This is a genomic window from Legionella pneumophila subsp. pascullei (assembly GCF_900637585.1).
Classification (GTDB): Bacteria; Pseudomonadota; Gammaproteobacteria; order Legionellales; family Legionellaceae; genus Legionella; species Legionella pascullei.
On the sequence record NZ_LR134380.1, the window covers coordinates 3,165,001 to 3,395,686 of the forward strand.

A 230,686-nucleotide genomic window follows, 5' to 3' on the forward strand; every position below is an offset into this window, starting at 1 on the left:
TGTACAGTAATGAAATTGAAAAGTGTTTTCGTTTCACTCAATTGCTGCTTACTTCTATTGTAAATAGTATTTGATAAATCCTATTTACATTTAATAGGTATTGTTTATAACTAAAATTTCTATATGCCAGATATTATGTAGTTAAAAAGGAAATATTCGTTCATGTTGATTTGACATGCTGTTTATGACAATTTTTTAATTTCTATAATTTAAGAAACATTTGCTCTTAAATAATAAAATACTTATTAGCTCTAGCGCAGGAATATTTTTTTTGTTACTCTTCGCTATTCAAATATGGTGACTCTATTGGTCCCCTCGCGACGATAGATTGTGAACCCCGTCAGGCCCGGAAGGGAGCAGCGGTAGCAGTTGATGCGGGCGCCGGGGTGTGGCTCTTAGAGTCGCCGCCCAACTTGTGAAACATGTATGAGCTATCTGGCACTTGCCCGTAAATGGCGACCACGCACATTTTCCCAACTGGTTGGCCAAGAGCATATTAATAAGGCATTGATCAACGCCCTGAATCAACAACGTTTGCATCATGCTTATCTGTTTACTGGTACTCGCGGGGTCGGGAAAACCAGTGTCGCCCGTATTTTAGCTAAAGCCCTCAATTGTGAAAAAGGCATCACCTCAGAACCATGCCTTCATTGCGATACCTGTGTTGCAATCGAACAAGGCCGTTATATTGACCTCATTGAAATAGACGGAGCCTCCAAAACCAGAGTTGAAGACACGCGAGATTTACTTGATAACATACAATATGCACCGTCAAATGGCCGTTTTAAAATTTATTTAATTGATGAAGTGCATATGCTATCCCAACATAGCTTTAATGCCTTATTAAAAACATTAGAGGAGCCTCCCTCACATGTGAAATTTATTCTGGCAACGACTGACCCTCAAAAATTACCTGTTACTGTCTTATCGCGTTGTTTACAGTTCAATCTAAAACACTTGCCTGCTGAGTTGATAAAGCAACAATTGCAATTAATTCTCCAAGAAGAGCAGTTGGATTTTGAAGTACAAGCACTGGAGATATTAGCTCAAGCTGCCCGTGGAAGCATGCGTGATGCATTAAGTTTATTGGATCAAGCCATTACCAGTTGTGAAATGAAATTGCTGGCAAGTGATGTGAAAATGCTCTTGGGACATACCCGAGAAGATTACGCGTTGCTGCTCTTGCAAGCCCTGGCCAGGCAAGAAGCACCAACCATGCTTGTATTAAGTCAGCAAATCATTGTTGAAGGAGGGAACTTTCAATACGTCCTTGATGAAATACTTAACTATCTGCATCAAATTACCGTCTATCAATGCCTAGGTGACAGCAATCCGCTAATTAGCCCAAGAACAGAAATTAAAGAGTTGGCAAAACAGTTTTCGGCCGAAGACACCCAACTATTCTACCAAATAGGCATTAAAGGACGTGAGGAGATTCATCTCGCTCCAACACTAGCCATTGGCTTTAATATGACAATGCTGCGCATGTATACGTTTAAACCAGCTTCTCATGTAGCAACACCACCATTGGCATTCGAGCAAAATAATAAAGCAAACTTACTAAATGTTGATGATAAAACATCAGCGCAAAACCTCATTGGCATTGAACCAATGCCTGTTACTAAAGCGACAGCTAATGCCGTTGCCCATCACCAAACCCAATCCTTACCAACTGACGATAATAAAACCGCTAACTCGGGTGAATCCATTAACCGTAACTGGAACGAAATAATACCACTGCTAAAATTGTCGGGTTTAGCACTTAATGCCATAGAAAATGCTGAATTTCTTGGTAAAGAAGAGCGAGAAATTACATTAGGGGTCAATAAAGGGCATCAGTCCTTATTCACCCCCACAACAATTAACCGAATTGAAACCGCATTGACTGATTATTATAAAAGCCCGGTAAAAATTATCTTAAACTGTCAAGACACCGTGCATGCCTCTCCAGCTCAACAAAAAGAAAAAGCTACCCAAAAAAAGCAAGAACATGCAGAGGCAGCATTACACGCTGACCCAGTATTTGAACAGATAAAACAAGAATTTTCAGCTGAATTGGTCAAAAATTCTATTGTCCTGTTAAAAGATGACTTATAATACTTAATTAAACTAACCACAAATAAACGAGGCTGTAATGGATATTAATCAAAATTTAGGCAATTTAATGAAAGAAGCGCAAAAAATGCAACAGCGTATGCAAGAAGCGCAACAACAATTAAGCCAGTTGGTAGTAAGTGGCGAATCTGGTGGTGGTATGGTTACCATTAAGATGAATGGCCGTCATGATGTAACAGAAGTTAAAATCAAACCCACTTTAATGGATGAAGATATTGAAATGCTGGAAGATTTAATTGCTGCTGCAGTCAATGATGCGGTGCGTAAAATTGAAAAAGCATCCAAAGAAAAGATCAGCCAACTGACTGCTGGCCTTAATATTCCAACTGATTTAATGGGTGGTAAAGAAGGAGAGTAACCCTGGCTATGGATGCTCTAAGCCGCTTGGTAGAAGCGCTTCGCTGTCTTCCCGGAGTGGGACCAAAATCAGCACAAAGGATGGTGTTTCATTTATTGCAACACCAAAGACAACGAGGCTTACACCTTGCCTCCTGTTTAGAACAGGCAATGAAGCACATTAGTCATTGTCAGCAGTGTAATAATTACACCGAACAAACTATGTGTGCTCTTTGTCAAAACCCCAATCGAGATTCGACATTGCTTTGTGTGGTAGAGAGTCCAGCGGATGTTTCTGCCATAGAACAAAGCAATTCCTTTCAAGGTAAATATTTTGTCCTTATGGGAAAAATTTCTCCTCTTGATGGCTTGGGACCAGATGACATAGGACTACCCAAACTTAAGGAATTAATTATCAGGGAAAAAATTCAGGAAGTTATTCTTGCACTAAGCCCCAGTGTTGAAAGCCAAACCACAATTCATTTTATTCATCAGTTGCTAAAAAATGAAACCGTCAATATCAGTCAATTAGCACATGGAATACCATCAGGTGGTGAATTAGAATTTTTAGATGGGAATACTATAAGTAGTGCCCTTAAGAACAGAGCAGTAATTAATGTTTAAATCCAATTCCATATTTATTTTATTGAGAAAAAAAATACTGGTCTTATTCCTGTTATCCTTATGTTTCATAACAAGCACAGCTTCTGCTGCCTTCCACAGAAGCTTATGGCCCAAATGGCTGGTCAATGATCCGCTTTCCAAACAAGTAATTTCTCATCAGGCGTGGCAACACTTTCTTGATCACCATGTAATCACTAATGAAGAAGACATCAATCTGGTAGACTACGTGAATATAAATGAGAAAGAGCTGGCCTCACTAAAAGAATATATAAAAAATTTATCACAAATCGATATTGATAATTATAATCGTCAAGAGCAATTAGCCTATTGGATCAATTTATATAATGCTCTTACCGTTTTAACAGTAGCCAACTATTATCCCATTGCAAACATTCAGGAAATTAATATTTCTCCCGGATTATTTAGCGTTGGACCTTGGGGAGCAAGTATTATCACTATAAAAAATACCAATTTATCCTTGGATGATATCAATAATAGAATTATTCGCCCAATTTGGAATGACCCAAGAACTCATTATGCTTTAAACAATGCCACAATAGGAGCACCTAATCTGAGCAAACAAGCTTATCAGGGGGCATTACTAGAGCAACAACTTAACGATGCGGCATCCAAATACATTAACTCTCTCAGAGGAGTTCATGTGATTGAGGGTAAATTAATTGTTTCTAAATTATATGACTGGTATGAAGAGGATTTTGGTGGTACCAAAAAATATGTCATCAAACATTTACTACAATTCGCGAAAGAACCTCTGCGCAACCAATTAAAGCATATCAATACTATTGATAGTTATATTTATAACTGGCATATCAATTGTCCTGCAGACAATCAATCATGAAACAAAAAAATTCAACTTTTTCATATTTTTGCCAGTTTCTTTTATTTAATCTTTGTTTTTTTGGTTTACAATTGCTTCTGCTCTATTCACATGCTGAGAGCCTCATCAATTCGATTCAGCTTCCTTTGCCTATATATTTTGAAATTATCGGCACTCTCGTAATTCAACTCAGCCTGTATATCATCATTTCCATGATTCAAACTCTGATGCTCATAGGAATTTTAAATCGATCTTGGCATTATTTTTCTACTGAGCAATGGCAAACCATTATTTGGTCCTTATTTGCCTGCTGTATATTAAGTGCTAATGCCTATTATTTCCCCCTTAGTGTTTTTAGCAAATTATTTTCACCACCAATTCCTGAATTTATTTTTTTAATATTACTTTATTTTTCCTTGTCTTGCCTGGGGTTACTCTTATTAAATTGTTTGTTTTATCGAAGGGCTGTTCGCCTATTATCAATAGTGCTACCCATTGGCGTTTGTATTATCCTGTTAAATAATTATTGGAAACCTTCTTTAAATCCTAACATGGGTTCAGAACCCAATATCATTATCCTGGGCATAGACAGCTTAAGTCCAGAAAGTGTCACGGCTAAAAACATGCCTTTTCTTCATAAAGTGCTAATGCACAATTTTCAATTTACAAACACGATTAGCCCTTTAGCCAGAACTTATCCTGCATGGAGCTCCATTTTAACTGGGTTATACCCAAAACATCATCTTGCCGAAGAAAATTTAGTTGAGCGAAGCCGGGTTAAAAGTCAACTCAGCATTGTGTGGGATTTGAATAAACTAGGGTATAACACAATCTACGCGACTGATGATAGGCGATTCAATAGCATAGATAAGAATTTTGGATTTAAAAAAATCATCGGCCCCAAAACAGGTGTCAATGATGTCATGCTTGGTTCGTATAATGATTTCCCCCTTGGGAATTTACTGATTAATTTTCGCATTAGCGCCTGGTTATTCCCCTATAATTTTAGCAATAGAGCCAGCTTCATATCTTACTATCCGGAAACCTTTACAAATGAATTAAAAAGAGAACTGTCTTTACAACAAAATTTTCCTGTTTTCCTTGCCATACATTTTGCTCTTCCGCATTGGCCTTATGCCTGGGCTGCATCATTGCCTGATCAAGTAGATAATGAATTCAGCCTCAGCAAGCGTGATGCTCTTTACCTAAGAGCGCTAAAAGCAGTAGATAATCAATTTAAAATCATTTTCTGTTATTTAAAAAAACATGGCTATTTTGAAAATAGCCTACTCATTATATTAAGCGACCATGGCGAAGTACTTTATTATCCCAACTCACGTTTGACGAGTTACCAAAAATATCAAAGCTCTCTAACTAGCAAACTCGCAGAGTATTTTAAGGTCAAAACTGCAACTGAACTGGATAAAAGTGCTGGTCATGGTTCTGATATATTAAGTCCTATGCAATATCATAGCCTTCTGGCATTTAATATTTATAAAGATGGAAAGCCACTAACAAAAACAGGCAAAATAAAAACAAGAGTAGCATTATTTGACCTGGCTCCAACCATTCTTGACTTCCTCAATATTACAAAAAAACAGAAAATGAATGGTATTTCATTACTGCCTACTGTATTAAACCCTGATACTCCACTACCACAGCGCACATTTTTTATTGAAAGCGGGATGTATCCAAATCAAGATTTTACTAAAGAAAAAGCCATTGAATTAGGAAAAAGAATCTATAAGGTTAACCCTTATACTGGACAGCTTGAATTGAAGCCCGATGAATTAATTCAGGTTAATAATCAAAAACTATACGGAGTTATTAGTGGAGATTGGATTTTAGCCCTATATCCGGATGACAACGCCTACATACCCGTTATTCTCAATCTTTCAACAGGAGAATGGATTGATAACCTGCAGAGTGATTTTGCCAAATCAAGCCCAGCAGAAAAACTAAAGAAACAACTTCAACAATTCTATGGTAAAAAACTGGTTTATCCCATTCAATAAAAGCACATTATAAAATTTACTGCAAAATTGTGCAGACAAAACAGGAGAGCTCTTACATAACCTGATTATTTTGTTTTACGGCAAGACGCAAACGTTTTGAGGAGCCAAGTTTACATGCGGTAACTAATGAGCACGACCGAAAGGTTTGCAACGCAGCAATAAAATGAAAGAGACAGTTTATGCAAGAACAAGCCGTGCAAAAGCCTGGTATACTCCACAAGCCAGATTATTCTTATTCATTCATATTTATTACTAAAATTGCTTATTTGGTTCTTCTATGAGATTAAACAATCTTTCTAATGAATCACTCATCACTATTCTTTCACAACCATAAATTGCAATGGTTCTAAACACAGCCTCTCGATTACGTCGTCCGGGATGAATTTCCTTTTTCCCCAAATCATATAGATAAGGTTCAGTTATTACAAACCTGTTTTTTAATTCGACTCTTAGCGCCTCCATGACACACTTTAATGCTTGATATACTCTGGCTATGGCATTTTTTTCAGCTGAGTTTAATGATGGTAACCAATCTAAAGAGCAACCATTGATAATTGAATATAAAGTATAAAGTAAATATCGACTGTCATTATTGGCAAAATAGCCATATAAATCCAAGCATTCTGTTGTGGTGAGCTGACGATATAGAATTAACATTTCTTGATGAAATTTTTCTAAATCATCCTCTTGAGAGATACTTTCCGTAACCAGACGTTGCTGCAGGACCATCACAGCATCAATTAGCCTGTTAGGATTAAACCAAAATTTGTATGCTCGTCCCAAATCATGTAAACGTTCCATGGTAATTTTCTCATTATTTTCTGGAGTGAATAGTACTTTAAGGTTTTTAACAGCTGATTGGATTATATCTTTATAAATTTCATTCACTTCGATCATAATTCCTTGAGGCAGTTCCTCGCCATGAAATAGGAAATCAACACCTGGATTTAACCCATATTGAAGCGCGTTGCTCTGTAATTGTTTTTGTAGAAGCTCTATAAATTCATGCAAAAAACCCAGACGCATACGTACTGAAACCAATTTTTCAGGATGAATTAACTCATCAAATAACTTGTCAGGGTACAATTTATAAAAAAATATAGCATTTATTAAATTAACAACTTCAGATTCAGAAAAAAAATCCAAGGCTGTTGTTTGTTCTTCAAGATCCCAATTGCGAAATAACCTAGCCGACTCCCTTAATAAAGTAGAATCATGATTCCAAATGTCAACCAAAGTTGATAACCATAACTCAAGGCTCTCTTTCTTAAATAACTGCTTTAGTCTATCAAACTGATTCAGGGTTAAATGATTTATTGCGTCTGAAAAATCATTTGACTCAATTTCTTTAGCGAGATATTGATATAATGATGAAATCTCAGCAATAACTTTTGCTTCCTCCAGCAGATTTACTGCTGCAGATATTTTTTGTTTCAGATGCATAATCCTGTTGTAAGCCTCCGAATAACTAATCTCCTTAAGTGTCTCCAAACACCCGAATCGGTTAACTTTTGAATCAACATCTATTAATTTCAAATAATCTGAGTATTTATCTGCCAAATCCATGTAAAGTGAGTACTTGTCTTTTGAAAAGACAGTAGCATCCTGCTGTTTAAAACATTTGCTAAGCTGAGTCTCCAACTGTTTCAACTCATATTTGATTCGAGCCTTGGCTCTGTCATTATCCGTAACAAACCAATGTGATAAAGGAAGTGTCTTTTGAGTCATCCCTTTCTCCTCAAGCTTTATCCTGACACTTGAACTTTAACAATAGCATTGAAAAGAAATATTTGCCTAATTTTTATAACTGACAAAATACAAATTTCAAAATAAACCAGCTATTGCTCTCTAAAAAGCCCTAGCAATCATAAATATTTAAAAATAATTGCAAGCAACTGATAAACTTGCCAAAATTAAAGCAATATATTTTTTGACCTTTGAGGCAAATTGATGTCACAACGCCACTATTTGCTATTTATTGATAATGAACCCGTCAGTGAAGAACTGAAAGATTATTTTGAAAAATTTAATCTTGATATTGTTCAACAAAAGAAATTGTTTCCTATTCATGTTGAAAAAGGCTTACCCACTGCCATTTTAATTAATTGGTCAATTTTAAAAACCGAACCCGAAGCAATTGAGCAATTTTATAATATGTATCCGGTTCCATTAATTGTTATTAATAATAGGCCCGATGAAGAATCGAGCATTGCCATGCTTGAAGCCGGTGCTGACGATTTCATGACCAAACCCATTTATCCCCGTGAACTGCATGCGCGAATTGGTGCTATTTCTCGACGAGTAATCAGAGCGCAACAAAAAGTAGACCATGGCAAGGAAGTATTGATGTTTGCCAACTGGCGACTTTATCCCGCTTCCCGACAAGTATTCGGGGAGAATAATGAGGAGTTGCAATTAAGCGCTGGTGAATACGATTTGCTTCTCACTTTTGTCCAACAACCGCAACGAGTCCTGGATAGAGAATTTTTATTACAAATTACCAAGAATACAGACCTGGTTCCTTTTGACCGAAGGATTGATGTGCAAATTAGCCGTTTACGTCAAAAAATCGAAATAGATAAAAAAAAACCAGCTTTAATTAAAACCATTCGCAATGGCGGTTACATGTTCACAGCTCGAGTTGTAACTCTTAAAGAAAGTGACGCTACATTATAATTGATTATTATCCAGCAATTTAGACAGGTTCATTTATCTTATTCGTTATTGCTCGCGTTTGAAAGCCCTGTTCCCAGAACATGTATTTTGCTGGTGCAATGCCTGCCTCATCCTCGACGCTGACATTGCACCCTACAATGTATTGCTTCTGGATATCCCTGATTTACCAGGCACCGTCTCCTATTTCTTAAAAAAGCGAGCATACCGAAAACAGGATAGGTCGCCAATTTATTTGGGTTTATTATTAGAAGGCGCGATATCCTTCGTTTCATTTTTTAATATCGCAACTGAATTTTTCAGTTCAACAGGCGTATTCATACCCTGTTTTTCTATGTCTTTCTGCAAAGAAGACAAAAACATTTGCGATTGTTGTTTGGTTACTGTCGGCCGCTCTTGAGTATTTACTTTAACTTTTGTTGGGCTGCTGGTTTTCGGTTTTGCTTTACTTATTTTTGACTTTGACTGTGCAACAACAGGCTTTGTTTTACTTTTTGCTGTAATGGATTTTTTACTCGCTGATGATTTTGGAGCGTTGGTATCGACTTTGTGACTTGCTTTGCCTATTATTGGATTAACTTTCTTTTCAGTTGTATTTTCTGCCATCTGACCATAAATTTTAATCCAATGATGTTCCATTATTTGAAACACATTAAACATGTAATTCATTGCTTTTTGACTATTTTGAATGAATAGATTCATATTTTTTTCCAGAATTTCTTCTGGTTTCAAAACATTGAATAATTCAATAGGAGTAACATAAGACACACTTTTTAATGTTTTAAGATTGAGATCCAATAAATCCTGAATTGGTTTTTCAATAGATTGAACCAAAGTATTCAATTCTTTTGGCTGAAAAAATTGCTCTTTCATTACACTCTCCATATGTTGCGTTGCACAAAAACAAGATTAGCTTAAAAATATAATTTGTCAAACATTTAATTCCTTTTTGTCATAACTCCATGTATCAATCCCATCGCTAACTGGTTTACTTTTAAATTATTTTTTGCCTTTTATTATAAACCTCACAAGCGAGGCAATCATTATTACGCTTTACAGAAGGTCTTTTGATAAAAGGAATTGGCGCAAATCCCAGTGCATCCCAATAGATATCTAATTAAACTTGTTTAACAAAGAGTTCTCTTCACCATCATTTTGTGTTTCTTTGTCTACTCGCTTGGACAAAAGAACCGAAGCTCTGTTTTCTTTTACTTTTGCAAAAAATGACCTCTCTCTCTTGGCCAACAATTCAGCATAACCCAAACTTTGGAATGTTCTCTTAACAGGAACCCGTTGGTGTTGTTCTTCATCAAAATAAGTTAGAGTAACAGTCTGCTTGGCTACCAAATGTATAGGCGTTTTAGCATTGTTTGCAAAGCTCCATTGTTTCCCAGACTCGTCAACAATAGAAACTGAACCACTATAGTGATAAATAGGTTTTTCTGGCCTCAACAAAGAATGTCCCAATAATTCAGCCATCATTTTATTTTTTTTATCAGTCCCGCAGCAATAAAGATGAATATTCGATATCCAATACGATATAGGTAAAATATCTCTTTCAAAGCGCTCAGCCACTTTTTTTATATCGAGGCTTTCTGCAACTAATGGATTGGAATGATTATAAAGAACCTTTAAATTTTCATCATCTGAACCATGAGCACAAATATATATCTCAATTTTTTCGTCAAATTGATCATAATCAACGTCATCATCGAAATAAATTATTTCAATGCGTTCAGAGAAGAAGTGCTCATCGTTTTTTTTCCAAAGTTCAACCATTGATTTTAAATCGCCAGCCTGATTCCTTGGGAAAGGTACATATAAAATCTTCATACGTTTTATTTGACATGATAAAAGTATAATTTTAACACATATGCGCTAAAATAATATATTTTGTTGATTTTTATTTCACGCATTATCCTGACTCTCAAAAAGACACCTTAATATAGGCATCGAAGAAATCTATTGCGATAAACTTAATAAAATAGGGGAGAAGCTGGAAGCTTATTGAGAACAGTATGAGTCATACCATAATAGCATAGAAGGGAAAATCAAACTCTATTTTTGATAATGACAGAACCATTGAGCATCAATTTCTATAAGAGCTATTTTCTTTTTTTATTCACTTTAATCATCTTTACACCTCTTATCATATTGTCGCTGACCCTTAATATTTCAATATGATAAGGGTCAATAACCAAGCAAGAATCTGACGGGGGAATATATCCTAAATGCTCAATAATCAGGCCACTTAAAGTCCTTGGTCCGATTAATGGCAGGCTCCACCCCATCATACGGTTTAAATGGCGAATGGTTATACTGGCATCGACTATAACTGACCCATCTTGCTGGGGAGTAATATCACGACTTAGAGCAGCGATATCTGTTGTGAATTCACCAACTATTTCTTCAAGAATATCTTCCATCGTTACAAGCCCAAGAATATCGCCATACTCATCCACAACAAAGCAACTTCTTCTTTTCATTTTCCTGAAATTAAGAATTTGTATATTTAACGGGGTAGCCTCTGGAATAAAATAGGGAACTTCAGCACTGTTTAATAAATTATCCATATCCAATTTATTTTCTAATGCCAAATTTAAAATATTTCTTACGTGAATCATCCCTACCAAATGATCTATAGAGCCATGATAAATTGGTAATCTGGTGTGTTGTGCTGTTTCCAATTGATCCAAGAGCTCTATCCAGGGCAAATCCAAATCAATCCCAACAATATCAGCCTTAGGGACCATGATGTCTTCAACAGTTGCCTGTTCCAGATCCAATAAACTAATCAACATACTTTTATGCTCTACAGGCATTAATCCTCCTGCCTCATGAACCACCGAACGCAACTCTTCACCAGTTAGCATCTCCTTTTGCATCCGTTTTACCGATATATTAAATAATCTTAAGATACCATTTGAAATCAAACTGATTAAATGGACCAAAGGAGAAAAAATCCATTGTAAAATACTCAACGGCAATGAGGAGGCAAAAGCTACTTGTTGAGGGTAAATAGCAGCCAGAGTTTTAGGAGTCATTTCTGCAAAAACCAGGATCAGTATGGTCAGCAAAGCAGTAGCTATAGCCACCCCTGCATCTCCATAAAACCGTTGTCCGATTAAAGTAGCGAGGGTTGATGCCACGATATTTGCCAAGGTATTTCCAATTAAAACCACACTCAATAGCTTATCAGGCCGAGCCAGCATGGAATTAACCCGAATGGCTTGTTTATCATTGCTTTTTACCAAGTGTCGTAATTTATATCTATTGATAGACATCATGCCAATTTCGGAACCTGAAAAAAAGGCAGACAGGCAAATTAGGAAAAACAATAAAACCAATAAAGTAGAAAGAGGAAGTTGCACTGAATATCCTTATACTTTTAAGAATGCCAAATTATACAATAGAACTTGCTGTTTTGTAGTAGAAGGTGAGAAGAGACAGCGATAATAGCTAAAGATATAAGGTTGGTGCTGAGCAATGCCCAACACCTGATTCAGCTCAAGTCACTGCATTATTTTTTTGTGTGATTATAACGGTTGATACTGGATGTTATTTCTTCTCGAGCGGCTTCTGGACCTACCCAGCCCTCTACCTTGACCCATTTACCTTCTTCCAGGTCTTTATAGTGCTTAAAAAAATGTTCGATAGATAATAATAAATGTTGAGGAATATCTTGGTAAGTTTGCATTGCTTGATACATTTTACTTAATTTGGTTGTTGGAACAGCCAATATTTTTGCATCGATGCCAGATTCATCCGTCATTTTTAACATACCAACTGGTCGACATGAAATAACAGCCCCACTAATCAGAGGAACAGGAGTTATTACCAACACATCTACAGGGTCCCCATCTTCTGATAAAGTATTTGGGATATATCCGTAATTCGTTGGATAAAACATGGCTGTCGTCATAAATCGATCAACAAATAAAGCACCAGTTTTTTTATCAACCTCATACTTTACAGGTTCCCCGTGCATAGGAATTTCTATGATCACATTAACTTCATTTGGAACATCACGACCGCTCTGAATTTCCATTAAACTCATTTACGCACCCTTTAATAATAATAAAAGTAATATTATGCGAAAAATCACATCAAAAGGCAAAGACAAGCGTTCGCAATATAATAAATGAAATGTATAATAGTATTTTGAATCGAACCATCGGATGACCTATGAATTGTTTGTTTTGCAAAATTGCCCAGGGTGAAATCCCTGCGACAATAGTTTTTGAAGACAAAAATATAATGGCTTTTCGCGATATTAGACCTCAAGCACCAACACATTTATTGATTATACCCAAAAAGCATATTGCAACCATTAATGATGTGAACGATGATGATAGCGAACTTCTTGCTAATATTCTAATAAGAGCAAAAAAATTAGCACAAGCTGAAGGGCTAAGTGAAATGGGTTATCGATTGGTTTTTAATGTTAATTCTGGTGGGGGGCAGGAAGTTTACCACATTCATTTACATTTACTTGGCGGGCGTCAAATGACTTGGCCGCCAGGTTAGGAATTCTTGCTATGGAAAAATTATACTCAAATTTGCTTAAAGAATTAGGCGAAGACATAAGTCGTGAAGGACTCAAGGATACTCCTGGACGAGCAGCTAATGCCTTACGTTATTTAACCAAAGGTTACAATGAGAACCTTGATGAAATCATTAATGGCGCTCTGTTTGATTCTGACATGAGTGAAATGGTTATCGTCAAGGACATAGAACTATACTCATTATGCGAACATCACTTATTACCTTTTTTGGGCAAATGTCATGTTGGATATTTACCTGATGGCAAAGTAATAGGTTTATCTAAAATTGCTCGTATTGTTGATTTTTATGCAAGGAGACTACAAATTCAAGAACGATTGACGGGCGAAATTGCTCATTGTATTGAATCCATTACCGGAGCTCGCGGCGTTGCTGTAGTGATTGAAGCAAAACATCTTTGCATGATGATGCGCGGGGTTGAAAAACAAAATTCTGTCATGACCACTTCGGTTATGCTTGGTGAAATGCGCAATAATTCAAGTTGCCGTTTGGAATTCTTAAATTTAATTCGTTAATAACGATAATAAATAGGCAGGAGCTTTATCCCTGCCTGCCTATAATAAAATAATTGATCCATTTATTGCTGATAACTAACCCGATATATTACATTAGCATAATCATCAGAAATTAATAGTGCCCCATCCGGCATAACAAGCGTATCAACTGGTCTTCCCCATGCTTTTTCTCCCTGTAACCACCCACTGATAAACGGTTTAACCTCTGTTACATGATTGTTCTTAATTTTTGCTATAATAACTTGGTACCCTATCTTATGACTACGATTCCAGGAACCGTGTTCACTAATAAAAATTTGTCCCCAATAATTAGAAGGAAACAATTTACCTGTATAAAATGACATACCAAGAGGAGCGACATGCGCTGGGAATTCATAAACAGGGGGAGTAAACTCGGAACAAGAATGTAATTTGCCATAAACAGGATCTGCTGTGCTTTTACCATAGCAATAAGGAAATCCAAAATCCATGCCTTTTGTCGGAGCTACATTGAGTTCATCTGGAGGTAAATCATCCCCCAACCAGTCACGCCCATTGTCTGTAAACCAAAGATTATGATGAATGGGATCCCAATCAAATCCCACGGTATTGCGTATTCCTTTAGCATAGACCTCTAGATTTTGCCCATCGGCTTCCATTCTCATAATAGTAGCGTAATGTGGGTCGTCCATTAAGCAGACATTACAGGGAGCACCAACTCCTATATAAAGCCTGCCATCTGGTCCAAAACTAATAAAACGCCAACCATGAGCTTTTTCCTTCGGTAATTTTGTAGTAACCACTGTTGGTTTAGGAGGCTTATTCAGATTAGATTCAATATTATCAAAGCGTAAAATACGCCCAACCTCAGCCACATAAAGTGCACCCTGATGAAAGGCAACACCATTTGGCATATTCAATCCAGAAGCTACGGTTAAAACGCGAGTGCCATGAGAGTTTTTTTTGTCAGGGATAACAGCATATACTTTCCCAGCATTTCTTGAACCTACAAAAACAATATCTTTACTGCCTAAAGCCATTTCTCGAGCATCAACAACGGGCTGCGCGTAAATGCTCACAGTAAATCCAGCGGGATATTTTAAATGAGTCAAAGGCAAATCTTGCCCTAAGCCAGTGGAACTTATCAATAAAAGAGAAAAGAAAGAGAATAGTTTCATGTTTAAACTCTATTTAGAGTTCATAATTTGTGTAAATGGGAACACAAATGATAATTACTCTATTAAAACTCGCAAAAAGGTCTTGCTTCCTGCGAGTTTATAATGAATAAAATTTTACATACTACTATTTTATCATTCCTCTTCTTCAGAGATTTTATTATCTGAATTAATTTCTTCAGATTGCTCTTCGATAGTGAGAAATGTAGCAGATACCGGAGCACTTTCTTCTTCTTTGGCTTCGGCTTGTGGTTTATCCTTCCACTCCAGTTTCACTCGTCCTTGTTTATCGATCCCCGCAACAAAGACTTCAATTTCCTGACCTTCCTGCAACACCTCTTCAACTTTTTGTGTTCTGTCGGCACATATTTGTGAAATATGCAGTAACCCATCTTTACCGGGCAGTAAATTGATAAAAGCTCCAAAATCAACTATCTTGCTTACCTTTCCTTGATAAGTCTGACCCACTTCAATTTCAGCAATTAGAGCTTTAATTTGTTTTTGCGCCTCTTCCAAAGCCATCTTATCTGGAGAAAATAACTGGATAACCCCTGAATCATCAATATCTATAGACACGCCTGTGCTCTCAATAAGTCCTTTAATTGTTGCCCCACCTTTGCCAATAATTGTGCGGATTTTATCTTCAGCAACTTTCATGGTGGTGATTCTTGGAGCGTGCTGAGATAATTCAGTTCTATGCTCAGCAAGAGCATTGTTCATGACACCAAGAATATGGATACGACCTTCTAAAGCTTGCTCCAGAGCCTGTTCCATAATTTCATTGGTAATCCCGGAAATCTTGATATCCATCTGCAAAGCAGTAATCCCTTTTTCTGTACCTGCTACTTTAAAATCCATATCACCTAAATGATCTTCATCACCCAATATGTCTGTTAATACAGCATAACGATCACCTTCCTTGATTAAGCCCATGGCCACACCAGCAACTGGCGCTTTTAAAGGTACTCCAGCATCCATCAATGCCAGGCTTGTTCCACAAACAGTAGCCATGGAACTGGAACCATTGGATTCAGTAATCTCGGATACAATTCGTAACACATAGGGAAACTCATTGGTATCAGGCAGAACAGCCATTAAAGCACGCTTGGCTAAACGGCCATGCCCAATTTCACGACGTTTAGGACTACCTACTTGCCCTGTTTCCCCGACAGAATAAGGAGGGAAGTTATAATGAAGCATAAATCGGTCTCTGGTTTCACCACTAATTCCGTCCAATATCTGTGCATCGCGCTCATTACCCAAAGTAGCGACAACAATAGCCTGGGTTTCTCCTCTGGTGAATAAACAGGAACCGTGAGTTCTTTCCAGGAATTTGGTACGAATAGAAATAGGTCGAACTGTTCTGTGATCACGCCCATCGATGCGAGGCTCACCCTCAAGAATACGGTTACGTACTATAGAACGCTCTAACTCACCAAACATATTCGCAATAACATCTGTTTTTAATTCATCATTTTCTGCCAGCAAAGCAGAAATAGTTTGCTCTCTCAGTTCGTCTAATCGTTGATATCGTTGTTGTTTGTCTTTAATAAGGTAAGCTGCTTCAACTTCATTCCTTGCTACATCATTGATTCTAGCTTTTAACACTGTATCAATTTCAGGTGCCTTCCACTCAGGTTTATCCTTACCAACTTCCCTGGCAAGCTCTTCTATTGCTTTTATAACACTTTTCATCATTTCATGGCCATATAACATAGCGCCGCGCATGATGTCTTCACTTAACTCCTGTGCTTCTGATTCCACCATCAAAATAGCATCTTTTGTTCCGGCAATAACCAAATCAAGCGCAGACTCTTCTTGTTCTTTTCTACTTGGATTGAGCAGATAAATTCCATCTTTATAACCTACACGAGCAGCACCTATAGGACCATTAAACGGTACACCAGAAATTGAAAGTGCAGCAGAAGCCCCGATCATAGCAATAATATCAGGAGATACCTCGGGATTTAAGGATAGAACAGTCGCAATTATCTGTACTTCGTTAAAAAAATTATCCGGGAATAACGGCCGGATCGGTCTATCTATTAACCGTGAAATTAATGTTTCATTATCAGATGGTCGTCCTTCGCGCTTGTTAAAGCCGCCAGGAATTTTACCTATTGCATAGAACTTTTCTTGATAATTCACTGTTAATGGGAAAAAATCGTTACTTTCACCACCATCCTTTTTCCAAACCACTGTCACTAGCACTTGTGTACCATTCATGCTTGCCATTACGGCACCATCAGCCTGTCGCGCTACTTCACCTGTTTCCAAGGTTAATTTATGGTTACCTAATACTATTTCTTTTGTAATTTTTGCCACGTAATGTTCCCCATTAAGTAAATATAAGAAAAAAAGGCGCAGAACGCTGCGCCTTTTTTCCTAAAACTGATTTATTATTTGATGCGTCCCCATAGAGACAATAATCCCATCAATCAATAGGAATCTCTCAATCCCAGATTTTGGATTAATGTTTGATAGCGATCTTGATCATTACGCTTCAAATATTTTAGTAACTTGCGGCGCTTGTTAACCAACTCTTGCAAGCCACGTCTCGAATGAAAATCTTTTTTATTTTCTTTAAAATGGTCAGTTAAATATTTAATGCGACTTGTAATTAAAGAAACTTGTACTTCAGGTGAACCAGTATCTTTATCACCGCGTTTGTATTCATTAATAATTTCTGCTTTTTCCGCGCTATTTAGCGACATTATTTACTCCTGGAACTCAGCTAAGTATTCTTTTAAAGGCGAACATTCTACCAAGGCATGTCAAATGAAACAAGTAGTGGATATTAATTTGTGTAAAAAATTTCATGCTTATTTCAGAATAGACAGTAATTTTCACAAAAATTGTGATCATAATGCAAAAGAAATTAACCTTTTTGCTTTAATATCACCATGAATTAAAGTTTGACCAATGCCAATAAATTGAGATTGCTCACTATAGAGACGCAAATGCTCTCCTTCCCCAGTATCCATTTTATTTAAAATCACCTTGCCTTGGCGAATTGCTGTTACTTCAGAATCTGAAAGAATGACCGGTGTTAAATGCTGAATAGCCTGATCCATTGGGATTAAGCAATCCATCCTTTGTGGTAAAGACATATCCTGCAATTCATCAAGGGTGTACATTCTATTATTTTCAAACCCTGCAGTATAGAGCCTGTGCAATTTTGTCATATGAGCTCCTACCTTCAACGCATCGCCAATATCTTCCACTAAATTGCGTATATAGGTTCCTTTGCTGCATGATACAGTTAATGAAAAATGTTCACCATCAAATTGCTCCAACCGCAATTGGTTGATTGAAATATCCCTGGCCTTGCGCTCTATCTCTATCCCTTCTCTGGCAAATCGATACAAAGGAGTGCCTTTATGTTTTAAAGCCGAAAACATGGATGGGATTTGTTTGATTTTACCCTTATACCTTTCTAAAGTTTCAATTAACTCCTCATTACTAACAGTATAATTTTCAAGGCAAAAAATCACTTCACCAGTACAATCAGCCGTATTTGTTTTAATGCCTAACCTTCCAATTGTTTCATAGCATTTATCTGCATTGAGGAGATACTGGCAAATTTTAGTTGCTTCTCCAAAACAGAGAGGCAACATGCCAGTTGCTAGAGGATCTAAACTGCCTGTGTGGCCAGCTTTTTTAGCACCAAACAAGCGTTTGGCTTTTTGGAGAGCAGTATTTGACGTTATTCCCTTTGGTTTATTTAATAACAGGATTCCATCTATGGAACACTGGAATTCAATTGTTGTCATCGCTATTTGAATCAGGGGGATTTACTTCATCAATTAATCGACTTAGCCGTTGCCCATACTCAATCGATTCATCATAAATAAAATGGAGTTGAGGCACAGTGCGTAACGTAATGCTTCTTGCCAGAGCACTTCTCAAATAACTGGCTGCTCCATTTAATATATTGGTAACCACTGATTTATCTTCATTAAGAACGGTAAAATAAACTTTGGCGTGACCTAAATCGGCAGCCACTTTGACTGCTGAAATGGTAACAAAACCCTTTAAACGCGGATCTTTTATTTCCTGAGGAATGATCAAAGCTAATTTGCGCTGAATCATCTCGGCAATTCTGTCAGTTCGTTTAAAATTATTACTCATTTTCTATAAGTCACGCTTAATTTCGACTGTTTCAAAAACCTCGATTAAATCTCCAGGCTTCACATCATTATAATTTTTTACTCCGATACCGCATTCAAAACCTTGTCTTACTTCTAGTACGTCATCTTTAAATCGCCTTAATGACTCTAAGGTACCTTCATAAATCACTACATTTGAACGTAATACACGTATTGGATTATTACGCTTTACAACACCTTCAATAACCATACATCCAGCAATAGCACCGATTTTTGGTGATTTGAATACATCTCGAACTTCAGCAATACCAATGATTTCTTCTTTAAATTGTGGTGCAAGCATGCCCGTTAAAGCACCTTTTATCTGATCCACTATATCATAAATAACACTATAATAATGAATCGATACGGATTCTTGTTCTGCAAGGCGTTTAGCTGTGCCATCAGCTCTCACATTAAATCCAATTAAAATGGCATTAGAAGCGATAGCCAAATGAACATCGGATTCCGTTATTCCACCAACACCACTAGATATCACCTCGACCTTGACTTCATCTGTTGATAATTTGGTCAATGCATCAGAAATTGCCTCCAGAGATCCTTGAACGTCCGCTTTCAAGACAATGTTCAAGACCTTGGATTCAGTAGCCGTCATATTTTCCATAATACCCTCTATTGAGGTTTTTTGACGTCTGGCCAATTTCACATCACGGAACCTACCCTGTCTAAACAAAGCAACTTCTCTGGCCTTTTTCTCATCTGGTACAACTACCGCTTCATCTCCTGCATGAGGAATAGCGGATAATCCGAGAACTTCCACTGGAATGGATGGGCCAGCGCTATCAACCAAATCTCCGTTGTCGCTAACCAAAGCACGTACGCGCCCATACTGAAAGCCAGCTAATAAAATATCACCTTTATGTAGCGTTCCGCTTTGGACTAAAACAGTTGCGACAGGGCCTCGTCCTTTATCCAGACGGGATTCAATAACAACTCCTTTTGCAGCACCATCAGTTACTGCCTTTAACTCTAATACTTCTGATTGCAATAAAATAGCATCCAGCAAATCATCTATACCCATGCCCGATTTAGCTGAAATATTAACAAACATGGTATCTCCACCCCATGCCTCGGGAATAACCTCTTGAACCGATAATTCATTCATAACTCGTTCAGGATCAGCGTCTGGTTTATCCATTTTATTAATTGCAACAATAATTGGAACCTTGGCTGCTTTGGCATGCTGTATCGCTTCAATAGTCTGAGGTTTAACACCATCATCAGCTGCCACGATCAAAATGACTATATCAGTCGCCTGTGCACCGCGAGCTCTCATCGCTGTAAATGCAGCATGTCCTGGCGTATCTAAAAAGGTGATGTTGCCTTTTGGTGTGCTGACATGGTAAGCACCTATGTGTTGAGTAATTCCGCCTGCTTCACCAGCTGCAACCTTGGTTCGACGAATATAGTCTAGTAAGGAAGTTTTACCATGGTCAACGTGTCCCATAATTGTGACAACCGGGGCTCTCCCCTCTGTTTTTGTGCCTTTGGAAATGGCCTCACCTAAACCGGCTTCAACAGCGTCTTCTTTAATAATAACCGGTTTATGCCCCATTTCTTCTACAACGATTACAGACGTTTCTTGATCAATGACCTGATTAATTGTTGCCATCGCCCCCAAAGACATCATGACCTTAATCACTTCAGCTGCTTTTACTGACATTCGTTTTGCCAGTTCAGCTACTGTAATTGTCTCAGGAATCAAGACTTCTCTGATTATTGGAGCAGTAGGTAATGCGAAGCCATGTGTTAATGATTCTTCGGCCTCTCTGTATTTATCAGACTTTTCGGTTCCCTTTTTCTTTTTAAATTTACTTCGACCGCCACGGCGATGAAGTTCTTGTTCCTCATCATCGGATTCAAAAGTATGATATTTTGGTTTTTTCTTGCCTTTTTTAAATTCAGAAATATCAGAATCAGCTTGCTCAAGATGTTTCTTTTTACTTGCTTTCTCTGGTTTAACTTCTTCTTTCTTGGAAACAGGAACGACAACCTCGGAAACATCCACTAGATTCTCTAAAATATTCGAATTTGCATCGGTTAATGCTTCCTGATTTTCTGCTGTGTCTTCCTCTAAACTACTACTTTCCTCTTCACTAATTGTTTCTTCAATCTCTGCTACAGGTTCAATAACTTGCTGTTCATCTGTCTCTTTTAATTCGGGATTTTCTACAGACACTTCATTAACAACAGGGATTTCTTCATGGACAGGCTCTTCAACAACAGGTGGAGCTACAGGCTCCTCTATCTCTGGTTGTTCGGGAATTGCACTTCTTTTTATAAAAGTTTTTTTCTTCCTAACCTCAATATTAACTGTTTTTCCACTATGCACATCATGCCCAACAGTGACTTGAGACATGCTTTTACGTCTTAAAGTTATTCTTTCAGGCGCAGCATTAATATCACGACTGGAGCTACCTTTTAAATGATTAAGCAAGATCCTCTTTTGTTCTTCATTCACAGTCTGTTGATCATCAGTAAAAGATAATCCTGCTTCCTGTAACTGGTTCAATAAGCGCTCAACCGGGATACCAACGACTTGAGCTAATTGTTTAACCGTCACATCCGCCATATTTAATCCCCTCTCAGCAACTTTTTATAAAGCTGAATATATTTAAAATGCATCTAGCATTGTATTGGTCAATTTTCGATAACCATGGTTTATTGAAACCATGGTTCTCTTGCTTTCATAATTAAAGCACCCGCTTTTTCTTCAGTAATCCCTTCAATTTCCATTAATTCATCTACAGATTGTTCTGCAAGATCTTCCATTGTCGTAATTCCTTTACTTGCTAATTTATTTGCCAAATCCTCTGTCATACCTTCCATACTGAGAAGTGAATCGTCTGGAGTACCAGATAAGCCTTTACCGGATGACAACGCCATCTCCAACAACTTATCATTTGCTCTGTTTCTTAACTCTTCAACTATCTCTTCATCAAACTCTTCAATAGCGAGCAATTCTTCCTTAGGAACATACGCTACTTCTTCGAGAGAAGAAAATCCGTGAGCTACCAATAATGAAGCTATTTCCTCATCAATTTCTAACGCACCAGTAAACAGATTGACTATTTTACTTGATTCCTCTTGATTCTTGCTTTCAAACTCTTCTGTTGTCATGACATTCAATGTCCAACCGGTCAGTTGGCTAGCTAAACGAACATTTTGTCCGTTTCGACCAATTGCTTGTGATAACTGTTCTTTCGCTACTGCTAAATCCATAGTATGCGTGTCTTCATCCACAACGATAGATGTGATATCAGCTGGAGCCATAGCATTTATGACTAATTGAGCAGGATTATCATCCCATAAAATGATATCAACTCGCTCACCACCTAACTCACTTGAAACTGCTTGAACCCTTGCTCCACGCATACCAACACAAGCACCGATAGGGTCAATACGTCCATCATTGGTTTTAACAGCAATTTTTGCTCTATTTCCAGGATCACGCGCTGCAGCTTTGATATCAATTATGTTTTCACCAATTTCTGGAACTTCAATACGGAATAATTCAATCAGCATTTCATTTCGAGTTCTGCTTACGAACAATTGCGGCCCTCTTGCTTGGGGCGTGATTTCATATAGATAGGCTCGAACTCTGTCATTAGGACGAAACATTTCATGGGGTAACATTTCAGACCGAGGCAAGAAAGCTTCTGCTTTACCACCTAAATCAATGATCACATTATCACGAGTTACTTTTTTTACAGTTCCATAGATTAGCTGTCCAAGTTTGCTACGGAATTGGTCTATGATCAATTCACGTTCTGCTTCTCGCACTTTTTGCATAATAACTTGCCGCGCCGTTTGCGCTTCTATTCTTCCAAATTCTATGGAAGGAATAATTTCTTCAATGCGATCGCCAACAGCAAGTGAGGGATTTCGCTCTTTTGCTTGCTCCAAGGTCAATTGACGATCTGGAAACTCTAATTCTTCTTCATTGACCACGTCCCAGTACCTGAAGGTTTCATAGTCGCCTGTTTTAGAATCTATTTTGATGCGCACACCTATATCCAAACCAAGAATCTTTCGAGTTGCAGATTCCAGTGCAGCCTGAATGGCAAGTATAATAACGTCTTTACTAACGCCTCTTTCGTTTGATAATGCCTCAGCAACTAATAACAATTCTTTGCTCATTGTTCGCCTCTCTAGACTGTCAAATTTGCTTTCACAATATTTGATAAAAGTATTTCTTGATGTTCATTATTAATATTCAATACTATTGTATCTTCTGATGCTGAAACAATAATACCTGATAATTTTCGTTTCCCATTTACTGGCTTAAAAGTTTTTATATGAATTTCATAACCAATGTAACGCTGATATTGCCAGATACTAAACAGTGGCCGGGGTATCCCAGGAGATGATATTTCTAAACTATAGTGCCCTGGAATAGGGTCTTCAACATCAAGCAAAGCACTGACTTGTTTACTCACTTCCTGACAGTCATCGATTCCTATTCCATCTGGTTTATCTATATAAATTCTTAATAATGAGTGTTTCCCTTGGGAAAGATATTCACAACCCCAAAGTTCATAACCCATATTTTTAATTATAGGCTCTAAAAGCACTATCAAGTCATCATTTATCATAGTATGTATAAACAAAAAAAGGGCGCACTCGCCCAAGCCTGGTAACTGACTTAGATTTAGACAGTATCCGAGTCAACATAATAAAAAACCCCAAAAATGGGGTTTTATAAAATTGGTAGCGGGGGCAGGATTTGAACCTACGACCTTCGGGTTATGAGCCCGACGAGCTACCAGGCTGCTCCACCCCGCGTCAACTGAGGGCAAGTATACTGATACTTGGGGCCCTAAGCAAGTACTTTTGCTAAAGTTTGTAAATTAATTTGCAAATGCATTAATACATGCAGCGATTAGTGCGCCTGGGAAAATACCTAAATAAAGCAAAGAGAGGCAATTAAGCGAGTAAACTATGGTATTGCCTGTACCAATCCTTACAATATCTTCATTTTCTGGTTGATCAAAATACATAATTTTAACAATTCGCAAATAATAATAAGCTCCTATCACTGTAAATAGCAAACCTACTACCGCTAACCAAGTCATATGTGCGTCCACTAATGCCTTCAAAACCAACAATTTTGTAAAGAAGCCAACAGTCGGGGGCACACCAGCCATTGAAAACATGACTAATAGCATCATAAACGCTAGCCATGGATTTCTTTTATTTAAACCCTTTAAGTCATCAATGCTATCAATTTCCATTCCATGATTTGACATCAATACAATTAAGCCAAAACCTGCTGCAGACATAACAGCATAAATCAAAATATAATATAGAGCGGCTGCATAACCAGCAGAGCTAGCAGCTAAAACCCCAAACAAAGCATACCCTATATGAGAAATTGCAGAATAAGCTAACAAGCGCTTGATCCTGGTTTGAATAACTGCTAATAAATTACCTATACCGGTGGAAAGCAGTGACATTACTAAAATAATTTGCTGCCATTGAACGGTAATATCGACTAATCCAATAGTCAAAAACCGTAGTGCCATCCCTAGTGCTGCAATCTTAGGTGCTGTACTAATAAATAGTGTTACAGAGCTTGGCGCTCCTTGATAGACGTCTGGAGCCCACATATGAAAAGGAACTGCGGCCAGTTTAAATCCGACTCCTGCAAGTATAAATACCATAGCAAAAGTAAAAAGAGTGTTTTGTTGCTGCCAATTTACAGCAACCGCATTGGCAATATCTAACAAGTCAAGTTTGCCTGTAGCACCGTATACCAAAGATATACCATACAACAGCATCCCAGAGGCAATAGCTCCCATTACAAAATACTTCATTGCCGCTTCAGAGGCATCACTATCAGTCCGGCGGATGGCTGTCATTGCATACAAAGGCAACGACATTAATTCCAAGCCCAGATAAAGCGTCAACAAAGAGTGTGCTGAGACTAGGGTCATCATGCCTAGTATTGAAAATAATCCCAGAACATAATAATCACCAGATGGCATTTGGCGTTCATCTAGATAGTTTTGGGAATAGATAAAACTTAATAATACTGTGATATCAATAAACAGTTTCATTAAATGACTTATATCATCACTTATAAATAACTTGTTGAATATAAATATCTTGTAGCTTCCTATAAAAAGGAAGCTTACCAGCGCTGATACTAAAATTCCTATACAAGAAATATAAAATGCAATTGATTTGAATTTATGACGAAAGAACAAGTCAGCAAGCAATGCCAAGCACGCAGTAATTAAAATAATCATTTCTGGTATTGCTACATGGATATTTTCTAGTAATGTCATCATATTTAACCTTGCTAAGGAACTCGATTACAATTTAACGCTATCGTAGTTCTTTGTTAGAGTTTAGATTTATCAGCTAATGCCAAAGTATGACTTACAGTTTGATGCACAAACTCTAACATGGGTTTTGGATACACTCCTAGAGCAATGACCATTATTGCAAGTAATACATAAGCACTTAATTCAAAGCCTGATATATCTTTTAGAGCTGCTACTTTTTCATTGGCTATAGGTCCAAAGATCACTCTTTTATACATCCATAGCGTATATGCCGCCCCAATAATCAATGTGGTTGCTGCCCAAAAAGCAACCCAAAAACCCGCCTTTATGCTACCTAATATCACCATAAACTCACCAACAAATCCGGATGTTCCTGGCAAGCCGGCATTAGCCATAGCAAAAAGCATAAAAAAAGAAGCGAATATGGGCATGGTATTTACTATTCCACCAAAGTCTGCAAGCAACCTTGTATGCATACGATCATATATAAATCCAACACCAGCAAACATTGCACTTGAGACAAAGGCGTGCGATATCATGACGACAATTGCACCCTCAAGGATTAATCCAGCATTGCTTAAACCCGCATGACGTGCAATTGCAAATATAGCAAAACAACCCAAGGTTACAAACCCCATGTGTGAAATTGAAGAATAGGCAATTAGTTTTTTCATATCCTTCTGAACAATAGCGATTAATCCTATATAAACCACTGCAATCAAGGACAATGCAACCATCAAAGGGGCATATTTACTACAAGCATCCGGTACTATCGGCAGAGAAAAACGGATAAACCCATAAGCACCGAGTTTTAGCAAAATTGCCGCTAAAACGACAGAACCACCAGCAGGTGCTTCAGTATGGGCATCTGGCAACCAGGTATGAACTGGAAACATTGGTATTTTTATTGCGAAGCCCAAGAAAAAAGCAATAAAAATTAATGTTTGTGCGGTCATGCCTAATTTAATGGCATAAAAGGTTTCGATCTTAAATGAACCCGCAATGTAGCCCATATATAAGAAGCTGGCCAGCATAAGAACCGAGCCTAAAAAGGTATATAAGAAAAATTTTATTGCCGCATAAACTCGATTATCAGAACCCCAGATACCTATAATAAGATACATTGGTATCAAGGTTGCTTCCCAGAAAATATAAAATACAATAGCATCCATGGCAGAAAATACACCGACCAGAAGCCCTTGCATAATTAAAAACGCTGATAGGTATTGGGAAACTCTTTTACTAATGCTATCCCACGTAGCCAAAATCACTATTAAATTAGTAAAAATTGTTAAAACGATTAAAAGTAAAGATAGGCCATCAATACCAAGGGTATAATTAATACCCAATGCCGGCATCCAGGGAATTTCTTCAATAAACTGCATGCCAAAAGATTGCAGATCAAATCCTTTAACTAAAGGTATGCAGAGCACTAAACAAAGAAGTATGGTGAATAATGTTAAATAACGCGATACATTCGGATTTTTATCATCTCCGGTCAGCAAAACAAAAACGCCACCTAGTATCGGTAACCAAATTAATAAATTGAGCAAATAATGCATACCTTCACCTTATCTTCAGTCCAGGATTAACCAGCATAGAAAAGCCAGTAATCCAAACACCATTACTGTCGCATAATGATAGATGTATCCGCTTTGTATCTTTCGCCCTTTTCCAGAGAACCAGCGAACCAAACGTCCACTACCATTGACTACTGCACCATCAATTAATTTCTGATCACCAATCTTGTAAAAAGCAACGCCTAATCCCCTGGCTCCTTTTACAAAAAACAGCTCGTTAAAGCGATCAAACCCGTACTTATTCAGTAAAATAGAGTAAATGATTGAAAAATATCTAGCTAAATGGCCTGGGATAGCTGGAACGGCGATATAACAAACCCAAGCAATAACTGCCCCCAGTACAGTAATCCAAAATGGCAATGAATAAATCGAGTGAACAGCGCTTGCAAATGGTGAGCTCACTTCATGAGCAAGTTCTGCTAAAACATTATGTTCAGGCAAAACAAAAATTGATGAGCTTAACAGGGCTGGTGTATCGAATAAAATAGGCATATAAAGTACATAACCTAAAGCGATGGATGGGATCGCCAGCAATACTAATGGCAGCCATACTACCCACGGAGATTCATGAAGATGACTTAAAGTATGTTCATCCATGCGTGGCTTGCCATGAAATGTCATAAACAAGGACCTGAAAGTATATAGTGCTGTAACCATAGCGCCTGCAGTCACACAAAAATAAGCATAACTGCTACCGGGTATCTGGGAAAGTTGTGCTGCTTCAATAATGGTATCCTTCGAATAAAAACCAGCAAAAGGCGGGAAAGCACATAATGCCAGACTACCTATGACATAGGTGACATAGGTAATCGGCATTTTATTCCATAATCCACCCATTTTCCGCATATCTTGTTCGTGATGCATACCAATAATAACTGAGCCCGCACCAAGAAACAGTAACGCTTTAAAGCAAGCATGGGTTAATAAATGAAACATACCGGCACTATAGGCTGAAGCACCCATTGCAACCATCATATAACCTAGCTGTGATAATGTGGAATAAGCCACCACACGCTTAATATCGTTCATAACTAAAGCCAGTATTCCGGTAAACAATGCACCTGTTGCACCAATTACTAATACTGTGCTAAGTGCTGCAGTAGACAATTCAATTAAAGGAGAAATACGAGCGACCATGAAGACACCTGCCGTCACCATTGTTGCCGCATGGATAAGTGCTGAAATAGGTGTTGGACCTTCCATTGATTCAGGTAACCAAACGTGCAGAGGCACTTGTGCCGATTTGCCCATGGCACCAACAAAAAGCAGCAGACAAATGACGGTAATCAATGACCAGGAGTAACCACTAAATAATTCTATATTTTGACTTGCCAGATAATTTGCACTGCTAAATACTTTTTCATAATCAATACTTCCAGTATAAGCAAAAATTAACCCTATCCCTAATACAAATCCAAAGTCTCCTACACGGTTTACAAGAAATGCTTTCAGACTTCCCTCTATTGCAGATTCCTTTTGATACCAAAATCCGATTAATAAATAAGAAACGAGTCCAACCCCTTCCCAGCCAAAAAATAATTGTAGAAAGTTGTTTGCACTCACTAACATGAGCATCATAAATGTAAATAAAGAAATATAACTGAAAAATCGTTGATATCCATCATCATCAGCCATGTATCCAATACTATAAACGTGGACTAGTAAAGAAACAAAATTTACTATGACCAACATGACCACACTTAAGGGGTCTATTAAAAAACCAATATTAAATTCGTAGGGAATTAATGCCCCACCACTGGCCCAGTGATAAACAAGGCTATTTGTATTTGGAATTGAACCAGAAAACAAACCCCATGCAAGAAAAATTGAACATATTAAGGAAATGGCTACGCCTAAAATAGTTACTGTATGAGCTCCGACTCGACCAATCTGATTTCTAAAAAATCCTGCTATAGCAGAACCAATAAGGGGAGTCAAAACGATTACTAAGCAGACTTGTTGAATACTCACGATTTTAACCTTTTAAATGATTCATTTTATCAACATCAATATTGCCTCTGTTTCTATAAAGCAACATTACTATGGCCAAACCTATTGCTGCTTCTGCGGCAGCTACAGTTAAAATGAAAAAGACAAATACCTGTCCACCGACTTCATTGTAGTAATGAGAAAATGCAATAAAATTTGTATTCACAGCCAATAACATCAACTCAACACAAACAAGTAATAAAATGATATTTTTACGATTGAGCATGATGCCAACAAGACTCAAACCGAATAAAATCACCCCTAATATTAAATAATCATAAACAGGTATCATAAGGAATTCCCCAATAACTATTTCTCTGGTTTCATACTGATTAATTTCACTCGTTCTGCTCTTCGAGTCATAATTTGCTGGGTGATATCTTGCCGTTTCGACCTGATAGCACCTCTATGCACCAAGGTAATAGCAGACACTATGGCTACCAGTAAAATGACCGCAGCTATTTCAAAAGCAAGAAAATAATCGGTATAAAGAACCATTCCTAATTTTTCAGTGTTCGATGTAGTGTTTTCAGGTGGAACCAGCTCATCTTGAGTAGATAAATCCATTAATTGTGAGTTAACACTCATAGGCTTCTCTTGAATTTGCACACTGTTCCTAAATAAATCTTTAGGAATAGCTACCATTAATAACCCTGTCAATAAGGCGACTATAATTAATCCAAATGGTAAATATTTGACTAAATGGCCTTTCATGGTTTCGATGTCAATGTTTAACATCATGACGACAAACAGAAACAAAGTCATGACAGCGCCAACATATACCAGGATAAGGATTAATGCTAAAAACTCTGCCTCAGCTAAAATCCATAAAACCGCACTGGTAAAAAAAGTGAGTACTAAAAACAAAACACAACGAACTGGATTGTTTTGGCTGATTACCATTAATGCCGATAATACGGTCAATAATGCAAAGATGTAAAAAATTGCTTGGATTGCCCATTCATGCATAAATCACCCCATCAACGGTATTTTTCATCAGCAGCTCTGTCGGCTGCGAGTTGTGTTTCCATCAAATCGCCCACTGCTAAAAGTTTCTCTTTTGTCATAATATTTTGACCACGCTCGCTGATATGGTAATGATGAATTGGAGTAACAACGATCGAATCAACTGGGCAAGACTCTTCACATAACCCACAATTAATGCATTTAAACATATCAATATCATACCGAGTAGTACGGCGTGAGCCATCTTCTCTTTGCTCTGATTCAATTGTAATTGCCAGTGCTGGACAAACTGCTTCACATAACTTACAGGCAATGCAGCGTTCCTCACCATTGGGGTAACGGCGTAACGCCAAAAGACCCCTGAATCTTGGAGAGAGAGGTGTTTGTTCTTCAGGAAACTGAATTGTTATTTTTTTCCTGAAAAAATACTTTACCGTTAGCCATAAACCGGCTAGCAACTCTAACAGTAAGTAGGTACGAACATAGTGAATTACATAATGATATACTTTTTTCATCGGCTTCTCTTCTAACCGTCAAAACCATGGCTTGACATGAGCAACCACCATGAAGGCGGTTACTATTAACCAAACTATAGTAACAGGGATAAGTACCTTCCAGCCTAAACGCATAAGCTGGTCATAACGATATCGGGGGAAAGTAGCCCTTACCCACAAATACACAAAAAGAAAGAAACTAATTTTTAGAAGTAACCAAACAAATCCGGGTACTACAAAAAAGATTTGATCCAGAAACGTAATGCCTTCGAAAGGTGACAACCATCCACCCATAAACAGAATTGCCAAAACGGTTGAAATCAAGATCATACTGGCGTATTCAGAGAGGAAAAATAAAGCGAACCCTATGCCAGAATATTCAACGTGGAAACCAGCAACTATTTCTGATTCACCTTCTGCTAAGTCAAAAGGAGCTCTGTTTGTTTCCGCAATACCGGCAATCCAGAAAACCAGGAATAAGGGAAGCAAGGGAATAAACCACCAATGCAGCATTCCACCTTTTTGAGAATTAACAATATCAGTCAAGTTCATGCTCCCTGCTGCCAAGAGCACTCCAACCAGAGCAAATCCCATGGCGATTTCATAAGAGACTGTCTGAGCAGTGCTACGCAACGCACCAAACATAGCGTATTTGGAATTCGATGCCCATCCTGCAATAAGAACGCCATATACCCCCAACGAACTCATAGCAAACAAATATAGGACACCTGCGTTAATATTCGCCAAGACAACGCCTTCTTGAAAAGGGATTACCGCCCAACCGACCAATGATGGTACCAAAGCAAAAAGCGGTGCAATAACAAAAAGGTATTTATTTGATCGAGTAGGAACTATGATTTCTTTGGTTATCAATTTCAGTAGATCAGCAAACGGCTGTAGTAAGCCCTTTAAACCGACCCTGTTTGGACCGATACGGACTTGAATATAACCAATCACTTTACGCTCCGCATAGGTTAGGTAGGCCACGGAAATCAGTAAAGGGACAACTATCACAAGAATTTTAATGATAATCCAAATTAGTATGCCAATGTTATGAAGCATTTTTTTACCTTTTAGCGCTTTATTGTTATTGCAGCAAACGAGTGACCCAGGTCAACTGTTTCTGGCATTGCATTTGCCACCCATACAACATCAACCGCAATGCGCTCATCACGTTTTAGCGGCAATGTTATCTCAATATCTCCTTGAGATACAGTAGCAATTTCTTCTAATTTCAATCTATCTGCTGTTGATGGATGAATTCTTATACAGGCAGATTCGGATGCGGCACATAATTGTAACTCTTTTGCATTTCTAGTAATAGCATCTATTCGATAAAGAGGCCATTCTCCAACCCTTACCAATGATTGATTAATGACAGGCAATGATTCAGGATAATAGGGTTTGTATTCATGCTCTAAGGTCATCAACATTGCTTCTTTGACTTCAGCCAAGACCTCTTCAGTGGAAGTATAATCAAATTTCTTGCAGTGTAATAAATTACCCAAAACGCGAAGCACTTTCCAAGCTGGTCGAGATTCGCCAAATGGGAGCATAGCCCCTTTCACTGTTTGCCAGGTATTATCGATGTTTACGTATGTTCCTGATGTTTCGGTATAAGGAGCGACCGGTAAAATGACATCGGCATAATCATGCATGGATTCGTGATCATAGGCTGATAACAGGACAACAAATTCTGCAGCTAACATTGATTGTCTTGCTCCGGCCGGATTTGCAAAATCATACCCTGGTTCAACACCCATGAGAAAATAGCCTTTTAGTTTGGAATTTAAGGCATCTTGTACATTCAACCCAGGTTCTGAAACTGATTTTCCAGCCACTGTTCTATGTGGCAACATGCCTGCAATGCACGCACCCGCACTGTTTGCTCCTGTCGTTAGCCTTACTAATTTGGCGCTACTCAGCTTTTGAATAATTTCTGCTAAAGTACGTAATAAAGAAGCTTCAGGATGATTTTCAACTATTGCCCCTGTTATCAAGCAGGCCTTCTCTTCTTTCAATGATTTTGCAATTTGTTTGGTTTGTTTATCTACCTCCAAACCTATTAACAATTTTTGAACTTCTTCTGGAAGTGAGGCTAAATCGGGGGCAAGTGCCAACGCTAATTTAGCGAGTTGCATAGGCATTTCCAGAGGAGAAATAATGACACGTTCAGCCAAATCAAAATGATAATCAAAATCGACTGGATTGATGGCATAAATTTTTGCACCATTACGAAAAGCTTTTCGTATCCGGGTTCCTGCCAAAGGTACTTCCCTATGAACATTGCATCCTATTAAAACAATTGCATGCTGATGATCTATTTCTGCGTAAGGTAAGGTACTTATAGGTGTAGTAGGCAAAAATGCCTGATCTCTAAAATCAATTTGTTGTAGCCTGTGATCCAGGTTTTGAACACCTAGTTCTCTCATTAATTTTTGTAGTAAATACATTTCTTCCAAGGTAGAAGAACTGGACGCGAAAGCAGCCATTTGCTCTGGTCCATGTTGTTTGATAACTCGGCTTATTCCTTCCGCAGTAAATTTGAGCGCTGTTTCCCAATCGACCTCTTCCCATTGCCCATTTCTTTTAATTTGTGGCTTACTTGCCCTTGATGCCGCATTTAACCCTAAATAGCTAAATCTATCTCTGTCTGAAAGCCAGGTTTCGTTAATTGATTCATTTTCTCTGGGAACTACACGCATCAATTTATTATTTCTTGTATGAATATGGACATTTGAACCCAGACAATCATGAGGCGCAACGCTGTCATGTTGCGTCAATTCCCATGCTCGGGCTTTAAACCGATAAGGCTTGGAAGTCAAAGCACCAACGGGGCACAAGTCTATGATATTCCCTGAAACTTCCGATGTCATACTGTGTTCTACATAAGTGCCAATTTGCGTTTTTTCGCCACGGCCAGTAGCTCCCAGCTCTCTTACTCCGGCAATTTCATCACCGAAGCGAACACATCGAGTGCAATGGATACAACGGGTCATTTCAGTAGAAATTAAAGTGCCTAAATTATCATCATCCACTGCGCGTTTGGTTTCTGTATATTCTGATTTATCAGCGCCAAAACCCATTGAAATATCTTGAAGCTCACATTCTCCACCCTGGTCGCAAATAGGACAATCCAGAGGGTGATTTATCAGAAGGAACTCCATCACTACCTTTTGAGAATGTATAGCCTGCTCTGATTTTGTAAATACTTTCATTCCATTGGTTATAGGAGTAGCGCAAGCAGGAACTGGTTTCCTCCCATTTTCCACTTCGACCAAACACATACGGCAATTGGCTGCCACAGATAATTTTTTATGGTAGCAAAAACGTGGAATATAGATGCCGGCCTCATCTGCCACCTCTATAATCATTTTACCGTTTTCTGCTTCAAATGTTTTACCGTCGATTTCAATAGTAGCCATGGTCTAACCTTCTTAATTATGCTGCGACGATCGAGCGTTTATGCTTTATGAAATATTCAAATTCATCATAGAAATGTTTAACAAAACTCTGTACTGGCCACGCTGCCGCCTCGCCTAGAGCACAAATGGTTCTTCCTTCTATGTTATTCGCCACATTCACTAGCTTCTCCACATCTCCCGGCTCGCCATGACCGTTTATAATTCTGTGTAATAGCCTGACCAACCAACCTGTGCCTTCGCGACAAGGCGTGCATTGTCCACAGGATTCATCCATGTAGAACTCAGAAATACGATACAAGGCATCTACCATACAAGTCGTTTCATCCATAACAATGACAGCACCTGAACCCAAGCCTGATCCGGCTTTTTGTATGCTGTCATAATCCATATCCAACCCCAGCATAACGTCACCTGGAAGCACTGGCATAGAGGAGCCACCGGGAATTACGGCTTTGATTTTTCGCCCTTTAATGACACCACCAGCGAGATCAAGAAGCGTTTTAAATGGTGTACCCAAGGGGATTTCATAGTTACCGGGTTTGTTAACATGGCCACTGACACTAAAGCACTTCGCACCGCCATTATTTGGTTTACCCAATTTTAAAAACCATTCGCCACCTTTTTCCATAATGACCGGAACAGATGCAAATGTTTCCGTATTATTTATGGTTGTAGGTTTACCATATAATCCATAATTCGCTGGAAATGGTGGTTTAAAACGAGGCATTCCCTTTTTTCCTTCAATCGAGTTGAGCAATGCGGTTTCTTCACCGCAAATATAAGCGCCCGCACCCAAATGATTATATAAATCAAAATCAAAGCCGGAGCCTAATATATTTTTGCCTAGCAATCCAGCATCATATGCTTCTTTTAATGCAGCCTCAGTACGCTCAAAAGGCAGCCAGAACTCTCCTCTTATATAGTTGTAACCAACAGTGGCACCCATAACATATCCAGCTATGGCCATTCCTTCGATTAATTGGTGCGGATTTAAAGTAAGAATCTCTCTATCCTTGCAAGTACCCGGTTCACCTTCATCAGAGTTACATACTACGTATTTTTGTACAGGAGAGTTTCTATTCATAAAACTCCATTTCAAACCGGTTGGGAATCCAGCACCTCCTCGTCCGCGCAAAGCGGAGGTTTTCAACTCTTCAATTATTAATTGAGGTGATGTTTGCTCTTTTAAAATTTTTCGCCACGCGCTATAGCCGCCAATACTTTCATAAGTTGATAGCGACCAGGGCTCTGGTAAATGAAATGTTCGGTAACAAACTTGATTTAGTTCAACCATGGCAAACACCTTTATTTTCTATTGGTACTGTTCCAATACTTTATCTATAGATTCAGCAGTCAAATTTTCGTGATAATCTTTATCAACTTGCATCATTGGCGCATTCACACAGGCACCTAAGCATTCAACTGATCTTAAAGTAAATCGACCATCTTCTGTTGTCCCACCTAGCTTAACACCCAATTTCTTTTCTAAATGTTCAACTACGCCGGCAGAATCTCTCAGCATGCAAGAGATATTGGTACAAACATTAATTAAATGTCTTCCCACTGGCTTGTGTTCATACATTGTATAAAAGCTTGCTACTTCATAAACTGCAATAGGTGGCATATCAAGATATTCAGCTACTGCATTCATTAATTCCGTTGTTAAATGTCCATGTTCTTCTTGCACTATTCGAAGAGCACTCATGACTGCGGATTGCTTTTGATCTTTAGGATATTTTGATATCCAATGATCAATATCACTCATACGCTTTGCCGGCATCAATTGATTTAATATTTTTGCTGAATTAGCAGACATTTCGAAACCTTTATATCGTTTATTATCTCTTAACACACTTTAAGCAAAGATGTCGTTAAATTAACGGTCTATCTCTCCAAACACTATATCTTGACTTGCTAATATAGCAACTCCATCAGCTAACATGTGACCTCTAACCATATCATCAAAGCTCGATAAATGGGCAAAGCCTGGAGCTCTTATTTTCAGACGATAAGGCTTGTTAGCTCCATCTGACACCATATAGATACCAAACTCGCCTTTAGGTGCTTCAACAGCGGAATAAACCTCACCGCGTGGCAAACAAAAGCCTTCGGTAAATAATTTAAAGTGATGAATCAGTGCTTCCATGTCATGTTTCATTACCACCCGACGTGGGGGCGTTACTTTGTAATCATCTACTTTTACTGGACCAGGATGTTTTCGTAACCACTCAATACATTGCCTTATGATTCGATTGGATTGTCTCAATTCCTCGACTCTTACCAGGTATCGATCATAGCAATCCCCTGTCTTGCCAACAGGAATATCAAATTCAACCTTATCGTAAGCAGCATAGCTCTGTTTCTTACGTAAATCCCAGGCAATACCGGAACCTCTTAACATTGGTCCGGTAAATCCCCATTGAAGTGCGTTTTCTGGTGAAACTACACCAATATCTACAGTACGTTGTTTCCATATACGATTATCGGTTAACAATGTTTCATACTCATCCACACAGTGGGGAAATCGCTCAGTAAAGTCCCAAAGAAAATCCAAAAGACTACCCTGACGGTTGTGGTTCTTTTTTTCAATTTCTCTTTCGTTGTGCCATCTTGACGGTTTGTATTGAGGCATGGTATCCGGCAAATCCCTTGCTACTCCCCCTGGTCTGTAGTAGGTAGCATGCATACGTGCTCCTGAAACTGCCTCGTAGCAATCAAATAAATCTTCCCGCTCTCTAAAGCAATAAAGAAACACAGTCATTGCACCAATATCCAATGCAGTAGCGCCTAGCCACAATAGATGGTTCAAAATTCGAGTCACCTCATCAAACATAGTTCGTATGTACTTAGCTCGCAAAGGTGGTTCTATACCCAATAACTTTTCAATCGCCATAACATAAGCATGTTCGTTACACATCATTGAGACATAATCTAATCTGTCCATGTAACCAATGCTTTGAATGTAAGGCTTGGTCTCAGCCAGTTTTTCTGTTGCACGGTGAAGCAACCCAATATGTGGATCGGCACGAACAATGGTTTCACCCTCTAGCTCAAGAACCAATCTCAGAACACCATGTGCAGCAGGATGTTGTGGGCCAAAATTCAAGGTATAATTTTTAAGTTCAATCATTTTTGCTACCTTCATTACCTATGTAGCGGTTATCATTACGAATAACCTTTGGAACTACAATTCTCGGCACAATGTCTACAGGGGCATAGATTACCTTTTGCAGTTTAGCATCATATCTCATTTCCACCTCTCCACTGAGTGGAAAATCTTTACGGAAGGGGTGACCGATAAAACCATAATCAGTCAGTAACCGTCTTAAATCAGGATGACCATCAAATAAAATCCCATATAAATCATAAGCTTCCCGTTCAAACCAGTTAGCAGACTTCCATAGATGGTGTACGGATGGAACAATTAAATGAGATTCTTCTATAAATAATTTGACTCGCAGACGATGATTCTTTTTAGTTGATAATAAATGATAGACTACAGCAAATCGTGGTTTGTTTACAGCATAGGCCTTGGCTTCCTGGCGCTCAACACCTCGTGAAAACCCATGCTCTGTTGCAGACTCTGTTTCCCAGTCATAATCACCATAGTGCAAATAATCCACACCACATAGATCGATTAACTGATCGAAAGAGAATTCCTCTCTGTCTCTCAACTCAACCATGACAGGCAATAAATTTTGTACCTCACACTCGATAGTTACTTCACCACATGCGGAGGTCAACTCGGTGATATGATTTGCTAAATCAGCTTGTAGCTTTTCAATCAAATATTCATTTTTTGTCATCTAATCTGCACCCTTGATGAGCTTATGCCTCTAAAACAGGCTTCCGCCTGATTTTATTTTGTAATTGAATAATACCGTATAGTAATGCTTCTGCTGTTGGTGGGCAGCCAGGAACATATACATCCACTGGCACAATGCGGTCGCAGCCACGAACGACCGAATAGGAGTAATGATAATATCCCCCACCATTGGCGCAAGATCCCATGGAAATAACCCAGCGTGGTTCTGGCATCTGATCATAAACTTTCCTGAGAGCAGGGGCCATTTTGTTACACAAAGTACCTGCTACAATCATGACGTCTGACTGACGAGGACTGGGGCGGAAAATAATACCAAACCTATCCAAATCATAGCGTGCTGCTCCCACGTGCATCATTTCCACGGCACAACAAGCTAAACCAAATGTCATTGGCCACATGGAGCCACTGCGTGCCCATCCAACCAACTTTTCGACCGTAGTCAACTCAAAACCTTTTTTTTCTAGTTCTGCAACCGCCATAGTTCGCCTCTAAGCAGTTAAATAATTAATAATCCAGTTTTTACATGACCATTATTACAATGGCTTAAAATGTAATCTCAGTTATTGTTTTGGCAAAAGACTACCAGGATTTACAAACAAACCTAAAATCATAACTGGGTTCCTCAAAAAGCAAAAAGCTTTGTAATGATTTGCACAAAGCGTCCTTTGCTTCCCATAGTAATGGCTAAAACTAAAGATTACATCAAATATTTTAAAAGAATGAAAGAAACTTATTCCCACTCCAAGGCGCCTCTTTTCCATTCATAGATAAAACCTATAACCAGCAATCCAAGAAATAACATCATAGCATAAAAACCAAACCATCCTATTTTGCGTAATGCCAAGGCCCAGGGGAAAAAGAATGCTGTTTCCAGATCAAAAATAATAAATAAAATAGCTACTAGATAAAACCGTACATCAAAGGGAATATGGGAGCTTTCAAAGGCACCAAAACCACACTCATAGGGAGAGTTTTTAGCACTGTCTGGATTATGCTTGGAAAGCAAAGAACCAGCCCCTATCATTACTGCGCCTAAAATCAAGGCAACAATTATAAAAACGAGAACGGGTAGGTATTGAGATAGCATCAGTTCACCTTGCTCGATTTAAAATGGTGCCGAAGGCCGGACTCGAACCGGCACGGCTTGCGCCACCGCCCCCTCAAGACGGCGTGTCTACCAATTCCACCACTTCGGCTTATTTTTATTTTTGTTATCCTCGTTCATCACAAAAGACAACAGCCCTAAAGACACTACATCTTTTTAGTTACTTCTTATTATTTTTTTCAACTGGTACTGGGACTGAACTGACTGGAGCACCAGTTTGTTGCGGAATAGCCAACTGGTCTGCTTTTTGGTGCTGTGTAGAAACCATATAAGACAGCATCAAACTGGTAATAAAAAATGTCATTGCCAAACCACCAGTTAATTTAAACAAGAAGCCACCAGTACCTTGACTTCCGAATAAAGTGTTTGATGCGCCAGAACCAAAAGCAGCACCGATATCAGCGCCCTTACCATGTTGAATAAGAACCAAGCCAATTAAAATTACAGCAATTAAAACATGAATCATTAATATCAATTGATACATTTCACAATTTCCACAAATTGTTTTGCGTTCAAAGATGCTCCACCCACTAACCCTCCATCAATGTCTGGCATGGAAAATAATGCTTTTGCATTATTTTCATTAACACTGCCACCGTATATGAGCGTCAAGTGTTTCGCATCACTATCATTTATTTCTCTAACCAGATCTCTAATAAACTGGTGTACTTTTTGTGCCTGTTCAGGTGTTGCAGTTTTTCCTGTGCCTATTGCCCACACAGGCTCATAGGCTACTACGCAATTACGAAAGCAATCATCCCCTTTTGCACTCACCGCAAGCAACTGCTGAGCAATAACCTGCTCTGTTTTCCCATTTTCTCTTTCAGAGAGAGTTTCACCAACACAAAGAACAGGTATCATACCATGTTCTTTTACATGGTGGAATTTTTGCGCCACAAAATTTTCATCTTCGTGAAAATATTGTCTGCGCTCCGAGTGTCCGACCAGAACATATCGGCAATCAAAATCTTTAAGCATGGGAGCTGACAGCTCACCGGTGTATGCTCCATAATCCTTCGGATAGATATTTTGCGCACCTACCACAATTTTTCCTTTGCTTAAGCAATCTCTCACCTTGGGTATATAGATGCTGGGAGGCATGACCACAACCTGTGCCATGCAATCAAAGCTAAGTAATTCCTCAATTTGTGAAACCAGTTCAGTCACTTGGTGAATCTGGCCATTCATTTTCCAATTACCAGCAACTATCTTTTGTCTCACACTCCCTCCAACAATTTTCAGTATAGGCGGACAAAATCCCTTCCACTATATACAGACTATCAGTAAACAGCCAATAATGAGCAGCTGTGCAATATACCGAAACTTTACTCAGATGTGTAGCTTTATCTATGTTTTTTTTCAGAATTATTTATTCATTTTTTTTGCAAAATTTACATTTTTCCACTTGCTTAGTCGTTTGATTTCGATAGAATCCTACTATGATTTAACCAGGAGGGTTTTATAATGAACGAAATCATACTGCATTTAATGAATGAAATCTCTAGCTTGACTCAACCAATTAATCCCTTAAATTTAAAGCAAATATTTAGTTCAACCCTACTGCCAGAAGGAAAAGCCCCTGTAGAATTTGAATCCCAATATGGTCTTTTATTGTTAATTAAAAAATATGTTGATGAATATTCCAGTTTGGCTGAAGAACAAGAAGAATATAGAAAGAAAAAGCAAAACCTTGATGAAGTTATGAAAAAAGGAGAAGAACTGCAAAGGAAAATTTCTGATTTGGCTAAAAAAATTGAACTCGCAAAAAGTGAATTAAATCCTTTATACAAAGAAATTGAACCTAAAGCAAATGAAGTTCTGTCCAAACAAAATCCATTAGCGCCTCCTTATAAATTCCCTGAATACGGAGAGGTTCAGAAATCAATCGTAGTCGGGCATTACAGTTATCTCTTCAAAACCAGCAAGGAAATGGACACTGCTCGTGCCAAATTAAATCTGGTTTTGCTCAAAAACCAATGGAATGTCTTAATGACAGATTTGTCTCAGTTAGGCATCCAGCCCCATGTAGAAGAAGATGCTGTTGATAGTTTACAAAAATTTATAGCTACAGTAGAACTGGAAACCAAAAAATTAACTCGCGCTTCCGAAAAATGGGATGACTTGCAAAAGCGATTCGCCAAACAATTATCTACAACTGATATTAATAAAAAAGAGTCTGAGTTAGAAAAACAAATTGAACTATTGCTTAAAGAACTGAGTCGCATTGAAACTGCAGTTACTAACCACTCCCTGATACCCGATTTAAAAGCAGAGTTAATCAGGAGATTTCAAGCAAGTGAAGACCCTCAAGGATTGATACAAGAATACCAAAATCAGATTGATGGAATATTATCTAATTTTAACCCGTCTTCCTGGCTTTCATGGTATTCAGACTCTAATTATTCTGTAAACCAACAAAAACTTAAGGATTCCGTTAGCTTGCTGCAATTATTAGCTCAACAAAAAGAGTTAAAAATCAAACATCATGAGCTTGTGAAACAGCAAGAGTTATTGATTAAAGCAATACCAGAAACTCCTTCAAATGAAGAGGATATATCTATTTACAAGAAATTAGTTCCCGATGCCATTGATCTGATAAATGAAATACCAATAGAAAGTATACCCACTTTTGTTTTACCGAGTGGCCTTTCTTATGACTCTTCACCTGCTGATTTTTATTTGGTTCTCCTCATTCTCATGCCAAAAGTTTCGGAAAAGAAGGAACAATATTTACAAGCATTGGAAAAACTTCAAGAAATGCCTGCTCTTGGCAAACAAATATGCCAATTAAGAAGTGAATACGAATTACCTGCAACAATGGATGACCAACTTCCAAGTTTGCAAGAAGCTGAAGAAAATAAGGATTCCCTGAATGCAAGTGATCCTCATAAAGAAGAGTTAAAAAGCCAAATTAAACTATGCCAATCTTATCTTGAAACAGCCAAGCAAATTGATCTGCTTCTGAAAGAACATGGACAAACAACCAATGAAGCAAAAGCACTTATTGAGCGATTGCGTTTGCTTTCAAATCAGCCACTAAAGAACGAAGATATAAACTCTATTAAAGAGGATTTATCTACTCTCGCAAATCAAATCCAATCACTTGTGTCTGAATTAAATCAATTACCTTTACCTAATCTGATTGGTGAGAGAATTGATCCTCCATTAGAAAAACAGGAAATAGAAGCCAACGCCGGAATCCCTCTTGCTGTGGAATTGATACACCCTACCCAAGTAGTTCAGAAAAGCACTACTTCTCCCACCGAAAAACGGCAGTCAGACAATGGACAAGAAATACCAGTTGTTCTGGAGTCAACACGCCCCTCTCCTGTGGTTCAGAAAGACTCTGAATCTACCGTAGAAAAACGACAACCAGACCATGGACAAGAAATACACGTTGTTCTGGAGTCAACACGACCCTCACCTATGGTTCAGAAAGACTCTGAATCTACCATAGAAAAACGACAACCAGACCATGGACAAGAAATACACGTTGTTCTGGAGTCAACACGACCCTCACCTATGGTTCAGAAAGACTCTGAATCTTCAGATAAAAAACATCATATAGAGGTAGAACAAGAAATACCAGTCGTCCTGGAATCAACACAACCAACCCAAAGGGTTGTGAAGAGCATTGCGCCTATTGTGGAAAAACAACACGTAACTAAGATACAGGAAAGACCAATCGTCCTTGAATCTACACGCCCCTCTCCTATGATTCAGAAAGACAACGAATCTTCAGGGCAAAAGCAGCATATAAAGATAGAACAAGAAATACCAGTCATCCTGGAGTCAACGCACCCCACCCAAGTGGTTCAACAAGACTCTGAGTCTAGCCTAGAACAACAAGCACTCAATGGACAAGAAACACCGGTTGTCGTGAAATCAACACAATCTACTGATGTGGTTATACAGCAGGAAATAAAGAAAGGGCAAGAATTGCAGGTTGATCTGAAGTCAAGGCCATCTGAACCATTGAGGCCATCAACCCCTGAGGTTCCGGTTGCATCCAGAAAGCCAAATGGCCTGTCATTATTCTATGGTCACGACGAATCATCAGAAGATAATATTTTATCCTTTTTTGATGAGGCAGGTAATCAAATCAGTATTTCATCTGAAGAAGATTCTGAGACGCTTGCCATCGACAGCGGAAAGGTAAATTCCTCAGTATTAGTAATTGCTACAAAATCCAAAGAAAAGTCGGTTTCTTCAACCTATGAATCAGATAAGTTATCAAATCCTCAACACCAGGAATCTACTCCCAACATCAACCCATTGCCACAATCTTCCAGCCCGCTTAAACAAAAAATGGATTTATTTCATGTACAAAACATAAGACATATAAAACAATATCCAGAAGAAATACAGCTATGGTATAAAAGTTTATATGAAGCAGTTCAAATCTCTGATGCAGATGAGACTTTTAGTCTTAAGGCACTCCATCTTTTAAAAGACATCTTGTTTGAATTAAAAAATCAAAACGATTTATCCGTGTTACTAGCATACAAGCGCATGTGTGCAAATCCATTGCAAGATATACAAAATATTCTCAGCTTAAAACCTGCTCTCCCTATTCTTGATGAACCTATCGATGAGGAGCAACAGTTAAAGAATTGGCCCAAAGAATTACAAAAATTTCATCAGCAGTATATAAAATTGAAAGCGGAGCATCCCTTGGAAGCGAAATTATTTATTCAGGCAACCCATTCACTTATTTCAATTAAACATTTGATGGAACAACAAGATTCAAAAACTTCAAACCAAGAAGCCATTCCGCTCATTACCCAAGATCCCCGATATGAGCCTTTAAAACGACATAGAGGATTTATGCGGGCATGGGAATATATAGAGGATTTTTTCCGAATGCTAATCGGCAAGTTAATAGGACAAGAAGAATATGAATATTCAAAAAGGCCTTGTTTTTTCAAAACAAGATCTCACCGATTACTTGAAGAAGCTGACACAATGATCCATTCCATGACTCCAACAAGTGGTTAATACGTTCATAGTGTGAAGCGCAGGGGCTATTGGAAAAGCTCCTGCATTAACCTGACCCACCGCACATGAAACCCTGAAGAGGATCTTTGTAAACACAACTGAAAGCTTCCGCAAGTAGAGCTTTGTTGAACTCAATCAGTTAATTGATATCCAATTCAACATTGCGAGCTTTAAAAGGCAGACACTCAAATGGACTGTAGGCTCTCAGTCAATTTTTTATCGATCTGACTGATATCATCACATAACATTTGTGCTTGTTGTTTGACTATAGATTCATTAGCACCTTCAACCATAACCCTCAGCAAAGGTTCCGTACCAGAAGGCCTGAGTAACACTCGACCCTCTCCATTAAGATGATTTTCCAAATTTTTAACTGCCTGAATCACATCAGGATTGGACGCTAACAAGGCCGCATTGTTCGTTTTTAAATTCACTAAAGTTTGAGGTAACAATTGTATACCTGCAGTTAACTCATGAAGTGCTTTATTTTGTTTCACCATGATTGAAAGAACTTGCAATGCAGCTACAATGCCATCACCTGTTGTTGTTTTATCTAAACAAACAATATGGCCAGAGGTTTCACCTCCGATCTTCCAATCTTTTTCTCTTAGCGTTTCAAGGACATACCTGTCACCTACTTTCGAGCGTTGAAAGGGAATTCCCAATGAGGTAATGGCTAATTCAAGACCATAATTACTCATCAACGTACCTACGACTCCTCCATGTAATACTCCTCGCTGATGTCTGTCTTTGGCAATGATATAAATAATTTGATCTCCATCAACGAGGTTTCCTAGAGAGTCCACTAAAATAACTCTATCTCCATCTCCATCCAAACCAATACCAATATCAGCCCCAACAGCAATCACCTTTTCTCTTAATAACTCAGGCGCTGTCGAACCGCACTCTTGATTGATATTAAAACCATCCGGTTTAACTCCTATGGGAACTACATCAGCACCCAATTCAGAGAATACATTTGGAGCGATATGATAGGTCGCCCCATTGGCGCAATCCACAACTATTTTCAAATTGGATAATCGAGACAGTGAAGGAATGGTAGACTTACAAAACTCTATATAACGACCTGCCGCATCATTAATACGTGTTGCTTTACCCAGCTTGGCTGAAGGTACAGTTTGCAACTGTTTTTCTAATTGCGCTTCAATCGCAAGCTCTACACTATCCGGAAGTTTTCCTCCATCAGCTGAAAAAAACTTAATACCGTTGTCTTCAAATAAATTATGAGAAGCACTAATTACAATGCCTGCATTAGCCCTAAGTGTTTGCGTTAGATAAGCTATTCCAGGAGTAGGCATTGGTCCTAATAACGCCACATCAACCCCAGCTGCAGATAATCCCGCCTCCAAAGCCGATTCCAACATATAGCCAGACACCCTGGTGTCCTTCCCAATCACTACCTTTTTCCTTTCTCCATTTGCAAGAACACAGCCTACAGCCCAGCCTAACTTCAAAACAAACTCAGGGTTAATATTTGACAATCCAACGTGCCCCCGTATTCCATCCGTACCAAAATATTTACGTTGACTCATCCGTACCTACCTTATTGTTTAATTTTTCTGGCCTCAGTCATCTTCTGATAATCTCAGGAGCTATTAACTGATTTCTTCACCTGCTTGATCAATTGCATTAATCATAGTTAATGCTTGATTCGTTTCATCTACATCATGTGTCCTGATAATTGCGGCGCCTTTTAGGGCTGCATATATTCCCAGCGTAATACTTCCAATCAAACGTTCCTCAACCGCATTGTTCAAGACAGCGCCAATTGTGCTTTTGCGTGAAACGCCTAAAAGAATTGGCAATCCAAAAGAACACAATTCATTCAGATGATAAATTAATTCTAGGTTATCTTTAACGCGCTTTCCAAAACCAAAACCCGGGTCAAGAATTATTTTTTTCTTATTCAACCCCGCTTTCTGACACTTACCGATGCGTTCTTCAAAAAAATATTGTAATTCAGCCATTATACCTTCTGGATAAGAGGGATTTTCTTGCATATTTCGCGGCTCTCCTTTCATATGCATTAAACAAACAGGAACATCTAATTGAGCAGCTACCTTAAGAGCACCATCCCTTCTTAAAGCATAAACATCATTTATCATATTTGCACCAGCATCAATTGCGGCTTCCATCACTTCAGGCTTGTTGGTATCAATAGAAATACACACATCGGTAAGTCCACGAAGTTGCTTGATTACGGGAAGAACTCTTGATAGCTCAATCTCTAAAGGCACAGATGGAGCACCAGGTTTAGTTGATTCTCCACCGATATCAATGAGATCAGCACCGGAAGCAATTAATTGAAAGGCATGCTCACAAGCTCTATCCACAGACAGGTACTTGCCACCATCATAAAATGAGTCAGAAGTAACATTCAGTACACCCATAATCAATGGCTTTTCAAAAACTAATGAGGACTTAGGTTGGCTCTTTCGCTCAAGCCAACCAAGGAATTGTTCAGGATTCACAGGGTACTCTCGATAAATAACTACTGATAAAATTAATGTCCTTCTGCCGGATTTTCTATTGTTTCACCATTGACAGGTTTTGCAGGAGCATCATTAACTGACTCAGCCTTATCCATCGGTTTTGTTGACCCCCAATCTTCCGGAGGAGTAGGTTCTTTCCCAGACATAATTTCTTGAATTTGATTGCTATCTATCGTTTCGTATTTAATGAGACTTTGCGCCATTAAATGCAATTTATCCATATTGGTTTCCAATATTTCTTTTGCTCTTTGATAGTTCCTGTCAATAATGGCACGCACCTCGTCATCAATTTGCTGTGCTGTTCTATCAGACATTTCCTTATGTTTATTCACAGAGCGTCCTAAAAATATTTCTTCCTCTTCCTCACCAAAAGTTAACGGGCCTAAGGCAGATAATCCCCAAGTTGTAACCATTTTGCGAGCAATCTCTGTGGAGCGCATTATGTCATTAGAGGCACCCGTTGTTACACTTTCAGGACCAAAAATTAATTCCTCTGCGATTCGGCCACCAAATAAGCTGCATAATTGACTTTCTAAACGACGTTTACTATGACTATATCTGTCTTGTTCAGGTAAAAACATAGTTACGCCCAATGCTCGCCCACGTGGAATTATCGATACTTTATAAACCGGATCATGCTCAGGAACTGACAGCCCAACGATAGCATGGCCTGCTTCGTGGTAAGCAGTCAGTTTTTTCTCGTTATCATCCATTACCATAGAGCGTCTTTCAGCTCCCATCATAATTTTATCTTTTGCTTTATCCAGTTCAATCATGCCCACTTTACGTTTATTAGCCCTAGCAGCAAATAATGCGGCTTCATTCACAAGATTAGCTAAATCCGCTCCTGAAAAACCAGGTGTGCCACGAGCAATAGCTTTTACTTCGACGTGACTATCTACAGGAACCTTTTGTAAATGAACTTTTAATATTTGCTCACGACCTCTAATATCAGGCAAAGGAACAACGACTTGACGGTCAAAGCGACCGGGACGTAAAAGTGCTGGATCCAAAACATCGGGACGGTTAGTTGCCGCTACGACAATAACTCCTTCATTCCCTTCAAATCCATCCATTTCAACAAGCAATTGGTTAAGTGTCTGTTCGCGCTCATCATGACCACCACCCAGGCCCGCGCCCCTGTGCCTACCAACTGCATCGATTTCATCTATAAAGATAATGCATGGAGCATGCTTTTTAGCTTGCTCAAACATATCACGCACTCGGGAAGCACCTACCCCAACAAACATCTCAACAAAATCAGAACCTGAAATAGTAAAGAAAGGAACTTTCGCTTCTCCGGCAACTGCCCTGGCTAATAATGTTTTACCTGTACCCGGGGAACCAACCAACAAAACACCTCGGGGAATTCGACCACCCAAATTCTGGAACTTGGTTGGATCACGTAAAAAATCGACAAGTTCCTTCACTTCTTCCTTAGCTTCATCAACTCCAGCGACATCTGCAAAAGTCACTTTAACCTGATCCTCGCCTAATAAGCGAGCTCTTGATCTTCCAAAAGACATAGCGCCTCGACCGCCCCCGCCTTGCATTTGACGCATGAAAAATATCCATACACCGATCAATAACAGCATAGGGAACCAATTGATAAATAAATGCAAAAGGAAACTTTCCTGTTGTTTTTCCTGCCCACTGACATCTACTTTGCTTTTCAACAACTCGCCTAGCAAAGCGTTATCTTGCATCGGCATGTAAGTGACAAACCGTTTATTATTTTTGGTTACGCCCTTGATGATTTTGTTATCCTCAATTGTAACAGAGTTAACCATCCCTTGATCCACTTCCTGTAAAAATTGGCTATACGAAATTTTCTCAGCAACTGAGTTACGAGGACCAAAATTACTGAAAACAGAGACAAGCACTATCGCTATTATCAGCCATAAAAATAAATTTTTAACCATGTCGTTCAATGTATTAACCTCGTTAGTTACTTACAATTTTGTTGCGAGACCCAAAATAGCTCTTGCACAGCTCATATCATCCAAAACAACGCTAAATATATTTATAAATATATATAAAACTACTATAAATTATAGCCCTTTGCCAGCAAATAGGTTTCTTTTGAACGAGATCTTGAAGCGGATGGTTTACGAATTACCACTTTCTCAAAAGACGCTCGTGCCTGTTTGACTAATTCATCAAAACCTGAGCCATGAAAAATTTTAACTAGCATATTACCACCGGGTTTTAACATTTTTTCCGCAAAATCAAAAGCCAGCTCTACCAAATACATCGCTCTTGGAATATCTATTGCTGAGCTTCCACTCATATTTGGGGCCATATCCGATAATAACAAGTCTAAAGTCCTTTGCGGAATCAAATTAATTAATTCTTGCAAAACATTATCTTCACGAAAATCCCCAAGGATAAACTCCACATTTGGCAAAGCATCCATAGGTAAAATATCCAATGCAACAAGACGACCATTTCCTCCCATCTTTTCTGAAGCATATTGGGTCCAGCCACCAGGAGCGGCTCCTAAATCAACCACCGTCATGCCTGGTTTAATGAGAGACTCTTTGTCATCCATTTCCTTAAGTTTATATACGGCACGGCTCCGATATCCTTCAGCCTGCGCTTTTTTTACATAAACGTCATCAAAATGTTCTTGCAACCAACGTTTACTACTTTTAGTACGACTCATAACGAATAAAGATAAAACAATTTTTCCTATGATACAGAATTTTACTACCTTTTCCCAGCAAAACGTGCAATAATTTACCATTTTATTATCTGGGATATCGTAGTGGATACGTCTTTTAAACAATCACTTAAAGCCAAAGCTCATCATTTAAAACCCGTTGTACTCCTTGGTGCGAAAGGTTTAACTGAGGCTATATTGGCAGAAACCAATGTCGCCTTGCTAGCGCATGAATTAATTAAAGTCAAAATTAATGGGGCTGAAAAAGAAGATAGAATCCAGATGGCTGAGGAACTTTGTGAACAACTGGATGCCCAATTAGTCCAGATGATAGGCAATACATTGGTTCTGTATCGCAAAAATAAAGAATGAAATTCGTAATATCGTTTTGTTGCCTGGCGCTGAGTATCTAAACTAACCTTATGAAATCAAAGGATTTTCAAATTTCTGCAAGTATAAGTAGCCCAATTGGTATGAAGCGTAATCGGTAATATGTCCTTCATCGCGATATACTGGAATCCCATTCAAATCGGAATAACAAACATTATCGCGACATTGAACTTTTTTAGGATCTATTATTACCAATTGAGGGTATTTTTTTCGCATGTTATCAAACAATTGATTTAACCAGATCTCATTATCTGAACTGGATAAAGTAAAGCGACACTCTTCTGAATTATAACTTTGTCTTAATTTAATGTGCTTAAAAAAACATTGGTGTAAATTTCCATGCGTTAATGCGGTTGACTTGATCAATACAGGCTTCGCTCCAGAAGATATTATCACTCCAAGCGCTCTATCTAAGGCATTTGCCAAACGCTTTTTGGTTAATTCTGCAGAATAGTCATCGCCCAATTGATTGATGATATGAGCTGACACATAATTGCTCCATACTTGACCTATGATCACGTAATCATAATGATTCTCTTGAATCATGCGATAGTACTTTTCCGTTTGCTCATAACAGTTCTGATATATGTTATCTTTAAAATGCCACCAATCATAAAGGTATATGCCAGGCAAGGAAATACAAGAGGAGGTCCCTTGAGCCAATATTGAAACACCGGCTGCTTTTCCTAGTACATCCATAAACCCCCAATAATGATTGGAAAAAGAATCACCTATCATAAGACCAGTCTTGCCATCTTGCTCTTTCGCTCCAATTTTGCATTTCGACTCATTGTCTGCGCTGGTATTATCTATACATAACGTTCTGTATGGGCTTTCGCGATCCTTTAATTGTTTATAAACTCTAACCAGCTCCTGGTTAAATCGTTGCGGATATCCAGAATGTAATTTAATAACAAAAGAACTTAAATGGGAAAACAATACAGGCAGTAGCAATAGAATAACAACGGTATAACGAAAAGGAATATGCCTGAATCTTTTCGTTGGTTTTTCTATATATCGCCAGGATAAATAAGCTAAAATAAAAATAATGCTATAGGCTAAAAACAAAATCTCAGACCGCTCTTCGATATTTTGGTACCTTAAAATTGAAAAGACGACCCAATGCCATATATAAAGAGAATAAGATAATACTCCTATAAAAACTAATGGCCGAAAAGAGAGAGTATTTACTATAGAAAGCGAAGGAAAATTTTTTCCTAATGCTATCAACAAACCCGTTGCAAGACACACAAAAAGGGCATGCCAATTAGGATATCCAAGAAGTATATTATCGAGTGTCGCAGTATAAATAATAAAAAATAATGCTGATAAACCCAAAATAACTAAAATAGACTTATTGATTGAGAATTCAATTCGAGGACTTAAAGCGATACAAGAACCTATTAAAAACTCAAAAATACGACTGGAAAATTGATAATAGGTTTGGGCAGGAACCACCCGTGAGTAGTGCAGAGTCAGCAGAAAAAATAAAATAGTTGCTCCATATACAACATAGATAACCTTCTCTTTATTGAGAAAACGATATAAGCCATACATCACCAGTGGCAAAATCAAATAACATTGCCACTCAATTGAAAGTGACCAGGTGTGCAATAAGGGAAGCTGATGTGTATCGGGTGAAAAATACCCAGTAGTTGTTTTATTAAAGAACAGATTGGAAATAAATAATGATGTTTTACGTGCACTACGACTAAATTCAATTAAATCGTCAGGTAAATAAAACAACAGACTCAGTAGAGTAGTCACCACGATTAGAGCAACAAAAACAGGCTGTAATCGCCATAACCTGCGATTATAAAAATCGAAAAATGAAAAATCATTCTGATTCAGTGATTCATGGATAATGGACGTGATGAGAAACCCTGATATAACAAAAAATACATCAACCCCGATAAACCCTGATGGAAAAAGGGAGAGCCCCCCATGATAAATTAAGACCAATAAAATGGCGATGGCCCTCAATCCATCTATATCAGGTCTATAATTCATACCGCTTACTCATTTACATAATCAAAATAGAAAATATTATCATTTAACTCAGAATACAGAAACTTTTTATCCAAAATCAAACCCTGTCATCAATTAATAATAATTTATTTGTCTTTTCCCCTTGCAAATGAGAATGATTATCATTTATATTAATTTAGAACAAAACAATCCTTTCAGGAGATAATAATGGCCTTGGCGTACGGTAATTTTCATGAACTCAGCCATCAATTACGCTTTTTACTATTTGAAATTGGCATAGGACTACCACAAAATAGTGTGGATTATTTTATTACCTTAGCTCATAAAAACACCCTGAACCGTTTACAACACGCGTCCACTAAGGAGGGATTAATTCAATCGGCGATCGCTAGTCATCATGTCCATGATTTCATAGATCAATTGCAAATAAAAATGAAAAACTCGATGCCGGAAAGTCAGTTTTTTCAATGGAGAAAAATCAGGGAAGCACTAGATGAATCGATTGCTAATGAAGCCTTAGCTTACGCCTATAGGCAGAACTGGAACACTCAATTAAGAAATGAAGCCTTACAATACAAGAGTTTATGGGCATGGATAAACAATGAACTACCTCCTTATCAAACACTATTATTTTTTGAACAATGGGGCAGTTTAGGACATCCCTATCACCCGGCATTTAGAGCAAAAATAGGATTTACGCGAAGAGAAGTATTACAAAATTCCCCCGAATTCCAGGCTAAAGTCAGTGTGCATTGGTGTGCATTAAATAAAACAAAAATTCAATCAATAAATCCCAAAATTGATTATACCAACCGAATTTCTCAAGAATTTCCCAAAGAATATTCTTATTGGCGAGAAAAATTGTTATTTAGCCACATAAATCCTGATGATTATTATCCAATCCCTGTTCACCCTTGGCAGTGGAGGAATCAACTTCAAATGGCTTTTGCTTCTTTAATTGATAATAAATCGCTTATCTTGTTACCACATCATCAAATTCTAATACCTTCTTTATCACCCGATATTATGATGCCAACAAAATCTACTCAATGCACACTCAAACTGGCTACCACTTTAAGTACCTCATTGACTGACAAACTCGATAATGCCGATAACATGGTATTGCTCACTAACTGGCTTGACTCCCTGTTAGCAAAAACAAACTATTACCAAAATACCTTGTTTATATGTAAAAATCTGGAGAACATCAGTGCCTATGATCAAACCCTCTCTGAATACAATCGAAAAAAGATATGGCTTGGCTTATATCAAAACCCTCTCAACCAAATAAGGCAAGATCAAAGAATGATTCCATTATCCGCCTTACTGACACATTCACCATGTACCAATACACCGTTACTGATTGAAATTATTAAAGCAAGCGGCCTGCACCCAATAGCTTATTTCACTGAGTATTGTTATAAGATGTTATTTGGGCAATTGCATTTATTGCTAAAATATGGGATTGCACTAGAAGTGGAACAACACAATATTTTAGTCATCTTCGATGACAATCAACCTCAGGGAGTGGTTGTAAGAGAAGCAAAAAACCTTAAAATATGCCATCATGAATTATTTAAGAAGGTTCAAAAACCTGACTTGTCAGACCAGTTATCTATCTATACAAAAGATCTTAATAAGGTTAGAGCCCTTTTCGTTCAGGGAACACTAAAAAATCATCTACATCACTTGATTGTTTGTTTATGTGATGAGTATCAGATTTCTGAAAAAAAATTATGGGGGTTAACTCGCCAAGTCATACAAAGTGTATTTAAAGATTTATCCAGAGACATTGATCCTCGTATTCTAAGCTGGCAGCAACATCTTCTGTTTCATGAGAACTGGGAACATCAACCTGAATTGCTATTAAGCCTGCATTCCAACCTCAATCCAAATACTACAATAAAGGAATACAATCCACTAAGTGAGACCTAATCACTAATTGCAAAATCATAACAGGAGCAGACCTGCATGCCCATGCGCCCTTATTTCAATCTCAAAATTTGAGAATTCCTCAGGGCTGAGATGAGGATACCATGAGTCAATAAATCCCAATTGATTTCTCAATAAGGTGACAGCGACAATGGTATTGTATAAACTAACTCACATACGCCATTTTAAACACTCAAATAATAGAGTATTGTTGGCATAATATATTCCCTCCTCAGCAATAAATAAAGAAAGAGGAGGAACTAATTATCGTATAACAGATGATACTAAAACATATTCCCAATACCTTAACATTGCTAAGATTAGTTTTAATAGCTCCTTTTCTAATGTATTTATTTCATCATGAATACGTTAAGGCCTTTTATCTATTTATCGCAGCAGGATTAACTGATGGTTTGGATGGCTGGTTAGCCCGGCATTTTCAATGGCAAAGCTTTTTTGGCTCATTTGTTGACCCTCTCGCTGATAAATTGTTGGTTGCCTCCAGCTTCATCTCATTAGCTCTCTTAGACTCCTTACCCTGGTGGTTAGTGCTGCTTGTTTTTTTAAGAGACTTCACTATTTCAATAGGGGTGTTGGCTTGGTATTATTTTATACAGCGCAAATTGGATTTTGAGCCCACCCGTCTCAGTAAGCTTAATACAGGTTTTCAATTAACTTTAGTCACTTTATGTTTGTTTGAATTAGCTTACTTTAGGTTCCCCTATGATTTAGTTGATATACTCATCTATTTAACTGCCTTTACAACAGTTACTTCCTACCTTGATTATGTTTGGACCTGGAGCAGAAAAGCCTGGTCCCCCAAAGAATCGTTAAAATGAATAAACAGCTGGCTCTGGCAATAAAGTTGAATGATGAAGCAACCCTGGATAACTTTAATTGGGGAAATAATACCTTGTTGCAACAACAATTAATTCAAATGCTTTCTTTTAAGGCAGATAGGTTGCTCTATCTTTGGGGCCCTAAAGGAAGCGGCAAATCCCATTTACTGCAAGCGTGTTGCCAAGCTATTAATTTAACCCAATCAGCCATTTACCTTCCTTTGGCTTTTTTAAAAGAATGGGGACCACAAAGCATTGAAGGATTAGAAGATCAAACTTTAATTTGTATCGATGATATTAATACCATCGCTAACGATTCAGCCTGGGAAGAAGCTTTATTCCATTTGTATAATAAGATAAAAGACTCTGAACGTTCGCTTTTAATTATATCGGGTAATCAGCCACCAATAAAATGTGATATTAAACTTGCGGATTTACGCTCCAGACTAAGTTGGGGATTAGTTATTCAGTTGAATGAATTAAATGACGATGAAAAAATAAATACACTCCAAATGCGCGCGGCAAAGCGCGGATTTGAACTTCCTGAAAGTGTAGGACATTTTTTATTAAACCGTTGTTCTCGAAACATGCATGATTTATACGAGCTCCTCAACCGGTTAGATGATGCATCTTGGGAAGCTCATCGTAAAATTACCATACCTTTTGTTAAAAACACCTTGAAAATATAAGCCGTCATTGACTCTCCTTTATAACCTTATTTGAGATTTCAATGAGAACCTATTGTAATTCTTTTATCCTTTGCCGTATCAAGTATATTGCCCAATCATGGAGTTACGACAAACGACACAGTTAAATTTGACAAAAATGAAAACAAGTCTATATTTATAGAGTTGCACAATTTTTTATCTGCTGTTCGCTATAGGCTGGATAATTTATGGACAAATTAAACAAAGCGAACCATTAGAGCGAAAAAAATGTTTCATGGAGAGAGCAATGAACAAACACGACGTTAAAACCATTCACTCTTATGTTATAGATGAAGAAGATAAAAAAATCTCCTTAAAATTAATAAATAAATTATATCGTTTCCTCTCCAAGTATTACCACCTGGCCAACCAGGAAGAATTTATACGCTTAATCATACAGCCTGATTTATATGGGGAGTTGACAGTTCTCTATGGAGAAAATAAAGAAATAGCCGGGTTCAGTCGTAACTGCAGACAATCTATTGATCTGGGGAAAAAACGAGTGACTTGTTATATCGCTTATCTTTATCTAAATCCTGAATACCAAATTCACGCGTCCATTAAAAGTGCTGGCCTCACTCAGGCGATAAAATACAAGTTAGCTAATCCTCAAGAGGAATTGGTTTATATAGCATTTGCCAACAACCCATTAACTTACGAGTTTATTTATCAGTTGAGTGACCTCATATATCCTAAACCCTTACAAAGGGTCCCGGACCAAATATTGACCGTTCTAAATGCCCTTAAAAAACAAAACAGCTGGATTTCAACCAATAATCATCCTATGGTTGTCAGCTCCCCATTGGTTCCTTTAAGAAGTCAACTCTCAAGAATTAATGAAGAAAGTAGTGAATTAAAAGAGTTTTATATGTCAGCCAATCCGGATTATTTACAAGGAAATTCCCTGTTAATCTACATGCCTTTGCATTTAGCTAACATAGGCTATGGATTGAATCATTATGATTCTGGCTCAACCCGTAATCAGAAACAGCATCATCAAGGATCCTCTCATCGTAAACGCTCTCCTGCTTCGGACTTGAGGAATTAAAGTGAAAGGAATACACATTAGAACTCGTCTTTAATCCAGTAGCACCTTCTAGTTTTTTTTCAGGAGCATATCGTGCCGTCATCTCAGTAATTTGTTCGCCTATTCCTATTAGTTTATTCTCCAAACTAGCCACTTTCGAGAGCAAATCAGAAGTAGTCATTACCTTTTCATCAAGGTTGTTTAGCTTTTTCAATTCTTTGTCCATCTTGGACTTACCACATAATTTTTCTATTTTATCCTCATCCAAGCCAAACCATTCGCTAACCAGTTTGTTTACCCCTACGCGTTGTACATACCAATACAAACTAAAGGCAGCCAAACCGACAATCACACTAAATAATAAGACTGGCCAGAATGTAGGTGTAACAGAAGTCATAAACAGAGCCAGCATGAATGTCGCCACTGATTGCCCGGCAAAAAAACCTCCGCCAAAAAAGAGTATTCCAGATACTCCAGATACAACTGTTTTAGCAACATCCATTTTGGGACTATTTAATGCTAAATCAAATTGCTTACCTGCTTTCACTAAAGATTTAACACGATTTTGCAGCATAACAAGGGTTAGATGTAATTCACTTAATTCATCCTTGGACATAGAAGCGAGAGAATAACCATCAATTTTTTTTCTAATGGCCTTAATCTCTTCCATTTGCAATAGATATAAATCCAACAGTTTGGGAGTATCAGTTAATTTTATTTCCAGGTTTTGAGAGACCTGGACTAAATCAAATCCATAAAAAACAACAACGGATAAAGCAGAAAATAGAATACCTGCACAAAGCACAATCCAAGCAGGGAAAGATAATACAGCCATCATGGTTGTAATGCTGTCAAAACCCTCGCACGCGGCTAATAATGTCCCAGCTATTGCCAAAAGCCAGAATTTCAACTTATTAGATGCGGGAGGTTCTTTTACTACAGGCTTAATTTCCTCATCCGATCCCTTTAATGAAGTATTTAAGTCACGTAACAACTCAGCATACAAAGCAGCCGCTATGAACTCCCTTTTCTTTTTTATGGCTTTTGAGGTTTTGGATGAGTTGGAAACATCATTAGTTAGTAGATGAATTAAGTATGAAAAATCAATTGACGAATTCCCATTTGCTAAATTGGAAGACTCAGAACCACACAAATTTAAGTAATCGTCTAATAATTCCAGAGAACGCTGACTCAGCCTAATTTTTCTTTCAAGCCCCACTTTATACTCCAAGCAAATTAACTCATAGAACCTGAGAACCTTAACCCGGTAATCATTAGGAAAAGATTGAATGCAAGTACATATTTTATACATTTTTTATTAAATTAACATTAAGCGATATGTAATAGGACAAAAAATGGTAATAAAAAATTTCTGGTTATCATATATACAAGCTCGCAAAGACAATGTATGACAAAAGCAAAAAACGGCAATTGGTGATATTAAAACCAACCAAATTGCCGAAAAGGGAAATAAACAAACTAGTGACTGGGAATATACGTTGTAGAGTATTCTACTGTCTCTATATCATTATCTCCTTTCAAGGAAGGAACTGCAATATAGCGGCTTAGCCGAGGTGATACTAACCACATAATGACAGCAATCAATAAAGTAACAAGGCCAATACAGGCAAATACATCAGAATAAATCAATAGAGATTCAACTCCTGGTTTGATGTTCTCAGGGAGGGCTGTAAAAGACGCAACCGTTGCGCCAATAAACCCTGCTACTGCAGAGGTTAAAAACCACATTCCCATAACAAACCCTGCATTAGTAGCAGGCACTAATTCAGCAACCATAGCAACACCCAGGGCTGATACTAATAACTCGCCAAGACTTTGGAATAAATAACTGAAAATCATCCACCAGGAAGAAACCATGCCATTTCCAACATAAAAATAACGGGCAAAATACAGCATTAAGAAGCTCACTGCACACATGGTCATCCCGAATGCAAATTTATAAGGTATAGAAAATACAATATTATGTTGATGCAATTTTCTATAGAAATAAGCTAATACGGGACTCATTAATACAATCCATATTGGATTTAGAGCTTGAAAGCTCTGCGGATCAATAGTGATGCCAAGGAAAGTAGGTATTACATTATTGACAGCGAACAAATTTAATGAAGTAGGCATCTGTTGGTATAAAGTAAAAAATATAACCGCTTCGATCATTAAAACCAAAGCGACTAGCATTCTCATAAAAGAAGCATGACCTTGTTTGCGCATTAAATAGATATAAATACACACTACAAACAGAGTAATACCCCACAACAAATTTTTGGCAAGCATGACATGTTGCAATAAGTATGCTGATATTCCAGTAAGCATTAAAACACCAGCCACTATTACTCCCCAGTGAAGGGCTGTTATTTTACGAAGGTCAGCTTTTGTATTGACATGAGCCACATGCTGTCGTTGATACCAATAATTCACAATACCGAGAATCAAACCTATTGCACTAATCATGTAAGCATAAGAGTAACCATAAGCGCTTGATACTGCTGGTCCAACGAATAATGCAACCATACTGCCCAGATTAATAGCCATATAATAAAGGGTAAAACCACCGTGTAATCGCGGATCATTGTCATCATAACATTTAGATAACAAATTCGATGGATTAGCTTTGAACAGCCCATTACCTACACAAATCAAACCTAACGCAAGAAACACATGCTGCTTATCAGTGACCGCGAGAGAAAAATAACCCAGGGCCAGAACAACGAGCCCAAGCACTATGGTTCGTTTGGTGCCAAGAATCCTGTCTCCTAAATATCCACCAATAACCACCATCCCATACACCAGAGCAGAATAAGCACCAAAGGTATAGTAAGACTCTAAATCGCTATAACCCAGGTAGCGAATAAAATAAAGAGTAAGAATTCCCTGAACTGTATAAAATCCAAATCGCTCCCACAATTCCAACATAAAAATCATGTGAAATGCACGAGGTTGCTCACGAAATAAATTCAGCATGAATTTTCATTCCTTGATAGTAATTTTTTTTAACTTAAAGGAAATTCTTGTTTTTTGCAATGTAGATTTAAATTTTAGGGAGTTCAGGATGCTCTGTATCTGACTTGCTTTCTCCCTCCTCATCATCATTCTCTTTTGCTGACAGTTTTCTGGAACCCAACGTTCTTGGAGAGGGGGATAGAGATGAAAAATGCTGAAGCTCCTCTGAGGACGCTTCCTCTATTTCCTCTTTTTTTTCTGTTTTTACCTTTTCCTTGAGCCTGTCGATATTGACTGATAACCCCACCAGTACATCCTCAGTTGATTCATGTACAGGTTTATACTCCCCTGAATCCGCAGAAATTAGCTTCTCAGCATCTATTGGTGGTAAAACCAGCTCGTTATCGATTTGCGAAGTATTTTCTATTTTTTTTCCTTTCTCATTACTTAAAGTCGGTTTGTTATCTATATCCTGTGATTCAGCACTCTCACTTGGGGTCGATTTTAATTTATTGTAGAGCCATACAGCCGTTGCTTTAATTAATGGCGCACTTACCCTGGCCACGAAATACGCACCGCCAGCAATTGCTATCCCAGCCAACATTCCTCCACCAACTGGCGGGAAAAATAAAGTCACAGCCAAGGCTACAATAGTAAGCGCAGATAGAGCAACTGCGACAGTCCTGTCAACAACCTTCATAGTATCTAAATTTTTGATTTGTTGTTCTAATTGCAACTCGTCGTTTTTTAAATCCTGAATTTGTTTTTTCTGCCTATTATAGTCCTCCTGGACAACTGATATTTCAGATAAAATGGCAGCTATTTGCTCTTCATTATCAGCATTTTGTAAAAGGGATTCTAAATGCTTGGCTTTATCCTGAATTTTCAGCATTTCATCCTCTTCTCTGATGATCTCCGCTTTTAATTTTCTTTTTTCCCGGCCTAATTGATAGCGTTCATAAAGAGTTTTTCCTAATAAAAACGTACCCACACCTAAACTGAGACCTGCTGTAACAAAAGCGATATAAGGAGCTGTTACCGGGACTGCCAATGCCGTTATGGTCAACCCTAACAATATTGCAGAATAAAACCATTTGGCATTATTACTCAAATTAACAGGTACTTCTTCGCCCAGCAAATAAGCCGACAAATAAATGATAGGAATCCGAAGAAAATCAAAACCTGCCATGGCAACACCACCAAAAGCAAAACCATGAGCTAAAGATTCTTTACCTGGTGTATGAGATAGACTGGTCATCCTGTCACCAATTTTGACAACGACGTCACCTGTATCATCAACAGTTTTTAAAAATTTTGACAGCAAAGGAATGCGTTTTGTCGCTTTTTTTAATAGTGATGTTTTATCTAAAGGAGTCAACGGATATTCAATAGGAAGTTGCATCGACTGTAAAAGCTGAAGAGTCTTTTCTATTTCAAATTTTCTGAATCTTTCGTCTTTTGTAATTCCCATGATAATGACTCAAGAAAAGTATCGATTTAATTTAAGTATATCAACTCATAATTAAGAAAAGCTGACATCGATAATTCTTTCTTGCTAATTAGCCCAGATTTCAACTATATTTCAAATTATAATAAATAAAATAAAACATGATGGTTAAAAAAGCTCTATATTTGGCAGGTGGTGGTGCTCGAGGTGCTTATCAAGCAGGGGTGCTCAAAGCAATCGGGCATATTTTACAAACCAAAACGCTACCTTTTGACTTGGTAAGTGGTGTCAGCGTAGGCAGTGTCAATGCGGCCGTACTTGCTGAAAATGCCAATGATTTTCCTGCTGCCCTGGATAAACTCGAAGCCATTTGGGGTGAAATTCATTGTCAACAAATCTACAAGGCAAGTAATTACGAATTGAGTAAATCCGTAATGCGTAATTTAAGCACCCTAATTATCAAACAACGTCAATCAGGACATTTGCTTGATACAACACCATTACGGCAATTTCTGGAAGAAAGCATTGATTTCACACGAATTGAACAAAATATTCAAGAAGGATACCTCGATACTTTCGAAGTCTTAAGCGCCTGTTATGAAACACATCAAACCATCTCCTTCTATGCCCATAATCATTCAGAATTTGAAGATTGGAATTATCCACGCCATAGCAGCCAACGTGCGGTAATCAACGCCCAGCATATTCTGGCATCAAGTGCTTTACCCCTGTTCTTTCCCCCCGTTAGTCTCAACGGATTCCATTATGGCGATGGAAGCATAGGTTTGGTCGCCCCCCTTCGAGGAGCAATTCGCTTTCAAGTAGATAGAATTCTCATTTTAGGTACTCGAGAATTACCAGAATTTACTGACCCAGAAACCTTGCGCAATGGTGAAATTGCTTTCGCTCATATTTTGGGCAACATGATGAATGGGCTTTTCTTGGACAATCTGGATAGGGATATTGAAATGGTTAATCGTATGAATGAAATAGCTACTCTCCTATCCATGTGGAAAAAACGACGCTCTCCCTGGAGACCTATCTCAACCATGCATTTACGTCCAAGCCGAGCAATGGCGTCAGTAGCGCAAAGCCATTACGCCAGCATGCCAGTATTGCTTCGATTTTTATTAAATATTATGGGGGCCACGAGTCACTCCGGTGATCTGCTTAGCTTTTTACTCTTTGAAAAAGAATTCACTCGCGAATTACTGGAATTAGGCTACCAGGACACCATTGCAGCAGCCACAGAAGTCAGCGCTTTTTTTAGTTAGCCAGAGTTTGGTTGCAAAAGCACATCAAACCGTTATGCAAACTTCCAATTTAAAAAAGGGATCGTAGGTTCTCTAAGATTTCCTTGGTAGAAGGCATGATATTATTCCATATAAAGAATGCTTCGGCAGCTTGCTCTACTAACATACCTAATCCATCAACTGCTTCACACCCTCCATTACGAGCGTATTGCACAAAGGTAGTGCTTGTTTTTTGATTATAAGCCAAATCATAACAAAATGGTTTATGGGATAACACTTCTTCTGGTAATACAATGACCTGACCCGACAGGCTCGCAGAAGTGGCATTGATGATTAAATCAAAGGACTCCGATAAGTCATCTAAATTTTTGACATTAACTTGAGGAAATTGATGCTGTAATTCTTCCGCTTTTGCCAAAGTCCGATTAGCAACAATTAATTTTAACGGTTTCGTTTCCAATAAAGGTGAAATAATCCCCATTGCAGCTCCGCCAGCGCCCAGAATCAGAATTTTTTTACCTTTTAACTCAAGAAAGCGGGATAAATCACGTATCAAACCAATACCATCGGTATTATCGGCATGGACTTGATTTTCTTTCATCCAAAGAGTGTTTGCTACACCAGACAGGGTACATCTCTGTGTGTGTACTGTAGCTAATTCATAAGCACGTTTTTTATAAGGTAAAGTGACATTAAGTCCCTTGCCAAACTGGATAAAAAAATCAGATACTTGCTGTTCAAACTTGATATCATCCCCCAGGATTTTTTCATAAATCAATTCAACTTGGGTTTGTTGGGCAAACATTTGATGAATAACAGGAGACAAGCTATGTGCAATTGGATTACCTATCACTGCAAAACGATGAAGCACAAAAACTCCTTTATGCTATAGGTTTCATTGGTTTTCTTATTATAAACTTTTCTCACGCAACAAGCACATCAATCCACGTTTATCTTAAATTGAATCCTGATAATCAAGCTGAAAAAGTTTTGTGCGTTTCATTGGAGCAAATAAGAGGATAAAAATCGCTTCAGGCGCGCTGAGTTTGCCTGTAGCAAAATCCAGCACGCTTCAATTCACTTTATCTTTCCTCAACAACCAGACTCTTATCTACAACCTCGCGCAAATCCCTTGATAAATCCAGTTTTGTAAGCTGCGCTAACTGATTAAGGATTAACTTCTGTCTTGGCTCATCATAACTTCGCCAGCGAGTAAAGGGGGTAGCCAATCGTGCAGCGATTTGAGGATTTAGTTTGTCCAGTTTAATCAACACCTCACTTAAAAAGACATATCCGCTACCATCCAACGCATGGAAATTTCTAGGGTTGGCCATACAGAAAGCACCAACCAGTGCCCGAACTTTATTTGGATTTTTAATACAAAAAGCGGGATGGTGAGTTAATTCTTTGACATGATCCATTGTTCCTGGCAGCTCACATGCAGCTTGCATGGCAAACCACTTATCCAGAACCAATTCATTATGGGACCATTGTTTATAAAATCCTTCTATGGCTTCGTTTCGGTGAGATTCCCTGGAACAATTGACTAATAGGCTGCAACTGGCAATTTGATCCGTCATAGTACGAGAGGCTTTGAATTGTTCTCGGCATAATTCTAAAGCATCCGATTCTTTTGCTTTCATCATCAACCACAAACAAACATTTCTTAATTTTCTGCGTCCATAGGCTTGGCCATGCATGCGATGATCTTCTGCGTCCCATAATTCTTTATAAAGATCAGATGCTTTTGTGTATAAACCTAATCCCAATTGTTGACGGAAATAATCTCGCACTGACTCAACCTTGCTGACATCAACCCACTTCATTGTAGCTGCTACCTCTTCAAATCCAGGAGGAGTCAGCAATTCTGCCCGTAGATCCATATCAAGAGACTCATCGAGCAGAACATGCTGAAAAGCAGCAACAAGAGTTTCAGGCACTTGCCATTCACTGGCTGGTAATTTCAGGTTTTCGTTGAGACAGTTAAGAACCAAGCGTTGTGCTGCATCCCACTTGGCATATCCATCCGTTTCATAACGCAATAAAAATAACAAATCATCCTGTGCCAGATCATCATAAATTTTCACAGGAGCTGAGAATTCTCTTAATAGTGAGACAACAGGCTTTTCATTTAGCCCGGAAAAAATAAAACGTTGTTCCTTCTCTTTTAACTCCAGAAGCTCATTTTCTATGGGAATCATTTCCCCTTTCAAATCAAATAATGCCATGCGGACCGGGATATGAAATGGTTTTTTCTCATGGCACTCAGGAGTAGGGGGACAATGTTGTTGCATAGTAATTTCTAATCGCCCTTCTGAAAAATGGCTTAACACACGCACTTCAGGGGTCCCTGCCTGACTATACCAAAGTTTGAATTGTGTTAAATCGATTCCATTGGCATCTTCCATGGCAGCAACAAAATCATCAATGGTTACGGCATGGCCATCATGGCGTTTGAAATAAAGATCCATGCCTCGTCGAAACCTCTCCTTTCCTAACAATGTATGTTGCATGCGAATTACTTCCGCGCCTTTGTTATATACTGTCGCCGTATAGAAATTATTAATTTCCTGATAGGATTCAGGTCTTACTGGATGCGCCATACTCCCGGCGTCCTCGGGAAATTGAGTACTACGCAATACTTTAACGTCCATAATCCGATTAACATCACGGGAGTTCATATCCCGAGAAAACTCCTGATCCCGAAATACAGTCAATCCTTCTTTCAAACTTAACTGGAACCAGTCACGACAAGTGACACGATTTCCTGTCCAGTTATGGAAATACTCATGACCTACTACACCTTCAACATCGGCGAAATCTTGATCCGTGGCTGTTTCGGGGCGAGCAAGGATGTATTTGGAATTAAATATATTTAACCCTTTGTTTTCCATCGCCCCCATATTGAAATCGCTCACCGCAACTATCATATAAATATCTAAATCGTACTCTCGGCCATATACCTCTTCATCCCATTTCATGGCCTTTTTTAATGACTCCATGGCATGAGAGCACTTGTCTTCATTCCCTGGCTCCACATAAATACGTAAATCAACAGTCCTCCCGGAGCAAGTAATAAAACTGTCTCTAACGCAAGCTAAATTACCGGCTACCAAAGCGAACAAATAAGAGGGCTTCTTGAAAGGATCCTTCCAAACCACCCAATGACGTCCATCAGAGGTTTCCCCGGCATCCAGTAAATTACCATTAGACAATAAAATCGGATACTGCTTTTTATCAGCGGTAATACGTGTAGTAAAAGTTGCCAGGACATCAGGTCTATCTAGATAATAGGTAATTCGTCTGAAACCTTCTGCTTCACATTGAGTACAAAACAAATGATTAGAACGATAAAGTCCTGATAATTGAGTATTTTCTTGCGGTTTAATGCGAGTCACTATATTAAGGATTATTTCATCGGGGCATTGCTCTATAATAAGGGCGTCTTTAGTCAAAACATACTCAGCGGATTCTAACCGGCGGCCATTTAAGTGCAAACCAATTAACTCCAACTCTTCACCATACAAATGCAATGCGCCATCCTTTTGACGCGTTAACTTAAGGGTACTGTTCACTAAAGCATGGTCATCATACAAATCAAAATTCAATTCCACACTCTCAACTGTGAAAGCAGGAGATTGATAGTCCTTCAAATAAATGGTCGTGTCTGGCATAGTCATTGCTTCCTATAAAAAAAACGAATAAGTTTATTGATTTATGTATTAAATTAAATGGTTAGTCTACTATACTATGAATTAAAAGAAGTAATTTTTGCTTTTATACAGGAAAGAGTAAAAAAAGACTCACATTATATCCTTCTCAGGGTTAAGTAAAAGGGGATGGCGCATGAATACACAAGATTTTTTAGCGGGTTATACCAAACGATTTGTTGATAACAAAGAAGAAGACATGAGTTTGGACGAGTATCTGGAGTTGTGCAAAACGGACCCGACAGCATATGCCAACCCAGCAGAACGTTTGCTTATGGCGATAGGCGAACCTGAATTGATAGACACTCGGCATGATCCGGTTCTATCACGAATTTTCTCAAATAAAATAATCCATCATTATGAAGTCTTTGAAGATTTTTATGGAATGGAAGAACCCATTGAGCAAATCGTTGGCTTTTTGAAGCATGCTGCTCAAGGTTTAGAAGAGACAAAACAGGTTTTATACCTTTTAGGGCCTGTTGGTGGCGGTAAATCTTCCATCGCAGAAAAATTGAAAGACTTAATGGAAAGAGTTCCTTTTTATGCAATAAAAGGTTCCCCTGTCTTTGAATCTCCGCTGTCATTATTTAATCCCCAGGAGGATGGAGAATTACTTAGAGAACGTTTTGGTATCCCAACGCGCTACCTACGCTATTTAATGTCCCCTTGGGCCGTCAAACGATTACAGGAATACAATGGCGACATCAGCAAATTTCGGGTTATTAAAGTCAAACCTTCTCGACTCAAGCAAATTGCCATCGCAAAAACAGAACCTGGCGATGAAAATAATCAAGACATTTCTTCTCTGGTCGGTAAAGTTGATATACGTAAATTGGAAGAATTTTCTCAAGACGATCCCGATGCCTACAGTTACTCCGGGGGCTTATGTCGAGCCAACCGTGGGCTTTTGGAATTCGTGGAAATGTTTAAAGCGCCGATCAAAGTTCTACACCCTTTACTGACTGCCACCCAAGAAGGAAATTACAATGCAACAGAAGGACTGTCAGCTATTCCTTTTGAGGGAATTATACTAGCCCACTCCAATGAATCAGAATGGCAATCCTTTAGAAACAATAAAAATAACGAGGCATTTATAGACCGAATCAACATAGTCAAAGTACCTTATTGCCTGCGTGTTTCTGAAGAAATCAAAATCTACCAAAAATTAATCCATAACAGCTCTCTAGCCAATGCCCCTTGCGCACCTGGTACCCTGGATATGCTAGCCCAATTTTCTGTATTAACCCGTTTAAAAGAACCACAAAACTCCAGTATTTACTCCAAAATGCGTGTATATAATGGAGAAAGTTTGAAAGATACCGATCCCAAGGCAAAATCCTATCAGGAGTATAGAGATTTTGCAGGGGTTGATGAAGGTATGAGCGGAATATCCACTCGGTTTGCCTTTAAAATTCTTTCAAAAGTATTCAATTTCGATCACACGGAAGTGGCGGCAAACCCGGTTCATTTAATGTATGTGCTGGAACGCCAAATCGAGCAGGAACAATTTCCTCAAGAACTGCATGAAACTTATCTGAACTTCATTAAAGAATATTTGGCGACCAAATACGTCGATTTTATAGGCAAGGAAATTCAAACCGCTTACCTGGAATCGTATTCTGAATATGGACAAAACATATTCGACCGCTACATTACCTATGCTGATTTCTGGATTCAAGATCAGGATTATCGCGACCCGGATACTGGCGAGATATTTGACCGAGCCTTATTAAATCTGGAACTGGAGAAAATCGAAAAACCGGCAGGGATCTCCAATCCTAAAGACTTCCGTAATGAAGTAGTCAATTTTGTACTGCGCGCTCGAGCAAATAACCGAGGCAAAAACCCTGTATGGAATAGCTATGAAAAACTAAAATCAGTCATTGAGAAAAAAATGTTTACCAATACTGAAGATTTGTTACCCGTTATTTCTTTCAATGCCAAAGCATCTGAAGAAGATAAGAAAAAACATGAAGAGTTTATCTCTCGAATGGTAGAGAAAGGCTACACACGAAAGCAAGTTCGCTTACTTTGTGAATGGTACTTGAGAGTCAGGAAGTCACAATAATAGGTAGCATAATTCATAACGTGACAGGTTATGAAATACAGTCAGAGTTATAAGTAACTATCTGAAACTATAAAATGGAACCCAAAATCAGATACTGCTTATAACCTGGCTAACAAAAACTTACCCTGCAGAAGGTGTGGAGCTAACAATTATGTCGCAATTAATTGATAGACGACAAAATGCTGGAAAAAAAAGCACGGTTAATCGCCAACGTTTTTTACGCCGCTATAAAAGCCAGATTAAAAAAGCTGTTTCTGAGGCTGTCGGAAAACGGAGTATCACTGAAATTGACCAAGGTGAACAAATCACTATACCAGCCAAAGACATTTATGAACCTCAATTTCACAGAGGCCATGGTGGCCATATTGAACGCGTACTTCCTGGAAATGATAATTTCATCGCCGGAGACAGGATAAAAAGGCCCGGCGGCGGTGGCGCTGGAGGAGCAGGAGGTAATGCCAGCGATAGCGGTGAAGGCGAAGATAATTTTGTTTTTGAATTATCTCGTGAAGAGTTTTTGGAGCTCTATTTTGAAGATCTGGAATTACCCGATTTGGTAAAAAAAGAATTAGCAAGAATTAGCACTTATAAAACAGTAAGAGCTGGCGTAACCACTAGTGGAATACCTAATAATATTAATGTCCTTCGCTCAATGAAACAGGCAACAGGACGTCGTGTCGCTTTAGCCTCCCCCTATAAAAAGCGCTTAAAAGAGGCTGAAGAAGAACTTGAACGCCTGAAGCAATTAGCCAATCCGGACAAACTAGACATTTTGAAGCTTGAAAGAGACATTGAATTTTTCAAAAAAAAGATACAAACCGTACCATTTATAGACACAATCGACCTGCGTTATAATCACCGTGTGCGAGTGCCATCACCCTCCACTCAAGCTGTGATGTTTTGTGTGATGGACGTATCAGGCTCCATGGATGAAGCTAAAAAAGATATTGCGAAACGCTTTTTCATCTTACTCTACATGTTTCTTACCAAAAATTACGAAAAAATTGAATTGGTTTTTATCCGCCATCACACCTCAGCCAAAGAAGTTAACGAAGAGGAATTCTTTTATTCACGCGAAACGGGCGGCACCGTTGTTTCGAGTGCCCTGGAGTTATTAAATACCATCATTGAGGCACGCTATCCTCCTCAAGCCTGGAATATTTATGTTGCCCAAGCATCCGATGGCGATAACTGGAATGCGGACTCTCCTTACTGTCAGGAGTTGCTACAGGAAAAAATTATGCCTTTATTGCAATATTTTGCTTATATTGAAATTATGCCCCGTCATCATCAAAGTTTGTGGGAAGTATATCAACAAGTAAAAGAACGTTATCCTAATTTTGCTATGGAAAATATTGATAATGTCGCTGACATTTATCCTGTATTTCGCGAATTATTTAAAAGGAAAACGGTATGAGAAAAAAGCCTCTATCAACTGGTGCAGAATGGACTTTCGAGTTAATACAGGCCTATGATCGCGAAATCGCACGCATCGCCAAAAGCTTTAATTTGGATACCTATCCAAACCAGATTGAGATCATTACCGCCGAACAAATGATGGATGCTTACTCTTCAGTAGGCATGCCCATCGGTTATCACCATTGGTCTTTTGGCAAACATTTTGTCAGTGTTGAGAAAAGTTATAAAAGAGGGCAAATGGGTTTGGCGTATGAACTAGTAATTAATTCCAACCCATGTATATCTTATTTAATGGAAGAAAATACCATGGCTATGCAAGCCTTGGTTATCGCTCACGCCTGCTATGGTCACAATTCTTTTTTTAAGAACAATTACTTATTTAAAATGTGGACTTCCGCGGATGCTATTATTGACTATCTGGTATTCGCCAAGAAGTACATCAGCGATTGTGAAGAGCGTTACGGCATAGATGCTGTGGAATCAGTGCTTGATGCTTGTCATGCCCTTATGAATTACGGTGTTGATCGTTACAAGCATCCTGCACCCTTATCTATCCAGGAAGAAAAAATTCGGCAGCAAAACCGTGAAATCTACATGCAATCACAAGTTAATGAATTATGGAGAACGATACCTTTCAGTAAGCAAATCGATAAAAACGGGCAAAAAAAACGCTTTCCAGAAGAACCTCAGGAGAATATTCTCTATTTTATAGAAAAAAATGCCCCTCTATTAGAGCCCTGGCAAAGAGAAATAGTGCGTATAGTAAGAAAATTGGCCCAATATTTTTATCCTCAGGGACAAACTAAAGTGATGAATGAGGGATGGGCCTGCTTTTGGCATTATACTATTTTGCATGCCTTGTATGATGAAGGTTTAGTGACCGATGAATTTATGCTGGAAATACTACAAAGTCACACCAATGTCATCATGCAACCAGCATACAATAGTCCTTATTACAATGGTATTAATCCATATACCCTTGGCTACCACATGATGCAAGACATCAAACGAATTTGTGAAAACCCCACAGAGGAAGACAAAAAGTGGTTTCCATATCTCGCGAACACAGATTGGCTCACAAGCCTTGATACAGCCATGCGCAACTACAAAGATGAAAGCTTTATCGCTCAATATCTGTCACCAAAACTTATACGAGATTTAAAACTGTTCCATATTGTTGATGATGATCGCAACTCCGAATTATACATCAATGCCATTCACGACGAATGGGGATATCAGCAAATCAGAGAAGCATTATCCAGACAATATAATCTGGGTTATCTGGAACCTGATATTCAAGTCTATTCTGTTGATTTGCAAGGAGACCGCTCTTTGACTTTAAGGTACTCCCAACAAAACAGGGTACCACTTGGAAGTTCAACTAATGAGGTATTAAAGCACTTACATTATTTATGGCAATTTCCGGTCATATTACAGGCAGTGGATGGAGAAAATAAAATCACTGAGGAATTTAGTTGCCCACCTATTACAGATAATAAAACAGGCAATAAAGAAATATGATTTTAGGCTATTTATGATGTCCTGAATCTGTAAATTAAACCAGACTTCAAGACATCATTCAAAGCCACCAACTGATTATTTTAACGGTCGAAGTTACAATAAATGCGCATGGTCCGTTGTTAATTGCACGGTATGGTTAAAATTATAATCATCGCTAAGGATATGATGATTATATATGTCTTGATAAAAATCAGTCGTTTCAGAAAATCGGCCGTTCCTTGGGTTGTCCAAAGCCTCTTTAGCTTTCTCAACAATTTGTGCGTAAGCAACTTTAGGCTCTAACTTACCATTTTCAACTTTTTCAATCAAATCAAGAATATCATTGACTCGGTGAGGAAGACGCTTGTCTCCATGCATAACCCCTCCTTTAAACAAAAGATAATTTCCTACTTTCCATTCAGTAGTCAAGATATGTGTTTTTATTTCATGTAATCTTGTCATCAAATCATCGTTCGCAGAAAACTCCGGGATAGTTACATCTGCTGCCAGATTCCTATGAAACGCGTCTTTAATTTCATCTCTTTCTCTGGTTAATTCAATTGGTCTTACTCCCTGGATAAATTGCTCGGGAGTAACTTCAGGGAATTGCTGCTGATAATAAAAAATCGGTATAATTTTAAACCCTTTATTTAAAAATGCTTGATAATCATTATCTCTGTGATTTTCAGTAAAATATTTTGCAGCCGCATTTTTTATAACAGCCCAAATTTGCTTCACTTGTTCCGGGATTAAATAATCGCCTAATGTTTTATTCCCATTTTTTATTTCTTTATCATAAAAAGTAATAAAATTCTGTTGATCAATTTTGGTAATGTAGCCAAGAAGCAATTGACCTATAAGACGATTGCCAGTACGAATTGGATCATTTGACTCTATTGAAAGTTCCAACACCATGAAATCATTAATAATTTTCAAAATTTCTTCATGAGAAGCCTTGGCAATTATGTTATTAACCAATTGTTGCTTTTCATCACGACTCATCTTTGAGGTATCGCTATATTCCTCTCTTGTTAATCCAATATTTAATAAATACAAATGGGGCACATCAGAGTTTTTTAAAGAATCAATTATTTTAGTCATGATAAATAATAAATCAAATTAGCCAGTAATAATTATAGCTGTTAATCATTAAGACAAAATTAAGAGCGAGTAAATATAAGAAATTCTTTTATTCACTAGTGAGCAAACATTGTTTTAATTAGTAAAAAGAGGAGATATAAGTCATTCAAAACAGAATTACTTCCCTGAATAAACTATCCAGGGAAGTGTAAGAGAATTATTCTGAGGCCAGCTCAATAGCGAATGCTACAGCCAGTTTGGAGAAGTTGGTCATATGTTCCAAATTCAATAAATCCATTTTATCAGAAGAAGTATGGATGTATGGATTGTGATCAGCAAAACTGGTTTCGCATGGGAAAGCAGCAGGAATGTCTTCTTCATTCCAGGAAGCATGATCACTGCAGCCATAACCACATCGTGAATAATCTACCGGTACGCGAATATAATGATCAATTAATTTGGCCAGATAATTACTTAAATTCTTATCTGTGTAATCAGTAAATACCCACATCGTTGGATCATTGGCATCATTTCGATAGCCTGTCATGTCAAATTGCACCACAGCCTTCACTGGAATTGATTGTTCCTGAAAGTGTTGAACGACGTGTTGTGAGCCAACCAAACCTCTTTCTTCAGCGGCATACCAAATAAAATAGATGGGGCGCTTAAATGTCGCTTTAGATGACAAGATAACCCGTGCTGCTTCCATAATACTTGATGAGCCACTACCATCATCACCAGCGCCAGGCATACGACCATCAAGAGTATCCATATGAGCACCAATGACAATAGCGGGAGCCTGGATGTCTTTGCCAATCACGGTAACCAGGGAAGGTTGTTTGTACCACCCGGTTTTTACAAAAAAGGTCGAAGTATCAGTTCGGCCATACTCAACAGCCATCTGTTCAAATTTGGATTTTAACCAATTAGCCGTTTCAACACCTGTATCCTTAGTTGCAGAGCGATTATAATAGGAAGTCAGATGAGTCAAAGTTTGCCATATGTTGTCAGAGGCTACTTCTTTTAATGCTGCATTGACTTCTTCTTCATGCTTGATTTCATAAACGTCTTTATGTAGTTTGAATACACCAAACGGTTTAATGAGCTTTTTTTGCAGTAACTTTTGAGCAGATTGCTGTTGGTTTGCCGCTAATGTCCCTGTTAATTTGTGACTCACATTCACAAAATGACCACAATTTACTTTATCAGCCAGAATAGTCAGAGTCTCTACATCAGATGATGAGACATCAATAATTTTAAACTCTTTGTTCTCGGCCAAGACCTTATGAGGTATGGTTATTTTTGCAGCAAGGCATTGTGGAACTTGCAATTGCTCATGAACAGGCGACGTCGTTGCAAAACATGAATTACTGGCGAGTATTAATCCTGATGTGATACAGGTCATCCATTGGTTAAAACGCATATCCTCTCCTAAGTTATTTAAATCGTTTTTGATACTACCTGATGAAACGAATATTGCAAACAAACTTTATTGTTGAATTGAAACAAAGACAAAAAATACCTTTTTTGATATTAATGCTATTGATAATCATTTTCATTTGGTATAAAGTTCTGCATTACGCATCAATGAGCAAATATACTACAATGAATATAAAAAATATACCTATCAAGCCCCAAAAAATCCCTTATTACTTGTTTCTTCTTTTACTGACGACAGGAGCAAGCCTGATACTTGGCTTTTTAAGCTTTGGAGGCATGTATGCTCTTTTGCCCGCACTGCCTTTAGCTTTCGCCGGTTTTGTATTATCAGTAGCTTATGAGGGCGAAATCTATTTACAAAACATAAAAGGCGCTCTTAATAAACTGTTTAAATTTAACTATCTTAAGAATTACCTGGCGAAAGAGTATTTGCTCACTCATTTTCCAAACACTGACGAAGAAAATTGCCCGCAATTTTTCAAAGATTATAAAAGACAGTTAGAATTATTGGGTGAATTTGGTCATAAAGAACTCAATCAAGAAAGTAAAAAAAGAAAGCGCCAAATTGAAAAAACACTCTCGGACATGGAAAAGTGGTTTGCCCTGCAATTATTTTCAGATAAAAACAATCAATCCCCAAACCCATCCAAATACACGAAGGAACTCATTGACTGGCTTGCTTTAAATAAGCAAGACGAATGGATAAAACGATGGGAAAAGCGTCATTTTCAATTTCATATTGTCAAAGGCTTTAGTGTGGTTGCTGGCCTTTTCATGGGGCTGGGAAGCACCTATCTTATTGTTGAAGCCTTTACAGTAATTCCGTTTTTTGCTGCCATTCCATTTGCATTGTGGCCCATTATAATCCTTCCAATGGCTATCGTTGCGGGCGCTGCTTATGGAATGCTAACCTATAATGCTGTCACCGATATGATCAACAATAATACGGTTGTCAAATGGTATAACAAAATTCGCGATGATTTAAGTCAAGGTTTAACTGTACGCAATGTGTTTATAGCAACTACTGCCGTTTTTCTTGTTGGACTGGCACTAGCCCTAACCGTTTGTACTGCTGGAACATGGTGGACGATTGCTACAAACGCCCGCCCTTTATTTGACTGGATGAAAAAAATGCCCAGTTTTATTATGGGGGTTATCAATCCCATTATAACTGGTGCTTCGGCTATCGTCTTTAACATACAAAACACCGCTGAATCACTGGATATGGTCGATGAAGCAACTCGTAGTAATAAGAGCATATTCCAAAAAATTTACGAAACAATAACCAATGGATATCAACACTTACGTGAAACCGAAAATTGGTTACAAATAGTTAACCCCTTTCGCATTCTTTTAAAATTAACCATCACCCCACTGCGTATCCTTCTGTTTATGGGGCATTTGATCAGCGTTGCAGTCACATCGGATCGTATGCCGGGAGTACCGCAGATTCTTTCCGCACTCGTTGCCATTATTAGCGAAGGCTTTGAAGATGCACACTATTTTATTGGGCACAGTCATGAAGAGGAACATGGTGAAGAACAAGAACACCATCACCAATTTGAAAAACTCCTGAAGGATCGCCTGGATCCTGAGTCCGATCATGATCATAATATGGATATTCCTACCTGGTTATTAAAAACTGTTGCTTCACCCATATATGGCCTGGCAGCACTCTGGGATTTTTCTGCCAGTAAACTCAATCCTTCTGACAAAAAACCTCACACGTTAAATCTTAGAGAAGCATGGAATAAACAATGGGGGGTAGCCAAAGAATTCGATGTTAAATTAAATACTAATGCCGAACGCCCATCACAGGAATGGCAAGTTGAGCATGCTGTTGCTCGAATAGAGAAATTTCAAAGAAAGCATCTTAAAGACATCGTTATAGGTCGCGAATTAGCCGATAAAAAGATCGTCGCGCTCAATCAATTAAAAGAAAAAATACGCCATCCTGCAAAAGGCGAAACATTGCGTGAAACGCTGGAACACGCTAAAAAGCAATCAGACTACAATCAACACAGACTATTTAGCCAAAAAGGGGAAAAAACCCGTACACAAATTTTCATTGAAGAACTTCCTGAGCGGATCAATCTCTCTCAAGGCAAATGAGAGTGACTACCAATTAGCGCTAAAAACTAAACAGTAAGAGGGTATTAATGCGTATAATTCATGGTCTACGGATAAATTAATTCAATTAAAGTAAGAAAAATAAGGGTTATATGGGTAAATCCAATAACCTTTAACTTTTCCTAACCAAAAGATAACACTCGAGCACACCGAAAGGGCAATCGCAAGAAGATTTTTTTCACTAGTGCTGAAAACTTTACTTAAAGCTCCATGAGCGAAGTTCTCCTTCCTCATCATGTGCTACAGAAATTGGAGGTAGAGGTTCAAGTTTGACTGGGTTTAGGCCTATTGCGCTTGACAGTTTATCAATTGCTTCTATTCTGTGTTCTATTTCACCTTTAACGGATGTTGGTTGTACTAAAATTTTTAGTAAATCATGTAACTGTTGCGCATTCTGTTCAGATATTCCCAACTCCTCTTTTAATGTAGACGGAGTTTGCTTCTCTAAAAAAGCAATCAGCTGATCAATGTTCGCGTTATCGTTATTGAATTCAGCTTTAAAACGAGCACTCACTTGCTCTTTAAATCTCAAATCAAGTTGTTGGGCCTTAGATAAGTCATTTTGGTGTAATTGAGCTCTCCTATTCTGATGCAATTGTTCATGATTAAGGATAGATATATTCTGTAGTTGAGCAATTAAAGCCATGCTTCTTTGTTGCAATGGAAATATTTCAGCACGCTCTTTTTGCTTATCAATTAACGCGCCTCTCAATTGTTCAATATCGGATTTCTGCTTTACTGCCGCCTCTGAGCCATCTAATGTTTTCTCAAGATTATTTAGTATATCAAGACAATTTTTTACCTGTTTTTCATGCGTATGGAACTCTGAGGCCCCTTTTATTTGCTCTAAATTATTTCTAGCAATATCTATTACAGTCTGAATTAAGTTTTGGTTAATTAATTGGAGGCGATCTTTTAATGCATTTAAATCAGACACATCGATAGGCTTTATTGCATGACCATACTTGATTTTTTCAGCCTCAAGAGTCTGAATACTCTCTGAACAAAAATTGAGATTTAAAATTATATTCCCCAAGTCAGACAAATCTTCGATATTTTCTTTTTCTATGATAGCGATCTGTTTTGTTGTTTCAGCCAAAAGTGAGTTATAGCGTATTTTTATTTTTTCAGGGTCAGTAATCATTGGTGTTATAACTGCATTGCGAAGTGGTTGCAGATTTTCTTTAAGCTCACGGCTAATACTTTTCAATTGTAATGCATTGATTGACTCCAACCTTGTCTCTGATGGTAATTTATCAAGTGCATCTACTGCCTTTGAAATGTCCTGACTGTCGAGTGATCTTTTACATTGTTCTAAGGCTGGTAAAATTTCATTTTGAAGTACTATTTTCTTTTGTAGATTCTTTCTCAGCTGATCTATCTCTGGTTTAATCGTCAAAATTGATTCATCTCTAAATTTTCCCCATTCCTTATCGCTTGGAAATTTCGCTAGAGCAGTTTGCATTTTAGTTAAATTATTTTCCTCAATTGCCGTCCGACATTCTTTGATTATCGGTAATACTGTTGACTCATAAAAGGCTTTAAGCTCAGGAGAGATTTTACCATCATGAACTGACCTTAAAAATTGAGATGCTTGTTCCCAATATCCCCTGACAGGCAATCTAATTTGCCGTTCCAGTGATGATATAGCTTGATCATAGGGATCGCGTAAAAATGATTCTGCAATTTGCATTTCAACATCATCTATCACTGTATCTAACTTAGATATTTGCATCTCTAAATAAGGTTCAAGGGCATAACCACTCTCATGTTGTGGGATAAAATCAGGGCTTTTTACGGCGACAAATGTAATGATATGTCGCTCATTCCCAGCCGAAGTTTTATCATCTTTAGCTACATTTATTGGAATTAGGCCTACGTCTTCTGGCAAATAAATGGAGAATTCCGTTTCAGAGCCCTCTTCATGTCTTCCAACCTGCTTGGCCTCCAGAAAACCATCCGGATCGAGTATCTCAAATATGGTATTTGAATCAAAAACTATTCTTGGAACTTCAATATTTATGGATGTACTTAAGCATGTACTGGCAAACATTTGACTAGAGTCATTTAATTTTATCTGATTAAATATTTCTGCAGAAGGATTAGTAAAAAGATATCCCGTAGTATTAGCAATAATAGTTTCAGATTGATGGATTAATTTATTTTTAAACTCATCCGGCAAATCTAATCCTCGAAATAAAGTCTTCGGAGGAGTAACGTGAGATGTGTCACTCAAGGATTTGCTTGTAAGTGGTGTCATTAAGGTACTAATGAGCACCTCTTTAAATGTCGATCCTTTATCTCTATTTTGAGCAATTGCATTAACCCGACTATAGTACCAGGAATCATTTTGCATCAAAAATATTAAATCTTGTTTTATATCTCCAGCACCAGTGCGCCTTAACTTTGCCCATTCTTCACCAATATTTCTCGGTATTGGGTTTTCTCCGGTTGCGTGAAACTTGGTGTTTCGTTCATGTTGCATGAATGTATCAATATTGTGAATATCAGTATCATTTAATAAGGAGCCTACAATAGCCATATCACATTTCAATAATAAATCTCGGAAAAATTGTTCCTCAAGTTTTTTTCCATTTAAGAGCACATGATCCTCATGGACAAAATCTGGATTTGCTATAATTTGCTGGATGATGCGTGCCGCTGCTATTTCATCAACATTAGGCTCTCTTCTGCGTTTACCCGCAGCTGACTGAAGAGCATTTTTTATAGGTTCGATTTTTGCTTTATGATTTGCTGTCTTTAACTGTCCTAAACAAAAATCAACGCTTGTTTCACATAGCCCTTTTTCTCTGGAATTCAGTCTCTGCATGTATTGATACTCATTGAGACCTGCCATTCCTCCTGCAAGTTTTTCTCCTCTAGAAGGAAACCTATGTTGTACCTCATCAAGTTTCAAATATTCATCCACCCGCATGAAGCGTTCATTTTCTTGCAGTTTGTAATCCTGAGGGAAAAATTTTAATTTACCTTGCATCTCACCTTCTTGCGATGGCTCTCTTATTGGATTACCATCTCCACCAATGACATAGCGCCCTAACCCAGGAAAAACAAGATGTGGTTCATTATTAGTGGAGTCAAAACCAAAAACGACTTCATAGGTAGCTTGAAAGAATTGTCTTTGTTTGGCAAAAAAAGCCTCAGCCCCTTTTGAACCTATCCAAGGTTGGAGTTCACTGAAAAAATGCTCTATATTGGATTCCGGGGGTTGTATTTCTCTCATTGAATCGATCATATGGCATTGATTAATAAGCATATGTGCTGGACTTGCTGTTTCGTTATGATCTTTATCCTCAATAATATCCGCATAAAAATTTACTTCAGCTTGATCCTTGAAAACATCTGGAATTAATGTTGATTTATTTACTTCAATGTAATTCAAAAATGCTTTTCGACTTAATTCATGATACTTTTTAAGGCTTTCTGGATCAGATCCTTGGCCTTCTCTTCCGGTAACAAAAAAAACCTGGGCAACCATGATCTTTTTGAGCTCGTCTGGAGTAACATCAGCTAGACTTCGCCCATCTGCAAAAGTTTGTAACGTCTCACCTCTTAATTTAGCTTTTTGCGCTTCCTCCACGATTGTTTCAGAATAAGTCATTGTGCGCAAAACATGGGACAGGCCGTGAGTTTGTCTGTATACTGTTATTCCCCCAATATTTGCTGGTGTTGATTCTTGGTTTACCTCCTTGTAAGGTACCCCTAAGTAATGATCATAAGCATATTTTGCAGCATTTCTAATTGTTGAATCTGTATACAATGAAAAACCATCTAGAGGCATAATGAATTATCTTTATAGATTACAGAGATTGAAATTGCATCAAAATAAATTTTTGCGACCTATAATAAAGAAGTATAGATTAATATCTGAATCTACAATTCAAATGCAGGGCAAATTTAAGACAATAAATTGAAAACAAATATAGTTTATAGAACTAAAGCTTTTTTTTGAAACGTCGGTAAGTTTGCAGAAATCTTAACCTATGCTTACCTGTAGCGCAGTTTCATATTTTTCTCAATAAACAAGCTAATTAATACAGGCGCATCCCACTCATCATAGAGCACTTACTTATTTTTTCATATTAAGCATATCGACTTGCAGTTTAAACAAGCAAGATTCTAATTTCACGTTTAAATTTAGGGGGGACTAATCGACATGCTAGATTTTTTAATCACTATCCTTACCAAAGATAAATATAATTTACTCTTAGCTCAACAAGTTTTTCAGTCCTTCCAGATGCGATTTGGCCAGTTTTTTTGATTGCTCTTCACAACGCTCACCGCCTTTACCAAACCACTCCAAACTCTCTTGAGGCAATTCATCCAAAAATCGGCTTGGAACACAATCTTGCAGTTCTCCAGCACGGCGTCTTTGCTTGGCTAAAGTAAAGCATAACCCCTTCTGCGCACGCGTGATCCCTACATAAGCCAATCTTCTTTCTTCTTCAATTTGGTCATCATCAATGCTCACTCGATGAGGTAATAACTCTTCTTCCATCCCTACCAAATAAACAAAAGGAAATTCCAAACCTTTTGAGGCATGCAATGTCATTAATTGGACTACATCACTTGAAGATTCATCGGATTGTTCCAATATATCGATTAATATTAATTTATTCACCACATCAATGAGGGATTGTTCAGGCTCCTTATTCAACAAGCGATTAACCCATTCTAAAAGCTCCCATACATTGTCCATTTTTTTTTGTGCCTTGGCGGGAGAATCACATTGTTCATAAATATAAGCTTCATACCCAATATCTTCCACCATTTGCCTTAAATGCTCCAGAACGGAACCCGAAATGATGCGTTTTTTAATGTCTTCCATCCAAAATTTGAAATCATGGAAAATAATTCTCTGTTTCTCTGCAACAAACTCAGACAAGGCCAAATGATCTGACCCGTGGTATAAACTTATTCCTCTGGATTGAGCATAGCGCCCCAGAGCATCTAGACTGGTTTCTCCTATACCACGTTTAGGAGTAGTAATCGCTCGCAAAAAAGCGGCATCATCTGCTTCATTACAAAGCAATTTAAGATAGGCAAAAATATCTCTGACTTCTAACTTGGCAAACCAGGACTGGCCTCCGCTAATATGATAAGGAATACCGTGATGTCTTAATACCTTTTCAAATATTCTCGCCTGATGATTTCCTCTATATAAGACAGCGTAATCGTTATAACTTGTCCGGTTACGTAATTTATGACTTATTAAATCCGCGATCACATGTTCCGCTTCATCCTGCTCATCCTTACAGCTGACAACCCTTAATAACTCCCCATGCCCCAAATCACTCCATAATCTTTTTTCAAATAAATGTTGATTATTAGCAATCAGATGATTGGCAGCATGTAAAATCCGGCTGGTTGACCTGTAATTTTGCTCTAATTTAATAATCTTTAACTGAGGAAAGTCTTTTTGTAACTGTGCTAAATTCTCTGGTTTGGCGCCACGCCAGGCATAAATCGATTGATCATCATCACCTACCACCGTAAAGTGGGCACGAACCCCAGCCAATTTTTTTACCAGAAGATACTGGCTAGTGTTTGAATCCTGATACTCATCTACCAACAAATGGCGAATTTTATTCTGCCAATATTCCAACACATCAGCATGATCATTCAATAGACCAACAGGTAACCGAATCAGATCATCAAAGTCCACCGCATTATATGCCTTTAATGCTTCTTGATAACGTGGATAAATTGTTAAAGCCTCGTCACATAAAAGAGTTTCCGGAGGATTTTGAAGTATTAATTCAGGATTCAATAAATTATTTTTCCAAAGAGAAATTTGTTGTTGAATTTTGAGGGTAAAGTCTCTATCGGTTGCTTTATTAATGGGTAAAAAACCCCGCAAAATTTGTAAACAATCTTCACTGTCAAAAATAGAAAATCCCGGTTTCAAATCGCATCGAGCAACATCACGCTTGATAATGCTTAAGCCTAATGTATGAAATGTGGCAACTTTTAATCCCCGCCTGCTTGCAGCAGGTAAAAAGGCAGAAACTCTTGCGCGCATTTCATTCGCTGCTTTATTCGTGAAAGTAACGGCACAAATGGAGTTGGCATTATAACCACATGAATTAATTAAATAACCAATTTTTTGTGTAATAACTCTTGTTTTACCGCTTCCAGCCCCAGCCAGAACCAACAAAGGCCCATCAATATATTTTACCGCAGCCATTTGTTGGCTATTCAACATACTTTATTCCCGTTCAAAAAAAAGGCATTATCACCCAGCCTTTCTTTTTCACGCAAGAATTAATTGATAGAACGCTCTACATCAAACTCGTCTTCATTGTCACACAAAATATACTCTGGTTCTTTTTCTATTTCTTTAATTTCTTCTATACCAAACAGTAATTTGTCTATTGTTTTAAACAAGGGGAAAAGTAAACTGTTATTTTTCATAATAACTCCTTACAATTTTAAAAAGGGGGTTTTTTAAGGATAGTCGATGAAATCAATTTCTCCAGGAAAATTGAAAAATAATTAAGATACTCTGGCTATAGAAACCTTTGCTCCCCCTGTAAGATTTTGTTCAAAATAACTGAATTCAGAAAAGGCCTGAGATGAACATTTTATGATAGAATAGGCAAATTTGTGTTATAGGTTTGAAATGAAAGAAGCAGACACCTTACAGCGTTTTATTTTTGAACATGCGAATATCCGTGGCGAAATTGTTCATATTGAAAAAACATTTCAAAATATCATGAACCAACGTAATTACCCACCCATGGTAAAAAATCTTTTAGGTGAAGCGTTAGTTTCTTGTTTACTCTTGGCAAGCAGTATTAAATTTGAAGGAAATTTAAGTCTACAATTTCAAGGTGACGAAAGATTATCCCTATTACTTGTTCAATGCGATCACAATTTAAATATAAGAGGCTTTGCAAAATGTGCAGAGGGTCTTGAAATTGCTGATTATGCGACCGCGTTTCTTCAAGGTCGAATGGTCATCACTATAAGTCAGGACAACCAAACTCAAGCCTATCAAAGCCTGATACCTATTCAATCCACTTCCATGAGCGAAAATCTGATGACATATTTTGCCCAATCAGAACAAATTGCTACTCGCGTGTGGTTAGCTGTCAATGAAGAGATGGCGGCAGGTATGCTATTACAACTCATGCCAGGTCAAGATACAATCCAAAGAGAGCAATTTTGGGAATATGCCGTTCAGCTGGGACAAACAGTTACCGAAGATGAATTGCTGACCATAGACAATCAAACACTACTCTATCGTCTTTATCATGAAACGGAATTAAGGATATTCGAAAGCCGTACTACTCGTTTCCAATGCCGTTGTAATCAGGAAAAAATGAAACAAGTCATTGCTATCCTGGGAGCAGAAGAAGCGGAAGAATTAATTAAAGAAAAAGGGCAAATAGAAATCACTTGTGATTTTTGCAATCAAAAATACACTTTTGATTCAATCGACGTTACTCTGCTATTTCGCAAATAAAATGAACCTGTGTTTACTGCATAGTCAAATCAGGATTTGCCAGGACTCCACAGTTTGACTGGCTAAACTGGATATACTCTCCTCTCATGGCTTGCAGTACTTGCTGCAAAGTAATAAATTGCTCGCTTAATTGAAAATACAAATTGGCTGTCTGATTCTCTTCAAGCTCTCCAACAGTCAAGTAAGCCGCTTGCCCCATGTCAGAAAAATAACTCAAACTCACATGGCGTTTTTTAGCAATGCCTGGAAATAAACCACAAAATAATAAGCTTTTATCCCCCACATCCCTTAATAATTCGACTTGTAACTGGCGAGGTTTTCGCATGGATTCAAGAAAATCAAGAGCAACAACAGATTCGATAAGTTTTGTACCTTGAGAAAAGCGCATCAGCAAAAAAACCAAATAACTTTCCGTGTTTTCATTCAATATCAGCCTGGTAGCTGCTTGCGCTTCATTAACTAGGGCATGCCATTGGCTAATATCGGTGGGATGTAATATTAGTTGTTTCATAAATATCCCCCATATTTACTTCTTACTATTAGTCTAGCAAACAAATACCAATTATTTTCTATGACTAATATAATAATTCGTAATGCATTTTTACGATTAAATCAAGGTTTTCTTATCTTGGGACCAGGGCAAAATCATACCAACTTAAGTTGATTATGAGCCGTGATACCCTATAAATTTGAGCATATTTTGTCATTCCCGCGCACAGGCGGGAATCTATCCTGCAAGATACGAAAGAGTTTGCTACAGAAATGGATTCCTTCTTGCGCGGGAATGACTCAAATTTTGCTTTATATAATCAAAGTATGATTTTACCCTGCTCTTGAGGCAGATAAATCATGAGAAAACCAACACTCAATTCAAGAAATTGTAATTTTATTCTCACTGAAAGTAATTGAGTGCCAAGCCTTCATGAAATTCGTTTCATTTCAAATGAAGGCCTTTAACATGTCCTTCTTGCAAAGGACACTAAATATTAAGCTTCTTCCATTCTGACCAGGTGCCTGAATATCCCATCAGGGATTGACGAGCAAATTCATAAAAATGAATCAAAAATTGCAGTCTTTGCTCATAATAAGGAGTTAATTCAGGGATTTCACGATTGGTCACCATCAAATTATAAAAAGGTGGAATGGAAGCTTGTCGCGCGATAATTTCCTCAAAACTAACCTTGTCTGCATTCTTTAACATATCAAACATGGCGAAAACGGTTGTCGTGCGGCCTTTTCCTCCCCGGCAATGAACATGATACCAGGTGTCTTCCGGATTATTTTTTATCAGTGCGACAAGCGCATCCACTTCAGAATCTAAAGGAGCACGGTGATCGGATATAAAAATGCGATAATAATCGAATCCTTTTTTATATACATAATATTCTTCATTTTTTACAGTGCTCACTACCATTGATTTGCCGTGAGAATATTGTTTGGCGACATACTGCGGCACCGTTAAAACACCGTTAACAATTTTTCTGGATCTTAAGCCAGCCAACCAGTTTTCCTGGTCGAAAGTACTCTGGGTATTGGATTTGGCCAAATTTATCCAGTTATAGGCGCTAACCAAGGTAATTGCTCTGCCATTGAGATAACCATGGCTCTCCTGGCGAAGATCGAGCACTATGACTTTTTTTGTTTCAGCCCCCATTTTTCTGGAAATGGACTCGGCAATAGCCTCCCAACCCTTTTCGCTTGGTTGCTCGCTTCCTGACAAATGAAATTTATTAATCCCTGTGATATTGCCACCGTAAACATCCGCAATTGATGCAACCTCTCTATATCTAATGACGGGTGAAAATTGGGTTTTACTATCCTGGACAATACATGGATTTTCAATAGTTGAATCACAAACACTGGAGGATGCCAATTTAGAGGCATAACTTTGAGTTGATAATAATATCAGCATTACCACTTTAAATCCTTTAAAGCTCATAATAAATCCTTTTTAAATCCCTAAAGATGAACCGCAGCATTCTATGTAAAAGATTTTTATTATTCAAGCCGCTTTACCATTTCAGTAATAAAATCATAATCCTTAATACTTTACTGCCAAATCATTCTATACTTAATTGAACTGCTTAAATCAAACCATGTCCGTTGGGGATAAACCATGAAATATCGCAAATTGGGTAAGATTGGTCCTGATGTTTCAGCATTGGGCTTTGGCTGCATGGGATTATCAGAGTTTTATGGCAAACCCGCTCGCCTTGATGATGCAGTCAAAATTATTCGTAATGCGCATAACCAATACCAGGTTAATTTCTTTGATACAGCTGATATTTATGGAAAAGGTAAAAATGAAGAATTAGTTGGTAAAGCGATAAAACCCTTTCGTAACCAGATTATACTTGCAACGAAATGCGGAGTAGTAAGGACAGGCTCTAATGATGAAATGAGTGTCAATAATTCATCTGCTTATATCAGAACAGCCTGTGAGAAAAGCCTAAAACGCTTAAATACTGATCACATTGATCTCTACTATTTGCATCGTTATGACCATCAAACACCAATTGAAGAAGTGATGGGGATAATGCATGACCTTATTGATGAAGGCAAAATTGGTTACATTGGTTTATCTGAAACTGATGCTGATACCATTCGAGCAGCTTATACAGCAGTCAAGGACAAACTGGTTGCTGTTCAAACCGAATACTCCCTTCGAATTCGGGCTCCGGCGACAGCCGTTTTGGGGACCTGCCGCGAATTAGGCATTTGTTTTGTTGCCTATTGCCCCATAGCACGTGGTTTCCTAAGTGGTCAGATTAAGAAATCTAATCTTTTAGGGAAGAATGGCTTTGATTTCAGAGTTAATGTTCCGCAATTCCAAGCCGAAAATTTTGATCAAAATCTCGGTTTAGTTAATGAACTTGAGCTCATTGGAAAAAGAATAGGTTACACACCAGCACAATTATCATTAGCCTGGCTATTAGCACAAGGAGAAGACATTATTCCCATTCCTGGAACCTCAAATCCACAGCATTTAGCAGAAAACATGCAAGCGATTGATATCCTTCTAACCTCTGAGCAAATGGAGGATTTGGAAAATGCCTACAAAAATAATCCCGTTGCCGGGAACCGATTATCCCAGGAGCTGATGGCAGCCTTTCATTTAAGAGAATAATCTCTGTGTGAATAGCATAGGAGAATGATGTTATCCTCACTATAAATCGGGAAGTTCTCCAATGCTCTAAAAACAAGGCTTACAAAATTGAGAAAAAATTTCTTTACATAGACTATTATTCTACTATGGGAAAATGACATCTGGTCAACATGAGAACGCCTATTTATCTTGTGACACAATTTCAACAACTGATGGATTTAATGCAAAACCAATATCAAGTGTCTTGTCTTGAACTGATGCAGCGCTCAGGTAAAGCAGCCTGCGACTTTTTGATGCATCGGTGGCCAAAAGTTAAAAAGGTCAGTATTTTTTGTGGCCGTGGCGATAATGGAGGACAAGGCTATGTTTTGGCTCAGCAGGCAAAAAAAATGGGAATAAGCCCGACAATATGGCAAGTAGGACACCAGCTGAGTAAGTCAAAGCCACCTCAAATGCATAAAGAGGTATGGCACGAAATGAATTCATGCCATCATCAAGGAATTGTTCTACACCCTTATTCGCCTGAAATTGATTTAGGCAATCCTGAATTAATTGTCGATGCCCTTTTTGGTGTGGGGTTGCATGGTCACGTTCGCCCGGAGATAGCCTGTCTTCTCCAGCGCCTCCAACAATTCACTGTACCCATCCTGGCCATTGAAGTGCCTACAGGCATCAATGCCAGCACAGGTGAAATAGCAGGCAATGCCTTGGCTGCGACAGCGACTATTACCTTCTTGTGTATGAAATTAGGATTATTTGTAAATGATGGAAGAATTTATAGCGGAGAAGTAGCATTCGATGATTTACTCGCGCCTGAGGCAATTTATCAACAAGTCAAAGGTGTAGAGGAGCCAAATCTGCTTGATAATTCTACTGGCTTCTCCAAAAAAATTTGGTATCGCAATAAAACTCAAAAGGGCTGGCAGTACAGCATCAACTAACGAGTGGATATTCTTTAATGAGCGATTAGTGTATAATGTTGAATCTATGAACAATTGCCAGTTATTACCTTAACTTATTAAATCTCGCTATTCCCCAACTAAAGGTTTTTTATGATTGAAAAAATTCGCAATATTGCCATTATTGCTCACGTTGACCATGGCAAAACTACTCTTGTTGACAAGCTCTTGCAACAAACTGGAACGCTGAATGAGAGAGCTCCAAAAATTGAACGCGTGATGGACTCCAACGCACTTGAAAAAGAGCGTGGCATTACCATTTTAGCCAAAAACACTTGTGTTTATTGGAAAGGTTATCAAATCAATATTGTAGATACCCCAGGGCATGCGGATTTTGGCGGCGAAGTGGAACGTATTCTATCTATGGTTGACAGCGTTTTATTACTGGTCGATGCGGTTGACGGCCCCATGCCACAAACTCGCTTCGTGACCCAGAAAGCATTTGCTCGTGGCTTAAACCCCATTGTCGTTATTAATAAAATTGACCGTCCAGGAGCAAGACCTGATTGGGTGATGGATCAAGTGTTTGACTTGTTTGATAACTTGGGCGCCAATGACACCCAACTAGACTTCCCTGTAGTTTATACCTCCGCTTTAAATGGCTATGCCAAACTTAATTTGGAAGACCATACGACAGACATGTCTGCTTTACTGCAAACGATCATAGATAAAGTCTCACCACCTTGCGTCGATGCCAATGGTCCGTTTCAAATGCAAATCAGTTCTCTCGATTATTCTTCTTATGTTGGCACCATAGGTATTGGTCGAATTACACGAGGGCAAATTAAGGCAAAATCCGCGGTAAAAATTATTGATAAAGACGGCAATATGCGCAGCGGACGACTACTCCAGTTACTAGGATTTAAAGGCCTTGAACGTGTTGAAGTAGAAGAGGCCAGTGCCGGTGATATTATCGCGATAACTGGAATTGAGAACCTGAATATATCCGACACGATTTGCGACCCCAATCAGGTGGAGGCATTACCTGCGCTTTTGGTAGATGAACCCACAATCAGTATGACCTTTCAGGTTAATGACTCGCCACTGGCCGGCCAAGAGGGGAAATATGTCACATCAAGAAAAATTCGTGAACGCTTAAATACAGAATTACTGCATAATGTGGCGCTTCGTGTAGAAGACAGCGATGACCCTGACAAATTCAGAGTTTCAGGACGTGGAGAATTACACTTGTCGATTCTCATTGAAACAATGCGACGTGAAGGCTATGAATTGGCGATAAGCAAACCGGAAGTGATTATTCGCGAAGTCAATGGTGAACAACAGGAACCTTATGAACACCTGACAGTTGATGTTGAGGAAAACCATCAAGGTACCATTATGGAAAAATTAGGCGAACGCCGAGGGGAAATGCAAAATATGGTTCCTGATGGCAAAGGCAGAGTACGTTTGGATTACATCATACCTACCCGGGGATTAATCGGTTTTCACAATGAATTTTTATCCTGCACTTCAGGTACCGGATTAATGTATCATGTCTTTGACCACTATGGCCCGTTGATTAAAGGGCGCATCGGAAAGCGTATCAATGGCGTCATGATAGCTAATTGCCCTGGAACTGCCCGGGCTTTTGCCTTGTTCAACTTGCAAGAACGTGGAAGACTATTTTTAGAACCTCAATCGGTCTGCTATGAAGGAATGATTGTAGGTATTCATGCCAGAGATAACGACCTGGTTGTTAATGTCACCAAAGAAAAGCAATTAACCAACATCAGGGCTTCAGGTTCGGATGAAAATATCATCCTGACCCCTCCAGTCAAATTATCTCTTGAGCAAGCGCTGGAATTTATCGATGATGATGAGTTAGTTGAGGTCACCCCGTTATCTATCCGTTTACGTAAAAAATTTCTCAAGGAACACGATAGAAAAAAAGCTTCTCGTACTGCCACAAATGAAGAATAATAAATATTATGAAACAAAAATTTAAACGAGCCATCTTGTATGCCCGCCAACACAGAGCCAATCAGGAAGTGAATGAAAGTTTGCATCGACTGGTTGACTTTTTAAGCACACAGGACATAGAAATTTTTCAGGACACAGACACTGCGGCCAGTTTTGAATTAGAGGCTCCTGTTTTGCCTAGAGAAAAGATGGGGGCAAAACAGGACTTGATTATTGTAGTCGGAGGCGATGGCAGTTTGCTTTCTGCCTCACGGATGGCTATAAAAGTTAACACCCCAGTCATTGGTATTAACAGAGGGAGGTTAGGTTTTTTAACGGATATTTTACCCCAGGACATTGAATCCCATTTAGGCCCTGTGCTTAATGGACAATATAATGAAGAAGAACGCTTCTTATTGCATACTAAAATATATGACAAAGAAAACAGTTATTTTGAAGGTGATGCCCTCAATGATGTCGTATTAGGCAGAGGCAGTGAAACGCATTTGATAGAATTTGATGTTTACATTAATCAACAGCTGGTTAGCCATTACCGTTCGGATGGCATGATTTTATCCACTCCAACTGGCTCAACAGCCTATGCCTTGTCTGCTGGAGGGCCGATAATGCATCCTCAACTCAATGCTATCGTCCTGGTACCCATGTTTTCACACAGCCTAAGTTCCCGACCACTCGTTATCGATGGGGAAGCAGAAATTGAATTGTATATCAGCAAATCGAATGAAACCGATTTGCGTATCAGTTGTGATGGACACGAATCCCGTATAGTTAAACCGGGACAAAAAGTAGCAGTCAAAAAAAATGGTAGTCGATTGCGTTTGTTACACCCTCTTGATTATCATTATTATGATACATTACGAAGCAAGCTTGGTTGGGAATCAAAGCATCAGGGATAAAACATGCTCACGACATTGCGCATTGAACATTTTGCTATTGTTAAACAACTGGAACTGGATTTTGCACAAGGCATGACTACCTTTACAGGTGAAACAGGCGCTGGCAAATCAATCATGATTGACGCCTTACTGTTAGTTTTGGGTGAAAAGGCAGATCCTTCCGTAGTTCGCCCCGGCGAAGAAAAATGTGATATCACCGCTGGATTTTGTTTCGATGAATCATCAGAACCTGCTCAATGGTTAGCAGAACACGATATTTCTTGCCAAGATGGTGAAATTTATCTTAGGCGTATTATTTACCCAGAAGGCCGTTCCAAATCTTATATTAATGGACAACCTTTCCCTTTACAAAAAATAAAGGAATTAAGTGAAAAACTGGTGCATATCCATGGACAACACCAGCATCAAACACTCATGCAACATGCGACACATAGACAACAACTTGATCGCTACGCCAACAACCACCTCTTGTTAAATGAAGTCAATGCACTCTATAAGCAACACCAACAAATAGTACAAGAAATAAATACATTACAAAGTCAGGAGCAACAAGTTGACCGAATCAAATTATTGCAATTTCAAATTGATGAATTACAAGCGCTTGGTATCCAAGAAGGTGAGCTGGAAGCCTTGCATCAAGAGCATCAAATATTACATCATGCCAGAGAGTATCTGCAGTTAAGCCAACAGATCAATGAGTTATTGAATAGTGACGATCAACCCAATATTTGCTCTGGCTTAAATCAGATTTTTCAACTGATTCAGCAACTCCCTCAAGAACAACCACAAATAAAAAGTACTGCCGAATTAATTAATTCAGCATTGATTCAATGTGAAGAAGCCATCAGTGAAATGCAAGAATTCGCAGATAAAATTCAACTGGATCCAGAAAGATTGCAAGAAGTGGAATCGCGAATAAGTTCTATTCATCAATTAGCCCGGAAATACCATCTTGATAGCAAATCACTTCAGAATCATGAAAAAACATTACAAAATGAACTGGAGAATTTGCAAAATGTAGAAAGCAAATTGGCCCATCTCCATTTACAATTAGCTCAAATCAATAAAGCTTATGAAAATGCTGCATTAAAATTGAGTGAGTCACGCAAAATTCACGCCGAAAAACTGGCTCAAGAAATAACGGCCAGCATTCAGCAGTTAGGGATGCCTAAAGGCTGGATTGAAATCGAAATCACTCCTTTAGAAAAAATGCAAGTTCATGGATTAGATAAGGTGGAATACAAAGTATGTACCAATCCGGGGATGGCGCCTGATTCATTAAGCAAAATTGCCTCAGGGGGAGAATTATCCCGAATCAGTCTTGCAATACAAATGATTACTGCACAACAAGGCTCAACACCCACCTTATTATTTGATGAGGTAGATGTGGGAATTGGCGGCTCAACTGCTGCACTAGTTGGAAAAATGCTGCGAAACCTCGGAGAAAGATTGCAGGTTTTTTGTGTTACCCACCAGCCGCAAGTTGCTGCCTCGGCACATCATCACTTTTTAGTCACAAAAAATAGTAATAACAATCAAACTTTTACTAATATCTCATTACTTGAAGCACCCGCTAAAGTTGCCGAGATCGCTCGCATGTTGGGTGGGCTCACTATAACAGAACAAACGCTGTCTCATGCGAAAGAGCTGATATCACTGAGTAATGAGTGAGCATTATAGTCATTTCTCTGTAAAATTTTACCAATCTATTTATTTAATTTTCTATTTTTTATACAAAATCAAACTTAATTCAAAATATTAAAAAAAATTAATAAAAAAAACAGCACAATTAATAAAATAATGCTACAATGGATGCGTAACAATTTAGGAAATTAACATGTCAGAAAAAATTCGTGGTACAGTCAAGTGGTTTAATGAGTCCAAAGGTTTCGGTTTTTTAGAAAGTGGCGGCAAAGATTATTTTGTACATTTCAGTGCGATCCAAGGCAGTGGTTTTAAAACCCTGGCTGAAGGTGCTACTGTAATGTTTAAAGCTTGCAATGGTCAAAAAGGACCTCAAGCTGAGGAAGTTGAAGTAGTCTAATTTTTTAATATTAGCCCTGTTTTTTCAAGTATAATTTAATCCTTGGAAAAACAGGGCTTTTTTTTATCTGGAATATTCTTAATATACCACTTCTATATTGCATTAAAGAAAAATCCTGCTCAAGCAGCTACTTTAGTAAATATTGGTTAAAGCGAGCTCAATTATATGATAAAGTTTCTGCCATCGTTCCATTCAATTGCAGAAAAGCGTGTTAGGAATTCAATTTAATAGAAGTCAATGGCGCTCGAACTATTATTGGCAAATACCAGTGCTGATAATAGCAATTATCAGCATTCTGTTTTTCATCGGTAAAAAATTATTCCACTTAAAAGTTGCGCCAGTAAGCGTACCTAATAAGCTTGTTGAAGTTGAAACCATTAAAAGACACAACTTACAACAAACAATCCATTTATTAGGCACCATTCATCCAAAACACGCAACGACATTAATTGCTAAGGAATCAGGGATGCTGGATACCCTTATCCCAACTGGCCAAAAAGTCACAAAAGGGACACTTATTGCAAAAATCAACAACCCAGATCTTGAAAAAAATCTACAGCTTTCACTGAGCGCGGTAGAATTGGCAAAAGCACAATATGAACGCATCACCCCTTTAATTAAATCAGGATATGTCAGCACCAGGGAAGTCGAAGAAAAAAAACAAGCCTGGATTGATACTCAAAAAGAATTATCAAAAACCAGGATTGAATTGGATAACCTCCGCTTTTATGCTCCCTTCGATGGAATAATTGGAGCATACAAAAAAAGGGAAGGGGCACAAGTCAATGCAGGCGAGCCTGTTGTAAGTATTTACGACCCATCTGCTTTGGTTGTCGATTTTGATATTCCTTGCAGTAACTTAACAACGCTTAATGAAGGTCAACCTGTTTATGTGCTAGGTAAACGGTATTCATTAAGTCATTTACAAAAAATGCTCGACGAAGACACCCACATGTGCCCAGCTGACGTAGATATCCAATGTGAAAATTGTCTTATTGGTGCGACCACGAACGTTGAACTCGTTGTTGCGGAAAAAAATAACACCATTGTCATCCCCTTCCAGGCATTATTTTTGAGAAATAGTAAGCCTTTTGTATATATCGTAAAAAAAGGGAGAATTGTTCTTGCTTCGGTGAAAACGGGATTGCAGCAACAGGATAAAATTGAAATTGTCGAGGGATTAAAAGCCGGGCAACAATTGGTTATAAAAGGCCAGGAACGCTTATACCCTGAAATGGCCGTTGATATTTATCATCCAGCAATAACTAACAGCTAATATTATGAACCTCACCAGCTATTTCATCAAACATCCTGTAATCACCATCATCTTAAATGCCATGATTGTTGTTCTGGGACTGCTATGCCTATATAATTTACAGGTAAGGGAATATCCTGATATCCATTTTCCTACAATAACCGTTTCAGCAAACTATCCCAACGCCAGTCCTGATTTAGTTGAAACCGCCGTGACTAATGTTCTGGAAGATCGCCTTGCTGGTATAGAAGGGTTAGAAACAATTACATCCCAATCAAGCACTGGCTATGCCCAAATCACCTTGATGTTTCGTTCAGGGACATCCATGGATAGGGCACTAAGTGCCACTCAAGACGCCGTAGGAATAGCCAAAGCACTTCTGCCGCAAGAAGTAAGATCACCAGTAGTTGAACGTCAACGCAAATCCAATGGCCTTCCTTTCATTGGGATTTCATTGGAGTCAACCTCTAAAGACTTTGGTGAACTGACTCATTACGCTAATCTTAATTTAAAAAATGTCTTTCGCAGTGTGCAAGGTGTTGCTTCCGTTGAGGTATGGGGGCAACCCTATACTTACAATATTACCCTCCAACCTGAAAAATTATTTTCTTTTGGGGTTAATGTAGATGAAATAGTGAATGCACTCGCAAAAAATCGTATTTCGCTGCCTGCAGGTAATTATAGAAATAAAATTCCCAGTACTCTTAATTCCGAGCTGAAAACTCGGGAAGATTATGAGAATCTTTTAATTAAAACAAATTCCAGGCATCCAATTTTACTCAAATCACTCGCCAGTGTTGCTTTGGAAACCGATAACTCACAAATGCGAGTTCGCGTTAATGGGCACGCTGGGGTTGTACTTTCTATCAATAAAGCGAATGAAGCCAATCCTATTGAAGTCTCTAAAGAAGTTCGAAAAGTGATTAAAGGATTACAACAAGGGCTACCTAAGGATCTGAAAATAAACACTATAATTGATCAGTCTGACTTTATTAATGCCTCACTAAAAAACATTAGATCAGCGATTGGCGAAGCCATTGGTTTAGTCTTAATCATAGTTTTTCTCTTTTTACGCAATATTAAAGCCACCATCATCCCTCTAATTACCATTCCAATTTCATTATTGGGATCCTTGCTTTTCCTTAAATTATTTGGTTTTTCGCTCAATTTAATGACATTACTGGCAATGGTATTGGCAATCGGTTTAGTTGTAGACGATGCAATTATTGTCCTGGAAAACATTTGGCGTCATATTGAAAGCGGATTATCTCCATTGGAGGCTGCACTTAAAGGAGCACGTGAAATTGGTTTCGCCATTATTGCAATGACCTTTACTCTTAGCAGTGTTTATTTGCCTATAGCCTTTATCCAGGGCATGCTGGGACAACTCTTTGTTGAATTTGCTGTTGCTCTGGCCGGTAGTGTTTTTATTTCTGGGATTGTTGCTCTGACACTTTCACCATTGATGTGTGCCAACCTTTTGAGCGCATCTTCTAAAAACTGGTGGCCACAATTCGATCATGTTCTTGAAAGGTTAACGAAACAATACTCCAATGTTTTACAATTCATTCTGAAACACCAAAAGATTACTTTGATAACAGCTCTGATTTCTGTTGTTGCTTGCTTTGGATTTTATAATTTAATTAGTCATGAAACTGCTCCTAAAGAAGATAGGGGTTTAATAGGTATTTATATCCCTCCTGTAGCAGGAGAAGACATAGGAATGTTGGATAACAAAACAGGAAAACTTGAAAAAAAACTCAATACTATACCTGAATCAAGTAATCGCCTGACTTTTATTGGTGATTGGGGCGGGTCAATAGTACTGCCTTTAAAACCTCATGCTCAACGTAATCGAACCGCGAATCAGCTTGTTGAGAAATTAAGACCTTCCTTTAACCACTTCCCATCCATGGATCCTCATGTCTGGAGTTGGGATACGGGCTTACCAGGAATCGATGATGCTGGCAGTGGTTCTGAGTTAACCCTGGTTATTTCTACGCCAGACAATTTCAGGCAATTATTTGATGAGACTGAAAAATTAAAAGGCATTCTGGATAAAAGCAAGTTATTTGAAACAGTGAGCTATGACCTTCGGCTTGATACCATGGGATACAATATAGATCTTGATTATAATCAATTGGCAAAACTTGGGCTTACAGCGAATCAGGTGGCAAAGACGATTGAGGTATTTTTCAGTGGCGACAAGTCACAAACCTTTGAAAAAGATGGAGTCGTTTATAATTTATCGATTAAAGGAGATTCCTCGCCCTGGACTTTGAATGAACTTTATTTAACTACAAATGAAGGAAAGCCTATTTCATTGGGGGCTATTACTAAAATGCAACCTAAAGCCCAACCTGCAACTCTTGATCATTATCAGCAAATGCGTTCGACCACTCTACACGTCCAATTACACAAGGGAGATTCTATGGCGAAGGCTATTGAAAAACTATGGACCATTGCCAAGGAAGTGATGCCCCAACACTTTAAACTGACCTGGACTGGTGCGGCCAAGGCATTTCATGAATCCTCCAATTCCATGTTATTTTTGTTTTTCTTATCCTTGGCTTTCATCTATGCTATTTTATGCACACAATTTGAGAATTTTACTGACCCCTTCATTATTCTTTTTACTGTACCACTAGCCTGCTCGGGTGCCTTATTATTCACCTATTTATTTGGACAATCCTTAAATATTTACACGCAGGTAGGTTTGATTACTCTAATTGGTCTCATTAGCAAACACGGCATTTTAATAGTGGAATTTGCTAATAAACTACATCAAGATGGTGCTTCACTGCCTGAGGCTATACAGAAAGCAGCCACATTACGTTTACGACCTGTATTAATGACAACTGGTGCCATGGCTTTTGGCGCTATCCCTTTAGTATTATCACACGATGCGGGTTCTGAATCCCGACATGCCATAGGAACCGTATTGATTAGCGGTCTCAGTGTTGGAACACTGTTTACCCTATTCGTTTTGCCTGCAGTTTACAACATCATTAAATCCAAACTACTTGATTTGCAAAAAAGGGGTAAGAATCAACTCGGCAAAGAATAAAGATTTATTTAAAATGAAATAATTGGATATGGATTTTTGCAAATACTCTCAGTATTCTAGGCAACATGATTTCCCGATGGCTTATTTATGACTTGTAAAGGATCTACGGTATTAATGGTTCCACCGGAAGGATTTTGCTTTAATTATGAAACATCAACCAGCAACTCTTTCCAATCATTCATGTCTATCAAAGACATAAGCACTAAGGCGCTAGCAGAATTTACTGCTATGGTCTTACAACTGGAAAAAGAAGAGATAAACGTATTAACCCTCTCGCAGAGCAAGAATTTACCGGATGCCGTTTTTCCTAATAACTGGTTTTCAACACATACCGATACAAAAGGGAATAATATCCTGATTATTTATCCATTATTAGCTAAAAATAGGCAAGCAGAAGTCAATATCAAAGGATTAATTGAAGTACTGAACAATGCTCAATTTGAAGTTAATGAAATAATTGACTTAAGAAATGATAAGGGTGAAATTCTTGAAGGAACTGGCAGCCTGGTTTTAGATAGAGAAAACCTCCTTCTTTATGCCTCCTTATCCCCACGAACATCCCTGAACCTGGTCAACAAAGTGGCTGATATTCTGGGATACACTCCTATTGTATTTAATAGTGTAGACAGACAGAATAAGCCCGTTTATCATACCAATGTCATAATGAGCCTAGGCAAATACTACGCTATTATTTGTTTGGCCTCGATTACAGATGCTCAACAAAAAACAATAGTTTCACAAAGTTTCAAAGAAACAGGAAAAGCAATTATTGACATTAGTTGGAATCAAGTACAGCACATGTGTGGTAATGTTTTGGAACTTTATAATAAGAATGATGAAAGTCTTTTAATTTTGTCCGAGCAAGCCAAACGCCACTTTACTCATGAACAACTAAGAATCCTCCAGCAATACTCCAAATTAATATCAACAGATATCCCTACAATAGAAGCCATTGGAGGTGGAAGCGCACGATGCATGATGGCTGAAATTTTTTATTAAAAGTTCAAAAAATTTTGCTACCAGTTTAATTTCCCTTCAGATATTCTCTAGAACTGGACTTACGGAAAACCCCAAGGTCAGGGCAAAAAAGTTTATAAGGATAGAGTTTAGATAGACTAAATAATTGAATTGAAAACTTTTTTAACAAGAAGATTGGGTGTTTACACAAGTCCTGTAGAAAACTAATCATTCAGACAGGGAATCATCATGAAAATTAGTGAATTAAAAAAAATGGTTGCTGAATTAAATAAAGAGGTTTCAGGGGAGGCTCACTGCGCAAACATAATTAACCTGGCTGGCAATTTATCAGAAATCATTGAGTATTTTGAGCAGGACGAACATGTTAGCCCGGAGCTTATATACAAAATAGAAACGGTTATTTATGAATTCTGGAAGATAGTTAGTAATACATTGCCTTATGAAGAATGGCAAAATAGTATTCAAGTTGCTCCCTGGCTTACATTACAACGATCATTGGTGAAAGCCGGATTACTGCCTACGGATTTTCACCACCCCATTTTGTACCAGCACTTAAAGGAGCACTATGAAAAGTTGGGGAACAGCCCATTAGGAATTGACCAACTCTTACCCTTGCTTATCCGCAGCAGTCGCATGACGGGTTATGCTAATAAAGATCCACACTCTCTTGATATTTATCCTCATTCACAATTAAATAAACAAATCGAAGCGAAAAGGCCTCAGGAACTGGCCAAGCTAAAGGATATACTCTGCCTTTTAAGAGCCAGCTTCTATCTTATTTATCATTATTGCACCATCGAGCAATTAGCTTTAATCCCTTACCTTATTTATTTCCGTAACCCAACTACAGACGAAGAACGACGATCTGAGTTGGCCATTTTTAACTGGTTAACCCAAAAAACAGCTGATTGTCTTGAATTCTTTAAAATCAATGAAGATTATATTGATACAAGATCATTGAGACAAATTAATGAATTAGGGTCACTACGCCCTTTCATCCCGACTGCACGTGGTGATTTTATTAAATTAACTAATAAAGAACACTGGATATACCCTTTTATTCAAAGCAGAACAAATACGCCAAGTTCAGAGTTTGATTTATTGAATGATACGGTCAATTGGATAGACACAGATTTTGAAACCGAAAAAGTTAAATCCTATCAGGCTGCTTTGGAGTTTGCTCATACCGTCAAAAAGCAAGCAAGCATTTTAACCCAAAGGGAAAGGAAACTAGTGCATGCCGCACTCTACGTCTTTTGCCTGGATAAATATATAAAACAACGTAAAGAAGACCCGCGTCTAAGGTGCACTCCCTTTTCACTTTCAGGAGAAACAAAATGCCGAGCAGCTGAAAAAAAGCAGCAGGAGATACTGGGAAAACCAGTGAAATTTGGATTTTTCGAAAACCTGGCCTTGAATGAAGGAAGATTAAAAAACCTCACCAAGACCTTTGAAACGCCAGAATTGACTTACTAAGAAACAAGTTCAGATTAGAACCTGGGACCGTTGGCATTCACTAAAGGCGTTTCATTTTCGCTTTGAATATTAAATAATTTGGATATTAGAGTTTTAAAAAACTCACGAGGAAATTGTCAGAATTTTTAAGTAATACATTTTTACATTCATTACTGAGAGTGTTCATCGAACTGTGTCACCCCATTGATTACATCTGGGACTTAGGTATGACACAGTTCGATGAACACTCTCTTTACTGGAAATATCAAAGACTGAGACAGGAAAATATTCCGTTATTGCGCCTGAGCATAAAGGTTTGGTGCTCAGTAGTGGCGGAGTGAAAGGCATATCCTATTTGGGCATGTTACAAGCGTTACAAAAGCGAGGAAAATAAAAAATCTCACCCATGTTGGTGGGGCATCTGCTGGAGCAATGGCTGCGAGTATATTAGCCGTTGGCATGGATATTAAAGGCCTCAAAAAACTGATTAAGGGATTGGGCATCATCAAACTATTAGATGAGAGTATAGAAAAATCATGACAGAAGGAAGGATCCAGCATACTGCTCCAGCCCCATGCCTGCAAGAAAAAGAAAACGTTGGTCTTTCAACCACATTTGGCAGCCATGACCCTATTTCACTCCTGACTCAAGTGTGTTCTTCTTTCCTGCATGGTTTCTATGCTGTTGATCACTGTTTGATAACATATCTCTTTCATTACTGGAATATCTTTCAATGGGTATCCTTGATGAATGGCATAAGCTATCAAAAAACTATCCTGCCAAACTTTTTCATTTTTCCTGTGTTTTGCTTTAACCCATAACGCTATCCATAAAAAATGAAACTGCCATTTATCCCGATGCAACTCCATTTCCTCGGAAAATACTGCATCCATAGCATCAGCCAAACGACAAACTTTAACTCCTTCCATAAAGCTACTGTTATGATTGACAATTTTATCAATAGTGGGATTTTCAATATACCATGATTCTGTAAATTGCTTATTTTTAAGCCACATTTTCGAGCGTTTTAAAGATTCTGCTATCTTTTCCTGAGTAAAAGGAACAATCTGAACACTCAACTGTTCAAATACGTAGTCCAAATCAAGCTTATTAGGTTTTAAACGAACGCCCAGAAATTCCAGTATTTCTAAAAAATGCAAATTAGGTATATCACCTTTTTCAACAGTAATAGCTAAAAAATGCTCCACTATTGTTTGAAAATAAGAGAAATCAACTTCACGCAAGGTTACGCTGTCTTCAAAAGCTTTATGGTAATAATCTGTAACTTCTGCTGCGGAAATCTCCGGAGTTATCCAGGCATCTTTAATGCCCAAATCATACTTTAATAATAAACCACATAACCTGTTTTTTTTATTTTTTCTCCCGTGGATAAAAACTCCTTGCGAACCACTTCCATCCACTTCAGTTGCTTTAATCGTTATTCTTGCTTGAATAGCCTCTGTTTCAAATATGACGCCCTTTTTTCTTTGCGTTTTAATCCAACGATCAAAAATTCCATGGTCATGAGTTGGATACCAATGTTTGATTATTTGTAATCTTGACAGTGATGCTGGTGTCAAAGTAATTGTATTCATTAATTGATCGATAGTAGAGAGCGCTATCTCTCGTACCTCGACATTAGGATGGAGTAAGGCCAGTAATGCAATATCTTTTCCTTCTTCAATACTATACAAATCAACAATCAAATCTGCAAAAAAATCGGGGGGCATAGCATAGCTTTGTGCAAAAAAATTCTCTGTTATATCAAATAGGGTTAAATCAGATAATTCATGGATCAAATCTTTTATGGAATCCAAATGATTAAATTGCTCATCTACTTCTACCGCATCATCATCTTGGCTCGCCAAGCCATAATACGCCTCTTTTAAATCGTCAGTTAGCTCAACATGCACTTCATAAAATGCATTCAGTATGGGCAACCAAAAGCTTAAACTATGCTTGTGTGTATCAATAACCTCGGCTAGATGATTCATTAGTTGAGTTAATAATTTTGCGGCATTTTTATTATTTGTCTCTGCAGCTGCTTGCAATTGAGCAATACAAATGTCCAGAGCGAAAACACAGGCTGAATATATAGGAGGGCCATCATGCACTAATTCTTCGCTCAAACTATTAATAAGATGTATTAATTCAAGGCTAATTTCCGGGTGTTGAAAAAAAAAGGCATATAATTGAGGGTCAGGTTCTGCATCTTGCTCAATCAATACAGCCATATCAGCAATTACTCGCTGCAATTCTTGAGTTTTATTAGTCATTATGTTTTTGGTACCTGCCTTGGCTTTCCATTTTCATCAATCGCAACAAAAACAAATACCCCTTCAGTAACCTGGTATTTTTCCATTTTGATCGATGAGTAGGCCCATACCTCAACCTGGATAGTCATAGAGGTATTGCCTACTTTCACTAACTCAACGTGGCAGCTCACTACATCCCCTACATGCACAGGTTTTAAAAAAGTCATCGAATTAATTGCAACAGTAGCGACACGTCCATGGGAAATTCTCTTTGCCAAAACACCTGCTGCCAAATCCATTTGTGATACTATCCACCCACCAAATATATCGCCATTGGCATTAGTATTTAGAGGCATAGCCAAAGTTTGGATAGTTAATTCTCCTTTAGGTGTTTGCATCCTTATTCCCCACCACGTTTTAGTTTGGCCAAAGCATCCGCCATGGCTGTATTGAATACGGTTTTTCTGACCGGTTCCGATTTTTTTATCTTATCTTGTTTTTTCTTATGGTCTTGCTTTTTCTTAAGTTCAGGTTGTTTTTCTTCTACTTGTTTTTTAGCTGGCTTTGGTTTATTTGTCTTCTGCAATATGGCAGGAGCCTGCTCATCATTCAGCCTCATGCTTAAACCAATCCTTCGGCGTTCTTTATCCACTTCAACCACTTTAACTTTTACAATATCACCGGCTTTAACAACAGAACGAGGATCTGTAATAAAGCGGTTGGTCATTGCGGAAATATGTACTAATCCATCCTGGTGAACACCAATATCAACAAAGGCACCAAAATTAGTCACATTACTCACAACGCCTTCCAGAACCATTCCTTGCTCCAAATCATTAATGTCCTCAACGCCCTCTTTAAATTGAGCCGTTCTGAATTCTGGTCTTGGATCTCGCCCTGGTTTTTCCAATTCACGTAAAACATCTCTTATTGTTGGCAAACCAAAATTCTCATCCACGTATTGTTCGGCGTTAATACTTTGCAATAATTCTCTATTACCGATTATTTCCTTAATACTAACTTTTTGATCTGAAATAATTTTTTCCACTAAAGGATAGGCTTCGGGATGAACACAAGAAGCATCTAAAGCATTATCTCCATTCATAATGCGTAAAAAACCGGCTGCTTGCTGAAAAGCCTTTTCACCCATGCGATTGATATTTTTTAATTGATTTCTGTTTGTAAAAGCACCATGCTCATCGCGAAATTGCACAATGTTTTTAGCTAAAGTATCGTTTAGTCCAGAAACATGGGCTAACAAGGCGGCAGAGGCAGTATTAACATCTACGCCAACAGCATTCACGCAATCCTCGACAACACCATCCAGACAACGCGCCAACTTTGCCTGATTCACATCATGTTGATACTGGCCAACACCTATTGATTTGGCTTCAATTTTTACCAGTTCAGCCAAAGGATCTTGCAATCTTCGCGCAATTGATACAGCACCTCTCAGGGAAACATCCAAATCAGGAAATTCATTGGTGGCAATTTCAGAAGCGGAATAAACAGATGCTCCGGCTTCACTGACAATCATTTTTGTTAATTTCAAATCAGGGTACATTTTAATTAAATCAGTGACCAATCGCTCTGTTTCCCGAGAGCCGGTGCCATTTCCTATGCTGATTAAATTAACCTGATACTTCACAGCAAGCTTTGCCAAATCCGCAATGGATTGGTGCCATTCATTTTGAGGGGCGAATGGAAAAATAACAGAATAATCCAGCAGTTTGCCTGTAGCATCCACGACAACAACTTTAACACCTGTTCTAATTCCCGGGTCCAGGCCTATTGTCACTTGTGGGCCTGCGGGAGCAGCCAGCAACAAATCACGTAAATTCTTGGAAAACACTTTAATGGCTTCCTCATCTGCGATTTCGCGCAGACGAGTCAATAATTCAAGCTCCAGCTTGGTGAATAACTTAATTTTCCATGTCATCCTGACCGTATCCAGGAGCCAACCATCCGCTTTTCTTTGCTTGTCAATGACATTGAAGTAAGCCGCAACCTTATTCTCTCCATAATTGGCATCCTGATCGGGTAAAACCAGATTTACTTGCAGAATACCTTCACGCCGTCCCCGGAATAAAGCAAGTGCACGATGGGATGGAATCTTTTTAATCGCTTCCGAATAATCAAAATAATCGGAAAATTTATTCGCTTGATCCTTTTTATTGCTGTTTCCTACTGATTTCACTATTCCGTGTTGCCATAAATACTCTCGTAATTCATTAATTAGCTCGGCATCTTCAGCAAAGTGTTCCATTAAAATATGTCGCGCACCATCCAATGCAGCCTGGGTATTTTCAATGCCTGCTTCGCTATTTATAAATTGGGAAGCCTGCTCCTCAGGATCCAACGCAGGATCTTTCCATAAAGCATGAGCTAATGGCTCTAGTCCTGCTTCAATAGCAATTTGCGCTTTTGTACGACGTTTAGGCCTATAGGGTAAATACAAGTCTTCCAGACGTGTTTTAGTTTCAGCAGCTAATATGCTTTGTTCCAATTCCGGTGTTAATTTTTCTTGTTCACGAATGGATTGCAAAATGACTGTTCGTCTCTCATCCAACTCACGCAGATAAATTAGCCTTTCAGCAAGAAACCGCAATTGCACATCGTCAAGCCCTCCCGTTGCTTCTTTACGATAACGAGCAATAAAAGGGACTGTTGCTCCCTCATCTAACAACCGAATAGCAGTTTCTACCTGCGATACTTTGACCTTAAGTTCATCTGCAATAATTGCGGCTGACGCCAACATCACTTGTGCCATTCATATCCCCGTAAAACATGATAAAAATCGTCTCATTATATACTCATCACATACTATAATGCGATATAGAAATTGACCTAATATCTAAACAAACTGTCCTGATGTGTACCGCCTCACTACGTTTTACCCCTTCCTGATACACCAAACATAATCATTCACTTCACTAATACCTTGTTTAAATAAATGATCGTTAGGCTCCTGAATTCGTTTTTGCGACTTCAACAAGTCTATTATGGCACATTGCTGATAGGATGAAGCCACCTCTTCCGGGGAAACACTATAGGGAGGCCCCTGCACTTCCTCTTGATTATACTCCAAAGTCTTTAGCAGAATGCTTCCCTCAGGCTTAAGCCACTTGAGGCAAATATCTACATACGCTGATCGCAATTGTTTTGGCAAAGCAACCAAAGCCGCTCTGTCATAGATGGCATCAACTGGTTCTATTAAAGTTGAGTTTAAAGCAAAAATATCAGAAACCCATAAATTCATGTTATCTGCAAGATATTGTTTTGCTTGGCCTATCGTTTCCTTCTGAACAGCGATTTGGTGTTCCTGAACAAACTGAAGAATAGCCTTTTCAACCAATTCGATACCAATCACATGATACCCTTGACGAACTAACCAAAGCATATCGAGACTTTTTCCACATAAAGGAACGAGAACCCTTCCCTTATCAGGTATATTTAAGGAAGAAACATAGGTTAACAAGTCCGGATTTACTTCTTCTTTATGAAAAGAAATACGTCCCTCACACCATAACTCATTCCAAAAATATTGGCCTTTATTCACTCCACAGTCACCGATTTTGCAAGATTTCTAGGTTGGTCCACGTCAGTCCCTTTAGCTACAGCAACATGATAAGCGAGTAATTGCAAAGGAATGGTGTAAACAATAGGCGCAAGCCAAACACCACAAGAGGGAACTTTGATTAAACGAGCACCATTTGCTTTCCAATTTTGTGAATCATCAACAAATACAAATAACTGCCCGCCTCTTGCGCTCACTTCATGTAAATTAGATTTTAATTTATCCAACAGCTCATCATTGGGAGCTACTGCAATAACAGGCATATCCTTATCAACCAAAGCCAATGGACCATGCTTTAATTCACCGGCAGGATAAGCTTCAGCATGAATATAAGATATTTCCTTAAGTTTTAATGCGCCTTCCAGGGCTACAGGGTATTGAACTCCTCGTCCTAAAAATAAGGCATGAACTTTATTTACAAACAAAGAAGCCAATGATTCAATTTCTTCATTCATCTGCAAGACACGCTCACAACAGGCAGGCAGCTCTTGTAATTGTCTTAACACTTCCTGTGCGCGATTGTCATTACAAAGTGCTGCTGCCAACATCAAAAAGGCTGCCAACTGTGTAGTAAACGCTTTGGTAGATGCTACACCAATCTCAACACCTGCCCGAGTTAAAAAAACACAATCCGCCTCTCTAACCAAAGTACTGGTTGCCACATTGCATATTGCCAAACTAGCTAAATAATTCGATTGCTTTGCCTTAAAAAGGGCTGCAAGAGTATCAGCCGTTTCTCCTGACTGAGATACAGTGATAAATAAGGTATTGTCTGGGACAACAACCTCTCGGTATCGATATTCACTGGCAATTTCAACCTGTGTAGGTAACCCGGCAAGTGATTCAAGCCAATATTTGGCAATCATTCCGGCATGATAACTGGTTCCACAGGCCACAATATGAATATTTTTGACCACTGGGAAAATACGGGAAGCTTTCTCACCAAAACTCGCCCTTAGCACATCAATGCTATTAATTCGACTTTCTAACGTGTCGGTGATTACCTTTGATTGTTCAAATATTTCTTTCAGCATAAAGTGCCTGTACGGCCCTTTATTCACTATCTCGGAGTCACTATTCAATGGGTGAACCGCTCTTTGGACAAGTATTCGATTGGAGTCATACACCTTAATATCCTGTGTGGTTACACAAGCACTGTCGCCCTCTTCCATGTAAATAACTGACTGGGCAAAAGATCGGAGTGCCAAGGCATCAGAAGCAATGAAATTCTCACCAATTCCAAATCCCAAAACCAAAGGACTCCCTTTGCGAATTGCAACCAACTCTTCCGATCTTTTCTGATGAATTACTCCCAAAGCAAAAGCCCCTTGCATTTCTGCAGCTGCTTTTTGTACAGCCAGTAATAAATTCTCATGCTGCTGGTAATGATAATGAATTAAATGCGCAGCAACCTCTGTATCAGTTTCAGAGGTGAATTGATAACCATGAGTAATAAGTTGTTGACGCAAATGTTCATGATTTTCAATAATCCCATTGTGAACTAATGCGATTTCTCCATGAGATAAATGAGGATGAGCATTTTGTTCAGAAGGTTTACCATGCGTCGCCCAACGAGTATGAGCTATACCTGTATTTCCAGCGATAGCTGTCTCTTGCATAGCATCCGCCAAATTCTGTACTTTTCCCTGAATTCTTACTCGTTTTAAACGATCTTGATTATCTATGACAGCAATACCTGCAGAATCGTATCCTCTATATTCCAACCGGCGCAAGCCTTCCAATAAAATCTTGCTAATATCCCGTTCTGAAACAGCCCCCATAATCCCGCACATAACCTGCTCCTCTTTTCAGCAACTGTTTTGTAGAAATAAGCTTTTTTCATTCTTAGTTCATCTACTGCATATAGAAAAGAGTAAAGCGTATAAGAATGGAGCTAATTTCCTAAATACCTGGTGCCTTAAATTTTATAAATAATATTCCCTCATATGAATGAAGTATATCAATAAAAAAGGGGAATTATGACATAAAGTTTTACAAATCACTAAGGCAAATTAACTTTCATCATCATTTAGAGAGTCCAGGATTGCTTAAAAACCACTCTGAATTTACTTAAATAATAATTGATTTTGACAACTTCATCATGAAGTCACCTGAATCACTGTTAATGTGATTCAGGTGATGATACCAAATTTTATCATGCGGACTCTGGCATTTTGCAAGTTACCTCGTAGCCATGTTCTTCCATCGCCAAACAAACCTCATAAGCAAGATAGTTATGTGCTCGCGTGGTTGGATGAATTTCATCCCAGAATAAATAGTCTTCTGGTTCACTGCACATGTGATAGTTATTTTCACCTGGAGCAAATTGTTTATCTCGATATTGGAGAACCTGTGTGTATTGCAATACGTAGTTGCGAGCAAATGGTGAGTGAATGAATGCATTGAACATGGGGAACTTCACATCGATACATGCCTCTTTCACATTGTAAAAACCATATTTCTCCGGATCTTCAAACGCTTTTTTCAGATATTGTTCTGTATTCACAAACAAGAAGTCAGCTGTTGGGTATCGCTCTTTCCATGCGTCAATCCGTTTTGCAAGGCGCTCATTATGAAGGTCTACCGCTGCATTCAACACGTCACGGTCGGTAGTTTTCACAAACTTGGGAGTATCCCCCACATGAGGAATTCCCATAATAACAAAACGTCTCGCTCCCGCATTAGCCAGCTTCAGAACCGCAGAACTCAAACCATCCAACACATTGTCAATATAGGTGCTCATTACTTCAGTATTGTAATTGTCTTCAAAAAACAGGACATTAATGTAGTCATTGCTTCCTGAATAAATAAAATAGAGCGTTTCATCACTTAATTGCTCATGCTCAAGCAAATAAGCTTGCACTATCAGGCCAAGACTTGGAGGAATCAATTTTCCTACTATCAAATTCTTGATTGTTCCCAATGGATGCCGTATCAAGTTCCAAACAGTTAATTGATAGTCATAAGTAGCAGACCAGCTACCTCCAAATGCCTTATTTAGATAGACTTCTTCATCGCTTTTTTGTATGGATAACATTTCTGCCAAATACTCAATCCAGACACGGCCATTAGAAAAGCGATTTTTCCAATAGGGCTTGCCAGGCAGAACCGGGACCTGTTTTACTTTACTCACTAAATTGGCAACATAAGGAGCCAAATCATGATCAAAAAAATCAGTCACTGCAGAAATTCCTGCATCAAGTACCATCTGAGGAACGTAATAATCGTTAGCAAACTCTACCATTTTGTTAATAACAAAAATTTTGAAAGGAGCCACTAAAAACGCGGGGTCCTCTTCCTGACGCAGGCTTTTAAGCAAATGGGTGGTATTACCATTATCAGACAAGCTGTCTCCAAACACCACGATTGATTTCACCGGAATGGACGTGAAGCCAACCAAAGGTAGAGACAGTAGTAAAATAAAGAGCCAGCGACAAATCCTGTTGTTTTGGACCATAAAAATCTCCTTATATCAAAGCCAGCGAAACAAAAGATAGCAGCTTAACCCTTAGAGTATGATCAGAATTTAATTATTGTCAACGATTCTTTAATACTTAAGTTCCAATATATAAAAATGCAACATTGTCTGTTGCAAATAGAATCGAAGCCAATGCTCCAATAGCCATTATGCCGCCATTTGCACCGCTAAAATCCCAACTGCCCAGAAATGCATTTAATTCATTCCTATTGATTAAATTGTGAGTAAATGATAATTTTTGCGAATTGATTTTTTGTTAATCTTGTAGGTTACAACGTGAAAGATATTATTATTGCATCATTTTACAAGTTTATTCCTCTCGATGATTTTGAATCCCTGAGAGAACCCATACTCACTAAAATGCATGAAACAGGCATAAAAGGAACCATCATCCTGGCTCATGAGGGGGTCAATGGCGGGTTTGCCGGGAGTAAGGAGCAAATGACTGTTTTTTATCATTACCTGCGTTCTGATTCACGCTTTGCCGACCTGCATTTTAAAGAAACCTATGATAGCAAAAATCCTTTTGATAAAGCGAAAGTGAAACTCCGTAAAGAAATAGTGACAATGGGCGTCCAGAAAGTTGATCCCTCTCATAATGCAGGGACCTATCTTGACCCTGAAGAATGGCATCAGTTTATTCAAGATCCTGATGTTATTTTATTGGACACCCGCAATGATTACGAATACGAGCTAGGTACTTTCAAGAATGCAATTAACCCCGACATTGAAAATTTCAGGGAATTTCCGGACTATGTTCAGCGCAATTTAATCGATAAAAAAGACAAGAAAATAGCCATGTTTTGTACTGGAGGAATTCGTTGCGAAAAAACGACAGCCTATATGAAAGAGCTGGGCTTTCAACATGTTTACCAGCTTCATGACGGAATTCTAAACTACCTGGACTCTATTCCTGAAAGTGAATCACTTTGGGAAGGTCAATGTTTTGTTTTTGATGACCGCGTCGCAGTGGATCAAAAATTAGACCGCGTTTACCCGCAATTACCTCAGGATTATAAGTACGAAAGAGAACAGAAATAATATAGAATATATTTATTTTGCCAAAGGCTGTTTAAAGCAGCAAAATTAAGAAAAGCAGTTAAATGGGATAATACATCAGTTATACTGCTTTTTTTCAATAAATCAGATAAATTATGACTACCAAAAAACAACCAGATTCCACCATAGCATTTAATAGAAAAGCTGGTTTTGATTACTTTATTGAAGATCAATACGAAGCAGGCTTGGTTTTGGAAGGCTGGGAAGTAAAAAGTCTGCGTGCAGGAAAAATCAATTTGTCGGATGCACACGTGATAATAAAATACGGTGAGGCATTCCTGTTAGGAGCCCAAATACAGCCTCTTCCTACTGCATCCACTCATTTTATTCCTGATCCAGTCAGGACACGCAAGCTGTTGATGAATAAAAAAGAATTAAACCATCTTATCGGAAGTGTTGAAAGACAAGGCTATACCATAGTTCCTCTTTCTTTGTATTGGAAAAAGAATAAAATTAAAATAAAAATCGCACTGGCCAAAGGAAAGAAAGAGCATGACAAAAGAGACACAATCAAAGACAGGGAATGGCAAAGAGATCGTTCGCGAATAATGAAAAAGAACACTTGAGGAGATGGTTTATGAAAATAGGTGAGGTTGTCCCCGATTTTGCATTTAACGCCACGAACAATGTGCAAGGACATCTTAACGATTACAAAGGACAAATCATTGTACTTTATTTTTACCCCAAAGACGCCACCCCTGGATGTACAATTGAAGGTCAAGATTTTAGAGATGCCTATTCACAATTTAAAGATTTAAATACGGTTATTTTTGGTATTTCGAGAGATAGTTTAAAATCTCATGAACAATTCAAAAGCAAACAGAATTTCCCTTTTGAGTTAATCAGCGATAGCGATGAAACATTATGCCAAATGTTCGATGTGATCAAGATGAAATCAATGTATGGCAAGCAAGTCAGGGGAATAGAGCGTAGTACTTTCATTATAGACACCCAAGGCATCTTGACACACGAATGGCGCAAGGTGAATGTTAAGGGGCACGTAGAAGCGGTTTTAAATGCAGTGCGATCTTTGGCAGGATAAACAAGGATTATCCCTGTTGGAGATTCATGTTTTAAAAAAGTACTTTTTATAGAATATTTAATTAGTTTTTGCTATTATTGTTGCGGATAAATACATCAAATCCACCCTTTTCCAAAGAGTTCAATATGTTTATCCGCAACCTGCAACTTTTTATAGTTGTTGCCTCTTGCGTACTAATTTTAATTAGTACAGATATTTTGTTACCCAGCTTGCCCCACATTGCTCACTCACTCGCTGTGTCATCAGATGAAGCGAAAATGCTCATTTCTATTTTCATGACAGGGCAATTTTCTACGGTTCTTATCTGGGGAATTATTGCCGACCAGTTAGGCAGAAGAAAAACATTATTTCTGGGGATGTTTATTTTCTTTATTGGCTCAATCTTCAGTTTGAAAGCCAATTCAATTCAGTGGTTGCTGGCCTGTCGATTCTTACAGGGTACAGGAGCGGTTGTCGTCCCTGTTGCAGGTTGGGCTTTAGTCCAGGATCTTTTCCCCAAAGACGAGGGAGCCCGCATCATGACCTGGATTGGGACACTGACTGCAGTGATTCCACTCTTTGCACCCGCATTGGGGGGAAAATTGGATGTGTTATATGGTTGGCGCTCCAATCTTTATTGCATCGCATTTTACTCTTTCATCTTATGCGTCATTATGTTGTTTTTACCCAGAAGTATCCCGGTACAAAAAACAACAACTCCTGGTCTGAGAGAAACACTAGGCATTTACATTCGAATTATAAAAAACAAAACGTTTATTTCCTACATAGCACTATTTGGGTTATTAAACTGTGGTGAATGGTGCTTTCTGACTGTAGCTCCATTTTATTATTCGCACGCCCATATTGCTCCTGACACAATGGGGATTTTATTAATGATTACTTCCATGGGATTTGTCGGTGGATCTTTGCTGGCCTCGCGGTTATTTAATCGCTTTGGGATTGATAAAATCATAGCCTTGGGGATTCAATTGGCTTTAATGAGCAGCCTCATGTTGTTAATAGGAGAATACTTTCATTGGAGCAAATACCAATTCTATAATGCCATAACCATCGGTATCTATATTCTAAGCTCAGCCCTGCTATGGGGTGCAACCACATCCAGAGCCCTGCAATGCTTCGATGATTGCAGAGGCTCAGCCTCTGCAGTTCGCAGTTTAATATTATTGTGCTTTGCTGCATTTGGCACTTATTCAGGTCGCCTGGTTAATCATAACAGCCTGTTCCCTGTTGGATTGTTTTTACTTTTTATGGCCTTCATCGCATTGATTATTTTCAATAATAAAGAATTGAAAACAGAACGGCGCATGGAAGGCATACCCATTTAATTTAAAAACAAACACTTCATAATATAATTCTTGACGGAAACACCATAGCTCAGCACAATGAACATAGAATTCAAGGATTTCAATGCGCCTCCTGCCCGGGCAGGCGACTTATTCTACTTGAATTGAAGAATACTTTAGCTGACAGGGTGAACCTATGGATAATACCAATACCGGACTTAAGCTGTTCGTGCTTGATACTAATATTTTGATGCATGATCCTACTGCCATCTACCATTTTGATGAACATGATATTTACTTGCCCATGGTAGTGCTTGAAGAATTGGATAGTCATAAAACAGGGACATCCGAATTGGCGAGAAACGTGAGACAAACGAATCGCATGTTAGTAGAGCTAATGAGTAACGCCACTCACGAGCAAATTGTTTCAGGACTGCCTATCCCATCTTATATCAATAGCAGTAACAAAAAGTGCAGTGGAAGATTGTTTTTTCAAACAGATGAATTTGATCAAGTGGTTCCTTCAACTCTGCCGGGCCATAAAGTAGACAATACAATACTGGCAACCGCTTTAGGACTGCAAAAAAAATATTATGGCAAAAGACAAGTTATCATTATCTCAAAAGACATCAACTTACGTATTAAAGCAGGGATATTAGGTATTCATGCGGAAGATTACTACAATGACCAGGTACTGGATGATGTCAATTTACTGCACAGAGGATTACATATTCTGGATAACAATTTTTGGGACAGTCATGCCAAAGACATGGGATCTTGGCAAGAAAGCGGTAAAACCTTTTATAAAGTCAGCGGTCCATTGGTAAGTCAATGGAATCCAAACGATTGCCTTAGTACGGAAGATGATCAGTTTCAAGCTTTGGTCAAAAAAATTGATGGTCCTAATGCGATAGTTCAACTCATTCGTGACTACACTCAACCCAAACATTCAGTCTGGGGTATCACCGCACGAAACCGGGAACAGAATTTTTCTTTAAACCTGTTACTGGATCCCGATATTGATTTTGTCAGTTTACAAGGTTCAGCCGGTACAGGTAAAACATTATTAACCATAGCCGCAGGATTAACCCAGGTCATGGATCAAAATCGCTACAATGAGATATTAATGACCCGAGTAACGATTCCTGTTGGCGAAGATATAGGATTTTTACCGGGTACCGAGGAGGAAAAAATGACTCCCTGGATGGGCGCTTTAATGGATAATCTTGAAGTGCTCCACAGCTCGCAAGTAGGCGGCAGTTTTGGACGTGGAGCAACTCAGGATTTACTGCAAAATAAAATTAAAATACGCTCATTAAATTTTATGAGGGGAAGAACTTTTTTAAATCGATATATTATAATTGATGAAGCGCAAAACCTGACTTCAAAACAAATTAAAACGTTGGTTACAAGAGCAGGCCCAGGTAGTAAAATTATTTGTCTGGGGGATATCAAGCAAATTGACACCCCCTATTTAACTGAAACCACTTCCGGACTCACTTTTGCTGTAGACCGGTTTAAAAGTTGGGAACACAGCGCTCATATGACGTTGACTCGGGGAGAGCGTTCACGGCTGGCATTTTATGCTGCTGAGCATTTATAGTATTTGTTTATGAGGATTAATAATGACTGATCAAGCGATCACTTTTGATGATGTTCTGCTCGTCCCATCTTACAACCATCATGAATCTAGACGAGTTGTTGAAACAACCAGTACTGACCGGTTAGGTAAACTCACTTTAAATCTTCCTGTCATTAGTGCCAATATGGATACGATTACCGAAAGTAATATGGCTAATTTTATGCACAGTAAAGGAGCCATGGGCGCTTTACACCGATTCATGACCATAGAAGAAAATATTCAGGAATTTAAGAAATGCAAGGGGCCTGTCTTTGTATCGGTTGGATGTACTGAAACAGAATTACAAAGAGCCGAAGCGTTGCGAGATGCAGGAGCTGATTTTTTTTGTGTTGATGTGGCGCACGCACACGCCAAATACGTTGGCAAAACCTTAAAAAGCCTGCGTCAGTTATTAGGAAGTCGCTGTATTATGGCAGGTAATGTTGCCACTTATGCCGGAGCAGATTATCTTGCGTCTTGTGGCGCTGATATTATTAAAGCAGGCATTGGAGGAGGCTCGGTATGCAGCACACGGATTAAAACCGGCTTTGGCGTTCCGATGCTAACCTGTATTCAGGATTGTTCACGTGCTGATCGCTCCATCGTTGCTGATGGCGGTATCAAAACCTCGGGTGATATCGTCAAAGCATTGGCCTTTGGCGCTGATTTTGTGATGATAGGCGGCATGTTAGCTGGCTCAGCCCCCACGCCAGGAGAGGTCATTCAAAAAGATGACGGAACTAAAGTCAAACGCTATCGAGGCATGGCATCCCGAGAAGCACAGGAAGAATTCCTTGGGCAAATGCATGAATGGAAAACAGCGGAAGGTGTTGCGACTGAAGTGCCATTTAAGGAGAATCCTGATGGCATTATTGCTGATATAGTGGGAGGCTTGCGCTCTGGCCTTACCTATGCGGGTGCCGATTCCATCAGCGAATTGCAAAGAAAATTGAACTATGTGATTGTCACTCAGGCTGGGCGCATAGAAAGTTTGCCCCACAAATTATTGGAAGGGTAACTCACCTGCCCGGACAGTCTATTTTACCATCTATCCAGGCATAGACTGACTGGGCGTTGGAACATCAGAAGATGAGCCTGAACCGGAGGATTGCCCGCTTCCACTGTTAGAACTGCTGGACGTATCATCATACTTTGTTTGGCTACCAAGATCTGGCGTACTTGTATTTGTATTCGAGTCTGGAGGCGGACTCAGTTGTGATGAAGTATCACTACTACTGCTACTGCTGCTACTACTGTCTGTTGGCGGTGATGAGGACTGACTGTCGCTGCCGCTACTGCTGCTACTACTGTCTGTTGGCGGTGATGAGGACTGACTGTCGCTGCCGCTACTGCTGCTACTACTGTCTGTTGGCGGTGATGAGGACTGACTGTCGCTGCCGCTACTACTGCTACTACTGTCTGTTGGCGGTGATGAGGACTGACTGTCGCTGCCGCTACTACTGCTACTACTGTCTGTTGGCGGTGATGAGGACTGACTGTCGCTGCCGCTACTACTGCTACTACTGTCTGTTGGCGGTGATGAGGACTGACTGTCGCTGCCGCTACTACTGCTACTACTGTCTGTTGGCGGTGATGAGGACTGACTGTCGCTGCCGCTACTACTGCTACTACTGTCTGTTGGCGGTGATGAGGACTGACTGTCGCTGCCGCTACTACTGCTAGAACTGGGACTAGAACTGGAGCTGGAACTCGAACTAGAATTCGAGCTGGAACTGGATTGTTGTGTTGAGGAGTTGGGGCTTGGTTTAGGTGTTTCAGAATCAGACAGTGCATTTTTAATCCCTTCCACTGCTTTATCTACCAGAAAACTGGCACCGGCTGATATTTTGCCACCCACCCAGTAAAATGGCTTGTTGATAACACCTTGCCATTGCTCAACCAATTGCATATACCTTTCCAGCATTTCCATTTCCGGATCTTTTTTGTCATTACCTGATTTTTGTCCTTCCGCAGGTTTATTTTCAGCACCAGGTTGAGGGGCATTTGCGCCAAATTGCTTACCTATATTGTCAGCTAATTTGCCAAGCCCTTTTTTAGCAAGCCCTCCGATTACACTGCCTACTTTCCCCAGTGTACTTTGTTGAGGACCGGGCTCAACAGGTTGATCATCCGTTGGTTTAGGCTTCGGTTTTGGTGTTGGCGTCTGTGATTTGGGTTTTGGGGTTTCTGCCATGTTAATTTACCCTATCTATTGATATCTAAATTATAGTACCTCATCAGGATTTTGTCCGAGGTTACTTTTCCAGATTATCTATCCAGGAATATATTTTTTATCTGCTACTTAATATAGTAAAACAAATGATATAATTAAAGACAATGTGATATAATAATTTACAAAAATTTTACTAAATTAAAGTCATCTCTATAATTCTATAGCTAAAAGTAATTATTAATATTGATTGTTGGCAATTTCCATTAAAACAGTGTCTTTACATATTTTGAAAAAGACTGTTGCCCCCGAATAAGATAAAAAGGGTTTACACTTTCGGTCTGTTGGCAATTCAATCCAAAATGCCAATGTGCCGTGGCTTATCCACGATATCAAGGCTCCTGCGCACAAGGCGAGGGACGTAAGTTCTGGCTCGAATTATCAACAGACTCCAGTCTTTTACGACAAATAAAAATAGCATAATACTTATACTAAAATTAAACTAATACAATTATAACTTTTACATTTTTATGTTTGATAATACACTTGCTTCTTGGAAAGTGTATTGGCTCCCAATCAAGTCAATTATTATACAAATACATGGCATGACAATGAAAAATGAATTACTTTATGAAAATTAATGATTTTCGGTATATGCGCCGCGGCAAACATCTCAGTGAATTGCAGTCGGAAGATGCAAATCTCCTTGCTCCAATCAATCAACGTGGCAAGGGCAAAGAGCGAGCGCTACTGGTATTGCATGGTTTTTCTTCTTCACCGGCAGTTTACCGATATCTGATTCCCAATTTAAAAAATTATGATGCCATCCTTTGTCCTGTATTGGCTGGGCACGCCGAAAGTATAGAAGCCTTTTCAAAGTCCACAGCGACTGATTGGCTTCAATCAGCAACAAACGCCTGTCAAGTACTAATAAATCAATATCAGAAAGTTGATATTTTAGGGTTATCCCTAGGAGGATTATTAGCCTGCCAACTAAGTCAATCCTTTAGTATCAACCACCTCTTTCTTTTGGCTCCTGCATTAAAATTACACATGCGAATTAATGCCATGCTGAAGTTAGCCCAGATTCTTAAGTGCTTGGGATTTCGTCAACTTCGCAACGCCGCTGGGAATCTTGTCACAGACGAGCATGCTGAAATCGCTTATAGAAAACTCCCCATTGCCACAATCATTGAAATGCTAACCTTGGCTCAGAAATATGAATGGCTCCCCCCAACTTGCCCGGCAGATCTTTTTCTTGGGACTCATGATCAAGTAGTTTCTTCTCAACAAGTAGAACAACTATTTTGTGATTTACCCAATGTCAAAATACATTGGTTAAAAAATTCTGCTCACGTATTGCCACTAGACAATGATCTCAATGAAATTATTGATTGTATTAATAAAAGCAAATGAATGGAAATAAAAAATTGCCATAATTGATTTGTAATTAATTAAACCATGTGATGTTTGAGCTTGCATCCATTATAAAACTTAAATATTGAATAAGAAAAAAAATCAATGTATTTTAACAACTCATTTTGTTCTTTGGGAATTAAACATGCTTTTTTATAATGCCTCATTAAAAAATGATAACCTAAATGCCTCTAAAATCGTTATTTTCCTTAAAGGGTTAGCTTCGTTGTTAATCATTGGAAATTATAGTGATGAAGAGTCCTACGAGGATGTATCCCCCTCTTTCCTTAATAAGATGATGGAAGATACTCCTAATTACCCATTCACATCCGATGAAGAAGGATTTGAAGTAAACATTGGAATTCCGTTTCGACTGTAACTATAAAGAGCTAAATTCACCAAAGATTTACCCTAATGAATTTAGCTCTTTTATCCTAAATAAATGCTAGGGAAACTGCTTATTGTACCTATCAAAATCTTTTAGATCAGATTGGCTCCATTCACGCATATCCAGCACTGAGCCATTAAATGCCATGAAATCAGCCCGAGTTTTTGATAAGTTATAATAGTAAATATCGCTGGCATCAGTAGCAAGGCTGCTTTGATGATTAACAGCAGAAATTTCCGCCATGGATTTATCATGGGTTTTCACAAAACTACGTTGCGCTCGTAAATATTTTCCCTTAAATTGAGCAAAATCCCATAATTCGACATCCAACCGATTTACAATTCCAGCCAATTGAATTTTGGCTGCCTTTTTTGCTCTAATGGTTAAAGTATCACTTTTTATCCAATATAAACTTAATGTACCCTTCCCATACATATCAAGCTGTCTGAGATTGACAAAACCAGATATCAGTACTTTGGGATCCCCTTTCAATACGATTTGCAGATTCCTGCTGGATACACCATTGATTTGTGTCACACCATTACCGACTGCCTCCAGTTTTTGTAACCCAATGTTTCCTGCCAGCCTGGTGCTACCTTCATTCGCCAAATACAAATCCAAATAACTGGTGCGTAAATTATTCCCTGTCACAACCCCAGCGCCCTCATAGCGGAAGCGGTTTAGGAATTTGGTTTTAATATCCACAGTCACAGCCCCATAATCCGGGTATCCTTGCCCCAATGATACATAGAGTGTATTTTGTTTTACTACTGTTCTTACTTGAACCAAATCTCTGGGATCACCTCTTAACATGACTTCCGGTTTATTATATCCGGTATGCAAATTAACATTGAGTCGTCCCTGAACTACGATTTGATTGAACGATGACACTTGGCGAAACTGCCGTGTACTGCTACCTGATTTTTTAACCTCCGCCGGAGGTGTTTGAGGTTTATGATGGGCGCAGCTTGCCAATACAAAGATAAGTAAAATCAATAAGTAGCACCGCTTTAGCATAATCTTAATTCCTATATCAATAATCTCTCTACATTAGAGGAAGTTTTGACAATGTGCAAGGCAGTCTCCCTAGAAGGAAACAAGGCAATGGTGTTTTTAAAGATATTTTGTAAAAGATTCATATCCGCAATACAAACGCTTATAACCATTTTTCATTACTAAAATCAGAAATGGTGACATTGCTATTACAGTAATCATGGTGCTGCGAATGACTGGCTTTATCAACCAAAGACTCTATAGACTCATTAAAGGGTAGGAGAGCAGGTAATTGAACATAAATATCCACCAAGATCCCATTCTTGCAACTTAAAGTTACTTTCCCTGCGTTGTTTTCCCCAAAAGATCTTTTAATGAATTCACGCAATGTAACCAACTTTACTGTATCACCACGATGGGCTGTAAGATATTGGCCAAACGCTGTGTTATTAACTTCAGCAGTTAAGCGCATAGCCAAAGTAAAATAACTGTCTGTGCTTAAATCCTGACAACTTCCATGTTTGTTCCATTCATGGCGCTCCAGGCAACTGCCATAATTGTAGCTCGGCATTAGTTTCTTTAAATTTTGAGCAACATCAGACGATAAATCCAGCGGTAAGTAATCGCAATGGTTTGTTCGAGGGCGTATTCCACAATAGCCATAATTTTGGCCGCAAGCTTCCTGATTAGGCCATAATCCATGCAGGATCAAATGATTAGCCTGATAGGCTGTCTTTGTTAATTTCAAACACTCTGGTTTACCTATTTCATACCCATAAGTTTCACAAAAACCTGGCTGTGAGCTTAAAGCCAACACATAAGAATCAGCCATCCCGGGAGTAAGATCACAGCTCGCTTTTGGACGCTCAGTGTATTCAATGATCCCGCAATCAACACTCACCCAGCGCAGATTAGGTTGATTGTCTGAAAATTGTATACGCAACCAATCCGGTTTGGTTTTATTAATTTCTTTTAATTGATATTTCTGGTTAGGCTCAACCATTAAATTATCAGGATTTGACTTACGATTCTTGGAAAGGAAAGCAGGGCATGATTTTGTTGCTTCGAAAGTACCATTGACGAGAATTGAGGCATTAACACTGAAAGAACAAAAAAGCAAAAGCAGGGTGATTGGTTTTATCATTAAGACATCCTGGCTTGTCTTTGGTATGCTCATTATACCCTAGTCTGATATGAATGCCAGCAATTATTTTTTCATGAAATTGATTAATAAAGATTTTTTGCATACAACTCCATTTCCAATAAAAAAATACTAATATAGAGGTAGGTAACGGAGAAAACAAATGACCCAACAAGATCCTGTAGAGATTAAATCCGAGGGAGACAAAGCTTTAGAAAAAGGGGATCTGCCACTTGCCTTAAAATTTTATGAGGAAGCTTTGGCCATAAATTCTCAGTTTTCTGGTGCTTATTATCAAAAGGGAACCGTTTTGCTGCGCATGGGTAAAGCCATACAAGCAGCTGCTATGTACTGGCAAGCTTATTTATTCAGTGAATTCAAAACAGATATAGGATTAATGACGGCAAAAACTCTGGCCCACGCTAATTATTCCTTTTCAGCCTGCAAGCTTTTTGAATCATTTAAAATTGAAGAAATGGATGGCGAAAGCCTCGCCTATTACCTTTATGCTCTAAGGCAACAAGGAAGGGTAAAAGAAGCATACTCCATATTCCCGTACGTAAATCAGTTCAATACTCCCAAAACAAGTTGGGCAAGAGCAATTATTTTGCTTGATCTCAATAAAATTGAGGAGGCACGCTTCTTACTTGAACCGCTTGAAGAAACAGACAAGGATGGACACATAACCATTTTACTTCATGCGGTATATCTGGCTTTAAATGATAAAAAAGCAGTAAAGGCTCTTTTAGACAGGGCAATTCAACGAATACCAGCCAATGATTATTTTTGCTGCCAGCGAATTGCTATTGATATCCTCGATGGCTTAAACAAGACACCTATAGAAACTTATCGCTCTTTCAAACGCTTTGATCTCATCGATGCGGCTGATTATCTTCATAAACATTCGGACAAGAATTTGCTATGTAGCGGGACAACTTATCAAACATTTGATTTATTAGCGCCACAGGTTTCTTCTAAAGGCTTAATACTGGAGTTTGGAGTACGATTTGGCTATTCCATTTCCCATATTGCCGAGCTCTTTCCCAAACGCAAAATTTTTGGATTCGACAGTTTTCAAGGTTTACCCGAAGATTGGCACCACGAAAAAGCTGGTTCCTATTCCACCTACGGTAAAATTCCATCCCTGGCAAATAATGTCGCTCTAATCGCGGGATGGTTTAATGAGACTTTGCCCGATTTTAAAAAAAATCACCGCGAACCTATCGCTTTTATGAATATCGATTGTGATCTCTATTCTTCCACTAAATTAGTGTTCAACGAATTAAATTCCCAGATTGTTCCAGGTACTATCATAGTATTCGACGAATACATTGGTAATACCAATTGGCGTCAGGATGAATTTAAAGCGTTTCAAGAATGGGTAAAAGAAAATAAAGTGGAATACCGTTATCTTACTGCCAGCTTTTATACCAAGCAGGTCTCAGTACAAATTCTTAAGAGAAAAAGTGAAACATAATTGAAAAAATTAATGCGATTTATTGGCATTAAAAAAACCACCTTCCTTTTTGTTGTTTTGAGACAAACAATAAAGGAAGGTAATTCAGTGAATACGGGATTATATAGCAGTTACTTCTTCTGCTTGCAAACCTTTAGCTCCCTTAGTAACAAGAAATTCCACACGTTGTCCCTCTAACAAAGTTTTGCGCCCGGCGCTGCTAACGATAGAGCGGAAGTGTACAAATACATCGTCTTGACCATTATCACGACTAATGAAGCCATAACCTTTATCATCATTAAACCACTTAACGTGGCCAGTTTCTTTCACAGACATTTCAAAGTTCCAAATAAAATTAAACAAACACTTGTAACGAGCGATAAGAGAAAAAATACAATGTAATTATCGAGAGAAATTCACGACCAAGGTAAGGATAAGGAAGGAGTTTGTCGAAAAACAAGATTTTAACCAATAATGCTCATAGAACAAGTAATTATAATTATAATACACTATTCTACAAATAGCGAGCATTATGTACAATATCTTCGATAAATGTACCACTTTTATCTTATTATCTAAGGCCTGTTACAGTGATCATCCAACATTACAGGCTTCTCCAACGATGTCAGTGGCGATTTCGTTGGTGAAGTAAAAAACTGCCAGGCCCTATTCACATTTTTCCAACTGAAATCTTCTTCATAGTTCATAATCGGAGTATACATTTCCGTCATGGCATCGGTTGCCTTATTGGCCACACAGGCTACGTCTTCAAAACTTCCCAGAGCATAAGAGCCCAAATACATGGTATTGGTGCGCTGCTGTTCTTTATCCAGTTGCAACCGCAAGTCCCAGGGAAGAGTTGACATGTAATCTTCCCAGATTTTATCTTTTACAACCGTGACATCAGTTACTCCCAGGATTGATTCCAATTCTTTTCTTAGCGCTTCATGATCAAATTTAAATTCCTTGTTATTGGGGGGCAAATTGACATAAACCGTGCACAAGCGCCCGTCTTCAGGATTACTCCGGTTATCCCTGGTTGTGATAAGTGCCAAATGTCCAAAACCTGTTTCCTCAAGCGCTTTTGTGAAAAAATATTGTTGCGGTGGCAACCCCTTGATTTTGTACACAGCAACCGGATAGCGATAATAATCCAAACTCACTATACAATTCTTTTCAACTTCAGTTAAATCCAAACCCAGAGACTCCCAATTTCTTGGCGAAGTCGCTAAAACCAAAGTATCGGCAGTTTCGATATGCTTGATACCGTTATGCACATAAGTCACTGTAACCTTATCTTTTTCTCTCTTAATCTGAGAAACAGCAGCATTGACACGCACATCAAATTGTTCTGCGATTTTCTCCATTAAAAGTTGAAAACCACCATGTATTGCTAACAGAGAAGGTCTGCCAATCAATTGTTCAGCCAAAAGAATATCTGGCATGGTTAGTTTGCCCATGTACTCAAGGACACAATAAGCTGGGCAAAAATTTAAATCCCCATAACCAAATCCAGGCACAAATGGCTTTAAAAAAACAGGTAAATACGTCATGTTGTTCAGCTTGCAATATTCAGAAAAAGGGGCTAACAATTTATCTGGAAGTGCTTTTTTACTCTGCTTTGCCTTTTTATAAACATCGTAGTCACTATTAAAAGTCCATAATTCTCCAAACAACTTCATTTCCATACTGATTTTTTCTAAAGAACTTGCCTTTTCAAATAATTGTTTGATTTCTATCGTTTCAGAAGCCGTTGGCATAACTTTTTCAAATTCAATGCCATACTCGGCTAATGCATCAAGAACAACGCCATAATTTGGGGCAACCAATGCTGCTCCCCACTCCGTTTTTAACTCAGGGTAAGCAGAATCAGAATAAGTATGGCATTTACCACCTACCACAGGCTCACGTTCAAGAAATATACATTCTACTTTCTTATTTTGTAATTTTGCTATTTCCTTTAATCGACGTGCTGCAAATAAACCACTAGGGCCTGCTCCTATAAAAATTACTTTGGATGGTAATGTCTTCATTGAAATCCTCTTTGGTGAAATCGATTTACAACTTACCTTTGTTAACTTCAACCACTCACACTGGAACTATTAACTGTCTGTCTATGCAAAATGCCCTGAAATCGAAAAAATATAGTGACTTGATTTTTAAACAACGAATTAAGCAGCTACGTGCCTCAGCTTGTCTGAGGCATCCATAACGCACCGGGTGGATACCGCTGACAAGCAGCGGTACATAGACTGTCGATTATTTAAAATTCAAGCGACTATAACTATAAAAAACAATCACTTATTCTTAATTTAATGAAAAACTACAGTTAACTTAACACAAGGATGGATAAATGAAAACTAACAAAAAATCAGCATCCAGGAATTGATGCAGGCGCTAGATTTTTTGGCAGCACAGACTGTAATTCATGAGCCAATTCCAATAATAACCAATCATTACCTTTTGCCGCACCCATCTGGATAGACACAGGCAAATGATGTTGGAACATAACCGGTAGAGTCATCGCAGGTAATCCGCCCTGGTTAAATAAGGAAGTAAAGGGAGAAAACTCTTTCTTTTTTTGTAGATAGTTATTGAATTCCTCATCAGTCCGCAGTTGGCCTATTAACAATGGCAATTGAGCTAACGCAGGTGTTAATACAATGTCTGTTTTTTCCAATAATTGATGCAGAGGTCTGAGTAATTGGTACAGTTTGTTTTTGGCAATGATTAACTCATAAGCGGAAACCGCTTTTCCCCTGTAATAAAACTCCCATGTTATGGGTTCCAGTTCATTAATCATTGGTTTTCTGCCACTGAGTTGTTCTTGAATTTTTACTTTTGTATACGTATTTGCTGCAATTAAAGTATGGGCACATGAGCTTATAGCTTGTAGATCTAATGGCAAGTGCACTTCATTTAATCTGTGGCCTGAATTTTTTAGGATTTCTTTTATTTTCTCAACTGCGTCCTGGCATTCCTTTGCAATTGGCACCTCGGCAAAAGCGCCTTTCAGTTCAGTAATGAGCAATTTTTTTTTCTTTCTCGATAGCATGTTAAGTCGTATTGGGTTTATTAAATTTTTAAACAAAGCGATAGCATCATTAATGGAGCGAGTGAGTATAAAGCCGGTAGCCATCCCGGACCACGACTCATCAACCCATGGACCTGAGGGAATCAAACCTGACGTTGGTTTAAATCCAAACAAACCACAACAAGCCGCTGGAATACGAATCGACCCACCACCATCACTTGCCGTGGCTATAGGTGCTATACCTGCCACTATGGCAGCGGCAGACCCACCAGAAGACCCTCCTGCAGTTCTGTTAGTATCAAAAGGATTTCTGCAAGGTCCAAATAAGTAGGATTCAGTAACACAGGAAAGACCTAATTCTGAGGTATTTGTTTTTGCAAAAGGAACAAAACCCAAGGTAATCAATTTATTAATTAAATCACTGTTCGTTTCAGCCAGATTATTGGCAAAAAACCTTGATCCCTCGGTTAGTCTAATACCCTCTATCGCATGCCCCAGATCTTTGACTAATAGAGGGACTCCATAATAGGGTTCATTACCTCTCATTTTCCCAATGCATTGATGCGCATATTCAAAACAATCTGTAACTATGGCATTTAATGAAGGATTTACTTCATAAAGGCGCTCTTGTGCACACTGCAAAACTTCCTCAACGCTAACCTGTTGATCTTTGATGAGTTTAGCGAGCTCATGCACATCATAATGGATGTACTCATTAACATGCATACTCAATTCCTACAATAGCCAGATAGCTTTATAAAGGGAGAGCATTACTCTTTACCAGGTTATCAATAACATTATAGCTGTTTGTTAGCCAAATCGTCTGAAGAGCTTATCCCAACTGCGATACTTCTGATTTACTAAATTATGACGCATCCAATCAGACAAGAGTCTCGTGACTAGCAGCAAAAAGCGGTATAAATCAGGACGAAAAACCCCAAGGTCAAGGCTAAAAATTTTTTACCCGAAGAGATTGGGAGCATCCTGTCAATAAGTTGTCCCCATTGACAGTAAAGGAATAACAGACAAAGACTATTCCTTTCTATAAATTTCATTTCTAAAATGGATTAATTGGAGGTAAATTGCTGCTTTTTCGTTTTTTCACAGATTCGTTACGTTTCACTGCATGCACCGCTCGTAATAATTCATCCCCACGCCATAACGTTTTTTCCTGACTTCGGTACAATACTTGCGAAAGCAGATGCAATTGTTTCTTTAAATGCGCGTCTCTTACCAATTGTGCTAAATCAGTTAAGTTAAGCATTGGAGCATCAGGCCATTGTATAGAGGCCCATTTTAAAACCGCATCACGAGCTTTTTTGGGATTACATTCATTACAAGCTTTATTTAAAGCATCCAACGCTTTTTTATACTCCTTTTTGCTGGATGAATCTCTTGGTCGTCTTTGCCATACCCATAAACTTAAAGTGATTAACCAGGCCAAACCAAAAAATATTGCTAGTCCCACAGCCCAACGTCCTGATTCATTGGAAACCGACTCAGAAGCTGGCACTGATTGACTGCCTCCTGTAATTTCTTTATCGGTCACTTGAGGGTTCGCGGTATTTGTCTTGACGGAAGTTGAAGGGATAATATCTAAACTTCTTGGAGGTAAAACAGCGATTTCTTCTTTACCTGTTTCAGTATTAAACCAGGGAAGACGCAATTCGGGTATTGTCGTTTTACCTGCTTTATTGAATAAATAAGTGACCTTGATTTCAACACTGCCAATCAGATCACCTTGTTTCACCTGATTGCGTTCAGCTCCTTTCTCTGGATAAACGCTAAAGAAATTGGTTTCATCAAAGGCAAGAGAAGGTAATAATTGAGCTGGAATGCCTATTCCTTCCAAGGTCACTGTACGTGTTAAAGTGCTTCCTTGACTAAGAGTCTGATTGCTGTTTTCGTATTGCTCGGATAACTTGACTTGCTTTGCCGGCAACCATAGTTTACCTTGATACTGTTTAGGGATTGGTTTGATAGTTAAATTTATCGTTTTATCTGTCGCTTTGATACGTTGGGGGTTATAATCATAAACAAGAGCATTAAAAGTCGGTGATAGGATTTTCAAAGAGCCACTTTTTTGCGGATATATTGCATAAGTTTGCTCTTCAACAACATAATTAATATTGTTATGAACAGCATGGTAACGTTTCGTATCCCCTAACGGAATCAACAAGGCATCATCAACTTTTGGACCTTGATAATCAGCATCTAACAGTCGTTTGCTATTGTATAATTTGACCGTATAAATAATTTGTTGATTAACATAAGGTTTTTTCTTATTCACTTCAGCCGTCAGAAAAACGTCCTGCTTTTGAATAGAGTCATCAGGCAAAGCCTGTGTTTTGGCGCTGTCCTGAACATTGATAGTGACGGGAAGACTTTGTTCAAGACCTACTTTTATTGGGGGAATAGTAAAAATGCCTGGCTTTAGGGCTCTCAAGAGTACAATCCATTGACTTTGCGATTGCGCCTGCCCATTAATAATGGAATAGTTTACATGCCTTTCTGTTCCCAAAATCACAAAATCCTTTTGCAATTCAGTCAGATCGGGAACTCCTCCCCCCTGTTGATCTTCTTGGGTAATGGATAATTTAAAGGTTTCTCCCATAGTGACTTGTGAAGGCTCAAGCTCAACTTTGATTTCTGCAAAAGATAATGATGAAAATAAACTCAATAGAACCCATAGCATTAATTTCTTCATTGGTACCACCCACGCTCTCTACGTAAATGATCACGTAAAAATTTTTCTCTCATTAATCCACCCGGATCATCAGGTATTAACCTCAACCATTGCTCTTTGGCAAGTTGTTTCTCCTGATTCGACCCCGACTGAATTTCTCCCTCTTGTTTGTCATTCTTTTTATTTTGATCTTTATTCTGCTCAGCCTTGTTTTGTTGATCTTTGTTCTGCTTGTCCTGATTTTGCTGATTCTGGTTTTGTTGATCTTTGTTCTGCTTGTCCTGATTTTGCTGATTCTGGTTCTGTTGATCTTTGTTCTGCTTGTCCTGATTTTGTTGATTCTGGTTCTGTTGATCTTTGTTCTGCTTGTCCTGATTTTGTTGATTTTGGTTCTGTTGATCTTTGTTCTGCTTGTCCTGATTTTGTTGATTCTGGTTTTTCTTCTTTTCTTTATCTTTCTTCAACAATTCGCTGATTAATTTTCGATTATATAGGGCATCCTGATTATTTGGATTCAATGCCAAGGCTTTATCGTATGACCGTATTGCTTCCTCATATTTTCCCAGGTGCGCTAAAGCATTTCCTTGATTATAGTAGCCCTGTTCTGTTTTTAACTCATTAAATAATTTCGCGGCCTGCTCGTAATCCCCAGCTCTGTATGCAGCACTTGCAGCCCAATCATTGCGCTCAAAAATATCTTTAGCTTTTACAAATTGCCCCTTTTCCATCAAATGTTGAGCTTGTTGATCGGGAGTAAACCATAAATCAGACCAACTAAATGCCTTAAGTTGATTCGATATTAATGAAACTGCCACAATAGCTAAAACCCGCCACATCATACGGTCACCCTTTGCATCCAACCTCGCTGAAATACGGGTAATAATAAAAGCAATGCGGGAATTAAAAACCAACGGCCTTCATCACGCCATAATGGGATGTCCTCATTTTTTTCAAGAGCAAACTTTTCTTTACCTTGAGAGGCGTTCAACCACCTTTCCAAATCACTTGAATCAGGGGAGTATGCCAATAAGTATCCATCTCCTGCATTTGCGAAGCGTTGAAATAAGGGGTTCAAATTTTTATCGGCTCTAATTGGCATGATTGAAGAGAAGATGCCTGATTCAGCCAGCTTTTTTGCTTTTTCAATAGCGCTTGAGGAAGGGGTTTCGGCAGTTAAAACTAAAATTTCACCATGATCATAGCCTGCTTGCTTAATTAATTGGCTAGCCTCTTCCAAAGCACTGTCCAAATTATACCCGCCAACAGGCATGATATCAGGTGTCAAAGTTGACAATAAGGAAGATATCGTTTGACCATCGTCTGTTAACGGGGATACAACAAAAGGCTCACCTGTAAAAACAATCAAACCAAACTGCCCTACATCCTTCCGAGTAAATAAATCATGTAATTTGAATTTGGCCCGACTGAGGCGATTTGGCGATAAATCCCCGAGCATCATTTTGTCTGACATATCCAATAGCAAAACTCTTGGTTGAATTGGCTTGAAAGTGGATTGAGACAGTTTATACCAGGTTGGTCCAGAAATACTCAAAATCATAAATAAAATACTAAAAAATAGGAATAGCAAGGATAAGGTACGTTTACTCTGACTTTTACTTTGTAACAAATGCTCCAGAAGATGGGGATCACATACCGCTTCCCAGGCATGTAATTTTGGTTTTTGCTGCCAATAAATTGCTGCCAACACAAGCAAAGGCACTATCATCAATAACCACCATGGCCTTAAAAAATGAAACTCAGCTATCATGACTTAAGCCCCTCTCTACTTTTAAAAAAGATCTTAAGTACATAAATAAATTCACATTGCTAATCAACCAATAAAAACATAGCAACAAAGCAAAAGCAACGAACCAGGGATAATATTCTTTTTGAGGTCGAACAGATGCCTGTTCTTGCTTCACGGTTTCTAATTGATTGATGGTTTGGTATATGGATTGTAAAGACTCAGGATCGGTCGCCCTGAAGTAACGACCACCTGTCATTTTCGCCATTTCTTCCAAGGTCTTTTCATCCAGTTCCGCGGAAAGGTTAGGTGCAAAAAAATCACCGGTTAATGCTCTTGGATCTGCTTCCGAACCTAAACCTATGGTATAGATTTTGATTCCATCTTGCTTGGCTAATTCTGCCGCTTTTAAGGGAGCTAATACGCCAGAATTGTTCGCTCCGTCCGTCAGCAAAATAATAACCCTTCCTTTTGAGGGAACATCTTGTAACCTTTTGACCGCTAAACCTACTGCATCACCAATAGAAGTGGTCTTACCCGCAAGACCGGCAGTTGCATCGTCTATCCTCATTAATACGCTATGCCTGTCATAGGTTAATGGTGTTTGCAAATAAGCTCGAGTACCAAACAGAATCAAACCAATTCTATCTCCAACTCTGTCTTCAACAAATTGTTCTGCAGCCCTTTTCACGACGAGCAAACGACTGACTGGTCGGCCATGTAATAACATATCCGTAATTTCCATGCTGCCTGAAAGGTCCAATACCATCATGATATTATATCCTTCCCGTGTCACAGGTTTTGGCTCACCAACCCAGCGTGGGCCAGACAGGGCGATAACCAGCAATAACCAAACTACAACAGGAATTAATAGCAGCGATTTGGCCGAGATTAACCGCTTCTCTTGTTCAACAATACCTGCCATTGCCTCAAAAAAAGGAACTTTCAACGCGGCAGGTAATTTTACTTTTGCCCGCGGTAACAAATACCAGAGAAACACAGGAACAGGGATGAGTAACAAGGCCCATGGGGTAGCTAATTCGAACATGGCGCCCCCCTTTGTTTAATCCATTTCTCTGCACGAGTAATTAAAGGATTTAAATTCAGCGTGTCTGATGATTTATAGGGTGAATCCAATAGCATCGATTTAACCGGAGTAAAATCAATTCCCTTGCCAGTATGGTTTAAAAATTCAAGCCATGCTTCGCCATGCATACTGGCAACTTCTGCTCTGGGATAATAAACCAAGGCAACTCGCTTTAACAATTCAGAAACACGGGCACTGGCCAGTTGAGTGTTTTTATCTTTTTCATACTGTTCTTTGTAGATTGTTAATAAACCCAAGGCTTGTTTCTTGGGTAATGCATTAACATGTCTTTTATAGATGAAATAGGCAGCACCTGCTATTAAAACAACAATAAGAATCATTAAACCATACCACCCTGGCGCAAGAGGCCACCAACCAACAGGATCAGGCAAATGAATATCTCGTAATTGAGCTAATGGTTCTGCTTTAGCCACGAGTCCTCCGTGGAAAAGTCAAGCGCACCAATTGAGTGAGATTAGTATCAGCCGTTACCTGGACATATTGAATTTGCAGCCGCTTAAATTGCTCATTTAATCGATTAATTCTCTGCTGGCAATAGAGCTGATAAGCTGTGTTAACAGTTTCCAGACCGGTGTCTAAAAGGATTTCCCGTTTACCATCGCTAATGGCATATTGCTGTGGCTTTGGAGGAGCCAGTTCAATTCTGTCACAAATATGATAGGCCAATATGTCATTATGGCCTCGCAAGCGATTTAAATGCTTCTCGCACTCTGCATCCATAGAATAAAAATCACTAATCAAAACAAGTATACTTCCAGGCCGAATGACACGACGCAACCTCATTAAGGCATCACTTAACATGCGTGGTTTTTCTTCTCGCTGAGCTTCCGTTTGATCTGTGTATCGGCTTAAAGAAGCCAATAAGGGGAGTACTCCTGAATCTCGTCCGCGCGGAATAAATTCACTGTGTTCCGTAGCTGAAAAAAAGAATCCTCCTACACGGTCTCCTTGCTTTATCACAGTCCATGCTAAAAGAGAGGCCAGTCGTGCAGCAACCACTGATTTAAATGCTATCTTGGTACCAAAAACCATGGAGGGGTTAAAATCTACGAGTAGAACTACTGGTCTTTCCCGTTCTTCCTGATAGATTTTAACATGAGGCCTCCCTGTGCGGGCGGTAACACGCCATTCCATATGACGGATTTCATCACCAGCCTGATAATTTCTTACTTCCGCAAAATCCATCCCTCGTCCACGAAATTTGGAAATATGGTTTCCAGAACGCAACGCTCTTCCTTGCGGCTTGTAATGAACGGAATGAACATACCGTCTTAAATCGATTAATTCGCTTAACTCAGCTACAACTCCTTCAGTCATAAAAAACCTCTAAGGGATGGCGACTAAACGTAATAAAGAATCGATAAAGTCATCGCTGCTAATGCCCTCTGCTTCTGCTTCAAAACTTAACAAAATCCTGTGGCGCAGTACATCATGAGCGATAACATGTATATCATCGGGAGTCACATAATCTCTACCTGCAAGCCAGGCATGAGCTTTGGAACAACGATCCAGTGCGATAGTAGCACGTGGGCTTGCGCCAAAACGCAACCAACGGCCCATTTCATCGCTATATACTCCGGGATTGCGGGTAGCAACCACCAACTGAACTAGATAACTTTCAAGCGCTTCACTGGTATGTACCTTCAATACCTGTCTTCGGGCTTCAAATAAAGTTTTTTGGGATAATTTTGTCACTTTGATTTGATTTTCCATTGAATTACCCAGTGCCTCTTTTCGTGCCAAAGTTAAAATGTCATGTTCTACTTTTGCATCAGGGTAGCTAATTTTCACATACATTAAAAATCGGTCCAATTGGGCCTCTGGTAAAGGGTAAGTCCCTTCTTGTTCTATGGGATTTTGAGTTGCCATGACCAGAAACAATTCCGGCAGAGGATAGGTTTTTCCTCCAATAGTGACTTGCCTTTCTGCCATTGCTTCAAGCAAGGCTGACTGTACTTTGGCAGGAGCGCGGTTAATCTCATCTGCCAGGATAAGATGATGGAATATAGGACCTGGCTGAAAGACAAAAGAACCATTTTGCGGATGATAGACGTCTGTACCAGTTAAATCGCCAGGCAGCAGATCAGGTGTGAATTGAATACGATGGAAATCACCTTCAACTACGTCTGACAACTCTTTAACGGCTCTGGTTTTTGCTAAACCTGGGGCTCCTTCAACCAACAAGTGGCCATCTGCTAGCAAAGCAATCAACAGACGAGAGATCAAATCTTTTTGACCCAAAATACGCGAATTAAGGTAACGACTTAACTGTAGTATTTTTTGTTGCACATTATCTGCGACTGTATCGTCTAGTTGCTCCATGACAATTACCCTTTTAAAAAAATAATATCCTAACTTGAATCCATTGGGATGCCAAGTAGAATGAGCCTATTTTGGATAAAAAAAAATCATTTTGATAGGTTCTTAGTGCATCCTGAGCCATGCATAACAGGAGGAAACCAAAGCATAGGCACTTAACAGGGCGCTAATTCAACCGGTCATTCCAGATAGTCACTTTGCAACTCCAGAGGCATCATCGACTGTACTCTCTCATACAATGAAATAATTTCCTCACAAAACACATGCAATTGTTGCTGATTTTCCCAAAGGTCATAATCTACGCCTTTATTAAACACTTGCTGTCTTGATAAAGTTTTTAAAAGAAAAATATCATTGCTGGATAAACCAAGATGACTATTCAACTCAACCAATTCCATTAGATTTTTATATTCCTTTATTGGCCTGTGATCATGCAAACAATAAGCTTTGAAGGTTAGCTGAAAAGCAACGTACATTAGTGAAGTGATTGGAGACAAAACCTCGATGGTCTCCCCACCTCGATACATTCCATTGGAAATTTGCTGCAACATATAATCTGCAGCATAGGCATGTTGTGTAGCAATACTAAGCAGCTCCAAAGGTGATAAATACCTCCTGTCCATGTTGTGGAAGCCTCTCCCTTTTTTCTGGTTCTTCATGATGAATCATGTTAAAATAAAAAGCGATTATATCCTTTAATTCCATTGATGCACACTTTTATTAACAGCCCCTTGCAAATCGGCTCTTTAACCCTCCCTCATCGACTGATTCAAGGACCTTTGGCAGGATACAGTTGCGCCCCTTTCAGAGATCTATTCAATATTTATACACCGCCTGCTTATTGCGTTTCTGAAATGTGTTCTGCCATCGACATTCTTCATAAACACTCCTCTCAATCCCGGTATATTTATAGAGCTCCCACAGAAAAACTCCTGGCTTACCAAATCTCCGGAAATGAGCCACATGTCCTTGCAGAAGCAGCAGCTAAACTGCAATCACTGGGTGCGGATCTAATTGACATTAATTGCGGCTGCCCTAAAAGCAAAATTCGTAAAAAGGGAGCCGGTAGCGCTTTATTGGAAGATCCACAAAAATTGATTGCCATTATCTCCAGGGTACGCGCAGCGATCAGCATTCCGCTGACTATTAAAATACGCATTCAAAACAATGAAAAGGATTTAACCTTAGCCAAACAAATAGAGGACGCTGGTGCTCATGCCCTGATAGTACATGGCAGGCGATGGACAGAAGATTATGATATTCCATGCAATTGGCAGCATATTGCAAATATCAAGAATGCTGTCAATATACCAGTCATTGTGAATGGTGATATTAGCAATATATCCAGCTTAAGAAAGGCCTTGGAAATCAGCGTGTGCGATGGTTTTATGATTTCTCGAGCAGGTACAGGCAAACCCTGGCTATATCGAGATTTATTGAATCTGGAAACAAATGATGTCGCTTTTGACGAGAAATTAAACCTGTTTATGCTCCACCTCGAAGGATTATCATGCCTTGAAAACGAGCATAAAGCGGTACTGCAAAGCAAGTCTCTGGTCCGCTATTACTTCAAAAAGCAACTGAACGAACAACAACTGCAACAGTTCTATCAATTAGGTTCATTAATGGAAATCAAGGATTTTTTAGCTGAGGCAACTCACAGAGTTTCCAACATATTAGTTGCCGCCTCATGATATAAGGTCAGGACTTGTATATTATTTCTATAATTTGATAACCATTACATTCCGCTATTTAGTTCAGCTCACGCTGAATTTCCCGGGCTTCCATTCTGGCCTTGGTAATCTCTGACTTAAAAACACAAGAAATATCTTCTGCAAATTTCAAATTATTCATTGATACGGAAAGATCTTGTTTAGCGCCTTTGTAATTCTCATAAACAATTCTAACTTTTGCAGAGAATATCTTATTTGCAGCTAATGCCAGTTTATGCCGACATATCCCCTTGTATTGGTGAGATTCCAACTCCTTTAATCCCTCATGAAGAATCTGGCATCTTTGCACTAACTGATCTTTATCAAAAGAATTGGAGTGAACACTTAAAGAGAATAAGAAGAAAAAAAGTGAGCCCGATAATAAAATCCATTTTGACATAATAGCAGTACTCCCTATACAGTACACTGATTATTTGCAATGAAATCCAGTATACAACCCTAGGTTATCAAACTTCAACCAACCGAGCCCGCTGATAGAGATTAAAGGGTTATGAGGAGAACTTCCTTGGATTACAAGACTATCTAATCCAAGGATTATGAGTTTTTTAATAGAAATTATACTTATTCAATTAAACTTATTTTGATAATCGTGCTTGCTCACTAGGCATCCAACTCAAGCCGTCCGTTCGCAGGGATTGTGTACGCTCAACTTCTTCTGAGGAAGTTATCCAATTTGGAATATTATCGGAAGTAAAATTAGTCTTCCCAGCCACACAGGCATGCGCTTGCAATACACGTAAAATTTGTGCATCAGGTTGTTTGAGGTTTTCAATATAACGTGCTGGTTCACCAGTAGGTAATAGCGGTAGTATTTCACGAGTTACTGCACTGGGCCCAGAGAACTCCATCACCAAGGGTTTGTATAATAAAGAAAGCTGAGTGCCCAAATATTTCTTAATTAAATTCTCTTTTTCAGATGAGTTTAATCTTGATACGTTATCCATACCATGAACTAAATAAGCCACTAATGCATTTGTTAAGACAATGGTATTACCTTGTTGCAATGCTTCCTGGAATAATGGGGCATCCTCTGGTGCACCAACCATTTCAGCAAATCGCTGTACTCCAATAAATCTTACATAAGAACTCAAATTACTGTGAGCCTGTGTCAATGCTTTTCGTAACATCGGTAGAGACAAGTTGTTGTTGTTTTCTTCACAATCTTTCAAAAGCTGATGGTAGCCTGGCATCAGGCCAAGTCTCTTGAGTTCTGGATTACCACTCTTAGAAATCCGCTCTGTAACATGGAGGTAGTTGCCAATCAGCGATTGTGCAATCCGTTTAATGGCAATACTTCTATCCTTACATTCACCAGTGAAATTGATAATATCCGTATTAAATGCAACATTTTCCATGGGCAAATTAACCCCATCTTTAACCAATGCAGATCCCATATTTAATAGCACAGGATGTCCCGCATAAACCTCTTCAGACTTAATGCTTTTATTACCAGTAAGCATTGGCATATCGGCATCAACGTAGGCTATGGGAACATCTCCTATGACATCTGATATCCATCGCACCAGATCAGAGGCAGCAGCAGGATTCCCTCCTTTACCTTCACGCATCGCCTTTAACTCGGTCTGTGCCAAATTCCATAACTCTAAATCCTCACCCTGACATTTTAACTCATCAAGATCTAATAATGTAATACCTTTCTCTTTTGCCCACTGAACGAAATTAGTATTTTCTCTCCTGGTCAAACAAGCTCGGCTGTAAACTAATTTTGTTACTCCTGGCGCATTTTGTTTGGCTCTTTCTTCCAAAATATCTTTAATTTTTTTTGGCATGGCACTATTAGGATTATTACTAAACCAAATACAAAAAGAATTTTTTGTTGAAAAACTATAGGGATCGTCTAACTGAATAGTTACTCCCAAGTGATTCCTTTTAGATTCATTAAGGATTTCTGTATGGTTCTCTTTAATACTATTCACTATTGGGAGCAATATTTCCTCAAATTTTGAGGGTATTGGCTTTTTATCCCGAATACATTCGTATAACTTTTCAGCTTGCTCACCTGAATAAGCCTCTTGGACTTGAAGTGCCAATAACCTGAATATGTATTCGACCTGTTTTAGATTTGGTTCATCCATTAAAATTGATTCGCATATTTCTCTGGCATTTTGCTTAAGAAGCTTCACTACAGGTGATTTTCCAAATGTAATTGCAGCGCCAAAGATATTCGGCTTATTATCACTAACCGTGTCCTTCTTTGGTGTGATATCAACTCTTTGTTCAGAAGTTAACGGTTGGATATTACTTAATATTTTTTGCTTTTTTATCCATTCTTCTGCTGCGCCAAATCCATAAGCCATGTAAGAGGAAAGTCGATTACAAAAATTATCGTTTTCGAATAATTTATTGATTGACTCCTCAGGGAATGGCTGCAATTTACGTTTTAAAACGGTTATAAGTCTGGTTGCTTCATTTTGACTACATCCACCCTCAGTCATCAATTTGAAACGCCAATATTGTTCACTCATAACATCTCCAAATAGACGCCAATCTGGTTATATTATAAGCAACAAAGTAGATTAAAACAAATCACAAAGAACATTTAACAACCTAAAATGCAGTGGATCCAATGGTTCAGGATTTACGAAAAATTTTAGCTTGTCAAACTTCTACCTCCATCTACTTTCAATGTTTGACCAGTGATAAATGAATTTTCAGCCAGAGCAAGAACAGCCTGAGCGATAAAATCGGGTTTGCCATGGCTTTTTAACGGTGTTTTCTCGATAATTTTTTGTTGTGCTTCCGCAGTTAAACTATTGTCATTCTCAGGCCAGGCAATGGCACCAGGCGCAACGGCATTGACTCTTATTTCTGGTGCCAGCTCACGAGCAAGCGACCTCGTTTGCATCTCCAATGCGGCTTTAGTTTGACAATATACCGAATATCCTTTAAGTGGCTTATCTGCATGAATATCAGTTATGTTAATAATGGAACCCTTGCATGGAGCCAGTAAAGGACAAGCTGCCATACTCAGTAGAAAGGGAGCCTGGACATTCACTGCAAACAGATATTGCCAGTCTGCCTCATTCAATAAATGGCAATCCGTTCGTTTAAAAACAGAAGCATTATTCACTAGCAAATCCAAACGACCGGCCCAATGTTTCACTTTGGATATGATCTCTTCTGCTGCATCAGGCTCAGTTAATTCTTTTTGCATGACAATGGCGCTATTCGTACGCAACCGATTCAAATCTTTGGCCAGAATATCGGCTTCATACAAAGCAGAACGACAATGGATGGCTACCTGATATCCAGAGAGATGTAATTTTTTAACAATTGCCGCGCCAATGCGTTTAGCGCCTCCAGTCACTAAAGCAACCTTGGCTTCTTGCGTGTTTGTCTGATTCAAGGTACGTTCCCCATATGGTAACAGACTCCTTTCGCAACCTCACTGCAAAAAGTAATCAGCCAGGATGCTCGAATCCTCAAGTATTATTGTGTACACTTCAGTATTTTCTTTGTTTCTCCTTGCACCCTCTTGTTCACAGAGAGTTTAAAAGAAGTCTAACGATAGTTTAAGTGATTATGAATTTAAAACAAACTCTAATAAACCAGTTAAAGCTGCAAAAAGAAATCCCTTTTATAGACTTTATGCAGCAAGCACTCTATGCCCCCTATGAAGGCTATTATACTTCAGGACTGCAAAAATTAGGAAAACACGGTGATTTTATCACTGCTCCTGAATTAACCTCCTTGTATGGCAAAACTTTAGCCAACCAATTCCAACAAATTCTTCCCTTGCTGGACTCCCCCGTACTATTCGAGTTTGGGGCCGGAACTGGAAAGCTCTGTATTGATACATTAACTCATTTGGAACAATTACAATGCTTGCCTGAATCGTATTTCATCCTGGAAGTAAGTGCTAACTTACGTCATCGTCAGCAAGAATTGATTCAACAAAAAATCCCGCAATTGGCCGGTTTGATTCACTGGCTGGACAAATGGCCTGAGGCCCCTTTTAATGGAGTGATAATAGCGAATGAAGTACTGGATGCCATGCCAGTTTATCGCTTTATGCAATCTGAAACAGAAATCCTGGAAAGCTATGTCACTCTGGATGAACATGATCAATTAGCAGAAATCTTCAAACCAGTACAAAATCAACGACTATTGGCCTATATCAAAAATCGTTTACCACCACTGGATTATCCTTACCTTACTGAGGCTAATTTGTTTCTTGATGATTGGCTGTTGAATTGCAGTCATATGTTGAAAAAAGGAGCTTTGTTTATTATTGATTATGGCTTCCCTCGCCATGAATACTATCACCCTGATCGTAATCAAGGCACGTTAATGTGTCATTATCAACATTATTCTCATCCCAATCCTTTACTTAACCCGGGAGAACAAGATATCACCGCACATGTTGATTTTACTCATGTCGCTGAGGCAGGGCACCAGGCGGGATTTCATATTGCAGGGTATACTAATCAAGCCTCTTTTTTGCTGGCGAACGGTTTGCTAAGCTTAATCCATACTCTTGATGATGAACAGGAACTGTTTGCAGCAAAGCAGGCCATTAAACAGTTAACTCAACCGAGTGAAATGGGAGAGCTATTCAAAGTCATTGCGTTAACCAAAGATCTGGAAATTGATTTAAATGGTTTTCTGATAAATGATAAGAGAGTGAATTTATAATTATGAAAAAATATCTGACTACTGTGGAATTACAGAAAGAATCCATGAAGTTTTCTGCCGGGCATACCACCATCTTTTCGGCAACAGAAAGAGAGCCTTTGCATGGTCATATGTATTCTGTTTATTTGGCTCTAACTACCTGGGTAGAAGAAAATGGTATGACTTTTGATTACCGTTATTACAAAGAGCGGATTCATAAATTATGCCGCTACTTAAATCAAACTTTTCTTATGCCACAATTTTCACCTTTTTTAGAATACTCGGAAGACGAAGAATATTATTATTTCATCTTCAATAAGAAAAAAATCCCTTTTCTTAAAGAAGATGTCACCTTAATGCCCTTAACCAATATTACCGTGGAAGAGTTATCACGCTGGTTTGTTAATGAACTGATTAAAGAAAAAGAGGAGTTAGATAAACATCGTATCGAAAAAGTAGTAGTCAAAGTGTTTTCCGCGCCCGGCCAATCAGCGAGTCATGAATGGCTTAGAAGTTAAATGAACGATATTTATCAAGTTTGTATCCCCCATACCAATCGAGATTGTTTTGATTACGAAGCCCTGGATTTAACTCCATGCATTGGCGGAAGAGTATGGGTTCCTTTCCGTAATCAAACCCGAGTGGGCATTGTAATCAATAAAGTTTGTGACCAGCAAACGGGCCATTCGTTAAAGAAAATCACTTCAATAATCGATGAGAAACCTCTCGTTCCTGAAGCTCTCTTAGAGCTTTGTCTATGGGTAGGAAGCTATTATCAGTCACCATTATCTGAAGTGATTCCTTTGGTAATACCCAAAAAATATCGCCTGGGCTTACCCTGCTCACTACCTACAGAAGATTTTTATCAATTGAATATACCTGTTGAAAAGGCAAAAACACTCCTCTCGAAAAAAGCAAAAAAACAACATGAGTTGATTGATTTTTTAAGCAGGCACCAGAAAGGGATTTCCAAACAGACCCTAAAACAACATGGCTACAACGGAACTCAAATTGCGGCACTACTTGCTTGTCAAGCCATTAACATGTCACAGCAAGTTACCTTGCCAACCAAAATTCCTGAAAAACTCAGTCCACCGCTAACACTCAATCCTGAACAAGCCGTTGCCGTAGCTTCCATTTTCGAACACATCCATCACTACCAATGCTTTTTACTGCAAGGTGTTACCGGAAGTGGTAAGACAGAGGTTTATTTGCATGTCATCGCCAAAATATTGGAGCAAGGCAAACAAGTATTGGTGCTGGTACCAGAAATCGGGTTAACCCCTCAGCTTTTATCTCGTTTTACAGCCCGATTTAACCATCCCATAACCGTATTACATTCCAATTTGAATGCATCAGAAAGACAAATTGCCTGGCAGCTGGCAAAAGAGAACAAAGTTAAAATGGTGATTGGAACTCGTTCTGCCGTTTTTACCCCTCTGCCCAATCTCGGTTTAATTATCATCGATGAAGAGCATGACAGTTCGCTCAAACAAATGGAAGGGGTGCGTTATTCTGCGCGAGATACTGCTTTAATGCGTGCTCATCTTGCCAATATTCCTATCATTCTTGGTACAGCCACTCCCAGTCTGGAAACCATCCACAACTGCAAACAAAAAAAATATAATTTATTACGCTTAACGCATAAAGCTGCCTCCACTACACCATTACACTATCAACTGATTGATTTACGATCGCAAATGGTACAGCATGGCTTGGCTCTCCCAACCCTTAAAATCATAGAAAATCATTTGCTGCAACAAAACCAGGTCCTTGTTTTCATTAACCGACGCGGCTTTGCCCCAGTGTTACTTTGCCATCAATGTGGATGGATGGTTGATTGCAAAGCATGCGATAGCCATTTAACCTTGCATAAACAGGCAGGACAAATGATTTGTCATCATTGTGGATTAACCCAAAGAATACCCTTGTTTTGCAATAACTGCCAAAGCAAGGAACTAATCCCCGTAGGATCTGGCACCCAGAGAATTTATGAGTTTTTAAGCCATCAGTTTCCAGATACGAATGTTTTACGCATTGACCGAGATGAGGTTCGTAAAAAAAATTCTCTAAACAGCCATTTGGACAAAATTAATAAAGGAGAAGCTCAGCTGATCATAGGCACTCAAATGCTAGCCAAGGGACACCATTTCCCCCGCCTATCCCTGGTCGTTGTCGTAGATGCTGATGCAGGCTTTTACAACCAGGATTTCCGGGCTATTGAACATTTGGGGCAATTATTAACTCAAGTATCTGGACGAGCTGGGCGAGCAGAACATCCCGGGCAAGTATTGATTCAAACTTATTTACCTGAGCATCCCCTGCTTAATCTACTCATTCAGCATGGGTATGATGAGTTTGCAAACGCTTTATTAATTTCAAGACAAGAGGCTGAAATGCCCCCTTTTCAGTTTTTAGCGGTCATCAGAGCTCAGGGCAAAACCGTCAACAAAGTGGATCAGTTCCTAAAAGCAACCAAAGATCAAATTCAGGCTCATCCTCTCACGGTACTGGGTCCTGCACCAGCTCCTTTGCCACGAAAAGCTAACCAGCATAGGATGCAACTATTAATTAAATCCCCTTCAAGAAAAGTTCTAAAAAGTTCATTGACGCAATTAAGAGAGTGGTTAACAATGAACAAATTAAGTAATGGCATCCGCTGGAATGTGGATGTTGATCCTATGGACTTATCATGACTGAAATAAACAAAATAATACATAAAAAAACTTTTGATATCGCTTGGGGCGATATGGATGCATTAGGACATGTTAACAATGCTCGCTATTTTGACTATTTTCAGGAAGCCCGGATTGATTGGCTCCGGGAGCTTGACATCAAAATGACAGGTCAAACAGGTCCTGTTGTCATCCATGTGGCATGTACCTTTCTGAAACCAATCGTTTATCCTGCCACTGTAACCATACACAGCAAGGCACATAGTCTTGGCAATTCCAGCATGATTATGGATCATGATTTGTATCAGGAAGAAACGCTTATGGCACAAGGGGTGAGTAAAATAGTTTGGATTGATTATACCCAAAATAAATCCGTGCCTTTGCCTGATATTATAAGGAATTTAGTGTAGGGCTTATTGAGATAACCCGCCTCCTTACGATCGCGGCTCGAATTATCAATACAACCGAGCCGCGACCATAAGGGAGCGGACGATAAATCAATAGACAGAGAGAGTAAAATCAACGATCATCGCACACAGTAAAATAACCATGTCGATAGGGGTTGGAGCGTCCTCTGAATTCATAATCACGGCAACGTTGCCCGCGATCATCGACATAGCGCTCTTTCAAACGAAAAGCATAATCCCCAAAGTTCATATCCTGTTGCAATTCCTGAGCATCTCTTTGTTTTTGCTCAGCATCCATTTTATTCAGAAATTTACTCAATTTACTGGAAAAGCCTGCGCTACAAACAACCGTCAGTAATACAAACACCATAATTTTTTTCACGGAATTGAACCTCTAATAAACACTTGAGGCAATATTAAATCACAAGTGGCAATAAAAATCCAACTCCGATGAAAATTAAACGGCGATAGGCGCTTTAATTGCAGGATGTGATTGATAGTTCACAAATTCGAAATCCTCATAAACATATTCAAATAAAGAAGCCGGTTTTCTCTTAATAGCTAAGGAGGGCAATGGCAAAGGTTCTCTGGTTAATTGAGTTTGCGCTTGCTCCAAATGATTAAGATACAAATGACAATCTCCCCCGGTCCATATGAACTCGGCCACATCCAAATTACATTGTTGGGCGACCATATGAGTAAGCAACGAATAAGAAGCGATATTGAAAGGAACTCCTAAAAATACATCGGCTGAGCGTTGATACAACTGACAGGATAACTTGTTGTTTGCAACATAAAACTGAAACAAGGCATGACAAGGCATTAAAGCCATTTGATCCAATTCACCCACATTCCAGGCGCTTACAATCAAGCGACGAGAGTCAGGGTTGCTCTTTATTTGTTGCACTACATCACTTAATTGATCAATGGTGCGTCCATCAGCAGTGGGCCAACTTCTCCATTGCTTTCCATAGACAGGCCCCAAATCACCATTATTATCTGCCCATTCATCCCAAATAGTTACCCCGTTTTCCTTAAGATAAGAAATATTGGTATCACCACGCAAAAACCATAGTAATTCATGAACAATACTTCTCGTGTGTAGTTTTTTAGTGGTAACAAGCGGGAATCCCTTGGCCAAATCAAAACGCATTTGATACCCAAATACAGATAATGTTCCAGTGCCCGTTCTATCCGATTTTTCTACCCCATGTTGTAAAATATGCTCCAACAATTGCAAATATGTTTTCATCGCTTAGCCCACCATAACCAAATTCCAATTAATAACATGGGGATGGATAAAACCTGCCCCATTGTCAGCCAGCCAAATGCCACAAAACCTAATTGCGAATCAGGTTGCCTAAAGCTTTCAGCAATTAACCTGCAAATCGCGTATCCCATTAAAAATAAAGCGCTCACTCTCCCTTGTTGTCTCGGCTTTGACGCATAACACCAAATCAAAATGAATAAAGCGACTCCTTCCAAACCAAATTCATACAATTGAGATGGGTGCCTTGGTTGATCATCCACATGAGGATATATCATACCCCACGGAACATCAGTGACACGCCCCCATAATTCCCCATTAATGAAATTTCCCAGGCGACCTGCCGCTAAACCTAAAGGAACTAGAGGGGCGACAAAGTCTCCAACCTCCAAGAAAGTTTTTCCGTATTTACGGCAAAAGAGCCAGGCGGCAATTACCACTCCAAGCAAACCACCATGGAAAGACATCCCTCCTTCCCATATTTTAAATAATACCCAGGGGTGGTGGATAAACTCCTGAAAGTCATAAAACAACATGTAACCTACTCGTCCCCCAAGAATAACACCAAGGGCACTATAAAAGATCAAATCACTTAACTGGTCGTTATTCCAGTTCAATTTATAATGTTTGATGCGCCAATAACCCAGTAGCCAGGCGCCAACAAAACCGATTAAATACATCAAACCATACCAATGAACTTTTAATGGCCCTAAAGAAAAAGCAATTGGATTAATATTTGGATAGGTGAGCATGGTTATTCAAATTCCTTTCACAAAAACATATGAATTGCGGTGGTAATTAAAATCACGATAAATCCATATCTTAAATAATTTACGGGTAAAAGATAATTTAATTTAGCCCCAAATGGTGCAATCAAACTACTTGGAATTGCTACCCCTAAAACTGCTGGCCAATATATATATCCTGTGGAATACGATATTTTTGTCATGTCTAATGTGCCAGTAACCATAAACATAATTGTACCCACTAGACCAACTGCAAAAGTGCCCAAATTGGATACTGCAGCAATTTTTCTGACTGGAACTCCACAATAGGTCAGATAAGGGATAATGATGACTCCTCCTCCAACCCCTAATAAACCGGATATCGAACCTATTGAACTACTGACTAAAGTATTGAGCCAATATCCCGGAAATTTATCAGTGTGGCTCACTCGGACATCAAGAAGCATTTTCATAGCTACGCCAAGCAAGAACAGTCCAAATATTATTTTCAATAAATGGGTTGGAATAACAGAGGCCATTATGGAACCTAAAATAGTACCAAGAACCAAACCCGGACATAACTTCTTAAAAAGGGGTAAGAGTATCTCATCCATTTTATTATGTGCTTTTAAGGATGCATAAGAAGTAAAAATCATCACCGCCAGTGAACAACCTGCAGCGACATGCATAAGGATATCTTCTGGAATCACCTGCGAGTGTTGAAAAATATAGACGAGTCCTGGTACCACAATAAGCCCGCCACCAACGCCCAGAGCACCCGCCATTATTCCTGCAAAAGCACCAATAATGATGTAAATCACTCCATTAATCAGTAACTCACCGGATATCATGACTTCCCTGCTCTGATTAATCCCCCTAATCCTTCCTCTTCTAGAGCCTTTTGCAAATGAAATCGTATTTCAGCAGGATGTTCAAATTCCAAAACTTCTGCCAGAATTTTACGGGCATTCGCGATAGCAAAATTGCGAATAACCCATTTCACCCTGGGTAAACTGGCGGAATTCATGCTTAAGGTGTCAAAACCCATAGCAATTAACAAGATCACCGCTAAAGGATCGCTGGCCATTTCGCCACAAATACTCACCTCAACACCAGCTGCATGCCCTCCTTCGACTATTTTTAGCAATGTACGCAACATGGCTGGATGCAAGGGATCATAAAGTGCGGCAACTCGGGCGTTATTTCTATCCACAGCCAATAAATATTGAGTAAGATCGTTACTACCCACCGAAATAAAATCTACTCGTTTCGCCATTTCTCTTGCCAGATAAGCAGCGGCAGGCACTTCAATCATCACACCAATTTTGGGTTTTACTATTTCGCACCCCTCTTCCACCAGCTCTTCAAATGCCTGTTCAATCAAATAAACGGCTTCCTCTACTTCGCTAAGCGTAGTGACCATAGGCAACATGATACGTAAATTATCCAGTTCCTCACTAGCACGCATCATGGCACGAACCTGAATCAGGAAGACATCTGGATGATCAAGAGTTATCCTTATTCCACGCCATCCTAAATAAGGGTTTTCCTCTTCAACTGGAAAATAAGGTAGAATTTTGTCTCCACCAATATCCAGGGTACGCATAGTTACCAAACGTGGAGCAAAGGCCTTGAGAGTCTGTCTGTAAATAATGGTCTGCTCATCTTCTGAAGGGAATCGATCTCGACTCATAAATGGTACTTCTGAACGGTATAAACCAACTCCTTCAGCGCCAACACTCATTGATAAACCGGCATCCATTGCCAATCCGGTATTGACTTGCAAAGAGACTCTGTAGTTATCAGTAGTTTCCGCTGGTTTATCACGCAAGCTTACCAGGCTTTGGTTTAATTCCTGTTCTTCTTGAGCTAATTGCTTAAATTCCGCTAATAATGATTTGGAAGGAGAGATATAAACATGTCCATAATAGCCATCAACAATCAAAGCCCGACGCGATACCAATTCTACTTTTAATCCTCTCAACCCCATCACAGTAGGTACACCGAGAGCTCTCGCTAAAATAGCAACGTGGGAGTTATTGGAGCCTTTAGCTGAAACGACACCAGCCAATTGCCCTTCTGGAACTTCTGCCAGAGCGGCAGCAGTAATTTCTTCTCCTATTAAAATGGTTCTCTTCGGATAAACAATTTCTTCTCTTTGGGTACGTTGTAATTCCGCCAAAACTCTTCGGCCCAAATCACGGAAATCGCTGGCTCGTTCGCGCAGATAATCATCGCCCATGCTTTCAAATTGCTGCACGTGTTTCTTGATCACTGTAGCCAGGGCAGCTTGAGCGCTGATTTTCTCTTCACGAATCACATGCTCTACTTCAGCACCCAAGCTATCCCTATCCAAAATTCTTAAATACACATCGAATAAAGCATGCTCTTCCTCAGCAACAGTTTCTTTCATGCGTTTACTTAAACGCCTGATATCATCTCTTGTCGTTTCCAAAGCTTCATAGAAGGCATTGATTTCGTCTTCCAATTCTTCAACTGGATTACGAGGAACAGCATCAATATCTGCAGGTGGGTACACAACCACAGCTGTACCAATTCCTATACCAGGAACACTTCCAATTCCGGTAAGAGCAGTATAAGCTGCTTCAACCTTGTCTACGCCAATCCCCTTTTTGGGTTGCGTCAACTCGGCCAACTCACCTGTTGCCTCTGCATGAGCAATAATCCCGCCCAATTGAGCAGCCAAGGTAATAAGAAATGATTCTTCAGCATCATCAAAATGACGTTGTTCAAGCTGTTGAACAACTAAAACACCGTATAATTTTCTGTGTTGAATAATAGGGACGCCTAAAAAGGCGTTCAGGTGATCTTCACCAATTAATGGATTATGATAAAAATCTGGATGAGATGGCGCATTTTCTATATTGATAGGTTCCTCTCTTCGTCCTATCAATCCGATAAGGCCGCAATCAAGAGCAATTCTGACTCTAAACTCCGCCTGTTTGTTCAAACCTTCCGTGGCTATCAGTACGTATTCGGCATTTTTATTATCAATAAGATAAACGGAAACAGCCTCGGCATTAATGGCTGTATTGATACGTTGTACCAAAATGCCTAGTGCTTCTTTTAAATCACTGGCAGCGGTAACATCTTGTACTATCCGTTTAAGTATTTTAAGCATCTAAGCTCTTTGATTACCTCTTTTACGTTTTAAGCCATAAGGCGTACGGCGTTCTTTTTTTAACAAAGGCTCTAATTCTTTTAGCGCTTGAATATAGACCTGTCTCTTGAAAAAAATAACTTGTTGCTCGGGCTCATGAAAATCCACCCATCGCCAGCTATCAAACTCGGGAGAATCGCTCAAATCCAATCTCACTTTTTGCTCATTTGTTATAAGCTTTAACAAATACCATTTTTGTTTCTGGCCTATAACCAGAGGCTCACTGCCATGTCGCAAGTATTGTTTGGGCAGTCTATACTTTAGCCAACGCCTGGTTGAACCCAATACTTCAACATCACCTTTATCCAACCCCACTTCCTCATGCAATTCACGATACATTGCTTGCATAGCCGTCTCGCCAGGCGCCAAGCCACCTTGCGGGAATTGCCAAGCGTCATGCCCGCTTCGTCTTCCCCAAAAAACTCTATCGGAATCGTTGACAAGGATAATACCTACATTCAAGCGATAACCGGCACGATCGATTACCATGATGTCACTGCTTAGAATAAACCGTTAATAATTTGATTTTTCCACAAAGTACAAGAGCTTACAATTAAATCTGCAAATATTATTTGGACTAATTTAGTCTCTGTTTTTATATTGCATTTTCTGAGCTATTATAGAACAAAAATTACCCATTATAATGTGACATTTTCATAGAGTCGTAACATGACTGCTAATACCCTCGAAACCAGTGGTCTTACTGTACTTAATAATATCATACATTTTCCTCCCCTAATCGTCGCAGCTCGGTTTTAGCATGATACAACCAATCATTAAGAAGCAAATAATAAAATAGCAGCAAATTAGTTGTTATTGGTATTGCCAAGTTTTCGCTATACTTACCGAAACAATAACAACACTTTGATTATAAATCCGTATGAAAAAACGAGTTTTAATTATCAATACTGGTGGCACAATCAGTAGCATAAAATCATCTCATGGTTATGAACCCTCACCAGGATTCATTCAAAAAGCACTCACAGAAATTCCTGCATTAAAACATAAAGACATGCCTGACTACGTTATCAAAGAATATCAGCCGCTGCTTGATTCTTCTAATATGACCGTCACGGAATGGAACAGGATTGCCAGAGATATTGCTCATGAATACGAACAATTTGACGGATTCGTTGTTTTGCATGGCACCGATACCATGGCTTATACTGCTTCTGCTTTATCATTTATGCTGGAGTATTTGGGAAAACCCGTTATAGTCACTGGTTCACAGATTCCTTTATCCGAGATTCGTAATGATGCGACAGATAATCTCATTACCTCCCTGTGGCTTTGTGCTCATCAACCTATCCATGAAGTATGCATCTATTTCAACCAACATTTGTTTCGAGGCAACCGCACCCAAAAGATTAGCGCCCAACGCTTCAATGCCTTTGATTCGCCCAACTACCCACCTTTGGCATCCATTGGTATCGATATAGAACTACATCAACATCGTTTATTGCCACGCCCCAAAGCGCCGTTTCATCTACAAACCATTACTCCCCACTTTATAGCGAATTTCCGCCTGTTCCCGGGGTTTGCCTCTGACGTTCTTGAATACATTTTAAATCAACCATTACGGGGTTTAATCCTTGAAACCTATGGGGCTGGTAATGCCCAAAACAATGATCCCAAATTTTTACATTTACTAAAGAAAGCTTGCGACAGGGGGGTTATTATTATTAATTGCACCCAATGCCATCAGGGAAAAGTGGAAATGAATCAATACGCAACAGGTCATACTTTAAAAGAAGCAGGCTTGATTAGCGGTCATGATATGACCCCTGAAGCGGCTCATTGCAAATTGCTGTATTTATTAAGCAAGAATCTGGAAATCCCTGAAATCAAAAAACTGATTGAAACCAATTTGTGTGGAGAACTGCAGGTTTAAGAACGAGGGATCTCCTTACTCCAATAAAAATATCATTTGGAGACCTCTCGCATAGATCGGTGCCTGAAAAATCAACCCATACCCATTACATTCCAATATTCCCAGAGAGTGACTTACAAGGAATGAGTTTGATCAGATAAATGCTCCTCATCCTCTTCCTCTGTTGCCTCTGTTTTTTTTACATCTGATGGTTTGCTTTCTTCTTGCTTTGTCGTTGTTTGTTTTACCACCGGCCTTTCAAATTGGCTTTCCGTCATTCCTTGAATGGTGCGAACAGCCGTATTAAATTCAACTCCAAATCGACCTTCTCCTGAACTAAACCAATCCGATGGCGTAACCACAGAAACACCCCAAAAGCTTAAACCAGGAAGCGAAAAGCCTTTGTCTTTCTTGATTGCGTTTTGATTGTCCTGGGCAAGATCTTGCAACACTTGTAACGCTCTTTTTCTTTGTTCTTCCAAATTGTGGGTTGGATTAATTCGCTCGCTTAATGCTTGCAGTCTTACTGCCAATTGTCCTTCTTTTTTGGTTCGGATTTCGTAATCGATCCCTGTTCTGGGACTAAAAATTTCATCACCGAGATAGATAGCAGCATGGTAATAGACAATGTTTTCAGGTGTTTCTGTATAAGCTTTATTTAACAGATCAAAATCAAATTTCTTTAGTTTGCCAAGAAAATCGTTGGAATGATTTTTCAAATTATTGAGACAAGTTACAGACTCTCCTTTATCTCTGGGTTCCCCATAGGATTCTCTTATGGATTGAATTTGTATTCGGGCAGTATCTATCAATGTATTGATTGACAGCAAATCCGCTTCATCATTGCCTGTATCTTTAAAGAGAACGATACTTTCTTCAAGTTTATCAATGACATTTTTTTGATCGATTGATAATTTTGTATTATAGCCAAGGGTTTCTGACTTCCATTTCAAATTGGCGGATAACTCACTCAATTTTTCCTTTATTAATTTCTTTAAAACCTTTAGAAATATATTCATTGCTCTACTCCTTTAACTGCAACTTATTTATCATATAGCTCTTTACATCATTCATAACATTGGGGCAGACTGTTTAAATCAGCACCGATTATGATATTTAACTTAGGAAAACACAAATCACATGAATTTACAAATTATTATTTTAGCCGCAGGGCAAGGTAAAAGAATGTATTCGGATACGCCCAAAGTTCTTCACCACCTAGCTGGCAAGCCGATGCTAACCCACGTTGTGGAAACTGCTCGACAGCTAAGTCCCAGTGCAATCCATGTTATTTATGGTCATGGTGGTGAACAAATTAAAAATTCACTCCCCGACTTACCTGTTCATTGGGTGCATCAGGCCGAGCAACTAGGGACTGGCCATGCCGTTTTGCAAGCCATGCCCCATATCCCCCACGATGCACATGTTCTGGTTTTGTCTGCTGATGTTCCCTTAATTCAAGTGGAAACCCTTCAATCACTAATTGAATGCAGCCAACTTCAACACCCAGATCATTCCGTATTAGCACTCCTGGTTGCAGAACTTGAAAATCCAAGTGGTCTTGGGCGTATTGTCAGAAACAACCAAGGTGAAATTTATAGCATTGTAGAAGAAAAGGATGCAAATGAGCAAGTAAAGAATATAAAAGAAATTTATTCTGGAATTTGTTGCACTTTGGCAAGTAATCTGAAGAAATGGTTGCCTCAACTAAGTAATGACAATGCACAAAGCGAATATTATTTAACTGAAATTATCTCATTGGCTGTACAAAATAAAACACCTATCACGTCATTAACAGCTAAAAATAATTTTGAAGTCCAGGGCGTCAATAATCGCCAACAACTTCAGCAACTGGAGCGCATCTGGCAACAAAGAATGGCTAATCAACTCATGGAAAAGGGTGTCACCCTGGCGGATGCCAACCGTTTTGATTTGAGAGGTGAGTTATATTGTGGCAAAGACGTCTATATTGACATTAATTGCATTTTTACAGGCAAGGTAGTTTTAGGTAATGGCTGCAAAATTGGTCCAAACTGCAATCTGACTAATGTCACATTAGGCGATGGATGTGAAATTTACGCTAATAGCGTATTGGAAGGCTGTCATATCGCAAATGACTGCCATATAGGTCCTTTTGCCCGCTTGCGCTCAGGAACGCAATTGGCTTCCCATTGTAAAATTGGCAATTTTGTGGAAACTAAAAAAGCGATTTTCGATGAAGGCACAAAGGCTAGTCATCTCAGTTACTTAGGGGATGTCCTATTAGGGAAAAATGTAAACGTTGGTGCTGGAACCATTACTTGTAATTACGATGGGGTTAATAAACACCAAACAATTATCGAAGATGGTGTTTTTATTGGGTCAGATACTCAATTGGTCGCCCCGGTTACAGTGGGCGCTAATGCGACAATAGGAGCAGGAAGTACCATACGCAAGAATGTGCCACCCGATGAGTTAACATTAACCGAATCCCGACAAAAAACTGTCTATGGCTGGAAAAGACCCATCCAAAGGAGACAGGATTAAATAAAAGGGGACAGGAATAGCTTCTGCTGTCATTATTTTTGTCATTGTCCTTATTAGAATTGCCTTACGCCAGGTTGTAGGGGTTGTCGTTCCAATTTGGGCAATTATGGCAACAGGAGCCATTGTAGTTTTGCTCTGTCAACAGATAACTCCTTTACGCGCTTTTACTGCCGCTATTCATAATCTAAAAGATTAAACCTTTTGCTTAATTCCTCTCTTCTTGCACAACTAATGAATAATTTCTTTCCAAGATCTTGCACATCCATAAAATAAGCGGGAGAGAAATGACTGCCATCAATAATTTGTATTGCCAAACACTTACCGCTAAATTAATAATTTGCTCATAAGGATAAATGCCACCATAAAGAAGACTGTAATCAACCAGGCATAATAATGAGTTGACTGAAATATTAGCGATTAATATCCGCAAGGATCGGTTAATTTTCCATTTTGAATACTTCAAATAGTGCAACAGCATTGCATTACCAAGAAAAGTAACAAATAAAGACAGCGACGCTGCGGATAACCTGCGTGGCATAATGTAATGATAAAAAGGATTCAAATTAAAAAAAGGAGGTGAAGGTAAAGCAACACTCCCCATCAATAACATGTCAAAAATAAATTGCGCTGCAAGAAGAGCCAATGCCAGTTTTAAATTAGTACGGTAACCCCACAATTCACCTACGATAGTACTAATAATGATGGTAATGGGAAAGAAAATACAACTGGCAGATAAAACCATGTCTTTATTTATTGCGATCATTCGATACTCACAGGCCAGACAGACCAATATCACGGTCACTGCGAAGCAAATCAAATATTGATAAATTGGAAAAAATGTTACTTCTGAGGATTCAATTAACGCTTTGTGTTTATATTGTTTGTCGTTCAACAAAAATGTTAAATAAACCACTCCAATGATTAGGAGTAAAAGAGAAGAGATCATGAATGAATCGATAAAAATTTGTTTGAAACTATGAGCATGGGGAGCGGAAAATAATAAATAAAAGTCCAGGCAAAAGAAACTCACTCCTCCCAGCAAAGCTAGTAATACACATTGCTTTGGGGTTGATAAAACCCTGTTAGTTTTGGTACAAAACAATAAATGAGGCAAATAAAAACTGAGTGCGAAAGCAATAGTCGTAGCAAAAAATTTCTTTGGTATTTCTTCAAAAATGACTTGATAGGCTGGATTATCATGCATGTATTCAGCAGCTGGTAAATTCACCAGCACATAAACCCCAATACAAAACATGTATAAAGTCATCAAACAAATATTAAGTAAATGGCGTTGCTCCTTGAAGGTACAATTTCTCAATGCAAATAAAAATAACGCGGCAATGACGGGACAAATCAAACTGTTGATTGCAAATACGAGCCCCCCAAGCAGAATAATTTTAAAAGAAACATTAATTAATAATATCAGACAAGTTATCATACTCACGGCGATGAATAGAAACCCTGGTGATTGTTGGGGTGATAGCGATTGATTCATGCGACAAGAGCTTCCATAGTATATAACAACTCATTCTACCTTATTGATAGATACTGACTATAGTGGGTTAATTCTTTATGATTTACTTGGGAGTGTGAACAACTTCCCTATAAGCTTCAAATAATAATTGCCCTTTATTAAGCTAATCAGGTCGCAAATATAGCATCATCGCCCTTTGCATAGCAAGATAAACGAGAACAGTCAACTATCGACTTAAACAATGACTAAATGATACGTTAATAAAAAATTCATAGACTGAGATCATTTCATGAATGTTCATAAAACAAAAGCTTCAGCAAAAACAGGTTTGCTACCGGGAACTGCCGTATATATAGGCGAACACCCACCGCAACCGACCCAAATTATTATACATATTTATGACAAAAAACATTATAAGAGATTAGACACCTTCGACGCTCAACAAGTGAAAAAGGCTTACGAAGCTGGGCATAATATTTGGATAGATATTTCAGGTCTTGCAGACCTCGGAAAAATTTCTAAAATTTGTTCCCAATTCAACATACACCCCTTGGTTATTGAAGATTTGCTTAATACCAAGCAAAGACCTAAACTGGATATAATAGACGATTATATTTTTGTTGTTTTTAGATTATTACAATCCCCTCCCAATCATTTAACTTATAATACAGAACAATTTTGTTTAATCATTAAACAGAAGCTTTTACTGACATTCAGAGAATCTGAAAAATATAATTTATCTTCTATTTATCAACGTCTTAATGGAGAGCATTCTTTAATCAGAGAATATGGAAGTGATTATTTGACCTATCTTATCATGGATTATATTGTTGATGATTATTTCAACTTTGTTGAAACCTCAGCCCAACTGCTTGAAACTTTAGAAGATCAATTAATAAACAAGCCTGAAACGATTAAGCTACAAACTTTATACGCCATCAAAAGAAGGACAATTACCCTTAGAAAAATCATTCCCCCTTTAAGGGATATTGTCCATTTGTTACTTACTGATGATGGAGGGTTAATCAATAAAAAACATAATCTTTATTTCCGAGACTTATATGACCATTGTATTCGCCTGGTAGAGTCGATCGACTTACACAGAGAAATGTCGGCAAGTATGCTGGAAATTTATCTGTCTACTATTAATAATCGCATGAATGAATCCATGAAAATTCTGACCTTGTTTGCCAGTATTTTCATTCCCTTAACTTTTATTGCAGGGGTTTATGGAATGAATTTTAAATTTATGCCAGAACTTAATTGGCGATATGGTTACCCTGTAATTCTGGGTACCATGGTTTTTCTGGCAATACTCATGCTGTATTTTTTTAAGCGAAAAAAATTATTTTAAGTGCAGTAAGCGCCTTGTTTACAGCCAGCATAATATCATCGATAAATGCGGGCAGTCGTCTTGTCGGGCAACAATACCCTGTTGCCCTTATGTCGAAATAACCCGGAAAATCTTATTTTGTCATGCTAAGCTCTGTTATTGCATCCTTTTCTTGATCTGTGTTAACCCTGCGTTTCCTGGTTGAAAATAAACTATCAGGGCTAATAGTCACAACAACTCCAGGTTGAGGTTGAGATCTGACAGGAAGCAAGCTCTTGGCTGGCACCACTTCTTTCGTATCTTTTTCCACAATTAATTGCTGGGGAGAAACTATAGGTCCCTTTTCAACGGATATTGGAGTAGGCTCAAGAGGGGTTACACCATTTAAAGCCAGATTGGAACCCGTAATTAATTTTGGTTCACCTTTGATATTATGTCTTTCAAACCATAATTTGAATGCGGTAGCCAGATTCCAGAAATCTTCTTCTTTGCTTAACATTAAAACAAAGCGTGTTACTTTTTTAGGGATTCCAAATTTGAGATTGATGGCGGCTGCAACAGTTTTTGGTGCCCATGCCAAAGTAGCCATCGTTTTGGTTTTCCCAACTCCCTCAACAAATTCAACAGCAGAAATAGCTCCTGATCGTATAGTAGGCCAATACATAAATACAATTGGATCATTGATTAAACCATTAGCACCCCGAAAAACAGGGGGTAAAACCAAAACATAAGCTTTATCTATGGCTTTGCTAAAAAACCCGGGAGTTTTTTTCTTTTCCTTCTCCAAATCCATATTTAATACCATAGTGCCAAATTTTAGAGCGGGAGATAGTGGAATTAAGGGCTCAGCATCTTTATCAGGTTTGAAATCAATGGGTATTCTTTTAATTAAGCCAGAAAATATGACATCCGCTACAAAGCGATTAACACGTTCATAAATATTAAACGGATCAAAAGACGAGGCTTTGTCTTTCAAACCTGATTTGGGTAACTCCATATGCGCAGCAACATTAATATGCAACAGTAGCAATAAATGGCGCAAGGCTCTGTAATATAAAAACGGGGGCATGCCTACAGTTGATTCCAATGCCTTATCCATTAACATACTTGTCGCTTCAAACGTTAATCCAAACCCTAAAACAGACTCTGGTTTCATTGCCAAATATTTATGACGCTCACACAACTCTGGTGTAGTCAACCGAATAATATAGCGACCATTGAAATATACTCTTAATACTTGTGAGAGAGGCTCACCTACATAAGGGATTAAACTAACCCCATAAGTCAGTGCATCATTACCCATTAAAACAAGAGGCTCTCTTCCCCAACCTTTAATTTTACGTTTATAGTTACAATCCAATTCATCACAGATAGAAGGAGGAAGTGATTTTTTATTTGAATTAAATGAGGAAGGGCCTAAAGAGTCAAGAACCGCAACGTGGGCTACCGTTTGGACTCCTTGCCGCCAGGTGTAAGCTCTGACAAGATAACTCGTTAGAGTTAATCCCGATAAAAAAAGAGAATAAGGGGCATACCATGAAGCATCCTCATCATAGCCTTCTCTGAAATAATTTTGTGCCGTATTGTTTGCAAAATTTAACGCAACTAATGGCAAAACATCGTTAACAAGAATGTAACCCATTCCATAGGCAATTTTCTTTGCTTGAGGATTGTTAACCAAGGTAGGGACAGCATCACGCAGTGCTATTGCCTGCTCTAAAACTTGAAAAGTTGTATTTGCGGTATAGCTAAATAAACCAGTCGTGATTTTTGACAAAGAGGCGTTGTTCCAAACCCATTTTGAACCTTCCCACAGACTTGACCCAATTGTTTTGACTCCGTTTACCACCGATGAAAACCACTTCATAATGCTCTCCTGCAACAGCGGAATTTCATTTTATGAGTAAAAATTGAGAAATACCAGAGGGAAAAAGCGCTTTTCTTGAACTTTATTGAAATATTTTATAAGAGCTGATGGTCAATTGAACTTTTCTGTTTTAACTTTGCTTCATTATGGACTTATTCTTAAAGCAAATTCTTGTTTGTATATTCGCAAAGATCTTCGATGATGCAAGTCCTGCAATGTGGTTTACGTGCTGTACAGACATAACGGCCATGTAATATTAACCAGTGATGAGCATCATGTAAAAATTCATGGGGCACCTTTTTTAGTAACTCCTGCTCAACCGCCAGAGGCGTATTACCCTTCGCTATTCCGATCCGATTAGCTACTCTGAAAATATGCGTATCAACAGCTATAGTTGGCTGACCAAATGCTGTATTCAAAACCACATTTGCAGTTTTTCGGCCCACACCAGGCAATGCTTCCAACGCCTCTCGCTGCTTAGGAACTTGTCCTTCATGCTGACCAATCAGTATTTCACAGGTTTTCATGATATTTTGTGCTTTGCTGTTATAAAGGCCTATGGATTTAATGTACTCTTTTACCCTGTCTAATCCCAAATCCAGTAAGGTTCGTGGGGTATTGGCCACTTGGAATAGTTGAGCTGTTGCTTTGTTCACACTGACGTCTGTTGCCTGGGCTGAAAGCATGACGGCAATTAATAGCTCAAAAGGGGTACTATATTTCAATTCAGTTGTAGGATGAGGGTTTTGTTTTTGCAAACGTTTGAAAATTTCTCGCACCTTTTGTTTATTCATAGGTTTTTTTCGCTTTTACCCGAGCCAGAGCCTGAAGAATATAACTTTGTTTTGCCTGTACGTCTTGAGTATGATCTGAAAGTTTCTTTCTTTCCCTGTATATTTGCTGTTTTTCATGCTCATCACGCAACTGGCGCATTTGTTTGGCATTATAACGCTGACGAGCCAAATCCTTATCATATCCAGTCGCAGGCAAACTAACCATCTCGATGCAATCAACAGGACAAGGGTCCACACACAAACCGCATCCGGTACACTCATGAGTAATAATGGCGTGCATTAATTTACCACTACCAATAATTGCATCCACAGGACATGCTTTGATGCATTTAGTACAACCGATGCATTCTTCCTCGTTGATAACAGCAACTGAGGGAGCTCGAGTACTTTCTATTGCTTCCTTCAAATAAGGAGACGAATCAACATGCAGTAATTTTCCCAAAGCTTTTACAGTTTCTACACCGCCAGGTGGACATTTATTAATTGGAGCCACCCCTTGGGCAAGCGCTTCGGCATAAGGCAGACAACCTGCATAGCCACATTCCCCACACTGGGTTTGCGGCAATAACGCATCAATTTCTTTAACAGAAGCCATTACTTCACCTTCATACCAGGAAGTGCTCCTGCATCAGGTTGTAGTAAATAAATTCCCTGGCCATCCCCTGCCGCCAATACCATGCCTTCAGAAACGCCAAAACGCATAGTGCGGGGCTCCAGATTAGCAACCATTACTGTCAAACGCCCAATCAATTCTTCGGCATCATAAGCCTTTTTTATTCCGGCAAAAACCTGTTTTTGAGTATCACCCAAGTCTAAACTCAAGCGCATTAATTTATCAGCTCCTTCCACAGGCTCAGCATTGACAATTTTTGCAATCCGTAAATCCACTTTGGCAAAGTCCTCGATACTGATTAAGTTATCTCTCTCAACCGAGGTATTTTCTTTTGCCGGAGAAGTCGCCAGGGATTCCTTACTTTGAACCAACATTGCTTCAATTTTTTCTTTTTCTACTCTGACCATCAAAGGCTTAAAGGTGTTGATACGATGGTTTAGCAAAGGAGTATCGACAGAATTCCAATTTAAAGGCTCTGAATTTAAAAATTCTTCTGACGCTTTGGCCATCATCGGCAAGACTGGTTTTAAATAGGTTATTAAAATGCGGAATAAATTGATCCCCATTGTACATATCGCATGGACTTCCTCTAATTTACTTTCATCTTTAGCCAATACCCAGGGTTTATTGGCATCGATGTATTGATTGACTTTGTCGGCACAATCCATGATTTGTCGTATCGCCCGTGCATAATCTCTTGAAACAAATGCGTCAATCACAGACTCTCTAGCACCCAGTAACTCTTTGTATAGTTTCGGATCACTTAACTCTTGACTCAAACGATTATCAAAGCGCTTATTAATAAAACCAGCGCATCGACTTGCAATATTCACTACCTTCCCGACCAGATCAGCATTCACTCTATTGACAAAATCATCAAAATTCAAATCCAAATCATCTACGCGTCCATTCAATTTGGCAGCGAAATAATAACGCAGATATTCAGGATGCAAGTGAGCCAGATAAGCGCGGGCTTCAATAAAAGTACCGCGTGATTTGGACATTTTCTGCCCTTCAACCGTTAAAAATCCATGGGTATACACGGCAGTAGGTGTCCTGAAACCGCTGGCAGCCAACATGGCTGGCCAGAACAAAGCATGAAAATAAACAATATCTTTGCCCACAAAATGGTATAATTCTGCTTTTGAATCCTTATCCCAAAACTCATCAAAAGAAACGCCACGCTCATCGCAATACTTTTTAAAGCTTGCCATATAGCCTATGGGAGCATCTAACCAAACGTAAAAATATTTATCGGGGACTCCTGGAATAGGGAATCCAAAATAAGGCGCATCGCGAGAAATATCCCACTGCTTTAGACCTGCGTCAAACCACTCACTAAGCTTATTCGTTACTTCAGTTTGTAAATGTCCTTTTCTTGTCCAGTCCTTAAGTAACTCTTCATAACGAGGCAAATCAAAAAAATAGTGCTCTGATTCTTTTTCTACGGGACTGGCACCCGATATGACAGAAACTGGGTTAATCAAATCTGTCGGCGAATAAGTGGCACCACAAACTTCGCAATTATCACCATACTGATCTACAGCAGCACATTTGGGGCAAGTTCCCTTCACATACCTATCCGGTAAAAACATTTGCTTTACAGGATCATAAAATTGGCGAATTGTTTTCTTAACGATATCACCGCCTGCTTGCAATCGTTCAAATATAATAGTTGCCAATGCCTGATTTTCAGGTGAATGCGTGGTATGGTAATAATCATAATCAATAGCGAACGCTTTAAAATCCTTTTCATGACTTAATTTGATTTCGGCAGTTAATGCCTCTGGAGTAATTCCCAGTTGCTCTGCCTTGAGCATAATGGGAGTTCCATGTGCGTCATCCCCACAAACGCTAATACATTGAATACCCAACATTTTGTGAGTACGGACCCAGATATCTGTTTGAATATGCTCAACCAAATGCCCCAAATGCAAATGCCCGTTAGCATAAGGTAAGGCACTGGTCACCAACATTTTTCGTTTACTAGTCATAGTTATAGAATACTCATCACCTATAATAAAGCGGCTAATTATAACGCAAAGACAATTGAAATGCTGCAACAGAAAACAGGTTTTTATTAGTGGTTATCTATTGGGCGTTAAATTTTGCTGGAACGTTCTGGTAATTTAATTACTACTTATTCTCTTATAATTTGCTAATATCAAAGGGATTACGAAAGACCTCAAAGTCAAGGCAAAAAATGTTTGTAATGAGGGAGTTTAGATATACTAAATGACTGAATTAAAAAATTTTTTAACAAAGTGATTGGGGTTTTTCGTAAATCCTGATCAAATTAAATTTTCAACGAGTGAATACACATGGTCAACAACCCAAGACTTATCATAGGCATCAGTGGCTCATCAGGCATAATCTATGGGATTAGACTATTACAAGTCTTGCAAAAATTACCTATAGAAACGCATTTGGTCATCAGTAAAGCAGGGCAACTGACCCGTGCTTATGAAACAGATATTAGTGCTGCTGAACTCAAAGCCTTAGCAGATGTCTATCATCCCTGCACTGATCTGACTGCATCCATTGCCAGTGGCTCATTTAAAACTTTGGGCATGATCATCGCGCCTTGTTCCATGAAAACCTTAGGCGAAATTGCGCATGGAATCAGCAGCAACCTGTTAACCCGGGCGGCTGATGTCGTTCTTAAAGAGCGCAGAAAACTGGTGCTCTTACCGAGGGAAACGCCTTTGCATCTTGTTCATCTGAACAATATGGTCTGTATTACACAAATGGGAGGCATTATCTGTCCTCCAGTACCCGCTTTTTATAATCACCCGCAAAACATAGACGATGTAATTAATGATACGGTTGGAAGAGTACTCGATTTGTTTGATTTGGATTGTGGATTGGTGAAACGCTGGGGGGAAACATAAAAAAACGCGGCTAAAGCCGCGTTTTTTAATTACCACTTGCTTGTAATACTTTGATATTACTTGGAGCCAGTGAGAGATATGTTGGAAGTTGGGTTCTCAACCACTTCAGGAGCAACATCCTTGGGTTGTACAAATACATTAGAAGTATGAACAGGCTCTTCGTCTTCAGAGCTTGAACTGGAAAGTTTTGGTGCTTCTTGCTGAGAACCTTTGTTCAAACCACTGAATTGGTTTCTACGTACTTCATCAAAGGTCTCATCGTTAACGGGCTTAAATTCTGGGTTGTCAGAAGGCTTTTTGCTACGCAAGTTAGAGATGCACTCTCTTAATGCGTTGAAGGCATTAACAACGGTAGCGCCAAGATAAACGCCAGTAGTGGTTAAAGCAGCAGCAACACCAGCTGTAGCAGCAACTTGAGCAGCGTAGCCAGCACCAACTACTGAAGCGATTGAAACACCAAAAACAGAGAAATTAACCACAGCAGCCAAAGCAGCAGGCCAGAAAGCAACTGTTAAAGCAACAGCACCTGCAACAACTAAAGAAGACCAAAATGCCACTGAAATTGCTTTTTGGTGATTAGAAATGAAATTGGCAACGCTGGTTCCCAAGTATTTAACAGCATCCAGAGTCAAACCAATCAAACCACGGTTTCTTACATAGTTACCTTCTTCATCTTGAATATAGTTACCGCGTTTGTCTTTTGCATAAGAACCTAAAAATAGGTTAGTTAAACCAGAAAAAACGGCTGCTGGCAAATAAAATACGCCAGTTGCAAATTGTTTCAATGTCATTTTTTTACTCCAAGGTTATAAATCGGAGCAGATTGTAGCAACCCATTTCCTAAATGTGAATTAATTGTGTGCAATATGTTGTTACAAAAGTGTAAAGTAAGTTCATTTTATTGTCTTCATCTCAATAAAATTTATGCTACGATTACAATAAAATTTATAAATTTTTAGATTCTTAGTTCTCTCATTTCATAACCTGCATCAGGAGCATGAGGGTTTGAATCGGTCGAAAAACTCAATGGATTTGGCCTGTCTTCAGTAGAATCACTAGAAGTATAATCGTTAAATTCTTCATCCACCTCGACTTCACAGGATTCATCGGGTTCTCTCTCCAAATGATCCATTAAATAACGGTAAGTATCCTCTTCATTGATCTCGATTTGATGTTCTTGCGTATGACCAAAGTATGAATACACATGTTTGGCAATACTAATAGATTGTTTCCATGCCACCAGGCCACCTAAAATTGTTCCAAAAGCAGCGCCAGTGACAATACAGCCAAGGGTCAGCACCGCGAGAGGAAGATGTAATGACGTTAAAAAGGCCAATGGCGCCATTCCAAAAATACTTATGCTTGCAAATGCCGCCAAAACCGGTGGGAAGAGCAGAGCCAGGAAAGTAACACCCAGGCCAACAATAGCCGATCCAATCAAGAGCATTGTCAAATAGCTCTTGTTATTTTTATACCATTCTTTGATTTTATCCCACATAAAAAACTCCAAACCAAAATTTCAGGGATTATATCATTAATTTAACTGTATGGGTTAAATATGAACATATTTTTGATATCGAGTGGGATCGTCTACTCCAGCACTCTTAAAACCCCGCTTTCTAAAAGTGCAGCTGTCACACTGTCCACAAGCTTCTCCTGCTTCATTCGCTTGATAACAGGAAACTGTTAATCCGTAATCAACACCAAGCTCGATACCTAATTGAATAGTCTGAACTTTACTGAGATGTTGCAGAGGAGCATGGATAGTAAAGCGATCGCCTTCAATCCCTGCTTTCGTCGCCAAATTTGCCAGAGTTTGAAAAGATTGAATAAACTCTGGGCGACAATCAGGATAATGAGAATAATCAACAGAACTGGCACCTATAAAGATATCTCTTGCATCAATCGATTCGGCATAGCCTAAAGCCATAGCCAAAAAAATAGTATTCCGGGCAGGAACATAGGTGACAGGTATTTCTGTACTTTCTTTGAATTCAGGTACTTCAATAGATGAATCAGTCAAAGCGGACCCACCAAATAAAGCGGTATCCAGGGTAACAATTTTATGTTCAGCCACTTTCATATGCTTCACTATTCGCGTTGCAGCACACAGTTCTGCGGAATGCCTCTGGCCATAAGAAAAACTTAATGCATAACAAGCAAACCCCTGAGATTTAGCCAACGCCAGACAAGTCGTTGAATCCAAACCGCCAGAAAGCAAGACGACAGCTTTTTTCATAATGCAAAACCTCAAAAAATTGGAACAATTGCTTGCTCTTAAAAATTCCTGCTAAAATGCAGGCCAATTATGCCACAATATGGAATGTGATGACGACTCCTCTTTATCCAATAATTCTAGCCGGGGGCTCTGGCACTCGACTATGGCCTTTATCAAGACAAAATTTCCCCAAACAATTTTTAAAATTAAATGGCGAATTGTCTTTAATTCAACAAACCATGAAAAGAGCAATGGGATTGCCTGGTCATCAAACCATTATCGTAAGCAATGATGCTCATTACTTTATCTGTCAGGATCAATTGCAAGATTTTAACGTCCAAACCACTTACTTGCTTGAGCCTTGTGCAAGAAATACAGCCCCGGCAATAGCTTGTGCAGCCCATTATTTAGCAAATACAGTAGGAAAGGATGCAGTCATGCTGGTCTTACCCTCGGATCACTGGATAGCCGATGATGACACATGGCTGGCAGCCATGTTAGAAGGAGGACAATTTGCCTCAGAAAACAAAGCGATAGTGACATTTGGCATAAAGCCTGATAGCCCCAAAACCGGGTATGGTTATATTGAGGCCGGTCATACTCTATCCAAAGACATAAAGCACGTTTTGAGTTTTAGAGAAAAACCAGACGCTCAAACTGCTGCGCAATTTGTCAGTAACGGGAATTATTTTTGGAATAGCGGCATGTTCATTTGTCGTGCAGGGGTTTATCTTGAGGAGTTAGAACAATTTGAAGCTGAAATCTACCAATTCAGTCAAAAAGCACTTACCCTTGCCCAACATCATCATGATTTTTTGCGTCTTGACCTGGATTGTTTTTCTCAATGTAAAGAAGAGTCTATTGACTATGCCATAATGGAAAAAACAGATAAGGCCGTTGTAATACCCATTTCCATACAATGGAGTGATCTGGGCTGCTGGACCGCTGTTGCTGACGCGAACAAACAAGACGAGCAAGGCAATACTCTCATTGGTAATGTCATCGCTCAAGACAGTCACAATTGTCTCATTAATAGTGAAGATTTGTTAGTCACAACCGTTGGGATTCAGGATCAAATTATCGTTGCAACCAGTGATGCAGTATTAGTTGCTGATAAGCGCTATTCGCAACAAGTGAAAGATTTGGTTCACTCCTTACGTAAAGATCATCCGCATTTAACTCAAGATCACCAACGCGTTCCCAGACCATGGGGATATTATGAAGTGCTGGCTGAAGGCGCCTCATTTAAAGTAAAACGCCTTATGGTTAAACCTGGTGCAAAACTCTCTTTACAAACACATCAGCATCGGGCTGAACATTGGGTTATCGTTGGCGGTGAAGCAGAGGTAGTTAATGGAAACCATACGTTCATATTATCAAAAAACCAATCCACCTACATTCCGAAAAACACTTTGCATCGATTAAGTAATCCGCACAAGGAACCGCTTTATGTTATCGAAGTACAGAGTGGTTCTTATCTAGGCGAAGACGACATCAAACGCTTCGATGATATTTATTTAAGAAAGGAAGTTGAACTGGCAGAGTGATGTCTATTTAAAATAGTCCTCTTGATTCAGTTCATCATGATTAGATTTCTTGTGTAACCTGCAAATCGACTTACCCCTATTCCTGCAAATTTTAGTATCAATACTGTAAAGCCAATCGCATTCATCTTGTACCTAAAATAAATATTGTGTTATAAAAAAGAACAATCTTACTTTTTATAGTATCATTTATATAGGTAATTAACAAAAATTAAAATAGAGATGACTTTATGGCAACCAGTAGTTTAATTCTTCAATCTTACTTGAAAACCATCCAAACAGATGAGAAATCTGAACTACGCTATGAAGACAAAGTAGAAGAACTTCTTGAATACAATAGCAAAGCCAAAGGAGGCGATTTTCTAGCGCCACTGAGTTTTTATCTGCCCATTATAGAAAATACTGATGAAGTCATGCTTCGCTATATGAGTGAAGAAAACAAGAAGAAAGTGATACGAGACTTACAAGTTGCCTACTTACTTTTACTCACGCAAAAAAAATACGAAGAAGAACATCAGAAATATGAAAACATAAAAACCTATGCGCAGCACATTAAACGATGTGAAGAACTGATAGACTACCTCAATTATAATCAAGTCTGCAAAGAACAAAAAAGAGCGCCCTCTCCAGAACATGGCTATGCCAGCGATGGTTATCCAGTAAAATACTTGAGCATTTTTCTGGGTAAAGAACTGGCAGAGATGATAGTCGACTCCATGGATCGCAAAACCAAAACCATCAAAGAATCAATGGGCTGGTTTAATGAAAAGCGTTTATATTGGGTTTGGGCATCCAGCTTGCTTAAAGTGATACTCGCTGCATTACCGGATGATTTTTTCAATGTCGGTCAGGCAACCCAAGTAGTCAAAGCACCCGACCCCTATACTGGGACCCTGAGTTGGGCTTTGTATTATTTTCGCTTTTCCCTCAATATGTTTTTGTTACTCAAACACACGATTAGTGGCCCATGGATGAGCGAGAGGGAAAAAAGGACACCCTGGACAGAACGATTCCTCACCCAGTGGGATCAAAGAAAATTCACCTTACTTAATGACTCTGTCTGGGCAACAGGAAACTTAATTTGCTTTTTCTGGCTTACTGGCAAGGGAGCTCTTGGAACCTGGGGTGATGTATTGACTTTAGCACTGCTAGTCTTTGACATCAGCCTGGCTATTTGGGATTACGAAGAGCAAAAAACTCGCCACTACAAAGAAATGTTAGCGTATGAGGAAGACATTAAAAAATTAAAGCGGTTAATCAGCAAGGCAGAAGAAGAACCCGGAAAAGAGCATGAAAAGCTCAGAAGAATAAAAGAATACGAATTGCAATTGCAAGGTTTAATGCGAGCGCAAAAAGAATCTGAAAGAAATTGGGACCTGCAAAAAGTCAGTTTATACACCGGTATAGCTTACGCTGTCGGACTCATGCTCGCTTTTGCATTACTGGCTGCCCCTTTCTTCCCTATCTCCGGACCGGCTTTACTGGCAATCACTATAACAGGCGCTGTGCTTTGCCTGGCTTTTACCGTAATTTACAATGGAGTGAAAGGCGGCATGGAAGTCTATAAAGCACATTGCTCTGCCAAGGAAGCAAAAGAGGGATATGATGACAAGGTTGAATTATTTAAACTCTTATTGAAAAAAAATCCCGCTCTGGATGATGATGAAAAAAAATTTCTCTTCCTTGAAATCAAAAAATTAAAGGCAGAAACAGAATACCAGAAACAGATGGTTGTTTTTCAAACCATGCATTTGCTACGCTCGGTGATTTTGGAATCGTTTATACCAGCCGTTGTTTTTGCCAGCTTTGTTTTTTTACCGTTAGGAATTGGATTTGCCGTCCTGGGCGCCACAATTGGTGTTGCCTTGGCAACCAACTTAATGATTAATACTGCTTTCAAACCTGCGAAAAATGAAGTCAAAGCCTTTGATAAAAAAGAATATGAGGCTTTTTGTAAAGACCCAGATAATTGGAATAAACCTTCCAAACCAAAGCAAGGGTTCTTTCAGCCTAAAGAGAAAAAACCTCTTTTAGATACCGTCGTTGCAAAAACACAGGAAAAAGAAAAGGACAAGCTTGACCTGCTGGGAGATACGAGTAGTCAACCCCTGTTGTTAAGTAGTAAAAATAATCCCAGAGCATAATCTTTATTACATCTTGGGACAATTGCCAAAAAAGTGTATAATTGCACATTTTTTTATATATATTGGCTTTGATCGTTCTGCAAAAGATCCAAAAATCCAATTTAGAATTTTGGCATAACTAATGGTTAAACATGAATCTTGAACAATTATATGATGTCATAGTCGTTGGCGGAGGGCATGCTGGTACAGAAGCAGCACTTGCAGCAGCACGCCTGGGTGTAAAAACCTTGTTATTGACCCATAACATAGACTTGCTTGGACAAATGTCCTGCAATCCAGCCATAGGCGGCATTGGTAAAGGTCACCTGGTGAAAGAAATTGATGCCCTTGACGGAGCAATGGCTAAAGCCGCCGATCAGGCTGGGATTCAATTTCGAATTCTTAATGCCTCAAAAGGACCTGCAGTTCGAGCCACCCGAGCACAAGCTGATCGCGTTTTATACAGAAAAGCCATTCGCACGCAATTGCAATCACAGGCTAACTTAACCATATTTCAACAAGCTGTTGATGATTTGAAAATGGAAGGCGGGCTGGTTACAGGTGTCGTAACCCAAATGGGGCTCACTCTCAAGGCTCGTGCTGTTGTATTAACAGTAGGGACTTTTCTGGGTGGCAAGATTCATGTCGGTATGAACCAATACGCAGGAGGCAGAGCAGGGGATCCCCCATCCATAGCGTTATCTAAAAGCTTGCGCGATTTGGATTTACCGGTAGGGCGTTTGAAAACAGGAACTCCTCCTCGAATTGATAGACGAACTATTGATTTTAGCCAGATGGTAGAACAACCAGGTGATACCCCGGTTCCAGTATTTTCCTACTTGGGAACGGCAAGCGACCATCCTCAACAAGTACCATGCCATATTACACATACTACAGAAGCAACTCATGACATAATAAGAAACAATTTGGATAAATCACCAATGTATGCCGGAGTGATTGAAGGAGTTGGACCTCGTTATTGCCCTTCGATAGAAGACAAAATTGTTCGCTTTGCTGACAAAACATCTCACCAGATTTTTGTGGAACCGGAAGGTTTGACAACTGAAGAAATATACCCTAATGGAATTTCTACCAGCCTTCCCTTCGAGGTACAAGTACAATTTGTGCGCACCATTAAAGGTTTTGAAAATGCCCACATCACCAGACCAGGCTACGCCATCGAGTATGATTATTTTGATCCGCGTGGATTAACCTCATTTTTGCAAACCAAAGCAATTCCTAATTTGTTTTTTGCCGGGCAAATCAATGGCACAACCGGATATGAGGAAGCGGCAGCACAAGGAATTATTGCGGGCATGAACGCTGCCTTACAAGTCAAGGACCAAGAGTTGTGGTGTCCGCGCAGAGATGAGGCCTACATAGGTGTACTTATAGATGATTTGATTACTTGCGGGACGCAAGAACCCTATAGAATGTTTACTTCAAGAGCAGAATATCGTTTGCTATTACGTGAAGATAATGCCGATTTAAGGCTGACTGAGAAAGGTCGACAACTTGGCCTCGTAGGTGATGCACGATGGGACAGCTTTTCCAAAAAGCGTGAAGCGATTGAATCCACTCAAACTTTGTTATACAACAGCTGGGTGAGAGTCCATCATAATGATCTGTTTAAAGAAACCCTGCTTAATCCCATGCAGCACGATTGCCGCGCTGTTGAATTTTTGAAGCGACCAGAGATTAACTACCAGCACCTTTTAATGATGGATGATTTGAATTTGCCTGAATTGCCACAAGAAATAACAGAGCAAATTGAAATTCAGAATAAATACGCAGGGTATATAGACAGGCAGCAACAAGAAATTGAGAAATTGCGCAAGCATGAAAATACCTTGCTCCCAGAGACTTTGGATTATAATGACGTCGTTGGTTTATCAAGTGAAGTCATTCAAAAATTAAACCGGATTAAACCAACTTCCTTGGCTCAAGCCGGGCGGATTTCTGGCGTAACACCTGCAGCCCTCTCTCTTTTACTTGTTCATCTGAAAAAGAGCCGGCTTCCAGTATGACAGATAACACAAAAATAAGATTGTTACTCGAAGAAGGTTTAGCAACGTTTAAACTGGATTCTATCGGCGATCTCTTGTTGCATTTTTTGCTCCTGCTCAATAAATGGAATAAAACATATAATCTCACCGCAATACGCGATATTGAAACCATGGTCAGCAAGCACCTGTTCGACAGCCTGGCTGTTTTACCCTGGATAAAAGGAAATCATATTATCGATGTGGGTACTGGACCTGGGTTACCGGGTATACCTTTGGCTATTGCCAAACCTGACCTGCAATTTGTATTATTGGACAGTAATGGGAAAAAAGTTAATTTTCTCAATGAAGTAAAACGTCAACTCAATTTAAAAAATATTGAACCGATACAAATTCGAGTAGAGAACTACCACCCAAACCAAGGTTTTGATACAGTAATAAGCAGAGCATTCAGCAGTCTCGAACAAATGATAAAATGGACTCAACATCTTGTCGCTCAAGATGGTTTTTGGTTAGCCATGAAAGGGCGGTTTCCGGATACTGAATTGGTTCCGATTCATCAACAATACCGAGTTGAGAGATATTCTGTCCCCGGTATCGAGGGAGAGCGTTGCTGCGTGCTTATTAACAACACGAACAAGGAATAATTATGGCGAAAGTCATAGCCATTGCCAATCAAAAAGGTGGAGTAGGTAAAACAACCACAGCCATCAATTTATCTGCATCTCTTGCCGCATCCAAACAGCAAGTTTTGCTGATCGATTTAGATCCTCAGGGTAATGCAACGATGGGTAGTGGGGTAGATAAAAGGCAGTTGGTTCACACAACCAATGATGTCTTGTTACGTGATTGCCTGGCTGAGCAGGCATGCCTTGCTACAACTTGTGGATATGATTTAATTCCCGGTAACGAAGATTTGACTGTTGCAGAAGTCAGCCTGATGGAGCGCAATCATCGGGAAACTTTCTTATTCAAAGCATTACAACCTATCCAGTCCAATTATGATTTTATTTTAATTGACTGCCCTCCTGCTTTGAATACATTGACTATTAACGCCTTTGTCGCTGCTGACTCCGTTTTGATACCCATGCAGTGTGAATACTATGCTTTGGAAGGATTGGCTGCCTTGTTATCAACCATCGAGCAAGTGAAATCGACAGTGAATTCACGTTTGCATATCGAGGGCGTCCTTCGTACCATGTATGATGCACGCAACAGATTATGTGCCGAAGTATCCAAGCAGTTATTAGAGCATTTCCCTGCAAAGGTTTATAGGACTGTTGTACCACGCAATGTAAGACTGGCTGAAGCGCCAAGTCATGGAATGCCGGCTTTGCAATATGATAAATCCTCACCGGGTGCAGCAGCCTATATGGTTCTCGCTGCCGAAGTGATAAGTAAACAAACTGTAGCCAGTTAATTTGGGGTAAGTAATGACAGTAAAACGCAGTAGTTTAGGCCGTAATTTATCTGCTTTATTAAGTCAATCAAGCAGCTCTTTATTATCAAATGAGCAACCCCAGACAGAACAACAACTCAAACTCGCAGTGACTTGCTTACAGCCAGGCAAATATCAACCTCGTGGCGGAATGGAAGAAACCCCTCTCAATGAACTTGCCCAGTCCATTAAAAAGCAAGGCGTATTGCAACCCTTACTGGTTCGTGAGTTAGACAATGGACGATATGAAATCATCGCAGGAGAAAGACGCTGGCGTGCCAGCCAACTGGCAGGCCTTACCGAGGTTCCTGTTATCCTCAAACAGGTAGATGATGAAACAGCCATGGCGATGGCACTGGTTGAAAATTTACAGCGTGAAGATTTAAATGCCATGGATCAAGCAAGAGCCATGTACAGACTCACCAATGAATTTGCTCTTACCCATCAGCAGGTAGCCGATCTTTTATGCAAATCAAGAACCGCCGTAAGCAATTTTCTGCGTTTGCTTTCTCTTTCAACACCAGTAAAAAAGCTCTTGGAAAATGGCGACATAGACATGGGGCACGCTCGAGCGTTACTCGCTTTGGATGAAGAGCAGCAAAGTCAGGTCGCTCAATTAATCATTGCCAAAAATTTATCTGTCAGAGAAACAGAACAATTGGTTGAACGAGTAAAAACCGGGAAACCGGAATCAAAAGCTCATCAAAAAGACAATCCTCATTTTAAAGAGCAGCTAAACTCTTTAGCACGACATTTACAGACTAAAATCAAACTAAAACAAGGAAAAACCGGCAAAGGAACATTGATTATTCATTATGAAAATGATCATAATTTGCAAAAAATTATTGAGCAATTGTTAAATTAAATTTTCCAATTCAGGGCTCAATATCAATCTACATGCTCTTTGATTCAACTGCCAAACAGGACAGTAAACTACTCACTGCATAAAGTGCTGCTTGTTCTTGCGGATTAAAATCCATAGCCACTGCAAAACCAATCTCTGCATCCATTTCAAAATTTTTCCCTTCAGCAAATTTTTGTTTAATGCTTTCTGTTAAAGAGTGAAGAGCCATTTCATCGATATAAATATAGTTTTGCTTTTTAGTGGTTAACATTTTAGTCACCGTCAAATATAGGGCATACTGTAATAAATAAATAGCATCTTCCGATAATTGATTAAAAATATTGTCATGGAGCCTGACTGAACCAGCATAAAGATAAGTAAATTGATAATCAAAAGGAGAAAATTCATCATCGAGTATATCTGTTTGATTCGCCTTTTGACATTCACATCGATAAAATATCAAATACTGCTTACCGTTCTTTCTATCAAAAATTGTAAATGATCCTTGAAAAACAATGGGGGCGCTCCACACAGCTACTAGTACCAGGGTTTCTATATTTATAAGAATGTTCAAATTATTATTTATTTTCATATTTTAAAACAAATTGCTTCTCTTTATCCCCTACTTATATCGTCATGATATTAATAATTTCAAGTCTGGATAAATTAAAAAAGCAGCGTGGTGGTTAATTTAAGAATCAATGGTCTAAAATTTATAATATATGGAATATTTTATCACTCTGGTTTTAATAGTACGCAATCGAAATAGGTGACTTAATTACTAAGTAGACCGATTTCTAATTGAAACTGTGTCAAAATTAAACTAAGGGGAAACTGTGCTAATTCAACCAATAGAGCCTGTTATCGTAACTATTAAGATGGGACAAAATAGCTATGAATGCCAAATGGTTAGCTTGTCTGAATCCGAATTAGAATTAAAAAGTTATGATTATTTTGAAAAAGGTAGTGATGTTCATTTTTTTGCAAAATATTTCCGAGGTCAGGCCATTGTATGCACAATAGAATTTGCACATTATTGTTTTACTTACAAAATGGAGATCATTCGAATTCAATTTCAACCGGGCTTACTAATTAATACCCGGTTGTAATAGAGGATAAATTAGTTGACCTTACAACCAATAGACGAAGACAAATAGAAACAGCCATACCACATCCACAAAGTGCCAATACCAGGCAACCCCTTCAAAAGCAAAATGCCGCTCAGGTGTAAAATGATTTTTCTTGCAACGAACCAGGATAACGATAAGCATTATTGTCCCGATGGTTACGTGTAAACCATGGAATCCTGTCAGCATAAAAAAGGTAGTGCCATAAATACCCGCATCAAGCGTTAAATTCATTTCCGTGTAAGCTTCATGGTACTCATAGCTTTGTAACATCAGGAACAATACACCCAGAGCAATGGTCAATGACATGCCCGTTAGTAATTGCGTCCGTTTTCTTAATTTTAAAGCCCAATGTGCCCAGGTGATGGTTACACCAGAAGTTAATAAGATAATGGTATTGATTGCAGCCAAACCCCATGCACCCATGGCTTCATGAGCTCCGGCAAAGGTCTGGTTATTTGGATTACTCAGTAAGGGCCAAACTGCCTTAAATTCAGGCCATAAGGTATAGTGAGTAATAGGATGCATCTCACCACCCAAAATAGGAACTGACCAATATCTTGTAAAAAACAAGGCGCCGAAAAAGGCTCCGAAAAAGCACACTTCAGAAAATATGAACCAGCACATACCCCAGCGAAATGAGCGATCAACTTGCAAGTCGTATAGGCCTTTATTGTTTTCATAGATGACTTGTCCAAACCAGCCAAACATCATTGCAACCAGAATACATAAGCCCGCTATAAATACGTAAGGACCATACCAGTCATGATGAAGCCAACAAGCCGTACCAACCAGTGTAGTCGTCAAACCAATTGAGCCAACCAAAGGCCAGTGACTGGGTTTGGGAATATAATATGTACCGTGTGCTCCCATTATTCTTTAATCTCCTGTAACAATAAGCCATTCAGCCAAAGCTGATACTCAAAGACCGCTGATATTTGGCTAGCATGAATTGCATTGTCGCGATTTAAAGAAACTACGTTCAGAAAATCGAGGCAAAATAGCCACGAAGGTAGATATATCAGCGACGCCTAATTACTTGATCTACCTGTCACATCAAATAATGTATAAGACAGAGTAACCGTTTTAACATTTTTTGGTAAATCTGTATCTAAATGAAATAGTAAAGGCATATTCATTGCCTCATGACCATTTAGCGTTTGTTGAGTAAAACAAAAACATTCTGTTTTTTTTAAATATTTTGCAGCAATCCCTGGTGTCACGCTAGGAATTGCCTGGACTGTCATTGTATGATCTGTTTTATTTTCCGCATAGAATGCCAGTTTTGCTATTTCTCCTGGATGTACCTTAATTTTTTTGGTTTTAGGATAGAAGGCCCAAGGCACGCCACTGTTATTGGTTGCTACGAATTCAACCAATACTTCTCTATCGGTTTCAATTTTTGCCTTGTCTTCATCATAAGCAACGGCTTCCATTTTGGTTTTGCCATTAATACCCAGATTCTTGCACAAGCTATTATAAATGGGAACCAGGGCAAAACCAAAAGCAAACATGCCTAATACTAATAAGGTTAATATAGTAAGCAGTTTTTTCTGTTTTTTCTCTTTGATCATTAAACTCCACCTTTAATTAATCTCAGGTGGAGTGGTAAAAGTATGGTAAGGCGGTGGAGATGGTAAAGTCCATTCCAATCCATGTGATCCTTCCCAAACCCTGCCCGTTGCAACATCCTTATTGGTACCCCTCTTTCTTATTGTTGCTACTACATTATATAAAAACAACAATTGTGAGAGTCCAAAAGCAAAGGCAGCTACTGTAACAATCATATTAAAATTAGCAAACTGCAAGGCATAATCAGGGATTCTTCTCGGCATACCAGCCAGCCCCAGAAAGTGCATGGGGAAAAAGGTTAGATTAACTGAAATGACAGAAAGCCAAAAATGCCATTTACCCAAACGCTCATTGTACATATGCCCGGTCCATTTGGGTAACCAGTAATAAGTGGCCGCTATCAGGGCAAAGATAACCCCTGGCACCAGAACGTAGTGGAAATGAGCCACAACAAAATAGCTGTCCTGATATTGAAAATCAGCAGGTACCAGTGCCAACATCAGCCCTGTAAATCCGCCGATAGTAAATAAAAACACAAACGCTATGGCAAACAGCATTGGGGTTTCAAAGGTCATGGCTCCTTTGAACATTGTACTCACCCAGTTGAATACCTTAATACCTGTAGGTACCGCAATCAGCATGGTGGTGTACATAAAAAACAGTTCAGCCCCCAAAGGTATTCCCGTAGTGAACATATGGTGAGCCCAAACTATAAAGGACAATATTGCGATACTCACAGTAGCATAAACCATAAAATGATAACCAAATAATGGCTTACGACTAAAAGTGGGAATGATTTCTGATATCACCCCAAACGCTGGTAAAACTAAAACATAAACTTCAGGGTGACCAAAAAACCAAAACACATGTTGAAACAGGATAGGATCTCCTCCACCTGCCGCATTAAAAAAAGAAGTACCAAAGTGCCTATCAGCTAACATCATGGTGACAGCACCAGCCAGAACAGGCATGATGGCAATGAGAAGGAATGCCGTAATAAGCCAAGTCCAGACGAATAAAGGCATCTTCATCAAGGTCATGCCTGGAGCTCGCAAGTTCAAAATTGTTGCGATGATATTAATTGAACCCATAATCGAGGAAAGCCCCATCATATGGATGGAGAAAATCATGAAATCAGTGCTGGGTGGAGCATAAGTCGTCGACAGGGGCGCGTACATGGTCCAGCCAAAATTTGGACCACCACCGGCATGAAACATGGTAGAAAACAATAGACAAAAAGCAAACGGTAAAATCCAGAAGCTCCAGTTGTTTAATCGAGGCAATGCCATATCGGGAGCCCCTATCATCATGGGAATTTGCCAGTTTGCCATACCGGTAAACGCTGGCATGACAACGCCAAACAGCATGACTAAGCCATGCAGTGTTGTCATTTGGTTAAAGAAATTAGGATCGACAAATCGATGGCCAGGTTGAAATAATTCAAGCCTGATGATCAAAGCCATTGCCCCAGCGACAAAGAAGCTTATCAATGCCAACCATAAATACAAAGTGCCTATGTCTTTATGGTTGGTTGTAAATAGCCACCTTTTGGCAAATCCCATAAAACCCTTGCCTTGTTCGGGACCATGATCTTCATGAGAATCTTCTGAATGCGCTATTGCGTATTTCATTGCAAACCTCCAGCTTTAGCTTTATTAACCATGGTAGGTTTAATATCGGTACCATGTCGCAGTGCCGCAACATCTGCGGGTTGAATTAAATCATTAGTGTTATTTCCCCAAGCATTGCGCTCATACGTTACAATCGCTGCTATTTCCTCATCAGTGAGTTGTTCCTTATAAGGCTGCATTGCTGATCCGGGAACGCCATTGAGAAGTAATTCAATATGGCGCGAAATAGGTTTTCCAACAGCAACAGAACTGCCTTTAAGAGGAGGATACATCGGTGGCAAGCCCGTACCATTAGGCTGATGACAAGCAGAACAAATGAGATCGTATTTTTGCTTGCCCAGAGTCATTAACTCATCACGGGTCATTGTCTTTTGCTCACGAGGTTTATCTGCCTTTTCAGCATAAATATCTTCTACCTTGGTTTGCTCACCAACCCATCGATCAAATTCTTCTTCACTGACCGCTTTCACTACGATAGGCATAAAACCATGATTGATTCCGCAAAGCTCGGCACATTGCCCTCTGTAGACACCTGGTTTTTCAATCCTGGCCCATGCCTCATGCATAAATCCCGGTATAGCGTCTCGCTTGACACCCAACTCTGGCACCCACCACGAGTGGACTACATCATTCGATGTCACTAAAAATCGGATTTTTTTGTTGACTGGTACTACTAAAGGATTATCTACTTCGAGCAAGTACCACTGATTTTTCTTTTGCTTGTTTTCAATTTGCTCATAGGGTGTTGATAAGCTGCTGAAGTAACTAATACCCTGATCAAGATACTGGTATTGCCACTTCCACTGATAGCCGACTACCTTGACCGTTACATCGGAGAGCTGCGTATCATCCATACGGATCAACACTCTGGTTGCTGGAACTGCAAGCCCGACAAGGATTAAAAACGGGATAATAGTCCAGATGATTTCCAATTTTGGATTATCATGAAAAGTTGCTGGCTGGTATCCTTTTGATTTTCTGTGATGAATTAAGGAGTAGATCATTACTCCAAAAACAACCACTCCTATTACTGCACAAACAGCCATAGCGACCATGTGAAGGTAATACATGTCGTTGCTTAAAGGAGTCACCCCTTTGTACATATTTAACTGCCACTCATCTGCGGCAGCCCACAACGACTGTGCAGAAGTCAAGGCACTAAATAACGCAATTAATTTACAGATATTTAACCTGTTTAACATCCCAATCCCTCATCTCTTCAAGTAGCCGGGAAACCGACTAAAGTTTAAGCTAGTTCATTTATTCTCATTTTGCTGGTAACCCTACCACAAAGAATAATTACCTTCGGTTTTAGATTGACTGACTATGTATTTGATCGCTTCAATTACCTCATCTGTCGAACAATGGCTACAACCACCATTTTTCAAATGATTTTTTCCGTTAATTGTGTTTTCGATCAAAACATCCATATTTTGTGCTATCAACGGTTTCCAAGTTGCTTTATCGCCTATTTTGGGAGCACCCAATTTACCCTCATTATGGCAAACAGCACAGTTTTCATTATAAACAGCCTTTCCACTGGCAGGATATTTTTTCACACCGCCAGACGCCAAATCTTGCCACTGAGATCGGGTCAATGACGCATTGAGCAAATAATCAACCGCTGAAATAATGTCGTTGTCGGAACAAGTCACGCAAGCGCCCTTAACTGGCATTTGGTTATAGCCATAAATGGCATGCCGATATAACCCAGTCAAACCGCTGCTTTTCAGGCGTGTATACCAACTGGCTGAATCACCTATTACTGGAGCGCCCATTTTATTGTCCTGATGACAAATCAGGCAGGCCTTCAGATAAACTTGTCTTCCACGTGCAATGGTAGGAGGCAAATCAGAAGGAGAAACACCGAGGTATTCTTCACTCTCTACAGTCTTGAGATAAGTTGCAATAGCCAACCTGTCAGCTTCAGTCAAGTGACTCAAGCTATTATGATTCACTTCAGCCATAGGACCGGCTACGGGACCCGCTTTGTTAATTAATTCACCAGCCTTAAATACATCGGCCACCTCTTGATGGCTTGCTGATTCCAATCCATATTTGGTGATATTGGGAGCCCAATATCCATCGATAAAACTGCCTGTTAAATAATATCTGTTTTTTGCTGATCCAAATATATTCATAGGGGTATGGCACATGCTGCAATGCCCCAAAGTATCGACTATATACCTTCCACGATTCCATTCAGGGGATTTATCCGGATCATATTCAATTGAATTTTCTTCAGGGAAGAAAAATAATAGATTCCATCCCCACAGCGCAAAACGAGCACCGGGAACACCAAAAGGAAATGGCAGTGATTTGTTCTTTAATTTAACCGGAGGAATGCTCATAAAATAAGCGTACAGAGCGCGAGCATCATCGTCCGTTATCTTGGAAAAATAAACATATGGGAATACTGGAAAATAATTTCTACCTTTGGGATCACGACCATCCTTAAGCGCCCGAATGAAATCCTTTTCTGTCCAATTTCCTATACCCGTTTCCTTATCAGGAGTAATGTTAGGACTATAGAACAAACCAAAAGGGGTATTAATAGGAAGACCGCCGGCAAAAGCAGGAGTTCCTCCCTCGACATCGGTATGGCAAGCAATGCAATCGCCCATCTTTGCCAAGTATTCACCACGTTTAATCAACTCTGCTTGCTCACCAGTAGCTGGTTTGGTAGGAGGATATTTGGGATAAAAGGGGTTCATGATTTGCTCTACGGGAGAAAACAAATCTTTCTCTGATTCAACTTTTTCTGCTTGTACTTTTTCAGTTTGTAACTTTTCATCCTGTACTGATTCAGCTTGTACAGATTGCCCTGCAATACCCAGTGCAACAACTAACGCCGCAATAATTGATTTTTTTATAATCAAAGAGCCCACGCTCCCTCCTATTTGTTCTTATTTTTCACGACTCTCATGAGGAGACAGAATAATTGTCGCATTGTATACTCCTCACTTAGCAAGTTGCAATGTTATTCGACCGTTTAAGTTACGCTCTATGTAAAAAATTATAAATTTTTTTAACAATAATTCTCTTCCCACATAACCTGAATTACGCCTTACAATCATCCTTAAAAATTTCATCATTCCCGGTATTTTATGGACAGGCTAACTGCCCTCATTCACCCAGGATTATTGACACGTTCACCCAAGATTGAATCAACAACGACACGCCATTTTAGTGACTTTACTGATTTATTATTATCACTCTACTAACAGAATAAACACATCACTGATATAATCCTCTGATTTCCAATATAGAGGTAATTATCGTGTCTTTCAAACCTGCCGTAGAATTAGCCAAATTGCAGCAAAATAATAGGGAAGTGACTGTAATTGATGGCCAAAAAATACTGATTATTTGGCATGATAATCAAGTTCATGCCATCCAATCGCAGTGCCCTCACTTAAAATTGCCTCTTGCCAAAGGAAAGATTACGGAATCCTGTTCTATCATTTGTCCTTTTCATAAAAGCGAATTTGATTTAAAAACAGGCGAAGCGAAATGCTGGTCCCCCTGGCCTCCTGTTGTTGGCAATCTTTTAGGTAAACTTTCCTCCAGGAAAAATTTAAAAATATATCCAACCCAGATAGAAAATGGGCAAGTATTCGTGGATGTGGGTTAATCCATTTTGCAACTCAGCAGTCTCTATTGAGTAATATAGAAGCGGGGTTGATAAGGAGAATTTAAAGTGAAAATATTTAATGCCATGTTCTCCAAGGTCAATGGGGGGTTGGAACAAGTATTTTTAAATTATATTCCTGCTTTAAGTTCTCAAGGCAATCAGGTCATTCCAATCATTCACCCCAAAGCAGAAATAAAAAACAGTTGCCCCAAGGACCATTTGATAACTGTACATAATTTCAACCAACATGATTTTTTTGCGATTCATCGATTAAAAAAATTAATTCAAATCCATCAACCGGATTGCATCATTACCCATAGTTACAGAGCAGCTTATCTATTCAAAAAAACCAGGACTAAAGTTCCCAAGATTGCCGTATGCCACGTCAAAGGCCATTATGACTTTGGCACTGATGCCATAATTGCACTCACAGAACAAATGCGTCAGGACATTATCAATTCAGGGATAGAGGAACACCGGGTATTTACCATTCCAAATCTGATTCATATTCCAGACCGCATTCAATACAGGGAGCCAGGAAATAACCAGATCCCGACAATTGGCGTCTGTGCCCGGTTTGCTGCAATTAAAGGAGTTGATGTCTTTATAAACGCCTTGGCGGAACTTAAAAAGAGAGGTATCGTTTTTCAAGCAAAAATTGCTGGTGACGGCAAAGAAAGGGAACAATACGTTAAATTAATTCGTCATCATGGTTTGGATAATGAAATCACCTTACTGGGATGGATTGAGGACAGGGAGTCATTTTATCAAAGCATTGATATTTTCTGTTTGCCTTCCAGGGAAGAATCTTTTGGTTTGGTTGTCCTGGAAAGCATGGTGCATTCCTTGCCCATGGTTCTAACCCGTTTATCAGGACCACTTGAAATTGCTGGTGACTCAGGTTGTGCTCTTTTTGTCCCCTCCGAGGACCCTGTCAGCATGGCTGATGGGTTGGAACGTCTCTTACGAGATAAAGACCTGTCAAAACAACTTGCGCTCAAAGCGTTTCAGAGAGTGCAACATTACTCCAGCACAAAAGTCGCTCCAATTTTGCATAAAGTTTTGGAGAAAATATGTGATATCAATCAATAATAAAACATCTTGCACAATATTATGATATAATCGCCTTTTTTTACTGTCCTGATGCAATCATGTTGATTTATTTTAATGGATTACTCTTAGGGTTATCTTTGATAATGGCTTTAGGCCCGCAAAATGTCTTTCTGATCAAACAAGGCGCGCGAAAAAATCATGCCGCGCTCTCGGCCGTGATTTGCTTTTTCTGTGATGTCATTTTAGTGTGTGGTAGTGTCGCTGGATTACATCATTTGCTTTTGGCTCATCCGAACTTACAAGTCTGGATGATATGGTTAGGCTCTGCCTTTTTGATTTATTATGCAATAAAAAACTTAAGAAGCGCATTGTCCAAAAACAAACAGACCGTTGGTGAAACGCATCAACCCCATACAAGAATGCAAATCATTTTATTTGCCTTGGGATTTAGCCTGCTTAATCCCCATGCCATTATCGATACCCTCGTGATTGTTGGAAGTGGCAGTAGTCAATACCCTGACCATAAACTGGCTTTTTTAGCAGGGGTAATTTCAGCGAGCATGCTTTGGTTCAGTTCATTAACGATGACTACCCGCTATTTTTCAAACCTTTTAACCCAAAATAAAGTATGGCAAAAAATAGAGTTTCTGAGCGGTATTTTAATGGCTTATATTGCGATAAAACTAATTACAAGCAGCTTATAAATTATTCAACAGAAAGTTTTTAAGGATAATAGAAAGGGCCAATCAGTGTGTCGCCAATTGACCCAGTGGAATGACACATAGCAAGTCCAACCTCGCAAAATAACTATCTCATAATCCGCTGATTGATGTCAACATTTTTACCATATTTGCCATGAGTAGCAAGATTTATAGACAGTTATTTTTTTAGAATAGTTATTCCCTGCTGGTTTCCGAACAAGCCATTTCCGTGAACAAGTCCAAAGTTCGCCTTATTTGATGAGATTAGCCTCTCCCTCATCACAATAAGAGCATTAAGAGAGGTCAAACTCCAAGGAGCTTTCCCAAGATTCAGACCTCCTGTTACTGTTACTTCATAAGACTTAAGTAAGTCAGGAATTTCACTCAAAGAATTCACTAAACCCAGGTGATAGAGGAGTGCCATTGGTACAATCGGATAGCAGGTGTAGGCATCAAGTAAAGCGTCTCCATTCATAAATTTGTCTTTAAAATTGAACTTGGCTTGAATGATGGCTTTGTTGATGGCTCTTTTAAGATGATGGTATGTAGCGATCTTAGGCAATGATGCTACGCCTTTGAGATTAATTTTTACAAAGGAGTTACCTAATATTTCAACACGAGCTTTTTGAGGAATGTTTAAAACATCAGCTGCTTTTTCAGTTGATACTATGAGCTGACCTGAAAAGTCAACATTGGGATTGGCACAATCAACACCCCGAAAATACTTGGTGAGCGATTGATACCATTTTTCATGGGGCATGCTGTTCGCTGGATTAATTTTCTTCCAGGTCTTCGTGTAATTTTCAAACAAAGCGTCACGGATCTTGAAATATTTTTTCTCATCTAGTTTGTACTTTTGCAAAAAAAGAGGAACCAGTTCGTCATATCCTTGAATAGGAGTGTAATTCTCATGATAAAATTTCATGAATTTTACCCGCTCATTAGAGCCATATCCAGTTTTCAAAAAATCCTGACCTTTGATAAGGACGACATCTGCTTTTTTGGTGGAGAGAATTTTACGAGCCCTCTCAATAGCTGCCATGGCAGATGCACCACTTGTAAACTCATAAGGTTTAATTTTATCCTGCCATCCTTTCGCCAGGCTTAAGATTTTTAGAGTTGCAACAGTAAATTTTTTCTCTCTGATTTGATTAATAAGATTATCTGTGTCTTGATGAGAGCCAACAGAATCAATAATCCTATCCGCTGCAATGATAAAGAGTTTCATCATTAGAATTTACCTATGCACATACTTAAGTAAGCCAAAAGAGCCTAGCCCTTAGCCTCATTACTCTTGGCGCTTTTGATTCGATGATATGGTCTACTTAACATTGATGATAAGCTAGAGCAATTTTTCTAAACACCTATGCTGACAGAAACTCCTCCGAAATGCTATTAACTCAGATTCCATTATAGGTCATTACCTTTAACCCAATGAAGTAACTCCCGTCGGGTTTAATGCAAAGAATGATTCCTTGTACTAACATACTAAGTAATCAATGGAACAGCCAGCTGACTTAAAACAACTATTGATTAGTTTGTTCATGCTAATCTAAAAATTCAAAACTGATTCATTATGGTAAGAACTTGTGCTGTAATCTTTACAGATCAACATTGTTGTTACTTTTTTATTCAGTTAAAATGGATCATTTTATATCAATCGAGCCATTATGTTTTACGGTGATACAGTACAGGAAACTCGACAGCTATTCTTTATTAGCTGGAATAAGTACCAGAATAAAAAAGAACTTTCTCCCTTGGAAAAGGAAATTGCTCAAGTGATTCTTGATCATCCGGAATACCATAAAGTCATTGAACAAAGTCCGTCTTTTCTCGAACATTCTTATTATCCCGAATTAGGTGAAACCAATCCCTTTCTTCATATGGGACTTCACCTTGCCGTTCGCGAACAAATAGCCACCGATAGACCACAAGGCATCCGTGCTATTTACACTAAATTAATAGAAAAGTACCAGGATCCCCTAGCTGTTGAGCATTTAATTATGGATCAATTGGCAGAATGTTTATGGCTTTCACAAAAAAATAATAGGCCGCCAGATGAAAACAATTATTTAATTACCTTGCAAAATTTGTAGCTTGCATCATTGATATACCTCCTGTTTTCATCTGTACATAGATAAAAAAAAGTATACAATTTTTAACTGGGTATCTTAATGATTATCGGTTAAGATGAACACTTTAATGCTATTACCAGGCAAATATGACGAATCAGAAACAAACCACCCATTTTGGTTTTGAATCAATAGACTGGAATGAGAAGGAAAAGAAAGTAGCGGAAGTATTTCATTCTGTTGCTAAAAATTATGATCGTATGAATGATCTGATGTCTTTGGGGATTCATCACCTCTGGAAACGCTATACTATTGAATTAAGTCAGGTTCGACCTGGGCAGACCGTATTGGATTTGGCCGGTGGCAGTGGCGATTTAACCCGATTATTATCTAAAAAAGTAGGAGATTCCGGACAGGTTATACTTGCTGACATCAACTCAGCCATGCTTCATGTTGGACGCGATCGCCTGCTTGATGAGGGATTATTTAAAAACATTCAGTATGTTCAGGGTAATGCCCAATGCCTTCCTTTTGCGGATAACAGCTTTCATTGCATAACAATGGGGTTTGGGCTTAGAAATGTGACTGATAAAGACGAAGCTCTGCATTCCATGTATAGAGTATGCAAACCCGGGGGGAAGTTAATGGTGCTTGAATTTTCAACACCCGTTTTTCCTGGATTGAAGCCCGTTTATGATTGGTATTCATTTAATATTTTGCCAAAAATTGGAAAATTTGTTGCTAACGATGAAACCAGCTACCAATACCTTGCGGAATCAATCAGAATGCATCCTGATCAGGAAACCCTAAAAGCGATGATTGAACGGGCTGGATTTGAGGATTGTCATTATCACAATTTAAGTGGCGGTATAGTCGCTCTGCATATTGCCTACAAATATTGAGTTGATTATGTTAAAAGAATACTCGCTGAAAGCATTACAAACAGCCATTAATACAGCAATGAAGCTCGATGAGCAGATGCCCCAAAAACTTCAAAAACTTGATGGCAAAACCCTTGAAATGGTCATTACCCCTTTGAATGTTAATTTCTACATTCAGTTTAAAGAGGGTGGAATGCAATTGCTCCATCGCATTGATGGGCGTCCTGATACCATCATCCACAGCAATCCCATAGGATTGATTCGCCTGAGCTTATTACCCGCATCCAAAGCCCGCTCTTTATTTAATGACAAGATACGCATTTCAGGCGACATTGAATTGGGGCAAAATGTAAAGAAACTATTTGACGAAATAGATATTGATTGGGAAGGGCACCTGGCTCACTTCACAGGTGATGTGGTAGCTCATCAAATTGGCTCCTTTGTGCGTAAAGGACTGGAATTTAAAAATCAATTCAACACCTCCATGCAGCAAAACATCACCGAATTTCTTCAGGAAGAATTACGCATTTTTCCTTCAAGAAATGAATTGGAAGATTTTTTTGCCGAGGTTGATGAATTAGTATTAAGTGTTGACCGCCTTCAAGCCCATATCAATCATTTAATGAGCAAAGATGAAGGTAATTAAACCATTCGACCGCCTTTTTTATAAGGCTTACCTCTTTATAAGGCATGGTTTATTGAAAAGTCTGGAGTTCAAAAACCAAGTCAGTGACAGTATCCGGCTCCATTTTGCACAGCATCTGCATGAAGAATTACAAGGTTTTACATCTCAAAAACTATTCGATGATTTTATTCAGGATCTGGATGGATTATCATTGCATTTTGAGCGGCTGGAAGCTCGAATTCAACCACTGATGAGCTGTCATGAAATCGATTAAACAACTTATTCGTCTTATACATATCAATTATATTTTAGCCAAAAATGGTCTCGATAATGTTGTTGTATCTATAAAATTGTTTGCTCCTTTACGTTTTATAGTTTATTTAAACCCGTGGAACTGGTTTCGTAAGGAGAAATTAACGCGTGGTGAAGCGCTGCGCAAATCTCTGGAGGAACTCGGCCCCATCTTCATTAAATTCGGACAAGCTCTCTCCACTCGCCCCGACATACTTCCTGAGGACATTGCAAAAGAATTGAGCAAACTGCAAGACAAAGTCCCCCCTTTCCCAAGCCATGTTGCCATGACCATCATTGAACAGGCTTATAAGCAATCGGCCTATGATGTTTTTGCCCAATTTGATCCAGTCCCCCTGGCCTCGGCTTCCATGGCACAAGTGCATGCGGCGACTCTGACAACAGGGGAAAATGTGGTTGTAAAAATACTCAGACCCAATATGCGCCGGATTATCGAACAAGACTTAAGTATTATGTACACTATCGCCACCTTGGCAGACCGCTATTGGCCTGAGGGAAAACGCTTCAAACCCAAAGAGATAGTCAAGGAATTTGAACATACCTTACTGGATGAACTGGATTTAATGAGAGAAGCGGCAAATGCCGCTCAATTACGAAGAAATTTCAATCAATCTCCAATGTTATATATACCTGAAATCCATTGGGACTATTGCCATAACAATATCCTGGTCATTGAGCGCATTCATGGCATACCCGTCACTGACATAGCCAGTCTCAGGGATCACGGCATCGATATTAAAAAACTGGCCGAGCGTGGGGTCGAAATTTTCTTTACTCAAGTCTTCCGTGACTGTTTTTTCCACGCAGACATGCACCCGGGAAATATTTTTGTCTCTTATCAAAACCCCAAAGATCCCCAGTACATTTGTGTTGATTTTGGCATCATTGGGACTCTGACAGATAATGACAAGCGTTATCTGGCGGAAAACCTCGTTGCTTTTTTTAACCGTGACTACAAGCGCGTAGCCGAATTGCATGTAGAATCCGGATGGGTATCGCGTGACACCCCTGTTGCAGAATTTGAAAGCAGCATAAGAACCGTTTGCGAGCCTATTTTTGAAAAGCCATTAAAAGACATTTCTTTTGGGCAAGTGGTTTTCCGTTTATTCCAGGTTGCCAGAAGGTTTCATATGGAAGTGCAACCCCAACTGATTTTGCTGCAAAAAACCCTGTTGGCGATAGAAGGTTTGGGCAGGCAACTGTATCCTGAATTGGATCTATGGGCTACAGCAAAACCATTCCTTGAAAAATGGGTACGAGAACAAATGGGGCCTAAAGCATTCATTAAACGTTTAAAGCAAAATCTGCCATTTTTTACTGAGCAACTTCCCCATATGCCTAAACTGATTTTTGATATATTGGAGATGAAAAAAGATCAGTTATTAACAGCCAATGAACTCACACGCTTGCAATCTGAAAATAAAAATCAGACTATCCAATGGAAGAGTTTGGGGCTAGGTGTCTTTTTCTCATTTTTATCATTAGGTGTCATTAGCTATTTTGATTTGTTAGATTATAATCATCTCACAACCATTACGATAGCTGGTTCTGTTTTAGCTGGAATTTTTGTACTCATCAACCGCAAGATAAGGAACTAACATGGGATTAAGTGGAATAAGTCCGTTATCACTCTTATTAATTCTAGCCATTATTGTAGCCTTGTTTGGCACTTCCAAATTAAAAACAATAGGCTCTGACCTTGGCGAAGCGATCAAGAATTTCCGCAAAGCCATGAATAGTGAGGAAACAAATGACACTCAAAAAGACGATCATAAACCATCATGAGTCTTGGTGAGTTATTACTTATTTTCATTGTTGCTATCATTGTGTTTGGGCCATCAAAGCTTCCCATGCTGGCAACCCACCTTGGTCTGTTCATGCGAAAAATCAATCAATTAAAAGAACATACTTCCTCCTTTTGGCAGCAACAACTTAATGAAATTCAACTGCATGAAAACCAACGCAAGGCAGAAAAGGCTGATCGGCAATATCAACAGACAGACCCTGAAAATAAAAATTCTGATAACATGGAAAATACAAGTCCGAGCTAAATCAACAAGCACTTGATTGATTTAACTCGGACAAAAGAATACTTATTCACCCTGTTGGTTTGGTGAAGTTGTAGTATCTGTTTGATTGGGTTGTACTTCAACCGATTGGATATTAGCCATATTCTGTTGCAATTTATCAAGATCAGCTTGAGCGGCATAAACTTGAATCTGCGAATCATCTTGAAAAGTGATAACCCCTTTCACCAGATTATGCTCTGTCATCCATTGTGTATCATCAGCAAACAGTGGTGTTGAAAACACCAAAACGATTGCCAAAACGAATGAGTTGACTAATATTTTCATAACGCACTCCTTGCATAAACGATATCCATTATGCAGTTAAAAATACCGTACAATATAAATTATAGGCTATTTTATCATTAAAGTGATTTCTAAAGGGTTCTATAATGTGACATTTTCATAGAGTCGTAACATTTCTAAATGTCGTATTGTAGCCCCCCCCCTGACTCTGTCACATAGAAAAATGCCCATTTGAATAATGGGAAAACATTTAATATAATGAAAAGACAAAATGATCGGATTTTTTATATGGCATATAGTAAATCAGAAGCAACAGTTGATAAATTTTCTTTAGATGACTTTCCCCCATTTACTGCTCACGACTTGGAAATGGCCTTTAGTTTAAAGAAGAAATATCGGGAATCAAAAGACTCAAGCCACCCTTTTACCGGTTTTGTCTGCGATTATGAACGCCGTGCTAAACTTTATGATTTTATTTATGGCAGTTGTCATTTATCCAAATTATTTGAGAACAATTTCAAGGTACAAATCGCCTATCTAGATAGGGAAAAATCAGGCGTACGCCATTGGTCACTAATTGAATTACAATATTCCATTGAAAAAGGCAATAATACTTTAAAAATCCTGGTACTTGACAGTTTGGGGGCACAATTGTCCTATAATACAGCACAGGTATTAGCGAATGAAGTTGGATTCGAGGATTTGCTTGAAGAAATTGAAGGACTTTCAATAAAAACCTACATCCCTGATGTTAAATTACAGCACTCGCGTGCAGGGTGCGCTACCTTTACTATGGATTGCGCCAGTATGTTATCTACCCAGGATAAATATGAAAATATTTATGACTTTATGGATAAACAGCCAGACGCCAGTAGCACAGCAAAAGTTGCAAAACTTGAGGATGATTTTCCAGTGCATTGTACCAGCTTACCACCTCGTATATTACGCGTTGCACAAAGCCGAGCCATCATCACGGATGATAAAGTCCTGAATTCTACCCCATTAATTAATTCTAAAGAGGAAACCTTCAAGCACTCTCTTCTAAAGCACTGTAGTTTTTTTGAAGACCAACCCCAAACAGCTGAGAACATCAAGCGCAACGAAAGAATCATGAAAAAAGCCATCAAATGGAGAAATGCCATAGACCTGGAAATGCAGAGAAGCAGTTCAGAAATGCTTGAAACAACTTGCGCAATCGATGATCTCGAAGAATATGCCAGTAGTAGCGTATCTTACAAATCAGTACTGCTATGAAGAGATTAAATATTCCGAAACAACTAGCCAAAACGGTCGACTGACTTATGGCAATAAGGGATTTTGTGATGTTTAAAATAGTAATCCTGATGATAGTCTTCGGCAGGCCAAAAGGGTTGTGCTTGCAATAATTGGGTTACAACCTGATACCCCCTTTTCTTTAATAGCTGAATCAATAATTCTGCTTCCTGTCGTTGTTCCTCATTAAAATAAAACACGACACTTAAATATTGCCGCCCCAAATCGGGACCTTGTCCATTTGCCTGAGTGGGGTCGTGAATTTCAAAAAAACGCTTTACAATATCATGATAATTGGTTTTAGCAGAATCATAGACAACCCGGACAGCCTCATAATGCCCTGTAGTACCACTACATACCTGTTCATAACTTGGTTCTGGAACATAGCCACCTGTATAGCCCGACTCGACTTTTAACACACCGGGAATTCGTTTTAAATAATATTCCACCCCCCAGAAACACCCCCCGGCAAGGATAGCTTCTTCCGTATCTAGTACCTCATTATCTTCGACAAAATCCAAAGAAGCGGAATTAACGCAATGACGTAAATTCTTATGGGTCATGTATTCTCCAGTAAACACATGCCCCAGGTGAGCCTCGCAACGCGCACATAATATCTCAGTGCGTTGACCGTCCGCATCCAGTTTTCTGGCCACAGCATTGGCCATTTCATCATCAAAACTGGGCCAGCCACAGCCCGAGTTGAATTGACTCATACCGCGAAACAGCGCCAAGCCACATCGCCTGCATAAATACGTCCCATGAGTCGCTACCTGATTATAAGATCCAGTATGAGGATATTCAGTAGCTTTATCACATACGATTCTTTTAATGGCTGGAGTTAAGCTTGCAGTTTTATCGAGATAGTCTCTCATTTCATACTCCTTTGAACACTCGACTTATGAGAAAGCCTCTTGAACACCCCTGCGGTATCGGCCACAGAAGCCGTCACTAAACTGTTTAAAGGCCGAAATCCTGCCAACAGGAGTTCACCTTTTAATCAAAAATTATAGCAGGAGTAAGCGTTTTTGTATTGCCATTTGGAGAAAAGCCATGATTCCTAATGCCAGCCTATTCAAATCTTTGGGGATAAAAAATTGTGCCAGTCAAGACTGTTTTTTTATTTTTTTTTTGTTATCATAATGGAGGTCTCACGTCTTAACTTACACATCCCTTTCTGTGGATAACCTTCCTGATTTTTAAATCTTGTTATCACTTAACACCCTGTTCTTTTTATAAAACCCCTTGCCCAGTAAGGACTTATTAGCTATTTATTCATAAAGTGCAATAAAAACTTATCCCCATTTTCTGTGGATAACTCTGTGAATACACTCTGGTTATATACTAAAATCCTGGACTTAAAAGGGTGCTTGTTCTTTTTGCAAAGCGTCATAAAAAATAATACTGAAAATACTATCCTCACGATAGCCCGTCACATCTTCAATGTTTATACTCCCATACCATTCCATTTTAATGGATTTGGGTATTGAGATGATTTGCCTCTACATTATGCGCTATAGTATAAACAACAGTTTATAATAGAGAGCACTATGGTAGACGTCATTAATCTTAATAAAAAAAGAAAAGCCAAAGTTCGTTTGGAAAAAGAAAAAAAAGCGTCTGAAAATCGCATAAAATTTGGAAGGACAAAAAAAGAAAAGCAGTTAGAGAAACAAGACAGTGAGCGCAATGAACGACATCTGGATGGTCACAAGCTGGATAAAAAAGAGGAAAAATAAAGACGGGAAGTCTTTTGAAAAAGGCTTTGATTTTTAAGAGTCAACAGGAAAGCACCTTCTCCTCAAGAAGGTGCCTAATTCCAATCCATTAATAAGTTAATGAAGAACAACAGGAATCGCCTTTTTCCTGTACCTTGCCTTGTGGTAGATCCATGGCTGGGTTTCTCTTAAAAAAGCCAAAAGGCTGAAGCTTGGCGGAAATTGTCGTGGTAGGCATCACAGGAAAGTCTTCGGGTCTTGGAAAGTGCGTAGAGCCCAGAGTTACCCACAAGACCAAATTTTCATTGTCAATTTTACGATCCTGTTTAATGTATGCAGGTAAACCACAGCCACCTGAACTTTGATTAGGATAATCTCCCGCCGCGTATTTTTCTTGCGGGTCATATTGTGTTACCCATACCTGCTTGCTGGCAAATCCCCCGCGCTTATAAATATAACTCTCTTCATCTGCCAGCAATAACGGGCTTTCTTGCAACTCTAATTTATATGCCGGTGCGGTGCCAATGCCATTGACGCAATTGGGATTGAATATTTTCCAGGTTCTCTGGGTTTGAGCACAAGCCGAGCGTGCTGCCTCACCTTCGTGTTCAAATGTTTTCTGGCTGCTGCCAAACGCATTGCCATAAGGATTTTTTCCACCCATGGTCATAGGATAAAATTCGTGTTCACTAAATGAATTCTTTTCACCATCAACCATCATATGAAGACGGGCATTAAAAAAATGTTGATGCGTAGGGGCTGCCAGCTCAGGGGTCAATTTCCCGCCCCATTCGTAAGGAGTATCAGGAAATATTGCTGCCGTTTGCACAATACCTGTCAATTTAATCTCCAGTTTCAGGCTGCCGTCCTGGCCAAAACGCCAATAAAAACCATAATCATAGTTACCTATCGTAGTAAAAAAGCTGACAACCAACTCACGAGCACGGCGAACCTCGAAGGTACTGTTACGAACTTCATAATGCTTCCACAGCGTGCCCGCGTCTTCTTCGTGCATGCAAATCGCATTTTTAATCAATCTCGCATTACCGGAATCATCCACCGTGGGAACGTCAAAATAATAAATATTTCCCAAACAATCACATCCGAGCTTTAATTCATTTGCCAATTTGCCAAGACCGTATTCACCCGCATCAAAAGCGCTTTTCCAGTAATGACTCACGGAAGGATCCGCATAGGGGACTATCATATCCGTCACACTGGCCCGGTAAATAATTGGGCGTTCCTTCCCTTCATCAAGGTACTTAATCTGGTGCAAAACCAAACCCTCGCGTGGGGTAAATCCAACATGAAACGACCAGTTTTGCCAATTGACTTCCCAGCCATCCACTTTAAAACTGGGTCCTTCTGCTTGAATAATATCCAGAGGTTTTAAGTCTTGGCGTTTCTCAGGATAAGAGTCGGAATCGTAATTGATTTTTTCTTTAGGGATAGGAACGTTGCGGCCGTCATCAATGACACGCAATACCTTCTCATTACCGAGATCAACTATCGCAACAACCCCCTCAATGGGACGGGCATAACCATTATCCTTTAAATCATCACGGTAAAAACTTATCCCTTTAACAATACGTTTTTCCCTCTCTTCCTCTTCATCAAAATAGCCTGCAGAAAACGCATCGACTTGAATCTTGTCAATTTGCTCATCGTCAAGCCCACGCTTTTCCATTGCGGCACGCCAGCTCGGATCGGCTTTAACGATTTGCTCACATTTTTGAAAATCCTCAATTAAAATAGGCGGCTTACCATAAGGTGGCGCTTCAAGGACAATCTGTTTCCATTCCACAACTTTTTTAGTGTTGAGGTTTACGATTGCTTCAAAGGTTTCATTCGTTTTTTTATTAAAAACAGAGAGAAAAGCGCAGCGGTCGAAATCAGTATCACTTGAATGCAAAACTTCTTGTTGAGGTGGTTCGTAAGTCATCACCCAGGCAAACCGATAACTGTCAGACAGTTCTTTTTCTCGTTTTAAAATATCACAACTTTCCTGAATTTCTTCAAGAGTTAAGGGATCTAACACATGCATATTGACATCCTTTACCTATTAAAAAACTAATATTGCTCTTTAAAAAGTTAACTAAAGAGACAGCGCGTTGAAGTAATTAGATAGAAATAAAAAATAGCGGGATATCGCTAAGAGTAGTCGGATAAGCGGTGTGCAGTATGGTATTTTTTAATCAGTGAATACAACATAAGCTTGTCAAATTAAAAGTCTGGCCTTTTAAAAGTGGTACATTATTTAATCTTCTGGCACTCGCACTAGGCGGTACAACCATTAAGGGTGCACTTTATATCATTCTAATCAATTTGAATCAAATAATTGTCCAGTCACTAGTCATATTGAGTCAGTCAGCAATATCGATAAAATAACCAGCTACTTTTTTAATTAACTTTTAACCAGGAGTTTTTGCAAAAAATTGACTTAGTCAAGACTGTTTTTTTATTTTTTTTTTTGTTACGATGTAAAGCGCTTAACATCTTAATTGCATCTCCCTTTCTGTGAATAACTATTTCCGTATTTCAATCCCATAACCAGACCACACCAGGCTCTTTTTATAAAACCCCTTGTCCCGCAAGGACTTATTGAGTATTGATACATAAATTGTATTGATCACTTATCCCCATTTTCTGTGGATAACTCTGTGAATACACACTGGTTATTCGCTAAAATCCGGCACTTGAAAGGATGCTTGTTCTTTTTGCAAAGCGTTCTAAAGAATAATTAAGGGATTGAGGTTAAAATAGAGCATATTTATTTAAGTATTACATAATATAGGTTATTGGGTAATCCTCAGATTTTAATTAGCATTAAAAGTAAAAACTTAAATAAATAATTAAATAAGCTAAAAGGGTATATTGAATATCAATTTTTAATAAATTCAAAAAATTTTACAGATCCTCATTAGAGAACAGGACACAGATTGGCTCCGTTGCAAAAACGAGTAATAGTTTATAATTAAAGCCACTTTGATCGAAGAAGGGAATAGAGGATGCATTCACCAAAAAATCAGTGTGTCCAGTAAATGCTTCTGCTGTGAAAAAATTAATAACATCATTATAAATAATAATTTTTCTTGAAAAAATTTGAAATTATTGCATTTATGTGAATATTATAGCCATATGATTCGTTAAAGCGTGTTGCTACTTCGTTATAAATTCTGGGACATCCAAGTCCCCAGAATTCATTCACCAACGCGACAGTTTAAAGACCGCAACCCTCCTGCTTCCCGCACGTTTGCTCTGAACGAACAAAGCGTATGCCTGCACCAATGAGTCTACGGCTGCATAAAGATTTACTCCGCATCCCTTCGGGCTGTCTGCGTAAATTGCAGCTTATCTCGGACTACGCACCTCAGCGTTCCGCCTTTCATGCGCGCAGCGGGGTAACGAATGCATATTATCGACGATTCGGAGACTGTTTTATCAATAATGAAAAATTATAATAATAGTGGAGATCAAAGTATGTTCTGTATAAAGAAAACTGCTTTAGCAGTACTAGCTTTAGGAAGCAGTGCAGCATTTGCAGGTACAATGGGCCCTGCGTGTACACCAGGTAATGTAACTGTTCCTTGTACAACAAGTGGTTGGGATGTAGGTATCTATGCCTTATATTTAGAACCTTCTTATAACGGCCATCCAAGATTCTTCAATTATGTTGGTAGTGATTTCGTTGGTGCTCAAAGAGTACACACAAAATTAAATACTGACTTCGACTGGGGATTCAAGTTAGAAGCTTCCTATCACTTTAGTACTGGTAATGATATTAATGTCAATTGGTATCACTGGGATACTACTACCAGCCAAAATTTACATTACTTTGGTGAGATAAGTGGTGCAGAAGTATTTTTTACTCCTTTCCAAATTGATCACAAATGGGATGCTGTCAATTTTGAGTTCGGTCAACATGTAGACTTTGGTGAATTTAAAAATATTCGGTTCCATGGTGGTGCACAATATGCTCGTTTGCAACATAAAATATACTCACCTTATACTATAAACATCCCATCAGCAGGGTTCGTTGTTGATCCTGATACCGGAAATATAGTTCTTTCACCAGCTGAAACTGAAATAGGTGCTAATAGAATCGATCTGACGTTTAGAGGAGTTGGTCCACGTGTTGGTGCTGATATGTCCTATGATTGGCCAAACGGCTTCGCAATCTATGCAAACGGTGCAGCAGCCCTTTTAATTGGTGATAATAAGGTCAACGATACTTCAGATATTGAACCTAACCGTGCTACTCATACTTCAATTGTTCCTGAACTGGAAGCAAAATTAGGTCTTACCTATACTTATGCAATGGGACAAGGTAATTTAACACTTGATGGTGGTTATATGGTTGCTAATTATTGGAATGCCTTCCATGTTGTTCAGGCTGGCCAGGATGGTTCAACTGATTTTGGCGTCCATGGTCCATACCTTGGTCTGAAATATATAGGCGCGTTGTAATTTGATGCCGTGATCAGCAGATATCTATCAGGTTTCCCACTTCCTTATAGATTATCTGTTGATTATGGGTTTACATTACCGTAAGTTTTAAGGCTCCGTTGCAAAAAAGATATTAGTTTATAACTTACACTCACCAGATCAAACTAATGGAAATATGAGATGCGTTCAACAAAACCTCCTGCATTTAAATGACGTCACTTTCACGGTGAGATAATTCTGCAATGTGTGCGTTGGTATTGTAAATACGGCATCAGCTATAGAGATTTGAAAGAAATGATCGAGGAACGAGGTCTTGAGTTAGATCATACTACTAGATTCAGCATTATGCTCCAGAACTCAAAAAATGACTCGAATGGCATAAGAAATGTTACTCTTGACGCTGGCACTTGGACGAAACCTACATCAAGATAAAGGGAGAATGGAAATATCTTTATCGTGCCATTGATGAGCAAGGAAATACCATTGATTTTTATTTGTCTCATCGACGTAATGCTATTGCGGCTAAACGGTTTCTTAAAAAACTTATTAAGAATAACCCCAGCCTGCGATATCAGTGTCATCAACACAGATAAAAACCCAGCTTATGGTCAGACTATTAAAGAGCTGAAGCAAGAAGGTAATTTAGCTTCTTATATCCGTCATTTGCAAATAAAATACCGTAATAATCGGCTGGAAGCAGATCATGGAAAACTGAAGCCACTTATTAATCCCGTGTGAGGCTTTCAATCAATGAAAACAGCCTATGCGACCATCAAGGGGTTTAAAATCATGCGCATGTTCAAAAAGGGTCAGCAAGCGTAGGTCGGGCCTTGGTCCGACAAAATCAATGTTAATCTTCAAACTGATTTGTCGTGTGTAATGTATCCGAGAAAGCCCAATCGCTGGTTATAATTCCTTTTTGAATATAATCAAGGAATTGTCAGGCCAAGGCCCGACCTACGCTTGCTCTTCCTCTTCATCGAAATAGCCCGCAGAAAACGCATCGACTTGAATCTTGTCAATTTGCTCATCATTAAGCCCACGCTTTTCCATAGCGGCTCTCCAGGTCGGATCGGCTTTAACAATTTGCTCACATTTTTGAAAATCCTCAATTAAAATAAGCGGCTTACCATAAGGCGAGGCTTCAAGGACAATCTGTTTCCATTCCACGACTTTTTTACTGTTGAGGTTGACAATGGCTTCAAAGGCTTCATTCGTTTTTTTATTAAAAACAGAGAGAAAAGCACAGCGGTCGAAATCAGTATCGCTTGAATGTAAAACTTCTTGTTGAGGCGGTTCGTAAGTCATCACCCAGGCAAATCGATAACTGTCGGACAGTTCTTTTTCTCGTTTTAAAATATCACAACTTTCTTGAATTTCCTCAAGAGTTAATGGATCTAACACATGTATATTGACATCCTTTACCCATTAAAAAACTAATATTGCTCTTTAAAAAGTTAACTAAAGAGACAGTGCTTTGAAGTAATTAGATAGAAATAAAAATAGCGGGATATCGTTAAGAATAGTTGGATAAGAGGTGGGCAGTATGGTATTTTTTAATCAGTGAATACAACATAAGCTTTTCAAATTAAAAGTCTGGCCTTTTAAAAGTGGTACATTATTTAACCTTCTGGTGCTCGCGCTAGGGGCTGCAGCCATTAAGGGTGCACTTTATATCATTCTAATCAATTTGAATCAAATAATTGTCCAGTCACTAGTCATATTGAGTCAGTCAGCAATATCGATAAAATAACCAGCTACTTTTTTAATTAACTTTTAACCAGGAGTTTTTGCAAAAAATTGACTTAGTCAAGACTGTTTTTTTATTTTTTTTTTTGTTACGATGTAAAGCGCTTAACATCTTAATTGCATCTCCCTTTCTGTGAATAACTATTTCCGTATTTCAATCCCATAACCAGACCACACCAGGCTCTTTTTATAAAACCCCTTGTCCCGCAAGGACTTATTGAGTATTGATACATAAATTGTATTGATCACTTATCCCCATTTTCTGTGGATAACTCTGTGAATACACACTGGTTATTCGCTAAAATCCGGCACTTGAAAGGATGCTTGTTCTTTTTGCAAAGCGTTCTAAAGAATAATTAAGGGATTAGGGTTAAAAAAGCATATTCATTTAAGTGTTGTGTAATATAGGGTATCTCATTTTATATCCTCCCTATTTATACCAGCTTGTTTAAAGATACTAGTCACTGTTTGCCTTTTTGGTGGGATGTTTAAATTGGCAAAGATCAACTTTTCTCTTATATTACGAAGGTTTGAAAATTTATATTTTTAAGAATCCTGCTCCCTGTTACCGCTATATGCTATCGAATAGGGTTTGCCAAAATATAGGATTAGATTATCGACAACGTTTAGGTTGGGTTTTATTCCATTTAAAAGAGGGCCAGCAGCAATTTTATCTCGATGGAATTTTAATTTAGCCATATCATTATTAAGAAATGCGATGGTTGCATAAACATAATCATTCCAGAGGATTGGGATATTATCTGGTTCGTTTGGGTTGATGGAATGAATAAATCTATTTTTGGCTATCCTATATTGATTACCAAATGCATACATTTGCCCTGCATGCCAAGTGATTCCAATTGTTTGCCAATCTAAGAGACTATTTCTATTTTTATCGAGATATTTATCAATCAAAACACCTATTTCATAATAACAGCCTAACTTAGCATATTTTCGCCATCCAGCCTCATGTTGGTCGAAACTGTCATAATCCATAGCTAAGAGTTTATCTTCCTCTATATATGTAATATTACAATCTGCAGAAAAAGTGGTTGGAATAAAATTGCATAATAATATGGCAAAATAAATAATTCTTGTATTCATAATTTTTTATACGTATTGGAGTAATTAATCGAGAGCCCCTCTCAAATATAGTCATCTACATCTGATGTTTTGCTTAAATTCAACAATTTCATAACTCAGATTTGCATTTAATATTTTTTGAAGATTTTATCTATTTTATTAAGGAAATCATCAATTTTCTTATTAATATTTGCCTGATTGATTCTGATCTCTCGATCTATTTAATAAGTATTTCGACACATCTATAATTTTTAGCTTATTATATTGGAACTTTGTGGGGCTATGACATCTGAGAGCACATAGGTTGGATCGCGCCCCTACATTAGATATTAACGAAAACAAATATGCTGTTTTTTGAACAAATTGACCAACTTGATTTTCAGTGAATTTTTTTAATTAGGATGGTATTTTTTATCCAGATTATACCCCATCGCTTGTATTTTGGGTCATGGCGTTAGATAGTTATGGACTAAGCTTAGTTTTCTCAGTAATCAGCCTTTTTGAACGCTGTTTGCTTCGGCTGAGCCCATTCCCACTTTTCTTTTTTTGTTATTCAGCATAATCGATTTAATTGGATATTTACTTGGCGTCCTAACCTTTTCAGATAATCTATTGATCTATAATAATTATAATGTTATTCAAAAGGATGACAATGAACTTAGTAGAATGGAAATCTTTAAATAATAAACCTGACGCTCTCATATCATGGCTTAGTAAAAATTCTATTGTAAATGGAGCTAAAAATGATATTAAGGTGGATAATTTTTTTACCACAACTGTTGATAACTTCCTTTTTCCAGAAGCTCATTGTTTAGTAGAGTTCTTTGAATTCAATATTAAAATAGATGTTTCTGTACGGAATAAAATAATTATAGATTCTATAAAAGAACTTATTCTTAAAAAAAGAGAGTCTTCAGATAATTTGTTAGCGCTAGTTACAGATAAAATACAACTTTTATCATTCCATAAGGTAAAAAAATATTGCCTTACTTCAATATCTGCCGAGAAAATCCCTTACAGAACAATTCAAGTTTTCAATAGTAAAATAAATTTCTACAAAGAATTTCCAATTTTTTTTCAATCAAGGACGCTTGCTTTACAGAAAAAGCATCAAAAAGAAAATAACCAATATACCAAATGTGTAATCACTAGTATTACTGAATCTAATGAAATTAGTGAGCACATGAATAATCTTGATATATTTAGAGCTGTGATAAATATTCTTATAAATAATAGTTGGGGGATGGTTTTTCATACTAATCCAGAACCCATTAATAAAATTCGATTAGGAAAGTTTCATACCCTCCATAAAGAAGATGGTGAGTTTTCAGGCTGTTATTATGAACAGAAATATACAACCGCTCCTTTGGCCGATCTTTCAAATCTGCCAAAAAAAAGAATAGAAAAAAATCTTCGGTTAATCAAAAAATGCAAATATAAGGAAGTAATTATTGAAAGTCTTTTGCTCTACACTAAAGCCTTGGATGAATGGGATTTAAACATGTCTTTACTTTTACTTTGGAGCGCACTTGAAAAATTACTTTGCAGAGATGGAATGAATGAATCCTATCTTTACAAGCATAGATGTTCAATTATTTTTCCTCATGAAATCCATGTTGGGGAATGCATAGATTCACTAAGATGGATTCGAAATAAATTTGTTCATAATTATGATAATCATAATGAAGCTAGAACACTAACTTATCAGTTAAAAAATATTTTCCGAGGGATTTTAGCCTATCATTTATCAAAAAAATTTACTTCATTTGATTTAGCGATGAAAAATTTAGATTCTTCAAATTATAACATTTGATGAATTGATCAGTTTATAATAAATGATTGTTGTACCCTATTTTTTTAAACCTTGAGGTTTTGGAACATTGCTTTATATTTTAAGGGTATTCTCTAAACCGTTAGGTTTTGGAATTATTGATAAAAGTAAAACATATATTCATTTGCCGTAGTGCCATGTTTTGATAGAGCTTAATCTAAGCACAACAATTTTTATATTTTCTCCCACTTCCGCATGGACATTTGTTATTTAAAAATATTCTTCTTTTTAACTTTTTTTGACTATTATACTCAGTGAGGTGTTCAATTTTAGGGCTTTTAAAAAGTTTATTTGCCAATGTACGGAACTCATCATAATCGTCGAACTGCATGTTTTCATAGGAAATAATTTCATAATAATGCAAAGGCGCCGAAGCATTATCTGTAGAGATGCCTATTACCTTTCGTAAATTGAATTTGCAATAAGCAGATGAGACTAGGTACTTTAAAAAGCTATAGCGTTCAGCTCTAGACTTTGATGAAGAATAAAGAACAATCCCTGTATTATTATTCTGAAGCTCTAAACAATAAGAACCTCTTGGATTCTTATCTGCCTTTCCCATTATCTGAATAAATTTTTCGGCTAAATTCCGTCTTGTTAGCCTATCAAACCCTGCTAATTCAGATACGACCAAAAAATATTGCTCTAGAGTGTTTTCATGAAGAAGATCGTCTTCAAAATCAGCAACCAGTTTTTTATCTGATCCAATCGACTTATGCAAATATTCAATAATTTCATCAATCAGGTAACTACATTTATTGTCATCGTTTCTTTTGCTTATTTCCTTAGCATATTTGTCCTGATATACATCCCAAAACCCTGGGGTAATATATAAAATAATATTATTTTTAACTGCATCATTAACTTCGTTGGGTCGAATCTTATATAACGCCAACAGATCACGCTCATGTGTTTCACCCATTATCTGGTCATTAGAATAGAGGGTCTCTCTAATATTTATATACTTAATAAAATCAGGTAAGGCATCAATTTCAGTTAAAATTAACTCTAAATCCCTTTTTAAAAAAATATGTGTTGGAATGTTTTTAAAGGTAGTAAAACCTCTTTTAATAACTGTCCGATCATCCTCCCTAAAATCTTCCTCACCAATAATATCTAATATGACGACTCCAAATAACTTCTTCACATCAGATGGGTTTATTTCTAGTTGAATTCCATGGCTATTTTGGACTTTTAAAACTTTATTTTTCTTCAATGCTAACTGAATAGTAGCTAGCTGAGAAATGCCTTTTGACACGGCTCTTTCTATTCTTTGATAATCTGTAGGTTTTTTATCAACTGTTCCTGATACTCGCTTTGATTTCACCTGAAAACAAATAAGGTTACCCTGAAAATAAATCAAAGTATCCGCAAGCTCATTTTCAACTCTTTCTGTTTTCTTAATTTTGGGGTTACATATTACGAAATCTGATAAAAACATTCTTTTGCATATTTGTTGAACAATTTCTTCTGAAATCCTACCTTGACCGTCAAACACTCTATACCCTCATGAATAGAGAACCTCTTAGATAACTCACTTTAAAAAACACAAAACTAACTAATTTGTTACTGATTGATATATTTATATAGTGTAGTCTTTCCTACCCCAACCATCTTGTAAATCGATTGGATAGAATGTTTCTTATTAGCATATAAAGTTTTTATTAATTCTTTTTGTTCATCACTAAGCTTTTCTGATCGTCCACCCTGCCTACCTCTAGCTCTAGCAGCTTCAAGGCCAGCAAGAGTACGCTCTTTAATTAAGTTGCGCTCAAATTCTGAAAGTGCCCCAAATACATGAAACATAAACTTACCTGAAGACGTTTCCGTGTTAATAGCTTCAACCAATTCTCTTTTCCTCTAGTTTGCTAACATAAGAAATAAGATGCTTCAATGATCGCCCTAGCCTATCCAATCGCCAAACAACCAAAACATCTCCCTCTCGAAGGAAATTTTCTGCTTTTTCTAATCCCAGTCGCTCTGATACAGAACCACTAATTTTATCTGTAGAAATTTACTCACAACCTGCCCTCCTTAATTCATCAAGCTGTAAGTCTAAATTTTGTTCATGTGTAGATATTCAGGCATACCCTACTCTCATTATTATTCCTTGTAGTTCAGAAAGGCTAAAAGAATAGATTAAAATGAACTTTGATTAATATATAGAGTTTTCGAACTGGTTTTCGTTGTGATTTTTAAATTTTTGAACATCAATTTTATTCGTTCACAAACCCATCGCTTTAAGAACCTAGTTGTAGATCATATCGGTGAGTTATATTTGATGAAATTAGGTAAATAAATGTGGTTTTATCGGGCATAACTCTCGGAATTAGGCCACCTCTCATCTTTTCCGAGCCTTATAACGCTTCGACAAATTTTTTAAGTAAAGATCTATTGATAACTTCCCCATAAAAACTGACTCCTACTATTTTTATTCAAGGTAGTCATGAATAACTCGACTAATCGATATTCTTGTTTTCATGAATTATCTTTTGGAGAGTGGCCTGTTTATTTGGCCATTGTTCAATGAAAGACTTATTCAATTGCGTACAATTTTGAACTAGCCAGGGGCCAAATTGAATCAGGAGCAAAGGAATTCTCGGTTTGATGCATTCTTCTAATTCCTTCTGCGCTTCTTTTTTGCATAGATTCTTGTTTGCAATACAGTTTTTTATAATATCGTCACTTAATTGCTGCCAGTTTTCAGGAGGGCTTACTCCTAAAAATGTTTCTGTCATAAGTTTAGGCAGGATTTTGTGACTAATAGAGTCAAATGTTTTGGGATTGATGTTTTCCTCGCAAAACTCATGCTGTAAAAGCTTATTGATTTGTTTTCCAATGCGTTCTGCTTGCTCCACGTTAAAACAAGGGACCAAGTTAGTAGAGTCCAATTGCGACAATGGTTTCGCCATGAGTAAATTACTGCTTAAAAACAATCCTAAGTAAATGAATATCTTTATCATTTTTTATCCTTGATGTTTCCTGTTCAATGCAAATACAACAGAATCTTGCGAGTCTGTAGAAACCCAGCTAATGACGAGTGGACGTGTGATGAATTATCATCTCACAACTCTAGGCAGGGTATTTAAACCAGACAGGCAGCACTTTACACAAATACACCATGAACTTCCATAATCCCACCTGATGCTCAATAGTCCCAAACGGATCGACACTGAGTTCAGGATAGGCTATGCCCAAGCCGAACAAGCCTGGCCCTATAATGCCCACATGAGGATTAGGAGTAACGTGTTCATAATTATCAATGATCATGTTTTTACGTCTTTCAAAACCAACGGCGTAAATCACTTTGTCGCATTCTGGAAGATGGCGTGCAATATTTAATTCGCTTGGGTAGTAGCGGACAAGATTGGCAGGCAAAACACCGTCGATGTGTTTCCTCGCCCATGCGGCCGTTTCACCTTTCAGGCCTGTGTTGTCGAATAAAATCCAGTTGCCCATATTGATGGCATAACGACAAGGGGAGCGATAAAAGTTGATCACTTTCTTTACCCCTAATTCGATAAGAGCGCGTAAAATCATAATGGCCGAATGGGAGGAGCCAAAAACTCCGTAAGTCTCATTCGTATCTACAAAACCGGCAAGGCGCTGCTTATCGATTGCAATTTCAAACGGTACCACATTAACACCGGGGTAATTGAGGCTGGATGGGACAGCCCCTGTCGCTAAAATAACATTTTTAGCCTGGTATTGTTGTGTGTCAGAACATAAAGTCCAACAACCTCCTGAGAGAAACATGCTGTGGATGACGGCCTCTTCTGCAACAACCTGATTCAGCAGAACAGTGGTAACCCATTGCAAAGGCTCCGCAACGTCACTTAAAAGGCAGGTATTATCAGGATTCAGGTTGTTTAAACGAAATTTGGCGGGTGCTTTTTTATAGGAGAATGAATTTGCGGCATGCAGAAAGCTTGAGAAGAGCTTGACCGTAGTATTACTGGAAACGTGTCGCCAGAGCTGACCAAAATCACCCACTTTAAAGTGAGGATCAATCCACAATATTTCAGAAGCCGCTATGCCATAGTCCAACAGCTTGCCTACTGCAGCAATTCCGGCAGGCCCCGCACCAACCACTGACCACTGAAAGGATTTATGCTTCATTTTAATACCTAACGTGAGTTATGGATAAAGAGGATATAACAGCCCGTAGATGCCCAGGGTACGTTCGGGCTGAGGAGATGCCTAAGCATCGTCTCGAAGCCTTGGCATGAAACATAAAATCCGATACTAGGCTTCGAGACGGCATAAATGCCTCCTCAGCCCGAGCAGTTCCAGATAACAATTGATTTTATCCATAACTCACGTTACCTATAATTTATAAAGCTTAAAAGCTTGGGGTATGTCAATTCCACTGAACGCCTGGTCCAGTGGAATTCATCAGTAGATATTTATGCCCCCAGCAAATAATGGAGGTGAATCATTGACCCTGGCAAATCTTATCTGCCATATAGCCAATTGCTCCGGCATAATATATGGAGTTATTATAACGCAGTATCATCTTGTAGTTAGGAAACGCAAGGAAGGTCGGGCCACCATAAGGCTGGACAATACTGGCCTGCAAATTTTGATAAGGCAGGGGTTCGCCGCTTTCAGTGCGCACACCTAATGCATTCCATTCGCTGACTGGTTTAACAATACTTTTCCCTTCCAGTTTCATATCAAACTTTGCAGGAAGCTTCACTTGAATAGCCCAAGGCTCACCTGCTTGCCAGCCGTTTTGTTTCATATAATTTGCTATGGAGGCAAAAACATCGGGTTTGCTCTTCCATATGTCTTTTCGCCCATCCCCATCATAGTCAACTGCGTATTTTACCCAGCTGGATGGTAAAAACTGAGGTTGGCCAGAAGCGCCAGCCCACTCCCCTTTGAAATCAGCCAGGCTAACATGCCCGCCTTTCAGGATGTGTAAAGCGAGAAACAATTCCTTGCGGAAAAAGTCTTTACGGTTTGAATCATAGGCTAAAGTAGCCAGCGCATTGATTACAGGGAAGTTGCCCATGTAGGAGCCATAACTGGTTTCCATACCCCAAAAAGACACGATAAAGCAAGGATTAACCCCGTATTGCTGGGCAATCTCTTCCAATATTTCCTTGTTTCTTTTGTATTCTTTCCGCCCAATCACAATCCTGTAGTTATCTGCTCTGGTATTACGGTATTTCATGAACGTTAACCTATGCTCAGGTTGTGAACGTAAAAATCCTTTTATTTTTCGACTTGGTTCATGAATACCAGCAAACGCTTCATCAAATAAACTGGGTGGTATCCCTTGTTGTAAAGCTTCCTCCCTCACTCCTGCAACCCATTGATTCCAGCTTTGACTGGCATAGACCATCTGGTTTAATAACATCAGTGCAACGATAGTGAGCCCCCACTTTTTCATAGCTCTTCCCCTAAATTATATTTATTGTTTGACAACATTTATTTCGCCCAGCTTTTATTTCACTTTAGTTTTTATAACTCAATCAACTTCCTATGGGTATTCTTAAAAGATAGCTCATTTATTAAAAATTAGCCTGTCTATTCGTAATTCTCTCGCAATACACTGACTAAGCTTGAATCAGAAAGTTAGACCCAACAATAAGTATTGTACAGAAAGTAATCTTTCATGGAAATCTATAATTAGAACCCACTCATCAGAAGAAAGTGGAGCTATAAACTAGTCTTGGCCTGCAAAGAGTGTTATAGGATTTTTTCGCATCTTTTTCCATTCTATTTTTTGTCAACATGATAACTCCTATGATAACAAAATAAACTTTAGGATGTCGTATTGCAAAAAAGTAAAGAGGCCATATAGAGCAGTGCTTCTTTAACATACAGAGATTAAATATCATAAGCCAGGTATTGATGTGTTTGTATGTAAGTAAACTAGAATAAAAAGAAATTAGTGTTCATTGTATTACTGAGGCTTTGATCCACAGGAGTTAAATATGCATATCAAAAATATATTCACATGGAGTTTAATGGGAGCCGTAGTTCTATCTATGCCCCTATTTGCGAGCGAGCCATTTAAATTGAAATCAATTAACTCATTAATCGATAAATACATTGAGAAATATAACAATGAAGAGCTAGTTACAGGTGTGGGGGCGACATTTTTAAGCGGAACTCAAATAATATCAACAGCCCATGGTTTTGAGAACAATAAAAGAAAAAAACGCCTTACAAATAATGCATATTTTCAAATTGGCAGTATAACCAAATCGTTTACAGCCGCATTAATCTTAAAGCTTGAAGCGGAAGGGAAATTAAACATCAACCAAACAATTGGATATTGGTTGCCAGAATATAATGATTGGAAAGGCATTACTATAAAGCAATTACTTAATATGACAAGTGCAATTCCAGGTTATGCAACGATTCCAACGCTTGCAGATTCGATTACTGATAATCCTAAAAAACAGTGGACTAGTAAAGAACTAGTAGATTTAGCATATGGATATAAACACCCCACCTCAGGTTATAATTACTCTGATACCAACTACTTAATTCTGGGTATGATTATAGAAAAAGTCACTCACGACTCCTTTTATAATCAATTACAGGAAAAAATTATAAAGCCCTTACAATTAAAAGAGACTTATTATATTACTGATTCTTATACCCGACATTTTTTAGAAAAAATGCCTGAAAGTTACTATTATGGTCGAACAGTGGAAAACTTAAAGCATGGTCAAACGGCAACCAATGACAATTTATCAATGGCGGGACCTTCTGGTGCCATGGTTGCAACTACATCCGATGTTGCTAAATGGATAAAAGCTTTATTTTCATCCGATTTTTTACTGCCGAAACAGCAAATGGAGTTAAAATCACTCATTTCGATGAAAACGGGTACTCCAATCTCCCATGTTGATTCAGAAGATCCTAATGGTTTTGGTTTAGGTGTTGTTCAAGGTTATAAGCCACAATTAGGCAAATATTGGTATTATGAAGGTGATGCAATGGGATTTAGAGTCCTTTATATTTATCATCCTTGTAATGAAAAAGTAGTGGTTATTGCATTAAATAGCTCACCTTTTGTCGATGAAGCAGCGGGAGATCATAGTGGTGATTTGTTGTTAGCACTGTACAAAAACGCTTTTGGCATATCACAGAAATGTGAGTAAAATAGGGTAAAATCCAACTTCTTTTGGCAACCTTTCAAAAAGAGGCGAGTCATGCAAGAGGGATATAGGTTATGGTCTTAAAGTACTTGTAAATCCGGTGCAAAAAACCTGTTTAGATAAAAAACGCTTCTGGAATACCTCGTGTTTTTCATTATAAAATGAGTTTTTATAATTTGATAAAGTCGCTTCATTAAATTAACTGGTACAACCTCAAAATCTGGAGTAAGTAAGTTATGACCAATATCGATGTTCGCTGGCAACAACGGTTAAATAATTATGCAAGAGCGCTTCAACAATTATCACTTGCCGTCAACCTGGCGCAAACAAGACCCTTATCCGACTTGGAAAAGCAAGGCTTAATCCAAGCCTTTGAATTTACCCATGAGCTGGCTTGGAATGTGATGAAAGATTATTTCTTTTTCCAGGGAAATTCTGCAATTACTGGTTCTCGTGATGCAACACGCGAATCATTTAACAAGGGATTAATTAAAGAAGGTGAAATCTGGATGGAAATGATTAAAAGTCGCAACCAAACCTCTCATACCTACAACCAATCCGTTGCCGATGAAATTGTCAAAAATATTATTAATTCCTACCACACCTCTTTTCAGGCATTCCTGGAAAAAATGCAAGGTCTGAAAGAGCATGAATGAGCAATTAAACCATCTGTATGGCTTGCCTAGCCATGCTATTGAAGCATTGAAATGTGTCTTTAAAGAGTATCCTCAAATTGATAATGCGATTCTCTACGGATCTCGTGCCAAAGGCACATATCATCAGGGCTCAGATATTGATCTTTGCCTTACCGGAAACTTATTAGGGATCACTGAATTACTTGCTATTGAAAATAAAATTGATGATTTACTGTTACCCTGGAAGGTTGATATATCCCTGAAACACACCATAGACAATCCCGATTTGCTTGAACACATTGAGCGAGCGGGTATCCTGTTTTATACAAAAGAATCGTAGGATTTTAATAAATTATTCACTACGTAAAGAAACCATAGGTTCCAGTTTGGAAGCCCGTCGGGCAGGATAAAATCCGAAAAAGATTCCAGTGGCAGCAGAAACCAGAAAACCGGCAATTGGGGGGAGTAAGTAGATAGTAAAAGTCCAATCACTGAAATAAGCGACTATTCTGGTAAAAATCAAACCTAAAATGACTCCGAGCACCCCCCCCAGCAAAGATAGCATGACAGACTCAACCAAAAACAAAGCCTGGATTTCTCTGTTTTTCGCACCCACTGCTTTGCGAATCCCAATTTCTTTTTTGCGCTCGCTGACCGAAACCAGCATCACATTCATGACACCGATACCACCAACCAGCAAGGAAATTCCACCAATGACCGCTAACAGCAGGGTAAAAATACGGCCCTGATTTTCCATGCTGGCTATAATTTGTTTGGCGCTGCGCGGAAAAACACTGAGTTTCGGCGCCTGAGAATTAATGAGTTCCTTTATTTCATTAATGACTTCATCAATAGGGCTGTCTGGCTTGAGAAGCAATACCGCATTATTGATTTTGGCGTCCTTGCTGACCAGACTCATTCCAGCCAAGGGAATAATGACAGCCTGGTTAATGTCCTCGTTGAAAAAGCCATTTTCTCTCCAATGCTCGGCAACACCGATAATGGTATACAAGGATTGTCCTATGCGTAATTGCTTACCAATGGGATCGTCGAGAGTAATTTCCTTGATTTGTTGTGCCAGGCTATCGCCAATAACACAAAAATGCTCAAAAGAATCCAAAAAGGAAACAAAATGCCCCTGCGCCAAGGTCACATGGATGATATCGGCAAGGCTTTCATCGGCGCCAATCACCGCCCCCTGCATCACTTTGCCATTAAAGCTTAAAGTTTGGTAAGCGGTGCTGTAAGGCGCGATTTTTAATACATAAGGGATGCGTTCGGCTATCTGCTGCCACTGCTCTATCGTTAACGAGTCGGATTCACTATGAGATTTGCTGGGCACCTTTTGATAAACGGAAACCGCCAACAAATCGGTACCCAATGCCTTGAATTGCTCCAACGCTTTTTCGGTAGCCAATTGCCCACAACTAATCAAGGCAACGACAGCAGCAGTCCCTACCAGTATTCCCAGTACGGCCAAAAGCGAGCGGAGTTTGGAGGCCGTTAAATTCACCAACGCTTGTTGGCAATGATTAAGAAAGTTCATTGCCCGGACTCCGCTATGATTGCTCCGTCGGCTAGAGTAATTTGGCGTTTGCATTGCGCGGCCACATGCTCATCATGGGTTACCATGATAATAGTCCGCCCTTCCTGGTGTAAGGCCAAAAACAAATTCATTACCTCAGTACCTGTTTTTGAATCCAGCGCACCGGTAGGCTCATCGGCCAGGATAACCTGTGGGTCAGTCACTAACGCTCTGGCGATAGCAACTCGCTGTTGCTGGCCACCCGATAATTGGGTTGGTCTGTGGCGGATGTATTGGCGCATTCCCACTTTCTCCAGTGCGTGCTCCACTTTTTCTTTTATCAAAGCGGGATTGACTCCTCTGTAGGTCAAAGGCAAAGCCACATTTTGCAGCGCTGTAAAACGAGGAAGCAAATTAAATTGCTGAAAAACAAAGCCAATGTTTTGATTGCGCAATTCAGCCGCCTCATCGTCGCTTAAACTGGCTACATTTCTATTGTTTAAAGTGTAAGTTCCTGTATCCGGTTTATCTAATAAGCCGATGATATTCATTAACGTGGATTTGCCGGAACCTGATGCCCCGACAATAGCGAGTAAATCACCTTCATATACGGTCAAAGACACTTCTTTTAATACCGTGGTACTGATGCCTTCAAGATGATAAGTCTTCACCAAATCAGAAAGCTGGATTAAAGGTTTGTCAATCATAAACCACGACATCTCCTGATTTAAGGCCACTTTCAACCACTACTGAATCCGCTTGAGCGGCACCGGTAGTAATCATCCGTTTCTGAATTTTCCCCTTGGCTAGTTGGACCTGAACAACACTACTGCCTTTTTCCCTTTTAACTGCCGCTATAGGGATTAACAATTGATTATTCGATTCGACATTCAGCTCTATAGAGGCACTCATACCCACTTTGATCCACGACTGTTGCTCGGGAGTTAAGGAATTAACCTCTACTACTGCAGTAAAGGAAGGTAATCCACCAGTGCTGGTGTTTGATGCCTGCGCATTCACTGCAACCAATTTACCTTTCAACTGATGCCTGCCAAATGCAACGCCACTAATTGTGGCATCCATTCCTGGCCGAATTTTATCAATGTCTATCTCTGGAACATCAATTTCTACACTGATTCCATTCAAATCACCTATCAAGGCGATGACTTGCCCGGACTTTATGGTTGAGCCCACAGTCACTCTATTATTTTTATCTTCCCCTGATTTCGGAGGATAAAGCATGATCCCGTCACTGGGAGCCTTCAAATGAATCAAATTATGATTTGTTGTCAGAATCTTTCTCACCTTGTCAAAATCAGACAGGCTGAGATTGGATATATTCTGAGTGTTTTTATCATCCATTTTTTCCAGCATCTCAGAAAGCTTGCGAGTAGCCTGCATTAAGGTAACACGTGCCGTATCCACCCCGGATTTCTCACTTAAGTAATTGTTTTTAGAGATTAATCCCGCATTCCAGAGCTCCTCTGTCCCTACAAATTTTGCCTTGGCAATGGAGTAACTGTCTTTCGCTTTTAAGTAATCGGTTAGGGTATCGTTATACTGTTTTTGCAATTCATTGGAATTTAAAGTTAAAACAATCTCGCCCTTTTTAACCATCTGGCCATAATGGAAATGCATCGTTTCAACAACGGCTTCCATTGGGCTGGTTAGGCTGCTTTCCCTCAAGGGTTGCACGGTCCCGGTAAAATGCAGAGTCTTGTGCAGCGGCTGGGGTTTCACTTCATAGGTTTTTAATGACGTGGTTTGCGGCTTATCAGAGCTGTCACAAGAAACCAAAGTTAAAATAAAGAATGTTATTGAGAATATTTTCAGATAGTTGTTCATCCGCCATACCTTAGTTTAATCTGCCAGTAATCCAGCGTGGTCCCTAAAATCCTTTGCAACGCGGATAACTGATTGAGATACGCAATTTTTGCCCCTATCAATCCTGACTGTGCCTGAATCAATTGATTCTGAGTATTGTTCACATCCAGGGCACTGGAGATTCCTGCCTGTTGTTTTTTCTTTTCCAAAGCGTAAGACTGCTCTGCCAATTTGACTTGCTTTTGTGCCAGTTCATAACGTTTGGCCAAACTCTGAATATTATTAATGGTATTGGTTACACTGGTGATTAAAGCTCTTTTGGCTGCAATAAGGTTAATTTTGTCTTTTTCCAACTGCACTTTAGCATTGATTAATTGACTACGCCGGCCAATATCGTTCAATGGAATGGTCAGGGTGACGCGCACTGATTCCGTGATATTATTACCATTGTAAATGCTGCTTAAACCCGTACTGGTTCCGGTTACATCATTGACCGCTCCACCTTGTACAGTGCCCGCCAAATCAAGCTGCCAAAGTTGCTGATTTTTTGCAACCGTATAAGCCCGCTCATCCGCGCGCAAGGCCATTTTCTGGGCCAGATACTGCGTATTGTGATTCAATGCGATGGTAATGGACTCTTGCAAGTCAGGCACTATAATTTCTTTTATCGTCACATCACTGGGGACTGAAATATGCAAATCCGGATCAAGCCCAATCATTTGCAATAATTCCTGAGAAGCCAGTTTAAAATCATTTTCACCTTGTTCTACCATCAAACTCAACGATTCTATCTGGTAGGATTGCTGTATATTTCCGGTAGGCTCTAATTGTCCCGCAGCAATCTTTTTTTCATTAATTTGATAGGATTTTCTGGCTTCCTCCAGTTGCAAACGCTGGTTCTCTAAATTATTCCCGCTTAAAATCAATGCCCTGTAGGCCGTAATGACCTGGGTAATCTGATCCATAACCGATTGCTGCAAACTTAATTTATTTAACCACTCTTTATCAATCGCATCCAACAGTTTTGCTTCATTCACTGACTTGCCAAATCCTCGCAGCAAGGGTTGGGTAATAGATAAATTTAACACAGGATTATAGCTGTTGTTGGTGGAAACATTGTTATCGATGGATACGGACGCTTTCGTCCCTAATTTGGTTTTCAAATCCAATTCAGGACTGGCCAGAAATGAATGGTTTGTCGCGCTGCCTATCCCTTCAAAAGTACTTTTTTGCACGACACCTGAGGCACCAAGAGCATATTGCAGTTCAAACTCATTATTGGCCAAACGCAATTGATAACGCTGAATAATGCGGTCTAATTCCGCATTCTGGATGTTAGGATTGTAACGCAAGGCTAATAGAATGGCTTCTCTTATCGTCAAATGATGCCTTGTTTTCCTTTTTGATTCAGGCGAAGTAGGCAACTCTATCCAATTTTTCAACATGTATTCCGGGTTGGCAATGGCTGCCTTTAGCCTTTCCTCCGCTTGCTCCACCCGCTGTGCTTCAGTAGAAGGATTTTCTGTCCAGGAATAAAGTGAATTGCCAGTATTTGAAGAAGTCTTGGCGCTTGCGGCATGAAAACCAATCAGGCCCGATAAAATAAATATCGGTAACAATGCTGTGCTTTTATTTAAAAATTTCACCTTTGTTATCGCCTGTGTTTATAAAAATGCATATCGATCAAGGTCATTCAAAACGGCTAACCTCATACCCGGCTACCGAAAAGCGCTGCCTGTCCTGCAGGCGTAATGCGGTTAATTGCCCTCCCCAAAGACATCCGGTATCTATCGCATGAATACGCGGATGAGAGCTTCGTCCCATGAGCGCCGCCCAATGACCAAATACGATATCCATTTCAATTTCTTTCCGGCCTGGTACTGCAAACCAGGGATACAGATGATTTGGGGCTTTGGATAAAGTCCCTTTGTAACCCAACTCTAGTCGTCCATGCACATCACAAAACCGCATCCGGGTAAAATAATTGGTAATAACTCGTAATCTATCCATTCCAATTAAATCATCTGACCAAATATCCGGTTTGTTGCCATACATATGCGCTAAAAATTCCTTATACGAATCGCCTGAAAGCACCGTTTCGAGTTCATTGGCCAGTCTCACAGCCTTCGGTAAATCCCATAAGGGAGCTATACCTGCGTGGCACATGACCATATTTAACTCGGATGACAAGCAAAGGAGAGATTGCTTTCGCAACCAATGCCCAAGTTCCTCACTATCGTCAGCCAGCATAACTTCTTCAAGCGTATCGTCATGCCCTTTCCAGGGTTTCCCGCCGAATAATAAGCCTAATAAATGCAAATCATGATTACCCAAAGTCACTTTGGGTTTCACAGGTAAGGAATAAATAAATCGCAATACGGCCAATGAGTCGGGACCTCGGTTTACCAGGTCCCCAACAAACCATAAACAATCTTCCTTCTCATTAAAATCGATTAATTCAAGCAAACGTTGTAAAGGATCATAGCATCCTTGTACATCCCCTATTGCATAATCAGGCACCGCGTTTTGCTCCAAATGCCAATTGGGACAGATCCTGCTCAATATTCTGCCATTGTCCATTCGCTGCCAATCGTTGCAAAGGAGTTATTGCAATAGCACTTGGTTGCTGCGTGAACTGACTGGTATATTGTGATTTATGAATTAACTCGAGTGCGGACATGGATTCTATTTTGCCTGTATTCAAATGATGCACCTGGACAGAATTGGGCAAAGCAACCCCATATCCTGCAAAAACGACTCCAGTATACATTTGCTGAGTGTGGGCCTGTTCAAAACGACTGGTTACATTGCCCCCCGCATCTCGGCTATGAAGCCCTAATGACAAAAATCCATTCTGTATGGCTTGCCAATTTTTATATTCAGGATGCTCACGAACAAACAATTGAAACATTTCGGGGCACATCAACATGCCGCCAGGAACCATAAACAATGGCGCCTTGTTCACCATAATTCGACCTTCATCCAACGACTTGATAAGCCATTGAATGAATTCGACTCCTATTGCCTGTTCTTTTTCTGTTATGGATTCCGGTACACCACCGGTAAAGGTCACCGCTCTGCCATAACGGCTGCTTCGTCGTGCGCCACTTCGAGCCATAAACGCCAGAAAATAACGCTGTATCGCAATAGCATCAGCCCGAATTAAAATAGCGCCCAAAGTACCTGCAGAATGATAATCTTCATTCAGTAGGGCTAACCAAACAGCCAAAACTTCTGGATTGGAGGCAATCCATGCAAAACCACTAACTGGCATCAAAGCTCTGGCAAGCAACAAGTTCAGCCGACGACGGAACTCCGCATCCGCTTCTTTTTCAAATTGATAGTCATAATAACTTCCAGTTTGAATTAAGCTCTCTAACAGAGGGTTCCATTGCTTTAACAATTGGCCATTGCCATCAAACAAATTAATGCGAAACTCATCAAATAATTTGCCAATGCCTTGTAAAATTGCCGCGGAGTAAAGCGCATATTGCCAAAGTTTTTGCTCTTCAGAGAGCAAATCGGGCTGTTCTTGAACGGTAAACTCCTTGAATAGACTCAATGCGGCTTCTGTTCTATTTAAAGCATGCTCGACCATACCACCAGACTGAGAATAATAACTGTTCGCGGTTTCTGGCAAATTTTGACAATAGTTGACTAGGTTCTCGATAAGAACAGAACATAAACTCTCATAGCGAGAGGCTTCCAACCCGCTCAACGCTCTCATTTTCTGGAGTAATGCCTGACGTTTCTCCTCACTCAGAAACTGCTCGGCGGTCACCATACGGATTAAATCTTTTAACGATTTGGACTGAGCGGATAACGAGCTTTTACGCTGACGATGAAACAAGACAACCTCCACAATAACTTATCATATAATTTTACACTAATTGGAAATAAATTTCGCTAGTTGAACATATTCCGCAACCGAAATTTGTTCTGGCCGCTTACCTCCATCAATGCCTAAATCATCGAGTTGAGATAATGTGATAATCCCTTTCAAATTATTAGTAAGAGTTTTGCGCCTCATAGCAAATGCTTTAGCAACAATATTTTCCAGTTTCTCAGTGCTTACAGACTCAAATGGCGAAACACGATAAGGTGTTAGCCGAACTATTGCTGAGTCTACCTTGGGCTTGGGTTCAAAAGCTTCTGGAGGAACATCAAACAAATACTCCACCTCACAATGATACTGCAACATCACGCTTAATCGCCCATAGGCTTTGGTCCCGTGGACTGCCGCTATTCGTTCTACAACTTCTTTTTGTAACATAAAATGCATGTCATCAATGCAAGTGATAAATTTCAATAAATAAATCAGCAAAGGAGTAGAGATATTATAAGGTAAATTACCCACTACTCTTAAATGGTGGCCGAATTGACAAAAATCAACCGTTAATGCATCAGCAGGAATTAAATTCAATTTACCTTGAGATACAGGCAAGTGGGTTAAGTAGGTTTGTAAATCAGTGTCGATTTCAATGGCTGTTAATTGATTCAGTTTTTGCAGTAATGGCTGCGTTAAAGCACCTAAGCCAGGGCCAATTTCCAGCATATTATCATCCGCCAAAGGATTAATAGCTCGCAGAATCTCATTAATAATATATTTGTCTTGTAAGAAATTTTGACCAAAACGTTTACGTGGGCTATGCCTCACTTTCTATCACCTATGTTAGGATAAAATTAATTCAGTAATCTTGCTGACTGCACAAGGTATACCCCATCAGGGAAAACTTGTTAATTTTACCGTAGGTTAGTGCCAAGTACCAGCAAACCCCGACGATACTCAATAACTCAAATCCATCTCTCTCAATTTTACAAATTTATATAGCGTAAACTCCAGAATATGGGGTAAAATTCAAACACAATGACCAAGGTTAATATTATGATCTGTCAGGACTTACGAAAAACTCCAAGGTCAAGGCAAAAATTTTTTTAACAAAGAGATTGAGTGTTTTTCGTAAGTCCTGTCTGTTTTTAGTTATTTCAATCTGGAAAAGTCCTGAACAAATAGGCTCAGTCGTATGGAGTCAATTGCTTTTTCCGGGTTCAAATTTAGGAAGTAAATAATGGTTTATAGAAAAATGCTTAAATCAAAAATTCATCGTGCTTGCGTCACGCAAGCGGACCTGGACTATGAAGGAAGTATCACCATTGCACCCGAGCTTTTAAAAGCGGCAAATATATTGCACTATGAAGCGGTCAATGTTTGGAATATCACTGCCGGGACCCGATTTGAAACCTATGCCATTACCGGCGAGAAAGGTTCAACAGATATCTGTGTCAATGGAGCTGCAGCTCATTTAGTAACCCCTGGTGATCTGGTTATTATTGCTTCTTTTACACAAATTCTGGAAGAAGATTGCGCGGCACATGAACCTACTGTTGTTTTTGTTGATCAATTCAATCGTCTGAAAGAAATCAGACCTGAAAGAATCGGTGTTAAAAGTAGAATACCTTACCCCGCTTGAACTTGCTCCCATATTAATCTGATTCTTCTACACATCTCTGAAAATCGAGTACTGTACTGTCTTCGACGTCCCGTGGATAAGCCACGGGGCGTGGATATGATCAAGAGACTGCGTATAAACGGGAGTGTATCCTGTTCGTCAGGCAATGATCAAAATTAGAAAAATCAAATGGAATAGTTTATTCTATGATCTCAGCATTCAACCCCAATGAGCTTTATGTTAATTCATTTAATTGAATTACGTCGCAGAGGAATTTATACCCTTCTCTGGTTTGGCGCTTTAGCTTTATTGTTTTTTTTCATATCAGACAAACTGTTTCATGTTCTGGTAAGGCCGTTATTGCAATCCTTACCAAATCAAGAGGGCTTGATTGCCACACAGATTACCTCCTCGGTTTTCACTCCTTTAAAACTTGCCATGGATGTAGCCTTGTTACTCACTGCTCCGTTTGCTTTATTGCAACTTTGGCGTTTTATGCGTCCAGGACTCTATAAAAACGAGCAGGAACAAATCAGAGGAACCATCATACTAAGTCTTTTGCTCTTTGTATTTGGAACACTATTCTGCTTTTATCTTGTCCTGCCTTTTATGTTTCAGTTTTTTGCTCAGGCCCTTCCCAAAGGAGTGCGACTCATGCCTGATATGGCTTACGCCATAGACTTCATTACACGCATGTTGCTTTTGTTTGGTTTTTCATTTCAGGTTCCACTCATTTGTCTTGTACTGGTAAAAATTCATTTTACTACGGTGTCAACTCTTATAAAAATCAGGCCTTATGTGATAGTAGGTGCGTTTATTGTTGGTATGCTGCTTACTCCTCCTGATGTCTTTTCTCAAGTTGCACTGGCCTTGCCCTTGTGCTTACTTTATGAGGCGGGGATTATTTTAGCCAGGATTTATGGCAAATCCCCCACACCCACTTTAATTCAATAAACTCAAGTTAAACCGAAAAATACCGATATGTTTATCATGATGCTCAAAAATGGAGCCTCTTATGGATAAAATAGCCAAATTCAATATCGGGGATCTGGTTATTCATAAACGAATCAGATACCGGGCAATAGTGATTGATGTGGATCCTATATTTCAAGCCTCAGGAAAATATAATCCCCGGGCAACTCAGCATGAATTCGCAACAAGAAATCCTTGGTACCGGCTGTTAGTCGATGACAGCAGCCAAATCACTTATGTTGAGGAATGCCAGTTACTTCCTGACACCAGTCAGGAACCTATCAATAACCCCAATATTGATGATTATTTAATCAAAAGAAAAGGTAGTTATCAGAAAGCCATCCCGTCTCACTAGCTTATGCAACAAGACCTATTACTTGATATATTAGGCCTCTTGCATAAGCTGTATCTTTGTTTTAGGGCAAACATTGAGAGGAGCGGAGTTGACATGCAGTAAATGAATTCCGCAGAAACGCAGCAATAAAATGAAAGAGGCAGCTTAGACAAGAGGTGTATTATGTATTTCGCAACATCAATACCAACAAAGCAATAAAGCCTATTAAAATCAGACCTAAAACCCCCATTGTCATAAAGCTTTTGCTCATATTTTCCTTGCTAAATTGCTCTGGGCTTCCCTTAATAAATCGGTACAATATAAAAATAATCAAGCCTGCGCCAATAATTCCTAAAATTTGATATAAAGTTTCCATTAATTTACTCCATTGCACTCAGTTTTTTGCGTCATCTGTTTTGGATTCAAAACTAAAGGCATCTGAAAACATCTGGGTAGGCGATACGCCATAACCAACCAAGGTATCACGAGTACTGTACACCATATCGAAAGGACCACTGATGACGATTTGCCAATCTCGCAAAACGTTTGAATGCCTGGCAAGAACCCGCGAAGCCAAAGTATCCTCACTTTTATCGGATAACAGCGAAAAATATTGGAAGTGGCTGGCATGAGACCGCCAACTCCTTACCTTTTCATCCATGTATAAATCACCTTGAGATCGTGCTCCCCAAAATAACTCAAATGGCCTGGTATCCGAATTTGCCAGTAATTGCTCAATCATTGCTTTAATTGGTGCGAATCCAGTCCCACCAGCAATGAATAAAATAGGCTTTTGGGGATGTAATTTATCAATACTGCATTCACCCAAAGGTAACCTTAATTGCAAAGCTCCATATTGTTTGATATGAGCCAACAATGATTGATGGTAATCATTATCCTGGCTATGGCGAATATGCAATTCATAACGATGAGAACCTAAAGGCGCATTCGCAATTGAATAACTAAACGCATCCTCTGCAAACAGGATTTGCAAATACTGACCAGCTTGATAGTCGACGTATTCATCAGGCATTAATACCAATCGCACGATACTGTCCGTTAAAGGAGAAATGTCCTCCACCTGAGCTTGAATTATTTTATCTGTCATTATTTTAATCCCAATAAGGACCAATAACCATTTACTCTATTAAGCACATCCTCATCCATCGTAATTGGTTTACCCCATTCTCTTTGTGTTTCCCCTGGCCATTTACTGGTTGCATCCATACCCATCTTAGAACCCAGTCCTGAAACCGGGGAGGCAAAATCCAGATAATCAATGGGCGTATTTTCTACCATGACGGTATCGCGGGCCGGATCCATGCGTGTCGTCATTGCCCATATGACATCTTGCCAATTACGCGCGTCCACATCATCATCACAAACAATGACGAACTTCGTGTACATAAACTGGCGCAAGAAAGACCAAATAGCCATCATAATACGTTTGGCATGTCCTGGGTATTGCTTTTTTATAGTGACAACGGCCAAACGATAAGAGCATCCCTCTGGCGGCAAGTAAAAATCCACAATCTCGGGAAATTGTTTTTGCAACAAAGGAATGAACACTTCATTTAAGGCAAGGCCCAAAATAGCCGGCTCATCTGGGGGTCTCCCGGTATAAGTACTGTGGTAAACAGGCTTATCACGATGAGTAATACGCTCTACCGTAAAAACGGGAAAAGATTGGACTTCATTATAATAACCGGTGTGATCGCCATACGGTCCTTCTGGTGCCTCATTTCCTGGCTCAAGATACCCTTCCAAAATAATTTCTGCGCTGGCTGGAACATGCAAGTCACCCCCTATGCATCGAGTCAGCCGAGTTCGTTGCCCCCTAAGCAAGCCCGCAAAAGCGTATTCAGACAAGCTATCAGGAACTGGAGTAACTGCTGCCAGTATGGTGGCCGGATCAGCGCCTAAAGTCACTGCAATGGGAAAGCGTTCTTTAGGATATTCTTGTTGCCAGGCCTGATAATCCAAAGCCCCCCCCCGGTGAGATAACCAGCGCATGATCAATTTATTTTTACTTAACAGTTGCTGGCGATAGATACCCATGTTTTCTCTGGATTGGTGGGGACCACGAGTAGTCACCAAACCCCAGGTAATCAAAGGAGCCACATCTCCTGGCCAACACGTTTGAATGGGCAATAACGTTAAATCCACTTCATCCTTTTCCCATACATGAGTCTGGCACTCTGCCCCACTGACATATTTGGGTGCCATATTCAGTGCCTGTTTCAATAAAGGTAACTTGCTAAAAGCGTCTTTGAATCCTTTAGGAGGATCTGGCTCTTTTAAAGCGGCCAGTAACTTCCCCACTTCCCTTAAAGCGGCAATAGACTCTTCACCCATACCCAAAGCAACTCGCTCCACTGTACCAAAAAGATTGGTTAGTACAGGCATATCGTAATTGGGTGTATTGGTAAATAAAAGGGCCGGCCCCCCTGAGCGCAACACTTTATCGCTGACAACGGTCATCTCAAGATGAGGTGATACTGGATAGTCAATACGTTTTAATAATTCGCGTGATTCAAGTTGGGCTATGAAATCTCTCAGATCTGAATATTTCATTAATTATCTCAAAAAAGAAGCTTGACGTAAGCCCTTCCCAGCACAGCATAAGACGGGCTATGAGCATGAATTATAAACCTGAAAACAGAACGAATTTAGACCCCGAATTATGCTGTGCTAATGACGGGGTTAATCATTTAAATTATTCCTGACGCTTCATCGCATCAAAGAATTCGGCATTTGTTTTATGATTTTTCATGCGTTCCAACAAGAATTCAATCGCATCGCATTCATCCATGGATTGCAAGATTTTACGCAATATCCACGTGCGTTGTAATTCTTCAGGGCTCAACAAGAGATCTTCACGACGAGTACCCGAGCGATTAATGTTAATCGCAGGGAAAACCCTTCTCTCAGCAATATTACGACTCAGGTGGATTTCCATATTACCTGTACCTTTAAACTCTTCGTAAATCACTTCATCCATTTTGGAACCTGTGTCTACCAGAGCGGTTGCAATAATGGTCAAGCTGCCGCCTTCTTCTATGTTACGTGCCGCACCATACAATCTCTTGGGCCTTTGCAAGGCATTCGCGTCAACACCACCAGTCAGTACTTTACCTGACGCTGGTACAACCGTATTGTAAGCTCTGGCCAGGCGAGTGATTGAATCCAGCAAGATGACCACATCACGTTTGTGCTCAACCAGGCGCTTTGCTTTTTCTATTACCATTTCAGCAACCTGGACATGGCGATTGGCAGGCTCATCAAAGGTACTCGCAACAACTTCCCCTTTGACAGAACGTTGCATTTCAGTTACTTCCTCAGGACGTTCATCAATAAGCAAAACAATGAGGTAACATTCAGGGTAATTTTTTTCTATGGAGCGGGCAATGTTCTGCAACATCAGAGTCTTACCTGCTTTCGGAGGTGACACGATCAAACCACGCTGACCACGGCCGAAAGGAGCACACAAATCAACTACTCTTGCTGTTAGATCTTCTGTACTGCCATTACCTTGCTCCATAACCAGACGCTCGGTAGCAAATAAGGGAGTTAAGTTTTCAAATAAAATCTTACGCTTTGCACTGTCCGGTGTATCATAGTTAATTTGATCAACCTTTAATAAAGCAAAATAGCGTTCGCTGTCTTTGGGTGGACGGATTTTACCAGAAATAGTATCTCCCGAACGAAGACCGAAACGTCTGATTTGACTGGGAGAGACGTAAATGTCATCAGGACCTGCCAGATAGGAGCCATCAGCGGAACGCAAGAAACCAAAACCATCAGTCAAAACTTCCAAAACACCATCGCCATGGATATCTTCCCCTTTTAAAGCATGGGCTTTAAGGATGGCGAAAATGATGTCTTGCTTGCGCATACGGGAGGTATTTTCCACACCCATCTCTTGAGCGATATTAACGAGATCGGCAATAGGTAATTGCTTAAGTTCACTAAGATTCATACTTCTCACTTGATTTGTTGTTTAAATGAATTGAATATCCGAAGAAAAAATTATGTTAGGGAGTAGCAGCTAAGGAATCCGCTGCCAATGTGGCTCACTTGTTTTAAAGTATGTCACATATAGCTACAGGCTATCACAGCTTTACAACAAGATCCAACATTTTAAACTAAAAATAAAAAGTTATTTTGACTTTTTTGATTTTAACTTTTAAATCTTTAAGAAAAAATCCCTTTCATAGCTTAATTTTAACACAAACGTCATAAAAAAAGATAAAAGCCCTGTAAATAAATTTTCATCTCAGGGCTTGTTAATTTTTAATACAATTACAGGTGGCTTTCAACAAAAGCACTTAATTGGGATTTAGATAGCAAACCCATTTTAACTGCTTCAACCTGGCCATTTTTAAAAAGAATTAAGGTTGGGATACTCATCACACCAAATTTGGCCGGAGCTTGGGGATTTTCATCGATGTTGATTTTAGCAAACGTCATGTCCTTGCTATGAGCAGCTGCCACTTCTTCCAAAATAGGAGTTAATGCACGACATGGCCCACACCATTCAGCCCAAAAATCAACCAGAACGGGCTTGGATGAATTAATTACATCCTGTTCAAAACTTGCATCGGTTACTGTTTTAATATGATCACTCATAAATAAACCTCTGTTATTAGAAATATAAATGTCTGGTCCAAGACCAGATTTTGCTATTCGATCCAGAATCTTTCCTGCGTATCCTGTGTATTTTGTTTTAGAGCAAACACAAGATTTTCAAAAAGTGTAGTTTACATATAATACTACATAAATACTTGCAATAGAGCTATAAAACAAAAGACGCAGGTTATACCGAGTTGGAAAGAAGTCTATTATAGATCACCTCCGACGGCTTGCAAAACACTTAACGCAGTTATTGCCGCGGTTTCAGTGCGCAATACTCTCGGTCCCAGTGATAAAGGCAAAAATCCATAGTCACTGGTTAATGTAATTTCCTCATCGCTTAACCCCCCTTCAGGACCAATAATCAAGGCAACATCAGGAGGCTGGACAGGATAATCGCGCCATGTCTTGTTAAATGCTGGATGAAGAATGAACCTGAGATGTTCTTTGGCTTCTTTGACAAATTGCTCTAAATAAACTGGCTGTTGCAACTCTGGAATTTGATTACGCCCACATTGCTCACAAGCGCTAATGACAATATTACGCCATTGATGCATTTTTTTTGCCATTTTTTCTTTATCTGTTTTAACCTGGCAGCGCTCGGTAATAACAGGTGTAATGCATGCCACTCCTAACTCAACCGATTTTTGCATCACCATTTCCATCCGTTCGCCCTTGGAAATGGCTTGTGCCAAATGTATCTTTAATGGGGATTCCCTATTCACCTCAAGGACCGAGTCAATTCGAACCAATACTTGCTTTTTTTTAACTCTCTCAATGGATGCTGTAAACTCTCGATTGTCTCCATTAAACAGAGTCAGTTGTTCACCTTGCTCCATGCGCAAGACTACACCGACATGCTGCCCCGCCTCGGGCGATAATTCCAGAAGTTGTCCCGGCTGGTATTCGCCAGGTTGATAGATGCGTATTGTTCTCACAGCCAATTATCCTTGGTTTTAGTAAAAGACACTATAACAAAAATTACCAATTTACGTCTGCTATGCTAGAATTTTGGCGATTGATTTTATTCTTTCCCAAATCGCTGATAAAGCAGCAAGACATAAATAAACATAATCAACAAATTAACTTTGCTAAGGAATTGAAAACATGGCCAAAATACGTGTAGAAACAGACAGCATGGGAGAAATTGAAGTCCCATCAGATAAATATTGGGGCGCCCAAACTGAACGTTCATTGCATCATTTCAATATAGGCAAAGACATTATGCCACGCGAAGTAACCCATGCCTTCGGCATCCTGAAAAAGGCGGCCGCTCTGACGAATCTTGAACTAGGCAAATTGCCAAAAGACAAAGCAGATTTGATTGTTCAGGCAGCAGAAGAAGTGAGCAAAGGCCTGTTGGATGAGCATTTTCCCTTGCATGTCTGGCAAACGGGAAGTGGTACACAATCGAATATGAACGCCAATGAAGTGATTTCCAATCGGGCCATTGAACTGGCTGGCGGCACCTTGGGAAGCAAATCGCCTATTCATCCCAACGACCATGTCAACATGTCTCAATCATCGAATGATACCTTCCCAACAGCCATGCATATTGCCGCAGCTATGGCTTTTAATGACAAATTATTACCTGCTGTACGCAATTTACGTCATGTTTTCGCAGCGAAAATGGACGCTTTCAAAAACATCATAAAAATTGGCAGAACCCACTTGCAAGATGCGGTTCCACTGACTTTGGGGCAAGAGTTTTCAGGTTATGTTGCCCAACTGGATGCCTGCATTCACCGTCTGGAAGAAGTCTTGCCTGAATTATATGAGCTGGCTGCCGGGGGCACTGCTGTTGGAACCGGATTGAACACCCATCCGCAATTCGCCGTCAAAGTCGCTGAACACATCGCTAAAATCACCAAACTGCCTTTTGTGACCGCTCCTAACAAATTCGCCGCTTTAGCTTCTCATGAACCCCTGGTGCATGCGCACGGCGCCATGAAAACTCTCGCCTGCGCATTAATGAAAATTGCCAATGACATACGCTGGCTCGCCTCAGGCCCCCGTTGCGGGATTGGTGAACTGATTATTCCAGAAAATGAGCCGGGCTCATCCATCATGCCAGGCAAAGTCAACCCAACACAATGCGAAGCCATGACCATGGTTTGCGCCCAGGTTCTAGGTAATGACACAGCCGTTGGAATTGCGGACAGCCAGGGCAATTTTGAATTAAACGTGTTTAAACCGGTCATCATATTTAACGTATTGCACTCATTAAACCTGCTCGCCGACAGCTGCCATTCCTTCCAGGAGTTTTGCGCAGAGGGGATAGAACCTAATCGACCAGTGATTGATTACTATTTACATCATTCCCTCATGCTGGTTACCGCTCTTAATCAGCACATCGGTTATGATAAAGCAGCTAAAATCGCCAAAACCGCTCATCATGACAATATTTCATTGCAAGATGCTGCCGTAAAACTGGGAATTTTAACTGCCGAGCAATTTGCTGAGTTTGTGAAGCCGGAAAAAATGATTTCCCCTCAATAAAGAAAGGCAGTACAAAGGTATTAAGACATACTCCAAAAATCGAGTATGTCTTAATACGAAACATATTTGATAACTAAATGATTAGAAAAAATAGATTAGATTACATTTATTTAAATGAATCGCATTTTTTATTTGAGGGACAGCAACGTTTGGTATACAAACATCCCTTAAATGCGGATTATCTCATTAAAATTTCCAAACTGGTAATGAATAAATGGGGAAGCGTGGATTCTATCTCATATAGAAATCGCTATCGTTTTTTGAAATATTTTTTGATAGAACTCAGAGAGCATGCCCGTCTTCGCCTTCAATATACTCCAGGACAAGTACCCTATATCTTTCAAAAAATTATTGGTTTTGCAGACACTAACCTAGGAATGGGGCTCATTGTTCAAACAGAGAAAGATAAATACGGACAGTATGCCCCAACCTGTGAATCATTATTAAAAAATGGCTTGATCAATGAAATAATTTTGCAACACCTTGAAGAGTTTTTATACCATTTACTTGAATCAGACATCTGTATTTATGATTTAAGCCCATCCAACATTGTATACTCCTATACAACTGAAATAGGTCACCACTTTGTTTTGATTGATGGTTTTGGAGATAAACGATTTATTCCTTTAAGTTTTTATTCAAAAAGAATCCGCAGATACCAAAGAAACAAAGCTATAAATAAATTTAGAAATGAAATTCAGCTATCTTAATAACGTCACACCCCTAATATTGGATTACATTTTTTACAACCTATTTTGTTTCATAACTATTCAGTCACCAATCGTTCTTAGAGGTAGAAGCCCATGTTCACTACAATATTAGGAAATATTAGTTATATTGTTTCTTTCAGTTTAAATTATTAAAATCCGAATCGGTAACTCTATCATTTGATTTGTTCCACTATAAATAAAATGAAACATTTATCATTCCTTTTCCCTGACCATAAGATCAGATTTTATGTAAAGTGGACTTTTAACAATCTTGTTTTTGTATTTTGGATTATCTAAAGCTTTCCTATCCTTTGAAATAACAATTAAAGGAGTGCCAATAACATTTCCCGTACTTGACCAATAACGATACATTAAACTCTCCGCTCCAAATACATGACCTCTTTCTACGGAATAAATTTTAGAGATTATACCTTCTGCAAACATTTTGGCTTGGTAAGAAGAAAGTTCACTACCTGTAGCATATTTATCTAGAAAAACAAAGGTAGGGGTAATTCCCTTGGTAGACTCAATTGATCGCGCAATGTCATAAAATTGTTTAGTCAAATCATTGCACGCAATAATTGTTTTAAAGTATCTTTGCTGAATTGATTGTGAACTATTATTGTAAATAATGAATATTGAAGCACTATAAAGAAGAAACAAACTAACATTTTTAGCCAATCAATCCGGTATTTACGAGTGTTTGCCATAAGAGACGCGATCCGGGGTACTAAGACCAAAAATATAGGATCAACCCAATTCAATTTAACCTTATGATTTAAGCTAAAAAGAAAGAAAACTTACCCCGGAACTAAGATAAATATTTTGAACAAATTTCTTGTGGCAGAATTTGCTGCGACTGAATCGTGTTTATTCTTTTTGAATAGTTTCATGAAGGAGAATAGACCTAGTGGCGTAGTGTAAAATATTGTGTATCCAATGATCGAGCGGGTGATCTAGATAAGAGAAATCAAGATGTTGGAAGTAGTTCCAATAATATGCCTCTTCGACCAATAAATCTGATGTATGCATGCAAAATAAACGTATTCCCAGTGAAATATATACGAGATATAAAATATATTAATTAATAAACGTATCGGTTAAACCATTTAACCATCAAGATTTATATACTTGATTGATGACAATCGATCTATCTCCATTTATTCTGCTATACGACTGCTCCAATCTCTAGATAAACGCCTATTGATAATTAAATATCGCAACCCCTTTTTATGGAATAAACAGAGTGGCTAATTTAAAAATCTATTTATCTATAATTTCCATCGCCTATGAACCCACCACCATTGTTCAGGATGCTCTAAAATTAACTTTTCAAGCGTTTGGTTATAGCGCAGGGTATTTTGGTAGATAGCTTGTTCTTTGACTGCATGATATTCCCATTCTATTTCCGGGTAAAATTTAATCACGTGCTTCCCATTGTTTTGCCTGTAACCGGATACGGGAACAACTGGCGTTTGATATTTACGAGCAAAAAAAGCCAAACTTCGGTATGTTCCAGCTTTAACGCCAAAAAACTCGACAGCAATTCCTGATTTATTTTCTAGTTGAGCATGCTGATCCATCGCAAAAAGCACCAACTCTTTATTTTTTATGGCTTGGTTAATTTTTTTAGGTGCGCCAATGCTATCGATAATGGCTAATCCATAATGTTCAATTCTCTTAAATAGCCAGGTTTCTAACCATTTCATTCGAATAGGGCGCCTTATGATATTCACTTGTCCAAATTGAGGTATAAGGCGAGAAAATCCTAATACCGATATTAATTCCCAACTCCCTAAATGGCCTGTCAACAAGAGAGCTCCTTTTCTCTGTTTAATAGCTCTTTGCAAATACTCTAATCCTTGAATTTCAACTTGCTCCTTCAACTTTTTAGAATTTAACCAATTCATTAAGAACATTTCTTTTAACGTAGAGGCTACATGAGAATAGAAAGCCTTTGCTAACCTTGTTTTTTCACCAGGCGTTGCTGTATTTTTAAAAACGATGTCTATGTTATTCAATACGATTTGCCTGCGAATAGGTAAAAGCCAATAGAAAAGAAGCCCTGCAAAAGTAACACGGAGTTTAGATAAATGAGGATTAGCCATGATTTTTCCAACGTTTGTATGACCATAGCCATTGCTCAGGATAAGGCAATAACATATCTTCCAATCTTTTATTATAAAGTTGTGTGTTTTCTATAAGAGCCTGTTTATATTCTGGATTAATTACTCCTTTTACTTCTGGATAAATACACAGGACATGTTGCCTTTTGTTTGTTCGATAAAAAGCAATGGATAACACACATGAGTCATAAAGGGTAGCCAAATAAGCCAGGCTAATATTAGTATCCGTTTTCTGGCCTAAAAAATCAGCAGTTACCCTGTTTTTAATTTTAGAAGAAGGATGAATATCAAAAGGAAAAAACACAATGCCATTATTTTTCAAAGCCGTACGAGTTTGATTCACTGCATTTTTAGCATTAATTATTTTAAAGCCGCAGTTTTCAAATCGACGCAAAAAAATAGAATCCAAAAAAGCAAAACGCAAGTTTTTTCGCACACAATAAAAAACATGATTTTTGCTGTCAAATTTATCAAGAAAAAACAATGGTGCAAATTCCCAATTCCCGAAATGTCCGGTAAATACTATGGTTCCTTTTCCCCTGTTTATCGCATTTTGCAAATATTCAAGACCAATTATTTCAATGCGTTTTGCCAAATATTTTTTACTAGCCAGTGCATACAGGATAATTTCTTTAATACTTGTTATCATATGGGAGTAATAAGCCATGCATAGGCGTTTTTTTTCAGCAGCAGATAGGGAAGATTGAAATACACGATCTATATTTTTTTTCGCATTGCTTCTTTTGTAGGGTAATAAAAAATACGCGCACCGCCCCCACCAGGTCAAGGGAAGGGTGTTTAAATCACGTTTTAATTCTAACATAAATAAAAACTGCCATTTGTTTTGCCCAAACACCACTCCTGCTTACAAAACTTGTTTTAGGCAGCCAGTCTACAATCTAAGCATTTTAAAGTAAAATACTACTTGGATTTACAAACAGGTTTAAGCTAACATCCATTCATCCAATCCTTTTATGAGTGCAAATTGATTAAAAAAAGACAGCTTCGAATTGCCATGATTGCCGGGGAAATGTCTGGTGATTTACTAGGAGCAGGGGTAATTCGTGAGCTCAAAAAACACTTGAAAAATGTAGAATTTATGGGGGTCGGAGGCCCACAAATGCTTGCAGAAGGGTTCCATTCCCTTATTAATATGTCTGAGCTTTCAGTCATGGGGATAAGTGATGTTCTGCGACGCTATCCTCAACTGTATTTTATAAGAGAAAGGCTATTGAGGGCGTGGAAAATTAATCCACCAGACGTATTCATAGGAATTGATTACCCTGATTTTAATTTATCAGTGGAGACACGATTAAAAAAGCAAAATATTAAAACCATTCATCTAGTGAGCCCCAAAGTTTGGGCATGGCGACAAAAGCGTGTGCATTTAATAAAAAAAGCTGTTGATTTAGTATTAACCTTATTTCCATTTGAAGAATCATTTTATCGACAATATGGGGTGCCAGCACAGTTTATTGGCCATCCTTTAGCTGATTTAATTGAAATAAACCCGAATAATGCCACTCTGCGCAAAAAATACAATTACCAGCCAAACGATACCATTCTAGCCGTACTACCAGGTAGTCGAGTCGGAGAAATCAAATACATGGGGCCTTTGTTTCTTGAAGTCATGCGGGAAATTGCAGCTGATATGCCACATGTGCATTTTATTGTTCCTATTGCGTGTCAGGAATTGTACCCTGTTTTCTTTAAACAATTTCAAGCCAGATACAGCCACTTAAAGATTCAAATCATTCAAGGCAACGCTCATGAAGCTATGGCTATCTCTGACGTTGTGTTAACGAAGTCCGGAACGGCAACACTGGAAGCTATGCTACTAAAACGACCCATGGTTGTTGCATTTAAATGGGGAAAACTCACGCATGCGATTATCGCACCACAGGTAAAGATTCCCTATGTTGCTTTGCCTAACTTATTAGCAAGTCAAAAATTAGTACCTGAATTTGTTCAGAAAAAAGCAACTGTTGACCGTATTGCAGAATCCGTTCTCAATTTGCTTGCTTCGCCTAATCAAAGCAATTTAATTAAACAATTTACTGACATTCACCGTACATTAAGACAAAATGCCAATGAAAAAGCGGCTTTCTCCATCCTCAGGATTTTGGAGACTTCTTTGACTTAATTGCCGTTTTTAAAAATCGGATTTGTTTTTGCCAATCACTAATTGATACAGCCGGGTGCCCCCCCACTCTGTCCCCAGATTTTACATTTTTATAGACTTTACCACTGGCTAAAACAGTGGCACCTTTACCAATCTTCAAGTGTCCAATCACCCCAACTTGTCCAGCCAGAGTGACATGCTCCCCAAGCTCTGTACTGCCGGCAATTCCAACTTGAGCGACTATAATAGACCCTTTACCAATCTTGACATTATGCCCAATTTGCACAAGATTATCCAAACGACACCAGTCTTCAATCACAGTATTATCCAAAGAGCCTCGGTCAATGCAAGTATTGGCACCTATTTCCACATGATTGCCAATAATGACCCCACCTGCATGGGGGATTTTATAATGGCCACTTGCGTCACTGGCAAATCCAAAACCATCTTGGCCTATACGAGCGCCTGGATAAATGACTACATGATTCCCTATGACAGCATACCTGATGCTGACATTATCTTCTATAAGGCAATCATTGCCTATGGTTACACCATCACCAATATAAGTATTCACTCCAATCTGGCATCCAGAACCAACTTTCGCGTTATTGCCTATATAAGTTCCATGGGCAATAGAACAGTTGGGGCCAATTACCGCAGAGGTTTCGATTACTGCTGAGGAAGCAATAAAGCCGGCTGGTTTTTCTGAAGGATAAAACGCTTGAGCAATTAAAGCAAACGCCTTATAAGGGTTTTGGTGTACCAGCAGATACATACCATTGGGGGCAAATGTCACATAGTCCGGCCCGATGATACAAGCACGGGCAGCCGTATCCTTTAATTCTTTTACGTATTTTTTTTGATGCAGCATAACCAAATCATTGGCTGTAGCCTCAGAAAGTTTTGCCAAAGCGGAAACAGTAAAGGTGCTTCCTTTGCCCTCATATAGAATAGCACCAGAAATCTCAGCTAATTCCGCTAAACAAAATGGTCCTGCAGGTTTTGTAAATTGATAAAATGACATACAAACTCTAAAAAATTAACGATAAAAACTACGGGTAGAAGTCTGAAGAAACTTAAGAATATAATTTACATCTCTATTTTCTTGAAATTCTTTCTTGAGGGTCTCAACAGTATCAGTCAATGTCTGACCTTCCTGAAAGAGGGTCCTATAAGCTTTCTGAATAACTATTCTTTGTGAAGAATTGTATCCATTTCGACGCAATCTCTCAACATTGATACCAAATCGCTTGGGAGGATTTCCAGAAACCAAGGTATAAGGCAAAACATCTTTTGTAATTTTGCTTTGTGCACCAATCATACTCATTCTCCCTAACTGAACAAATTGATGAATCCCACACAAAGCGCCGATAGTCACCCAATCATCAATAACAACATGCCCACCAATGGCAACCGCATTAGCGATAATATTATTATTCCCCATTTGAACATCGTGAGCTACATGGACTGAAGTCATGATTAAATTATGATTACCGACACGCGTTTCCCCTCCTCCGCCAGCGGTTCCTCGGTTAATAGTCACATATTCTCGAATAATATTATTGTTACCAATAAAAACCGTACTTTTTTCACCTGTAAATTTCAGATCCTGGGGAACAGCGCCAATAATTGCCCCGGTTTCGATTTGATTATCCTCACCTATTTTTGTCCATCCTTGAATAGAAACATGGGAGCCTATTGTTGTTCCCTGACCAATACTGACATTATCTCCAATAATGGAATAAGGACCTATGCTAACATTAGGTCCAATTTTTGCGTAGGGAGATATCAGCGCTGTGGGATGAATGGTATGTGAAAATGAAACAACTTTACTAGATGCATGGCCATGATCTAACGGACTCACTTGCATGAGGGTACCTCCAAAAAAACAGATACAAAAATTAGACTCTATTAACAATCTAAATAACCGAAGATTTCTGAAATTCCATATTACTAATCAAACTTGGCTACAGTATTCATGACATTCAAAGAATTCGTAAAGATTATACTAATTCTCAGGAGTTTTCTTGCAAATTCTTGGCATGACAACTCTCAGAAAAATTTCCTATGCATACTTCCAGGACCAAACTGAATTACAGATCGAAGTTAAAGAGTTATTGCTAATAAATCCTAATGTAATTTACCAACCAGAAAATATTTTTACTAGTTGGTAAATTTAAGACTTTAAAATTAAAAACTAACTTACAATTAACAAACATAACTCAATTTAATAAATAGATTTCTCACTGAAAACCGTTGGTTTAGTGAAACTCTATTTCTTGCAGTCTTGCTGGAAAAGTAATCCGGAGTTGCCTCAGTCCAATATTGCTCGGAGCTAATACCTCCAGCAATACCCACCCGGCTGTCATTCTTCATATCAAAATTTGCGGCAATGCCCAAGTTAGCTCCCAATACCCCCGCAGCCCAGAGAGAAGTATCGGTATTTTGACTAAAGCTGTAACTTCCAGTTCGTCTTATACCCGGGATCTGCATTGGAGTGACCAGCGTTTCAAGGAATCTGGTGTCATACGAACCGCCGAGTAAAGAAGCAGACACATCCCCCATTAAACTGATATAGCGGGTTAAAGACCAATCAGCCCCCATACCTATGCGTGGGCCTATGCCATAATATTTGGCCTCGTAATTAATTTGATCATTAACAGGCTCCAGGCTTTCTGTAAACGGAAATTGTTGTATACGAGATATACCCATTCCAATATACTGGGCATAAAATCCCTTTTTAAGTTCTGTGGCTTTAACCCCATAATATCGAGAAAATTGCACATTATTTATAAAAGTACTTTTGAAATAGCGATGTGTGATTAAATCAGCGGTTTGAAATTCGTAGCTTCCACTGAAGTAGGAAAACGCTGGGCCATACAGATCCAAACCACCTACTTGCTGATTCGGATCAACAAAACTATCCTCACTTTTCAGGATTTGGCTCACTTTGTTAATTAGAATGTCATTAGGATTCACATTAACAACATTCGTTGAGCCTCTGTTAGTCAAGTTTGTATAGCTTAATACTACATCATGGCTTTTTTCTGGGCCAAACAGGTATCCCAAACTTAAAGAATATCCCCAGCGGGAATCGATGTCCGAGGTATGGCTTGTAATGTTATTTGATGCATTGATCGTTTCAACAAAAGGAAATTTATCAATGGCTGAATCACTTATGGCACCATAAATTGGTGTTACATTAAAATAGAAACCTTTGTCTTCACTGACAGTTCCCATAACTCCAGCATGGGAAACAGAAGAACTTGCCAAAAACACACCTAAAGCATAAAGCTTACAACGCGAATTAAAATACATACCGCTTTTACTCCCTGAAAACTTGATAGATCCTATAAAAAACACAATGACATAGTAGCACTAAAACTTTATTTGTCCATAGGAGACAGGTTTCGTTTCTGGAATCTAAGTATTCCCTTATGATTTTTATCCACTCCTTTTTTAGTCATTCTTTTTAAAAGACAACGATTATTTCTCACATGTAAGATAATTAATGACAACAAAAAATTAATGTTGTCCAAAATGGAGTCCACATACATAATAGAACTTCATTTAGAGATATCAGATTTAATAATAAAAATGAAAATTTTAGTTATACAGCAGAAAAAAATTGGTGACGTTTTACTAAGTAGTGTTATTTGTAACAACTTAAAAAAATTAATACCGAATGCAGAAATTCATTATTTGATTAATCAGGAGGCTTTACCTGTAATAGAAGGAAATCCCAATATTAATCAAGCAATTACAATCTATCCTGAGCATAGAGCAAGCGCACGTGCTTTTATAAAATTTGCTCTGCAAATACGGCGCCAACGATATGATGTTGTGATCGATGCTTATACTAAATTGGAGAGCTGGCT

202 protein-coding genes, 2 tRNA genes, 1 other RNA gene and 1 pseudogene (1 of these 206 cut by a window edge) are annotated in these 230,686 nt (G+C 38.9%); 83 read left to right on the plus strand and 123 right to left on the minus strand.

The window, feature by feature from the left end; genetic code table 11:
• Nucleotides 1-304: 304 nt before the first annotated feature.
• The 6 genes from ffs (at nucleotide 305) to EL201_RS14295 (ending at nucleotide 5,928) form a co-directional block, all read left to right on the plus strand.
• Nucleotides 305-401: signal recognition particle sRNA small type (ffs, locus tag EL201_RS14270), an RNA gene on the plus strand.
• A 25-nt stretch (nucleotides 402-426) separates the two neighbouring features.
• On the plus strand, nucleotides 427-2,097 hold the full coding sequence (gene dnaX / locus EL201_RS14275) for a DNA polymerase III subunit gamma/tau (protein WP_027222887.1): 1,671 nt from the start codon (nucleotides 427-429) through the stop codon (nucleotides 2,095-2,097).
• 37 nt (nucleotides 2,098-2,134) lie between these two features.
• Nucleotides 2,135-2,473 (plus strand): YbaB/EbfC family nucleoid-associated protein, encoded by a 339-nt coding sequence (locus EL201_RS14280; RefSeq protein ID WP_011216606.1) that lies wholly within the window; start codon nucleotides 2,135-2,137, stop codon nucleotides 2,471-2,473.
• Nucleotides 2,474-2,481: 8 nt separating this feature from the next.
• Complete coding sequence (gene recR, locus EL201_RS14285; RefSeq protein WP_027222888.1) at nucleotides 2,482-3,075, plus strand: recombination mediator RecR; 594 nt, start codon at nucleotides 2,482-2,484, stop codon at nucleotides 3,073-3,075.
• Nucleotides 3,068-3,934: a DUF547 domain-containing protein gene (locus tag EL201_RS14290; protein WP_027222889.1), complete on the plus strand. Its 867-nt coding sequence runs from the start codon at nucleotides 3,068-3,070 to the stop codon at nucleotides 3,932-3,934. Before recR ends, EL201_RS14290 begins: the two co-directional genes overlap by 8 nt.
• Complete coding sequence (locus EL201_RS14295; protein WP_027222890.1) at nucleotides 3,931-5,928, plus strand: sulfatase-like hydrolase/transferase; 1,998 nt, start codon at nucleotides 3,931-3,933, stop codon at nucleotides 5,926-5,928. Before EL201_RS14290 ends, EL201_RS14295 begins: the two co-directional genes overlap by 4 nt.
• A 252-nt stretch (nucleotides 5,929-6,180) precedes the next feature.
• Here the strand turns inward: EL201_RS14295 and EL201_RS14300 are convergent, their stop codons facing one another.
• Complete coding sequence (locus EL201_RS14300) at nucleotides 6,181-7,656, minus strand: hypothetical protein (protein WP_027222891.1); 1,476 nt, start codon at nucleotides 7,654-7,656, stop codon at nucleotides 6,181-6,183.
• A 222-nt stretch (nucleotides 7,657-7,878) separates the two neighbouring features.
• Between EL201_RS14300 and EL201_RS14305 the strand changes: the two genes are divergently transcribed.
• Nucleotides 7,879-8,604 (plus strand): winged helix-turn-helix domain-containing protein, encoded by a 726-nt coding sequence (locus EL201_RS14305; protein ID WP_027222892.1) that lies wholly within the window; start codon nucleotides 7,879-7,881, stop codon nucleotides 8,602-8,604.
• A 228-nt stretch (nucleotides 8,605-8,832) separates the two neighbouring features.
• On the opposite strand, the gene EL201_RS14310 is transcribed toward EL201_RS14305, so the two are convergent.
• The 4 genes from EL201_RS14310 to ppa all read right to left on the minus strand — a co-directional run bounded on the left by EL201_RS14310 (nucleotide 8,833) and on the right by ppa (nucleotide 12,658).
• A complete protein-coding gene (locus tag EL201_RS14310; RefSeq protein ID WP_027222893.1) occupies nucleotides 8,833-9,474 on the minus strand; it encodes a hypothetical protein in 642 nt (213 codons plus the stop codon).
• A 240-nt stretch (nucleotides 9,475-9,714) separates the two neighbouring features.
• On the minus strand, nucleotides 9,715-10,434 hold the full coding sequence (locus EL201_RS14315; RefSeq protein WP_027222894.1) for an RNA-binding protein: 720 nt from the start codon (nucleotides 10,432-10,434) through the stop codon (nucleotides 9,715-9,717).
• Nucleotides 10,435-10,706: 272 nt separating this feature from the next.
• The gene (locus EL201_RS14320; protein ID WP_027222895.1) at nucleotides 10,707-11,972 is read right to left on the minus strand and encodes an HlyC/CorC family transporter; all 1,266 of its coding nucleotides are present in this window, start codon (nucleotides 11,970-11,972) and stop codon (nucleotides 10,707-10,709) included.
• Nucleotides 11,973-12,121: 149 nt separating this feature from the next.
• Nucleotides 12,122-12,658: an inorganic diphosphatase gene (gene ppa / locus EL201_RS14325; protein WP_027222896.1), complete on the minus strand. Its 537-nt coding sequence runs from the start codon at nucleotides 12,656-12,658 to the stop codon at nucleotides 12,122-12,124.
• A gap of 128 nt (nucleotides 12,659-12,786) precedes the next feature.
• Here ppa and EL201_RS14330 point away from each other — a divergent pair, with 128 nt between their 5' ends.
• Both EL201_RS14330 and folE read left to right on the plus strand, forming a co-directional pair.
• The gene (locus tag EL201_RS14330) at nucleotides 12,787-13,128 is read left to right on the plus strand and encodes a histidine triad nucleotide-binding protein (RefSeq protein WP_027222897.1); all 342 of its coding nucleotides are present in this window, start codon (nucleotides 12,787-12,789) and stop codon (nucleotides 13,126-13,128) included.
• Nucleotides 13,129-13,139: 11 nt separating this feature from the next.
• Nucleotides 13,140-13,679: a GTP cyclohydrolase I FolE gene (folE, locus tag EL201_RS14335; protein WP_027222898.1), complete on the plus strand. Its 540-nt coding sequence runs from the start codon at nucleotides 13,140-13,142 to the stop codon at nucleotides 13,677-13,679.
• A 62-nt stretch (nucleotides 13,680-13,741) separates the two neighbouring features.
• Here folE and EL201_RS14340 read toward each other — a convergent pair whose 3' ends face one another.
• The 26 genes from EL201_RS14340 to tpiA all read right to left on the minus strand — a co-directional run bounded on the left by EL201_RS14340 (nucleotide 13,742) and on the right by tpiA (nucleotide 39,898).
• Nucleotides 13,742-14,836 (minus strand): PQQ-dependent sugar dehydrogenase, encoded by a 1,095-nt coding sequence (locus EL201_RS14340; RefSeq protein ID WP_027222899.1) that lies wholly within the window; start codon nucleotides 14,834-14,836, stop codon nucleotides 13,742-13,744.
• 132 nt (nucleotides 14,837-14,968) lie between these two features.
• Nucleotides 14,969-17,158: a polyribonucleotide nucleotidyltransferase gene (pnp, locus tag EL201_RS14345; protein ID WP_027222900.1), complete on the minus strand. Its 2,190-nt coding sequence runs from the start codon at nucleotides 17,156-17,158 to the stop codon at nucleotides 14,969-14,971.
• A 113-nt stretch (nucleotides 17,159-17,271) separates the two neighbouring features.
• Nucleotides 17,272-17,547, minus strand: a complete 276-nt coding sequence (rpsO, locus tag EL201_RS14350) for a 30S ribosomal protein S15 (protein ID WP_010948459.1) — start codon at nucleotides 17,545-17,547, stop codon at nucleotides 17,272-17,274.
• Between the two features lie 147 nt (nucleotides 17,548-17,694).
• On the minus strand, nucleotides 17,695-18,606 hold the full coding sequence (gene truB / locus EL201_RS14355) for a tRNA pseudouridine(55) synthase TruB (protein ID WP_027222901.1): 912 nt from the start codon (nucleotides 18,604-18,606) through the stop codon (nucleotides 17,695-17,697).
• Nucleotides 18,593-18,964: a 30S ribosome-binding factor RbfA gene (gene rbfA, locus EL201_RS14360; protein WP_027222902.1), complete on the minus strand. Its 372-nt coding sequence runs from the start codon at nucleotides 18,962-18,964 to the stop codon at nucleotides 18,593-18,595. Before rbfA ends, truB begins: the two co-directional genes overlap by 14 nt.
• Nucleotides 18,965-18,967: 3 nt before the next feature.
• Nucleotides 18,968-21,574: a translation initiation factor IF-2 gene (gene infB / locus EL201_RS14365; protein ID WP_027222903.1), complete on the minus strand. Its 2,607-nt coding sequence runs from the start codon at nucleotides 21,572-21,574 to the stop codon at nucleotides 18,968-18,970.
• Between the two features lie 89 nt (nucleotides 21,575-21,663).
• Nucleotides 21,664-23,142 carry a transcription termination factor NusA gene (nusA, locus tag EL201_RS14370; RefSeq protein ID WP_027222904.1) on the minus strand — a complete coding sequence of 493 codons (1,479 nt, stop codon included), beginning with the start codon at nucleotides 23,140-23,142 and terminating at the stop codon, nucleotides 21,664-21,666.
• Nucleotides 23,143-23,153: 11 nt separating this feature from the next.
• Nucleotides 23,154-23,597, minus strand: coding sequence for a ribosome maturation factor RimP (gene rimP / locus EL201_RS14375; protein WP_027222905.1), 444 nt, complete (start codon nucleotides 23,595-23,597; stop codon nucleotides 23,154-23,156).
• Between the two features lie 113 nt (nucleotides 23,598-23,710).
• Nucleotides 23,711-23,787: transfer RNA gene (locus EL201_RS14380), tRNA-Met, on the minus strand.
• Nucleotides 23,788-23,852: 65 nt separating this feature from the next.
• Complete coding sequence (gene nuoN / locus EL201_RS14385) at nucleotides 23,853-25,295, minus strand: NADH-quinone oxidoreductase subunit NuoN (RefSeq protein ID WP_027222906.1); 1,443 nt, start codon at nucleotides 25,293-25,295, stop codon at nucleotides 23,853-23,855.
• Nucleotides 25,296-25,348: 53 nt separating this feature from the next.
• A complete protein-coding gene (locus tag EL201_RS14390; protein ID WP_027222907.1) occupies nucleotides 25,349-26,854 on the minus strand; it encodes a complex I subunit 4 family protein in 1,506 nt (501 codons plus the stop codon).
• A gap of 15 nt (nucleotides 26,855-26,869) precedes the next feature.
• The gene (nuoL, locus tag EL201_RS14395; protein ID WP_027222908.1) at nucleotides 26,870-28,843 is read right to left on the minus strand and encodes an NADH-quinone oxidoreductase subunit L; all 1,974 of its coding nucleotides are present in this window, start codon (nucleotides 28,841-28,843) and stop codon (nucleotides 26,870-26,872) included.
• A gap of 4 nt (nucleotides 28,844-28,847) precedes the next feature.
• Nucleotides 28,848-29,153, minus strand: a complete 306-nt coding sequence (gene nuoK / locus EL201_RS14400) for an NADH-quinone oxidoreductase subunit NuoK (protein WP_027222909.1) — start codon at nucleotides 29,151-29,153, stop codon at nucleotides 28,848-28,850.
• A gap of 17 nt (nucleotides 29,154-29,170) precedes the next feature.
• Nucleotides 29,171-29,830: an NADH-quinone oxidoreductase subunit J gene (locus EL201_RS14405; protein WP_027222910.1), complete on the minus strand. Its 660-nt coding sequence runs from the start codon at nucleotides 29,828-29,830 to the stop codon at nucleotides 29,171-29,173.
• A gap of 11 nt (nucleotides 29,831-29,841) precedes the next feature.
• Nucleotides 29,842-30,342, minus strand: a complete 501-nt coding sequence (gene nuoI, locus EL201_RS14410; protein ID WP_027222911.1) for an NADH-quinone oxidoreductase subunit NuoI — start codon at nucleotides 30,340-30,342, stop codon at nucleotides 29,842-29,844.
• A gap of 18 nt (nucleotides 30,343-30,360) precedes the next feature.
• On the minus strand, nucleotides 30,361-31,383 hold the full coding sequence (nuoH, locus tag EL201_RS14415; protein WP_027222912.1) for an NADH-quinone oxidoreductase subunit NuoH: 1,023 nt from the start codon (nucleotides 31,381-31,383) through the stop codon (nucleotides 30,361-30,363).
• A gap of 11 nt (nucleotides 31,384-31,394) precedes the next feature.
• Nucleotides 31,395-33,746, minus strand: coding sequence for an NADH-quinone oxidoreductase subunit NuoG (gene nuoG, locus EL201_RS14420; RefSeq protein WP_027222913.1), 2,352 nt, complete (start codon nucleotides 33,744-33,746; stop codon nucleotides 31,395-31,397).
• A 16-nt stretch (nucleotides 33,747-33,762) separates the two neighbouring features.
• The gene (nuoF, locus tag EL201_RS14425; protein ID WP_027222914.1) at nucleotides 33,763-35,040 is read right to left on the minus strand and encodes an NADH-quinone oxidoreductase subunit NuoF; all 1,278 of its coding nucleotides are present in this window, start codon (nucleotides 35,038-35,040) and stop codon (nucleotides 33,763-33,765) included.
• 18 nt (nucleotides 35,041-35,058) lie between these two features.
• Nucleotides 35,059-35,562 (minus strand): NADH-quinone oxidoreductase subunit NuoE, encoded by a 504-nt coding sequence (gene nuoE / locus EL201_RS14430; protein WP_027222915.1) that lies wholly within the window; start codon nucleotides 35,560-35,562, stop codon nucleotides 35,059-35,061.
• A 60-nt stretch (nucleotides 35,563-35,622) separates the two neighbouring features.
• The gene (locus EL201_RS14435) at nucleotides 35,623-36,876 is read right to left on the minus strand and encodes an NADH-quinone oxidoreductase subunit D (protein ID WP_027222916.1); all 1,254 of its coding nucleotides are present in this window, start codon (nucleotides 36,874-36,876) and stop codon (nucleotides 35,623-35,625) included.
• On the minus strand, nucleotides 36,869-37,552 hold the full coding sequence (locus tag EL201_RS14440; RefSeq protein WP_027222917.1) for an NADH-quinone oxidoreductase subunit C: 684 nt from the start codon (nucleotides 37,550-37,552) through the stop codon (nucleotides 36,869-36,871). The genes EL201_RS14435 and EL201_RS14440 overlap by 8 nt, the downstream gene beginning before the upstream one ends.
• 22 nt (nucleotides 37,553-37,574) lie before the next feature.
• The gene (locus EL201_RS14445) at nucleotides 37,575-38,051 is read right to left on the minus strand and encodes a NuoB/complex I 20 kDa subunit family protein (protein ID WP_010948477.1); all 477 of its coding nucleotides are present in this window, start codon (nucleotides 38,049-38,051) and stop codon (nucleotides 37,575-37,577) included.
• A gap of 251 nt (nucleotides 38,052-38,302) precedes the next feature.
• Nucleotides 38,303-38,659, minus strand: a complete 357-nt coding sequence (locus EL201_RS14450) for an NADH-quinone oxidoreductase subunit A (RefSeq protein WP_027222918.1) — start codon at nucleotides 38,657-38,659, stop codon at nucleotides 38,303-38,305.
• Nucleotides 38,660-38,683: 24 nt separating this feature from the next.
• A tRNA-Leu gene (locus EL201_RS14455) sits at nucleotides 38,684-38,768 on the minus strand.
• Nucleotides 38,769-38,837: 69 nt separating this feature from the next.
• Complete coding sequence (gene secG, locus EL201_RS14460; protein ID WP_027222919.1) at nucleotides 38,838-39,161, minus strand: preprotein translocase subunit SecG; 324 nt, start codon at nucleotides 39,159-39,161, stop codon at nucleotides 38,838-38,840.
• Nucleotides 39,149-39,898: a triose-phosphate isomerase gene (gene tpiA, locus EL201_RS14465; protein ID WP_027222920.1), complete on the minus strand. Its 750-nt coding sequence runs from the start codon at nucleotides 39,896-39,898 to the stop codon at nucleotides 39,149-39,151. Before tpiA ends, secG begins: the two co-directional genes overlap by 13 nt.
• Before the next feature lie 243 nt (nucleotides 39,899-40,141).
• Here tpiA and EL201_RS14470 point away from each other — a divergent pair, with 243 nt between their 5' ends.
• Nucleotides 40,142-43,675, plus strand: a complete 3,534-nt coding sequence (locus tag EL201_RS14470; protein WP_061773205.1) for a hypothetical protein — start codon at nucleotides 40,142-40,144, stop codon at nucleotides 43,673-43,675.
• Between the two features lie 185 nt (nucleotides 43,676-43,860).
• Here EL201_RS14470 and glmM read toward each other — a convergent pair whose 3' ends face one another.
• From glmM to rlmE, 4 genes are all read right to left on the minus strand, one after another.
• Entirely contained in the window at nucleotides 43,861-45,228 is a 1,368-nt protein-coding gene (gene glmM, locus EL201_RS14475; RefSeq protein WP_027222922.1) for a phosphoglucosamine mutase, read from the minus strand.
• A 63-nt stretch (nucleotides 45,229-45,291) separates the two neighbouring features.
• A complete protein-coding gene (folP, locus tag EL201_RS14480; protein ID WP_027222923.1) occupies nucleotides 45,292-46,167 on the minus strand; it encodes a dihydropteroate synthase in 876 nt (291 codons plus the stop codon).
• Nucleotides 46,168-46,199: 32 nt separating this feature from the next.
• A complete protein-coding gene (gene ftsH / locus EL201_RS14485) occupies nucleotides 46,200-48,110 on the minus strand; it encodes an ATP-dependent zinc metalloprotease FtsH (protein ID WP_032828938.1) in 1,911 nt (636 codons plus the stop codon).
• Nucleotides 48,111-48,232: 122 nt separating this feature from the next.
• Nucleotides 48,233-48,853, minus strand: coding sequence for a 23S rRNA (uridine(2552)-2'-O)-methyltransferase RlmE (rlmE, locus tag EL201_RS14490; protein WP_027222925.1), 621 nt, complete (start codon nucleotides 48,851-48,853; stop codon nucleotides 48,233-48,235).
• Nucleotides 48,854-48,955: 102 nt separating this feature from the next.
• On the opposite strand from rlmE, the gene yhbY reads away from it, so the two are divergent.
• Entirely contained in the window at nucleotides 48,956-49,222 is a 267-nt protein-coding gene (yhbY, locus tag EL201_RS14495) for a ribosome assembly RNA-binding protein YhbY (protein ID WP_027222926.1), read from the plus strand.
• Nucleotides 49,223-49,270: 48 nt separating this feature from the next.
• Here the strand turns inward: yhbY and EL201_RS14500 are convergent, their stop codons facing one another.
• Nucleotides 49,271-51,250 (minus strand): acyltransferase family protein, encoded by a 1,980-nt coding sequence (locus tag EL201_RS14500; RefSeq protein ID WP_027222927.1) that lies wholly within the window; start codon nucleotides 51,248-51,250, stop codon nucleotides 49,271-49,273.
• Nucleotides 51,251-51,436: 186 nt separating this feature from the next.
• On the opposite strand from EL201_RS14500, the gene EL201_RS14505 reads away from it, so the two are divergent.
• From EL201_RS14505 to EL201_RS14525, 4 genes are all read left to right on the plus strand, one after another.
• Nucleotides 51,437-53,164, plus strand: a complete 1,728-nt coding sequence (locus tag EL201_RS14505) for an IucA/IucC family protein (protein WP_027222928.1) — start codon at nucleotides 51,437-51,439, stop codon at nucleotides 53,162-53,164.
• Between the two features lie 275 nt (nucleotides 53,165-53,439).
• Complete coding sequence (locus EL201_RS14515; protein ID WP_027222929.1) at nucleotides 53,440-54,000, plus strand: CDP-alcohol phosphatidyltransferase family protein; 561 nt, start codon at nucleotides 53,440-53,442, stop codon at nucleotides 53,998-54,000.
• On the plus strand, nucleotides 53,997-54,689 hold the full coding sequence (hda, locus tag EL201_RS14520; protein ID WP_027222930.1) for a DnaA regulatory inactivator Hda: 693 nt from the start codon (nucleotides 53,997-53,999) through the stop codon (nucleotides 54,687-54,689). Before EL201_RS14515 ends, hda begins: the two co-directional genes overlap by 4 nt.
• Nucleotides 54,690-54,954: 265 nt before the next feature.
• Nucleotides 54,955-55,755, plus strand: a complete 801-nt coding sequence (locus tag EL201_RS14525) for a hypothetical protein (protein ID WP_080273171.1) — start codon at nucleotides 54,955-54,957, stop codon at nucleotides 55,753-55,755.
• Here EL201_RS14525 and EL201_RS14530 read toward each other — a convergent pair.
• The 3 genes from EL201_RS14530 to EL201_RS14540 all read right to left on the minus strand — a co-directional run bounded on the left by EL201_RS14530 (nucleotide 55,640) and on the right by EL201_RS14540 (nucleotide 60,166).
• Nucleotides 55,640-57,046, minus strand: coding sequence for a hypothetical protein (locus EL201_RS14530; RefSeq protein ID WP_126299556.1), 1,407 nt, complete (start codon nucleotides 57,044-57,046; stop codon nucleotides 55,640-55,642). The two genes, EL201_RS14525 and EL201_RS14530, sit on opposite strands and share 116 nt — an antisense overlap.
• A 167-nt stretch (nucleotides 57,047-57,213) precedes the next feature.
• A complete protein-coding gene (locus EL201_RS14535) occupies nucleotides 57,214-58,716 on the minus strand; it encodes an oligopeptide:H+ symporter (protein WP_027222932.1) in 1,503 nt (500 codons plus the stop codon).
• A 67-nt stretch (nucleotides 58,717-58,783) separates the two neighbouring features.
• The gene (locus EL201_RS14540; RefSeq protein WP_027222933.1) at nucleotides 58,784-60,166 is read right to left on the minus strand and encodes a hypothetical protein; all 1,383 of its coding nucleotides are present in this window, start codon (nucleotides 60,164-60,166) and stop codon (nucleotides 58,784-58,786) included.
• A gap of 137 nt (nucleotides 60,167-60,303) precedes the next feature.
• Between EL201_RS14540 and EL201_RS14545 the strand changes: the two genes are divergently transcribed.
• A complete protein-coding gene (locus EL201_RS14545; RefSeq protein ID WP_027222934.1) occupies nucleotides 60,304-61,416 on the plus strand; it encodes a patatin-like phospholipase family protein in 1,113 nt (370 codons plus the stop codon).
• A 49-nt stretch (nucleotides 61,417-61,465) separates the two neighbouring features.
• Here the strand turns inward: EL201_RS14545 and aroE are convergent, their stop codons facing one another.
• Nucleotides 61,466-62,266: a shikimate dehydrogenase gene (gene aroE / locus EL201_RS14550; RefSeq protein ID WP_027222935.1), complete on the minus strand. Its 801-nt coding sequence runs from the start codon at nucleotides 62,264-62,266 to the stop codon at nucleotides 61,466-61,468.
• Between the two features lie 211 nt (nucleotides 62,267-62,477).
• Nucleotides 62,478-65,069 carry an aminopeptidase N gene (pepN, locus tag EL201_RS14555; RefSeq protein WP_027222936.1) on the minus strand — a complete coding sequence of 864 codons (2,592 nt, stop codon included), beginning with the start codon at nucleotides 65,067-65,069 and terminating at the stop codon, nucleotides 62,478-62,480.
• 172 nt (nucleotides 65,070-65,241) lie between these two features.
• On the opposite strand from pepN, the gene EL201_RS14560 reads away from it, so the two are divergent.
• From EL201_RS14560 to EL201_RS14570, 3 genes are all read left to right on the plus strand, one after another.
• The gene (locus tag EL201_RS14560) at nucleotides 65,242-67,173 is read left to right on the plus strand and encodes a PrkA family serine protein kinase (RefSeq protein WP_027222937.1); all 1,932 of its coding nucleotides are present in this window, start codon (nucleotides 65,242-65,244) and stop codon (nucleotides 67,171-67,173) included.
• A 151-nt stretch (nucleotides 67,174-67,324) separates the two neighbouring features.
• On the plus strand, nucleotides 67,325-68,590 hold the full coding sequence (locus EL201_RS14565; RefSeq protein WP_027222938.1) for a YeaH/YhbH family protein: 1,266 nt from the start codon (nucleotides 67,325-67,327) through the stop codon (nucleotides 68,588-68,590).
• The gene (locus EL201_RS14570) at nucleotides 68,587-70,113 is read left to right on the plus strand and encodes a SpoVR family protein (protein WP_027222939.1); all 1,527 of its coding nucleotides are present in this window, start codon (nucleotides 68,587-68,589) and stop codon (nucleotides 70,111-70,113) included. Before EL201_RS14565 ends, EL201_RS14570 begins: the two co-directional genes overlap by 4 nt.
• A gap of 93 nt (nucleotides 70,114-70,206) precedes the next feature.
• Here EL201_RS14570 and EL201_RS14575 read toward each other — a convergent pair whose 3' ends face one another.
• Together EL201_RS14575 and lapA are read right to left on the minus strand one after the other, a co-directional pair.
• A complete protein-coding gene (locus tag EL201_RS14575) occupies nucleotides 70,207-71,193 on the minus strand; it encodes a hypothetical protein (protein ID WP_027222940.1) in 987 nt (328 codons plus the stop codon).
• Between the two features lie 196 nt (nucleotides 71,194-71,389).
• The gene (gene lapA / locus EL201_RS14580) at nucleotides 71,390-72,595 is read right to left on the minus strand and encodes an aminopeptidase LapA (protein ID WP_027222941.1); all 1,206 of its coding nucleotides are present in this window, start codon (nucleotides 72,593-72,595) and stop codon (nucleotides 71,390-71,392) included.
• A gap of 182 nt (nucleotides 72,596-72,777) precedes the next feature.
• Here lapA and iroT point away from each other — a divergent pair, with 182 nt between their 5' ends.
• Nucleotides 72,778-74,724 carry a T4SS effector ferrous iron transporter IroT/MavN gene (gene iroT / locus EL201_RS14585; protein ID WP_027222942.1) on the plus strand — a complete coding sequence of 649 codons (1,947 nt, stop codon included), beginning with the start codon at nucleotides 72,778-72,780 and terminating at the stop codon, nucleotides 74,722-74,724.
• Nucleotides 74,725-74,938: 214 nt separating this feature from the next.
• Here iroT and EL201_RS14590 read toward each other — a convergent pair whose 3' ends face one another.
• The 3 genes from EL201_RS14590 to EL201_RS15725 all read right to left on the minus strand — a co-directional run bounded on the left by EL201_RS14590 (nucleotide 74,939) and on the right by EL201_RS15725 (nucleotide 81,174).
• Complete coding sequence (locus EL201_RS14590; protein WP_050598302.1) at nucleotides 74,939-78,541, minus strand: SidE phosphodiesterase domain-containing protein; 3,603 nt, start codon at nucleotides 78,539-78,541, stop codon at nucleotides 74,939-74,941.
• A 426-nt stretch (nucleotides 78,542-78,967) separates the two neighbouring features.
• Nucleotides 78,968-80,965, minus strand: a complete 1,998-nt coding sequence (locus tag EL201_RS14595; protein WP_027222943.1) for a UvrD-helicase domain-containing protein — start codon at nucleotides 80,963-80,965, stop codon at nucleotides 78,968-78,970.
• Between the two features lie 59 nt (nucleotides 80,966-81,024).
• Nucleotides 81,025-81,174 (minus strand): hypothetical protein, encoded by a 150-nt coding sequence (locus tag EL201_RS15725; protein ID WP_162839344.1) that lies wholly within the window; start codon nucleotides 81,172-81,174, stop codon nucleotides 81,025-81,027.
• Nucleotides 81,175-81,382: 208 nt separating this feature from the next.
• Between EL201_RS15725 and hslO the strand changes: the two genes are divergently transcribed.
• Nucleotides 81,383-82,228, plus strand: coding sequence for an Hsp33 family molecular chaperone HslO (gene hslO / locus EL201_RS14600; RefSeq protein ID WP_027222944.1), 846 nt, complete (start codon nucleotides 81,383-81,385; stop codon nucleotides 82,226-82,228).
• Between the two features lie 13 nt (nucleotides 82,229-82,241).
• On the opposite strand, the gene EL201_RS14605 is transcribed toward hslO, so the two are convergent.
• Together EL201_RS14605 and EL201_RS14610 are read right to left on the minus strand one after the other, a co-directional pair.
• Entirely contained in the window at nucleotides 82,242-82,739 is a 498-nt protein-coding gene (locus tag EL201_RS14605) for a hypothetical protein (RefSeq protein ID WP_027222945.1), read from the minus strand.
• Between the two features lie 468 nt (nucleotides 82,740-83,207).
• Complete coding sequence (locus tag EL201_RS14610; RefSeq protein WP_027222946.1) at nucleotides 83,208-84,167, minus strand: phosphatase domain-containing protein; 960 nt, start codon at nucleotides 84,165-84,167, stop codon at nucleotides 83,208-83,210.
• A gap of 177 nt (nucleotides 84,168-84,344) precedes the next feature.
• On the opposite strand from EL201_RS14610, the gene EL201_RS14615 reads away from it, so the two are divergent.
• The 11 genes from EL201_RS14615 (at nucleotide 84,345) to EL201_RS15945 (ending at nucleotide 98,448) form a co-directional block, all read left to right on the plus strand.
• Entirely contained in the window at nucleotides 84,345-85,355 is a 1,011-nt protein-coding gene (locus EL201_RS14615) for an aldo/keto reductase (RefSeq protein ID WP_027222947.1), read from the plus strand.
• Between the two features lie 149 nt (nucleotides 85,356-85,504).
• Nucleotides 85,505-86,275, plus strand: a complete 771-nt coding sequence (locus EL201_RS14620; RefSeq protein WP_231955087.1) for an NAD(P)H-hydrate epimerase — start codon at nucleotides 85,505-85,507, stop codon at nucleotides 86,273-86,275.
• A gap of 111 nt (nucleotides 86,276-86,386) precedes the next feature.
• The gene (gene typA / locus EL201_RS14625) at nucleotides 86,387-88,213 is read left to right on the plus strand and encodes a translational GTPase TypA (RefSeq protein WP_027222948.1); all 1,827 of its coding nucleotides are present in this window, start codon (nucleotides 86,387-86,389) and stop codon (nucleotides 88,211-88,213) included.
• An 8-nt stretch (nucleotides 88,214-88,221) separates the two neighbouring features.
• Nucleotides 88,222-89,109, plus strand: a complete 888-nt coding sequence (locus EL201_RS14630; RefSeq protein ID WP_027222949.1) for an NAD(+) kinase — start codon at nucleotides 88,222-88,224, stop codon at nucleotides 89,107-89,109.
• A 3-nt stretch (nucleotides 89,110-89,112) separates the two neighbouring features.
• Complete coding sequence (gene recN, locus EL201_RS14635; RefSeq protein WP_027222950.1) at nucleotides 89,113-90,780, plus strand: DNA repair protein RecN; 1,668 nt, start codon at nucleotides 89,113-89,115, stop codon at nucleotides 90,778-90,780.
• A 166-nt stretch (nucleotides 90,781-90,946) separates the two neighbouring features.
• On the plus strand, nucleotides 90,947-91,153 hold the full coding sequence (locus EL201_RS14640) for a cold-shock protein (RefSeq protein WP_010948512.1): 207 nt from the start codon (nucleotides 90,947-90,949) through the stop codon (nucleotides 91,151-91,153).
• Nucleotides 91,154-91,361: 208 nt separating this feature from the next.
• Nucleotides 91,362-92,429 (plus strand): multidrug efflux RND transporter periplasmic adaptor subunit LpeA, encoded by a 1,068-nt coding sequence (lpeA, locus tag EL201_RS14645; RefSeq protein ID WP_027222951.1) that lies wholly within the window; start codon nucleotides 91,362-91,364, stop codon nucleotides 92,427-92,429.
• Nucleotides 92,430-92,433: 4 nt separating this feature from the next.
• Nucleotides 92,434-95,475, plus strand: a complete 3,042-nt coding sequence (gene lpeB, locus EL201_RS14650) for a multidrug efflux RND transporter permease subunit LpeB (RefSeq protein WP_027222952.1) — start codon at nucleotides 92,434-92,436, stop codon at nucleotides 95,473-95,475.
• A gap of 87 nt (nucleotides 95,476-95,562) precedes the next feature.
• Nucleotides 95,563-96,474 (plus strand): arginine deiminase-related protein, encoded by a 912-nt coding sequence (locus EL201_RS14655; protein WP_231955088.1) that lies wholly within the window; start codon nucleotides 95,563-95,565, stop codon nucleotides 96,472-96,474.
• Nucleotides 96,475-96,681: 207 nt separating this feature from the next.
• On the plus strand, nucleotides 96,682-97,929 hold the full coding sequence (locus EL201_RS14660; protein ID WP_027222954.1) for a hypothetical protein: 1,248 nt from the start codon (nucleotides 96,682-96,684) through the stop codon (nucleotides 97,927-97,929).
• A gap of 369 nt (nucleotides 97,930-98,298) precedes the next feature.
• Nucleotides 98,299-98,448, plus strand: a complete 150-nt coding sequence (locus EL201_RS15945) for a hypothetical protein (protein ID WP_269456680.1) — start codon at nucleotides 98,299-98,301, stop codon at nucleotides 98,446-98,448.
• A gap of 95 nt (nucleotides 98,449-98,543) precedes the next feature.
• On the opposite strand, the gene EL201_RS14670 is transcribed toward EL201_RS15945, so the two are convergent.
• The 6 genes from EL201_RS14670 to plaC all read right to left on the minus strand — a co-directional run bounded on the left by EL201_RS14670 (nucleotide 98,544) and on the right by plaC (nucleotide 107,197).
• Entirely contained in the window at nucleotides 98,544-100,184 is a 1,641-nt protein-coding gene (locus tag EL201_RS14670; protein ID WP_027222955.1) for a lpg2832 family Dot/Icm T4SS effector, read from the minus strand.
• Nucleotides 100,184-100,561, minus strand: a complete 378-nt coding sequence (locus EL201_RS14675) for an acyl-CoA thioesterase (protein WP_027222956.1) — start codon at nucleotides 100,559-100,561, stop codon at nucleotides 100,184-100,186. The genes EL201_RS14670 and EL201_RS14675 overlap by 1 nt, the downstream gene beginning before the upstream one ends.
• A 2-nt stretch (nucleotides 100,562-100,563) precedes the next feature.
• Complete coding sequence (locus tag EL201_RS14680) at nucleotides 100,564-102,933, minus strand: Tex family protein (protein ID WP_027222957.1); 2,370 nt, start codon at nucleotides 102,931-102,933, stop codon at nucleotides 100,564-100,566.
• A gap of 123 nt (nucleotides 102,934-103,056) precedes the next feature.
• On the minus strand, nucleotides 103,057-103,722 hold the full coding sequence (locus tag EL201_RS14685) for a thiopurine S-methyltransferase (protein ID WP_027222958.1): 666 nt from the start codon (nucleotides 103,720-103,722) through the stop codon (nucleotides 103,057-103,059).
• On the minus strand, nucleotides 103,719-105,533 hold the full coding sequence (gene glmS / locus EL201_RS14690) for a glutamine--fructose-6-phosphate transaminase (isomerizing) (RefSeq protein WP_027222959.1): 1,815 nt from the start codon (nucleotides 105,531-105,533) through the stop codon (nucleotides 103,719-103,721). The genes EL201_RS14685 and glmS overlap by 4 nt, the downstream gene beginning before the upstream one ends.
• Before the next feature lie 362 nt (nucleotides 105,534-105,895).
• The gene (plaC, locus tag EL201_RS14695; protein ID WP_027222960.1) at nucleotides 105,896-107,197 is read right to left on the minus strand and encodes a lysophospholipase/glycerophospholipid:cholesterol acyltransferase PlaC; all 1,302 of its coding nucleotides are present in this window, start codon (nucleotides 107,195-107,197) and stop codon (nucleotides 105,896-105,898) included.
• 297 nt (nucleotides 107,198-107,494) lie between these two features.
• Between plaC and trhO the strand changes: the two genes are divergently transcribed.
• The 6 genes from trhO (at nucleotide 107,495) to EL201_RS14725 (ending at nucleotide 113,241) form a co-directional block, all read left to right on the plus strand.
• Nucleotides 107,495-108,259, plus strand: a complete 765-nt coding sequence (trhO, locus tag EL201_RS14700) for an oxygen-dependent tRNA uridine(34) hydroxylase TrhO (protein ID WP_027222961.1) — start codon at nucleotides 107,495-107,497, stop codon at nucleotides 108,257-108,259.
• Nucleotides 108,260-108,372: 113 nt separating this feature from the next.
• Complete coding sequence (smpB, locus tag EL201_RS14705; protein ID WP_027222962.1) at nucleotides 108,373-108,843, plus strand: SsrA-binding protein SmpB; 471 nt, start codon at nucleotides 108,373-108,375, stop codon at nucleotides 108,841-108,843.
• 11 nt (nucleotides 108,844-108,854) lie between these two features.
• Nucleotides 108,855-109,319, plus strand: a complete 465-nt coding sequence (locus tag EL201_RS14710) for a peroxiredoxin (protein WP_027222963.1) — start codon at nucleotides 108,855-108,857, stop codon at nucleotides 109,317-109,319.
• 86 nt (nucleotides 109,320-109,405) lie between these two features.
• Entirely contained in the window at nucleotides 109,406-110,644 is a 1,239-nt protein-coding gene (locus EL201_RS14715; RefSeq protein ID WP_331708822.1) for an MFS transporter, read from the plus strand.
• A gap of 154 nt (nucleotides 110,645-110,798) precedes the next feature.
• On the plus strand, nucleotides 110,799-112,205 hold the full coding sequence (locus EL201_RS14720) for a PhoH family protein (RefSeq protein WP_027222965.1): 1,407 nt from the start codon (nucleotides 110,799-110,801) through the stop codon (nucleotides 112,203-112,205).
• A 22-nt stretch (nucleotides 112,206-112,227) separates the two neighbouring features.
• The gene (locus tag EL201_RS14725) at nucleotides 112,228-113,241 is read left to right on the plus strand and encodes a guanosine monophosphate reductase (protein ID WP_027222966.1); all 1,014 of its coding nucleotides are present in this window, start codon (nucleotides 112,228-112,230) and stop codon (nucleotides 113,239-113,241) included.
• A gap of 30 nt (nucleotides 113,242-113,271) precedes the next feature.
• On the opposite strand, the gene EL201_RS14730 is transcribed toward EL201_RS14725, so the two are convergent.
• The gene (locus EL201_RS14730) at nucleotides 113,272-114,417 is read right to left on the minus strand and encodes a hypothetical protein (RefSeq protein ID WP_061773206.1); all 1,146 of its coding nucleotides are present in this window, start codon (nucleotides 114,415-114,417) and stop codon (nucleotides 113,272-113,274) included.
• Nucleotides 114,418-115,023: 606 nt separating this feature from the next.
• Here EL201_RS14730 and EL201_RS14735 point away from each other — a divergent pair.
• Both EL201_RS14735 and EL201_RS14740 read left to right on the plus strand, forming a co-directional pair.
• Complete coding sequence (locus tag EL201_RS14735; RefSeq protein WP_027222967.1) at nucleotides 115,024-115,809, plus strand: alpha/beta hydrolase; 786 nt, start codon at nucleotides 115,024-115,026, stop codon at nucleotides 115,807-115,809.
• A gap of 145 nt (nucleotides 115,810-115,954) precedes the next feature.
• Nucleotides 115,955-116,188: a hypothetical protein gene (locus EL201_RS14740; RefSeq protein WP_027222968.1), complete on the plus strand. Its 234-nt coding sequence runs from the start codon at nucleotides 115,955-115,957 to the stop codon at nucleotides 116,186-116,188.
• A gap of 66 nt (nucleotides 116,189-116,254) precedes the next feature.
• Here the strand turns inward: EL201_RS14740 and EL201_RS14745 are convergent, their stop codons facing one another.
• The 3 genes from EL201_RS14745 to EL201_RS15730 all read right to left on the minus strand — a co-directional run bounded on the left by EL201_RS14745 (nucleotide 116,255) and on the right by EL201_RS15730 (nucleotide 118,437).
• A complete protein-coding gene (locus EL201_RS14745) occupies nucleotides 116,255-117,214 on the minus strand; it encodes a GIN domain-containing protein (RefSeq protein ID WP_027222969.1) in 960 nt (319 codons plus the stop codon).
• Between the two features lie 139 nt (nucleotides 117,215-117,353).
• The gene (locus EL201_RS14750) at nucleotides 117,354-118,334 is read right to left on the minus strand and encodes a ribonuclease T2 family protein (RefSeq protein ID WP_027222970.1); all 981 of its coding nucleotides are present in this window, start codon (nucleotides 118,332-118,334) and stop codon (nucleotides 117,354-117,356) included.
• Nucleotides 118,285-118,437, minus strand: a complete 153-nt coding sequence (locus EL201_RS15730) for a hypothetical protein (protein ID WP_162492804.1) — start codon at nucleotides 118,435-118,437, stop codon at nucleotides 118,285-118,287. The genes EL201_RS14750 and EL201_RS15730 overlap by 50 nt, the downstream gene beginning before the upstream one ends.
• A 57-nt stretch (nucleotides 118,438-118,494) precedes the next feature.
• Here EL201_RS15730 and EL201_RS14755 point away from each other — a divergent pair, with 57 nt between their 5' ends.
• On the plus strand, nucleotides 118,495-119,808 hold the full coding sequence (locus EL201_RS14755; protein ID WP_027222971.1) for a class I SAM-dependent methyltransferase: 1,314 nt from the start codon (nucleotides 118,495-118,497) through the stop codon (nucleotides 119,806-119,808).
• Nucleotides 119,809-119,907: 99 nt separating this feature from the next.
• On the opposite strand, the gene EL201_RS14760 is transcribed toward EL201_RS14755, so the two are convergent.
• The 11 genes from EL201_RS14760 to EL201_RS14810 form a co-directional block, all read right to left on the minus strand.
• Complete coding sequence (locus EL201_RS14760) at nucleotides 119,908-120,123, minus strand: cold-shock protein (protein WP_011216684.1); 216 nt, start codon at nucleotides 120,121-120,123, stop codon at nucleotides 119,908-119,910.
• Nucleotides 120,124-120,362: 239 nt separating this feature from the next.
• Nucleotides 120,363-121,820 (minus strand): FAD-dependent oxidoreductase, encoded by a 1,458-nt coding sequence (locus EL201_RS14765; RefSeq protein WP_027222972.1) that lies wholly within the window; start codon nucleotides 121,818-121,820, stop codon nucleotides 120,363-120,365.
• 338 nt (nucleotides 121,821-122,158) lie between these two features.
• Entirely contained in the window at nucleotides 122,159-123,547 is a 1,389-nt protein-coding gene (locus EL201_RS14770) for an amidase (protein ID WP_027222973.1), read from the minus strand.
• Nucleotides 123,548-123,878: 331 nt separating this feature from the next.
• Nucleotides 123,879-125,528 (minus strand): BatD family protein, encoded by a 1,650-nt coding sequence (locus tag EL201_RS14775; protein ID WP_027222974.1) that lies wholly within the window; start codon nucleotides 125,526-125,528, stop codon nucleotides 123,879-123,881.
• A complete protein-coding gene (locus tag EL201_RS14780) occupies nucleotides 125,525-126,346 on the minus strand; it encodes a tetratricopeptide repeat protein (RefSeq protein ID WP_027222975.1) in 822 nt (273 codons plus the stop codon). The genes EL201_RS14775 and EL201_RS14780 overlap by 4 nt, the downstream gene beginning before the upstream one ends.
• Nucleotides 126,343-127,275 carry a vWA domain-containing protein gene (locus tag EL201_RS14785; RefSeq protein WP_027222976.1) on the minus strand — a complete coding sequence of 311 codons (933 nt, stop codon included), beginning with the start codon at nucleotides 127,273-127,275 and terminating at the stop codon, nucleotides 126,343-126,345. Before EL201_RS14785 ends, EL201_RS14780 begins: the two co-directional genes overlap by 4 nt.
• Nucleotides 127,265-128,299 carry a vWA domain-containing protein gene (locus EL201_RS14790; protein WP_027222977.1) on the minus strand — a complete coding sequence of 345 codons (1,035 nt, stop codon included), beginning with the start codon at nucleotides 128,297-128,299 and terminating at the stop codon, nucleotides 127,265-127,267. Before EL201_RS14790 ends, EL201_RS14785 begins: the two co-directional genes overlap by 11 nt.
• Nucleotides 128,287-128,772: a DUF4381 domain-containing protein gene (locus EL201_RS14795; RefSeq protein WP_027222978.1), complete on the minus strand. Its 486-nt coding sequence runs from the start codon at nucleotides 128,770-128,772 to the stop codon at nucleotides 128,287-128,289. Before EL201_RS14795 ends, EL201_RS14790 begins: the two co-directional genes overlap by 13 nt.
• Nucleotides 128,765-129,676: a DUF58 domain-containing protein gene (locus EL201_RS14800; protein ID WP_027222979.1), complete on the minus strand. Its 912-nt coding sequence runs from the start codon at nucleotides 129,674-129,676 to the stop codon at nucleotides 128,765-128,767. The genes EL201_RS14795 and EL201_RS14800 overlap by 8 nt, the downstream gene beginning before the upstream one ends.
• Nucleotides 129,677-129,685: 9 nt before the next feature.
• Nucleotides 129,686-130,681 (minus strand): AAA family ATPase, encoded by a 996-nt coding sequence (locus EL201_RS14805; RefSeq protein WP_027222980.1) that lies wholly within the window; start codon nucleotides 130,679-130,681, stop codon nucleotides 129,686-129,688.
• A gap of 176 nt (nucleotides 130,682-130,857) precedes the next feature.
• Nucleotides 130,858-131,301 (minus strand): hypothetical protein, encoded by a 444-nt coding sequence (locus tag EL201_RS14810; protein ID WP_027222981.1) that lies wholly within the window; start codon nucleotides 131,299-131,301, stop codon nucleotides 130,858-130,860.
• Nucleotides 131,302-131,385: 84 nt separating this feature from the next.
• On the opposite strand from EL201_RS14810, the gene EL201_RS14815 reads away from it, so the two are divergent.
• The gene (locus EL201_RS14815; protein ID WP_027222982.1) at nucleotides 131,386-132,372 is read left to right on the plus strand and encodes a tRNA dihydrouridine synthase; all 987 of its coding nucleotides are present in this window, start codon (nucleotides 131,386-131,388) and stop codon (nucleotides 132,370-132,372) included.
• Between the two features lie 58 nt (nucleotides 132,373-132,430).
• On the opposite strand, the gene EL201_RS14820 is transcribed toward EL201_RS14815, so the two are convergent.
• The 3 genes from EL201_RS14820 to EL201_RS14830 form a co-directional block, all read right to left on the minus strand.
• Nucleotides 132,431-132,790: a hypothetical protein gene (locus tag EL201_RS14820; protein ID WP_027222983.1), complete on the minus strand. Its 360-nt coding sequence runs from the start codon at nucleotides 132,788-132,790 to the stop codon at nucleotides 132,431-132,433.
• Nucleotides 132,791-132,986: 196 nt separating this feature from the next.
• Nucleotides 132,987-134,897: a Dot/Icm type IV secretion system effector glucosyltransferase Lgt2/LegC8 gene (gene lgt2, locus EL201_RS14825; protein ID WP_027222984.1), complete on the minus strand. Its 1,911-nt coding sequence runs from the start codon at nucleotides 134,895-134,897 to the stop codon at nucleotides 132,987-132,989.
• Nucleotides 134,898-135,022: 125 nt separating this feature from the next.
• Nucleotides 135,023-135,778 (minus strand): pteridine reductase, encoded by a 756-nt coding sequence (locus tag EL201_RS14830; RefSeq protein ID WP_027222985.1) that lies wholly within the window; start codon nucleotides 135,776-135,778, stop codon nucleotides 135,023-135,025.
• 176 nt (nucleotides 135,779-135,954) lie between these two features.
• On the opposite strand from EL201_RS14830, the gene EL201_RS14835 reads away from it, so the two are divergent.
• Genes EL201_RS14835 through EL201_RS14850 form a run of 4 tightly spaced genes read left to right on the plus strand, consistent with a single transcriptional unit; the run spans nucleotide 135,955 to nucleotide 140,131 of the window.
• Nucleotides 135,955-137,067, plus strand: a complete 1,113-nt coding sequence (locus tag EL201_RS14835) for a class I SAM-dependent methyltransferase (RefSeq protein WP_027221005.1) — start codon at nucleotides 135,955-135,957, stop codon at nucleotides 137,065-137,067.
• Nucleotides 137,068-137,069: 2 nt separating this feature from the next.
• Complete coding sequence (locus EL201_RS14840; RefSeq protein ID WP_011216699.1) at nucleotides 137,070-137,564, plus strand: 6-pyruvoyl trahydropterin synthase family protein; 495 nt, start codon at nucleotides 137,070-137,072, stop codon at nucleotides 137,562-137,564.
• The gene (locus EL201_RS14845) at nucleotides 137,565-139,742 is read left to right on the plus strand and encodes a primosomal protein N' (RefSeq protein ID WP_027222986.1); all 2,178 of its coding nucleotides are present in this window, start codon (nucleotides 137,565-137,567) and stop codon (nucleotides 139,740-139,742) included.
• A complete protein-coding gene (locus tag EL201_RS14850; RefSeq protein ID WP_011947746.1) occupies nucleotides 139,739-140,131 on the plus strand; it encodes an acyl-CoA thioesterase in 393 nt (130 codons plus the stop codon). The genes EL201_RS14845 and EL201_RS14850 overlap by 4 nt, the downstream gene beginning before the upstream one ends.
• A 109-nt stretch (nucleotides 140,132-140,240) precedes the next feature.
• On the opposite strand, the gene EL201_RS14855 is transcribed toward EL201_RS14850, so the two are convergent.
• The 6 genes from EL201_RS14855 to EL201_RS14880 form a co-directional block, all read right to left on the minus strand.
• Nucleotides 140,241-140,510 (minus strand): hypothetical protein, encoded by a 270-nt coding sequence (locus EL201_RS14855; RefSeq protein WP_027222987.1) that lies wholly within the window; start codon nucleotides 140,508-140,510, stop codon nucleotides 140,241-140,243.
• Between the two features lie 75 nt (nucleotides 140,511-140,585).
• Entirely contained in the window at nucleotides 140,586-141,380 is a 795-nt protein-coding gene (thyA, locus tag EL201_RS14860) for a thymidylate synthase (protein ID WP_014842865.1), read from the minus strand.
• A complete protein-coding gene (lgt, locus tag EL201_RS14865) occupies nucleotides 141,377-142,147 on the minus strand; it encodes a prolipoprotein diacylglyceryl transferase (RefSeq protein WP_010948555.1) in 771 nt (256 codons plus the stop codon). The genes thyA and lgt overlap by 4 nt, the downstream gene beginning before the upstream one ends.
• A gap of 17 nt (nucleotides 142,148-142,164) precedes the next feature.
• Nucleotides 142,165-142,971 (minus strand): sulfite exporter TauE/SafE family protein, encoded by an 807-nt coding sequence (locus EL201_RS14870; RefSeq protein WP_027222988.1) that lies wholly within the window; start codon nucleotides 142,969-142,971, stop codon nucleotides 142,165-142,167.
• Nucleotides 142,968-145,262: a phosphoenolpyruvate--protein phosphotransferase gene (gene ptsP / locus EL201_RS14875; protein ID WP_011947751.1), complete on the minus strand. Its 2,295-nt coding sequence runs from the start codon at nucleotides 145,260-145,262 to the stop codon at nucleotides 142,968-142,970. Before ptsP ends, EL201_RS14870 begins: the two co-directional genes overlap by 4 nt.
• Nucleotides 145,263-145,790 carry an RNA pyrophosphohydrolase gene (locus EL201_RS14880; protein ID WP_027222989.1) on the minus strand — a complete coding sequence of 176 codons (528 nt, stop codon included), beginning with the start codon at nucleotides 145,788-145,790 and terminating at the stop codon, nucleotides 145,263-145,265.
• 391 nt (nucleotides 145,791-146,181) lie between these two features.
• Between EL201_RS14880 and ansA the strand changes: the two genes are divergently transcribed.
• Nucleotides 146,182-147,192 (plus strand): asparaginase, encoded by a 1,011-nt coding sequence (gene ansA / locus EL201_RS14885; protein ID WP_027222990.1) that lies wholly within the window; start codon nucleotides 146,182-146,184, stop codon nucleotides 147,190-147,192.
• A gap of 113 nt (nucleotides 147,193-147,305) precedes the next feature.
• Here the strand turns inward: ansA and EL201_RS14890 are convergent, their stop codons facing one another.
• A complete protein-coding gene (locus tag EL201_RS14890) occupies nucleotides 147,306-148,190 on the minus strand; it encodes a lpg2874 family Dot/Icm T4SS effector (RefSeq protein WP_027222991.1) in 885 nt (294 codons plus the stop codon).
• 121 nt (nucleotides 148,191-148,311) lie between these two features.
• On the opposite strand from EL201_RS14890, the gene glmU reads away from it, so the two are divergent.
• Nucleotides 148,312-149,697, plus strand: coding sequence for a bifunctional UDP-N-acetylglucosamine diphosphorylase/glucosamine-1-phosphate N-acetyltransferase GlmU (gene glmU / locus EL201_RS14895; protein ID WP_027222992.1), 1,386 nt, complete (start codon nucleotides 148,312-148,314; stop codon nucleotides 149,695-149,697).
• 205 nt (nucleotides 149,698-149,902) lie between these two features.
• Here glmU and EL201_RS14905 read toward each other — a convergent pair whose 3' ends face one another.
• The gene (locus EL201_RS14905) at nucleotides 149,903-151,192 is read right to left on the minus strand and encodes a VUT family protein (RefSeq protein ID WP_027222993.1); all 1,290 of its coding nucleotides are present in this window, start codon (nucleotides 151,190-151,192) and stop codon (nucleotides 149,903-149,905) included.
• 268 nt (nucleotides 151,193-151,460) lie between these two features.
• Here EL201_RS14905 and corA point away from each other — a divergent pair, with 268 nt between their 5' ends.
• Nucleotides 151,461-152,525: a magnesium/cobalt transporter CorA gene (gene corA, locus EL201_RS14910; protein ID WP_027222994.1), complete on the plus strand. Its 1,065-nt coding sequence runs from the start codon at nucleotides 151,461-151,463 to the stop codon at nucleotides 152,523-152,525.
• Between the two features lie 112 nt (nucleotides 152,526-152,637).
• Here the strand turns inward: corA and EL201_RS14915 are convergent, their stop codons facing one another.
• The 4 genes from EL201_RS14915 to metG all read right to left on the minus strand — a co-directional run bounded on the left by EL201_RS14915 (nucleotide 152,638) and on the right by metG (nucleotide 157,772).
• Nucleotides 152,638-154,389 carry a lpg2879 family Dot/Icm T4SS effector gene (locus tag EL201_RS14915; protein WP_080273185.1) on the minus strand — a complete coding sequence of 584 codons (1,752 nt, stop codon included), beginning with the start codon at nucleotides 154,387-154,389 and terminating at the stop codon, nucleotides 152,638-152,640.
• 140 nt (nucleotides 154,390-154,529) lie between these two features.
• Nucleotides 154,530-155,165: an endonuclease III gene (gene nth / locus EL201_RS14920; protein WP_027222996.1), complete on the minus strand. Its 636-nt coding sequence runs from the start codon at nucleotides 155,163-155,165 to the stop codon at nucleotides 154,530-154,532.
• Complete coding sequence (locus tag EL201_RS14925; protein ID WP_027222997.1) at nucleotides 155,158-155,760, minus strand: RnfABCDGE type electron transport complex subunit B; 603 nt, start codon at nucleotides 155,758-155,760, stop codon at nucleotides 155,158-155,160. The genes nth and EL201_RS14925 overlap by 8 nt, the downstream gene beginning before the upstream one ends.
• Nucleotides 155,760-157,772 carry a methionine--tRNA ligase gene (metG, locus tag EL201_RS14930; protein ID WP_027222998.1) on the minus strand — a complete coding sequence of 671 codons (2,013 nt, stop codon included), beginning with the start codon at nucleotides 157,770-157,772 and terminating at the stop codon, nucleotides 155,760-155,762. Before metG ends, EL201_RS14925 begins: the two co-directional genes overlap by 1 nt.
• A gap of 327 nt (nucleotides 157,773-158,099) precedes the next feature.
• On the opposite strand from metG, the gene EL201_RS14935 reads away from it, so the two are divergent.
• The gene (locus EL201_RS14935; RefSeq protein ID WP_027222999.1) at nucleotides 158,100-158,669 is read left to right on the plus strand and encodes a UbiX family flavin prenyltransferase; all 570 of its coding nucleotides are present in this window, start codon (nucleotides 158,100-158,102) and stop codon (nucleotides 158,667-158,669) included.
• A 56-nt stretch (nucleotides 158,670-158,725) separates the two neighbouring features.
• Here EL201_RS14935 and EL201_RS14940 read toward each other — a convergent pair whose 3' ends face one another.
• From EL201_RS14940 to queC, 3 genes are all read right to left on the minus strand, one after another.
• A complete protein-coding gene (locus EL201_RS14940; RefSeq protein WP_027223000.1) occupies nucleotides 158,726-159,460 on the minus strand; it encodes a hypothetical protein in 735 nt (244 codons plus the stop codon).
• A gap of 164 nt (nucleotides 159,461-159,624) precedes the next feature.
• The gene (locus tag EL201_RS14945) at nucleotides 159,625-160,179 is read right to left on the minus strand and encodes a hypothetical protein (protein ID WP_080273186.1); all 555 of its coding nucleotides are present in this window, start codon (nucleotides 160,177-160,179) and stop codon (nucleotides 159,625-159,627) included.
• Between the two features lie 42 nt (nucleotides 160,180-160,221).
• Complete coding sequence (gene queC / locus EL201_RS14950; protein WP_027223002.1) at nucleotides 160,222-160,908, minus strand: 7-cyano-7-deazaguanine synthase QueC; 687 nt, start codon at nucleotides 160,906-160,908, stop codon at nucleotides 160,222-160,224.
• 89 nt (nucleotides 160,909-160,997) lie between these two features.
• Here queC and EL201_RS14955 point away from each other — a divergent pair, with 89 nt between their 5' ends.
• The 6 genes from EL201_RS14955 to EL201_RS14980 all read left to right on the plus strand — a co-directional run bounded on the left by EL201_RS14955 (nucleotide 160,998) and on the right by EL201_RS14980 (nucleotide 168,860).
• A complete protein-coding gene (locus tag EL201_RS14955; protein ID WP_027223003.1) occupies nucleotides 160,998-162,434 on the plus strand; it encodes a mannose-1-phosphate guanylyltransferase/mannose-6-phosphate isomerase in 1,437 nt (478 codons plus the stop codon).
• 227 nt (nucleotides 162,435-162,661) lie between these two features.
• A complete protein-coding gene (locus EL201_RS14960; protein ID WP_027223004.1) occupies nucleotides 162,662-164,575 on the plus strand; it encodes a lpg2888 family Dot/Icm T4SS effector in 1,914 nt (637 codons plus the stop codon).
• A 131-nt stretch (nucleotides 164,576-164,706) separates the two neighbouring features.
• Nucleotides 164,707-166,581 (plus strand): tRNA uridine-5-carboxymethylaminomethyl(34) synthesis enzyme MnmG, encoded by a 1,875-nt coding sequence (gene mnmG, locus EL201_RS14965; RefSeq protein ID WP_027223005.1) that lies wholly within the window; start codon nucleotides 164,707-164,709, stop codon nucleotides 166,579-166,581.
• Nucleotides 166,578-167,204 carry a 16S rRNA (guanine(527)-N(7))-methyltransferase RsmG gene (gene rsmG, locus EL201_RS14970; RefSeq protein ID WP_027223006.1) on the plus strand — a complete coding sequence of 209 codons (627 nt, stop codon included), beginning with the start codon at nucleotides 166,578-166,580 and terminating at the stop codon, nucleotides 167,202-167,204. The genes mnmG and rsmG overlap by 4 nt, the downstream gene beginning before the upstream one ends.
• Before the next feature lie 2 nt (nucleotides 167,205-167,206).
• Nucleotides 167,207-167,977, plus strand: a complete 771-nt coding sequence (locus tag EL201_RS14975) for a ParA family protein (protein WP_010948577.1) — start codon at nucleotides 167,207-167,209, stop codon at nucleotides 167,975-167,977.
• A gap of 13 nt (nucleotides 167,978-167,990) precedes the next feature.
• Complete coding sequence (locus EL201_RS14980) at nucleotides 167,991-168,860, plus strand: ParB/RepB/Spo0J family partition protein (protein WP_027223007.1); 870 nt, start codon at nucleotides 167,991-167,993, stop codon at nucleotides 168,858-168,860.
• Between the two features lie 28 nt (nucleotides 168,861-168,888).
• Here EL201_RS14980 and EL201_RS14985 read toward each other — a convergent pair whose 3' ends face one another.
• Nucleotides 168,889-169,431 (minus strand): hypothetical protein, encoded by a 543-nt coding sequence (locus tag EL201_RS14985; protein WP_027223008.1) that lies wholly within the window; start codon nucleotides 169,429-169,431, stop codon nucleotides 168,889-168,891.
• Nucleotides 169,432-169,675: 244 nt separating this feature from the next.
• Between EL201_RS14985 and EL201_RS14990 the strand changes: the two genes are divergently transcribed.
• Nucleotides 169,676-169,948, plus strand: a complete 273-nt coding sequence (locus EL201_RS14990; RefSeq protein ID WP_027223009.1) for a hypothetical protein — start codon at nucleotides 169,676-169,678, stop codon at nucleotides 169,946-169,948.
• Between the two features lie 21 nt (nucleotides 169,949-169,969).
• Here EL201_RS14990 and EL201_RS14995 read toward each other — a convergent pair whose 3' ends face one another.
• From EL201_RS14995 to EL201_RS15015, 5 genes are all read right to left on the minus strand, one after another.
• Complete coding sequence (locus EL201_RS14995) at nucleotides 169,970-170,839, minus strand: cytochrome c oxidase subunit 3 (protein WP_027223010.1); 870 nt, start codon at nucleotides 170,837-170,839, stop codon at nucleotides 169,970-169,972.
• A 158-nt stretch (nucleotides 170,840-170,997) separates the two neighbouring features.
• Nucleotides 170,998-171,540, minus strand: coding sequence for a cytochrome c oxidase assembly protein (locus tag EL201_RS15000; RefSeq protein WP_027223011.1), 543 nt, complete (start codon nucleotides 171,538-171,540; stop codon nucleotides 170,998-171,000).
• A 12-nt stretch (nucleotides 171,541-171,552) separates the two neighbouring features.
• Nucleotides 171,553-173,169: a cytochrome c oxidase subunit I gene (gene ctaD / locus EL201_RS15005; protein WP_027223012.1), complete on the minus strand. Its 1,617-nt coding sequence runs from the start codon at nucleotides 173,167-173,169 to the stop codon at nucleotides 171,553-171,555.
• On the minus strand, nucleotides 173,166-174,371 hold the full coding sequence (coxB, locus tag EL201_RS15010) for a cytochrome c oxidase subunit II (protein ID WP_027223013.1): 1,206 nt from the start codon (nucleotides 174,369-174,371) through the stop codon (nucleotides 173,166-173,168). Before coxB ends, ctaD begins: the two co-directional genes overlap by 4 nt.
• 81 nt (nucleotides 174,372-174,452) lie before the next feature.
• Nucleotides 174,453-176,057 carry a c-type cytochrome gene (locus EL201_RS15015; RefSeq protein WP_027223014.1) on the minus strand — a complete coding sequence of 535 codons (1,605 nt, stop codon included), beginning with the start codon at nucleotides 176,055-176,057 and terminating at the stop codon, nucleotides 174,453-174,455.
• A 392-nt stretch (nucleotides 176,058-176,449) separates the two neighbouring features.
• Here EL201_RS15015 and EL201_RS15020 point away from each other — a divergent pair, with 392 nt between their 5' ends.
• The 3 genes from EL201_RS15020 to EL201_RS15030 all read left to right on the plus strand — a co-directional run bounded on the left by EL201_RS15020 (nucleotide 176,450) and on the right by EL201_RS15030 (nucleotide 178,560).
• Nucleotides 176,450-176,803 (plus strand): Rieske (2Fe-2S) protein, encoded by a 354-nt coding sequence (locus tag EL201_RS15020; RefSeq protein WP_027223015.1) that lies wholly within the window; start codon nucleotides 176,450-176,452, stop codon nucleotides 176,801-176,803.
• A gap of 66 nt (nucleotides 176,804-176,869) precedes the next feature.
• Complete coding sequence (locus EL201_RS15025; protein ID WP_027223016.1) at nucleotides 176,870-177,895, plus strand: glycosyltransferase family 4 protein; 1,026 nt, start codon at nucleotides 176,870-176,872, stop codon at nucleotides 177,893-177,895.
• 59 nt (nucleotides 177,896-177,954) lie between these two features.
• Nucleotides 177,955-178,560, plus strand: a complete 606-nt coding sequence (locus EL201_RS15030) for a LysE/ArgO family amino acid transporter (RefSeq protein ID WP_027223017.1) — start codon at nucleotides 177,955-177,957, stop codon at nucleotides 178,558-178,560.
• 175 nt (nucleotides 178,561-178,735) lie between these two features.
• Here EL201_RS15030 and EL201_RS15035 read toward each other — a convergent pair whose 3' ends face one another.
• Nucleotides 178,736-179,788: a hypothetical protein gene (locus tag EL201_RS15035; protein WP_027223018.1), complete on the minus strand. Its 1,053-nt coding sequence runs from the start codon at nucleotides 179,786-179,788 to the stop codon at nucleotides 178,736-178,738.
• A 439-nt stretch (nucleotides 179,789-180,227) separates the two neighbouring features.
• On the opposite strand from EL201_RS15035, the gene EL201_RS15040 reads away from it, so the two are divergent.
• From EL201_RS15040 to EL201_RS15070, 7 genes are all read left to right on the plus strand, one after another.
• On the plus strand, nucleotides 180,228-180,653 hold the full coding sequence (locus EL201_RS15040) for a DUF1841 family protein (RefSeq protein ID WP_027223019.1): 426 nt from the start codon (nucleotides 180,228-180,230) through the stop codon (nucleotides 180,651-180,653).
• Nucleotides 180,654-180,778: 125 nt separating this feature from the next.
• A complete protein-coding gene (gene ubiE, locus EL201_RS15045) occupies nucleotides 180,779-181,531 on the plus strand; it encodes a bifunctional demethylmenaquinone methyltransferase/2-methoxy-6-polyprenyl-1,4-benzoquinol methylase UbiE (protein WP_027223020.1) in 753 nt (250 codons plus the stop codon).
• Between the two features lie 7 nt (nucleotides 181,532-181,538).
• The gene (locus tag EL201_RS15050; RefSeq protein WP_027223021.1) at nucleotides 181,539-182,156 is read left to right on the plus strand and encodes a ubiquinone biosynthesis accessory factor UbiJ; all 618 of its coding nucleotides are present in this window, start codon (nucleotides 181,539-181,541) and stop codon (nucleotides 182,154-182,156) included.
• Nucleotides 182,143-182,409: a hypothetical protein gene (locus tag EL201_RS15055; protein ID WP_032828942.1), complete on the plus strand. Its 267-nt coding sequence runs from the start codon at nucleotides 182,143-182,145 to the stop codon at nucleotides 182,407-182,409. The genes EL201_RS15050 and EL201_RS15055 overlap by 14 nt, the downstream gene beginning before the upstream one ends.
• Entirely contained in the window at nucleotides 182,396-184,045 is a 1,650-nt protein-coding gene (ubiB, locus tag EL201_RS15060; RefSeq protein WP_027223022.1) for a ubiquinone biosynthesis regulatory protein kinase UbiB, read from the plus strand. The genes EL201_RS15055 and ubiB overlap by 14 nt, the downstream gene beginning before the upstream one ends.
• A 1-nt stretch (nucleotide 184,046) precedes the next feature.
• On the plus strand, nucleotides 184,047-184,232 hold the full coding sequence (gene tatA, locus EL201_RS15065; protein WP_011216738.1) for a twin-arginine translocase TatA/TatE family subunit: 186 nt from the start codon (nucleotides 184,047-184,049) through the stop codon (nucleotides 184,230-184,232).
• Nucleotides 184,229-184,498, plus strand: coding sequence for a Sec-independent protein translocase subunit TatA/TatB (locus EL201_RS15070; protein ID WP_027223023.1), 270 nt, complete (start codon nucleotides 184,229-184,231; stop codon nucleotides 184,496-184,498). The genes tatA and EL201_RS15070 overlap by 4 nt, the downstream gene beginning before the upstream one ends.
• 42 nt (nucleotides 184,499-184,540) lie before the next feature.
• Here EL201_RS15070 and EL201_RS15075 read toward each other — a convergent pair whose 3' ends face one another.
• Nucleotides 184,541-184,801: a hypothetical protein gene (locus EL201_RS15075; protein ID WP_027223024.1), complete on the minus strand. Its 261-nt coding sequence runs from the start codon at nucleotides 184,799-184,801 to the stop codon at nucleotides 184,541-184,543.
• 246 nt (nucleotides 184,802-185,047) lie between these two features.
• Between EL201_RS15075 and EL201_RS15080 the strand changes: the two genes are divergently transcribed.
• Nucleotides 185,048-186,013 carry a YopJ family acetyltransferase gene (locus EL201_RS15080; protein WP_027223025.1) on the plus strand — a complete coding sequence of 322 codons (966 nt, stop codon included), beginning with the start codon at nucleotides 185,048-185,050 and terminating at the stop codon, nucleotides 186,011-186,013.
• Between the two features lie 23 nt (nucleotides 186,014-186,036).
• Here EL201_RS15080 and EL201_RS15085 read toward each other — a convergent pair whose 3' ends face one another.
• Nucleotides 186,037-186,906 (minus strand): bifunctional methionine sulfoxide reductase B/A protein, encoded by an 870-nt coding sequence (locus EL201_RS15085; protein ID WP_027223026.1) that lies wholly within the window; start codon nucleotides 186,904-186,906, stop codon nucleotides 186,037-186,039.
• A 675-nt stretch (nucleotides 186,907-187,581) separates the two neighbouring features.
• On the opposite strand from EL201_RS15085, the gene EL201_RS15090 reads away from it, so the two are divergent.
• Complete coding sequence (locus EL201_RS15090) at nucleotides 187,582-187,770, plus strand: DUF4169 family protein (protein ID WP_027223027.1); 189 nt, start codon at nucleotides 187,582-187,584, stop codon at nucleotides 187,768-187,770.
• 88 nt (nucleotides 187,771-187,858) lie between these two features.
• Here the strand turns inward: EL201_RS15090 and EL201_RS15095 are convergent, their stop codons facing one another.
• Nucleotides 187,859-189,793 carry a primary-amine oxidase gene (locus EL201_RS15095; protein WP_027223028.1) on the minus strand — a complete coding sequence of 645 codons (1,935 nt, stop codon included), beginning with the start codon at nucleotides 189,791-189,793 and terminating at the stop codon, nucleotides 187,859-187,861.
• A 1,436-nt stretch (nucleotides 189,794-191,229) separates the two neighbouring features.
• Between EL201_RS15095 and EL201_RS15100 the strand changes: the two genes are divergently transcribed.
• The 3 genes from EL201_RS15100 to EL201_RS15905 all read left to right on the plus strand — a co-directional run bounded on the left by EL201_RS15100 (nucleotide 191,230) and on the right by EL201_RS15905 (nucleotide 192,933).
• Entirely contained in the window at nucleotides 191,230-192,216 is a 987-nt protein-coding gene (locus tag EL201_RS15100; protein WP_027223029.1) for an Lpg1974 family pore-forming outer membrane protein, read from the plus strand.
• A gap of 386 nt (nucleotides 192,217-192,602) precedes the next feature.
• Nucleotides 192,603-192,788: a DDE-type integrase/transposase/recombinase gene (locus tag EL201_RS15950; protein WP_250637020.1), complete on the plus strand. Its 186-nt coding sequence runs from the start codon at nucleotides 192,603-192,605 to the stop codon at nucleotides 192,786-192,788.
• The gene (locus EL201_RS15905; protein ID WP_027223030.1) at nucleotides 192,706-192,933 is read left to right on the plus strand and encodes a DDE-type integrase/transposase/recombinase; all 228 of its coding nucleotides are present in this window, start codon (nucleotides 192,706-192,708) and stop codon (nucleotides 192,931-192,933) included. The genes EL201_RS15950 and EL201_RS15905 overlap by 83 nt, the downstream gene beginning before the upstream one ends.
• 219 nt (nucleotides 192,934-193,152) lie before the next feature.
• Here the strand turns inward: EL201_RS15905 and EL201_RS15110 are convergent, their stop codons facing one another.
• A complete protein-coding gene (locus tag EL201_RS15110; RefSeq protein WP_027223031.1) occupies nucleotides 193,153-193,599 on the minus strand; it encodes a hypothetical protein in 447 nt (148 codons plus the stop codon).
• An 891-nt stretch (nucleotides 193,600-194,490) separates the two neighbouring features.
• Nucleotides 194,491-195,048 carry a hypothetical protein gene (locus tag EL201_RS15115; RefSeq protein ID WP_027223032.1) on the minus strand — a complete coding sequence of 186 codons (558 nt, stop codon included), beginning with the start codon at nucleotides 195,046-195,048 and terminating at the stop codon, nucleotides 194,491-194,493.
• 631 nt (nucleotides 195,049-195,679) lie between these two features.
• On the opposite strand from EL201_RS15115, the gene EL201_RS15120 reads away from it, so the two are divergent.
• Nucleotides 195,680-196,840, plus strand: coding sequence for a hypothetical protein (locus tag EL201_RS15120; protein ID WP_027223033.1), 1,161 nt, complete (start codon nucleotides 195,680-195,682; stop codon nucleotides 196,838-196,840).
• A gap of 175 nt (nucleotides 196,841-197,015) precedes the next feature.
• Here the strand turns inward: EL201_RS15120 and EL201_RS15125 are convergent, their stop codons facing one another.
• From EL201_RS15125 to EL201_RS15150, 5 genes and pseudogenes are all read right to left on the minus strand, one after another.
• Nucleotides 197,016-198,356 (minus strand): SEC-C domain-containing protein, encoded by a 1,341-nt coding sequence (locus EL201_RS15125; RefSeq protein ID WP_027223034.1) that lies wholly within the window; start codon nucleotides 198,354-198,356, stop codon nucleotides 197,016-197,018.
• A 68-nt stretch (nucleotides 198,357-198,424) separates the two neighbouring features.
• A pseudogene (locus tag EL201_RS15770) lies at nucleotides 198,425-198,938 on the minus strand (recombinase family protein).
• A gap of 379 nt (nucleotides 198,939-199,317) precedes the next feature.
• Nucleotides 199,318-199,821: a hypothetical protein gene (locus tag EL201_RS15140; protein ID WP_027223035.1), complete on the minus strand. Its 504-nt coding sequence runs from the start codon at nucleotides 199,819-199,821 to the stop codon at nucleotides 199,318-199,320.
• 109 nt (nucleotides 199,822-199,930) lie between these two features.
• Entirely contained in the window at nucleotides 199,931-200,977 is a 1,047-nt protein-coding gene (locus tag EL201_RS15145; RefSeq protein ID WP_027223036.1) for an FAD-dependent oxidoreductase, read from the minus strand.
• Nucleotides 200,978-201,293: 316 nt separating this feature from the next.
• On the minus strand, nucleotides 201,294-202,256 hold the full coding sequence (locus tag EL201_RS15150; protein ID WP_027223037.1) for a lytic murein transglycosylase: 963 nt from the start codon (nucleotides 202,254-202,256) through the stop codon (nucleotides 201,294-201,296).
• 547 nt (nucleotides 202,257-202,803) lie between these two features.
• Between EL201_RS15150 and EL201_RS15155 the strand changes: the two genes are divergently transcribed.
• From EL201_RS15155 to EL201_RS15165, 3 genes are all read left to right on the plus strand, one after another.
• Nucleotides 202,804-203,982 (plus strand): serine hydrolase domain-containing protein, encoded by a 1,179-nt coding sequence (locus EL201_RS15155; protein WP_027223038.1) that lies wholly within the window; start codon nucleotides 202,804-202,806, stop codon nucleotides 203,980-203,982.
• Nucleotides 203,983-204,215: 233 nt separating this feature from the next.
• Nucleotides 204,216-204,635 carry a nucleotidyltransferase substrate binding protein gene (locus EL201_RS15160; protein WP_011216762.1) on the plus strand — a complete coding sequence of 140 codons (420 nt, stop codon included), beginning with the start codon at nucleotides 204,216-204,218 and terminating at the stop codon, nucleotides 204,633-204,635.
• A complete protein-coding gene (locus EL201_RS15165; protein WP_014844963.1) occupies nucleotides 204,628-204,954 on the plus strand; it encodes a nucleotidyltransferase family protein in 327 nt (108 codons plus the stop codon). The genes EL201_RS15160 and EL201_RS15165 overlap by 8 nt, the downstream gene beginning before the upstream one ends.
• Before the next feature lie 12 nt (nucleotides 204,955-204,966).
• Here the strand turns inward: EL201_RS15165 and EL201_RS15170 are convergent, their stop codons facing one another.
• From EL201_RS15170 to rsmA, 7 genes are read right to left on the minus strand one after another with little or no spacing between them, the layout of a single operon-like run.
• Entirely contained in the window at nucleotides 204,967-206,160 is a 1,194-nt protein-coding gene (locus tag EL201_RS15170) for an ABC transporter permease (protein ID WP_027223039.1), read from the minus strand.
• A complete protein-coding gene (locus tag EL201_RS15175; protein ID WP_027223040.1) occupies nucleotides 206,157-206,846 on the minus strand; it encodes an ABC transporter ATP-binding protein in 690 nt (229 codons plus the stop codon). Before EL201_RS15175 ends, EL201_RS15170 begins: the two co-directional genes overlap by 4 nt.
• A complete protein-coding gene (locus tag EL201_RS15180; RefSeq protein WP_027223041.1) occupies nucleotides 206,839-207,984 on the minus strand; it encodes an efflux RND transporter periplasmic adaptor subunit in 1,146 nt (381 codons plus the stop codon). The genes EL201_RS15175 and EL201_RS15180 overlap by 8 nt, the downstream gene beginning before the upstream one ends.
• Nucleotides 207,981-209,609, minus strand: a complete 1,629-nt coding sequence (locus EL201_RS15185) for a TolC family protein (RefSeq protein WP_027223042.1) — start codon at nucleotides 209,607-209,609, stop codon at nucleotides 207,981-207,983. The genes EL201_RS15180 and EL201_RS15185 overlap by 4 nt, the downstream gene beginning before the upstream one ends.
• A 43-nt stretch (nucleotides 209,610-209,652) precedes the next feature.
• The gene (locus tag EL201_RS15190) at nucleotides 209,653-210,483 is read right to left on the minus strand and encodes a symmetrical bis(5'-nucleosyl)-tetraphosphatase (RefSeq protein ID WP_027223043.1); all 831 of its coding nucleotides are present in this window, start codon (nucleotides 210,481-210,483) and stop codon (nucleotides 209,653-209,655) included.
• On the minus strand, nucleotides 210,476-211,813 hold the full coding sequence (locus tag EL201_RS15195) for a conjugal transfer nickase/helicase domain-containing protein (RefSeq protein ID WP_027223044.1): 1,338 nt from the start codon (nucleotides 211,811-211,813) through the stop codon (nucleotides 210,476-210,478). Before EL201_RS15195 ends, EL201_RS15190 begins: the two co-directional genes overlap by 8 nt.
• A 36-nt stretch (nucleotides 211,814-211,849) precedes the next feature.
• On the minus strand, nucleotides 211,850-212,620 hold the full coding sequence (gene rsmA, locus EL201_RS15200; RefSeq protein WP_027223045.1) for a 16S rRNA (adenine(1518)-N(6)/adenine(1519)-N(6))-dimethyltransferase RsmA: 771 nt from the start codon (nucleotides 212,618-212,620) through the stop codon (nucleotides 211,850-211,852).
• Nucleotides 212,621-213,032: 412 nt separating this feature from the next.
• Between rsmA and panD the strand changes: the two genes are divergently transcribed.
• The 3 genes from panD (at nucleotide 213,033) to hspQ (ending at nucleotide 214,740) form a co-directional block, all read left to right on the plus strand.
• Nucleotides 213,033-213,434 carry an aspartate 1-decarboxylase gene (panD, locus tag EL201_RS15205; RefSeq protein WP_027223046.1) on the plus strand — a complete coding sequence of 134 codons (402 nt, stop codon included), beginning with the start codon at nucleotides 213,033-213,035 and terminating at the stop codon, nucleotides 213,432-213,434.
• A 216-nt stretch (nucleotides 213,435-213,650) separates the two neighbouring features.
• Complete coding sequence (tatC, locus tag EL201_RS15210; protein ID WP_027223047.1) at nucleotides 213,651-214,367, plus strand: twin-arginine translocase subunit TatC; 717 nt, start codon at nucleotides 213,651-213,653, stop codon at nucleotides 214,365-214,367.
• Nucleotides 214,368-214,428: 61 nt separating this feature from the next.
• Complete coding sequence (gene hspQ, locus EL201_RS15215; RefSeq protein ID WP_027223048.1) at nucleotides 214,429-214,740, plus strand: heat shock protein HspQ; 312 nt, start codon at nucleotides 214,429-214,431, stop codon at nucleotides 214,738-214,740.
• Between the two features lie 160 nt (nucleotides 214,741-214,900).
• Here hspQ and EL201_RS15220 read toward each other — a convergent pair whose 3' ends face one another.
• The 6 genes from EL201_RS15220 to EL201_RS15245 all read right to left on the minus strand — a co-directional run bounded on the left by EL201_RS15220 (nucleotide 214,901) and on the right by EL201_RS15245 (nucleotide 220,295).
• Complete coding sequence (locus EL201_RS15220) at nucleotides 214,901-215,095, minus strand: hypothetical protein (RefSeq protein ID WP_027223049.1); 195 nt, start codon at nucleotides 215,093-215,095, stop codon at nucleotides 214,901-214,903.
• A gap of 18 nt (nucleotides 215,096-215,113) precedes the next feature.
• Nucleotides 215,114-215,827 carry an NAD(P)H-flavin reductase gene (locus EL201_RS15225; protein ID WP_027223050.1) on the minus strand — a complete coding sequence of 238 codons (714 nt, stop codon included), beginning with the start codon at nucleotides 215,825-215,827 and terminating at the stop codon, nucleotides 215,114-215,116.
• Nucleotides 215,827-217,293, minus strand: a complete 1,467-nt coding sequence (gene ubiD / locus EL201_RS15230; protein WP_027223051.1) for a 4-hydroxy-3-polyprenylbenzoate decarboxylase — start codon at nucleotides 217,291-217,293, stop codon at nucleotides 215,827-215,829. Before ubiD ends, EL201_RS15225 begins: the two co-directional genes overlap by 1 nt.
• 142 nt (nucleotides 217,294-217,435) lie before the next feature.
• Nucleotides 217,436-218,698 carry a transcription termination factor Rho gene (gene rho, locus EL201_RS15235; protein WP_011216778.1) on the minus strand — a complete coding sequence of 421 codons (1,263 nt, stop codon included), beginning with the start codon at nucleotides 218,696-218,698 and terminating at the stop codon, nucleotides 217,436-217,438.
• A 323-nt stretch (nucleotides 218,699-219,021) separates the two neighbouring features.
• The gene (gene trxA, locus EL201_RS15240) at nucleotides 219,022-219,348 is read right to left on the minus strand and encodes a thioredoxin (protein ID WP_027223052.1); all 327 of its coding nucleotides are present in this window, start codon (nucleotides 219,346-219,348) and stop codon (nucleotides 219,022-219,024) included.
• Nucleotides 219,349-219,560: 212 nt separating this feature from the next.
• Nucleotides 219,561-220,295 (minus strand): 16S rRNA (uracil(1498)-N(3))-methyltransferase, encoded by a 735-nt coding sequence (locus EL201_RS15245; RefSeq protein WP_080273195.1) that lies wholly within the window; start codon nucleotides 220,293-220,295, stop codon nucleotides 219,561-219,563.
• A 163-nt stretch (nucleotides 220,296-220,458) separates the two neighbouring features.
• Here EL201_RS15245 and fumC point away from each other — a divergent pair, with 163 nt between their 5' ends.
• Both fumC and EL201_RS15255 read left to right on the plus strand, forming a co-directional pair.
• Nucleotides 220,459-221,850 (plus strand): class II fumarate hydratase, encoded by a 1,392-nt coding sequence (gene fumC, locus EL201_RS15250; RefSeq protein WP_027223054.1) that lies wholly within the window; start codon nucleotides 220,459-220,461, stop codon nucleotides 221,848-221,850.
• A 77-nt stretch (nucleotides 221,851-221,927) separates the two neighbouring features.
• Nucleotides 221,928-222,560 carry a YrbL family protein gene (locus EL201_RS15255; protein ID WP_050598303.1) on the plus strand — a complete coding sequence of 211 codons (633 nt, stop codon included), beginning with the start codon at nucleotides 221,928-221,930 and terminating at the stop codon, nucleotides 222,558-222,560.
• Between the two features lie 213 nt (nucleotides 222,561-222,773).
• Here the strand turns inward: EL201_RS15255 and EL201_RS15260 are convergent, their stop codons facing one another.
• The 3 genes from EL201_RS15260 to EL201_RS15270 all read right to left on the minus strand — a co-directional run bounded on the left by EL201_RS15260 (nucleotide 222,774) and on the right by EL201_RS15270 (nucleotide 225,509).
• A complete protein-coding gene (locus EL201_RS15260; RefSeq protein ID WP_027223055.1) occupies nucleotides 222,774-223,241 on the minus strand; it encodes a hypothetical protein in 468 nt (155 codons plus the stop codon).
• A gap of 590 nt (nucleotides 223,242-223,831) precedes the next feature.
• On the minus strand, nucleotides 223,832-224,668 hold the full coding sequence (locus tag EL201_RS15265) for a lysophospholipid acyltransferase family protein (protein ID WP_027223056.1): 837 nt from the start codon (nucleotides 224,666-224,668) through the stop codon (nucleotides 223,832-223,834).
• Nucleotides 224,661-225,509 carry a lysophospholipid acyltransferase family protein gene (locus EL201_RS15270; protein WP_027223057.1) on the minus strand — a complete coding sequence of 283 codons (849 nt, stop codon included), beginning with the start codon at nucleotides 225,507-225,509 and terminating at the stop codon, nucleotides 224,661-224,663. Before EL201_RS15270 ends, EL201_RS15265 begins: the two co-directional genes overlap by 8 nt.
• Before the next feature lie 162 nt (nucleotides 225,510-225,671).
• On the opposite strand from EL201_RS15270, the gene lpxB reads away from it, so the two are divergent.
• Nucleotides 225,672-226,829, plus strand: coding sequence for a lipid-A-disaccharide synthase (lpxB, locus tag EL201_RS15275; RefSeq protein ID WP_027223058.1), 1,158 nt, complete (start codon nucleotides 225,672-225,674; stop codon nucleotides 226,827-226,829).
• Here the strand turns inward: lpxB and lpxD are convergent.
• The 3 genes from lpxD to EL201_RS15290 form a co-directional block, all read right to left on the minus strand.
• Nucleotides 226,801-227,832 (minus strand): UDP-3-O-(3-hydroxymyristoyl)glucosamine N-acyltransferase, encoded by a 1,032-nt coding sequence (gene lpxD, locus EL201_RS15280; protein ID WP_027223059.1) that lies wholly within the window; start codon nucleotides 227,830-227,832, stop codon nucleotides 226,801-226,803. The two genes, lpxB and lpxD, sit on opposite strands and share 29 nt — an antisense overlap.
• Nucleotides 227,833-227,847: 15 nt before the next feature.
• The gene (gene lpxA / locus EL201_RS15285) at nucleotides 227,848-228,678 is read right to left on the minus strand and encodes an acyl-ACP--UDP-N-acetylglucosamine O-acyltransferase (protein WP_027223060.1); all 831 of its coding nucleotides are present in this window, start codon (nucleotides 228,676-228,678) and stop codon (nucleotides 227,848-227,850) included.
• A gap of 338 nt (nucleotides 228,679-229,016) precedes the next feature.
• Nucleotides 229,017-230,126: an Lpg1974 family pore-forming outer membrane protein gene (locus tag EL201_RS15290; RefSeq protein WP_032828945.1), complete on the minus strand. Its 1,110-nt coding sequence runs from the start codon at nucleotides 230,124-230,126 to the stop codon at nucleotides 229,017-229,019.
• 279 nt (nucleotides 230,127-230,405) lie between these two features.
• On the opposite strand from EL201_RS15290, the gene EL201_RS15295 reads away from it, so the two are divergent.
• Nucleotides 230,406-230,686, plus strand: partial view of a glycosyltransferase family 9 protein gene (locus EL201_RS15295; protein WP_027223062.1) — the 5' portion only. The gene runs 799 nt beyond the window's last position; only the first 281 of its 1,080 coding nucleotides appear in the window; its start codon is at nucleotides 230,406-230,408; the stop codon falls past the right edge of the window.

Coding starts and splice junctions, on each gene's coding strand:
- EL201_RS15225 (WP_027223050.1), bottom strand. CDS start 215,827: ATGACAGATAAAATAATTCAAGCTCAGGTGGAGGACATTTCTCCTTTA.
- EL201_RS14975 (WP_010948577.1), top strand. CDS start 167,207: ATGGCGAAAGTCATAGCCATTGCCAATCAAAAAGGTGGAGTAGGTAAA.
- EL201_RS14960 (WP_027223004.1), top strand. CDS start 162,662: ATGGCAACCAGTAGTTTAATTCTTCAATCTTACTTGAAAACCATCCAA.
- rbfA (WP_027222902.1), bottom strand. CDS start 18,964: ATGAGTAATAATTTTAAACGAACTGACAGAATTGCCGAGATGATTCAG.
- lgt2 (WP_027222984.1), bottom strand. CDS start 134,897: ATGAGTGAACAATATTGGCGTTTCAAATTGATGACTGAGGGTGGATGT.
- EL201_RS14840 (WP_011216699.1), top strand. CDS start 137,070: ATGAAAAAATATCTGACTACTGTGGAATTACAGAAAGAATCCATGAAG.
- EL201_RS15265 (WP_027223056.1), bottom strand. CDS start 224,668: ATGGCTAATCCTCATTTATCTAAACTCCGTGTTACTTTTGCAGGGCTT.
- EL201_RS14630 (WP_027222949.1), top strand. CDS start 88,222: ATGAAACAAAAATTTAAACGAGCCATCTTGTATGCCCGCCAACACAGA.
- EL201_RS15085 (WP_027223026.1), bottom strand. CDS start 186,906: ATGAGAGACTATCTCGATAAAACTGCAAGCTTAACTCCAGCCATTAAA.
- EL201_RS14570 (WP_027222939.1), top strand. CDS start 68,587: ATGAGAAAAAAGCCTCTATCAACTGGTGCAGAATGGACTTTCGAGTTA.
- EL201_RS14525 (WP_080273171.1), top strand. CDS start 54,955: ATGAACAAACACGACGTTAAAACCATTCACTCTTATGTTATAGATGAA.
- ptsP (WP_011947751.1), bottom strand. CDS start 145,262: ATGCTTAAAATACTTAAACGGATAGTACAAGATGTTACCGCTGCCAGT.
- EL201_RS14760 (WP_011216684.1), bottom strand. CDS start 120,123: ATGTCTGTGAAAGAAACTGGCCACGTTAAGTGGTTTAATGATGATAAA.
- EL201_RS14340 (WP_027222899.1), bottom strand. CDS start 14,836: ATGAAACTATTCTCTTTCTTTTCTCTTTTATTGATAAGTTCCACTGGC.
- hspQ (WP_027223048.1), top strand. CDS start 214,429: ATGGATAAAATAGCCAAATTCAATATCGGGGATCTGGTTATTCATAAA.
- EL201_RS14765 (WP_027222972.1), bottom strand. CDS start 121,820: ATGAAGACATTACCATCCAAAGTAATTTTTATAGGAGCAGGCCCTAGT.
- EL201_RS14785 (WP_027222976.1), bottom strand. CDS start 127,275: ATGATAGCTGAGTTTCATTTTTTAAGGCCATGGTGGTTATTGATGATA.
- EL201_RS14755 (WP_027222971.1), top strand. CDS start 118,495: ATGACCCAACAAGATCCTGTAGAGATTAAATCCGAGGGAGACAAAGCT.
- dnaX (WP_027222887.1), top strand. CDS start 427: ATGAGCTATCTGGCACTTGCCCGTAAATGGCGACCACGCACATTTTCC.
- EL201_RS14955 (WP_027223003.1), top strand. CDS start 160,998: ATGACGACTCCTCTTTATCCAATAATTCTAGCCGGGGGCTCTGGCACT.
- EL201_RS15030 (WP_027223017.1), top strand. CDS start 177,955: ATGTTGATTTATTTTAATGGATTACTCTTAGGGTTATCTTTGATAATG.
- EL201_RS14870 (WP_027222988.1), bottom strand. CDS start 142,971: ATGATATCCGGTGAGTTACTGATTAATGGAGTGATTTACATCATTATT.
- EL201_RS14500 (WP_027222927.1), bottom strand. CDS start 51,250: ATGAATTATAGACCTGATATAGATGGATTGAGGGCCATCGCCATTTTA.
- nuoI (WP_027222911.1), bottom strand. CDS start 30,342: ATGAAAAAAGTATATCATTATGTAATTCACTATGTTCGTACCTACTTA.
- nuoH (WP_027222912.1), bottom strand. CDS start 31,383: ATGCTTCATAACATTGGCATACTAATTTGGATTATCATTAAAATTCTT.
- ftsH (WP_032828938.1), bottom strand. CDS start 48,110: ATGGTTAAAAATTTATTTTTATGGCTGATAATAGCGATAGTGCTTGTC.
- EL201_RS15270 (WP_027223057.1), bottom strand. CDS start 225,509: ATGTTAGAATTAAAACGTGATTTAAACACCCTTCCCTTGACCTGGTGG.
- EL201_RS14615 (WP_027222947.1), top strand. CDS start 84,345: ATGAAATATCGCAAATTGGGTAAGATTGGTCCTGATGTTTCAGCATTG.
- EL201_RS14925 (WP_027222997.1), bottom strand. CDS start 155,760: ATGGCTTCTGTTAAAGAAATTGATGCGTTATTGCCGCAAACCCAGTGT.
- EL201_RS15050 (WP_027223021.1), top strand. CDS start 181,539: ATGTTAAAAGAATACTCGCTGAAAGCATTACAAACAGCCATTAATACA.
- EL201_RS15000 (WP_027223011.1), bottom strand. CDS start 171,540: ATGATCAAAGAGAAAAAACAGAAAAAACTGCTTACTATATTAACCTTA.
- EL201_RS15090 (WP_027223027.1), top strand. CDS start 187,582: ATGGTAGACGTCATTAATCTTAATAAAAAAAGAAAAGCCAAAGTTCGT.
- lpxD (WP_027223059.1), bottom strand. CDS start 227,832: ATGTCATTTTATCAATTTACAAAACCTGCAGGACCATTTTGTTTAGCG.
- EL201_RS14745 (WP_027222969.1), bottom strand. CDS start 117,214: ATGCTAAAGCGGTGCTACTTATTGATTTTACTTATCTTTGTATTGGCA.
- EL201_RS15145 (WP_027223036.1), bottom strand. CDS start 200,977: ATGAAGCATAAATCCTTTCAGTGGTCAGTGGTTGGTGCGGGGCCTGCC.
- EL201_RS15175 (WP_027223040.1), bottom strand. CDS start 206,846: ATGATTGACAAACCTTTAATCCAGCTTTCTGATTTGGTGAAGACTTAT.
- hda (WP_027222930.1), top strand. CDS start 53,997: ATGAATAAACAGCTGGCTCTGGCAATAAAGTTGAATGATGAAGCAACC.
- EL201_RS14620 (WP_231955087.1), top strand. CDS start 85,505: ATGAGAACGCCTATTTATCTTGTGACACAATTTCAACAACTGATGGAT.
- EL201_RS14535 (WP_027222932.1), bottom strand. CDS start 58,716: ATGCTGAATTTATTTCGTGAGCAACCTCGTGCATTTCACATGATTTTT.
- EL201_RS14805 (WP_027222980.1), bottom strand. CDS start 130,681: ATGGAGCAACTAGACGATACAGTCGCAGATAATGTGCAACAAAAAATA.
- tatC (WP_027223047.1), top strand. CDS start 213,651: ATGTTAATTCATTTAATTGAATTACGTCGCAGAGGAATTTATACCCTT.
- recR (WP_027222888.1), top strand. CDS start 2,482: ATGGATGCTCTAAGCCGCTTGGTAGAAGCGCTTCGCTGTCTTCCCGGA.
- nuoE (WP_027222915.1), bottom strand. CDS start 35,562: ATGTCTGCTAATTCAGCAAAAATATTAAATCAATTGATGCCGGCAAAG.
- EL201_RS14850 (WP_011947746.1), top strand. CDS start 139,739: ATGACTGAAATAAACAAAATAATACATAAAAAAACTTTTGATATCGCT.
- glmM (WP_027222922.1), bottom strand. CDS start 45,228: ATGAGTCAACGTAAATATTTTGGTACGGATGGAATACGGGGGCACGTT.
- EL201_RS14300 (WP_027222891.1), bottom strand. CDS start 7,656: ATGACTCAAAAGACACTTCCTTTATCACATTGGTTTGTTACGGATAAT.
- EL201_RS15075 (WP_027223024.1), bottom strand. CDS start 184,801: ATGAAAATATTAGTCAACTCATTCGTTTTGGCAATCGTTTTGGTGTTT.
- EL201_RS14905 (WP_027222993.1), bottom strand. CDS start 151,192: ATGAATCAATCGCTATCACCCCAACAATCACCAGGGTTTCTATTCATC.
- nuoN (WP_027222906.1), bottom strand. CDS start 25,295: ATGATGACATTACTAGAAAATATCCATGTAGCAATACCAGAAATGATT.
- lapA (WP_027222941.1), bottom strand. CDS start 72,595: ATGCGTTTTAACCAATGGATGACCTGTATCACATCAGGATTAATACTC.
- EL201_RS14985 (WP_027223008.1), bottom strand. CDS start 169,431: ATGAAAATAAATAATAATTTGAACATTCTTATAAATATAGAAACCCTG.
- ctaD (WP_027223012.1), bottom strand. CDS start 173,169: ATGAAATACGCAATAGCGCATTCAGAAGATTCTCATGAAGATCATGGT.
- EL201_RS14295 (WP_027222890.1), top strand. CDS start 3,931: ATGAAACAAAAAAATTCAACTTTTTCATATTTTTGCCAGTTTCTTTTA.
- EL201_RS14940 (WP_027223000.1), bottom strand. CDS start 159,460: ATGACATTGAAACAATTTGCAACTGGCGTATTTTATTTGCCAGCAGCC.
- EL201_RS14810 (WP_027222981.1), bottom strand. CDS start 131,301: ATGGACAGGAGGTATTTATCACCTTTGGAGCTGCTTAGTATTGCTACA.
- ubiE (WP_027223020.1), top strand. CDS start 180,779: ATGACGAATCAGAAACAAACCACCCATTTTGGTTTTGAATCAATAGAC.
- EL201_RS15165 (WP_014844963.1), top strand. CDS start 204,628: ATGAATGAGCAATTAAACCATCTGTATGGCTTGCCTAGCCATGCTATT.
- EL201_RS14660 (WP_027222954.1), top strand. CDS start 96,682: ATGAAAATTAGTGAATTAAAAAAAATGGTTGCTGAATTAAATAAAGAG.
- thyA (WP_014842865.1), bottom strand. CDS start 141,380: ATGAAAACATATTTGCAATTGTTGGAGCATATTTTACAACATGGGGTA.
- EL201_RS14560 (WP_027222937.1), top strand. CDS start 65,242: ATGAATACACAAGATTTTTTAGCGGGTTATACCAAACGATTTGTTGAT.
- EL201_RS14935 (WP_027222999.1), top strand. CDS start 158,100: ATGGTCAACAACCCAAGACTTATCATAGGCATCAGTGGCTCATCAGGC.
- EL201_RS14590 (WP_050598302.1), bottom strand. CDS start 78,541: ATGCCTCTAGATGGTTTTTCATTGTATACAGATTCAACAATTAGAAAT.
- nuoF (WP_027222914.1), bottom strand. CDS start 35,040: ATGGTTGAACTAAATCAAGTTTGTTACCGAACATTTCATTTACCAGAG.
- EL201_RS14435 (WP_027222916.1), bottom strand. CDS start 36,876: ATGATTGAACTTAAAAATTATACCTTGAATTTTGGCCCACAACATCCT.
- rho (WP_011216778.1), bottom strand. CDS start 218,698: ATGAATCTTAGTGAACTTAAGCAATTACCTATTGCCGATCTCGTTAAT.
- EL201_RS14540 (WP_027222933.1), bottom strand. CDS start 60,166: ATGGGAATTACAAAAGACGAAAGATTCAGAAAATTTGAAATAGAAAAG.
- EL201_RS15170 (WP_027223039.1), bottom strand. CDS start 206,160: ATGAACTTTCTTAATCATTGCCAACAAGCGTTGGTGAATTTAACGGCC.
- pepN (WP_027222936.1), bottom strand. CDS start 65,069: ATGCCAGACACGACCATTTATTTGAAGGACTATCAATCTCCTGCTTTC.
- EL201_RS15140 (WP_027223035.1), bottom strand. CDS start 199,821: ATGATAAAGATATTCATTTACTTAGGATTGTTTTTAAGCAGTAATTTA.
- EL201_RS14305 (WP_027222892.1), top strand. CDS start 7,879: ATGTCACAACGCCACTATTTGCTATTTATTGATAATGAACCCGTCAGT.
- EL201_RS14575 (WP_027222940.1), bottom strand. CDS start 71,193: ATGACTAAAATAATTGATTCTTTAAAAAACTCTGATGTGCCCCATTTG.
- EL201_RS14730 (WP_061773206.1), bottom strand. CDS start 114,417: ATGGCAGAAACCCCAAAACCCAAATCACAGACGCCAACACCAAAACCG.
- infB (WP_027222903.1), bottom strand. CDS start 21,574: ATGGCGGATGTGACGGTTAAACAATTAGCTCAAGTCGTTGGTATCCCG.
- lpeB (WP_027222952.1), top strand. CDS start 92,434: ATGAACCTCACCAGCTATTTCATCAAACATCCTGTAATCACCATCATC.
- EL201_RS14390 (WP_027222907.1), bottom strand. CDS start 26,854: ATGCATTATTTGCTCAATTTATTAATTTGGTTACCGATACTAGGTGGC.
- EL201_RS14680 (WP_027222957.1), bottom strand. CDS start 102,933: ATGGCACAAGTGATGTTGGCGTCAGCCGCAATTATTGCAGATGAACTT.
- EL201_RS14740 (WP_027222968.1), top strand. CDS start 115,955: ATGCTTTTTTATAATGCCTCATTAAAAAATGATAACCTAAATGCCTCT.
- EL201_RS15290 (WP_032828945.1), bottom strand. CDS start 230,126: ATGTATTTTAATTCGCGTTGTAAGCTTTATGCTTTAGGTGTGTTTTTG.
- panD (WP_027223046.1), top strand. CDS start 213,033: ATGGTTTATAGAAAAATGCTTAAATCAAAAATTCATCGTGCTTGCGTC.
- EL201_RS15155 (WP_027223038.1), top strand. CDS start 202,804: ATGCATATCAAAAATATATTCACATGGAGTTTAATGGGAGCCGTAGTT.
- ansA (WP_027222990.1), top strand. CDS start 146,182: ATGAAAAAACGAGTTTTAATTATCAATACTGGTGGCACAATCAGTAGC.
- EL201_RS14725 (WP_027222966.1), top strand. CDS start 112,228: ATGACTGATCAAGCGATCACTTTTGATGATGTTCTGCTCGTCCCATCT.
- EL201_RS14405 (WP_027222910.1), bottom strand. CDS start 29,830: ATGCATGAATGGGCAATCCAAGCAATTTTTTACATCTTTGCATTATTG.
- EL201_RS15255 (WP_050598303.1), top strand. CDS start 221,928: ATGATTAGAAAAAATAGATTAGATTACATTTATTTAAATGAATCGCAT.
- EL201_RS15725 (WP_162839344.1), bottom strand. CDS start 81,174: ATGAAAAATAACAGTTTACTTTTCCCCTTGTTTAAAACAATAGACAAA.
- queC (WP_027223002.1), bottom strand. CDS start 160,908: ATGAAAAAAGCTGTCGTCTTGCTTTCTGGCGGTTTGGATTCAACGACT.
- EL201_RS15070 (WP_027223023.1), top strand. CDS start 184,229: ATGAGTCTTGGTGAGTTATTACTTATTTTCATTGTTGCTATCATTGTG.
- ppa (WP_027222896.1), bottom strand. CDS start 12,658: ATGAGTTTAATGGAAATTCAGAGCGGTCGTGATGTTCCAAATGAAGTT.
- nusA (WP_027222904.1), bottom strand. CDS start 23,142: ATGAGCAAAGAATTGTTATTAGTTGCTGAGGCATTATCAAACGAAAGA.
- EL201_RS14790 (WP_027222977.1), bottom strand. CDS start 128,299: ATGTTCGAATTAGCTACCCCATGGGCCTTGTTACTCATCCCTGTTCCT.
- nuoG (WP_027222913.1), bottom strand. CDS start 33,746: ATGGCTACTATTGAAATCGACGGTAAAACATTTGAAGCAGAAAACGGT.
- EL201_RS14515 (WP_027222929.1), top strand. CDS start 53,440: ATGATACTAAAACATATTCCCAATACCTTAACATTGCTAAGATTAGTT.
- EL201_RS14780 (WP_027222975.1), bottom strand. CDS start 126,346: ATGATGTGGCGGGTTTTAGCTATTGTGGCAGTTTCATTAATATCGAAT.
- EL201_RS15160 (WP_011216762.1), top strand. CDS start 204,216: ATGACCAATATCGATGTTCGCTGGCAACAACGGTTAAATAATTATGCA.
- EL201_RS15730 (WP_162492804.1), bottom strand. CDS start 118,437: ATGCAAAAAATCTTTATTAATCAATTTCATGAAAAAATAATTGCTGGC.
- EL201_RS14450 (WP_027222918.1), bottom strand. CDS start 38,659: ATGCTATCTCAATACCTACCCGTTCTCGTTTTTATAATTGTTGCCTTG.
- metG (WP_027222998.1), bottom strand. CDS start 157,772: ATGACTAGTAAACGAAAAATGTTGGTGACCAGTGCCTTACCTTATGCT.
- smpB (WP_027222962.1), top strand. CDS start 108,373: ATGACTACCAAAAAACAACCAGATTCCACCATAGCATTTAATAGAAAA.
- mnmG (WP_027223005.1), top strand. CDS start 164,707: ATGAATCTTGAACAATTATATGATGTCATAGTCGTTGGCGGAGGGCAT.
- EL201_RS14595 (WP_027222943.1), bottom strand. CDS start 80,965: ATGTTGAATAGCCAACAAATGGCTGCGGTAAAATATATTGATGGGCCT.
- EL201_RS14655 (WP_231955088.1), top strand. CDS start 95,563: ATGACTTGTAAAGGATCTACGGTATTAATGGTTCCACCGGAAGGATTT.
- rimP (WP_027222905.1), bottom strand. CDS start 23,597: ATGATAAATGATGACTTGATAGTGCTTTTAGAGCCTATAATTAAAAAT.
- EL201_RS14315 (WP_027222894.1), bottom strand. CDS start 10,434: ATGAAGATTTTATATGTACCTTTCCCAAGGAATCAGGCTGGCGATTTA.
- EL201_RS14815 (WP_027222982.1), top strand. CDS start 131,386: ATGCACACTTTTATTAACAGCCCCTTGCAAATCGGCTCTTTAACCCTC.
- EL201_RS14770 (WP_027222973.1), bottom strand. CDS start 123,547: ATGCATGTTAATGAGTACATCCATTATGATGTGCATGAGCTCGCTAAA.
- EL201_RS15040 (WP_027223019.1), top strand. CDS start 180,228: ATGTTTTACGGTGATACAGTACAGGAAACTCGACAGCTATTCTTTATT.
- EL201_RS14605 (WP_027222945.1), bottom strand. CDS start 82,739: ATGAAACAACTAATATTACATCCCACCGATATTAGCCAATGGCATGCC.
- iroT (WP_027222942.1), top strand. CDS start 72,778: ATGAATATAAAAAATATACCTATCAAGCCCCAAAAAATCCCTTATTAC.
- EL201_RS15115 (WP_027223032.1), bottom strand. CDS start 195,048: ATGAATACAAGAATTATTTATTTTGCCATATTATTATGCAATTTTATT.
- recN (WP_027222950.1), top strand. CDS start 89,113: ATGCTCACGACATTGCGCATTGAACATTTTGCTATTGTTAAACAACTG.
- EL201_RS14445 (WP_010948477.1), bottom strand. CDS start 38,051: ATGGCGGTTGCAGAACTAGAAAAAAAAGGTTTTGAGTTGACTACGGTC.
- ubiD (WP_027223051.1), bottom strand. CDS start 217,293: ATGAAATATTCAGATCTGAGAGATTTCATAGCCCAACTTGAATCACGC.
- EL201_RS14530 (WP_126299556.1), bottom strand. CDS start 57,046: ATGTATAAAATATGTACTTGCATTCAATCTTTTCCTAATGATTACCGG.
- EL201_RS14330 (WP_027222897.1), top strand. CDS start 12,787: ATGAATTGTTTGTTTTGCAAAATTGCCCAGGGTGAAATCCCTGCGACA.
- EL201_RS14505 (WP_027222928.1), top strand. CDS start 51,437: ATGGCCTTGGCGTACGGTAATTTTCATGAACTCAGCCATCAATTACGC.
- EL201_RS14880 (WP_027222989.1), bottom strand. CDS start 145,790: ATGGTAATCGATCGTGCCGGTTATCGCTTGAATGTAGGTATTATCCTT.
- glmS (WP_027222959.1), bottom strand. CDS start 105,533: ATGTGCGGGATTATGGGGGCTGTTTCAGAACGGGATATTAGCAAGATT.
- nth (WP_027222996.1), bottom strand. CDS start 155,165: ATGAATAAACAAAAGGTGCGAGAAATTTTCAAACGTTTGCAAAAACAA.
- EL201_RS14750 (WP_027222970.1), bottom strand. CDS start 118,334: ATGATAAAACCAATCACCCTGCTTTTGCTTTTTTGTTCTTTCAGTGTT.
- EL201_RS14995 (WP_027223010.1), bottom strand. CDS start 170,839: ATGGGAGCACACGGTACATATTATATTCCCAAACCCAGTCACTGGCCT.
- lgt (WP_010948555.1), bottom strand. CDS start 142,147: ATGCTCACCTATCCAAATATTAATCCAATTGCTTTTTCTTTAGGGCCA.
- EL201_RS14310 (WP_027222893.1), bottom strand. CDS start 9,474: ATGAAAGAGCAATTTTTTCAGCCAAAAGAATTGAATACTTTGGTTCAA.
- ubiB (WP_027223022.1), top strand. CDS start 182,396: ATGAAATCGATTAAACAACTTATTCGTCTTATACATATCAATTATATT.
- EL201_RS14820 (WP_027222983.1), bottom strand. CDS start 132,790: ATGTCAAAATGGATTTTATTATCGGGCTCACTTTTTTTCTTCTTATTC.
- EL201_RS14280 (WP_011216606.1), top strand. CDS start 2,135: ATGGATATTAATCAAAATTTAGGCAATTTAATGAAAGAAGCGCAAAAA.
- tatA (WP_011216738.1), top strand. CDS start 184,047: ATGGGATTAAGTGGAATAAGTCCGTTATCACTCTTATTAATTCTAGCC.
- EL201_RS14800 (WP_027222979.1), bottom strand. CDS start 129,676: ATGACTGAAGGAGTTGTAGCTGAGTTAAGCGAATTAATCGATTTAAGA.
- nuoK (WP_027222909.1), bottom strand. CDS start 29,153: ATGATACCTGTTTATGATTATTTAATATTAGGGGTGATTTTATTCGGT.
- EL201_RS15220 (WP_027223049.1), bottom strand. CDS start 215,095: ATGGAAACTTTATATCAAATTTTAGGAATTATTGGCGCAGGCTTGATT.
- rsmG (WP_027223006.1), top strand. CDS start 166,578: ATGACAGATAACACAAAAATAAGATTGTTACTCGAAGAAGGTTTAGCA.
- fumC (WP_027223054.1), top strand. CDS start 220,459: ATGGCCAAAATACGTGTAGAAACAGACAGCATGGGAGAAATTGAAGTC.
- trxA (WP_027223052.1), bottom strand. CDS start 219,348: ATGAGTGATCATATTAAAACAGTAACCGATGCAAGTTTTGAACAGGAT.
- rpsO (WP_010948459.1), bottom strand. CDS start 17,547: ATGTCGCTAAATAGCGCGGAAAAAGCAGAAATTATTAATGAATACAAA.
- EL201_RS15120 (WP_027223033.1), top strand. CDS start 195,680: ATGAACTTAGTAGAATGGAAATCTTTAAATAATAAACCTGACGCTCTC.
- EL201_RS15905 (WP_027223030.1), top strand. CDS start 192,706: ATGCTATTGCGGCTAAACGGTTTCTTAAAAAACTTATTAAGAATAACC.
- hslO (WP_027222944.1), top strand. CDS start 81,383: ATGAAAGAAGCAGACACCTTACAGCGTTTTATTTTTGAACATGCGAAT.
- secG (WP_027222919.1), bottom strand. CDS start 39,161: ATGTATCAATTGATATTAATGATTCATGTTTTAATTGCTGTAATTTTA.
- coxB (WP_027223013.1), bottom strand. CDS start 174,371: ATGTTAAACAGGTTAAATATCTGTAAATTAATTGCGTTATTTAGTGCC.
- plaC (WP_027222960.1), bottom strand. CDS start 107,197: ATGGTCCAAAACAACAGGATTTGTCGCTGGCTCTTTATTTTACTACTG.
- EL201_RS14640 (WP_010948512.1), top strand. CDS start 90,947: ATGTCAGAAAAAATTCGTGGTACAGTCAAGTGGTTTAATGAGTCCAAA.
- lpxA (WP_027223060.1), bottom strand. CDS start 228,678: ATGCAAGTGAGTCCGTTAGATCATGGCCATGCATCTAGTAAAGTTGTT.
- EL201_RS15150 (WP_027223037.1), bottom strand. CDS start 202,256: ATGAAAAAGTGGGGGCTCACTATCGTTGCACTGATGTTATTAAACCAG.
- EL201_RS14470 (WP_061773205.1), top strand. CDS start 40,142: ATGAACGAAATCATACTGCATTTAATGAATGAAATCTCTAGCTTGACT.
- EL201_RS15035 (WP_027223018.1), bottom strand. CDS start 179,788: ATGATGAAACTCTTTATCATTGCAGCGGATAGGATTATTGATTCTGTT.
- EL201_RS14290 (WP_027222889.1), top strand. CDS start 3,068: ATGTTTAAATCCAATTCCATATTTATTTTATTGAGAAAAAAAATACTG.
- EL201_RS15055 (WP_032828942.1), top strand. CDS start 182,143: ATGAAGGTAATTAAACCATTCGACCGCCTTTTTTATAAGGCTTACCTC.
- EL201_RS14890 (WP_027222991.1), bottom strand. CDS start 148,190: ATGAATATATTTCTAAAGGTTTTAAAGAAATTAATAAAGGAAAAATTG.
- truB (WP_027222901.1), bottom strand. CDS start 18,606: ATGACAACAATTGAATTCCAGTGTTCCATAGATGGAATCCTGTTATTA.
- EL201_RS14845 (WP_027222986.1), top strand. CDS start 137,565: ATGAACGATATTTATCAAGTTTGTATCCCCCATACCAATCGAGATTGT.
- glmU (WP_027222992.1), top strand. CDS start 148,312: ATGAATTTACAAATTATTATTTTAGCCGCAGGGCAAGGTAAAAGAATG.
- EL201_RS15080 (WP_027223025.1), top strand. CDS start 185,048: ATGGCATATAGTAAATCAGAAGCAACAGTTGATAAATTTTCTTTAGAT.
- EL201_RS15180 (WP_027223041.1), bottom strand. CDS start 207,984: ATGAACAACTATCTGAAAATATTCTCAATAACATTCTTTATTTTAACT.
- folE (WP_027222898.1), top strand. CDS start 13,140: ATGGAAAAATTATACTCAAATTTGCTTAAAGAATTAGGCGAAGACATA.
- EL201_RS15095 (WP_027223028.1), bottom strand. CDS start 189,793: ATGCATGTGTTAGATCCCTTAACTCTTGAAGAAATTCAGGAAAGTTGT.
- EL201_RS14735 (WP_027222967.1), top strand. CDS start 115,024: ATGAAAATTAATGATTTTCGGTATATGCGCCGCGGCAAACATCTCAGT.
- rlmE (WP_027222925.1), bottom strand. CDS start 48,853: ATGAGTCGTACTAAAAGTAGTAAACGTTGGTTGCAAGAACATTTTGAT.
- EL201_RS14610 (WP_027222946.1), bottom strand. CDS start 84,167: ATGAGCTTTAAAGGATTTAAAGTGGTAATGCTGATATTATTATCAACT.
- EL201_RS14835 (WP_027221005.1), top strand. CDS start 135,955: ATGAATTTAAAACAAACTCTAATAAACCAGTTAAAGCTGCAAAAAGAA.
- EL201_RS14545 (WP_027222934.1), top strand. CDS start 60,304: ATGATGGTTAAAAAAGCTCTATATTTGGCAGGTGGTGGTGCTCGAGGT.
- EL201_RS14710 (WP_027222963.1), top strand. CDS start 108,855: ATGAAAATAGGTGAGGTTGTCCCCGATTTTGCATTTAACGCCACGAAC.
- EL201_RS14565 (WP_027222938.1), top strand. CDS start 67,325: ATGTCGCAATTAATTGATAGACGACAAAATGCTGGAAAAAAAAGCACG.
- EL201_RS14440 (WP_027222917.1), bottom strand. CDS start 37,552: ATGACAAAAAATGAATATTTGATTGAAAAGCTACAAGCTGATTTAGCA.
- corA (WP_027222994.1), top strand. CDS start 151,461: ATGAATGTTCATAAAACAAAAGCTTCAGCAAAAACAGGTTTGCTACCG.
- EL201_RS14775 (WP_027222974.1), bottom strand. CDS start 125,528: ATGAAGAAATTAATGCTATGGGTTCTATTGAGTTTATTTTCATCATTA.
- typA (WP_027222948.1), top strand. CDS start 86,387: ATGATTGAAAAAATTCGCAATATTGCCATTATTGCTCACGTTGACCAT.
- EL201_RS15100 (WP_027223029.1), top strand. CDS start 191,230: ATGTTCTGTATAAAGAAAACTGCTTTAGCAGTACTAGCTTTAGGAAGC.
- EL201_RS14670 (WP_027222955.1), bottom strand. CDS start 100,184: ATGACTAATAAAACTCAAGAATTGCAGCGAGTAATTGCTGATATGGCT.
- EL201_RS14675 (WP_027222956.1), bottom strand. CDS start 100,561: ATGCAAACACCTAAAGGAGAATTAACTATCCAAACTTTGGCTATGCCT.
- EL201_RS14980 (WP_027223007.1), top strand. CDS start 167,991: ATGACAGTAAAACGCAGTAGTTTAGGCCGTAATTTATCTGCTTTATTA.
- EL201_RS14720 (WP_027222965.1), top strand. CDS start 110,799: ATGGATAATACCAATACCGGACTTAAGCTGTTCGTGCTTGATACTAAT.